At 50.2% G+C, this 230,686-nt stretch carries 198 protein-coding genes, 10 tRNA genes, 6 rRNA genes and 1 pseudogene (2 of these 215 running past the window's edge); 155 read left to right on the top strand and 60 right to left on the bottom strand.

Translation table 11 applies throughout. From position 1 onward, the window contains the following. Positions 1-141: the 5' end (the start) of an aminotransferase class V-fold PLP-dependent enzyme gene (locus P6M73_RS12965; RefSeq protein ID WP_277853455.1), read on the bottom strand. 1,026 nt of this gene lie to the left of the window's left edge; the window shows 141 of its 1,167 coding nt (coding positions 1-141); the start codon lies at positions 139-141; its stop codon lies beyond the left edge, outside the window. A gap of 349 nt (positions 142-490) precedes the next feature. Beyond that, positions 491-2,089: an IS1634 family transposase gene (locus P6M73_RS12960; RefSeq protein ID WP_277853454.1), complete on the bottom strand. Its 1,599-nt coding sequence runs from the start codon at positions 2,087-2,089 to the stop codon at positions 491-493. A 333-nt stretch (positions 2,090-2,422) separates the two neighbouring features. Between P6M73_RS12960 and P6M73_RS12955 the strand changes: the two genes are divergently transcribed. The 9 genes from P6M73_RS12955 (at position 2,423) to P6M73_RS12915 (ending at position 11,604) form a co-directional block, all read left to right on the top strand. Then, the gene (locus P6M73_RS12955) at positions 2,423-2,812 is read left to right on the top strand and encodes a hypothetical protein (protein ID WP_277853453.1); all 390 of its coding nucleotides are present in this window, start codon (positions 2,423-2,425) and stop codon (positions 2,810-2,812) included. Continuing rightward, positions 2,799-3,467: an ATP-binding cassette domain-containing protein gene (locus P6M73_RS12950; RefSeq protein ID WP_277853452.1), complete on the top strand. Its 669-nt coding sequence runs from the start codon at positions 2,799-2,801 to the stop codon at positions 3,465-3,467. The genes P6M73_RS12955 and P6M73_RS12950 overlap by 14 nt, the downstream gene beginning before the upstream one ends. Before the next feature lie 542 nt (positions 3,468-4,009). After that, positions 4,010-5,383, top strand: coding sequence for a GNAT family N-acetyltransferase (locus P6M73_RS12945; protein ID WP_277853451.1), 1,374 nt, complete (start codon positions 4,010-4,012; stop codon positions 5,381-5,383). Next, positions 5,380-6,384: a glycosyltransferase family 4 protein gene (locus P6M73_RS12940; protein ID WP_277853450.1), complete on the top strand. Its 1,005-nt coding sequence runs from the start codon at positions 5,380-5,382 to the stop codon at positions 6,382-6,384. Before P6M73_RS12945 ends, P6M73_RS12940 begins: the two co-directional genes overlap by 4 nt. A 234-nt stretch (positions 6,385-6,618) precedes the next feature. After that, positions 6,619-8,223, top strand: a complete 1,605-nt coding sequence (locus P6M73_RS12935; protein ID WP_277853449.1) for a gamma-glutamyltransferase family protein — start codon at positions 6,619-6,621, stop codon at positions 8,221-8,223. An 8-nt stretch (positions 8,224-8,231) separates the two neighbouring features. Beyond that, positions 8,232-8,795 carry a chromate transporter gene (locus tag P6M73_RS12930; RefSeq protein ID WP_277853448.1) on the top strand — a complete coding sequence of 188 codons (564 nt, stop codon included), beginning with the start codon at positions 8,232-8,234 and terminating at the stop codon, positions 8,793-8,795. Beyond that, entirely contained in the window at positions 8,796-9,365 is a 570-nt protein-coding gene (locus P6M73_RS12925; RefSeq protein WP_277853447.1) for a chromate transporter, read from the top strand. Between the two features lie 5 nt (positions 9,366-9,370). Further along, positions 9,371-10,300 (top strand): metallophosphoesterase, encoded by a 930-nt coding sequence (locus P6M73_RS12920; RefSeq protein ID WP_277853446.1) that lies wholly within the window; start codon positions 9,371-9,373, stop codon positions 10,298-10,300. An 89-nt stretch (positions 10,301-10,389) separates the two neighbouring features. Next, the gene (locus tag P6M73_RS12915) at positions 10,390-11,604 is read left to right on the top strand and encodes a MalY/PatB family protein (RefSeq protein ID WP_277853445.1); all 1,215 of its coding nucleotides are present in this window, start codon (positions 10,390-10,392) and stop codon (positions 11,602-11,604) included. A gap of 345 nt (positions 11,605-11,949) precedes the next feature. Here P6M73_RS12915 and P6M73_RS12910 read toward each other — a convergent pair whose 3' ends face one another. Continuing rightward, the gene (locus P6M73_RS12910; RefSeq protein ID WP_277853444.1) at positions 11,950-12,918 is read right to left on the bottom strand and encodes a linear amide C-N hydrolase; all 969 of its coding nucleotides are present in this window, start codon (positions 12,916-12,918) and stop codon (positions 11,950-11,952) included. 209 nt (positions 12,919-13,127) lie between these two features. On the opposite strand from P6M73_RS12910, the gene P6M73_RS12905 reads away from it, so the two are divergent. Further along, a complete protein-coding gene (locus P6M73_RS12905) occupies positions 13,128-13,508 on the top strand; it encodes an iron chaperone (protein WP_277853443.1) in 381 nt (126 codons plus the stop codon). Positions 13,509-13,694: 186 nt separating this feature from the next. Then, a pseudogene (locus P6M73_RS12900) lies at positions 13,695-15,617 on the top strand (ABC transporter ATP-binding protein). A gap of 176 nt (positions 15,618-15,793) precedes the next feature. Here P6M73_RS12900 and P6M73_RS12895 read toward each other — a convergent pair. Next, positions 15,794-16,315: an ECF transporter S component gene (locus P6M73_RS12895; protein ID WP_277853442.1), complete on the bottom strand. Its 522-nt coding sequence runs from the start codon at positions 16,313-16,315 to the stop codon at positions 15,794-15,796. A 340-nt stretch (positions 16,316-16,655) separates the two neighbouring features. Between P6M73_RS12895 and P6M73_RS12890 the strand changes: the two genes are divergently transcribed. The 15 genes from P6M73_RS12890 (at position 16,656) to grdA (ending at position 32,958) form a co-directional block, all read left to right on the top strand. Continuing rightward, on the top strand, positions 16,656-17,453 hold the full coding sequence (locus P6M73_RS12890; protein ID WP_277853441.1) for a hypothetical protein: 798 nt from the start codon (positions 16,656-16,658) through the stop codon (positions 17,451-17,453). Positions 17,454-17,782: 329 nt separating this feature from the next. Then, complete coding sequence (locus P6M73_RS12885) at positions 17,783-18,322, top strand: helix-turn-helix domain-containing protein (protein ID WP_277853440.1); 540 nt, start codon at positions 17,783-17,785, stop codon at positions 18,320-18,322. A gap of 21 nt (positions 18,323-18,343) precedes the next feature. Continuing rightward, a complete protein-coding gene (locus P6M73_RS12880; RefSeq protein WP_277853439.1) occupies positions 18,344-19,402 on the top strand; it encodes an ABC transporter ATP-binding protein in 1,059 nt (352 codons plus the stop codon). Further along, a complete protein-coding gene (locus P6M73_RS12875) occupies positions 19,389-20,252 on the top strand; it encodes an ABC transporter permease (protein WP_277853438.1) in 864 nt (287 codons plus the stop codon). The genes P6M73_RS12880 and P6M73_RS12875 overlap by 14 nt, the downstream gene beginning before the upstream one ends. Continuing rightward, entirely contained in the window at positions 20,245-21,018 is a 774-nt protein-coding gene (locus P6M73_RS12870; RefSeq protein ID WP_277853437.1) for an ABC transporter permease, read from the top strand. The genes P6M73_RS12875 and P6M73_RS12870 overlap by 8 nt, the downstream gene beginning before the upstream one ends. Positions 21,019-21,026: 8 nt before the next feature. Beyond that, positions 21,027-22,076, top strand: coding sequence for an ABC transporter substrate-binding protein (locus P6M73_RS12865; RefSeq protein WP_489666506.1), 1,050 nt, complete (start codon positions 21,027-21,029; stop codon positions 22,074-22,076). Positions 22,077-22,448: 372 nt separating this feature from the next. After that, positions 22,449-25,070, top strand: coding sequence for a translation factor GTPase family protein (locus P6M73_RS12860; protein WP_277853435.1), 2,622 nt, complete (start codon positions 22,449-22,451; stop codon positions 25,068-25,070). Positions 25,071-25,170: 100 nt separating this feature from the next. Further along, positions 25,171-25,803: a GntR family transcriptional regulator gene (locus P6M73_RS12855; protein WP_277853434.1), complete on the top strand. Its 633-nt coding sequence runs from the start codon at positions 25,171-25,173 to the stop codon at positions 25,801-25,803. 195 nt (positions 25,804-25,998) lie between these two features. Beyond that, positions 25,999-26,409 (top strand): GrdX family protein, encoded by a 411-nt coding sequence (locus tag P6M73_RS12850; protein ID WP_277853433.1) that lies wholly within the window; start codon positions 25,999-26,001, stop codon positions 26,407-26,409. Then, positions 26,384-27,670: a glycine/sarcosine/betaine reductase component B subunit gene (locus tag P6M73_RS12845; protein ID WP_277853432.1), complete on the top strand. Its 1,287-nt coding sequence runs from the start codon at positions 26,384-26,386 to the stop codon at positions 27,668-27,670. Before P6M73_RS12850 ends, P6M73_RS12845 begins: the two co-directional genes overlap by 26 nt. A gap of 13 nt (positions 27,671-27,683) precedes the next feature. Next, positions 27,684-28,979, top strand: coding sequence for a glycine/betaine/sarcosine/D-proline family reductase selenoprotein B (locus P6M73_RS12840; protein WP_277853431.1), 1,296 nt, complete (start codon positions 27,684-27,686; stop codon positions 28,977-28,979). A 259-nt stretch (positions 28,980-29,238) separates the two neighbouring features. Then, on the top strand, positions 29,239-30,333 hold the full coding sequence (locus P6M73_RS12835) for a YkvI family membrane protein (protein WP_277853430.1): 1,095 nt from the start codon (positions 29,239-29,241) through the stop codon (positions 30,331-30,333). Between the two features lie 472 nt (positions 30,334-30,805). Beyond that, the gene (locus tag P6M73_RS12830; protein WP_277853429.1) at positions 30,806-30,946 is read left to right on the top strand and encodes a hypothetical protein; all 141 of its coding nucleotides are present in this window, start codon (positions 30,806-30,808) and stop codon (positions 30,944-30,946) included. Positions 30,947-31,034: 88 nt separating this feature from the next. After that, positions 31,035-32,180, top strand: coding sequence for a YkvI family membrane protein (locus P6M73_RS12825; RefSeq protein WP_277853428.1), 1,146 nt, complete (start codon positions 31,035-31,037; stop codon positions 32,178-32,180). 301 nt (positions 32,181-32,481) lie between these two features. Beyond that, positions 32,482-32,958 (top strand): glycine/sarcosine/betaine reductase complex selenoprotein A, encoded by a 477-nt coding sequence (gene grdA / locus P6M73_RS12820; RefSeq protein WP_277855776.1) that lies wholly within the window; start codon positions 32,482-32,484, stop codon positions 32,956-32,958. A 163-nt stretch (positions 32,959-33,121) separates the two neighbouring features. Here the strand turns inward: grdA and P6M73_RS12815 are convergent, their stop codons facing one another. The 4 genes from P6M73_RS12815 to P6M73_RS12800 all read right to left on the bottom strand — a co-directional run bounded on the left by P6M73_RS12815 (position 33,122) and on the right by P6M73_RS12800 (position 36,557). After that, entirely contained in the window at positions 33,122-33,457 is a 336-nt protein-coding gene (locus tag P6M73_RS12815) for a hypothetical protein (RefSeq protein ID WP_277853427.1), read from the bottom strand. Next, complete coding sequence (locus P6M73_RS12810; protein ID WP_277853426.1) at positions 33,454-34,788, bottom strand: DUF1576 domain-containing protein; 1,335 nt, start codon at positions 34,786-34,788, stop codon at positions 33,454-33,456. Before P6M73_RS12810 ends, P6M73_RS12815 begins: the two co-directional genes overlap by 4 nt. 128 nt (positions 34,789-34,916) lie before the next feature. After that, positions 34,917-35,648 carry a ferredoxin--NADP reductase gene (locus tag P6M73_RS12805; RefSeq protein ID WP_277853425.1) on the bottom strand — a complete coding sequence of 244 codons (732 nt, stop codon included), beginning with the start codon at positions 35,646-35,648 and terminating at the stop codon, positions 34,917-34,919. A gap of 480 nt (positions 35,649-36,128) precedes the next feature. Beyond that, entirely contained in the window at positions 36,129-36,557 is a 429-nt protein-coding gene (locus P6M73_RS12800) for a flavodoxin family protein (RefSeq protein WP_277853424.1), read from the bottom strand. A gap of 284 nt (positions 36,558-36,841) precedes the next feature. Here P6M73_RS12800 and P6M73_RS12795 point away from each other — a divergent pair, with 284 nt between their 5' ends. Together P6M73_RS12795 and P6M73_RS12790 are read left to right on the top strand one after the other, a co-directional pair. Continuing rightward, a complete protein-coding gene (locus tag P6M73_RS12795; protein WP_277853423.1) occupies positions 36,842-37,879 on the top strand; it encodes a PTS sugar transporter subunit IIC in 1,038 nt (345 codons plus the stop codon). Positions 37,880-37,881: 2 nt separating this feature from the next. Continuing rightward, complete coding sequence (locus P6M73_RS12790; protein ID WP_277853422.1) at positions 37,882-38,208, top strand: TfoX/Sxy family protein; 327 nt, start codon at positions 37,882-37,884, stop codon at positions 38,206-38,208. Between the two features lie 259 nt (positions 38,209-38,467). Here the strand turns inward: P6M73_RS12790 and P6M73_RS12785 are convergent, their stop codons facing one another. Next, entirely contained in the window at positions 38,468-39,712 is a 1,245-nt protein-coding gene (locus P6M73_RS12785; RefSeq protein WP_277853421.1) for a glutamate-5-semialdehyde dehydrogenase, read from the bottom strand. Further along, positions 39,709-40,821: a glutamate 5-kinase gene (gene proB, locus P6M73_RS12780; protein ID WP_277853420.1), complete on the bottom strand. Its 1,113-nt coding sequence runs from the start codon at positions 40,819-40,821 to the stop codon at positions 39,709-39,711. The genes P6M73_RS12785 and proB overlap by 4 nt, the downstream gene beginning before the upstream one ends. A gap of 352 nt (positions 40,822-41,173) precedes the next feature. Here proB and P6M73_RS12775 point away from each other — a divergent pair, with 352 nt between their 5' ends. Both P6M73_RS12775 and P6M73_RS12770 read left to right on the top strand, forming a co-directional pair. Then, positions 41,174-42,034, top strand: coding sequence for a tyrosine-type recombinase/integrase (locus P6M73_RS12775; RefSeq protein ID WP_277853419.1), 861 nt, complete (start codon positions 41,174-41,176; stop codon positions 42,032-42,034). Then, on the top strand, positions 42,034-43,182 hold the full coding sequence (locus P6M73_RS12770) for an IS91 family transposase (RefSeq protein WP_277853418.1): 1,149 nt from the start codon (positions 42,034-42,036) through the stop codon (positions 43,180-43,182). The genes P6M73_RS12775 and P6M73_RS12770 overlap by 1 nt, the downstream gene beginning before the upstream one ends. A 351-nt stretch (positions 43,183-43,533) precedes the next feature. Here P6M73_RS12770 and P6M73_RS12765 read toward each other — a convergent pair whose 3' ends face one another. Further along, positions 43,534-43,950, bottom strand: a complete 417-nt coding sequence (locus tag P6M73_RS12765) for a Fur family transcriptional regulator (RefSeq protein ID WP_277853417.1) — start codon at positions 43,948-43,950, stop codon at positions 43,534-43,536. A 324-nt stretch (positions 43,951-44,274) separates the two neighbouring features. Between P6M73_RS12765 and P6M73_RS12760 the strand changes: the two genes are divergently transcribed. The 3 genes from P6M73_RS12760 (at position 44,275) to P6M73_RS12750 (ending at position 47,494) form a co-directional block, all read left to right on the top strand. Next, positions 44,275-45,495 (top strand): hypothetical protein, encoded by a 1,221-nt coding sequence (locus P6M73_RS12760; protein ID WP_277853416.1) that lies wholly within the window; start codon positions 44,275-44,277, stop codon positions 45,493-45,495. A gap of 176 nt (positions 45,496-45,671) precedes the next feature. Beyond that, positions 45,672-46,157 (top strand): prolyl-tRNA synthetase associated domain-containing protein, encoded by a 486-nt coding sequence (locus tag P6M73_RS12755; RefSeq protein ID WP_277853415.1) that lies wholly within the window; start codon positions 45,672-45,674, stop codon positions 46,155-46,157. 968 nt (positions 46,158-47,125) lie between these two features. Beyond that, the gene (locus P6M73_RS12750; RefSeq protein WP_277853414.1) at positions 47,126-47,494 is read left to right on the top strand and encodes a hypothetical protein; all 369 of its coding nucleotides are present in this window, start codon (positions 47,126-47,128) and stop codon (positions 47,492-47,494) included. A 158-nt stretch (positions 47,495-47,652) separates the two neighbouring features. Here P6M73_RS12750 and P6M73_RS12745 read toward each other — a convergent pair whose 3' ends face one another. From P6M73_RS12745 to P6M73_RS12720, 6 genes are all read right to left on the bottom strand, one after another. Next, complete coding sequence (locus P6M73_RS12745; RefSeq protein ID WP_277853413.1) at positions 47,653-47,787, bottom strand: hypothetical protein; 135 nt, start codon at positions 47,785-47,787, stop codon at positions 47,653-47,655. Between the two features lie 110 nt (positions 47,788-47,897). Then, positions 47,898-49,262, bottom strand: a complete 1,365-nt coding sequence (rpoN, locus tag P6M73_RS12740; protein ID WP_277853412.1) for an RNA polymerase factor sigma-54 — start codon at positions 49,260-49,262, stop codon at positions 47,898-47,900. A 135-nt stretch (positions 49,263-49,397) separates the two neighbouring features. Beyond that, positions 49,398-49,940: a citrate lyase holo-[acyl-carrier protein] synthase gene (gene citX / locus P6M73_RS12735; protein WP_277853411.1), complete on the bottom strand. Its 543-nt coding sequence runs from the start codon at positions 49,938-49,940 to the stop codon at positions 49,398-49,400. A gap of 406 nt (positions 49,941-50,346) precedes the next feature. Next, positions 50,347-51,831 carry a carbon starvation CstA family protein gene (locus tag P6M73_RS12730; protein ID WP_277853410.1) on the bottom strand — a complete coding sequence of 495 codons (1,485 nt, stop codon included), beginning with the start codon at positions 51,829-51,831 and terminating at the stop codon, positions 50,347-50,349. 36 nt (positions 51,832-51,867) lie between these two features. Beyond that, the gene (locus tag P6M73_RS12725; protein WP_277853409.1) at positions 51,868-52,356 is read right to left on the bottom strand and encodes a ferritin family protein; all 489 of its coding nucleotides are present in this window, start codon (positions 52,354-52,356) and stop codon (positions 51,868-51,870) included. Between the two features lie 338 nt (positions 52,357-52,694). Then, positions 52,695-53,066, bottom strand: a complete 372-nt coding sequence (locus tag P6M73_RS12720; protein WP_277853408.1) for an arsenate reductase family protein — start codon at positions 53,064-53,066, stop codon at positions 52,695-52,697. 148 nt (positions 53,067-53,214) lie between these two features. Here P6M73_RS12720 and glpK point away from each other — a divergent pair, with 148 nt between their 5' ends. From glpK to P6M73_RS12700, 4 genes are read left to right on the top strand one after another with little or no spacing between them, the layout of a single operon-like run. Continuing rightward, positions 53,215-54,732, top strand: a complete 1,518-nt coding sequence (gene glpK, locus P6M73_RS12715; RefSeq protein ID WP_277853407.1) for a glycerol kinase GlpK — start codon at positions 53,215-53,217, stop codon at positions 54,730-54,732. Next, positions 54,722-56,170: an NAD(P)/FAD-dependent oxidoreductase gene (locus P6M73_RS12710; RefSeq protein ID WP_277853406.1), complete on the top strand. Its 1,449-nt coding sequence runs from the start codon at positions 54,722-54,724 to the stop codon at positions 56,168-56,170. The genes glpK and P6M73_RS12710 overlap by 11 nt, the downstream gene beginning before the upstream one ends. After that, positions 56,167-57,441, top strand: coding sequence for an NAD(P)/FAD-dependent oxidoreductase (locus P6M73_RS12705; RefSeq protein ID WP_277853405.1), 1,275 nt, complete (start codon positions 56,167-56,169; stop codon positions 57,439-57,441). The genes P6M73_RS12710 and P6M73_RS12705 overlap by 4 nt, the downstream gene beginning before the upstream one ends. Beyond that, entirely contained in the window at positions 57,434-57,877 is a 444-nt protein-coding gene (locus P6M73_RS12700) for a DUF1667 domain-containing protein (protein ID WP_277853404.1), read from the top strand. The genes P6M73_RS12705 and P6M73_RS12700 overlap by 8 nt, the downstream gene beginning before the upstream one ends. A gap of 233 nt (positions 57,878-58,110) precedes the next feature. On the opposite strand, the gene P6M73_RS12695 is transcribed toward P6M73_RS12700, so the two are convergent. The 7 genes from P6M73_RS12695 to P6M73_RS12665 form a co-directional block, all read right to left on the bottom strand. After that, positions 58,111-58,932 (bottom strand): RnfABCDGE type electron transport complex subunit B, encoded by an 822-nt coding sequence (locus P6M73_RS12695; RefSeq protein WP_277853403.1) that lies wholly within the window; start codon positions 58,930-58,932, stop codon positions 58,111-58,113. Positions 58,933-58,941: 9 nt separating this feature from the next. Further along, the gene (locus P6M73_RS12690) at positions 58,942-59,532 is read right to left on the bottom strand and encodes an electron transport complex protein RnfA (RefSeq protein ID WP_277853402.1); all 591 of its coding nucleotides are present in this window, start codon (positions 59,530-59,532) and stop codon (positions 58,942-58,944) included. Next, positions 59,532-60,350 carry an electron transport complex subunit RsxE gene (gene rsxE, locus P6M73_RS12685; RefSeq protein WP_277853401.1) on the bottom strand — a complete coding sequence of 273 codons (819 nt, stop codon included), beginning with the start codon at positions 60,348-60,350 and terminating at the stop codon, positions 59,532-59,534. The genes P6M73_RS12690 and rsxE overlap by 1 nt, the downstream gene beginning before the upstream one ends. A 10-nt stretch (positions 60,351-60,360) precedes the next feature. Further along, on the bottom strand, positions 60,361-60,921 hold the full coding sequence (locus tag P6M73_RS12680; protein ID WP_277853400.1) for an RnfABCDGE type electron transport complex subunit G: 561 nt from the start codon (positions 60,919-60,921) through the stop codon (positions 60,361-60,363). Then, positions 60,914-61,861: an RnfABCDGE type electron transport complex subunit D gene (locus P6M73_RS12675; RefSeq protein ID WP_277853399.1), complete on the bottom strand. Its 948-nt coding sequence runs from the start codon at positions 61,859-61,861 to the stop codon at positions 60,914-60,916. The genes P6M73_RS12680 and P6M73_RS12675 overlap by 8 nt, the downstream gene beginning before the upstream one ends. Continuing rightward, positions 61,861-63,204 (bottom strand): electron transport complex subunit RsxC, encoded by a 1,344-nt coding sequence (gene rsxC, locus P6M73_RS12670; RefSeq protein WP_277853398.1) that lies wholly within the window; start codon positions 63,202-63,204, stop codon positions 61,861-61,863. The genes P6M73_RS12675 and rsxC overlap by 1 nt, the downstream gene beginning before the upstream one ends. 787 nt (positions 63,205-63,991) lie before the next feature. Beyond that, positions 63,992-64,930 (bottom strand): TDT family transporter, encoded by a 939-nt coding sequence (locus P6M73_RS12665; RefSeq protein ID WP_277853397.1) that lies wholly within the window; start codon positions 64,928-64,930, stop codon positions 63,992-63,994. A gap of 174 nt (positions 64,931-65,104) precedes the next feature. Here P6M73_RS12665 and P6M73_RS12660 point away from each other — a divergent pair, with 174 nt between their 5' ends. The 8 genes from P6M73_RS12660 (at position 65,105) to pcrA (ending at position 75,575) form a co-directional block, all read left to right on the top strand. Beyond that, a complete protein-coding gene (locus P6M73_RS12660; RefSeq protein ID WP_277853396.1) occupies positions 65,105-65,647 on the top strand; it encodes a C-GCAxxG-C-C family protein in 543 nt (180 codons plus the stop codon). A 307-nt stretch (positions 65,648-65,954) separates the two neighbouring features. Beyond that, positions 65,955-66,467: a SprT-like domain-containing protein gene (locus P6M73_RS12655; protein ID WP_277853395.1), complete on the top strand. Its 513-nt coding sequence runs from the start codon at positions 65,955-65,957 to the stop codon at positions 66,465-66,467. Between the two features lie 296 nt (positions 66,468-66,763). After that, a complete protein-coding gene (locus tag P6M73_RS12650; RefSeq protein ID WP_277853394.1) occupies positions 66,764-68,107 on the top strand; it encodes a glucose-6-phosphate isomerase in 1,344 nt (447 codons plus the stop codon). Position 68,108: 1 nt separating this feature from the next. Continuing rightward, positions 68,109-68,918, top strand: a complete 810-nt coding sequence (locus tag P6M73_RS12645; protein ID WP_277853393.1) for a pseudouridine synthase — start codon at positions 68,109-68,111, stop codon at positions 68,916-68,918. A gap of 230 nt (positions 68,919-69,148) precedes the next feature. Next, a complete protein-coding gene (locus P6M73_RS12640) occupies positions 69,149-70,642 on the top strand; it encodes a S1C family serine protease (protein ID WP_277853392.1) in 1,494 nt (497 codons plus the stop codon). Between the two features lie 444 nt (positions 70,643-71,086). Continuing rightward, on the top strand, positions 71,087-71,770 hold the full coding sequence (locus tag P6M73_RS12635; protein WP_277853391.1) for a response regulator transcription factor: 684 nt from the start codon (positions 71,087-71,089) through the stop codon (positions 71,768-71,770). Then, positions 71,763-72,992 (top strand): sensor histidine kinase, encoded by a 1,230-nt coding sequence (locus P6M73_RS12630; RefSeq protein WP_277853390.1) that lies wholly within the window; start codon positions 71,763-71,765, stop codon positions 72,990-72,992. The genes P6M73_RS12635 and P6M73_RS12630 overlap by 8 nt, the downstream gene beginning before the upstream one ends. A gap of 363 nt (positions 72,993-73,355) precedes the next feature. Continuing rightward, positions 73,356-75,575: a DNA helicase PcrA gene (pcrA, locus tag P6M73_RS12625; protein WP_277855775.1), complete on the top strand. Its 2,220-nt coding sequence runs from the start codon at positions 73,356-73,358 to the stop codon at positions 75,573-75,575. A gap of 43 nt (positions 75,576-75,618) precedes the next feature. Here the strand turns inward: pcrA and P6M73_RS12620 are convergent, their stop codons facing one another. From P6M73_RS12620 to P6M73_RS12610, 3 genes are all read right to left on the bottom strand, one after another. After that, positions 75,619-77,223: an IS1634 family transposase gene (locus P6M73_RS12620; RefSeq protein WP_277853389.1), complete on the bottom strand. Its 1,605-nt coding sequence runs from the start codon at positions 77,221-77,223 to the stop codon at positions 75,619-75,621. Positions 77,224-77,670: 447 nt separating this feature from the next. Continuing rightward, the gene (locus P6M73_RS12615) at positions 77,671-78,234 is read right to left on the bottom strand and encodes a DUF2087 domain-containing protein (RefSeq protein WP_277853388.1); all 564 of its coding nucleotides are present in this window, start codon (positions 78,232-78,234) and stop codon (positions 77,671-77,673) included. Next, positions 78,231-78,602, bottom strand: coding sequence for a hypothetical protein (locus P6M73_RS12610; RefSeq protein WP_277853387.1), 372 nt, complete (start codon positions 78,600-78,602; stop codon positions 78,231-78,233). Before P6M73_RS12610 ends, P6M73_RS12615 begins: the two co-directional genes overlap by 4 nt. Positions 78,603-78,972: 370 nt before the next feature. On the opposite strand from P6M73_RS12610, the gene ligA reads away from it, so the two are divergent. From ligA to P6M73_RS12560, 10 genes are all read left to right on the top strand, one after another. Further along, complete coding sequence (gene ligA, locus P6M73_RS12605; RefSeq protein ID WP_277855774.1) at positions 78,973-81,000, top strand: NAD-dependent DNA ligase LigA; 2,028 nt, start codon at positions 78,973-78,975, stop codon at positions 80,998-81,000. Further along, a complete protein-coding gene (locus P6M73_RS12600; RefSeq protein WP_277853386.1) occupies positions 80,997-81,305 on the top strand; it encodes a hypothetical protein in 309 nt (102 codons plus the stop codon). The genes ligA and P6M73_RS12600 overlap by 4 nt, the downstream gene beginning before the upstream one ends. Positions 81,306-81,566: 261 nt before the next feature. Then, on the top strand, positions 81,567-82,058 hold the full coding sequence (locus P6M73_RS12595) for a YajQ family cyclic di-GMP-binding protein (protein ID WP_277853385.1): 492 nt from the start codon (positions 81,567-81,569) through the stop codon (positions 82,056-82,058). 22 nt (positions 82,059-82,080) lie between these two features. After that, on the top strand, positions 82,081-82,386 hold the full coding sequence (gene gatC / locus P6M73_RS12590; RefSeq protein WP_277853384.1) for an Asp-tRNA(Asn)/Glu-tRNA(Gln) amidotransferase subunit GatC: 306 nt from the start codon (positions 82,081-82,083) through the stop codon (positions 82,384-82,386). After that, positions 82,373-83,836 (top strand): Asp-tRNA(Asn)/Glu-tRNA(Gln) amidotransferase subunit GatA, encoded by a 1,464-nt coding sequence (gene gatA / locus P6M73_RS12585; RefSeq protein ID WP_277853383.1) that lies wholly within the window; start codon positions 82,373-82,375, stop codon positions 83,834-83,836. Before gatC ends, gatA begins: the two co-directional genes overlap by 14 nt. Beyond that, positions 83,833-85,272: an Asp-tRNA(Asn)/Glu-tRNA(Gln) amidotransferase subunit GatB gene (gatB, locus tag P6M73_RS12580; RefSeq protein WP_277853382.1), complete on the top strand. Its 1,440-nt coding sequence runs from the start codon at positions 83,833-83,835 to the stop codon at positions 85,270-85,272. Before gatA ends, gatB begins: the two co-directional genes overlap by 4 nt. A 324-nt stretch (positions 85,273-85,596) precedes the next feature. After that, positions 85,597-86,583, top strand: coding sequence for an AIR synthase family protein (locus P6M73_RS12575; RefSeq protein ID WP_277853381.1), 987 nt, complete (start codon positions 85,597-85,599; stop codon positions 86,581-86,583). 2 nt (positions 86,584-86,585) lie between these two features. Next, on the top strand, positions 86,586-87,293 hold the full coding sequence (gene rph / locus P6M73_RS12570; protein ID WP_277853380.1) for a ribonuclease PH: 708 nt from the start codon (positions 86,586-86,588) through the stop codon (positions 87,291-87,293). Between the two features lie 3 nt (positions 87,294-87,296). Continuing rightward, positions 87,297-87,932, top strand: a complete 636-nt coding sequence (gene rdgB / locus P6M73_RS12565) for an RdgB/HAM1 family non-canonical purine NTP pyrophosphatase (protein WP_277853379.1) — start codon at positions 87,297-87,299, stop codon at positions 87,930-87,932. After that, positions 87,932-88,435, top strand: a complete 504-nt coding sequence (locus P6M73_RS12560) for a metallophosphoesterase family protein (RefSeq protein ID WP_277855773.1) — start codon at positions 87,932-87,934, stop codon at positions 88,433-88,435. Before rdgB ends, P6M73_RS12560 begins: the two co-directional genes overlap by 1 nt. Before the next feature lie 266 nt (positions 88,436-88,701). Here the strand turns inward: P6M73_RS12560 and P6M73_RS12555 are convergent, their stop codons facing one another. Further along, positions 88,702-89,919 carry an NAD(P)/FAD-dependent oxidoreductase gene (locus P6M73_RS12555; protein WP_277853378.1) on the bottom strand — a complete coding sequence of 406 codons (1,218 nt, stop codon included), beginning with the start codon at positions 89,917-89,919 and terminating at the stop codon, positions 88,702-88,704. A 531-nt stretch (positions 89,920-90,450) separates the two neighbouring features. Here P6M73_RS12555 and P6M73_RS12550 point away from each other — a divergent pair. The 15 genes from P6M73_RS12550 to P6M73_RS12480 all read left to right on the top strand — a co-directional run bounded on the left by P6M73_RS12550 (position 90,451) and on the right by P6M73_RS12480 (position 95,487). Then, a tRNA-Gln gene (locus P6M73_RS12550) sits at positions 90,451-90,526 on the top strand. 56 nt (positions 90,527-90,582) lie between these two features. Beyond that, positions 90,583-90,667 (top strand) — tRNA-Leu (locus tag P6M73_RS12545). 29 nt (positions 90,668-90,696) lie between these two features. Beyond that, positions 90,697-90,768, top strand: a tRNA-Gly gene (locus P6M73_RS12540). Positions 90,769-90,770: 2 nt separating this feature from the next. Then, a tRNA-Gly gene (locus P6M73_RS12535) sits at positions 90,771-90,844 on the top strand. Positions 90,845-90,854: 10 nt separating this feature from the next. After that, a tRNA-Arg gene (locus tag P6M73_RS12530) sits at positions 90,855-90,931 on the top strand. 5 nt (positions 90,932-90,936) lie between these two features. Next, positions 90,937-91,012 (top strand) — tRNA-His (locus P6M73_RS12525). Positions 91,013-91,128: 116 nt separating this feature from the next. Then, positions 91,129-91,203: transfer RNA gene (locus tag P6M73_RS12520), tRNA-Gln, on the top strand. 4 nt (positions 91,204-91,207) lie between these two features. Continuing rightward, positions 91,208-91,283 (top strand) — tRNA-Lys (locus tag P6M73_RS12515). Between the two features lie 29 nt (positions 91,284-91,312). After that, a tRNA-Pro gene (locus P6M73_RS12510) sits at positions 91,313-91,388 on the top strand. 83 nt (positions 91,389-91,471) lie between these two features. Next, positions 91,472-91,546 (top strand) — tRNA-Arg (locus P6M73_RS12505). 95 nt (positions 91,547-91,641) lie between these two features. After that, positions 91,642-92,469, top strand: a complete 828-nt coding sequence (locus P6M73_RS12500; protein WP_277853377.1) for a nitrilase-related carbon-nitrogen hydrolase — start codon at positions 91,642-91,644, stop codon at positions 92,467-92,469. A gap of 72 nt (positions 92,470-92,541) precedes the next feature. Next, a complete protein-coding gene (locus P6M73_RS12495) occupies positions 92,542-93,270 on the top strand; it encodes an N-acetylmuramoyl-L-alanine amidase (RefSeq protein ID WP_277853376.1) in 729 nt (242 codons plus the stop codon). Between the two features lie 239 nt (positions 93,271-93,509). After that, positions 93,510-94,301 (top strand): thymidylate synthase, encoded by a 792-nt coding sequence (locus tag P6M73_RS12490; protein WP_277853375.1) that lies wholly within the window; start codon positions 93,510-93,512, stop codon positions 94,299-94,301. Beyond that, positions 94,301-94,840 (top strand): dihydrofolate reductase, encoded by a 540-nt coding sequence (locus P6M73_RS12485; protein ID WP_277853374.1) that lies wholly within the window; start codon positions 94,301-94,303, stop codon positions 94,838-94,840. The genes P6M73_RS12490 and P6M73_RS12485 overlap by 1 nt, the downstream gene beginning before the upstream one ends. After that, positions 94,807-95,487 carry an HAD family hydrolase gene (locus tag P6M73_RS12480; RefSeq protein WP_277853373.1) on the top strand — a complete coding sequence of 227 codons (681 nt, stop codon included), beginning with the start codon at positions 94,807-94,809 and terminating at the stop codon, positions 95,485-95,487. The genes P6M73_RS12485 and P6M73_RS12480 overlap by 34 nt, the downstream gene beginning before the upstream one ends. A gap of 88 nt (positions 95,488-95,575) precedes the next feature. Here the strand turns inward: P6M73_RS12480 and ndk are convergent, their stop codons facing one another. Together ndk and P6M73_RS12470 are read right to left on the bottom strand one after the other, a co-directional pair. Next, positions 95,576-95,974 carry a nucleoside-diphosphate kinase gene (ndk, locus tag P6M73_RS12475; RefSeq protein ID WP_277853372.1) on the bottom strand — a complete coding sequence of 133 codons (399 nt, stop codon included), beginning with the start codon at positions 95,972-95,974 and terminating at the stop codon, positions 95,576-95,578. After that, on the bottom strand, positions 95,949-96,695 hold the full coding sequence (locus P6M73_RS12470; protein WP_277853371.1) for a glycerophosphodiester phosphodiesterase: 747 nt from the start codon (positions 96,693-96,695) through the stop codon (positions 95,949-95,951). Before P6M73_RS12470 ends, ndk begins: the two co-directional genes overlap by 26 nt. A gap of 284 nt (positions 96,696-96,979) precedes the next feature. Here P6M73_RS12470 and P6M73_RS12465 point away from each other — a divergent pair, with 284 nt between their 5' ends. Continuing rightward, positions 96,980-98,692, top strand: coding sequence for an ABC transporter ATP-binding protein (locus P6M73_RS12465; RefSeq protein WP_277853370.1), 1,713 nt, complete (start codon positions 96,980-96,982; stop codon positions 98,690-98,692). Between the two features lie 195 nt (positions 98,693-98,887). On the opposite strand, the gene P6M73_RS12460 is transcribed toward P6M73_RS12465, so the two are convergent. Beyond that, positions 98,888-99,271: a phosphatase PAP2 family protein gene (locus P6M73_RS12460; RefSeq protein WP_277855772.1), complete on the bottom strand. Its 384-nt coding sequence runs from the start codon at positions 99,269-99,271 to the stop codon at positions 98,888-98,890. A gap of 155 nt (positions 99,272-99,426) precedes the next feature. Here P6M73_RS12460 and P6M73_RS17040 point away from each other — a divergent pair, with 155 nt between their 5' ends. After that, positions 99,427-100,104 carry a DUF6431 domain-containing protein gene (locus tag P6M73_RS17040; RefSeq protein WP_489666505.1) on the top strand — a complete coding sequence of 226 codons (678 nt, stop codon included), beginning with the start codon at positions 99,427-99,429 and terminating at the stop codon, positions 100,102-100,104. A gap of 447 nt (positions 100,105-100,551) precedes the next feature. Here P6M73_RS17040 and P6M73_RS12455 read toward each other — a convergent pair whose 3' ends face one another. Next, the gene (locus tag P6M73_RS12455; protein WP_277853369.1) at positions 100,552-101,013 is read right to left on the bottom strand and encodes a helix-turn-helix domain-containing protein; all 462 of its coding nucleotides are present in this window, start codon (positions 101,011-101,013) and stop codon (positions 100,552-100,554) included. Positions 101,014-101,511: 498 nt separating this feature from the next. Between P6M73_RS12455 and P6M73_RS12450 the strand changes: the two genes are divergently transcribed. The 4 genes from P6M73_RS12450 (at position 101,512) to P6M73_RS12435 (ending at position 105,236) form a co-directional block, all read left to right on the top strand. Beyond that, positions 101,512-102,627: an amidase domain-containing protein gene (locus P6M73_RS12450; RefSeq protein WP_277853368.1), complete on the top strand. Its 1,116-nt coding sequence runs from the start codon at positions 101,512-101,514 to the stop codon at positions 102,625-102,627. Positions 102,628-102,630: 3 nt separating this feature from the next. Continuing rightward, entirely contained in the window at positions 102,631-103,122 is a 492-nt protein-coding gene (locus tag P6M73_RS12445) for a hypothetical protein (RefSeq protein WP_277853367.1), read from the top strand. A 753-nt stretch (positions 103,123-103,875) separates the two neighbouring features. Next, a complete protein-coding gene (locus P6M73_RS12440) occupies positions 103,876-104,154 on the top strand; it encodes a hypothetical protein (protein WP_277853366.1) in 279 nt (92 codons plus the stop codon). Beyond that, the gene (locus P6M73_RS12435) at positions 104,151-105,236 is read left to right on the top strand and encodes an IS3 family transposase (protein WP_277853365.1); all 1,086 of its coding nucleotides are present in this window, start codon (positions 104,151-104,153) and stop codon (positions 105,234-105,236) included. Before P6M73_RS12440 ends, P6M73_RS12435 begins: the two co-directional genes overlap by 4 nt. 403 nt (positions 105,237-105,639) lie before the next feature. On the opposite strand, the gene P6M73_RS12430 is transcribed toward P6M73_RS12435, so the two are convergent. Next, positions 105,640-106,266: a phosphatase PAP2 family protein gene (locus P6M73_RS12430; protein WP_277853364.1), complete on the bottom strand. Its 627-nt coding sequence runs from the start codon at positions 106,264-106,266 to the stop codon at positions 105,640-105,642. A gap of 434 nt (positions 106,267-106,700) precedes the next feature. Here P6M73_RS12430 and P6M73_RS12425 point away from each other — a divergent pair. The 14 genes from P6M73_RS12425 to P6M73_RS17030 all read left to right on the top strand — a co-directional run bounded on the left by P6M73_RS12425 (position 106,701) and on the right by P6M73_RS17030 (position 121,912). Further along, positions 106,701-108,204 (top strand): 16S ribosomal RNA (locus P6M73_RS12425). A 341-nt stretch (positions 108,205-108,545) separates the two neighbouring features. Then, positions 108,546-111,428: ribosomal RNA gene (locus tag P6M73_RS12420) — 23S ribosomal RNA — on the top strand. Positions 111,429-111,502: 74 nt separating this feature from the next. Beyond that, positions 111,503-111,620 (top strand): 5S ribosomal RNA (gene rrf / locus P6M73_RS12415). Together the 16S, 23S and 5S rRNA genes form the textbook arrangement of a ribosomal RNA operon. 357 nt (positions 111,621-111,977) lie before the next feature. Further along, entirely contained in the window at positions 111,978-112,766 is a 789-nt protein-coding gene (locus tag P6M73_RS12410; protein ID WP_277853363.1) for a DDE-type integrase/transposase/recombinase, read from the top strand. A 121-nt stretch (positions 112,767-112,887) separates the two neighbouring features. Next, positions 112,888-114,474, top strand: a complete 1,587-nt coding sequence (locus tag P6M73_RS12405; RefSeq protein ID WP_277853362.1) for a tyrosine-type recombinase/integrase — start codon at positions 112,888-112,890, stop codon at positions 114,472-114,474. Continuing rightward, complete coding sequence (locus P6M73_RS12400) at positions 114,467-114,949, top strand: hypothetical protein (protein WP_277853361.1); 483 nt, start codon at positions 114,467-114,469, stop codon at positions 114,947-114,949. The genes P6M73_RS12405 and P6M73_RS12400 overlap by 8 nt, the downstream gene beginning before the upstream one ends. 218 nt (positions 114,950-115,167) lie before the next feature. Then, positions 115,168-115,695, top strand: coding sequence for a DUF6431 domain-containing protein (locus P6M73_RS12395; RefSeq protein ID WP_277853360.1), 528 nt, complete (start codon positions 115,168-115,170; stop codon positions 115,693-115,695). An 82-nt stretch (positions 115,696-115,777) separates the two neighbouring features. After that, the gene (locus tag P6M73_RS12390) at positions 115,778-117,025 is read left to right on the top strand and encodes a DDE-type integrase/transposase/recombinase (RefSeq protein WP_277853359.1); all 1,248 of its coding nucleotides are present in this window, start codon (positions 115,778-115,780) and stop codon (positions 117,023-117,025) included. Then, on the top strand, positions 117,022-117,828 hold the full coding sequence (locus tag P6M73_RS12385; RefSeq protein ID WP_277853358.1) for an ExeA family protein: 807 nt from the start codon (positions 117,022-117,024) through the stop codon (positions 117,826-117,828). The genes P6M73_RS12390 and P6M73_RS12385 overlap by 4 nt, the downstream gene beginning before the upstream one ends. Before the next feature lie 312 nt (positions 117,829-118,140). Then, positions 118,141-118,632 carry a site-specific integrase gene (locus P6M73_RS17035; RefSeq protein ID WP_489666504.1) on the top strand — a complete coding sequence of 164 codons (492 nt, stop codon included), beginning with the start codon at positions 118,141-118,143 and terminating at the stop codon, positions 118,630-118,632. Further along, positions 118,622-119,686, top strand: a complete 1,065-nt coding sequence (locus P6M73_RS12375; protein WP_277853356.1) for a tyrosine-type recombinase/integrase — start codon at positions 118,622-118,624, stop codon at positions 119,684-119,686. The genes P6M73_RS17035 and P6M73_RS12375 overlap by 11 nt, the downstream gene beginning before the upstream one ends. A gap of 155 nt (positions 119,687-119,841) precedes the next feature. Continuing rightward, on the top strand, positions 119,842-120,606 hold the full coding sequence (locus tag P6M73_RS12370) for a Mu transposase domain-containing protein (RefSeq protein WP_277853355.1): 765 nt from the start codon (positions 119,842-119,844) through the stop codon (positions 120,604-120,606). Further along, positions 120,606-121,391: an IS21-like element helper ATPase IstB gene (gene istB / locus P6M73_RS12365; protein WP_277853354.1), complete on the top strand. Its 786-nt coding sequence runs from the start codon at positions 120,606-120,608 to the stop codon at positions 121,389-121,391. The genes P6M73_RS12370 and istB overlap by 1 nt, the downstream gene beginning before the upstream one ends. A gap of 161 nt (positions 121,392-121,552) precedes the next feature. Continuing rightward, positions 121,553-121,912, top strand: coding sequence for a transposase (locus P6M73_RS17030; RefSeq protein ID WP_489666451.1), 360 nt, complete (start codon positions 121,553-121,555; stop codon positions 121,910-121,912). A 1,130-nt stretch (positions 121,913-123,042) separates the two neighbouring features. Here P6M73_RS17030 and P6M73_RS12355 read toward each other — a convergent pair. Continuing rightward, positions 123,043-123,432, bottom strand: coding sequence for a hypothetical protein (locus P6M73_RS12355; RefSeq protein ID WP_277853353.1), 390 nt, complete (start codon positions 123,430-123,432; stop codon positions 123,043-123,045). A gap of 1,061 nt (positions 123,433-124,493) precedes the next feature. On the opposite strand from P6M73_RS12355, the gene P6M73_RS12350 reads away from it, so the two are divergent. The 5 genes from P6M73_RS12350 to P6M73_RS12330 all read left to right on the top strand — a co-directional run bounded on the left by P6M73_RS12350 (position 124,494) and on the right by P6M73_RS12330 (position 133,057). Further along, positions 124,494-125,996, top strand: a 16S ribosomal RNA gene (locus tag P6M73_RS12350). Positions 125,997-126,339: 343 nt separating this feature from the next. Next, a 23S ribosomal RNA gene (locus tag P6M73_RS12345) occupies positions 126,340-129,222 on the top strand. Between the two features lie 76 nt (positions 129,223-129,298). After that, positions 129,299-129,416, top strand: a 5S ribosomal RNA gene (gene rrf, locus P6M73_RS12340). A 453-nt stretch (positions 129,417-129,869) separates the two neighbouring features. Continuing rightward, the gene (locus tag P6M73_RS12335; protein WP_277853352.1) at positions 129,870-132,245 is read left to right on the top strand and encodes a DEAD/DEAH box helicase; all 2,376 of its coding nucleotides are present in this window, start codon (positions 129,870-129,872) and stop codon (positions 132,243-132,245) included. Continuing rightward, entirely contained in the window at positions 132,242-133,057 is an 816-nt protein-coding gene (locus P6M73_RS12330) for an SWIM zinc finger family protein (protein ID WP_277853351.1), read from the top strand. The genes P6M73_RS12335 and P6M73_RS12330 overlap by 4 nt, the downstream gene beginning before the upstream one ends. Before the next feature lie 165 nt (positions 133,058-133,222). Here the strand turns inward: P6M73_RS12330 and P6M73_RS12325 are convergent, their stop codons facing one another. Beyond that, the gene (locus P6M73_RS12325; RefSeq protein ID WP_277853350.1) at positions 133,223-134,383 is read right to left on the bottom strand and encodes an alpha/beta fold hydrolase; all 1,161 of its coding nucleotides are present in this window, start codon (positions 134,381-134,383) and stop codon (positions 133,223-133,225) included. Between the two features lie 236 nt (positions 134,384-134,619). On the opposite strand from P6M73_RS12325, the gene pulA reads away from it, so the two are divergent. The 3 genes from pulA to P6M73_RS12310 all read left to right on the top strand — a co-directional run bounded on the left by pulA (position 134,620) and on the right by P6M73_RS12310 (position 138,315). Further along, on the top strand, positions 134,620-136,680 hold the full coding sequence (gene pulA / locus P6M73_RS12320; protein WP_277853349.1) for a type I pullulanase: 2,061 nt from the start codon (positions 134,620-134,622) through the stop codon (positions 136,678-136,680). A 294-nt stretch (positions 136,681-136,974) separates the two neighbouring features. After that, the gene (gene trhA, locus P6M73_RS12315; protein ID WP_277853348.1) at positions 136,975-137,625 is read left to right on the top strand and encodes a PAQR family membrane homeostasis protein TrhA; all 651 of its coding nucleotides are present in this window, start codon (positions 136,975-136,977) and stop codon (positions 137,623-137,625) included. A gap of 108 nt (positions 137,626-137,733) precedes the next feature. Next, positions 137,734-138,315, top strand: coding sequence for an ECF transporter S component (locus tag P6M73_RS12310; RefSeq protein ID WP_277853347.1), 582 nt, complete (start codon positions 137,734-137,736; stop codon positions 138,313-138,315). Between the two features lie 325 nt (positions 138,316-138,640). Here the strand turns inward: P6M73_RS12310 and P6M73_RS12305 are convergent, their stop codons facing one another. After that, complete coding sequence (locus tag P6M73_RS12305) at positions 138,641-139,114, bottom strand: PTS sugar transporter subunit IIA (protein ID WP_277853346.1); 474 nt, start codon at positions 139,112-139,114, stop codon at positions 138,641-138,643. A 325-nt stretch (positions 139,115-139,439) separates the two neighbouring features. Here P6M73_RS12305 and P6M73_RS12300 point away from each other — a divergent pair, with 325 nt between their 5' ends. From P6M73_RS12300 to P6M73_RS12265, 8 genes are all read left to right on the top strand, one after another. Further along, positions 139,440-140,129 carry a response regulator transcription factor gene (locus P6M73_RS12300; protein WP_277853345.1) on the top strand — a complete coding sequence of 230 codons (690 nt, stop codon included), beginning with the start codon at positions 139,440-139,442 and terminating at the stop codon, positions 140,127-140,129. Beyond that, positions 140,114-141,538, top strand: coding sequence for a sensor histidine kinase (locus P6M73_RS12295; RefSeq protein ID WP_277853344.1), 1,425 nt, complete (start codon positions 140,114-140,116; stop codon positions 141,536-141,538). Before P6M73_RS12300 ends, P6M73_RS12295 begins: the two co-directional genes overlap by 16 nt. Continuing rightward, the gene (locus P6M73_RS12290) at positions 141,519-142,994 is read left to right on the top strand and encodes a hypothetical protein (protein ID WP_277853343.1); all 1,476 of its coding nucleotides are present in this window, start codon (positions 141,519-141,521) and stop codon (positions 142,992-142,994) included. The genes P6M73_RS12295 and P6M73_RS12290 overlap by 20 nt, the downstream gene beginning before the upstream one ends. Before the next feature lie 38 nt (positions 142,995-143,032). After that, positions 143,033-143,971, top strand: coding sequence for a diacylglycerol/lipid kinase family protein (locus tag P6M73_RS12285; protein ID WP_277853342.1), 939 nt, complete (start codon positions 143,033-143,035; stop codon positions 143,969-143,971). A 136-nt stretch (positions 143,972-144,107) separates the two neighbouring features. Further along, positions 144,108-144,815: a hypothetical protein gene (locus tag P6M73_RS12280; RefSeq protein WP_277853341.1), complete on the top strand. Its 708-nt coding sequence runs from the start codon at positions 144,108-144,110 to the stop codon at positions 144,813-144,815. Positions 144,816-145,247: 432 nt separating this feature from the next. After that, positions 145,248-146,144: a glutamate formimidoyltransferase gene (gene ftcD / locus P6M73_RS12275; protein ID WP_277853340.1), complete on the top strand. Its 897-nt coding sequence runs from the start codon at positions 145,248-145,250 to the stop codon at positions 146,142-146,144. A gap of 2 nt (positions 146,145-146,146) precedes the next feature. Continuing rightward, complete coding sequence (hutI, locus tag P6M73_RS12270) at positions 146,147-147,406, top strand: imidazolonepropionase (RefSeq protein WP_277853339.1); 1,260 nt, start codon at positions 146,147-146,149, stop codon at positions 147,404-147,406. Between the two features lie 21 nt (positions 147,407-147,427). Beyond that, a complete protein-coding gene (locus P6M73_RS12265) occupies positions 147,428-148,366 on the top strand; it encodes an NAD(P)/FAD-dependent oxidoreductase (RefSeq protein ID WP_277853338.1) in 939 nt (312 codons plus the stop codon). Positions 148,367-148,457: 91 nt separating this feature from the next. Here the strand turns inward: P6M73_RS12265 and P6M73_RS12260 are convergent, their stop codons facing one another. After that, positions 148,458-149,015 (bottom strand): GNAT family N-acetyltransferase, encoded by a 558-nt coding sequence (locus tag P6M73_RS12260; protein WP_277853337.1) that lies wholly within the window; start codon positions 149,013-149,015, stop codon positions 148,458-148,460. Positions 149,016-149,026: 11 nt separating this feature from the next. Then, positions 149,027-149,740, bottom strand: coding sequence for a RusA family crossover junction endodeoxyribonuclease (locus P6M73_RS12255; protein ID WP_277853336.1), 714 nt, complete (start codon positions 149,738-149,740; stop codon positions 149,027-149,029). A gap of 147 nt (positions 149,741-149,887) precedes the next feature. On the opposite strand from P6M73_RS12255, the gene tsaD reads away from it, so the two are divergent. From tsaD to pdo, 3 genes are all read left to right on the top strand, one after another. Next, positions 149,888-150,904: a tRNA (adenosine(37)-N6)-threonylcarbamoyltransferase complex transferase subunit TsaD gene (tsaD, locus tag P6M73_RS12250; RefSeq protein WP_277853335.1), complete on the top strand. Its 1,017-nt coding sequence runs from the start codon at positions 149,888-149,890 to the stop codon at positions 150,902-150,904. Between the two features lie 99 nt (positions 150,905-151,003). Then, entirely contained in the window at positions 151,004-152,233 is a 1,230-nt protein-coding gene (locus tag P6M73_RS12245) for a S1C family serine protease (RefSeq protein ID WP_277853334.1), read from the top strand. 414 nt (positions 152,234-152,647) lie between these two features. Continuing rightward, positions 152,648-153,295, top strand: a complete 648-nt coding sequence (pdo, locus tag P6M73_RS12240) for a protein disulfide oxidoreductase (protein WP_277853333.1) — start codon at positions 152,648-152,650, stop codon at positions 153,293-153,295. A 151-nt stretch (positions 153,296-153,446) separates the two neighbouring features. Here pdo and P6M73_RS12235 read toward each other — a convergent pair whose 3' ends face one another. Continuing rightward, positions 153,447-155,366, bottom strand: coding sequence for an ABC-F family ATP-binding cassette domain-containing protein (locus P6M73_RS12235; protein ID WP_277853332.1), 1,920 nt, complete (start codon positions 155,364-155,366; stop codon positions 153,447-153,449). A gap of 435 nt (positions 155,367-155,801) precedes the next feature. Next, the gene (locus tag P6M73_RS12230; protein WP_277853331.1) at positions 155,802-156,989 is read right to left on the bottom strand and encodes an IS110 family RNA-guided transposase; all 1,188 of its coding nucleotides are present in this window, start codon (positions 156,987-156,989) and stop codon (positions 155,802-155,804) included. Between the two features lie 384 nt (positions 156,990-157,373). On the opposite strand from P6M73_RS12230, the gene P6M73_RS12225 reads away from it, so the two are divergent. Both P6M73_RS12225 and P6M73_RS12220 read left to right on the top strand, forming a co-directional pair. Then, positions 157,374-157,919, top strand: coding sequence for a manganese efflux pump MntP (locus P6M73_RS12225; protein ID WP_277853330.1), 546 nt, complete (start codon positions 157,374-157,376; stop codon positions 157,917-157,919). 384 nt (positions 157,920-158,303) lie between these two features. Then, positions 158,304-158,774, top strand: coding sequence for a Fur family transcriptional regulator (locus P6M73_RS12220; protein WP_277853329.1), 471 nt, complete (start codon positions 158,304-158,306; stop codon positions 158,772-158,774). Between the two features lie 132 nt (positions 158,775-158,906). On the opposite strand, the gene P6M73_RS12215 is transcribed toward P6M73_RS12220, so the two are convergent. Beyond that, the gene (locus P6M73_RS12215; RefSeq protein WP_277853328.1) at positions 158,907-159,695 is read right to left on the bottom strand and encodes a metal ABC transporter permease; all 789 of its coding nucleotides are present in this window, start codon (positions 159,693-159,695) and stop codon (positions 158,907-158,909) included. Beyond that, positions 159,682-160,371: a metal ABC transporter ATP-binding protein gene (locus P6M73_RS12210; protein ID WP_277853327.1), complete on the bottom strand. Its 690-nt coding sequence runs from the start codon at positions 160,369-160,371 to the stop codon at positions 159,682-159,684. Before P6M73_RS12210 ends, P6M73_RS12215 begins: the two co-directional genes overlap by 14 nt. A 449-nt stretch (positions 160,372-160,820) precedes the next feature. Here P6M73_RS12210 and P6M73_RS12205 point away from each other — a divergent pair, with 449 nt between their 5' ends. From P6M73_RS12205 to P6M73_RS12155, 11 genes are all read left to right on the top strand, one after another. Next, the gene (locus P6M73_RS12205; RefSeq protein ID WP_277853326.1) at positions 160,821-161,411 is read left to right on the top strand and encodes a rhomboid family intramembrane serine protease; all 591 of its coding nucleotides are present in this window, start codon (positions 160,821-160,823) and stop codon (positions 161,409-161,411) included. An 8-nt stretch (positions 161,412-161,419) separates the two neighbouring features. Continuing rightward, a complete protein-coding gene (locus P6M73_RS12200) occupies positions 161,420-162,505 on the top strand; it encodes a YkvA family protein (RefSeq protein WP_277853325.1) in 1,086 nt (361 codons plus the stop codon). 91 nt (positions 162,506-162,596) lie between these two features. Next, complete coding sequence (locus tag P6M73_RS12195; protein WP_277853324.1) at positions 162,597-163,400, top strand: ribonuclease H family protein; 804 nt, start codon at positions 162,597-162,599, stop codon at positions 163,398-163,400. 194 nt (positions 163,401-163,594) lie between these two features. Further along, complete coding sequence (locus tag P6M73_RS12190) at positions 163,595-164,752, top strand: alanyl-tRNA editing protein (protein WP_277853323.1); 1,158 nt, start codon at positions 163,595-163,597, stop codon at positions 164,750-164,752. Next, complete coding sequence (locus P6M73_RS12185; protein ID WP_277853322.1) at positions 164,749-165,885, top strand: cysteine desulfurase family protein; 1,137 nt, start codon at positions 164,749-164,751, stop codon at positions 165,883-165,885. Before P6M73_RS12190 ends, P6M73_RS12185 begins: the two co-directional genes overlap by 4 nt. Further along, entirely contained in the window at positions 165,882-167,030 is a 1,149-nt protein-coding gene (gene thiI / locus P6M73_RS12180) for a tRNA uracil 4-sulfurtransferase ThiI (RefSeq protein WP_277853321.1), read from the top strand. Before P6M73_RS12185 ends, thiI begins: the two co-directional genes overlap by 4 nt. A 139-nt stretch (positions 167,031-167,169) precedes the next feature. After that, positions 167,170-167,955 carry a hypothetical protein gene (locus P6M73_RS12175; protein WP_277853320.1) on the top strand — a complete coding sequence of 262 codons (786 nt, stop codon included), beginning with the start codon at positions 167,170-167,172 and terminating at the stop codon, positions 167,953-167,955. Continuing rightward, positions 167,955-168,755 (top strand): sugar phosphate isomerase/epimerase family protein, encoded by an 801-nt coding sequence (locus tag P6M73_RS12170; protein WP_277853319.1) that lies wholly within the window; start codon positions 167,955-167,957, stop codon positions 168,753-168,755. Before P6M73_RS12175 ends, P6M73_RS12170 begins: the two co-directional genes overlap by 1 nt. Further along, the gene (locus P6M73_RS12165; RefSeq protein WP_277853318.1) at positions 168,743-169,573 is read left to right on the top strand and encodes a GNAT family N-acetyltransferase; all 831 of its coding nucleotides are present in this window, start codon (positions 168,743-168,745) and stop codon (positions 169,571-169,573) included. Before P6M73_RS12170 ends, P6M73_RS12165 begins: the two co-directional genes overlap by 13 nt. A 22-nt stretch (positions 169,574-169,595) precedes the next feature. Further along, positions 169,596-170,105, top strand: a complete 510-nt coding sequence (locus tag P6M73_RS12160; protein ID WP_277853317.1) for a hypothetical protein — start codon at positions 169,596-169,598, stop codon at positions 170,103-170,105. A 242-nt stretch (positions 170,106-170,347) separates the two neighbouring features. Continuing rightward, positions 170,348-171,619 carry an ISL3 family transposase gene (locus tag P6M73_RS12155; RefSeq protein WP_277853316.1) on the top strand — a complete coding sequence of 424 codons (1,272 nt, stop codon included), beginning with the start codon at positions 170,348-170,350 and terminating at the stop codon, positions 171,617-171,619. 196 nt (positions 171,620-171,815) lie between these two features. Here P6M73_RS12155 and P6M73_RS12150 read toward each other — a convergent pair whose 3' ends face one another. Beyond that, positions 171,816-173,345, bottom strand: coding sequence for an IS1182 family transposase (locus P6M73_RS12150; protein ID WP_277853062.1), 1,530 nt, complete (start codon positions 173,343-173,345; stop codon positions 171,816-171,818). Between the two features lie 305 nt (positions 173,346-173,650). Next, positions 173,651-174,298, bottom strand: a complete 648-nt coding sequence (locus tag P6M73_RS12145; protein ID WP_277853315.1) for a hypothetical protein — start codon at positions 174,296-174,298, stop codon at positions 173,651-173,653. 469 nt (positions 174,299-174,767) lie between these two features. Between P6M73_RS12145 and tig the strand changes: the two genes are divergently transcribed. The 7 genes from tig to P6M73_RS12110 all read left to right on the top strand — a co-directional run bounded on the left by tig (position 174,768) and on the right by P6M73_RS12110 (position 183,184). Continuing rightward, positions 174,768-176,081: a trigger factor gene (gene tig, locus P6M73_RS12140; RefSeq protein WP_277853314.1), complete on the top strand. Its 1,314-nt coding sequence runs from the start codon at positions 174,768-174,770 to the stop codon at positions 176,079-176,081. 541 nt (positions 176,082-176,622) lie between these two features. Beyond that, entirely contained in the window at positions 176,623-177,240 is a 618-nt protein-coding gene (clpP, locus tag P6M73_RS12135) for an ATP-dependent Clp endopeptidase proteolytic subunit ClpP (RefSeq protein ID WP_277853313.1), read from the top strand. Positions 177,241-177,283: 43 nt separating this feature from the next. Continuing rightward, positions 177,284-178,543 (top strand): ATP-dependent Clp protease ATP-binding subunit ClpX, encoded by a 1,260-nt coding sequence (gene clpX / locus P6M73_RS12130; RefSeq protein ID WP_277853312.1) that lies wholly within the window; start codon positions 177,284-177,286, stop codon positions 178,541-178,543. A gap of 163 nt (positions 178,544-178,706) precedes the next feature. Further along, on the top strand, positions 178,707-181,025 hold the full coding sequence (gene lon / locus P6M73_RS12125; RefSeq protein WP_277853311.1) for an endopeptidase La: 2,319 nt from the start codon (positions 178,707-178,709) through the stop codon (positions 181,023-181,025). Then, positions 181,025-181,627 (top strand): ribosome biogenesis GTP-binding protein YihA/YsxC, encoded by a 603-nt coding sequence (gene yihA / locus P6M73_RS12120; protein ID WP_277853310.1) that lies wholly within the window; start codon positions 181,025-181,027, stop codon positions 181,625-181,627. The genes lon and yihA overlap by 1 nt, the downstream gene beginning before the upstream one ends. 90 nt (positions 181,628-181,717) lie before the next feature. Further along, on the top strand, positions 181,718-182,227 hold the full coding sequence (gene lepB / locus P6M73_RS12115; RefSeq protein ID WP_277853309.1) for a signal peptidase I: 510 nt from the start codon (positions 181,718-181,720) through the stop codon (positions 182,225-182,227). Between the two features lie 213 nt (positions 182,228-182,440). After that, on the top strand, positions 182,441-183,184 hold the full coding sequence (locus P6M73_RS12110) for a poly-gamma-glutamate hydrolase family protein (RefSeq protein ID WP_277853308.1): 744 nt from the start codon (positions 182,441-182,443) through the stop codon (positions 183,182-183,184). Between the two features lie 121 nt (positions 183,185-183,305). Here the strand turns inward: P6M73_RS12110 and P6M73_RS12105 are convergent, their stop codons facing one another. Then, the gene (locus P6M73_RS12105) at positions 183,306-184,583 is read right to left on the bottom strand and encodes an MFS transporter (RefSeq protein WP_277853307.1); all 1,278 of its coding nucleotides are present in this window, start codon (positions 184,581-184,583) and stop codon (positions 183,306-183,308) included. A gap of 246 nt (positions 184,584-184,829) precedes the next feature. On the opposite strand from P6M73_RS12105, the gene P6M73_RS12100 reads away from it, so the two are divergent. Beyond that, positions 184,830-185,825 carry a helix-turn-helix domain-containing protein gene (locus P6M73_RS12100; RefSeq protein WP_277853306.1) on the top strand — a complete coding sequence of 332 codons (996 nt, stop codon included), beginning with the start codon at positions 184,830-184,832 and terminating at the stop codon, positions 185,823-185,825. A gap of 35 nt (positions 185,826-185,860) precedes the next feature. Here the strand turns inward: P6M73_RS12100 and P6M73_RS12095 are convergent, their stop codons facing one another. Genes P6M73_RS12095 through P6M73_RS12085 form a run of 3 tightly spaced genes read right to left on the bottom strand, consistent with a single transcriptional unit; the run spans position 185,861 to position 189,040 of the window. Next, positions 185,861-186,886: a tyrosine-type recombinase/integrase gene (locus P6M73_RS12095; RefSeq protein WP_277853305.1), complete on the bottom strand. Its 1,026-nt coding sequence runs from the start codon at positions 186,884-186,886 to the stop codon at positions 185,861-185,863. Continuing rightward, positions 186,876-187,844 carry a tyrosine-type recombinase/integrase gene (locus tag P6M73_RS12090; protein ID WP_277853304.1) on the bottom strand — a complete coding sequence of 323 codons (969 nt, stop codon included), beginning with the start codon at positions 187,842-187,844 and terminating at the stop codon, positions 186,876-186,878. The genes P6M73_RS12095 and P6M73_RS12090 overlap by 11 nt, the downstream gene beginning before the upstream one ends. Then, positions 187,841-189,040 (bottom strand): site-specific integrase, encoded by a 1,200-nt coding sequence (locus P6M73_RS12085; protein WP_277853303.1) that lies wholly within the window; start codon positions 189,038-189,040, stop codon positions 187,841-187,843. The genes P6M73_RS12090 and P6M73_RS12085 overlap by 4 nt, the downstream gene beginning before the upstream one ends. Before the next feature lie 318 nt (positions 189,041-189,358). On the opposite strand from P6M73_RS12085, the gene P6M73_RS12080 reads away from it, so the two are divergent. Then, positions 189,359-189,553 carry a hypothetical protein gene (locus P6M73_RS12080; protein ID WP_277853302.1) on the top strand — a complete coding sequence of 65 codons (195 nt, stop codon included), beginning with the start codon at positions 189,359-189,361 and terminating at the stop codon, positions 189,551-189,553. A 601-nt stretch (positions 189,554-190,154) separates the two neighbouring features. Here P6M73_RS12080 and P6M73_RS12075 read toward each other — a convergent pair. Further along, on the bottom strand, positions 190,155-191,645 hold the full coding sequence (locus tag P6M73_RS12075; protein ID WP_277853301.1) for a nicotinate phosphoribosyltransferase: 1,491 nt from the start codon (positions 191,643-191,645) through the stop codon (positions 190,155-190,157). A 148-nt stretch (positions 191,646-191,793) separates the two neighbouring features. On the opposite strand from P6M73_RS12075, the gene P6M73_RS12070 reads away from it, so the two are divergent. The 14 genes from P6M73_RS12070 to P6M73_RS12005 all read left to right on the top strand — a co-directional run bounded on the left by P6M73_RS12070 (position 191,794) and on the right by P6M73_RS12005 (position 208,476). Then, positions 191,794-193,644 carry an ATP-dependent helicase gene (locus P6M73_RS12070; protein WP_277853300.1) on the top strand — a complete coding sequence of 617 codons (1,851 nt, stop codon included), beginning with the start codon at positions 191,794-191,796 and terminating at the stop codon, positions 193,642-193,644. 376 nt (positions 193,645-194,020) lie between these two features. Further along, positions 194,021-194,983, top strand: coding sequence for an RluA family pseudouridine synthase (locus P6M73_RS12065; protein WP_277853299.1), 963 nt, complete (start codon positions 194,021-194,023; stop codon positions 194,981-194,983). 9 nt (positions 194,984-194,992) lie between these two features. Next, positions 194,993-196,591, top strand: a complete 1,599-nt coding sequence (locus P6M73_RS12060) for a putative polysaccharide biosynthesis protein (protein WP_277853298.1) — start codon at positions 194,993-194,995, stop codon at positions 196,589-196,591. A gap of 154 nt (positions 196,592-196,745) precedes the next feature. Further along, a complete protein-coding gene (locus tag P6M73_RS12055) occupies positions 196,746-197,564 on the top strand; it encodes a zinc dependent phospholipase C family protein (protein ID WP_277853297.1) in 819 nt (272 codons plus the stop codon). A gap of 477 nt (positions 197,565-198,041) precedes the next feature. Then, positions 198,042-199,781, top strand: a complete 1,740-nt coding sequence (locus P6M73_RS12050; RefSeq protein ID WP_277853296.1) for a B12-binding domain-containing radical SAM protein — start codon at positions 198,042-198,044, stop codon at positions 199,779-199,781. A 95-nt stretch (positions 199,782-199,876) separates the two neighbouring features. After that, entirely contained in the window at positions 199,877-200,203 is a 327-nt protein-coding gene (locus P6M73_RS12045) for a hypothetical protein (protein WP_277853295.1), read from the top strand. Then, complete coding sequence (locus tag P6M73_RS12040) at positions 200,190-202,160, top strand: V-type ATP synthase subunit I (RefSeq protein WP_277853294.1); 1,971 nt, start codon at positions 200,190-200,192, stop codon at positions 202,158-202,160. The genes P6M73_RS12045 and P6M73_RS12040 overlap by 14 nt, the downstream gene beginning before the upstream one ends. Positions 202,161-202,296: 136 nt before the next feature. After that, positions 202,297-202,770: a V-type ATP synthase subunit K gene (locus P6M73_RS12035; protein ID WP_277853293.1), complete on the top strand. Its 474-nt coding sequence runs from the start codon at positions 202,297-202,299 to the stop codon at positions 202,768-202,770. A gap of 12 nt (positions 202,771-202,782) precedes the next feature. Further along, a complete protein-coding gene (locus P6M73_RS12030; RefSeq protein WP_277853292.1) occupies positions 202,783-203,337 on the top strand; it encodes a V-type ATP synthase subunit E in 555 nt (184 codons plus the stop codon). A gap of 21 nt (positions 203,338-203,358) precedes the next feature. After that, on the top strand, positions 203,359-204,354 hold the full coding sequence (locus P6M73_RS12025) for a V-type ATP synthase subunit C (protein WP_277855771.1): 996 nt from the start codon (positions 203,359-203,361) through the stop codon (positions 204,352-204,354). Continuing rightward, positions 204,347-204,655 carry a V-type ATP synthase subunit F gene (locus P6M73_RS12020; RefSeq protein ID WP_277853291.1) on the top strand — a complete coding sequence of 103 codons (309 nt, stop codon included), beginning with the start codon at positions 204,347-204,349 and terminating at the stop codon, positions 204,653-204,655. Before P6M73_RS12025 ends, P6M73_RS12020 begins: the two co-directional genes overlap by 8 nt. Before the next feature lie 14 nt (positions 204,656-204,669). After that, on the top strand, positions 204,670-206,442 hold the full coding sequence (locus tag P6M73_RS12015; protein ID WP_277853290.1) for a V-type ATP synthase subunit A: 1,773 nt from the start codon (positions 204,670-204,672) through the stop codon (positions 206,440-206,442). After that, the gene (locus P6M73_RS12010) at positions 206,435-207,826 is read left to right on the top strand and encodes a V-type ATP synthase subunit B (RefSeq protein WP_277853289.1); all 1,392 of its coding nucleotides are present in this window, start codon (positions 206,435-206,437) and stop codon (positions 207,824-207,826) included. The genes P6M73_RS12015 and P6M73_RS12010 overlap by 8 nt, the downstream gene beginning before the upstream one ends. A gap of 2 nt (positions 207,827-207,828) precedes the next feature. Further along, a complete protein-coding gene (locus tag P6M73_RS12005) occupies positions 207,829-208,476 on the top strand; it encodes a V-type ATP synthase subunit D (protein ID WP_277853288.1) in 648 nt (215 codons plus the stop codon). A 78-nt stretch (positions 208,477-208,554) separates the two neighbouring features. Here P6M73_RS12005 and P6M73_RS12000 read toward each other — a convergent pair whose 3' ends face one another. Next, positions 208,555-209,745 (bottom strand): SH3 domain-containing protein, encoded by a 1,191-nt coding sequence (locus P6M73_RS12000; RefSeq protein ID WP_277853287.1) that lies wholly within the window; start codon positions 209,743-209,745, stop codon positions 208,555-208,557. 676 nt (positions 209,746-210,421) lie between these two features. Between P6M73_RS12000 and P6M73_RS11995 the strand changes: the two genes are divergently transcribed. Then, positions 210,422-211,336, top strand: coding sequence for a DMT family transporter (locus P6M73_RS11995; protein ID WP_277853286.1), 915 nt, complete (start codon positions 210,422-210,424; stop codon positions 211,334-211,336). A 124-nt stretch (positions 211,337-211,460) separates the two neighbouring features. Continuing rightward, positions 211,461-212,729, top strand: coding sequence for a hypothetical protein (locus P6M73_RS11990; protein WP_277853285.1), 1,269 nt, complete (start codon positions 211,461-211,463; stop codon positions 212,727-212,729). A 189-nt stretch (positions 212,730-212,918) separates the two neighbouring features. Here P6M73_RS11990 and P6M73_RS11985 read toward each other — a convergent pair whose 3' ends face one another. From P6M73_RS11985 to P6M73_RS11955, 8 genes are all read right to left on the bottom strand, one after another. Next, a complete protein-coding gene (locus tag P6M73_RS11985) occupies positions 212,919-214,616 on the bottom strand; it encodes a M3 family oligoendopeptidase (protein ID WP_277853284.1) in 1,698 nt (565 codons plus the stop codon). A gap of 57 nt (positions 214,617-214,673) precedes the next feature. Beyond that, entirely contained in the window at positions 214,674-216,047 is a 1,374-nt protein-coding gene (locus P6M73_RS11980; RefSeq protein ID WP_277853283.1) for a UDPGP type 1 family protein, read from the bottom strand. A gap of 421 nt (positions 216,048-216,468) precedes the next feature. Continuing rightward, a complete protein-coding gene (locus P6M73_RS11975; protein ID WP_277853282.1) occupies positions 216,469-217,248 on the bottom strand; it encodes an ABC transporter permease subunit in 780 nt (259 codons plus the stop codon). 1 nt (position 217,249) lies between these two features. Then, complete coding sequence (locus P6M73_RS11970; RefSeq protein WP_277853281.1) at positions 217,250-218,041, bottom strand: ABC transporter permease subunit; 792 nt, start codon at positions 218,039-218,041, stop codon at positions 217,250-217,252. Positions 218,042-218,053: 12 nt separating this feature from the next. Next, entirely contained in the window at positions 218,054-218,929 is an 876-nt protein-coding gene (locus P6M73_RS11965; protein ID WP_277853280.1) for an ABC transporter ATP-binding protein, read from the bottom strand. A gap of 261 nt (positions 218,930-219,190) precedes the next feature. Continuing rightward, a complete protein-coding gene (locus tag P6M73_RS11960) occupies positions 219,191-220,555 on the bottom strand; it encodes a catalase (protein WP_489666450.1) in 1,365 nt (454 codons plus the stop codon). Further along, positions 220,509-220,913, bottom strand: coding sequence for a catalase (locus P6M73_RS17025; protein ID WP_489666449.1), 405 nt, complete (start codon positions 220,911-220,913; stop codon positions 220,509-220,511). Before P6M73_RS17025 ends, P6M73_RS11960 begins: the two co-directional genes overlap by 47 nt. Before the next feature lie 153 nt (positions 220,914-221,066). Beyond that, positions 221,067-221,852: a GNAT family N-acetyltransferase gene (locus P6M73_RS11955; protein WP_277853279.1), complete on the bottom strand. Its 786-nt coding sequence runs from the start codon at positions 221,850-221,852 to the stop codon at positions 221,067-221,069. Positions 221,853-222,112: 260 nt separating this feature from the next. On the opposite strand from P6M73_RS11955, the gene P6M73_RS11950 reads away from it, so the two are divergent. From P6M73_RS11950 to P6M73_RS11915, 8 genes are all read left to right on the top strand, one after another. Beyond that, the gene (locus tag P6M73_RS11950) at positions 222,113-222,883 is read left to right on the top strand and encodes an NADPH-dependent oxidoreductase (protein WP_277853278.1); all 771 of its coding nucleotides are present in this window, start codon (positions 222,113-222,115) and stop codon (positions 222,881-222,883) included. Between the two features lie 233 nt (positions 222,884-223,116). After that, entirely contained in the window at positions 223,117-225,354 is a 2,238-nt protein-coding gene (locus P6M73_RS11945) for a HelD family protein (protein ID WP_277853277.1), read from the top strand. Between the two features lie 345 nt (positions 225,355-225,699). Continuing rightward, complete coding sequence (locus P6M73_RS11940; protein WP_277853276.1) at positions 225,700-226,059, top strand: CsbD family protein; 360 nt, start codon at positions 225,700-225,702, stop codon at positions 226,057-226,059. 417 nt (positions 226,060-226,476) lie between these two features. After that, the gene (locus tag P6M73_RS11935; protein WP_277853275.1) at positions 226,477-226,746 is read left to right on the top strand and encodes a DUF1292 domain-containing protein; all 270 of its coding nucleotides are present in this window, start codon (positions 226,477-226,479) and stop codon (positions 226,744-226,746) included. Beyond that, positions 226,739-227,293, top strand: coding sequence for a hypothetical protein (locus tag P6M73_RS11930; protein WP_277853274.1), 555 nt, complete (start codon positions 226,739-226,741; stop codon positions 227,291-227,293). The genes P6M73_RS11935 and P6M73_RS11930 overlap by 8 nt, the downstream gene beginning before the upstream one ends. A 411-nt stretch (positions 227,294-227,704) precedes the next feature. Then, positions 227,705-227,935 (top strand): DUF896 domain-containing protein, encoded by a 231-nt coding sequence (locus P6M73_RS11925; RefSeq protein WP_277853273.1) that lies wholly within the window; start codon positions 227,705-227,707, stop codon positions 227,933-227,935. Continuing rightward, positions 227,919-228,839: an HPr(Ser) kinase/phosphatase gene (gene hprK, locus P6M73_RS11920; RefSeq protein WP_277853272.1), complete on the top strand. Its 921-nt coding sequence runs from the start codon at positions 227,919-227,921 to the stop codon at positions 228,837-228,839. Before P6M73_RS11925 ends, hprK begins: the two co-directional genes overlap by 17 nt. Before the next feature lie 13 nt (positions 228,840-228,852). Continuing rightward, on the top strand, positions 228,853-229,281 hold the full coding sequence (locus P6M73_RS11915) for a Fur family transcriptional regulator (protein ID WP_277853271.1): 429 nt from the start codon (positions 228,853-228,855) through the stop codon (positions 229,279-229,281). 278 nt (positions 229,282-229,559) lie between these two features. On the opposite strand, the gene P6M73_RS11910 is transcribed toward P6M73_RS11915, so the two are convergent. Together P6M73_RS11910 and P6M73_RS11905 are read right to left on the bottom strand one after the other, a co-directional pair. Continuing rightward, a complete protein-coding gene (locus tag P6M73_RS11910; protein ID WP_277853270.1) occupies positions 229,560-230,276 on the bottom strand; it encodes a DUF1129 domain-containing protein in 717 nt (238 codons plus the stop codon). A 234-nt stretch (positions 230,277-230,510) separates the two neighbouring features. Further along, positions 230,511-230,686 carry the end of a PHP domain-containing protein gene (locus tag P6M73_RS11905; RefSeq protein ID WP_277853269.1) on the bottom strand. 652 nt of this gene lie beyond the right edge of the window, so only the last 176 of its 828 coding nucleotides appear in the window; its start codon lies beyond the right edge, outside the window; its stop codon occupies positions 230,511-230,513.

Genomic DNA, 230,686 nt, shown 5'->3' with positions numbered 1-230,686 from the left:
ATAAATCACTCGATCGGCCGACAGTGAGTCTTCATGCTGACCACGTCCGGCATTGCCCATGGCACATAATGCCTGGCAGACAGCATCAACAACCGCCTGCGGCTTAACCCGGGTGGTAGCGGCATTATCCAAGTAGATCATAGACATACTCCTCATGCATCAGTTGATCAATTGTCTGATAAATCAAACTACAAATAGTATAGTCATATTTTATTAACAAAACAACATAATTAACAAAAAAAGATAAAATGGCGATTTGGAAATATGATATGAAAAAAATAGCGATATTATTTGAAGGAAATTATATGTTTGAAAAACCAAGTAAGATTTAAATGATTGATAACTGATAGAATGAGGGAATCTTACACTATAAATGAAGAATGGACTTGATAAACAGGAATTGTAAAGGCGATAAAATATATCTTGCACTCCGAAATCCTTTCTTTATCAATTGATGATACCTGAAATCCCGCCCGAATTTATAACAACATCACTCCCCCAAGGAAATGTCGAATGCCTCAAAGATCATTCGCTGCTCTTTTGTTAGCGGTGCAATGATGATGTGTTCATGGATCTCTTGGATTCGGAGTTTGGCCAGGATCCGCTGAAGCTCTTTCATGGTGTATTTACGGTATAGATCCTTGTCACTCATCACCTGATTAATCCCAGACATGATAACAGAGGCAATAAAGCCGACGAATAGTTTCCCTTGAGCGGCGTTGTCGCTGTGGACACGTAGTCTCCCTAAGTCAATACTGTTTTTGAGACGAAGGAAGCCTTTTTCTACAACGTCCTTGTCTCGATAGATGCTCATGGCTCTTTTGGCATCACTGATGTCATTGCTGATCAGGACCACCCAACCTGCCGTTTCCAGACTTTTTTCAACGACATCATTTCGAATGCTGACGGTGTATCCGCTGGCTTGTTTATCGGATTTTCGAATCACCAGGTATTTTCTACATTCCTCGTCATTAATCCATTTTTCTGGGTTTTCAGTGGCCTTTTCACGCAATAGAGCAATGGATGCATACAGGTCCTCACGAATTCCCATTGCCTTCACGGCACTGTAGTAAACATGCGTGTATATTTTGTTCTGCGGATCCCAGGACCGCTCTTTGGTGACGGCTCTCATCGAGTTGTCATTGATGACAATTGTGTTTTCCACACGATCGATGTCTTTTCGCTCGCTCTCCACTTGCTGCTTGGAAAAAGCGGCGGTAAATGGTACAGCGATTAAAAACTTCACTGTTCCATTGCCGGTGTCATTGAGCAGAAAATCGATATTCCGCTTGCTGTAGAACCCTTTGTCCATCACTACTGTGATTGCCCGATTCTCTGTGATCGCCTCAAACTGACTCAAGGTGGTCGTCAGCGTACGGACATCCTTTTGACTTTCACTGAATAGGGATTGATAGATCGGCAGCCGTCTGGTTTCCCCCATCAGCATACAAAGATTGATCTGGGGGAGATGATCGTGGTCGCGATTGTATCCCCATTCCACATCATCAATCAGTTCCGAATAGGATGATGCAGAGGTGATGTCCAAAGCCAAATAGTCATCCGCTGGATTGGCCTCACACCAGTTCTTATAAAAATCATTCCGTTGCTGATCCGTAATAGAAATCAAAAGTTCACTGATTCGCTGAGAGGTCATCGAGCCCACCGGATACGACTCTGTGCCTGAGATCCAGTCAGAGCAATAAAGAAGTGGATCACTGGTAGAAATCATATAGCAGGCCAACATGAACAGTTCCTGCCAGTAATCAGGGATCGCTTGCCGTAAGGCATCGATCAAACCAAGTCGTTCAGATAGGGAACGATACAGCCAGAACAGCCCATAGGAGCGAACGGATGATTTGCGGACATCTTCGATGGAAAACATGGTTTGTGTGGAAGGGATCTGAATGGGATTACCAGAGATCCGTAGCTCCTCAAGATATTCGGCTTTGTACACTTTATGTCCTGTTTCAGGATCGATCTTGCCGATCGGTCGCCGTTTTTGCCGCGATTGGCCATCTTTATTGCGAAACCCTTCGGCTAAATAAATATATTGATACCGGCCCACCTTTTGGATTACCTCAAAACTCATAACACCCACCTCACTTGTTGTTATAAACATTATAACAACAAGCAGATGAGTATTCAATAATTATAGGGAAGTACTTATAAGCTAAGTGGCTCTAGGTCGGACTTCTGCAAAGGGATAGAATGTATCCAAAGTGTTGTTATAAAAATATAGCGGGAATTTAGGATGATATTGTCGCATAAATTACATATTTTTTTGGCTCAATCACTTTTTATGTGGGATTATGATTTTCCCTGTTTACACGGAGAGGTCGACGTGGTAGCCTGACTGGCCGACTAGCCCAGCATTTATGCAGCATAGCGGCAAGGCTGGCGGAACCACGCCGACAGAGGCTCCATGTCAACTTGGGAAAATCCCACAGTTTTTGTGATTGACCATCAGGAATTCAGCAGTTTTATGGAGTGGAACGTTCAAATGATTGATTTCGTGATTTTCAGTCTTCTGTTTGCTGTGCATGCTCTGTTTGCGGCGGTACTGTTCCGGGCGTTGTCCCTCCGATTGAACGCTGTGATTTCATTCATTGCCTTGATCGTGATGGATTATATCTTATCCTTTCCACTTGCCCGGTATTCATTTTCATTAACGATTGGATTTATGCAATATGGAAATCAAACGAGATTCCTGTCAAAGGAATCCATTGCTCTCTTAATGATGATGGCGGTGTTTATTGGCGGCTATCTAATGATCGAAACAAAACCATGGAGGAAACGGAATGAGTCATATTGAACTTAAAAATGTAAGCAAACGGTTTAAAAATAAATTGATCTATTCAGATCTCAATTTTTCGGTAGAGGAAGGCGAATGCGTTGGAATTGTTGGATCAAATGGTTCCGGCAAAAGCATTTTATTTAAACTGATTTCCGGTTTGGAAGATGCTGACCAGGGAACGGTGATCGTTTCCGGGAAAGAAGTGGGACACGATCATGATTTTCCGAAGAATATCGGCTTGTTTGTGAATGAACCAGCCTATATCGAATACTATGACGGCTTCACCAACTTGAAAATGCTGGCTCAGATCCAGAACAAAATATCAGATGTGCAGATCCGAGAAGCAATGCAGGCGATCGGGCTCGATCCGGATGATAAAACCATGGTCAAGAACTATTCTTCCGGAATGAAGCAAAAACTTGGGATCGTCCAGGCAGTGATGGAGAACCAGCAGATAATCCTCCTGGATGAACCCTTCAACGCCCTCGATTATGAAACGAATCTTGTTGTAGCGAAGCTGATTCGATCAGAAAAGGATAAGAAGCGAACGATCATTCTTACTTCTCATCAACACCAGTATTTACAGCAGTTTTGTGACCGCATCCTGATGATCCAGAATAACAGTCTGGTGCCATTCGATGAGGAACGGCAGGAAGCCTATTTTAAGATATAATGTCCGCTAAGATCCTGAACATACGATCCCTGAAGGAGTTATCGCCTGGTCGGCATATCTCCTTCAGTTTTTTTGTCCCAGATCATATTTTCTGCAAAGGTATCTCATTGTCCTGAATCACCTCTGGGGGTTTGGTTCTGGTATCAGAATGTGAATCAACTAATGAGGAAGATATAAATCCAACGTGGGGAGTCAGGCAATCCAGCCAACTCCGAAGACTGAGGATAGGATGGAATTTCTTGATGTCGGTTCGTGTCCAGCTGAAATTTAGATGTGGGACAATTTTTCATAAAACTACCGCAGGTTGCTTAAACTGATGTTTAAGCGGCAGTTCATGTTGACATTCCGGCTCAAGCCCGCAGGTCCTTTTATGATATTTGGTCAGTGCCAGCGAGGCTGAGGAGGTGACTGAACAGTAAAAATGACCTGGGATCACTCTAATCCCATTTATTTTATGATTTCTTAATGATTGGTAGGGTAAAATAGTGATGAGTGCAAGACAGGCTGAGACATGCGGCATCAGCCTGCGAGAGGAGAAGAACATGGCAAAGTGGCCTGGCAATATCCAAGATCTCAAGGAGACGGGGGATCTGAAAGAACAGATATCCGGAATCTATGACCTGTTTCATGAAGAGGAGCGATTTCGGTCCAAGGCAGGACAGGTCGAGTTTCTGACCACGGTCGGAGCAGTTGAGTCAGTGCTGAAGCCAGGAATGGCGCTGCTGGACATCGGAGCGGGAACCGGTGCCTATTCCCGGAAGTTTGCCCGACAGGGCATCCGAGTCACCGCGGTTGAACTTGCCCGGCGCAATATCCAACAGTTCCGTGAACTGACCGATCCGAATCTGGCGATTCATCTGATGGAGGGCAATGCGCTGGATCTGTCGTGCCTTCCGGCTGAAAGCTTTGACGTAGTTCTTCTGCTGGGTCCGCTGTACCATCTGTCTGACCACCGGGATCGGCTGCGCGCCGTGATGGAAGCCCGACGGGTGCTTAAGCCGGACGGAACGATCTTCTGCGCCTTCATCAACCATGACATGGTGCCCATGACAGAAACAATGCATAATCCACAATGGTTTGCTCAATCCACCTATGATCCCGCCCGGCAGCGAGTGGCGGATTTTCCCTTTGTCTTTCATACCCTGGAAGAAGGGAAGGATCTGATCGAAAGCTGTGATCTGTCCATCCGCCGAATCCTTGCCAGTGACGGATTTTCCGAGCTGCTGGCCCCTTCGGTCAATGCCATGGGGACAGAAGCCTATGAGAATTACCTGCAGTGGCACCTGACGCATTGCGAGTCCTCGTCCCTGGTTTCAGCCACGAATCATTTCCTGTTTCAGGCCACTCAGGATCGATCCATTGACATCAAGTACCCGGAGGAGCCAGAAGTGGCGGCTGATCTGGCGGAATTCTGCGCCAAATCCGTCCGGTTCGATGATTTTATTCGGATGGAGCTGAAATCCGGCATGCTTTCCCTGCGCCTGACACGGGTCAGTCCGGCGATGCCGGATAAGGGCTGGGTTCCAGCTTATTATTTTGATATTTGTCTGGGCGATGAAGTCATCGGCAGCATGGATCTGCGGATTGGGTACCACGAGAACCTGTTTTATGGCGGCAACATCGGTTATTCCATTCTTCCCGCGTACCGCGGACATGGCTACGCGGCTGAGGCCTGCCGCCTTCTGATTCCGTTGGCCAAAGCTCATGACATGGAGTCCCTGGCGATCTCCAATGAACTGCGCAATCATGCCTCAATGCGGGTCTGTCAGAAGCTAGGCGCACAGTACCTCCGAACCGTCGCGCTGCCGGAATCGTTCCGCATCAGCAGCGAGATGCCCCAATACTATGAAAATCAGTACCGCTGGCAGCTGACAGAAGCAACAGCCCCGCTGGATGCTGAAAAGGAGAAAGAATGAAATTACTGATGTATGACCAGAATCTTCAGGTCATGAAGAAATCGGGCATATACCGTGCCTTCCAGAATCAGACCGCGGTGCTGGAACAGCTGGGAATCCCCTATACAACGAATCCGGCGGAGGACTGGGATATTGTTCAGCTCAACACCTTTCTGCCAAATTTTTACTTTATGGCCAAACGCGCCCGTCGGATGGGAAAAAAAGTGGTCTATTATGCCCATTCCACCCGGGAGGACTTTGAGAATTCCTTTGTGGGTTCGAATCTTCTGGCACCGGTGTTTCAATGGTGGATTACACAGTGCTACAGCACCGGCGATGTTGTGATCACCCCCACAGATTATTCCGCGGACCTGCTGTCGGTTTACGGCATTAAGGCGCCCATCGTACCGATCTCCAACGGAATCGACCTGGCTCAGTATCATAGGGATCCCGCGGCAGCGGCTAAATTCAGGGAACGCTTCGGCTACGGGCCGCAGGACAAAGTGATCCTGGGCATTGGCCATTACATCGAACGCAAAGGCATCCAGGATTTCATCGAGCTGGCCCGGCTGCGTCCTGACTTTCAGTTCATCTGGCTGGGACATACCGATCCCTCCCTGCTGACGCCGGCCATGCGCTCACTACTGAAAAAAATCCCTTCGAATATGAAACTTCCGGGTTACATCGATCACGAGGACCTGAAAGGAGCATATCTGGGCAGTGATGTGTTTTTCATGCCTACCTACGAAGAAACGGAGGGCCTGACACTGTTGGAAGCCCTGGCGCTGAATGTGCCGGTGCTGGTGCGCGACATCCCCATTTACTCGAAATGGCTCAGGGAGAATGTCGATGTCTACAAGGGCAGGACCAATGCCGAATTTCTGAAGACTCTGGACCGCATGCTGCACCAGACCCTGCCGGATCTGACGGACAGCGGTTATGAGAAGGTGCGCGAGCGCAGCCTGGACCGTACAGCTCAAAAACTCAAGGATGTGTATGAATCCCTCATGAGAAAAGACTGATCCCTGGAGCGTTCAAGCGGACTCACAACCTGGTTGGGTGCAAAATCCTTGATGCGGCAATGCGTTCCGGGTAAAAATGCTATAATGAAGGAGTGCCTTCCGGTGGGAACGGCACTCCTTGTGTTTGCTGGGACTGCCGCCGGATGAACGGTGGTCTGTTATCGGCAAACTGCACTTTTTTGATCACATGAGCGATCAGACCGAGATCCGGTCTGGTTCTGTTTGGAGGAACCTATGTTTTTTGATCCCAATCATCAGCCATTTCCCTCAGAGCGCCTGACAATCGGCGCAGCCAACGGGGTAGTAGCCACTGGCAACGCTCTGGCGTCCCAGGCCGGTCTGGATACCCTGAAACGGGGCGGTAATGCCGTGGACGCAGCCATAGCAACCGCAGCCTGTCTGACGGTCGTCGAACCAACCGCCAACGGCATCGGCGGCGACAATTTTGCCCTGGTCTGGATGAAGGGCGAGCTCTATGGAATGAATTCCAACGGACCTTCTCCGCAGGCCATTTCATTGGATGAAGTTCGGAAACATCACAGTGCCATGCCCTCTCAGGGCTGGATTCCGGTGAATGTTCCGGGCGCGCCTCAGGGCTGGGTCAGCCTGTCCCGGCGTTTTGGCAGGCTGTCTCTGGCCGAATGCCTGCAGCCGGCCATTGAGTATGCCCGCAACGGGTTCCCCGTGGCCGCTCTCACCAGCAAGCTCTGGTCCAGGGCAGTGGATAAATACAGCGAAACCTGGCAAGGCAAGCCGGAGTTTGAGGAATGGTTTGCCACCTTTACGATCAATGGCCGGGCACCGCAACCGTTTGAAATCATGCGCCTGCCGCATCACGCCAGAACCCTGGAACTGATCGGAAACACCATGGGGGAGGCGTTCTATCAGGGCGAACTGGCTGACCGCATCGAACAGGATGCCATTGCCCATGGCGGATATCTGAGAAAAAGCGATCTGGCGGCCTTCCAAAGCCAGTGGGTAACCCCATTGAAGACCAGCTACCGCGGCCTGGAAGTGGTCGAGCTGCCGCCCAGCGGCCAGGGCATCGTGGCCCTGATGGCGCTGAATATCTTTAAACATCGGGAAGTGACTGAGCGAAGCGCCGATTATTACCACACCATGTTTGAAGCCATGAAGATGGCTTTTGCGGACGGCATGCACCATGTCACCGATCCCGCCCACATGGCCGTTGATCCGGCGGCGCTGCTGGCCGAGTCTTACGGCCGGAAGCGATTTGATCAGATCTCGGGTCAGGCCGAACTTCACAGCCCGGACGATCCGTTTGCCGGTGGAACCGTCTATCTGGCCTGCGCCGACAAGGACGGGAACATGGTATCGATGATTCAGTCCAACTACATGGGCTTTGGCAGCGGCATTGTGGTCAAGGATACCGGAATCGCGCTTCATAACCGCGGCGCGGACTTTAAACTGGATGAGACACATATCAACTGCCTGGCTCCCGGCAAAAAGACCTATCACACCATCATTCCGGGCATGCTGCTCCGGGACGGCGCCTGCTGCGGAGTGTTTGGCGTGATGGGTGCCTATATGCAGCCGCAGGGTCACTTCCAGGTGGTATCCAATCTGGCCGATTTCCACCTCAATCCTCAGATGGCGCTGGACGCGCCCCGTTGGCAGTGGATTCGGGAAAAAACCTTCCTGGTGGAAGAAGGCTTTGATCCCAAGATTATCCGGGAACTGGAAGCCCGGGGCCACGAGATCAAAATTGAACCGGACCGGACCCATTTCGGACGAGGCCAGGTGATTCTGAAGCTGGACAACGGCGTTTACGCAGCCGGAACCGAATCCAGAACCGACAGCAACCTGGCTGTCTATTAGGGGGCATGATGAAACAAAGTATATCCTTGCACGAAATATTTCTGACCTTCTTTAAGATCAACGCAGTGACCTTTGGCGGCGGCTATACCATCGTTCCCGTGATTCGCGATGAATTCGTCAAGAAGAAAGGCCTCATCGACGAGGAAGAGATGCTCAGTCTGGTCGCTCTGGCTCAATCCGGACCCGGCGCCATGGCCATCAGCACTTCTCTTCTGACCGGCTACCGGCTCCGGGGCTGGAAGGGAGCGGTCACGGCGTTGCTTGCCTCGGTGCTGCCCTGCCTGATCCTGATCACCATCATCTTTTATTTTTACGAAGCCTTCTCGAAAAATTTCTGGGTAAAGTCGGCTCTGCTGGGGATGGGCGGCGTCATCAGCGCCGTGCTGGTTCTCACGGTCTATGACATGGGCAAGGCGGCGATGCGAAAGCACCGGCTGTTTGCCTTGATTCTCATGGTATCGGCTTTCCTGGCCAGCTTTGCATTCCACATTCATACTGTTCTGATCATTCTGGCCCTGGCCCTGATCGGACTGGCAACCTTCAGCATTCTGGACGAAGGGAAGGTGAGATAAATGCTGCTGCTTGAATTATTTCTGGTGTTTGTCCAGATCGGTGCCTTTGCCTTTGGCGGCGGCTATGCTGTTCTGCCCCTGATTCAGCGATTTGTGGTGGAGGAGAGAGGCTGGCTCTCGATGAAAGAGATGACGGACCTGGTTTCCATCTCTCAGATGACGCCCGGCCCCATCGCCATCAATTCGGCCACCTTCGTCGGAACCAAAGTTGCCGGTATCCCCGGTGCCATCGTGGCTACTCTGGGAAATGTCCTGCCGCAGTTTACTCTGATGATGATTCTGGCCTACTTCATCTTCCGTGACCGGAAGATTGCTTTCCTGGACCGGATGCTCAAGGGGCTCAAACCGGGCATCGTCGGACTGATCGCCATCGCGGCCCTCAGCATGTTTCGCAACTCGCTTTTCCAAAATGGCGTGGTCCAATGGTCAGCCCTGCATCCGGTGGCGGCCGCGGCCTTCGTCATTGGCTTCGGTCTGCGTCTGACCAAGCGATTCGATATGATTCAGCTGATTATTGTCGGTGCCCTGCTGGGCATCGCGGGAAATGTGCTGTACGCCGGATTGCCCTGATGAGGGTGGAAACCGGAACGCATCAGTCCGGAACGCATCAGTCCGGAACGCATCAGTCCGGACTTCATGGACAAGCTGCTGACAACACCAGCCCCAGGGGTCGGCGAAAGATTGGGGTGATCGTTCTGGTGCTTGTGCTTGGCTGGCTGTGGTGGGACAACAGCCGAATCACCGTCCGGGCCGTCGATGTGAGCAGCAGCCGATTGCCACAGACTTTCCAGGGGTTTCGGCTGGCCCAGGTGTCCGACCTGCACAGCCGGGACTGGAAGGGGAGGCTGATTGAACGGTTGACGCGGGAACAGCCCAACCTGATTCTGATCACCGGAGATCTGATTGATTCAAAGCACCCGAATCTGCCACTTGTCCTGGAGTTTGTCCGGCAGGCGCAGACCATCGCCCCGGTCTATTTTGTCAGCGGCAATCATGAAGTCTGGAGCGGGCAGTACGAGGAACTGAAACGGGAGCTTCAAGCGCTGGGGGTCGGGATCCTGGATAATGAATCAAACCGAATAACTCGTTCCGACAGTTCATTGACTCTGCTGGGACTTCCGGATCCGGAGCTGACCCAGGGACGGGACTTTACTGATGAGGCGTCTGATCCGATCGATCGTCAGCTTCAGGCGCTGGTCCATCCGGAGGACTTTCAGATTCTGCTGGCTCACCGTCCGGAATTCGCAGAGTATTATGCCGCCGCCGGCATCGACCTGGTGCTGTCGGGACACGCCCATGGCGGTCAGTTCCGGCTGCCCCTCCTGGGCGGACTCTATGCCCCGGGGCAGGGCTATTTTCCCAAATATACCGCCGGGCTGCACCGCCTCGGCCATACTTCACTCGTCATCAGCCGGGGGCTTGGCAACAGTGTCATTCCGGTTCGGCTGTTCAATCCACCGGAGCTTGTCATGATCCGTCTGCTGCGCACATCAGGATCAGACTAAGCTCTTTGCCGTCACTTGTTCAGCTTGGTCAGCGGTTGACTGAACTGGATGAACTGCTGTTTGTTCGGGAATATCCAACAGGAGGTACGATGAATCAGGTTAACTTTGACGAAATCATTCCAAGAGAAGGGACCAACTCCATCAATTATGAAGGGTATGAGGGCTGGCTGATTCCGGCGGGCGAAACACTGCCCTATGAACCGGATGAGATCATCCGGATGTGGGTAGCGGATATGGACTTCGCTGTCCCTCAGGCGGTCATCGATGCATTGCATGCCCGGATTGACCAAAGGATTTTTGGCTATACCGGATTGTTTGACCCGGGCTATCTGGATGCATTCCTGAACTGGTGCCAGGAGAAGTATCACTGGACCGTGCCCAGAGAACAGATCGTGACCTCGCCGGGCATTGTGCCGGCGTTATTTGACCTGGTGGATCTCATGACCCTCCCGGGGGAGAAGGTTTTGATTCTGACCCCATCCTATGCTCCCTTCCAGAAGGCATCCCAGCATCACAACCGGGAGGTCATCTGTTCGCCGCTCCAAAATGTGGAGGGAGAGTTTTTCATGGACTGGGAGGATCTGAGAGCCAAAGCCAGGGATCCCAGGACTAGCCTGTGCATCTTCTGCAACCCGCATAATCCCACGGGACGGGTCTGGCAGGAGGAGGAGCTGAAGGAGTTTGCCCGGCTGATGCGAGAAGAAAACATGTGGGTCATTTCAGATGAGATCCACTGTGACCTGCTGCGCACCGGACTGCGTCACATTCCTCTGGCCAACGTGATGGGCGAGTATACTCGCCTGGTCACTTGCATGGCTCCGTCAAAAACCTTCAATCTGGCAGGCTTTATGATCTCCAATCTGGTTATTCCGGATCCACAATTGAGAGAGGCCTGGCAGAAACGAAGCATTCTGGGAGAAAACCCCCTCAGTCTGACGGCGGCACAGTCAGCCTGGCAGCATGGGCAGGAATGGCTGGAACAGCTGAAAGCATACCTGGATGACAATTTTGAATTTCTGAAGGGTTTTCTGGATCGGCACCTGCCGGAGACCCGGTATCGGATCCCACAGGCTACGTACCTGGCCTGGGTGGACTTTTCAGCCTATCTGTCACCTGATATTGAATCGCCTCAGCTCTTCTTTGCCAAAGAGGCCGGAGTCATCCTGGAAGACGGCAGCATGTTCGTAGGCAACGGTGAAGGTCATGTCCGCCTGAATCTGGCCTGTCCCCGGTCTGTCCTGGCCGAGGGACTTGAACGAATCCGGCAGGCTCTATTGCCAGTTGCAGTTCCGATGAAGGATTGATCCGAAGACACCGAGTATACGTTCTCGTGAGATCGGCCAAACGCCTAAGCGCGAGACGGTTCGAAACCGTATAATAAAAAAATACTGATGGAACAGCTCAAAAGACACCAGTTCGGGGCAGAACATCCTGCCGGAACTGGTGTCTTTTGATTCAGGTGAAACAGCGAGTGAAAGTTCGGATATGAATCAAGACTGATCCTTGGGAACTGATCAGGGATCATTATAACCAGATCCGTTTCCTCATCCGGCGTCTCTGCTGTCTGGCATGCATCGGTGACCAGAGACAGGGCATTCGTATTGCTTGATGGGAGGAATGGAGGAAATGGCTTAGAGAGAGAAGCCTGGTTATTGCGATGTCAGGTCGGAGGGTGTGACAGAGTCTTGGGGGAACAGGCAGTCCAGCGTCAGCTGACGGGGGACGGGAATGAAAGTCCTGTCCTTGAGGTGAGCCAGGTCATCCAGGCGCAGGGCGTAGACCCGGGGATTCATGTGACTGCGCACGGTCAGCAGCCGGCTGGTCGCGTCATAGGCACTGATGTAGCGGGTAAAGGTATAGTCGTAGCGGGTTTTGGTAAATGCTTCCGGAATCTTGAGGGCTTCCAGGATGGAGTAAGCATTTTCCAAAGCCTGCGTGCAGGTTTTGGCATCGGCGATGTGCTGATTGAGGTAATAGGCTTTGATGAACCGGGATACGGGATCATAACCGCCCGGCAGATCCTTGGCCGGGTGGAACTCCCGCCCGTTTTTCTGAAAGGTTTTTTCCAGGGCTCGGGCATGGTGATCCAGTGAGGGGGAATTGGTCATAACCCGATAGGGATTGGGCAGGGCTTTCAGTTCCTGGTTCTGCGGTTCAATTAAAAGGGTGTCTCCGCTGGCGTCCGAAAAGTAATAATGAAAATCAGGTGAAATGACCTTATTGCCCTGATGATCCCGTTTGGAAATGTGGAGGTTCGGGAGGTCCGCAGCCAGTTCCCGGCATGTCCGGTAATTGGCCAGGGCATAGTTGAAAAAGTCCAGGGCGGACAGATTGATTTTTCCCGGACTGACCTTGGCGCTGTAGAGGTTCATCTGAAGAAACATGTTGGTGCAGCCCATCAGGCCGTGTTCGTTGACGCCGTCTTTGAGCGGGTTCATTTTTCGAAAGCACATGCCCAGCATGCGGTATCTGCTCTTCAGAGGATTCCCGTAGAGATCACGGCCATATTCATAGTCGGCCGGCAGATAGAGAATATGATAGTCAACTTCCATGTCCCAGTCCATGTTCCGACCAAGAACTGTTCCGCCTTCATAATCGATCTGGATGGTGGTACACATATCTTAATCCTTTCTTGTGGAATTCGTATTATGAAATGTCTTTTCCAGTTCATTATATCAAAAGAAGCAAGGCAGGATTTTCTCTGACTGCGCAGCGTGACGGCCGGAGCTGGTCTGACACGGGGTCTCTTTTAACATTTTGTATCAGGACCCCCTGAACTGTCCCGGTATGGTAGAATACGACAAACAGCATCAAGGGGTGAGGATGAATGGAACGTCTGGAAGACTTTCTGGATACCATAGAGAACGAGGAACACAAGAAAAGAACAGCCGAAATGATTGATTGGATCCGCCGGACCTTTCCGGAGCTGGGCGAGCGAATTGCCTGGAGCAATCCGGCCTTCACGCATCACGGCACCTTTATTCTGTCCCTGAGTCTGTTCAAGTCGCATATGAGCATCAGCCCCGAACAGGCGGGGATTGAACGCTTCGCCCGACAGCTGGAGGCGGCTGGTTATGAGTATGGCAAAATGACATTCCGCCTGCCTTGGAATCTGCCGGTGAACTATGATCTGCTCCGGGAAATCATCGCATTCAATCTCGAAGATAAGAAAGATATTAAGACTTACTGGCGTAAGCCGGAAGATTAGTCGGACATTGACCCCATCAACCAGGCTCCCGCCGCAGTGGCAGGAGTCTTTTCTGATTGACGGATTTCTTGCGGGAACACAGGCATCTCAGGTGCTTCAGGTGCTTCAGGTGCTTCGGGTACTTCGGGAACTTCGGGTGCTTCGGGAACTTCGGGATCTTCGGGCAATCCAGCCAAAAGTAAGGTTATGTCGAAAAGGCGGTTCCTGAGTGGTGTTTGTGTTTTGACGATGAGAAGTGACAGTTTCGAATCGTGTATCTGTTTTCGGAAAGTCCGGGGGAATATAATGGTTATGGAAAAGTTTACTATTACGGAGGGGATCCGATTGCAGATCGATTCATCAGAATCCCATGTTTCCTTTGCCCGGGAGCTGAAAGCTCAGTTCTACCGGGGCAATCGAGCCGCATTTTTCATGTCTCTTGCCACGACGGTCATCCTATCGCTGGTCAATCTTTTTGTATCCTATCTCATGCAGGTCATTATTGACATTGTTTCAGGAACCGAGACCCGATGGAATCTGATGCAGGTAACCGTTATGGTTGCGATCACGCTGGGGGTGCTCGTTGCTTCCTTATTGATCGAGCGGCAGGTCTTTCCCAAATTCCTCAAGCAGGCGATGCAGCAGTACAAGGATCACGCCTTCACGGAAATAACCAAAAAGAATCTGCATTCCTTTCAATCGGAAAACAGTTCGACTTATCTGTCAGCATTTTCCAATGACATTGCATCCATCGAAACCAACTATCTGGGCAAGATTTTCAGCCTGGTTATGCAGATCATCATGTTTATTGGTGCGTTTGCGATGATGATCCTGTATCATCCGCTGCTGACATTGATCGCGTTTCTGCTCGCCGTTTTTCCGGTCCTGGCCTCCCTTGCCACAGGCAATCGGATGGCTCAGGCTGAACTGGCCGTATCAGAGCGCAACGCCAGTTTTGTCGGGTTGGTGAAGGATATCCTGGGCGGATTTTCCGTGATTAAGAGTTTTCGCGTCGAGAAGGAAATTCAAAGCAACTTTGCTGCCATCAATGAGAAAGTGGAGGAGGCCAAACGAACCCGCAAACAGGTGGAGATCCTGATTCAGCTGATTGGCTCGGTAGCAGGGATTGTGGCTCAGATCGGCGTCTTTCTGGCAGGAGCTTATCTGGCACTGACCGGACGCGGAGTAACTGCCGGCGTGGTCATTGTTTTCGTCCAGCTGATGAATTTCGTCATAACCCCCATCGCCCAGGTTCCTCAGATTCTGGCAAATCGAAAGGCCGCCAATGCGCTGATTGACAAGCTGGCCCGGGCAATTTCCACCAATTTCCGCGATGGCGGCGACCCCGTGGCACCCCGGCTGGATCGGGCCATTGAGCTGGATCGGATCAGTTTTGGCTATGAGGCGGATCATCGCATTTTGCACGACATCTCCTGCCAGTTTGAATCCGGGAAAAGCTATGCCATTGTCGGGGCCTCCGGCAGCGGCAAGTCCACTCTGCTGAATCTCCTGATGGGATCCAGCGGCACCTATGAGGGTGAGATCCGGTTTGATCAAAAGGAACTGCGGAGCATCGAGACGGAATCACTTTACGGGATTGTTTCGATTATTCAGCAGAATGTCTTTATCTTTAATGACTCGATTCGGAACAATATTACGATGTATCACGAGTTTCTGGAAGAAAAGATCAATGTGGCGGTCAGAATGTCCGGTCTGGCCGACCTGATTCAGGAAAAAACCTGAGAATACCCCTGCGGGGAAAACGGCAGCGGCTTATCCGGCGGAGAACGCCAGCGTGTGTCCATTGCCCGCTGTCTGCTGCGGGAAACACCGGTTCTCCTGGTCGATGAGGCAACCGCTGCGCTGGATCCGGTGACATCCTTCGGGATCAGCAATTCCATCCTGGATCTCCAGGATCTCACTCGCATCGTTGTGACTCACGAGCTAGATGAACAGCTGCTCAGCCGGTATGATTCCATTCTTGTGCTGCGGCAGGGCCGCCTCGAGGAGGTCGGATCCTTTGCCGATCTCATGGCCAGCCGGCAGTACTTCTATTCGCTGTTCAACGTGGCACAAAATGCAGCGGATGAACCCCTGAAGAAGGACGAAATGCCAGTCCCTCACTCCTGAACAGGCCAAACGGCAGAATCCCGGGGTGTTTCCCGGGATTCTGCCGTTTTCAAATTCTGTCAGGAACCGATTCGCAGCGATGATGCTGCCTGACTGTCCAAAGTATGGAGAGTCAGAAATTGGATGGAGAGTCAGAAATTGCACTGAGAGTAAGAAAATCCACTGAGAGTCGCCAATCAGCTGGTTTGAAGCTCCCAGCGAAGGGCCCGCCGGATCAGGCGAATCAGAACCGGTACGAACACCAGCTGGAGGGCAATGCCCGGAAGACCATTCAAGAGGGCTGCGGTCAGGTAGGCCTGGGGCGACAGCTTGAGACCCATGAGCGGCTGCAACAGGTATACCGTAACAGCCAGAACGATTCTGCCCAGAATCATGGCGCCTGCCAAAGAGGGGAATATACGCCATTTTTTGGCTCGGAAGAAATATCCGGCAAACAAGCCATATGCTCCAAGCTCGACCATCATGAAATACAGAATCGGTGGCTGCGGCATGGCGGTGAGCAACGAACTTAGAACGGGCGTGATCAGACCGATCAGAGTGGAATAGGGCCAGCCCAGAAGAAATCCGGAGATCAGAACCGGAAGGTGCATGGGCAGAAATACCGGGCCGGTTCCGCCCAGGAGATGAAAAATCTGGGGCAGAAGAATGCCGAAGGCCAGAAAAAGACCGGCAAATGTCAGTTTTTTTGTTGGAATCATAGAAATCTCCTTTTCGATTGAATACCACTTCTGATTGTAACGGCCAGGCTGATTTTTGACAATTCCATGTGAAAATCTGACTTTTGGGGATGCTGACAACAGCGTTTAAGCGTACAGATATTCCAAAGGCGACGAATAAAAATTCAATCGAGAACTGGCTCATTCGCAGGGGGAAACCTGCGGGGAGTGAAATTTACCGTTTTTACGGGAAATGTGATGAATATTCTTTGATTTTCCAATGGTTTTATTGGATAATTAACCTTGGGCCAGTAACTGTCCTGTCATTTATCCCGAGTTGACTTATGACATAATAGCCTTATCACGAGAGGAGTCATTCAACATGAAAAAATATACAGCTATCATATTGTCCTGCCTGTTGACCTTATCAGTGACAAGCTGTGACGGGGCGCTCCGTCCTATTTTAAAATCAGGGAATCCCCCGGTCTCCACCGCCCAGACGGTTGCTGAAGAAGGACCGGACGCCAGGGAAGGAACAACCGCTCCTCTGGATATGCATCAGAAAACCGTTCCTGTTACAAACGCGATTGATCTGCCGGCCACTGCCGTTCAGACTACTACCGTTCTGACATCAGCGATCACCACCACGGCTGATCCGCTTACCTCGCCTCAGTCGCTGGTATCCCAGCCGACTCCTTCCGAAACCTCACCAGTCGAAACCAAGCCAGCTGAGACAACCCCGGATCCTTTGACCGGTGAAGTCAAAAGCAATCTTCCACTGGAACTGCAGGCGGAATTAAACAAGTCAAATAATGGGATGATCATCATCTACCATCCGGAGCAGTTTCCGGAAATCAAGGCCATTACCAAGTGGAACATCGTTGAGTACAACACCAATACCCAAATATTTCTGGTTCTGAAAAGCACCGGCAGCCGGGTTGAGATCTCCAAATCTCAGATGGTGGAAGATGAACGGGTTGTCATTCCCGGAGACGTGATCCGTGACTGGGAGACCACCTCGGACTTTGAGGTGATTCGGATCCTTTATACAGATCCCGAAACCATCCCCTTTAATTTCATTCGCGTGAAGGATGCCTCCGGCCGGGTTACGACTACGCCGCTCCACACCAGCATGCGGGATAACCCGGACTGGGAAGTGTTCCAGTACGACGAACCGTAATCCAGACTCCTGCCTTCCGTGTCCGGTGCCGCTTAAGGTGCAGTGACCTGGCCGGCTCAGACAACTTCACGGACAACATAATAGATACCAAACAGGTGCTGTTCCCACCAGGGCAGCATCTTTTTTATTGCGCCAACCGTTCGGTCCTGCCCTTTCACCAGATAAAAGAAGGTGGGAATGCGGGGAATCAGATCCTGGAAGGATCCGGCGGATTCCTTTTGGCAATCCAGGTGCAAAGATGAATTTTTTGTGGAAGTCATTGAAACAGGCGACGGTTTTCGATAAGATTAGTTTGTTTAAAATATTAAACTTTTTGTATAGGAGAACCTATGGATATTGGTGAAAAGATTCGAAATATCCGTCGAAAGATGGGCTTGACCCAGGAAGAGCTGGCGGAGCGGTCGGACCTGACCAAGGGATTCATCTCTCAGCTGGAGCGCGACAATACCAGCCCGTCGGTGGACACCTTGGAACTGATTGTCCGGGCCCTGGGGACCAACCTGGCTGAATTCTTCAGTGAGGCAGATTCGGAACCGGTGGTTTACCACCTGGCAGATGCCATTGCGATGCATGAAGATGACCTGGGTCATACGATGCATTTTCTGGTGCCAAACGCTCAAAAGCTGGATATGGAACCCATTCTGCTTGAGTTGGCGCCGCAGGGACGGTCCAAGATCTATCCGCCCTTCGAGGGACAGGCCTTCGGCTTTCTTCTGAACGGGGAAGTCACGCTGCACTTGTCCGATGCCACGTTTGATCTGACGGAACGTGACAGTTTCTACTTTGAGGCGGATCGCGCGTTTTTTGTTGAAAATACGGGGAAAGAAGGTGCCCAGCTGATCTGGGTTCTGTCTCCGCCAAACTTTTAATATGAGGGTATGAGGTGACAAATGGCAGTTCAAATTGAATTGAAAGACATTCGCAAAACCTATGGGGACCAGACGGTTCTTGAACATCTGAATCTTGAGATCCAGGAAGGGGAATTCATCACCCTGCTGGGTCCGTCCGGCTGCGGCAAAACCACAACCCTGCGCATCATCGGCGGGTTTGAAACCCCTGATCGCGGACAGGTTCTGTTCAACGGACAGGATATAACGCTTCTGCCGCCTCATTTGCGGCCGGTCAATACGCTATTCCAGCAGTACTCCCTGTTTCCTCATCTGAATGTCTATGAAAATGTGGCCTTTGGTCTGCGCATTCGCGGGACGAGAGAAGAGGACGTACGCCGTCAGGTGCAGGACATGCTGAAGCTGGTCGACCTGGGCGGGTATGAAAAACGCAAGGTGGACTCTCTATCCGGCGGCCAGAAGCAGCGCGTGGCCATGGCTCGGGCGCTGATTCTGAAGCCGGCGGTGTTCCTGCTGGATGAACCACTGGGCGCTCTGGATCTGAAGCTGCGCAAGGAAATGCAGATCGAGCTGAAGCGCATCCAGAAAGAAGTCGGCATTACGTTTATTTTCGTAACCCACGACCAGGAGGAAGCTCTGACCTTGTCCGACCGCATCGTGGTCATGAATGAAGGGATCATTCAGCAGGTCGGAACCCCCATTGACATCTATAATGAGCCGATCAACGCCTATGTGGCAGACTTCATCGGGGAATCCAATATCCTGGAAGGCATCATGCACGCTGATTGTGACGTGACGTTTTCCGGCCATCGGTTCCGCTGCGTCGACGAGGGCTTTGACAAGAATGAACCGGTAGATGTCGTCATTCGGCCGGAGGATGTGGAGCTGGTGGATCCAGCCGAAGGCATGCTGCGCGGCACCGTTCTCTCCAGTCTGTTCATGGGGGTCCATAACGAGATGCGGATCCAGACCAATCGGGAGATCTATCTGGCCCATTCCACCCTGCACCGGAACGTCGGAGAAGAAGTCGGCATCCGGATTATTCCCTTCAATATCCACATCATGCGCAAAGGGGAGGTCGAAGGAGATGAAAGCCTATAAGAAAACAGCGGCGCCGTATCTGGTCTGGGCTGGAGTCTTTGTGGTCATCTCGCTGTTCATGGTCTTTTATTTCGCGCTGACCACTGAGACCGGATCGTTCACGCTGTCCAACTTCAGCCGGATCTGGTCGGGCCGGACCGTTGGAACCATTTTCCGGTCACTGCGGATTGCGGCCTTGACAACGATCCTGTCTCTGATCATCGGGTATCCGTTTGCCTATATCGTGTCCTCCCTGAGAACCCGATTTCAGACGACAGCCATCATGCTCATCATGATCCCCATGTGGATGAACTTCCTGCTTCGAACCTATGCCTGGGTAACGATTCTTTCGAAAAACGGCATTCTCAACAGTCTGCTGGGCCGGCTTGGCATGGGACCGGCGGATCTGCTCTATACCGAAGGAGCGGTTATCCTGGGCATGGTTTATAACTTCCTGCCTTTTATGATTCTGCCAATTTACACCGCCCTGGAAAAAATGGATCAGGGTCTGATCGAGGCAGCTCAGGACCTGGGAAGCAATCGACTGCAGACATTCACCCGGGTCATCTTCCCGCTGTCGCTGCCAGGTGTTCTGTCCGGGGTTTCCATGGTCTTTATTCCCGCCATCTCAACCTTTGAGATTACCGCTCTGCTGGGCGGCAATAAAACCAACCTGATCGGCAACGTCATCGAGCAGCAGTTCACGGTCACCGGCGACTGGAACTATGGTTCGGCATTGTCGGTGATTCTTATGGTGTTCCTGGTGATTTCCCTGATTTTTACCAGAGAGGAAGATGTGCAGGATTCGGCGTCGCTCAAGCCGCTGACTGACCGGAGCCGCCTTGTCGGCGAGGAGGTGTCCCATGGCTAAATTCTGGCAGCGATGCTACCTGTTTGCGGTATTTGCCTTCCTGTACGCTCCCATCGTTGTTCTCATTGTCTTTTCCTTTAATGAAGGAAAGACCAGGGGAAGCTGGGACGGTTTCTCCCTGGTCTGGTATGAGGCTCTGTTTCAGGATGAGGAGGTTCTGTCCGCCGTGCGCAACACCTTTACGGTGGCCATTGTGACTACGGCAGTCTCCACCACCGTCGGAACCCTGGGTGCCATTGGATTGTCACAATATCTGTTTAAGACCCGGCGACGGATTCTGGCGCTTAACCAGGTGCCGATCATCAACCCGGATATTGTCATGGCTGTGGGACTTATGGTGCTCTACCGGAGCCTGAACCTGGACTTTGGCCTTTTGACCCTGACCCTGGCCCACATTGCCTTTACCGTGCCCTATGTGGTTTTATCGGTGCTGCCCAAGCTCAAGCAGATGCCGGCAGCTCTGCCGGAAGCGGCCATGGATCTGGGGGCGACTCCCTGGCAGACCCTGTGGCGGGTTGTGATACCTCAGATTCGCCCGGGGATCATTACCGGCGCGCTCATCGCGTTTACCCTGTCAATTGACGATTTCGTCATTTCTTTCTTTACCACCGGCAATGGGGTGGAAACCGTCTCAACGATGGTCTTCTCCATGGCCCGGCGAGGCATCAACCCGGTCATCAACGCGCTGTCAACTTTAATGTTCGTCATGATGCTGGGGCTTTTGGTAATTACTTATCTCAAGACGGATCGGGAGGATACGCCATGAAGCCAAAAATGAAATGGACCCAGCTGGTCGCCCTGCTGCTTCTGGCGTTTCTGCTCTTGCCGCTTCTGCTGGGCTGCACCCCGGATGAAACGGACGGAGCGACCCTCAATGTCTACAACTGGGGTGAATACATCGATAAGGACCTTTTGGCCAAGTTCGAGGAGGAAACCGGCATTCACGTCGTGTATTCCACGTTCAATACCAACGAGGATCTGTATGTCAAACTGAAGAACGGCGTATCCAATTATGATGTGGTGATGCCTTCTGACTATATGATCGAAAAGATGATGAAGGAGGGCATGCTGCGCCCCATTGACTGGGATCATGTGCCCAACATGAAGTATGTGGACCCTGAATTTTTAAATCATTCCTATGATCCGGATCAGAAGTATTCCGCGCCCTATTTCTGGGGAACGCTGGGCATTGTCTATAACACGGAGCTGGTTGATGAAGAAGTCACCTCCTGGGATATCCTGTGGGATGAAAAATACGCCAGGGAAATCATCATGCTCGATTCCAGCCGGGATTCGTTGGGCATTGCCCTGAAGCGCCTGGGTTATTCCATGAATTCCACCGATGAGGCTCAGCTGGCCCAGGCGGAGGAACTGCTGATCGAACAGTATCCGCTGGTATATGCCTATCTGGTCGACCAGACCAAGGACATCATGAAGAATGGCGAAGCCGCCCTGGCCGTCATGTATTCCGGGGATGCCGTTGATGCTCTTTCGGAGAACGAAAACCTGGCCTATGCAGTCCCGGAAGAAGGGTCCAACCTGTGGTTTGACTCCATGGTCATTCCCAAATCCTCCAGAAACCCGGAACAGGCCGAAGCGTTCATCAATTTCATGCTGGAACCGGAGAATGCGGCCCAGAATGCGGAATACGTATGGTATTCCCTGCCCAGCTCCGCGGCCATTGAACTGCTGTCGGAAGACCTGAAGGACAGTGAAGTCGCCTACCCGGACAAGTCCATTCTCGACAACCTGGAAGTGTTCCGGGATCCGGGTGCCTTTGTCAAAAAATACGATGACATCTGGCAGAACGTCAAGAATCATTGATGCGAAGAATTGCTTTCCTCAGTGAAGTGAATTGATGTGAACTGAACTGAACTGAATTCAGGGCAGAGGTCCTGCTTAAGAGAGATGGCTGGTCTGCATCGAGGGCTGTTCTGCTTCGGAGTGATCGAGAATCCCATCAGACAGACTGAGTTGAAACCGGCCGGAAGGCCGGTTTTTTTCCGAAATGCCTGTTTTAGGGGCTTCCCCTTTTTCGGCGGAGTGTAATTCACCGGACTTTGATTCGACTGGACAGGATGAAGCGGAGGGACCGATACTGCATCGAAGCCTCGTATGTGGGGTTTGATGGTGTAAAGAGTGATATACTGTAACTATTGGCTGCAATGAAGCAGAAACGAAAGGGGGAGGGCGCGGATGGCGATCCGATCAAATCATCGAATCATTGGAATTCTGGCACCGGTGGATTCGGGGAAAACAACTCTGGCGGAAGCGCTGCTCTTCGAGGGGGGCGCACTACGGCAGAAAGGGCGGGGGGATCACAGGGACTCCTTTTTGGACACGGGCAACATGGAGCGTCGGCGGGGGATCACGATTTTTTCCAAAATCGCCCGGCTGGCGGGGCATGACACCTCCCTGATCCTGCTCGATACACCCGGGCATCAGGATTTTGGTCCGGAGACGGAGCGTGTCCTGGCGGTCCTGGATTACTGCATTCTGGTGGTGAATGGCGCGGACGGAGTAACTGCTCAGACCCGGCGGCTGTGGGGATTGCTGGAAGCCTACCGGGTACCGGTATTTCTTTTTATCAACAAAACCGATCAGGCCGGCGTGGATCCCGACAGGATCCTGAATCAGCTAAGGACTCAGCTGTCGGATCATATCCAGGAGTTTTCCGGAAATGTGACTCGGTCAGAAGAAGTTTCGCTGGCCTGGGAGCCATTGCTGGAGGAATATCTGAAAGCCGGGCAGCTGGAGCCGGATACCATTCAGGAAGCCATTGTCAGGCGGACCCTCTTTCCTTGCTACGCCGGGTCGGCGCTGAAGGGAGCCGGGGTAACCCAGTTCCTGGAGGGGCTGTTTGACTGGACCCGGTCCCGGGATTATCCGGACACCTTCTCGGCCCGGGTGTATAAAATCAGTCGGGATGAAACCGGTCAGCGCCTGACTCATGTCAAGGTGACGGGCGGACGGCTGCGCAACAAGAGCCTGATCGGCGAGGACAAGATCAATGAACTGAGACGCTATACCGGAACCGGATACGAGAGCGTCCAGACAGCCGTCGCGGGAGATATTGTCGCGCTTGCCGGCCTACGTTCTACGCGGGCGGGACAGGTCTTGGGCGAAGGGGAGGAAGAGATCGAACCGACCGTGTTCCCGGTGCTGAGTTATCGGCTTCGCCCGGTGAACGAGGCGGATCGGGCGCGCTTGACCGCCCTGGTGAAGGAACTGGGGGAGGAACTGCCGGACCTGGATGTCCTGGTGGATTCTGAGGGTTATCCCCTGGTTCACATCATGGGTGAAATACTGCTGGAAGTTCTGCTGGAGCTGATCCGGGAGCGGGGGGATCTGGAGGTTTCGGTGGACGAAGGTTCCATCATCTACCGGGAAACCATCACACAGCCCGTTGTTGGAATCGGGCATTTTGAGCCCCTGCGCCACTACGCGGAAGTTCATCTTTTGCTGGAGCCCTCCGCCGCGCCGGGGATCCGGGTGCAATCCAGGCTGGATGTCTCACGCCTGGCGGTGAACCGCCAGCAGCAGGTGCTTTATTGGCTGAGAAGCCGGGAACATCCCGGTGTCCTGACCGGAGCCTCACTGTCTCATTTGAGTATCACTCTGGTAGCCGGACGCGATCATGACAAGCATACTCAAGGCGGGGACTTTCGGGAAGCGACCGGTCGAGCGCTCCGCCAGGGACTGCTTCAGGCAAGAGCCCTGGGCGCCTGCCGCCTGCTGGAACCCTTTTATCGCTTCCGAATTCTGACGGCGCAGTCCTTTGTCGGGCGGATTCTGACGGATTTGGATCGCCTGGGCGCAAAAGATCTTCTGACGCAGCCGGCAGAGGAAGGAATGGAGCTGTCCGGCATGGGACCGGTGGCAACCCTTCGGAGCTATTTCCGGGAACTGTCGGCCCTGACGCGGGGAGAAGCCCGGCTGTCCTATGACATTCACGGGTATGAGCCCTGTCATGACGAAGCCAGTGTGGTGGCGGCCGCAGCCTATGATCCGGAACAGGATGCGCTGGCACCGGGCGGAAGCGTGTTCTGCACAGGCGGTGCCGGGGTTCTGGTGCCCTGGGATCAGGTGGCAGCCATGGCTCACCTGGAACCGATGATTCTGGAGCCGGCAAAGGACTCGCCGGTGGCGACCGTGCGCCAATCGGATTCAGGTCCCATCGGCAGTGAGGAGATCGATCAGATCCTCAGTCGGACCTTTTATGCGAACGCCAACGAGAAAAAACAGTGGAAAAAGGCCAGGAAGGCTGACAGAGTAGAGACGGTGCGGCTCCCCCGGCAGGAAGCCCGAACCGGTCCGGACTATCTGCTCATCGATGGCTACAATGTGATACATGCCTGGCCCGAGCTGGCGGAACTGGCGAACGTGAATTTTGACGCTGCCCGGGAGAAGCTTATTGAAATACTGAAGGACCATGGGGGTTTTACGGCGGAACGGATCGAAGTGGTGTTTGACGCCTGGAAGGTCACCGGCGGCAGCGGCAGCCAGATCGATGACGAGGGAGTCACCGTGGTCTTTACCCGGGAGAATGAAACCGCCGATCGCTGGATCGAGCGGCGGTCCGGAGAACTGGCTCGCCGCCATCCGGTCCGGGTGGTCACTTCGGATCAGGCGGAGCAAATGATGGCTGCCGGTAGCGGCGCGCTGGTTTTTTCCGCCCGCCGCTTCCGCCAGATCGTCACGGAAGTCCGGGATGCCGCAATGGCAGAACACCAGCGCCGCAGTGGTCCGCAGATCCCCTACCGCCCGCTGCAGAATGTTCTGTCAGAGGAGAATTCTTTGAAAAGAGAAGACAAATAAATGTTTAGATTTGATTTCAGCTTAAAAAACAAGTTATACTGGTAGAGAAATTAAGTCCAGCTTAAAGAGATAACCGGCTGGCAATGAGAGGGAACAATCGATGGATCACGAAAAATCAAAAATTTATAATGAACTGAAACGCAGAATCATTGAATTTACCTATAAGCCCGGCAGCATTCTCAATGAGGTGGATCTGGCAGAGGAATTCGGAGTCAGCCGGTCGCCCATCCGGACAGCCTTGCAGGAACTGGAGCGTGATTCCCTGATCCAGATTGTACCGCGATACGGCGCTCAGGTGGCAGCCATTGATTTTCGAAATGTCAAGGGCTTGTTTGAGGTGACAAAACAGCTGGACCCTTACGCAACCCGTCTGGCCGTGAAGAAAATCACCCCGGAGCAGCTGGCTGAATTGAAGGAACTGATCCGCAGACTGGAAACCTTCTCCACTACGGACCGCTACCAGGATGCCATCAATACGGATGAATGCTTCCATGAGATCATCTTTGAGGCCTGCGACAACAAATGGCTCACCGAAACCTTGGAACGACTGCATATCCATACCGAACGGCTCTGGCATTACTGCAACGATTATTTCGATGAGATGTCGATTTTCACACGTACCTTCAAACTGATTGTGGAGGCGATTGAGGCTCAGGATGAAGATGCCGCCGAACAGGCAGCCAAGGAACATATTGATGATTTCCTGGCCCGGATCAAGGAAGCCATCTTTTAAGTAAATCTTTCGCAAACTTTGAGAGTTTAATAAAAAATAATGGAAAATTTTCCTTCGAACCCCTGTAACTGTCTCTGGGTGAGGCATTGCAGGGGTTCGACTTTTTGTGTTCGCTGTGAAAACACCTGAATTTATGTAAATGGTTACTGTTGACATACCATTGAAATGCAGTTAGTATATTAGTGAGGTGTTGTTATGATTTTAACGAATAATATTTTGTTACGTGAACAGAATACCGTACTTTGGGTTGAAGGTGACCAGGTGGATGTGCTGAAAAAAGCCAGAGACCTGATCCATCGGGGGCATCGGCTCCTGACATCGCCGCTGGCTGCCAGCGGGAGAATGCATTTTTCCCCGGTTCGCTCCATTTTGCTGACAGACGAAGCGGAACAGCCGGAAGAAGATTCGATCCTGGCCATCGAAAACAGTCTGCAGCTTTTGGAAACATCCCTGGCAGTTCATCGAGTGGACTACAAGAACAAGGACGACTATGGATTCATCGATAATGAGCTTCTAACCCAAGCTCTTAACGAGATAAATGAGCTGGACGCTCGCTACCAACAAATAGGAGGGAATCAATTTGAAACTGGAAAGACGCAAGGTTAAAATCAGTGATGTTGTGTTTGGCGATCAAAACGCGGTCGCAGGGGAACAACTGGTTTTGAACCGTGATGAATTGGTCAGCTTTATCAAGGGACTGGATAATATCGTTGATGTTGCCGTTGATATCGCAAAGCCAGGTGAAAAGACCCGGATCATCCCCGTCAAGGACGTCATTGAGCCAAGAGTCAAGGTAGAAGGTGTTCCAGGCTTTGCCGGAGTGACATCTTTGACCGGTCAGCTGGGCCATGGGGCTTACAACGTTCTGGAAGGAGTTGCCATTGTTACCATCGGTGACATTGTCGGATTCCAGGAAGGCGTTATTGACATGTGGGGCGAAGGAGCCAAGTGGACTCCCTTCTCCAAAACCTTCAACCTGGTGGTTGATCTGACCGTTGATCCGGCACTGAAGCCGCACGAGCATGAGAAAACCGTCCGTATGGCGGGTCTTCTGACCTCCGAATATGTCGGAAAGATTGCCAAGGACGCTCCGGTTTATGAAACGGATACATTCGAAGTCGGTTCGATTGATGAAGAGACTGCAAAATATCCCAACCTGCCCAAGGTTGTTTATGCCGAAATGCTCATTACCCAGGGACTTCTCCATGATTCCTACATCTATGGCGTGGATGCCAAGCAGATCATCCCGACCGTTCTCCATCCGCTGGAAGAAATCGACGGAGCCGTTGTATCCGGAAACTGCGTGGCAGCCTGTGACAAGATCACAACCTACCAGCATCAGAACAACTCCGTGATCCTTGAACTCCTCAAGAAGCACGGCAAGGAAATCAATTTCGTGGGAGCTGTCATGGTTCCTGAACTGACGACGCTGGAAGGCAAGTACCGGTCCTGCGACTTCACCGCCAAGCTGTGCAAGCAGCTGGGAGCAGACGGAGTCATCGTTTCCGAAGAAGGCTACGGCAACCCGGATTCCGATCTGGTCATGATTGCCCAGCGTCTGGAAAAGCAGGGAATCAAAGCAGTTCTGATCACCGATGAATGCTCCGGCTGGGATGGCGCGAGCCAGCCTTTGGCGGATACCAAGCCTGAGGCCAAAGCCGTTGTCTCAACAGGCAACGTCTCTCATGTAGTGACTCTGCCCAAGGCTGACCGGATCATGGGAAATCCAGAATCCATCGCCAACCTGGCAGGCGGCTGGGCCGGCGCTTACGATGCCGAAACCGGAGTGATGAAATGCGAGCTCAATGCTGTCATCGGAGCGACTTCCGAAATCGGCTATCATAACCTGAAAGTCGTCGAGTACTAGGAGGAGGAGAATAATGGAAAAGAAAATCTTATACTATGTTAACCAGTTCTTTGGCCAGGTCGGCGGCGAAGATCAGGCGGACTTTGCTCCGGTACTGAAAGACGGCGCGGTCGGACCAGCCATGGGCTTTGAGAAGGAACTTGGCGGTGCGGGAAAAGTCGTTGCCACCTTCATCTGCGGAGACAACTATATCAATGAGCACACCGAGCCAGCCCTGGCTGAGTTCAAGAAAGCCATGGATCAGGTGAAACCGGACCTCGTGGTGGTCGGACCATCCTTCAATGCCGGACGTTACGGCATGGCATCGGCCACCGTGGCTGAATATGTGGTAGATCACTATGATCTGCCCGTGGTATCCGGTATGTTTGAAGAAAATCCGGGTCTCACCGTCACAAAACTGAAAGCCTACACCGTCCCGACCGGAAACAGCGCGGCGGATATGAGAAAGGCTCTGCCAGGCATGGCAGCAGTAGCCAAAAAGCTTCTGGCCGGTGAAAAACTGGATCCGAAGGTGGACGGATACTTCAAGCAGGGCAAGCGCATTACGGAAGTTTCCGATCAGATCGGAGCCGCCCGCGCAGTTGACATGCTGATGAAACGGCTCAATGATCAGCCTTATGAGACGGAACTGCCCATGCCCACCTTTGATACTGTGGAACCGGCAACCCCGATTCAGGATCTGTCCAAGGCCACCATCGCACTGGTTACCTCCGGCGGAATCGTTCCGGTTGGAAATCCGGACCGGATTCAGTCAGCTTCCGCTCAGAAGTGGGGCAAGTACAACGTGGACGGGCTCGATGATCTGTCTGTCAAGTTCTGCACCATTCATGGCGGATATGATCCTGTATACGCCAATGAATCCCCGGACCGGGTTCTGCCCCTGGACGCGCTGCGCAAAATGGAAAAAGAAGGCAAGATCGGCAAGGTCTTCGAATACATGTATACAACCACCGGAACCGGAACGGCTGTAGGCAACTCCATTCGCTTTGGCAAGGAAATCGGAAAAGAACTTAAGGAAGCCGGAGTGGACGGCGTCATCCTGACCAGTACGTGAGGCACCTGTACTCGTTGCGGTGCAACGATGGTCAAAGAAATCGAACGGTACGGCATTCCGATCGTTCATATGGCAACCATTATTACAATATCCCAGTCAGTAGGAGCGAACCGGATCGTGCCCACCGTGGCAATCCCGCATCCCACCGGCAATCCGTCACTGGAAGCGCCGGATGAAAGCAAGCTTCGAATGGGCCTGGTAGAGCGCGCAGTCCATGCACTGTCTCAGCCGGTGACGGAACCGACCCTATTCTAAAACAGGCACAGTACCCTCTGTGAGTAAGAGCAGTCCCAACATTTCGTCATACGATCTGTATATGGACTGCTCTTTATTCAAAAGCAGAGGTCAAGTTTGAATGGCATCATTCTGAATTATAGTCAACTTTCTGACAGCGCATCGACTGGAGGTTCCGTGAATCGAAGGGGATGAACCGCGCAGGAGCATTACGAATGATTAATTTGCTGAACGCAAAGAACGGAATGTATGATACAAAGAGATTAAAGGGGATCAACCAATGGAAAAATCTAAAATGAATATTGGAGCTGTCATCGCGCTTTGCGGTGCCTGCATCGCGTTCTATATCGGAGCCGGATTTGCCACCATGCAGGAAGTTATGCAGTATGAAGCTTCTTATGGCTCGCAATTCTGGGTCGTCATTTTCGTCGCTGCCGCCATCTATGTTTACACCAACATTTCTTTTGCTACCAATGGTAATCGCCTGAAACTCGAACGAGGCGGCGATATTTATCAGCATTACAGCGGAAAGATCATCGGGACATTCTTTGACTACTTTTCCGCATTCTTCTGCTATATGTGCTTTATCGTCATGTGCGGCGGAGCCAACTCCACAGCTACCCAGCAATGGGGGCTTCCCAACGGAGTGGGAGCCATTATTCTGACCATTGCGGTGGTCTCGACGGCATTCTTCGGTCTCGACGGCATTCTGAACGCATTGGGCAAATTAGGTCCGGTAATCATCATCCTGATTCTGATCGTTTCGACGATCACCGCCATCAGCGGAGCACCGAACTTCGGGGCGAATGTAGCGGCTGTTGATCAGGGCGTCTACCCCATTAAACAGGTAGGCGGAGGAAACCCGATTGTTTCAGGACTTTCCTACGGAGGGTTTGTCATCCTTTGGTTCGCCGCCTTCTTATCAGAAATCGGCGCAAAGAATAAGCTGAAAGAGGTCAACACGGGAATGATTCTTTCCACCTTGTTCATTTTCGGAGCTGCCGCCGTATGCTGCTTTGCGTTGATCGGTCACATTTCAGAAACGGCAACTGCCGATATTCCGGCGCTGATCCTGGCAAACAAGATCCATCCAGTCTTTGCGCAGGCATTTGCAGTGATCATTTTTGCCGGGATTTACACCACGGCGGTTCCCCTGCTATGGACAGGAGTCGGCAGAATTGCCAAGGAAGGCACCTCCCGGTACAAACTGCTGACGGTTGTAGGCGGTGTGATCGGCCTGATCGCAGCCTGGTTCCTGCCTTATAAGGATCTGGTCAATGTTCTTTATGGACTGAACGGATACCTTGGCTTTATCCTGGTCGGATTCATGATCGTGTATGATGTTCGCACCAGAATGGGTTCCAAAGCCCTATAACAGATCCTTGGCTGAAAGCCTGGTATTCTGCCATATGATCGCTGGTTCCTTCATCCGGTGACAGGAAATCGTCCCATTTGGAAATAAACCATCCCGGCAGAACCTGCGAAAGAGCCAACAGTGAAAGCCAATGAGAAGACGGATTGCATGGTCAAGAGCTGACCGCGGTCGGTCTTCTTTTTTTAGAATGACATATTTGTTAATTATTATTCAAAATGAATACAAGGAAAGCAAATATAGAATACAGAAGAGTGAAAATGTATGAGAAGAAAATACAAAAATAACAATCAAACCACCTCAAACAGCTGACAGAGGGGATTGACGATTCTTGATTGAATGTATAATCTTTAACGTGTTGCATACAACACATCAATCTTTCTACTGCATAACCAGGTCACCATTCAAACTCATCAGTCGACTGCAGCAGCCGGATCAGACAAACATTGGATTCCCAGGCTGTTATTGGCAAGTTATGCTGTCATGGCTTATAACATGCGAAGGACAGGACGAAGAACAGGGCGAAGGACAGGATGAAGAACAGGGCGAAGGACAGGATGAAGAACAGGGCGAATGGCAGAGCGTGTGTCAGGTCAATGAGATATTTATCACCTGATTTACGATATGGGTTATGTTGCAGCACAAAAGATGACCGGGAGATTCCTAACCTTAGTAAAAATAGAAGATGATCAGGAGGATGGATCGTGACGGAACGTACAGTCAAAATGTCTGGCGCTGCAGCTGGTTTGGATGAAAAGGACAGTCTGGGACGCAGCTTTATCATGGGAGGAGCTCTGATTGGGCTGTTAATTGGATCCGGATTTGCAACCGGCCAGGAAATCATGCAATATTTTGTTTCTTATGGGTACTGGGGCATTGTGGGAGCTGCCGTGGTGCTGATTCTGCTGTCGTTTGTCGGAGTTGGCTTTATTTCCGTGGGCAATGTTCTGAAATTTGAACGGGGTACCAAAGTGTATGATTATTTTTGCGGCGAGAGGCTGGGTCGATTCTATGACTTCTTTTCCAATGCCTTTATCTTCATGACCTATATCATCATGATCGCGGGCGCTGCTTCCACCGGAGCGCAGCAGTTCGGACTGCCGCTTTGGGCTGGTGCGGTGGGGATGACTCTTCTGGTCATCGGATCGGTACTGCTGGGGCTTAACAATTTTGTGAATATCATTGGCACCATCATGCCAATCGTTATCATTGCCTGTTTCTATCTGGCTTTCCATACCTTATTTACCTCGGCTGCGCTGATTCCACAGAATACCCTAGTGATCAATGAACTTGTCGGCAAGGGGGCTCTCATGCAGGCCTCCGGCAACTGGTTCACTGCCGCTTTGTCATATGTCGGTTTTTCGATTCTGCTGATGGCTGTCTTCATGGCTGAGACGGGTAAAAGCGCGGGGAGTCTCAGGGAAGCCAGACGGGGAGCGCTGATTGGTGCTGTCGCACTGTGCCTGGCGATACTGATCCTGACCGCAGCCTTGATGAGCAAGGCCCATCTCATTGGCGAAAGTGCGATTCCTTCCCTGGTCATCGCCAATCAGATCAACCCACTGTTTGGGAACTTCTACAGCCTGATGATGTTTGTCGGGATTTATTCCACGGCTGTGCCGCTCCTGTGGAACCCTTGCGCCCGGTTTGCCAAAGAGGGCACCGTCAGGTTCAAGAGTCTGGTCATTGCCCTGGGGCTGTCTGGCGGAGTGATTGCGTTATTTGTAGAATTCCCCAAACTGATTAATGTGATCTACGTACTGAACGGATATGTGGGGGTTCTGCTGCTGGGGATTATGGTCGTCCATTTCCTACGCTACAAGGGGTTTATCAAGACGGAACACAAATAGGAGAACTTGCCGGTGACTGCGGTTTCCCAGATTACAGGGAACTGAGGTCAGGCCGATGAAGGAAGACCATCCGGGTCAAATGAAAAATGGAAGGTGAGAGCTGAGTCCGTAGCCGATGGATTTTGCTCTTATTTTTTCTCAATAGGAGCTTTGATTTTCAGACCTCCTGGTTTCAGTTGGCAGGGGTTCGGGATCATTTTCTTAATGAACAGCTGATAAACATCTAAAATCCATTGAGAGATTCTTGATTTCAGGCTACAATAGAGTTGTACAAAATTTAAAAACAAAGGAGAAATGTGTAATGTCAAGATATGATGACAAAAAAGTGATCATTATCGGCGACAGAGACGGCATTCCGGCTCCTGCAATTGCAGAGTGCCTGAAAGACAGCAGTGCAGAAATCGTATTTGCTTCCACCGAATGCTTCGTCTGAACTGCCGCTGGCGCGATGGACCTGGAAAACCAGAAAAGAGTTGTTGAGGCTACCGAGAAATACGGTGCTGAGAACGTTGTGGTTTTAATTGGTGCATCTGAAGCCGAGTCTGCCGGTCTGGCAGCTGAAACAGTTACAGCAGGAGATCCTACCTTTGCCGGTCCTCTGGCCGGAGTTGCGCTTGGACTGAGAGTTTACCACGCTGTGGAACCTGAATTCAAAGAAGAAGTCAACGCTGATGTCTATGAGGAACAGATTGGTATGATGGAAATGGTTCTTGAAGTGGATGATATCATTGCTGAAATGAAATCCATCCGGGAACAGCATTCCAAATTCCAGGACTAATTCTGGAGCAAGCAATCAAAAAATAAATCAGATGCCGCAAAACTAGTATGGTTTTGCGGCATCTTTTTTCTTTGGATCGGGACCGACCATTGCACTCACAAGGAAACAGGGGCTGTTTGACGAAGCCCGGGAAAAGTCGCAATTCGTCATGATAGTGTCTGCCTCATTCGTGACGTGTGATTGTCACCTTCAGGACTCCATCGCCAAAGGCGACCGTGCCGTCATCCACCAGAGCGCCCAGGAGGGACAGCTCGTTGCGGGTGGAGGAGGAACCCAGCAGCCCCCAGTAGTATTCCTCAAATTCCGGGCGGCGTCCGGCTTTCAGCAGCTCTTCCAGCTGAGCCATGTCATTGGGCGGATCATCGGTGGCACCGGAAATGCTGATGTTCAATGATTCCTTGGAACTGTCAAAGTGTATCATCAGGTCATTCACCTGATGGAACGTAAAATATCGGATCAGTTCTTCCAGAATTTTGATGGATTTTGCCTGGTTTTTCATTGGTCGGATTCCTCCCTGGGAAATTTCTTGATGGAAATGATGAAGTCAAGGACAGGGACCAGCATGGCAGCGACAAAACCCCCGGAAAATCCATTGTTGTAGAGATTAATGCCGCCATGGAGATAGCCCACATTCATGACCAGCGCCATGTGAAGAAAGCCTGCCAGGATCCCGGGGATCACTCCATAGGCTCCGGCAATGGGCGCCAGTGTCGTGGCGAACAGTGCGGCCAGAACGGATCCGACGGAGGAGGCTTCCCAGACAAAGACCTGATTGGCCAGATAGACACCCAGCATGATGGGAATAGTATTGCGCAGGTGCTTGCCAAAAGCGGCAAATCCAACTACGGTAAAAATCCCGCCCATCACCGGTCCGCTGAAGGAAGAGCCGGCAAGGAACACATAGCCGATGCTGACAAAGCCAAGCAGAGCCATATTGATCAGAACCAGACCAAAGCCGTCCGTCGCGATAAAGTCAGAGACCAGCTGTCCAGGCATTTGCCACAGATACCGGTAATTTCGCCAGGAGGTCCGGGCAAATGAAAAACCAATGCCCAACATCGAGAGAAACAGCACGCCAAGATAAATCAGCAAGCCGGCGGTATGCCCTTCCAGCACCAGTGCTGTAGGGGTATTCTGAAGGTTGAAAGCCCGGAACAGGGACATGAACATCATGCCGACGATGCCGGCGGTGAATCCGATGTTGTACAGATTGTATCCCTGATGGAACCGGATAAAGTGATTGGCTAACGGGGGCAGGATCAATCCGGCCAGGAGTCCGGACAGAACTCCCAGAGACAGGCCCAGCGGCAAAGGCAAGTGAAAACCGAAGGTGATCTGACTCACCAGGGGGCCTAAGGCTGTGCCGAAATAGGCAAGCAGAATGACATTTTTAAAAGATTCCCGGCGCAGTCTGGCATAAAGGAACACTCCGCCCATGATGGGCCAGACATTGTAGAGATTCTTTCCGAAAAAAGCAAACCCCCCCACCGTGAAAATAGCGGCAATCAGAGGACCGCTCAGGGTTGTCTCGTGATATCTGGCTATCAGGATCGCGCAAAGCATCAGCAGGGCGCTGTTGAAGAAAGCGGACCCGATAGTTCCAATCACCAGGTAATCAGAGAGGAGAATGGAAGGATTGGTGAGAATCCGACCCAGACCCTGAATGATTTCACCGGGCGAATTAAAGAAAAAAGCCGCCCCCAGTGTGAGGAGGGCAAAATAGAGCATGACACCGTATTTTTGTCCTTCCGTGGCCGCATGAAAACCGGTTCGCGGCTTGGGCAGCAATTCAGGAGAGGGACTGCGAAAGAGGAGCGAAAGTATGTCCATCCGATTTCTCCTTGAAAAAAGTTTTTTTCAGTATATCAGAAGTCAGAGGGGGATTTTTCGCTCCTCATAAAAATTTAACCATTATTATTTCGGGAGAAGGGGAACCGGAATGGATCCAGGCGGAGTTGCTAGCTGAGGATCAGGGGCCTTTCCGAGATCAGCTCCATTGTCTGCAAAAACATGGCACGAACTTCAGGCTTCTTGTCAATAATGATGTCTTCATCCGGTATTCCCAGTAATCGGAGATGACGGATTATGTCACGGAGGAACAGCTCGCTGCCGACAATGTAGAAAATGGATCCGGCTGCCTGCTGACTGAGTGCTTTGATCAAATCCCCTCTGTGATGGAAATAGATCTGGCGAAGCCGCTCTGACCCGAGAGAATCCAGTTCCTGATGAAACAGTTCTTCTCCCGGCCGGACCGCGGTCAGGCTGGTCAGGGCAGGGATGCCGTCTGACTGACGGGCACAGGCCAGCAGCAGAGGGCGGAATGCTGCCAGTCCCACGCCCATGCTGATCAGTTTCAGGGGACGGTTGTCCCGACGAAGGCTCAGCCTCGAGCTGATTTTGTAGAGGATCATAGAGTCCCCCCTGGACAGCTGCGCCAATCGTAGTTTAAAGGGAGATGAACCGTTCAGGCGCGTGGTAATGGCGATCCTGTTTTCATCAGGCAGGCTGGACAGGGACATGTGACGTACTTTTTCCGGATCCTTACGCCCGGATTCCATGAAGTCCGGAAAGGCCAGGTGCAGATGTGCCCCTTCTTCCCAAGTCAGGCCTTCGGGAATGTCAAAGCAGAATGTGTGAATACCGGGGGCCTCTTCCTTGATATCTATCATGCGAACGGGAAATAATTCCATAGGGTCTCCTTATAACTGAGAGTAATTATCAATGAAAGCATTATACTATAATTTTGCTTCGACTCCAAATCACCAGGCAGGTAACGTGGATTCTTTGTCTGAGAGCTCTGTGTGACCAGAGTGACCAGCTTGACCTGGCTGATCTGAGTCGAAGACTGATCCGAGGGGAGTCCCATCCGAGAGGGGTTTGTGTACAGTCTGGTCTGAGAGCAGTCTGGTCTGAGAGCAGTTTGGTGAGAGAGCGAATGAGGTGGCTTTGTCTATGCAAAGGCCCATTTCCGGGACGATTGATTTCCGGTGCGGTTCGTGTTAAGGACAAGATTGAGTCGACGGATCAGGGATTCACCGGACAAGACAACAGGCAGAGACCAAAGTCTCTGCCTGATAGCCGGAGGGGATTTGACTGCTGCAGCCAATTGGATGTTGGGATTAAGTTTCGAGATTGCTGGTGGTATCGGTGGTGAGGATTTTGCGAGTGACTTATCTGGCTGCTTCTGCTGATTTTGCCGCGCGGAGGGAAAATTCAACCGCTTCCTGAACTTCATCCGTACTGGGATGGCCCAGGCTGAAGAACAGAAAAGATCCTTTGCAGCGATATTCTTCCGGATAGATGGGGATTCCCTGTGCGGTTAGGGCTTCTTTGATCTCTGTCTGGGTCCCCTTTGACATGCTGGAGGTGACCAGTGCGACTTGTCCGATGCTTTCCGGAGTCAAGGACTGAATCAGCGTCAACACGGCGGGATCACATTTTCCGCCGTAAATGCCGGTAACCAGGAACAGCAGGTCTGCCTTCACCGGACCGGTCAGTTTGCTCATGTTTTCAGCCGGAACGGAGAGGGCTTTGCTGATGCCTTCCGCTATTTTTTTGGAGTGACCTGTCTTCGAACAGTAAACGATACGAATGTTCATGCTAAAACCCTCTTTCGTCAGAAATATATACATATTCATCATAACTGAATTTCTCAAAAAAGATTGTCTTTGACAATGGAATATCAAAAGGATCGGATCGAGAAAGGGCTTATCCAGGAATTATTCTGATGTTTCTTAGAATATTCAGCAGATGGACGATTTTGCCGCCAGACTGACGAGTGAAATTTCTGTTCGGTACCGGTATGGCAAACTATCGGAGACATGGTTCCGGAGCGGCTTGATTTGCTATAATAATGGAAAACTGAAGTTCTGGGAGATATATTATGGATGGAAAGAATAAACATCTGATACGCGATTATTTCATCAATGTACTGAACGGAATGGCCTGGGGGTTGTTTTCATCACTTCTGATCGGCTTGATTATCAAGCAGATCGGCATGCTGACCGGAATCAGTCAGCTGGTGGCGTTTGGCAATGTCGCCCAGCGCATGATGGGACCGGCCATCGGTGTCGGTGTCGCATATGCCTTGAAAGCACCGGCACTGGTCATTATGAGCTGCGTGGCGGTGGGCGCCATTGGAGCCGGTTCCATTTCATTCAACGGAACAACTGCCGTCATCGGCGTCGGTGAACCCGTGGGTGCCTTTGCGGCAGCCCTGATCGCGGCAGAGGTCGGCAAGCGCATGGCAGGCAAGACCAAAGTGGATATTGTGCTGGTTCCGCTGGAAACCATTCTGATGGGAGGGATCGCAGCAATTGTTGTCAGCCCGATTATGACCAGAATCATGACCGCGCTGGGCTCCTTCATCAATACCGCGACGGAACTCCAGCCCATTCCGATGGGCATTATCGTCAGCGTAGTCATGGGCATTGTGCTGACCCTGCCCATCTCATCGGCTGCCCTGGCCATTTCCCTCGGACTTTCCGGACTCGCTGCCGGAGCGGCGACAGCCGGCTGTGCCGCGAATATGATTGGTTTTGCCATCGCTTCCTATCAGGACAACGGCGTTGGCGGAACCATTGCCCAGGGACTAGGCACCTCCATGCTGCAAATCCCCAATATCATCCGGAAACCCATCATCTGGCTTCCCGCCATCGTCGCCTCCGCCATTCTGGGGCCAATCTCCACGTATGTCCTGAAGATGACATCTATACCAAGCGGAGCAGGGATGGGGACCTCCGGACTGGTTGGCCAGTTCGCCATGACGGAAGTCATGGGCACATCTCCCCAGGTTCTGCTTCAGATTGCCCTGATGCATTTTATTCTTCCGGGTGTCATCGCCTGGGCGGTAGCCGCCCTGATGCGGCGCCGGGGATTGATTCAGCCCGGTGACATGAAACTGGCTTCGATAAAACACTGATTATGGCATCAAGCATTGAATTGGTCGAATGGATCGCAGATCAGCTCCGAGAGGCGGGACAGGTCCGGTATCGCAAAATGTTCGGAGAATATGGCTTCTACCTGGATGACAAGTACTTCGGCGGTGTCATGGACAATCGTTTTCTGATCAAAATGACAAAGGCGGGGGAGAAACTGATGCCCCAGGGTCCTACCGCTCTGCCCTACGAAGGGGGCAAGCCGATGTTACTGATTGAGAACCTGGAAGACAGGGAGTTTATTCGGCGGATCGTCAGAGCCACAGTGGAAGAACTCCCTGAACCAGTGGGAAAGCCAAGAAAAGCGAAATAACAGCTGGAAAGCCGGACAAAGAGGAATAATCGCACGGCGGAACGAACTGGCCCGTCTGTGCACTGACTTCCGGCTGCTGGCTTCAGTTGAAAAGATTCAAACAGCCTGCTGCACTCCGTGGGTCTCACTCCGTTGACTTCACTCCGTTTGTTTCACATCGTTTGCTTCTTCCCGCTCTCTTCACCCGAACAGACAATCCAATCAGGCACGGTCTTGGGAGTGATCCCAGGACCGTGCCTGATTGGTGGAAATGGACCGGTTATTCGCGCACCTGGCCCTCTCCGGTGATCAGATATTTGGTGGTGGTCAGTTCATTCAGGCCGAAGGGCCCCCGGGCATGCATTTTCTGGGTACTGATTCCGATTTCTGCGCCATAGCCGAATTCAGCCCCGTCGCTGAAGCGGGTCGAGGCGTTGACATAGACGCAGGCTGAGTCGACGTCTTCGAGGAAACGGCGGGCTTCGCGGTAGTCTTCCGTCAGAATGACATCGCTGTGGTGGGTGCCGTGCTCATTGATGAAGGCGATGGCTTCCTCGGTGGAACTGACGGTTTTGGCGCTCAGGATGTAATCCAGATACTCGGTATCATAGTCCTCCGGGACAGCGCCGGGGCAGCCGGTCAGCCGGATCATCCGCTCATCGCCGCGCAGTTCAGTGTGCCGGCTGGCCAGTTCCTCCGCCAGTCGGGGAATGAACCGGTCAACTACCGCCTCGTGGACCAGCAGGTTTTCAAGGGCATTGCAGACCGACGGACGCTGGGTTTTTCCATTGATCACGATGGCGAGAGCCTGTTCCAGATTGGCCGATTCTGCCACATAAGCCGTGCAGATGCCCGCTCCGGTTTCAATAACCGGCACTCTGGCATCCGCCACTACTTTATTGATCAGGCGGCTGGAACCTCGTGGGATGACAAGATCCACCAGGCCTCTGGCCGTAAGCAGTTCATCAACCAGTGCATGGTCTGGATTTTCAATCAGGATTACGCTGTCCTGGGGCAGATGCGGCGCGATGGCGTCGCGGATCAGGTTCGTCAGGATTCGGTTGGTGTGAAGGGCTTCTTTTCCGCCGCGCAGAATGCAGCTGTTGGCGCTTTTCAGCGCCAGGGCTGCGGCATCTGCCGTGACATTGGGTCTGGCTTCATAAATCATGGCAATGACGCCAAGCGGCTCGGTGACCTGCTCGACGATCATGCCATTTTTCAGGCGGTTTCCCCGCAGAATGCGTCCGATGGGATCGGGCAGTTCCCGGATGTCCAGAATGCCCTGAGCCATCCCCTGAATCCGAGCCGGAGTCAGGGTAAGCCGGTCGAGCAGAGAGGAACTGATTCCTGCGGCTGCTGCCAGGGTTACGTCTTTCTTATTTTCTTCGAGGATCCGTTCACTGGCTTTCAGCAGTCCGTCGGCCATGGCTGTCAGCGCCCGGTTGCGCAGGGCAGTGTTGGTTTTGCGCAGGATCTTTGAGCTGACGCGGGATCGCGTCAGGAGATGTTCCAGATCTGAATTCATGGCTTGGTTTCCTCCAGAATGATCATATTGTTGGCGTGGACCACGCTTGAGTGGACTTCCTGCTGCAGGATGTTCCGGTGCTGGGCATTCTGCTTTCCCTTGATCAGATTGATCTGACTGGACGGTAAGTTGGACAGGCCCTTGGCGATGAGTCGACCTTCCTGCGTGCGGATTTCCACGGTATCCCCCGGCTTGAACAGTCCGCTGACTTCAACGATGCCGACCGCCAGCAGCGACTTATGCCCCTGCAGAGCTTTGACGGCTCCGTCGTCGATGACCAGGGTGCCGGTGGGGCTGGACTGGAATCCAATCCAGTGACGATGGCGTGAGATGTTTTTTCTCGCCTTGAAGCGGGTCCCCATGCCGGCCTGGTCCTCCAGGCGCTGTGCCAGGTGCTGCAGGGAATGGCTTACGATGTACATGGTGATGCCGGCTCGGGTGACGATTTCGGCAGAGGACAGCTTGGTGATCATGCCGCCGGTTCCGACGGCGGAGCCTGATCCCCCGGCCATCTGCCGGATTTCATCGGTAATGGAATCGACTTCCGGAATAATCCGGCCATCGGAATACCGGGAGGGATCCTTATCATACAGACCTTCGATATCTGACATGATCACATAATGGGTGGCACCGGCCGCAACGGCTACCAGGGCGCCCAGCGTATCATTGTCTCCGACCCGGATCTCATCACTGGAGAGGGCGTCATTTTCATTGATGATGGGAATACTCCCCATACTGAGCAGTTCCGTCAGGACGTTGCGGAAGTTCAGCATTCGCTTTCTGGATTTAAAGTCATCCCGGGTCAGCAGAATCTGACTGGTCAGGATTCCGAAGGCGTCAAAGGCATTCTGCCAGAGGTTCACGATGTAGCGCTGGCCGATGGCTGAGAGTGCCTGTTTCTGGCTCAGGCTTTTGCGGGTTGGTTTATTATACAGGATTCGGCCCATGGCGATCGCTCCGGAAGAGACGATAATGACGTCCCAGCCGGATTGTCGGAGCGCGTGCAATTCCTGGCTGATGCGCCGGATGAAATTCTCCTGAACCTCTCCTTCCGGGCTGACCAGAGATGAAGAGCCCACTTTCAGGACCAGGCAATGGTGTTGTTTCACAGTGGCAGTACCTTCTTTCGTCATTCGTTATTGGGGTGACCGATGATTGATTACTAATTGAACAAAATCGCTACGCGATAGTTCTTTGTTAAAATTTTATACTTATGCCTCTTGGTTTGACAGAGGTTTGTTCGTGCAAAAAAAACAAATAGTAGCTACACCTCCATTTATGGTTTATTGTGGATTCACTACAAACAACAAATAACCAAAGGAGAGCAACTACTATTTGCACGCCTATGTTACCATATTTTAGCCACCACAACAACACAACTTTTTTAATCTGCCCATCCAGGTCTCCACCCAAGGCGCTGATGCCCAATGCATTACTGCGCTTTTTAAAAGGAGTACTTCGATGGATCAATTTATTTTAGAATCCTATTTCTCTCAGATGGAATATTATCTCGAACTCAGGGACCTCTCACCAAATACCAAAAAGAGTTATCAATCCTTCCTCAAATCCTATCTCGAGTGGCTTGATTCAATGGGCATCCAGCCCAAGGACGCATCCTACGAGAATATCAGAACCTATATCCTCTACTTGAAGAAGACAAAGAAGCTTTCCAACCACAGCATCAATGCCCATACCTCTCAAATACGATTTTTCAGGCTCTATCTCCTGAAGCAACCGTGGGACCGGTACGAAGTTCCCGCCATGACGATCAAGTCTTACCTTCCAGAGGTTCTTTCGGTGGATGAGACCATGGCGTTTATCAACTCCATAAACGATTTGCGACTGAAAGCCTGCGTTGCATTACTGTATTCCTCTGGACTCCGGTTGTCTGAGCTTTGTCATTTGCGCTTTGAAGATATCCATTACCAGGATGGCCGAATCTTTATACGGGCGTCGAAAAACCGGTCCGAGCGGTATGCCACGCTCTCTAAAAAAGCGGTACTCATCCTAACAAAATATTATTATCAATATGGGCGACCCAGGGGATGGCTTTTCCCCAACAAAAAAGGGGATGGACCAGTGAAGAGCGCTTTTTTCGGACGTCTCATTTCTCTCCATCTGAAAAGCCTTAACTGGAGCAAGCATGTGACCGCTCACTCATTTCGCCACGCATTTGCCACTCATCTCTATGAGAGTGGGACAGATCTTCTTACCATCCAGAAACTGCTGGGACACAAATCCATAAACAGCACCACCATATACATCCATCTGGCAAGAACCGGGCCTGTCAACTTCACAAATCCCTTTGATGGTGGTTTGTAATGCACAAAATCCAGCAGGTCTTTGATCAGGGTTACCTTGGTTATCTGGAACAATACGGTATGAACTATGAGTCGAACAAAGTGGCAGAGGCGATCATGAGCTGCAAGACACCGGCTATGGGCGGTAACCAGACCATTTGCCAGGACTGCGGCAAAACCCATTTCCACTACAATTCCTGCAGAAATCGCCATTGCCCCTGCTGCCAATCCCTGAAAAAGGAAAAATGGATCGATGCCCAAAAGGCAGATGTCATTGATGCTCCTTATTTCCACGCGGTCTTCACCGTGCCCGAAGAGTTGAACCCACTGATCTATGCCAACAAACGGGCACTCTACAACCTCCTGTACAGCGCCAGCTCGGAAACTCTGATGGATCTGGCCCGCGACAAAAAGTTTTTAGGTGCGGACATCGGCTTCATCAGTGTCCTTCATACCTGGGGCAGCAACCTGTCGTTTCATCCGCATATTCACGCGATCGTTCTGGGCGGTGGTCTCACCGATGCCGGTCGATTCGTGACTTCAGGCAAGAAATTTCTCTTTCCCATTAAGGTTGTTTCAAAGCTCTTTCGAGGCAAATTCCTGGACGGTCTTAAAAAACTCTCACTCAAAAAGACTCTGGCTTTCCCTGGTGAACTGAGCCTGCTCCAATTTCCTCGCGAATTCAACCAATTCCTGACGAAGCTTTATGCCAAAGAATGGATTCCCTACCTCAAAGAACCGTTCAAATCCGCGGACCAGGTGATTGAGTATTTGGGCCGATATACGCATCGTATCGCCATCAGCAACTCCAGGATCCTTGAGGTCGGCGACAAATCGGTTACTTTTCGGGTGAAGGACTACAAAACCGGTACGAAAAAAATGCTCACTCTTGGCCATGAGGAATTTATCCGAAGATTTCTCATGCATGTTCTTCCAAAGGGATTCGTCAAAATCCGGCATTACGGATTGCTCAGCAACCGAACGAAAGGCAAAAAACTTAAGCTGATCCGGATCCTGATCAAAGGGAAAATCGTCAAACCGGTCTTAAAGGATCTGACGGGAGTTGAAATTCTCAACCGCATATACGGGATCGACGTCAATTGTTGCAGACATTGTGGAAGTTCAAACATCCGGCGACAAAGTCTCGCCAGTGTCAAAAAGATCGAATGACCATGGGCCCCGATACAAAAAAAGCTCCACCCAGGTGGGGCTGCGAAGCATCCCCTTTTTTTCCAACGATGTTCCAATTCCAAAGTTTTAGAGAGTGGAGACAGCTCTTTTGCCTGATCCACGAGGCGGTGGGTTTGATTGAATCCCCATAGTCAGATCCAGTTCACGCGATTGTGTCCAATAGGAAAAATTGCTTCGGGTCATCAATGCTTTACTGCATTTGATGGCTTTTTGTTTTCCCCGAATCAATTCTTTCCTAACTAATTATATTAATTCAAAAAATGACATAATGATACAATTTTTCGGGGGAATGCAAAAAAACCGGTGAAACCGGTTTATAATTGCGAAACTCTATTTCTTTTCTTTCTTCAGGCAGGCGGGACACACGCCGCGCAAGGTCACATGGTGCTCTTCAATCCGGTAGCCGGGCAGCTCATGCTTCAGCAGATCCTCGCTGATTTCAAAGTTGAACAGCTTTTGACAGACTTTGCACCGAAAGTGGCCATGATCATGCAGGCTGGCGTCATAGCGGGTTTCACTGTCGCGCAGGTCCAGCGCGTGAATGACGCCCGTTTCGACGAATGTATTCAACGTGTTGTACACGGTGGCCCGGGACAGCACGGGATTGTCCTGATTCAGTTTGCGGAAGATTTCATCAGCGGTGGGATGGCTTTCGGTATGTACCAGAAAATCCAGAATCTGGAGTCGTTGTCTGGATACCTTGAGACCGTGGTCCGCCAGATTTTTCTTTAACGCTTCACGATCCATAATCATCACTTCTCTTATCATTTAAGTATTAAGTCCATCATATCAAAAAAACAGGAAAAACCTGTGAAATTAATATGAACGCGACACCTGCTCGGAGCGGAAGTTTCCGGCGAAGCACACAAGTTGGGCGATCTGTCAGTTGAATCAGTCCATCGCGACGCGAATCGAGGGCCTGCATTCCAGGAAAATACAGAGCAGGCACTGGGTCATGGGCAGAAATCATCCCGATCAGATCCTGTGGCCATATTTTGCGGCAGAGCATGTCAGAGGCGTCCCGGATAGTGTACAATGACTGATAGGATATTCAGGAGAGGGGGGAACACCATGAAAATACAATACAGAAACCGCATCCGATGGATGTCCTGTCTGCTCCTGAGCGGCAGTCTGCTGAGCGCCTGTGTACCGTTTGAACATACGGTCTGGAGCCAATCCGACGGTAAACCCCTCATTCTTCATCGGACTGAAGTCTCTATGCCATGGATTGAGTCCTTTCCGGCGGATGCTACGCAAGCTCAGCTGGCCTTATCACTCGAAGGTGCTGTCCTGCGTCTGCCTGTGACGGCTTCCCGGCTGGAACAGCAGGGCTGGCGGATGGATCCAGCCTTCTTCTATGAAACGATTCGTCCCGGTCAGTATGTGAGCGGCATCCGCTGGTGGAAAGAAGGCCGGGTCCTCCTGGTTATGATGGGAAATCCGTTGTCTGATCGCTCCATCCGACCGGGGGATGGGGTTGTGGTCGGCATTGAGCTTCGATCGGATCTGCCGGGTCAGGCAGCGGCAGTTCTGGAATCGACGGTTTCCCTGGGAATGGACCGGGATGAAGTGAACCATCTGCTGGGCGAGCCGGATGCTCCTCGGACAGACTCATCGGAGGAATCCGAACTGTTCAGTCCATCGGTATACCGGAAGCAGGGAATCATCTGGCGAATCTGCTACAACGCACAGGATCAGGCTGCGCGGATTCAGGCGATGGTGAGCCAGCCGATCAGGAGGGCCATGGCTGCAATCACGGTGCTGGAATCCCCCGTTTGGGGGGAGGATCCGACGACGGGACGAATTCTCGTCGAAGGAGACTTCTACCGGCTTCCCGGGAAATTGCAGGATTTCACCAAGACCGGCTGGCAAGTCAGCCGCGGGCTGGAAATGTTAATGCCGAACAGCCAGACCCTGCTGAGTCTTTCGCGCAGTGGACGCCGCATGACGTTGGGCGTACGCAATGACTCGGCGGAGTTTTTGCCGGTGAATGAGTGCCGGGTCATTTCATTGGCCCCATCAATGGGCGACAACGGTCCGGCCGTCCAGCTGACCCCAACCCTGAAGACGGGCGCGCCTCACAGCGCGGCGAAAGGGCTGCTGGATTATTACAAGCCCAGGTCCAAAAATCAGGATGCTCTGATCTGGTATGAAGTGATCCGGAAGGATTTTGAAATTCGGGTTGCCGTGGACACCAGCCAAGATCGCGTCGTGAGCATTGAAATCAAGCATTTCCGCTATCCCTGGGAAATGGATCCGGCGCTGACCAGACCTCAGGAGTCCACACCATAAGACTGCTCGCAGGGCTTATCCATTTAACCACGGACGTTTTTGCCAGGGCGTGCCTCATCGACGGTTTCAGGATATAATCAGAGTAGGCTGTACGCGCTCCCGGGAGACTGATTCTTCCGGATGAAGCGAAGGGCAATTTCAAAGGCACTGCCGCCTTCAAAGGGAGGATTCAACCAATGACAAAAGAAGAAGTATACGCGGTTCTGACGGACAAGGGCTATGAATTTGAATCGGTCGACCATGTTCCGGTATTTACCATGGAAGAAATGGAACGGGAGATTCGCAGAGACCTGAGTGATGTGGCCAAGAATGTGTTTTTACGGGATGAAAAGAAAAAACACTGGTACCTTGTTGTTGTCCAAAAGGACAAGAACCTGGATATGGCCAAGCTCAAGGATAAGATTGGCTCAACCCGGCTGAGCTTTGCCCGGGAAGATTATCTGATGGAGCGCCTGGGGGTTGAAAGAGGTGCCGTCACGCCGTTGGCAATACTGAATGACCCAGATCATGTGGTTGAGGTAATCCTGGACGAGGATATGGCCAGACGGGAGAGAATCGCAATCCATCCCTGCGACAACACAGCGACCGTCTGGATGAAAGTCCGGGATCTGGAAACGCTGATCCGGGAGAATGGCAACTCTCTGAAGAAAATCTCGATATAACGAATAATCTGCCCCATCATCATATCGATCATATCTACAGTCAGTCTACCGCATATAAATCCGGAATTCGCAGCTCAGGCGATCCGGATTTTTTTTGCTGTCCGAACAAGTTTCTCTTTGAAGGGGTCATTCCATGGCACGGGAAGAAAATCTTTGAAAGTCATACGGAAGGAAAAATGAAATGGGTATAAGCTGAAACTCAAAAATTCCTTCAGGATATTCAAGGCTTCATTTCGTTGAAGCTGGGGGAAGATGCGTGGCCAGCGATCATACAGGGAACCCATTTGCCCTAATATGCGATGATTGGAACCCTAAATCCATTACAGGAGTCGACCGTCATTAAGATCCATTAATTAATCAATTTCACAATTTTTATGAGTTGAAACGATTGAATTTTTCACGATCAAATAGTACATGAATAAAAGACAATATACACTATTTTATGTTAATATAGTGTGAACATTAAGAGATATAGATATAGATATAGATATGGATATGGAGTGTATACTAAGGTCAAGTGGGATCCAAGTATATCGGCATCTCGTCTGGTTCAAGTGCTGTTGCATAGAAGGATGTGGTATATTCTTTTATTTGTATGAGGGTTAATTTTTAAGACTTACCAAATAATTGGTTAATATGAGGGGGTCGAGTGATTCAACAAGAGGTTGGAAATTCAGGACCGGAAGAGTTCATTTATTATTATCAAGGGGGAATTATTCATGAAAATAGTGCCTGCTTTCTTATCGATATTATTATTAGTATCATGTGCCCAGCAGATTTCTGAGAATCCTTCAAATACAGTCATTCAGACAAATGCTAACAATCAGACGACAATCAGTTCTGCATCTGCAACAGCTACGGATTCAGTTGAGCGGATCAAGTCAGTCCGGATTGGGGATGTAACAATTGATTCCATCACAGAGATGAGGGTTTGTGAAACGATATCCTATAATGACAAAACGAATGAAATGGTTAAACTGACTGTATCTCAGGCTAATCGGGTGGTGGATGCGATCAATCAGTTGAAATTTTCCGATAAACTGGAGCGGCTGCAGTCCGCAAGTATGACGCAGGAGCCGAAAGCCTGGGCCATCCTGTACTCAGCAGTCGGGTCTTTGCGCTTGGTGGAAGTGAAGACAAAGGATGGAATTCAGGTGATCAACCTGTTTGGACAGAGCGATACCTCGAAGGAAGGGTGGCTGACACTGGTTAAGTCGGTTCCGTTCAGTAATGACTCTCAGACCGAACTGGACCGGAATAATCTGGACATGTACGTGATTGACTATCCCGGTTCGGTTCAGGTGAATCAGCTGGTTCAGCAATTGGCTGGGAAATAACGCAGTACTTCTGACGTACATTTCAGAGAAAAAAGATTGAATATCACTGGTGCCTCTGGCTTTGAGGCACTTTTTCAATTTCGGATGATCAAATTTGATCCCCGGGAGTTCGGCAAATTTTTCGGCTCTTCGCTGTGTTCGGAGATGACTTCAGGGTCCTATGTGCCAAAACTCGATGGTTTCTTGGCGGACCGAAGGAATTCCTTGGATGTTGCAGGCAAAGGGGCATTTTTGTTCTTTCCCTCGGCATCACCGGCCAGGAGCGGCTTGAAGCGCTGCTTCATCTTCCTCATCAGATCGTCTCCGGAAGATCCGATCAAAGGGAAGTTCATCTGCTGGCTGACCATGAACAAAGAAGTTGCAGCACAACCAGGATCCTGGGTGTGCTGCAACTCCACTTTTATTATTTAGGGTTACCAGATTGAACATTCCTGCTCTGGCCTGAAGATCCTTGATTCTGCCGCCGGCTGCTCCGACCCGGGATGTTCATTTCGAGACGGTACTTGGCAACGGTTCGACGGCTGATCGCTATTCCGGCCTGGCGGAGGTGATCAACGATCTGTTCATCGGACAGCGGTTTTTGGGGGTTCTCCTTTCGGATCAATTCTTTCAGCCGAATCTCAATAGCATGGCGCGACTGAGGCGAAGCACCCTTCGAGGCGGCCTGGGTGAAGTAAAAGGCCAGGGGATAGAGCTTCTGCCCCGTCAGGACATACTTGTCTTTCACGGCGCGGGATATCGTCGAGACATGGAGTTCCAGTTCAGAAGCCAGCTGGGTCATGGTGAGAGGCGAAAGGCCAGGTTCTTTTCCGGTGAGGAAGTGCTGCTGGTGTGCTGCAATGCCCTGTCCGACCCGGAGCAAGGTGGAATTTCGCTTTTCCAGAGCTTCGATGATTCCGGTCAGTCGCTTCAGGTACTGTTCATAGATGGGCTTTTCTTCGGCGGCGACCTTGTTGCCGAGTTCCAGGTAGGCCGTGCTGATGGTAATCTGAGGGGTCAGCCGGCGGTTCAGTTCCACATCGATCTGATCGTCCTGGATTGAAAAGGTCAGGTCCGGTGTCACATAGACCGTGCGATTCGATGTTCCCAGCGATTGGGCAGGTCTTGGATCCAGGCTTCGGATCAGGGTGAGCGCTGCTTCCGGATCCGGGAGTCGGTAACGTTCTTTCAGCAGATCGAATTCTCTGGCCGCTAACAGCGGCAAGTCCTGTGTCAGAACTTCTTCCAGCACCGGATCATGGATCCCTCGCCGGCGCAGCTGGAGGATCAGGCATTCAGGCAATGAGGTTGCGCCAATACCGGCCGGTTCCATTGCCTGGATCAGGGCGAGCGCTTCCTGGAAGACCGGCATGCCCAGGAGGGAAGAGGTTTCCTTGAAATAACCCGAATCGTCCAGAGTGTCGATAATCCAGTGGGCCGCCCTGGATACGGCATCCGGCAGTCGAAGAAGACCGATTTCCTGGTGGAGCTGGTCCCGAAACGTCGATCCTTCCTGGAGGGTCTGCAGAAGATCTCCGGATCCCTCCGAACCCATGGAATAGGATTCAGACGGTCGATCCAGATAGGGCGCCAGACGATCCGCTGCCAGAGCACGGTCCGACTGCTGCAGCTGTTCCTGAAAGGCATCGCTGTCCACCGCCGGATTGGTCTGAGCTTCTGTCCGAAGGAAATCATACAGGTCCTGACCGGACAGGGCGAGCATTTTCAGGGAAAGCCTCATATCCTGGGTCAGAACCAGATGCTGGGTAAGTTTCAGTTGCTGATTCATCTCCAAGGTGCTCACATCCCTTCACCGGTCATTTGATGTCTTATTTCCTTCGATGACCAGACAGTTGGTCTTAACAAATCCTGAGTCTGCGAGCACTGTCAGGTGCCATCATGATTCACCGAGCAATCGGGGAACTCAGTCCGCAGGCAGCTGTTGTTGAATCGACGGGTCCTGCAGCATCAGCGTCTCGATGGCTTCCAGCAGAGCCGTCAGCGGGTGGGCGGCGGATCGGGAACACGCCCGGGCGGGCTTGTCGCAAAGAAAGCAGCGACGTGGATTCAAGCCCATTGCTTCTCGCGAGAGGGCACTTCCTTCTGTCAGGACATCAATGTCCAGCAGTCGTCCCAAAGGCAATGATTCTTCCAGCTCGATCATCAGAAGCTTGATTTCATGGGCGGGACGCGAGGTTTTTATAATCACCTCGGGCCCAGTAGCGGCTTGAGTCTGATCCATCACAACACTGTCCTTTATCCGAAGCAGAATCTCGTTCAGGCTCAGGCGAAAGGCCAGACGGATCAGTTCATTGTCTTTGATGGGACCCGGAATATTCATTTTCATGCTGAGCAGGGTATGGTTCGGGAAATCTCGCTGGAGTTCTTCCAGGGTATTCGCTCTTGTCTCCCGCCGGTCAAGCAGTTCAGCGGGGGAGACCGGAATCCCCTGATCAAGATATTTCATAGCAGGTGTTCTCCTGTGGCGGTTGTCGGAAGCGGCTGGATCAGAACCGCAAGCGACCGCCTCACTGCAGTTTGGTCGGGCAGATCATTGGAGCGGATCGGATCGATGAGATCCTCGAACGGATCGGGCTGATTCATGGGATTCTGTGGATTAAATCAAACAGGGGATGGCTTGAGAATAGCTGCCATCGATCACATGGGCTGTTCCGGTCTTTTGGTTTTCAGTCATCCTCATTGTAAAGGAAGACGGACAGGACATTCAAGTAATCCAGCGGATTTTAGTATGCCGCCGGCAAGGATTAGATCCTGCCGGCTGAAATGAGAAGGGACTGCAGCAGGAATCCTGTGGATTCTGTGCAGTCCCTTGGCTGAACCTGCTTCATGCAGATTGGGTGCGTATTTGTTCCTTAGAGCTTGCGATCCTCGATGGACATGCCGTGCTTCTTGGCATAATTGGTGGTATACCAGGCGTAAAGCAGGGTCAGGGCACCGGCAATCAGATAGGAATAGGTATAGCTGGTCTTCTCAAATGCTGCCATGTTAAAGCCGATGGGGGCATGGATGATGAAGCTCAGAACCACAAAGGCATAGAACATGCCGGGGATCAGAGCGATCCAGCCATTCTGCTTCCGGATGAACAGGTAGACCGCAATCATCGACATGGCGAAGATGGCGATAAACTGGTTGGTGAAAGCAAAGTACCGCCACAGCATGTTGAAGCCTGCCGGGTTGGTTTTGGCAAAGTACAGGATCAAGCCGCAGGGAATGAAGATGGAGATGGTAACCATGGCTCTCTTTGACTTGGAAATCTGATCGATGTTGAACCGTTCAGCAATGATAAGGCGCAGGGATCTGAGGGCGGTGTCACCGGAGGTGATGGGCAGAACGATAACGCCGATGATGGCGAAGACTGCACCAAAGTTGCCCAGGAAGTAGCGGGAGATGACACCGATCATGGCGGTTGCTCCGGTGTTGGCCGGGGTGATGCCGTTGTCGGTATTGTACATAACCATGGCAGCTGCTGCCCAGGTCATGGCGATGAAGCCTTCAATGATCATCATGTCATAGAAGGTCGTCCGGCCTTCTTTTTCGCTGGTGACGGAGCGGGAGATCAGAGTCGCCTGAGTGGCGTGGAATCCGGAGAGGATGCCGCACGCTACGGTAATGAAGAAGATAGGAATCCAGGGGGCTCCGTCCTTGGTGACGTTCTGAAGGCTCAGGTTTGCAAAATCAACATTGCGCAGCTGGGCCGGGTGGAAAATAACGCCGGCAAAGATAGCAATGGCTGAAATAACGAGCAGGCCGCCGAAAATCGGATAAACCCGGCCGATGATCTGGTCAATGGGGAAGAAGGTGGCGATCAGATAATACAGGAAAATCAGACCGTATACGATCCAGGTCGTGGGATTGGCAGCGGTGGTGGGCTGTTTGAGAACATCACCGACGATAAGGTCGCCAGGGGTGTAGATAAAGACAGCGCCGACCAGCAGCATCAGGATCATAATGACGATGTTGTAGAATGAGCGGACATTTTTGCCCAGGTATTTCTGAATCATCTTGGGCATCTGCGCGCCGTTGTTGCGCATGGAGATCATTCCGGAGAAGTAGTCATGCATGGCACCGGCCAGCACGCAGCCGAGGGGGATGGTCAGGAAGGCCAGGGGTCCGAAAAGAATGCCCTGGATGGGTCCGAGGATCGGGCCGGTTCCGGCAATATTCAGGAGCTCGATGAGGGAGTTTTTCCATTTTTTCATGCCGACGAAGTCGACGCCGTCATAAGAAGCCACAGCCGGAGTTTCCCGGTCGTCCGGCTGGAAGATGCGTTCTACAAATCCGCCGTAGAGAAATCCACCGCCGATAAGAATAACAAGTCCAATAACAAATGTGATCATAATTACGATTTCCTCCTACACGATTAGTACAAGGGTTTACATTCCGATACCGAACAAAGCGCGATCTGCTTTTTTCTCGAGAATCAGCTGCAGGTGTTTCTTTTCCTCCCCGAGGATCACCTTCATCTGATCATTGGCTACTTCAGGATACAGATCCATGAATTCACGAACATACAGAACCGAGTCACGTTCGATGCGTTCACACAGATCAAAGATCTGACTCTTGAACTGGGTTCTGCGGGCAGTTTCCAGCAGCGTGTCCATGTCTGCCAGGAGATCGTTTTCCATCAGGAGTTCGACATACTCAGCCTTCGCTGCGTCAGTTTCAAGGTGCAGTTCCCGGTTGAACTGTTCGATGATGCCGCGATAGATGATTTCATGCTTGTCCTCATCTTTTGCCATCTTTTCGAAGAATTCCTTGCCGATACCTGACTCCTCACCGATCATACGGTAGAGCTGGGCAACCTTCTTTTCGTTCCCCGCGATGAGGTCCAGGAATTTGGTGCCGTCCAAAGTAATTGACATAATTTTCCTCCTTTGCGTGTTTTTAGTTCGGTAATAAACAAATCGCTTTGTTATCTTTATAATAGTACTAAATAACTAATTTTACAAAATCTGTTTTAGTTTCTTTGTCTGGTTAATTTCTCGACAATTAATGAAAATGATGTTATAAAGTGATTTCAGGATAATAGTTACAGTTTGTTAGCGTATTATTAATAAACAGGCAAAAAACTGTAAAAACCGTCACAACAAAATTTTGTATTATCTTTTTTTGCAAATAAAAAGATACGGGATGCTTCTCGTATCTTTTGTGGAGTAATTGCATAATTTTGGTATAAAACCAAGGGTTGGCTGTACTAAAATTATAGTACACCGAGCGCCTGAGCCCATTCTTCTTCCTTGAAGCCGGCCAGGACAAAATGTCCGTCCGTCAGGATGGGGCGCTTCACCAGCTTGCCGTGGGAAGCGAGCATGGCGATGATTTCATCCTCCGTCATGGTCTTGACCCGCTCTTTCATGTTGAGCTCGCGGTATTTGTCTCCGGTGCTGTTGATGAACTTCTTCAGCGGCAGTCCCTGCTCGAATACCCATTCGTAAAAGAGCTGGGAAGTCGGCGGGAAGTTGATGATATCCTTCTCCTGGAATTCAATCTGATTGCTGTTCAGCCATGCCATGGCTTTCCGGCAGGTGCTGCATTTGCTGTAGCAGTATAAGCTTAATTTCGTTCGATCCATTGCTTGCTCCATTCTAATTCTTATATTTCGGTTGGTCGATTGCCTTTATCATTATATCAAGAAGTTTGGCGGGTGTGTGATAAAATGAAGGGAATGAGAACGCAATACCCCTGATCGGGCAGATCCGGTTCGGGGTTCAGGAGGGCTTATGGAGAAAAAGTATGTGATGGCGCTGGATCAGGGAACCACCAGTTCGCGGGTGATCCTGTTTGACCGGGATCAGGCCATTTGCGGGATGGCACAGAAGGAAGTAACACAGATTTATCCACAGCCGGGCTGGGTGGAGCAGGATGCCATGGAAATATGGGCGACTCAGATGGGGGTTTGCCGGGAAGTCCTGGAGAGAACGGGAACCAGTCCGTATGAAATTGCGGCCATGGGCATTACCAACCAGCGGGAGACGACGGTCGTGTGGGAAAAAGCCACGGGAAGGCCGATCCATCACGCCATCGTCTGGCAGTGTCGCCGGACTGCGACTCTGTGCGAGGAGCTCAAGGCCAGAGGACTGGAGGACTGGTTCCGCCAAAAGACTGGGCTGGTGCTGGATGCCTATTTTTCGGCCACCAAGCTGCAATGGATCCTGGATCATGTGCCGGGAGCCCGGGAGCGGGCCCGGGCGGGGGAACTGCTCTTCGGAACCGTGGATACCTGGCTGATCTACAATCTCACCAGGGGCCAGGTTCACGCAACCGATTATTCCAACGCGTCCCGAACCATGCTGTTTAACATCCATGACCTGACCTGGGATGAAGAGATCCTGGAACTGTTGGATATCCCCCGGCAGATGCTGCCGATTGTCCGGCCCTCGAGCGATCTTTATGGGGTCACCGACCCGGGAACTTTCGGCGGGGCGCAAATCCCCATTGCCGGAGCCGCGGGAGACCAGCAGGCGGCACTGTTCGGCCAGTGCTGCTTTGAGGTGGGCATGGCAAAGAATACTTATGGCACCGGCTGCTTTCTGCTCATGAACACAGGAGCGGAAGCGGTCCGATCCGAGCATGGCCTTCTGACCACCATTGCCTGGGGGCTGAATGGCCAGATCACCTATGCGCTGGAGGGTTCCGTGTTCATGGGCGGTGCCTCGGTGCAGTGGCTGCGCGATGAACTTCGGATCATCGACTCGGCCCAGGAATCGGAAGCCCTGGCTGCCTCCGTTCCCAATACGAATGGGGTTTATGTAGTTCCGGCATTCACCGGTCTGGGGGCTCCTTACTGGGACATGTACGCCCGCGGACTCATCATTGGACTGACCCGTGGGGTGCGCAAGGAACACCTCATCCGGGCGACACTGGAATCCATCGCCTATCAGTCCCGGGATGTTCTGGTGGCCATGGAACAGGATGCCGGGATCGATGTCCAGGTCCTGAAGGTGGACGGCGGGGCTTCCCGCAATCAGTTCCTGATGCAGTTCCAGGCGGATATCATGGATGTCGCTGTGGTGCGGCCGCAGGTCACCGAATCCACAGCGCTGGGCGCGGCCTTTTTGGCCGGACTTGCCACGGGCTTCTATGAGTCAGTGGAGGAGCTGCAGGCAAAGCTCAAGGCGGACCGAACGTTCCAGCCGACCTGGACCGGGGAACGCATAGAACGAAAATACAAGCGCTGGCAGGAAGCGGTCAAACGCTCCATGAACTGGGCGAGAGAAGAGGATGAAGATGATGTATGATGTGATCATCATCGGGGCCGGAGTCATCGGCAGCGCCATCGCCCGCGAATGTTCGCGCTATCAGTGGAATACTCTGGTGCTGGAGAAAAACCTGGAGGTGGGAGAAGGAACGACCAAAGCCAACAGTGCTATCGTCCATGGCGGCTATGACGCCCTGCCGGGGACACTGAAAGCCAGGCTGAATGTCGAAGGAGCCCGGATGATCCGAGAGCTCGCTCCGCTGCTGGATTTTCCCTATGAGCAAATCGGCTCAATGGTACTGGCCTTTGATGAGAAAGATGAGGCGATCCTCCGGCAACTCCTGGACCGGGGCCGGCAGAATGGAGTGGAAGGTCTGTCCATCATTTCCCGGGAAGAGATTCTGGCGCTGGAGCCCAACGTGTCGGGCGAGGTTCGTTCCGCCCTGCGATGCACGGTGGCCGGAATTGTCTGTCCGTTCAATCTGACCTACGCCCTGATCGAAAATGCCCTGGCCAATGGGGTGGAACTCCGGACGGATGAACCGGTGACCGGGCTGAACCCGGAGGGGGAGCTCTTTCAGATCACAACAGAGAAAAACCATTATCATGCCAAGGTTGTGATCAATGCCGCCGGGATTCATGCGGCGGATGTGGCAGCTCTGCTCGGCGAAACAGATTACCGGATCCGGCCCCGTCGGGGAGAGTACCGCCTGCTGGATCGGTCGGAGGGGAAAATGGTCGGCCACATCATCTTTCAGACCCCGACGGAGCTTGGCAAGGGGGTTCTGGTGACCCCGACGGTTCATGGCAATCTGATGATCGGACCGGATTCGGTTGAAGTGGAGGATCCCGGTCAGAGGCCGGCTACCACCGGCGAGGGCTTGGGCCGGGTCGATGCGCTGGCACGTAAATCGGTGCCGAAGCTTCGGCTGGATCGCACGATCCGCGTATTTTCCGGTTTGCGGGCCACGCCTGACACCGGGGATTTCATGATTTATGAAAGCAAGCACAATCCCGGATTCCTGCATGCCGGAGGTATTGAATCACCGGGGTTGGCGGCTTCCCCAGCCATCGGCCAGATGGTGTGCGAACTGGCCGCTGCCACCGGACGGCTCCCCCAGGTGAAGCGGGACCAGATTATAGAACGTCGCTCCGGCATCAAGGCCTTTCGGCAGATGACCCCAAAGCAGCGGGAAGCGGCCATCGCGGCCGATCCGAATTATGGCAGCATCATCTGCCGTTGTGAAACGGTCTCGGAGGCTGAGATCCTTCAGGCCATTCATCGACCGGCCGGAGCCGTGACCATGGATGGGGTCAAACGCCGGGTGCGGCCGGGCATGGGTCGCTGCCAGGGAACCTTTTGCGGCCCGAAGGTCATTGCCATACTGGCCCGTGAACTGGGAATAAGTGAAGAAGAAGTGCTCAAGGACTCCAGGGGATCCCGGGTGATCCTGGGGCATACGAAGGGGAAGGAATGAGCGGATATATAACCATTGACCAAGTCCGGCCCAGTTATGATGTGATCGTCATCGGCGGCGGCCCGGCCGGACTGGCGGCAGCTCTGGCCGCTCAGGGGCAGGGGGCGTCCGTTCTGATCCTGGAGCGGGCACAGGAACTGGGAGGGATTCTGAATCAATGCATCCATACCGGGTTTGGACTGCATGAATTCAAGGAAGAGCTGACCGGGCCGGAGTACGCTCTGCGCTTTGTTCAGCGAGTGGAACAATCCGGAGTGGATCTGCTGGTAAAGGCTATGGTGATTGAGCTGACCCCGGACCGGGCCATAACAGCGGCAACTGCCGGCGGCATGGTGTATACCAGGGGCCGGTCGGTTGTCCTGGCCATGGGCTGTCGGGAACGAACGGCCGGAGCCATCGCCATCCCGGGGGAACGTCCCAGTGGAATCTATACCGCCGGAATGGCTCAGAAGCTGGCCAATGAAGAAAGTTATCTGGTGGGGAAGGAAATCCTGATTTACGGATCTGGCGATATCGGACTGATCATGGCCCGGCGCCTGACGCTGGAAGGGGCGAAGGTGAAAGCGGTCGTGGAAATCATGCCGATCTCCTCGGGGCTGCCCCGAAATATTGCTCAGTGCCTGGATGACTTCGGGATACCTCTGAGACTGTCCACGGCCATCCGGCTCATTCACGGCGAAGACCGGGTCACCGGCGTGACCCTGATCCGGGTTGATGACAGCCGCCAACCCATTGCCGGCACTGACAGCTTCATCCCATGTGATACCATATTGCTGTCAGTGGGCTTGATCCCGGAAAATGAACTGAGCATCGCAGCGCGAATCCCACTGGATCCGATCACCGGAGGTCCCATCGTCGACTCTGCCCTGATGACCAGGATCCCAGGGGTTTTTGCCGCCGGCAACGTCCTGCAGGTTCATGACCTGGTAGACTATGTCAGTCAGGAAGCGAGCCGGGCCGGCCTTGAAGCAGCCCGCTACGCTTTGACGGGAAGGGGGGAATCCCAGCTGATTCCGGTTGTTGCCGGAACGGGTATTCACACGGTCGTTCCGCAAGCGATTGTCAAAGGCGGGGAGTCGGCGATTCTCTCCCTGAGATCCAAGACTGTCTTCGCCAATGCCAGAATTATCATACGACAGGGCGATGATATATTGCTGAGGCGTCAGTTCCCGATTCTGAATCCGGCGCAGATGGTGCGACTTGTAATTCCAGCAAATAATCTGAATAACATCGAACCGGTCCGGATCGAAGTGGAGGAAGCCAATGGATAACAGCGACTTGATAATTCATGAACTCATCTGTATTTCCTGTCCCATGGGATGCCATCTGAAGATCCGGCAAAGAGAGCGGAGCTGGCTGGTTTCCGGCAACCGCTGTCCCCGGGGCGAGACCTACGGCATTCAGGAAATGACGGACCCCCGCCGCATAATTACCACAACGGTTCGGGTTAGAGGGGGCGTTCGTCCGGTGGTATCCGTCAAAACCAGTCAACCGGTGCCCAAAGCAAAGGTCTTCGAGGTGATTCGTGAACTGGCCCAGCTCGAGTTCAATGCTCCGATCCAGGCCGGGGAGGTGCTGTTCTCCAATCTGCTGGGACTTGGCGCAGATATCCTGGCTACCCGGTCGGTGGAAGCCCAAGGAAAGAATCAAACTGAATCAAGGGCAAAAACTAACGCAGCATTCCCCGTTACAAACGGCATTGCGTGACATCAGGCAGCATCCGACAACATAAACAGTGACATACGCCGCGAAGTGACAAAATGCCGCATGAACTGACCAACCAATTCAATGAGTCGGTGGAACAAATTCAATGAGTCGGTGGATCAAATTCGAAGGGGCAAAGAACCCCCGCTATCAGGCTGTGCCTGATAGCGGGGGTTCTTTGCCCGGTTAATAGTGGGATCTGCCCGGGCGGGGGTGTTCCTTCTAGTTATTGTCTGCTACATGACCAGGCCCATGGTGATGGACTTGGAGGGGCAGACTTTGATGCATTCGCCGCACTGGACGCATTTATCCTGATCGATGATGGCCAGGGAGTCTTTCATCTTGATGGCATCATACTTGCAGGCCCGGACACATAAGGTACAGCCGATGCAGCCGATGCCGCAAGTCTTTTTGACGATGGGTCCGAGCAGGGGGTTGGAGCAGCGGTTGATGTAGGCATTCTCGACTTTGGGTACGAGATGAATGATGTTCTTGGGACATTCCAGAACGCATTTTCCGCAGGCTACGCAGTTTTCGGGGATGATGCGGGCGACCCCGTCGATGACTTCTATGGCATCATACTCACAGACGGTTTTGCAATCGCCAAAGCCGATGCATCCGTAAACGCAGCTGCCGGGTCCGTTCTGAACCAGATTGGCGGCCTTGCAGGTCTTGGTTCCGTTGTATTCGTAACGCGGCTTGGTGTGCTGGCTGGTTCCCTGGCAGTAAACCTGGGCTACGGTCGGTACAAAGTTTCCACCAGATTTTCCGAGGTATTCGGATAGGGATTCAGCCGTATCCGGTCCGCCCGGAATGCATTTGGTCGTAACGCCGTCGGAGCCCGAAGCCAGTGCTTCAGCATAGCCGGAGCATCCGGAGTAGCCGCAGCCGCCGCAGTTTGCTCCCGGCAGGATCAGGAGAATGTCTTCCACTCGGGTGTCAACCGGTACCGCAAACTTCTTGCTGACAACGGTGATCAGCACACCTAAGATCAGGGCGGTCAGACCCATGACCAGGATCGGCAGCCCGATGCTGTTGAAATTAATACTTGCTATCATGAGTTCCTCCTATTTGAACAGGTTCTCAGCGATGCCCTTGAATCCGAAGAAGGAAACAGACACGATGGAAGCAGCAATCAGTGTGATGGGGAGACCGGCCAGTGATTTTGGAATCTCGGCATCTTCCAGCCGGGTCCGGATGCTGGAGAAGATGAACATGGCAAGCAGGTAGCCTAATCCGGTTCCCAGCGCGTTGGTCAGTGAAAGGGTGTAATTATAGGATGACTCGACATTCTGGAGGGTTACACCCAGGATGGCGCAGTTTGTGGTGATCAGGGGTAGATAAATTCCCAGGGCGTTGTAGAGCGGAGGAAGGGATTTCTTCATAATGGTTTCGACGATCTGAACCAGAGCGGCGATTACCAGAATAAAGACCAGCGTCTGGAGGTAAGTCATTTCAAACTGTTCCAGAATGAAGTGATTGATCGGCCAGGTGATGGCTGTGGCGCCCAACAGGACCAGGATAACTGCCAAAGACATCGACATGGCGGTTTTGACGTTCTTGGATACTCCGAGGAACGAACAAATGGCCAGGAACTGAGCCAGAACGACGTTGTTGACAAAGATCGTATTAAAAAGCAGCTGCATAAATTCAGTCATTACTGTTGGCCCCCTTTGCTTTGCTTGATCATGTCAGGCACGATCATCTTGTTTGGTTTCATCTGAGCTCTGAACTCGGACATGCCGCAGGCTGCTTTTGCTCCGCAGGAACCGCAGCCGCCGTCCGGACAGTCTGTTTCATCAAACTGAGCAGCTTCGGCCTGGATCGGACCATGGGAGGAGAGCTTGCGGGCTTTGTTCTTGGCAGTATTTTCCATGTAGCGGATGATTCCAAGGGTGCCTGCAATCATCAGGCCATAGACAAAGAATCCACCCGGAGGCATTTTGATGATGCCGAAGGGATTCTCGTTCAGAATCGGAATCGGTTTGTCAAACCAGGTCCCGTTTCCGAAGATTTCGCGGATGGACGCCATGATGGTCAGTGCCAGTGTAAAGCCAAGGCCCATGCCAAGACCGTCGATGGCAGAGTACAGTGGATTATTCTTGTTGGCAAAGGCTTCGGCCCGGCCAAGAATAATGCAGTTGACGGTGATCAGCGGGATAAAGATTCCCAGGGACTTGTCGAGTTCGGGCAGGTAAGCCGCGATCAAGAGCTGAATAACCGTAACCATTCCGGCGATAATGGTAATATAGACCGGAATTCGAACTTTGTCGGAAACCAGGTTGCGGATCAGAGAGATGATGAAGTTGGTCATGATCAGAACCACGGTAGCTGCGATACCCATGCCGATTCCGTTCATCGCGGTGGTAGATACTGCCAGGATGGGACAGGTACCTAACAGGAGCATGAGAACCGGATTTTCTTTTAAGAGTCCACGGCTGAATACTTCGCCGAGGCTTTTTTGTTGTTTCGCCATAGTGTCCTCCTTAATAGCCGAGGGCCTGAACGGCCTTCAGTGCATTGTTCATAGCCATTTTTATAGCGATACTGGTAACGGTGGCGCCGGAGACCTGATCGAAATTGGTCTTGTCGGCTTCACCGGAGAAGGTGAATTCCTTGTCAGCGGCCAGTCCTTTGAACTGATCCTGGAAGGCGGGCTCTTCCGCGTTTTTTCCGAAACCGGGTGTCTCACCGTTGCTCTTTGAAACGCTCATGCCGGCCAGGGTCTTGTCGCTCTTGAAGGCGACAATAATTGGCACGGGGCCGCCGTATCCGCTGGATTCGGACATGACGATGTATCCGAGGGATTCAGATCCCTTCAAGGCTTCGTAAACGCCGGTAACTCCATCGATGCCGGGATCCTCAGCTTTCTTAAACGAATCAGCGTCAGGCATCAGTTCCTTCATCACAATCTCGGCATCTCCCAACTGGTTTGCCGCAATTTTATCCTTAGTGGCGCTGTATGCCAGGGAGAGCATCAATGCGGTGACGATGCAGATGACGGTCAGGACCAGCGCGGGCCACATTCCTTCTTTTTCTTTAAGCATGTTTCACACCTCCCACTGGTTTGGTCATTGTGTAGCGGTCAATGGTCGGGGTCAGCAGATTCATGACGAGAATCGCATAGGATACCCCCTCAGGAATCGAACCGAAGAATCGGATCAGGCCGGTGATCAGGCCGCAGCCGACGCCGAAGATGATCTTGCCCTTGGTCGTATAAGGAGTCGTGACATAATCCGTCGCCATGAAGATGGCGCCGAGGAGCAATCCGCCGGTTAGGACATTGAAGAGCGGATCATTGCCGGTCAGCAGTGCCATCAGGGCAACCGTTCCGACATAAGTAACCGGGATCCAGGCAGTGATTACGCCGCGGACCAGCAGATAGACAAAACCAAGAAGCAGGGCGGCGGCGCAGACTTCGCCGATAACTCCGGCATGCTGTCCCAGGAAAAGCCGCAGGGTGCCGGGTACGAACTGGCCGGCATCCTTCAGGCCAAGCGGAGTGGCTGAGGAAGCCAGGTCACCGGCTCCGGTGGAGCCAATGGCCGAGTACTTGATCTTGACGGTGAAGTTGTTCATCTGTTCGGGAAAGGACAGCAATAGAACAATTCGGGCGGCGATGGCAGGGTTTGCGAAGTTGTTGCCAATTCCGCCGAACATCTCCTTAATGACGATGATGGCGACCAGTGCGCCCAGGACCGGAATCCAGAGCGGAATGGAAGAAGGCATGTTGTATGCCAGGAGAACGCCGGTCACAACGGCGGACAGGTTGTTCAGGTGGAGCGGTGTCTGTCTGACCTTTGCAGAAAGGAATTCAAACACCACACAGGCCGATACGGTGACGGCTGTGATGACCAGGGAACGATAACCGAAAATAAAGAATGATGCCACCAGTGCGGGAATCAGTGCAATGAGCACATCCAGCATAATGGACTGGGTCGTTCTCGAGTCTCGGATATGTGGGGAGCTGGAAACTTGTAAGTTCATTAAACGGCCGCCTCCTTAGCTTTCTTGATTTCATCGAGTTGGGCGCGATAGATTTTCTTGCCGGTGCGGATGGACTGAACCAGCTGGATCTTGGCGGGACATACATAAGCACAGGAACCGCACTCGAAACAGTTCATGACTGCGTATTCGTCCAGGCGGTCAAAGTCCTTTTTCTTGGTGGCCTTATTCAGGATGTTCGGCATCAGGCCGGCAGGGCAGGCATCGATGCAGCGGCCGCAGCTGATGCAGGGTGATTCCTCAGGGAGGACAGCGCCCTTGTCCATCAAAATAATGGCATTGTTGTTCTTGACAATGGGGGTGGTATAGTCGGACATGGCCAGACCCATCATGGGACCGCCCATCAGGACTTTCTTCGGGTCGCAGGTCGTGCCGCCGGTTTTTTCCAGCAGATCGGAGATTCTGGTTCCGATGGGCACTTCATAGTTGCCCGGATTGGCCGGACAATCGCCGGTCAGCGTGAGAACACGACGGACCAGGGGCATGCCGGTTTCCAAATATTGGTTAATATAGTTTACGGTGGATACGTTCAGGACCATGACGTTGACGTCGTGGGGCAGGCCCTGAGCCGGAATGATGCGGCCGGTGATGGCCTGAATCATGACTTTTTCTGCTCCCTGCGGGTAACGGACGGGCATCACCCGAACCTCGATCCGATCCTGGGCGCCGCGACGCTCGATTTCAGCCTGAAGGGAAGCAGTTCCCTGGGGCTTGTTTGCCTCAATGCCAACAATGGCTTTGGGGATGTTCATATACTGAAGAACTGTCAGGATTCCGGCAACAACGTGACCCGGCTGTTCAATCAGCTGGCGCTCATCCGAGGTAATGAACGGTTCGCATTCCATGCCGTTGATCAGGAGCAGATCCGGCTTTTTATCCTGGGGCGGACGCATCTTGATATGAGTGGGGAATCCGGCGCCACCCAGACCAACCATTCCGGAAGCCCGGACGGCGGCGACAAAGGTATCATAATCCGTAACCACTGGCTTCCGGACTGATTCATGAACTGTATATTGGAAGTCATTTTCGATATCCACCAGAACCATCATATCTCCGGTTCCCATGTACTCTGTTTTGACTGCCTTGACCTTTCCGGAAACGGAAGCATGAATCGGAACGGAAATTCCCGATGGCTCACCAATAACCTGACCAATGTCTACATGATCCCCGGCCTTGACTGTGGGCTTACACGGAGCACCAACAGACATGTTCATGGGGATTCTTACCAGACCGATGTCTTTTATTTCTGTAATCGGATGATCACTGGTAAGCTTGTTTTCCAGCGGATGGACTCCGCCTTTGAATGCACGTTTCGCAAACAACATTTTTTCCTCCTCTTGGTACTGAACCTCGATAATCATTAACAGATTATCAAAAAAACTACAAAGATTTCTTGGTATAGTCAAAACTATTACTTACCTATAATACCTCAAATCGAATTTTTTGTTAATCAATTTTCTGCTGAATTACAGGCTTTCTGTATTAATTGTTATTTTTATGTGACTTAAATAAAGGAATGCAAGACATGTTATTAAATTGGGTAAAATCTAATTGAAACATAGTAAGATTTTTATAAAATCCTTAGATTCACACCAGGAATACAAGATGAAAACGAACCAAATCTGTCGAAATCATAATTCTGAGTGAAAGAGTCAGAATTAAATCGTGTACTAAAAAATATTTTATCTGTTTTGAGGTAGATTTCCGGGGACAAGGAGGATGCTAAGTGCATTCATCCCAAGAACCTGAAATAATGCTTACTCACAGGTTCTCATTAAGAGGTTTTTAATCCAATGCGAAAAATCGATCGTAGCAATGGAAGAACGAGAACAAACCAAGACCGTGAAATTTCATGACCGTGAAAAAAATAAGTCGGTAGAATAAGCACAAGCAGGAAGGAAGTAAGTAAGTAAGTAAATGAGGAAATGAAGTTCGAGAGAGTCTGAAATTAAAGAACTCTATACAAGAAGGGACCTGGCTTCTCGCTTAAGAGGCCAGGTCCTTGTTGGAGGTTGATGCTTTCAATTGGACATCAGATCACACACCGGATCAGACATCCGCTGAATCTGAGGAGTTGATGGATAGAGTGAGTGTCAGATGGTAAAGAGTCAATTATCGCTTGGAAGGGACGCTTTCGAATGCAGGGGATTCCCAGAGGAACAGAAGATAGCGAATCAGCACATAAGCGCACAGCAGCAGTGCCAGGGTGGGTTGGATTCTGGTCAGGAGTCCCAGCCAGGCATAGGATTGTCCGGCTTTCGTCAGGAATGCATTTGCGCCCTTGGCGGCAATGGCGGAAATGACAAAGGGGAAGGTATAGCTGGAAAAGCTGGGGAAAAACGGAAGGGCGCTGAATTTGACCAGAACGGCCATGCCGACCAGGAAGAAGAGAATGGATAGGGCGAGCAGGAAAAGAACCATCCCCTGAGATTTTACGGCAGCGCTGTTGAGATAGCCAGCCAGGAGGAGCGATGCCGGTGCGGCATAGATGGCGATGGCGGGCAGTGCCGGCTTAGCCAGTGGATCGGCTTTGATCATCCGCCAGGTAACAAGGACAAGCAGGGGAAGATATGTCGCGAATGCAAACCAGAAAGCGATCATGCCCAGAGCAGTCTGACTGTGATACGGAGCCGAGACCGAAGCGGCGGCGATGCCGACATATACAATGAACCACGAGGGGAATACCGTCTGAAGTCGGAAGCCCTTCAAGAGATATCGCCAGGTGAACCATACGATATAACCAGCATGGAACAACAGACCGACTGCCCAGAGAGCCAGGGCCATGGGGCCTTTTGGCAGGTATGTGGAAAGGATCATCAGAGCCATGGGAAATGTCGCGAAGGTGCTGGCAATCAGTGGGTTTGCCGATGCTTCGGTGACGCTCTTTGGAAGCAGAGAGATTTTCGCCAGGATCATTAGGATCAGCACAGCGGCAATCGCCCCGAGAATCGGTTTGAGCCAGGGGGCGTCGGCGGACAGCAGATTTCCCAGTGCAGCCAGTCCAAGTGCAGTTCCCGCGATGGGGTAGGGTAATTTTTTTAATAAGTTCATGATGTTCCTCCCGAACAATTAGTACCAGCCTAATATAACATATATAAAATTCAGAGTAAACAGAATTAACATGATACTGGAAACAATTTGACACTAATTCTAATAGATAGTATTATATGAGTGTTATTATCAAGATTGAATCAAAAATATCGTGCATTTGAAAAGGGGAAAATTATGGAACGTATTAACACCAAAGAATTTACTAAAAACGAACTACTCGATATGATTCAGGCAAAGGCGGAAGAAAAATTCAGGAACGGAACATTCTTTTGTTCGGAATCCGTTGTATCAGTCCTAAATCAGTTCATGGATTACCCATACAGTGAGGAGGTCGTCCGACTGGCTTCTTCTTTCCCCATTGGCATGGGGAAGGCTCAGTGTCTGTGCGGAGCGGTTTCCGGAGGACAGATGGTGCTGGGTATGGCATACGGCCGGCTGGAAGGCGAGGGAATGGATCCGAAAATGTTTCCGGTAGCCAAGGGACTTCACGACTATACAGTGAAAGAATACGGAGCAACCTGCTGCCGGGTGATTACCCGTCAGTGGAACGGGGACAATTTTGCTTCTCCTGAACGCAAGCAGCACTGCATTCATATTACCGGCGATGTAGCTCGCTGGGTGGCTGAGCGTTTGATTGAGGATGGCAAGATCGAGGTGAAGGATGTAGCGGCCAAGCCGGTGGAATCCGAACAGATCCCTCAGTGGATTGTAAGCTAGTATTCATCATGGTTCATGCCGGCAAATTGCAATAGATTCCTGGTACCTGTCATAGCCATGGCGTGACGATCTCCCCAGAACTGATCAGGTCAGCTTCCTACGCAAACCGCGTCAGAAGCTGACCTGGTTTTATTGGCGGGACATGATCAAACTCGGGATACCAATCAAATCATCCGATGCTCGGAATGACTGGATATTTATGAAGCAGGCGCATAACAATCATGCGCAGGCCCTGGAGTATACTATAATAAGAGTAAGGTGACTTTGGATAATGAATCCACCGGTTGAGGAAAGGAACAAATGACTTATGGACAAGCAGATCAGCTGCGACGAAATCCGCAGCATGTTAGACTGGGCAGGACAGAAGATGGGTCTTGGCTGTCAGCACGTGCCGATTGAGATTTCTTCGAGAATGAAACGTACCTATGGTTCCTTTATTTTTCGGCTGGAACAGGGAAAGCTGGTTCCGGTAGCTTTTCGCTTTGCGCTGAAACTGGTAAGCGGGGACTACAGTGAAGAAATTGTCCGTCAGACGATTCTTCATGAATATGCTCATTTTTATGTTAATGTGCTGGATCAGAAAAATCATGGTCATAACGGAGTGTTTCGAAATGCCTGTCAGATCCTCGGGATACCGGATCATACCCATTTCCAGGGGAACCATCAGGAAGAAAAAAAACGCGGTTACCGGATTTTATGTTCCCGGTGCGAGAAGGAAGTGGCACGCCGGCGACGCCGCGATGCCGCCAAAAATCTGATGCGCACCCATCGTTCCGGATGCTGTCAGGCCAAACTGACTGTCCGCATGGATATATTCTAGTGGAAGATCATAATTTCATGACATTTCATCTTCCTGGGGTGCGGAGCAGTTCATGGTCCGATGCAAAGAACTCAGTTTGGAGAGACTTCGGCGAAAGCCGTTGATACAGTGATTGCGAATGAATCAGCGAAAGCTGATGAATCACTCCTGCACTGCTATATAATAAGAACGAAAGAAGGAGCGAGTACAACTAACTACAACCAAAGTACAACCAAAGAATAGCCAAAGAATAGCCAAAGAATAACCAAAGAATAACAGAAAAATAGCCAAAGAATATTAAAAGGATGTGAAGGACATTGCTGAAATTGGATTTATCCCGAACAATCGGTATGGTTAAGGAAGAGGAACTGAAGCTGGCGGGGCCTTTTACGGAACTGGCACTGAAAACCACAGTGGAAAAGTCCGGGGCTGGAGCGGAGTTTTTAGGCTGGGTAGAACTTCCGGCGAACTATGACAAGACGGAGTTCACTCGAATCAGCCAGGCCGCGCAGAAGATCCGGGACGACTCGGATGCCTTGGTCGTGATCGGCATCGGCGGATCCTATCTCGGAGCCAAAGCGGCCATTGAGATGCTGGGTCACACATTCCACAATGAAATGGGCAAAGCCAGAACCGGCGGGGTTCAGATCTATTATCTGGGGCACAACATGTCTGCGGATTACATGAATGAATTCCTTCAGATCATTGAAGGCAAGGAGCTTTCGGTCAACGTCATCAGCAAGTCAGGGACGACGACCGAGCCGGCCATTGCTTTCCGGGTGATGAAAAAGTACATGGAGGACAAGTACGGCAAGACGGAAGCCGCGCGGCGAATCTATGCCACGACAGATGCCCGTAGGGGAGCCCTCAAAGGTCTGGCCGAACAGGAAGAATATGAATCATTTGTTGTTCCCGATGACGTTGGCGGGCGATATTCCGTTCTGACGGCCGTCGGTCTTCTGCCTATTGCGGCAGCGGGCATTGACATTGTTGAGATAATGGCGGGTGCTAAGGATGCCATGGACCATTACCTGACGGCGCCCTATGCTGATAATGACTGCCTGAAGTATGCGGCAGCCCGCAACATCCTGTACCGAAAAGGACGGGAAATTGAAATACTGGTGAACTATGAACCAAAACTGGCCTTTTTCGCCGAATGGTGGAAACAGCTGTACGGTGAATCCGAAGGTAAGGATGGCAAGGGAATTTTCCCGGCATCCGTGAATTTTTCAACAGATCTGCACTCCATGGGTCAGTATATCCAGGATGGCCGCCGGCATTTATTTGAGACCGTCCTGCAGGTGGGTGCTCCTCATCGGGATTTTGAGATCCCGAAGGATGAGGCGGATCTGGATGGCCTGAATTTCCTGGCAGGCAAAACGATGCATGAAGTCAACACCAATGCCTTCCGGGGCACGGTCCTGGCTCACAATGACGGCAATGTCCCCAACCTGGTTTTGGGCATTGATCAGCTGAATGCGCGAACCTTCGGAGAAATGGTCTACTTCTTTGAATTGGGCTGCGCGGTTTCAGGCTACACCCTGGGGGTCAACCCGTTTAACCAGCCAGGAGTGGAGGATTACAAGAAGAATATGTTCGCGCTGTTGGGAAAACCAGGTTATGAAGAACTGGCCAGAGAGCTGAACGACCGGTTGAAATAGCGTGGAACGGTTAGATAAAATACTGGCAAACGCCAAACTCGGCTCACGCAAGGAGGTCCGGCAGCTGATCAAGTCCGGTCGGATTCAAGTGGATGGCGCAGTCATTCAGGATCCCGCGGCATCCTTTGATCCGGAGACCTCCCGGTTCCTGCTGGACCAGGCGGAAGTGGATACGCGAAAGTTCATTTACCTGATGCTGAACAAGCCGGATGGCTACCTCTCCGCCACGGAAGATGCGAGGGATCCCGTGGTACTGGATCTGATTGCCAGTCAGCACCGGGCTTTCGCGCCCTTCCCAGTGGGGCGGCTGGACAAGGACACCACCGGGCTCCTTCTGCTGACCAATGACGGTCCCCTGAACCACCAGCTGATCTCTCCCCGGTGGCACATCGATAAAATCTATGTTGCACGCCTGCGGGATCCGGCCTTGGACAGCTATCACCGGCGATTTGAACAAGGCGTTGTCATTGACGACGGCTACCGCTGTCTCCCGGCTCGTATGGAAGTCCTGGCCGAGGATGCCAGACTGGTTCGGCTGACCATCCAGGAAGGCAAGTTTCACCAGGTGAAGCGGATGTTCGAGGCGCTGGACAACCAGGTACAGGAACTGAAACGGGTTGCCTTTGGTCCCTTGACACTGCCGGAGGATCTCCCGCCGGGACAATACCGGGAACTCACAGCGGAAGAACTGTCTCAGCTGATGGCTGCCACCCGGAAAAAGGGACAGCCAATGAGCTTTGGTGCGACGGAAGCCGGGGATACGGTATATGACGAGGAAAATGAACCCTTTGGCCGATCGATAACTGAATAAGCGAACAGCAGTTGGCTCTCCTCATGCAGGTCACGGAGAGCCAACTGCTTTTTGTTATTGCAGTGGAACCATTCATGGATCTAAGGAAAGTCTCTCCGGATTGATCTTTATCATTGGATTTGTTTTAGTTATTTTTTAGATTCGATGACTATAGTAAAGATGTCAGTAAGAACGATCGATAAGATATCTGAATGAATGATAAATAAAGAATCTGCAAGGAGTGTTCAACGATGGATGAAGAAAGAAAGTACAATGAAATTCACGAATCAATGAGTTCTGACCATAATGAATCAGTACCGGAAAGGAAAGCAGCGGATGATTCATTTCCGATGGAGAAGGAAACCGGAGCTGGACGGACTGACACCGAGGGATTCACTTCCGGCAATCATCCGGATCCCAGGGAAGATCACGAAGGCTATGTGACCTACTCACCGACTCCGGGCTATATGGATGAGGAATCGGGGGAAGGGGATGGGAAGGCAGGTTTTTCCCGGGCTGCTACCTTTGAATATCAGGAAGTTTCGCCATCGCCGGGCAAAGGTCGCGGTCTGATGGGCACATTGGCCATGGTTCTGGTCGGCGCTGTTCTGGGTTCCGGAATTACGATGGCCTCCGGTCGGTATTTATTCGGGTCGGATGATGTGGTACGTCAGCAGTCGACGGTTCCGGTCAATCAAGCGCTGTCCACTTCGACCAGCCCTTCAAAAATCCTGACAGCTCCACCGGCAGAAACCGGTGTTACGGCGGAAAACCAGGTGGCTCAGGCGGTGACGCCTTCTGTGGTCGGCATTACAACCAAAACGAAAGTTTCTCAGCCTTCATTCTTCGGCAGCGGTGGAAGCGGCTATGTCGAAGGCGTAGGATCCGGCGTGATTTTGAGCAGTGACGGCTATATCGTCACCAATTCTCATGTGGTGGACAATGGGGAAGCGGGCAATATCACCGTTGTGTTCAATGATCAGACCACAGCGCCGGCGGAGGTGCTGTGGAGCGATGCCGCGCTGGACGTAGCCATTGTTAAAGTCAGCAAGGCGGGTCTGTCACCTGTGACGATCGGTTCTTCCGAAGCGGTGAAAGTCGGAGACAAGGCCATCGCCATCGGAAATCCTCTGGGGCTGGACCTGCAGTCGACTCTGACTTCAGGCTATATTTCGGGTTTGGATCGCAGTATAACCATTCAGTCCGGCGGAACCATGTCGGGGCTGATCCAGACTGATGCGGCCATTAATGAAGGAAATTCCGGCGGTGCGCTCCTGAATGCAGCCGGTCAGCTGATTGGCATCAATACTGCCAAGGCGGGCGGTGGAACTTCAGGGATCGGCTTCGCAATCCCGGTTGATACCATAAAGCCCATCATTGAAAAAGTCATGGCTGAGGGTTCCTTTAAATCTGTTTACCTGGGAGTCACCGGAATGAATGTAGCCTCCATCAAGGCACAGGATGAAACCATCAACTTTGACGGAGCTGAGGGAGTGTATATTATGGATGTCATGGATGGAACCGCAGCTGCCCAGGCGGGACTGAAGAGCGGCGACATCGTGACGAAGATCGACAGCTACCCGATCCAGGGAATGACTGAACTGAAAAAAGCTTTGTTGAACTATCAGGTGGGCGATGAAGTAACAGTGACCTATTTCAGGGACAACAAAGAAAAAACAACCAGTCTGCGCTTTGCGCAGGACTCCTCCAACATCGAGAATTTCTTTAACCAGCAGGAACCATAGCTCTGACTTCATTCGGTGACACCAGAGGTAAGCGGTCCACTCCCAAATAATGGCCGCTCGGATACCATCAGACTCGGTATAGTGGATCTGAAGTCATAAGGATCATCGGCAAAATCCAGATAAAACCGACAAAGGGCAGTGTGCATGCGCTGCCTTTTCTGAATCAGGGAAGTCGGTGGAACCGGTCCCATTCGAATGAAGAGATATGGGACGGTAAGCGGCACAGCAAAAGGGACAGAACGAGGGACAAAGAGATTGGGTCAGGAGATTGAGCAAGGATCGAGCTTGAAGACAGAGGGTGGATCCCGGACTCTGAAGCCCATGAGAGGACTGAGTCTTGAAGCTCAAGGCAGGAACTTGACTTGATGCCCAGGCAAGAGTGGCGGATGGAAGCGCAGGCTGAATGTTATAATATGAGGAGAAACCGGGCAGGAGGAAACGGATGTGAAAATACTCATTGCAGAAGATGAAACGGATCTGGCAGATGCCCTGGAAGCCATTCTCAGGCATAAAGGCTATACCACCGAAGCGGTCCATGACGGTCAGGATGCCTTGGATTATTTAACGCAGGGAAGCTATGATCTGGCAATTCTTGATATCATGATGCCGCGGATGAGCGGACTCCAGGTTCTGGAACGAATCAGGGCAGCGGCCAACCCGATCCCCGTATTGCTCCTGACCGCCCGAAGTCAGCTGGAGGACAAGGTCGAAGGCTTTCGCAGCGGGGCGGATGACTATCTCACCAAGCCCTTTGCCATGGAGGAACTGCTGGTTCGGATGGAAGCTCTGCTCCGACGGCCGCGCCGGACCTATGCCCAGGATCTGGCCTTTGGGGATCTGACGCTCTCGCGGCAGGATTTTTCCATGCGCTGCGAATCTTCCGGAAATAGGATGTCCCTGAACAACAAGGAATTCCAGCTGATGGAGCTGTTTATGCGCCATCCGGATCAGCTTCTGGCCAAGGAGCAGATCATGGATAACATCTGGGGACTGGATTCTGAAGCTGAAATCAACGTTGTCTGGGTCAACATCTCGGCCTTGCGCCGGAAACTGCGCGACTGCGGCTCGCGAGTACGCATTCAGGCTCACCGTGGAGTAGGCTATCGATTGGAGTCGGAAGATGTATAGACAACTAAAAAAGCGTTTTATTGCTTATGCCATGCTAATTGTCACAATTGTCCTGGTGACCCTCGTGGGTCTGATCAATGCGGCATCTTATCGAGCCATGATCCAGCGGGCGGATGACATCACGCTTTTGATCACGGAGAACCGGGGATCCTTTCCCAAGGATCTGTCTGTTCGGCTCAATACGATGGAGCGGTATGGGCTAACAGCGGAATCGCCCTACTCCACCCGCTATTTCTCAGTATTTTCATCGCCGGTGCGTGATATCCTGACGACCAATCGGGACAACCTGGTTTCCATCAGCGGAGAGGAAATCCAGCAGCTGTTGTTTCATGTGATGCAGGGCGACCGCTCACTGGGTTCCGAGGGGAACTTCCGGTATCGTCGTACCACCTTTCAGGATGGAACGCTGGCTGTTTTTCTGGATATGACGGAACCTCAGAATTTTTTCGCTCAGACCCTGCGCAACTCCCTGACCATGCTGGCAGCGGCACTTCTCCTGGTCTTTGGTCTGATCTGGCTTCTGGCCGGGAAAGTGGTCCGCCCCATTGCCGAAACCATTGAAAAACAGAAAATTTTTGTCAATGACGCGGGCCATGAGCTGAAAACACCGCTCGCTGTGATCGCTTCATCAGCTGACGTGCTGGAACTGACTCATGGAAAAAATCAATGGACAGATTCCATTCGCCGGCAGGTGGAACGAATGAACCATCTGGTGGGGGACATGCTGACGCTTTCCCGCTACGAACAGTCTCCATCGCTGAAGCTGGGACCGGTGGATCTGTCATGTATCCTGGAACAGATCACGGCGGAACTTTCACCTTTGCTGGAGGGAAAGCAGCAGCATCTGACCGTCCGTTTGCCCCGACCGTTTCAGGCCCAGGGGGATGAAGAAAGCCTGAAGATTCTGTTCCGGATTCTGCTGGATAATGCCATTCGCTACACGGAGCCGGGAGAAACCATCGAATTGACAGGAAGTCTGGGACATTCTGAAACTCTGCTGGAGTGGACCAATCCGTTTCCTGATTTTCCCGAGGACCAGCTTGAAGCTATTTTTGAACGGTTTTATCGCTCGGATGCATCCCGTTCCCGAAATACCGGGGGATCAGGGATCGGGCTGGCACTGGCCAGACGTCTGGCTGAAGCCAATGATGGTTCGTTGATAGCCCTCAAGCCGAATGAATCACATCTTCAGTTTCAGCTCAAGCTGAGACTGAAAAAATGACAAATGGAATAAAAACTCCCCATCCCACGGACAGTCTTGCAGATTGTCGGTGGGATGGGGAGTTTAGCGATCTGCCCAAGTTTTCGCTCAGGAGAAAGTTTCCTGGGTTAATATCTGAAATATACCAGGCTTCTTATCTCGTCACCGATGCGAGAAGGACGACCGACGGAATGGATGAAATGCACTTCGGGAAGTGGAACATTTGTTCTAGATGTCCTTGTGTCTGTTTCCCAGTAGTGTATAATTTTTGTAGAGAATAATTTTAAGGAAACCGACAGTCGAATGGAATACCCTATTGGAGTATCTTTTTTTCGTCGGAATACATAGTCGGTTATACCATGCCTGACAGGAGATCATATGAATCTGGATTATCAAAAACTGCTCAATGAGGAGCAATTCGAAGCCTGCACCACGACGGAGGGACCGCTTCTGATCCTGGCCGGAGCGGGATCCGGGAAAACCCGGGCGATTACCCATCGCATTGCCTATATGATCGGCGAGCGGGGCATCGCACCCTGGTCGATCCTGGCAATTACCTTCACCAATAAGGCAGCGCAGGAAATGAAGGAAAGAGTTCGCCAGCTGGTGGGCGATACCGCGGAGACGATGTGGATCTCTACGTTCCACTCTGCCTGTGTCAGGATTTTGCGTCGGCACATTGAAGAACTGGGTTATAAAAAAGACTTCACGGTGTATGATACCTACGACCAGAAAGCCCTGATCCGGCAGTGCATGGCGCAGCTGTCCATCAACACGAAGGAATTCTCGGAGAAGGACTTTCTGTCAGCGATCTCCTCGGCTAAGGACTCCCTGATTGATGAAACACGCTACTTTGAACTGAATCACTCCAATTTCCGCAAGGGAAAGATTGCTCAGGTTTATCAGCTGTACCAGCAGAGCCTGCGCAAAAACATGGCGGTGGATTTTGATGACATCATCATGCTCACGGTTCGGCTGTTCCGGGAACATCCCGATGTGCTGGCTTTTTATCAGAACAAGTTCCGCTACATCATGGTGGATGAGTATCAGGATACCAATAAGGCGCAGTATGAACTGATCTACCTTCTGGCCAGGGAACATCGCAACATCTGCGTGGTGGGGGATGATGACCAGAGTATCTATCAGTTTCGCGGAGCGGACCTGCGCAATATTCTGGAATTCGAATCGGATTATCCCGATGCGACGGTCATTAAGCTGGAAGAGAACTACCGGTCCACCGGAACCATTCTGGATGCGGCCAACGAAGTGATCAAGAATAATTTCTCGCGCAAGGAAAAGACCATGCGAACCCGAAATGAGCGGGGAGAAAAGATCAAGGTATATCGGGCGTTTTCCGATTCCGATGAAGGTGCCTTTATTTCAAAGGAAGTCGAACGGCTGGTGCGGGACGGACGGAATTACCATGAACTCGCGATTCTGTATCGGACCAACGCTCAGTCGCGTATCTTTGAAGAAAGCTTTATGCGCCATTCGATTCCCTATCGGATCATCGGGGGACTGAAGTTCTATGATCGCAAAGAGATCAAGGACATAATGGGCTACCTTCGGCTGATCAACAATCCCTTCGATGAAGTCTCCCTGCGGCGAATTATCAATGTGCCCAAGCGGGCCATCGGAGATACCACACTGCAAAAGCTCATGGACTGCGCCACAGAGCACGGGGAAAATGTCTTCGATGTTCTTATGGATCTGGAAGAGCATGGCATCTTGTCCGGTCGGGCGCTGCAGAGCGTCATCGGCTTCCGGAATCTGATCACCGAGCTGATGGCCATCAGCGTGGATCTGTCGGTTCAGGAGCTCATAGAACTTTTGCTGGAACGGACCGGATATCTGAAGGAATATGAACAGAGCAAGAATCCGGAGGACGCCTCCCGGGTGGAGAACATTGAGGAACTGATCAATGCGGCGGCAGAATACGATTTTCAGCCGGAAGCATCGCTCCCCGGTTTTCTGGAGAGCGTTGCCCTGATCTCGGATATCGATAAATATGATGATTCGGCAGATGCCGTGGTCATGATGACCGTTCATTCCGCCAAGGGACTGGAATTTCCGGTCGTGTTCATGGTGGGGATGGAAAATGGACTGTTCCCGGGACAGGTTTCCTTTGACAATCCTTCTGAAATGGAAGAATCCCGTCGTCTGGCCTATGTAGGGATTACCCGGGCCAAAGAACTGCTCTATATGACCCATGCGGAAATGCGCATGGTGTATGGCCGCTCCATGATGTATCCTCCCTCGGAATTCCTCATGGATATTCCGGAAGAACTGAAGGAACTGCTCAACCCCGAACAGCCCCGCGCCAGTCTGGCTGCCAGGGCACAGCGGAGCATGCCGGCTACGGCACACGGCATCCGAAGCGCGATGCCAGGGCGGGTACGACCGACGAATGACACCATGGAAGACCTGCTGACCGAGGAAACGGCCACGCCGGGAGCAAAGGTCGTCCATCCCAAGTTTGGCAACGGCATGATTGTTGGCATGTCGCGGGAAGCAAATGATATCAAGCTGCAGATCCTGTTCGACACCTACGGCCTGAAATCCTTGCTGCTCTCTCTGGCACCCCTGAAGCTGCGTCAGGAATAAATCCCGACTCTGTCGTGACCCAAATTCCTGGGAATTCTATAGTCTACACTTCAAAGTGGAGAATGGTTTGAAGAAATTCCTCCGGTTCGATGGCGAACGCGCTAAGAATGTCCTTTTGTTTCCTGGTCAGTGGCTGGAGCAAACTGCAGCCTGATCCATAATCGGTCCGCTTGATCGTTCCCATCTGTTTGACCAACCGGTTGATGGATTTCTCCCCGCTGTTTTTCCCATGATTGGTCAAATCCGACCACAGAATAAGACTCAAAAAGGCGACAAAGGCTTTCCCTTCTGTCGTCTTTTCTGTGTGCGTCAGAAAGCGGTCATAGTCGATGCTGTTTTTTAAATTCTGGAAGGCCTTCTCCACCATGTCCCGTCGCCCATAAAGTCGTAGTGCCTCCTCTGCGCTCTTATCCTGGGTATTGCTCAGCAGGCAGAACATGCCGGCCAGCTCAATCATCTCGGTGATCTTCTCGTGATTGCGTTCGTACTCCTCAATCGGTGATGCATTGCGTGTCACATCATAATACTTGTTATACCGAGTAATACTGATGGGCTTCATCTGATTTTGCAGCTCTTCCTCGAGACGATCAACATGCTGGTAGATCCGGGCTTCTTCATCCGCCGCACTGGATGTGTTCAGGTAGATGTGGAGGGTATAGGGCAACTCATTGATCTGGATCACTTTGGACAGTCCATAGCAGCTGGTCTGGGGGATGTGATAACGAGAGTGACGGATCACCGCGGTTGCCTCGATTAATGCCTGACGATAGATTTTCTGGGATTTGGGAGCAGCCATCAGGAAATTGAGTTGGTTCTGGGCCATGAAGCTCAGATTGTCCAGGGTGAGAAAGCCTCGATCCATGATGTAGAACAAATCATTGAGACCGACCAATTCGCCCAATTCCATCATATAGGGGAAAAAGGCCTTGTCCACGATACTTCCGCTGTAGATCTCATAGCAAAGCGGGAGGGCTGTCTTGGTGCCATAGAGCATGCCGATGTTGAGTTGCGGTAGGGTTTCCTGATCCCGATTATAGCCGTACTCTGCCATTTGGATCTCCGCATAGGTCGATATGCTCGTCACATCATAAGCCAGGGTCTGTTCCTCGTCTTTGTGGAGAGCACTCCAGAGCTTAAAAAACCGAAAGCGCTGCTCTTCGCTGATCTGTGCAAACAGTTCGCTGCTGCGCTGGGAATTCAGACTGAGCCTTGTAGAAAGTAGGCTCTCCCGGATGAACAGATCCAGATTCATCATGACATTGCCTTCGCAGACCATATAGATGGCCATCGCCAAAAGCTCTTGTGCCTGCAAGGGAAATACCTGTTGTAAAGCCTTGGTCAATCCAATAGCCTCAGCTCGCTGCCACAACAGAGCGATATGACCAGCCGCCAGAACCTCTTGAGGCGGGGTCAGGGAAATGGCATCGACTGGCAGCGGATAGAACTCAGTGAATCGTTCATTGGGGATCATCCAACCGGGACGAGTAGGATCCTCTTTGCCAATGGCAACTTCCTTGGCTGTAGGGGTACCCAATGCGTTTCTGTAGCGTTTTTCGACATGATAGACGCGTCTGGGCTTATCCGGGCCATCTTTTTTGTAGGTGATGCGCTCCGTGGGAATTGGGATTGAAATATTGAGCATTGCCATAATATCCCTCCTCTGTAGACTACTTATATTGTAGTCTACAGAGGGGTAATAAGCAAGATAAAAATAAATTAAGTCACAGAGTCATCTCGTATGAAATCGGCTCTGTGACTTAATTCGAGGGAAATCCAACATCTATGTCACCCAATTGGGAGATCAAACCGAGGGTGTAGACTATACTATTTCCGGGAATTGGGGTCGTGACTGGAGTGTTCAGTTGTCTGCAGAATCATCCTGGCTAGCCACGGCGAAGCAGAACCCAATAGCGATAAAACAGCCTGGACGTGGTCACTCAAAAGAAGTGACGCCCGTCCAGGCTGATTTGTTTTCGCCGATTCCCGCATTTTTCGCATTTCAGATGATCAGGCTTCTGACTTAAATTCACCCTGCTGAAAAGCTTGAATTTCAGCAGAGATTGCCTCACAGATAAAGCGAAGGGTTCTTGAATGATTACTTCTGCACAGCGGGGATGAGCCAGTAACCGGAAGCATCCCGGGCCATGATCCGCTCACCGATGAGATCCCGGCGCAGGGTACAGAAATCATCATGGAAATCGGCAATGATCAGATTGACTTCCCGTTCGGGGTAAATTCGCCCCATTTCAAAGGCTTTGGCGATCTCCTCCAGGATGATCCGTTCCTTCTTTTTCTGAGTAGGAATGGACTTGAGTCTGCCGTATTCAAAGAATGCATCCAGCACTTTCTGACGGTACTGATTGTCCCGTTTCTTCTGAAGGGCCGACTCATCGGACTCTTCCTGGATGATATCCAGAATTTTTGTGTTGAAGATCTCCGGGTGCAGGGAATACATGGTATAGTACTGAGTTTTTGAAGAAGTGACGGCGCCGACTTCCAACAATTTTTTCAGGTGGAAGGAAATGGTGGGAGCGCTCAGGTTCAGGCGCTCTGCCAGACGTTCCACGTACATGTCCTCAACCACTAAGGACTTCAGAATCTGCAGTCTGGATTTATCCGCCAGGCATTTGAATAGTTTGATGGCTTCTGGTTCTGTCATTTGGATTCCTTCCAATCCCGCTGCCAGACGGCGCGAATTTCACCCAGCTGGCTCAGCTTGATTTGTTCAATGAGGCTCTGCTCGGGATCTCCGTGATCACGCGCCAGGTTCAACGCATTGGTCCAGGTATGCTGGAGCTGGTCGAGCCGCTCCTTCAAAAAGTGTTGATATTGTTCCGGAGTCTGCTCTAATTGACGGCTTCCGGCGGCATCCACTGCCCGCCAGATCTCACAGACATTAATTCGGATTTGCTCAAAATTGCTTTCATCTTTCCGGCCTTCCAGACGGAGCTGTTGTTTTGCCTTCTGACAGGCAGAGATGGTTTCCTGCAGAAAGGAAATCATCTCGGGTGAAGTTGTTTCACTCATGATGCGGAGTCCTCCCATAAATTCGTTCTGATCTGATTATACAACTATGAGAATGAAAATACAATATTGATTAGATATGTATAAAAACAAATACCAGCTAAAAGAAGAAGTCCAGAGGATATCGACAGGACCAGGTCAATGGGATCGATTGATGCTGACCTGTTTCCGCAGAGTGCAGTCGCCTGAGCTTCTTCGAAATGGCTTCGCTTCTCTTGAACTTGAGCTTCTTCGAAATGGTTTCGCTTCTCTTGATCTTGAGCTTCTTCGAAGTAGTTTCTCAGCTTATTCCCTTGAGTTTATTCATCTTATTGGGATTTAAAGCAGGGGCAGAGGGATCATGTTATAATAAAAAGTGAGAATTTATGTCTTGATGAGGATTTTTGCTCATCTGGAGGTTTCAACTGTGGAAGATAAAATTACGAGAATCCGCCAGCTGGCGGAACTGCTCAATCAATATGCCAAAGAATACTATATGCTGGATGCACCGTCGGTTCCTGATCAGGAGTATGACCGGCTTTATGATGAACTGATCGCCCTTGAGGCGGAAACCGGCCATGTGCTTGACTGGTCTCCGACGCAGCGGGTCGGAGATGAGCTGCTGCCTGGGTTTCAGAAATACACCCATCGGGCACCGCTCTGGTCGCTGGAAAAGGCCCAGAATCCGGAAGAACTGACAAGCTGGCTGGAACGTAATCAGCGGTTTGTACAGGAGTATAATGCCGCCCATTCGGATCAGCTGCCTCAGCCGACCTATATTCTGACTCGGAAATTTGATGGGTTATCCGTGAATCTGACCTATGACGGCGAAGGGATTCTCCGGGTAGGAGCTACCCGCGGCAACGGAACAACCGGGGAGGATGTCACACAGCAAATTCGGACGATCCGCTCCATCCCCTGGAAAATTGACAATGACTTTCTGTTTGAAATTCACGGGGAAGCCCTGATGACTAAAAAAGCCTTCGATGCTTACAATGCCAGTGCTGCCGTCAAGCTGAAAAATACCCGAAACGGGGCGGCCGGGGCATTGCGCAATCTCAATCCCGCGGAGACCCGGCGTCGCCACCTGACCGTGTACTTCTACGACATCGGCTACATGGAAGGGGAACCGTTCAAATCCTACCGCGACATGATTGATTTCATGGAGGCCAGAGGCTTTCCGACCGATGGCTACTTCAAATCAGCGTCCACCTGGGAAGAAATTTCGGCCATCATCGAAGAAAACATACAGATCCGGGCTGAACTGGACTTCGACATCGACGGCATCGTCATCGCCCTGGATGATATCGCGACCAGAGAACAGATGGGTTATACGGTGAAATCACCGCGCTGGGCCATCGCCTATAAATTTGAGGCGGAGGAAACCACCACCCGGCTTCTGGAGGTTGAGTGGAATGTCGGCCGTTCGGGCCGCGTAGCGCCGACGGCTATTCTGGAGCCGGTGGAACTGGCGGGTGTTACGGTACGCCGGGCAACGCTCAACAACATGGATGACATCCGGCGCAAGCGCGTCGCCATCGGCGCGGATGTCTACATCCGCCGCAGCAATGACGTCATTCCTGAAATTATGGGCTCTGTAGTCAATGACAATCTCACCACACCGATTGAGGCACCGGAGCGGTGCCCGTCATGCAACACACCACTGACGCTGATCGGAGCACATTATTTCTGTGAGAATACCCTGTCCTGCAAACCGCAGCTGGTAAAAACCATGGTTCATTTCACCTCGCGCGATGCCATGAACATCGAGGGGATCTCGGAAAAAACTGCAGAGCAGTTCTTCGACCAGCTCAATCTCACCAAGGTGTCGGAGTTTTACCGTTTGACCTATGAAGATCTGATCGCTCTGCCCAAGACGAAGGATACCAGAGCGAGGAAGCTGCTGGCAGCCATTGAGGCCAGCAAACAGCCAAAACTCGAGAATTTCCTGTATGCTCTGGGGATACAGAACGTCGGTCTGAAAACGTCGCGGGATCTGGCCAAACAGTTTAAAACCCTGGAGAAAATCCGGCGTTTGACGTACGAGGAGCTGATCACCGTACCGGATGTGGGAGAGATTGTGGCGCACAACCTTCTTGATTTCTTTGCGGCGCCGGAGGTTCAATCGGAGATCGACGCCCTGCTGGCGCTGGGTGTGGCTCCCCGGGAAGTCCGGGAGACCACCGTTCGGGAAAATCCTTTTCAGGGTAAAACCGTTGTGGTGACTGGCACCCTGGAAGGATACAGCCGAAAGGGAATCGAGGAAAAGCTGTTGGAGCTGGGGGCGGTTCCTCAGGGGTCGGTCAGCAAAAAAACAGACTTTGTCCTTTATGGCAAAGAGGCCGGTTCCAAGCTGGATAAGGCCAGAACCCTTGGGGTTGCGGCGATAACTGAAGCTGAATTCGAGGAGATGATTCAATGACCGATCGCAGATTGATTAAGCGGCGGGTTAAGGTGGGCTTTGCTGTTCGCATGATTTCATGGGCAATGGTGCTCATTGCGATCTTCACGGTGATCATGACATTCCTGTCCACGTTCTACATATGGGTTACGGATCTGTTCATGACAGCCAAGACCCTGATCGCGGTGCTGCTGGCTACCTTCAGCATTTGGAGCCTGCGCAATTTCCTGGATGCCAGAGTTTATCCGGTGTACAAGATCCATGGGATCCATTTTCTCATCCTGGCTTTGATTGCGGCTTACCTTTTAACAACGCCGGTGTTCTAGCTTCCCTGGTTCGATCCGGAAATAACCTGGGTCAAAGGCCGGATAGTGTCTGACGGACTGCCTTGCCGCAGGCGGCCCAATGAATATCATTCACGTGCTTCGGGCAAGGCGCAAGGAATATCATGTATCGCACAACAGATCCTGCAATGGGCTGGATTTTTGAAGAATCGTAATGAAATTACTTACGAAGAAATTTTAAATTTAAATCTGAAGAACGGACCGGGCCAGACCCCGACAGTCCGATGGAAAAGGAGTTTCAATATGGCAAAAGAAGCATCATTTGACGTAGTATCACAGGTGGATCTGCAGGAAGTCGACAACGCCCTGAATCAGACAGAACGGGAAATCACAACCCGGTTTGACTTCAAGGGATCCAATACCACCATCGAGCGCAAGGATCAGGTGATCCACATCGATACCACGGATGACATGAAATTGCGCAACGTCATCGATATGTTCGAGGGCAAACTGGTCAAGCGGGGCATCAACATCAAATCCCTGAAATACGGCAAGATCGTTCCTTCCCTGGGCGGTCGGGTCAAACAGGATATTGACCTGCAGATTGGTCTGGACAAGGAACAGACCAAGAAAATTACCAGCACAATCAAGGATCTGAAGCTGAAGGTTCAGGCTACCATCCAGGGCGACAGCGTTCGGGTCACGGGAAAGAACAAGGATGACCTGCAGGCAGCTATCGCGGCCTTGAAAGCACAGGATTTTGACTTCGCCGTCCAGTTCACCAACTACCGTTAATTTTTATAAATAGGAGCATGCAATGTCGGTAACAATCAAAGACGTGGAACATATTGCTGATCTGGCTCGTCTTTCGTTCGGAGAGAATGAAAAGGACGGTCTGATCAAGGATTTGAACAACATACTCAAGTATGTGGAAGAACTGCAGTCCCTGCCGCTGGAAAGCGTCGGGCTGACGCTGAACCCGGTCTATATCGAAAACCGGTTCAGGACAGATGAAGTGACCGGTGAAATCGGCGCGGACAAGGCGTTATTGAACGCGCCGGAACGGGTGGAAGACTATCTTCTGGTCCCGTCGGTCATTGAGGTGGAAGATGGCGAATATTAAACATACCTTGCTGGAGCTGAAGGCAAAGCTTGATGCCGGTGATCTTACATCCGAAGGCCTGGTTCGGGAATACCTCGACCAGATTGACCGTCTGAATCCCACGATCCACGCCTTTCTCTACGTTGCCCGGGAAGAAGCGCTGGCACAGGCCAGAATTCTGGATCAGGAACGGGCGGCGGGAACCCTGCGGGGACCGCTGCACGGACTGCCCATTGCCCTGAAGGACAATATGAGCGTGGAGGGCATGCAGAATACTTGCGCCAGCAAATTCCTGGAGGGTTACGTGGCTCCTTATGATGCCACCATTGTGAAAAAGCTCAAGGAGGCCGGAGCGGTCATTTTGGGCAAATTGAACATGGACGAATTCGCCATGGGATCCTCCACGGAGTATTCAGCATATGGCGATACCAAAAATCCATGGAGCCTGGACCGGATTCCCGGCGGGTCCTCCGGCGGCTCGGCGGCAGCCCTTTCGGCCATGATGGCACCGATAACTCTGGGCACCGATACCGGCGGTTCAGTTCGTCAGCCGGCCGCTTTCAATAACCTGGTCGGACTCAAACCAACCTATGGGCGGATTTCACGTTACGGCATCACGGCGTTCGGCAGCACGCTGGATCAGGTGGGCGTATTCGCCCGTGATGTCAGAGACTGCGCCCTGATGGCGGGCGTTCTGTCCGGCGTGGATCCAATGGATTCCACCACAGCCGATGAGCCCGTACCGGATTACCTGGCGGGGCTGACGGCTGATCTGAGCGGGATCCGCCTGGCGCTGCCCAAGAGCTTTCTGGATGGGCTGAAAGAACCGATGAAGGGTCTTCTGCTGCATACCGTTGAAGAATATCGCGCCCTGGGTGCCACCGTGGATGAAATCGACCTGACCTTTGCCCACAATGCACTGGCAGTCTACTATATCGTGGCATCCGCTGAAGCCTCCAGTAATCTGGCCCGGTTCGACGGGATCCGCTACGGCCGTCGGGCTGAAAATCCCGTCAGTGCCAGGGATCTCTATACCAGATCACGGTCGGAAGGCTTTGGCGAGGAGGTCAAGCGCCGGATCATGCTGGGCACCTATGTGCTGTCCGCAGGGTTCTATGATGCGTACTACAACACCGCACTCAAGGTCAGAACCCTGATCAAGGAAGAACTGCGCCGGGTCTTCACTCAGTATGACGCCATCATCGGCCCCACAACGCCGACGGGGCCCAGACGTCTGGGCGAACGCTCCGACAACATTATTGATGAATACCTCAACGATCTGTACACCGTACCGGCCAACATCGCCGGAGTTCCGGCCATTGCTTTCCCGATGGGATTCGCCGAGGGAATTCCGATGTCGTGTCAGCTGATCGGGGATTATTTCAGCGAGCCCAAATTATTCCAGATCGCATATGCATACGAGAAAGCCCATGATCATATCACCAGATATCCGGAGGTGGCGACATTATGAATTACACAACAGTAATCGGACTGGAATGTCATGTGGAACTCTCCACGAAAACCAAGGCCTACTGCAGTTGTTCCACCCAGTTCGGCGGGAAACCGAATTCCCATGTGTGTCCCGTCTGTCTGGGCCTGCCCGGCGCACTGCCGGTCATTAATCAGGAGGTCGTCAATTCGGCGATCAAAGCCGGCCTGGCAATGAACTGCCAGATTAACCGAGTGCAGCATTATGACCGGAAGAACTATTTCTATCCCGATACGCCGAAAAACTACCAGATTACGCAGCAGGCTACGCCGATCTGTTCCGATGGCTGGATCGAGATCGAACTGGCTTCCGGCGAGAAGAAGAAAATCGGCATCGAGCGGATCCATATGGAAGAAGACGCGGGCAAGCAGCTCCATACCAAGGCAGGAACCCTGGTTGATTTCAACCGCAGCGGCGTCCCGCTGATTGAGATCGTCTCGAAACCGGATCTGCGCTCCAAGGAGGAAGCCACCCTCTATATGACCAAGCTGCGCTCCATCCTGGAGGCGTTGGAAGTGTCCGATGTCCGGATGGAAGAGGGATCTCTGCGCGTTGACCTGAATGTTTCCGTTATGCCGGAGGGGGCAACGGAGTTCGGTGTCCGGGCTGAAATCAAAAACCTGAATTCCTTTAAATCCATGGAAAAAGCGGTGGAGTTTGAAACAGCCCGGCAGATCAGAGCCCTGGAAGAGGGGATTGAACGCTCCGAGGAAACCCGCCGCTGGGATGAGACGAAAAACGAAACCATCCTGATGCGCAGCAAGGAAATGGCCAATGATTACCGCTACTTCCCCGAAGGGGACCTGGTTACGCTGCGAATCACCGATGAGTGGATTGAGGCCGTCCGCCAGACCATCCCGGAACTGCCCCACGAAAAGGCGGAACGGTTCGTTGCTTCCTACGGTGTAACAAAATATGACGCCTCCGTGCTGACCCTGTCCGATGAACTGGCTTGCTTCTTTGATGAAACCGCAGCGATATCGGGTGATGGCAAGGCTGCAGCCAACTGGCTGATGGGGGATATTTCCCGCCTGATGAACGAAGAAGCCATCACGGCCGGCAAACTGAAATTTGCTCCGCAGGATCTGCATGAGCTGACTGTTCTGATCCGGGAAGGCAAGATCTCCAACGCCGCCGGCAAGAAGGTGGTAGAGGAAATGTTCCGGACCGGAGAAAAGCCCGGCGAACTGGTTGAACGACTGGGTCTGGCTCAGGTATCCGATGAAGGGAAAATTCTGGACGTCATCCGCCAGGTGCTGGATGATAACCCGCGAGTGATGGAGGATTACCGGGCTGGCAAGACTAAGATCATTGGATTTGCCGTGGGTCTGGTCATGAAGGCTTCCAAGGGATCCGCCAATCCGAAAGTAGTGAATGAACTCGTGGCGCAGGAAATCAGCCGTCGCGCCGAAGTATAGAAGAATAGATGAACGCCCCTGAGCTGTCGAGTTGATCTCGACGGTTCCAAAAGGGGCGTTCTCCTTTGCGTTGTCCAGTATATGTCTTTAGTGAGCGGTCTTTTGGAAAATATCAGCAGGGATCAACCAATTGGAATTTGACAAGGCAGCGGGCGAGGGACTATTCAAGGAACAATGCAAGGAACTATGCAAGGAGCTATGCAAGGATCAGTATAAGGACCAGTACAAGGATCAGAACAAGGATCAATGACTGGGGTCAAGGGTATTTCACTCGGAAAAAGTGATAGAATAGTACACAGAAAATAAGATAAGGAACTTGTGAATATGGAAACGGGAAAATTAACGGCGGACAATCTGACGAATCTTCTCCAGCGCTACCAGGGGGCAAAGCGGCCAGAGGTCATTCTGGCTGGAAAGCTGGGGGAAGACTGCAGCTACATCGAAATGGGCGACCAGACCCTGGTTTTGTCCACGGACCCGGTGACTGCTGCCAAGTCAGACCTTGGAACCATCGCCTTCAACATCAACATGAATGATATTGCTACTTCCGGCGCGGAGGGGATTGGCCTGCTGGTCACCATTCTGGTTCCCCCGGAAACGGAATACTCAGTGCTGGAAACCATCATGGCCGAACTGGATGAGGCCTGCGTTCATCATCATCTTCAGATTCTGGGCGGACATACGGAAGTGACGGACAGCGTGACTCGACCCATTGTATCAGTGACGGCTGTGGGGCGGGTGCCCAAAGGGGAGGAGATTTACTCTGCGGGACTGCGTCCCGGGGATACTCTGGTAGTTTCAAAATTCCTTGGGATTGAAGGAACATTGATCTTAGCGGACCTGGAAGAAACGCTGGCCGCAGAGGTGCTGACGGAAGATGAACGGAGGGAAGTAGATGCCTTCCGAGGTATGCTGTCGGTCATTCCAGAAGGCCAGGTCGGGAAAGAATTGAGAGTCCACTCCATGCATGATGTCACGGAAGGGGGCATATTGGGTGCGGTCTATGAAGTCGTGACTGCCAGCGGTCGAGGCTGCCTGATCAATCGGGACGATCTGCCGTTTCACCCGGCAACCCTGAAGCTTACCAAAGCTCTTGGATTGGATGAAACCAGGCTGATCAGCTCCGGAGCCATGCTCTTTGGGACGGATGACCCCGAAACTCTGGTGGAAGAACTGGCTTCGCGGGGGATTGATTCGGCGATCATTGGCCATGTTACCCGGGAGCAGGAACTCATACTGCTGGATGAAGATACACTTGAATCCATTGAACCGGTTGCAAAAGATGAAATATATCGAGTGTTTGAGAGGTAGCTATGAGACAGGATCTAAGAGAAAATCAGGAACTTCGGCCGATCACGTTCGAAGATAACTTTATAGAGAATCCGCTGGCTTCGGTGCTGGTCAGCCACGGAAAGACCCGAGTGCTTTGCACCGTTTCCTTTGAGCCCAAAGTCCCTCCCTTTTTATATGGCACCGGCCGAGGCTGGCTGACGGCGGAATACAGCATGCTGCCCGGATCTACTCTGACCCGCAAGCAGCGTGATATCGCCCGGTTGAAGCTGGATGGGCGTTCCAGTGAGATCCAGCGTCTGATTGGCCGTTCCCTGCGTTCGGTGATGGATTTTAGCCGGTTGGGGGAAAATTCCCTGATCATTGACTGTGATGTGATCCAGGCTGACGGCGGCACCCGCTGCGCTGCCATCAACGGCGGTTACCGGGCTCTGAAACAGGCCTGCAACCGTCTGGTGGAGCGCGGGATCCTGGCAGAGAATCCTTTGGCCGGTCAGGTCGGAGCCCTCAGTGTAGGGATGGTGAGCGGCCAGGCAATGGCTGATCTCTGCTATCTGGAAGATTCAAAAGCTGATGTGGATATGAATGTGATCATGAACGGCAACGGGGAATTCATTGAAATTCAGGGCACCGGAGAAGGCAGAGCATTTACCCGGGCGGAAATGGATATAATGCTCGCCCTGGCGGAAAGCGGCATTCGGGAAATCCTGACAAGACAGGAGGCGGAGTAGGCAGTGAAAATTATTGTAGCGTCAAACAATCAGCATAAAATCAAAGAAATCCGGGAGATGATGAATGAGTTCGGCTTTGAAGTTCACTCCCTCAAAGACGAAGGGATCAAGCTGGAACCGGAAGAGACTGGAGCAACCTTTATGGAAAACGCAGCCATCAAAGCCAGGGCTGTTTACGAGTACATTAAAACTGCGGAGAAGAAAGATCCGGCAAAAAAAGATAAGAAAAGCTACCGCGACATCCTGGTGCTGGCAGATGATTCAGGCCTGGCGGTGGATTACCTGGGGGGAGCGCCCGGTGTTTACTCCGCCCGCTATGCCGGCAAGCAGGCGGATGACGCGGCCAATAACGCCAAGCTTCTGGCAGATCTCAAAGGGGTCCCCATGGAAAAGCGGACGGCCCGCTTTGTCTGCGCCATGGTTCTGGTGGGACATAAAAAGGAGATCCGGGTCCAGGGAGAAACCCAAGGCTACGTCATTGAGGAACAGAAAGGTTTCCAGGGGTTTGGGTATGATCCGCTGTTTTTCTCCAGTGATCTGACCAAGACCTTTGCCGAAGCCACCGCCCTGGAAAAGAACAGTGTATCTCACCGCGGCCGAGCTTTGCAGGAACTGAAAAAGGAGCTGAAGAAGCTTTGATGATCGGAGTGCTGTCCGACACCCACCGCAACCGACGGGCTGTGGAGAAGGCATTCCAGCTTTTTCAGCACTTCCAGGTGACTACGGTGTTCTGTCTGGGGGATCTGTGTTCGGATGTCGCTGACTTTGACATTGAGTACGATATGGCGGTATATTGCGTTGCCGGCAATATGGATTATTCCTCACCTTATCCGGCCCAGGCCGTTCACGAGGTGGATGGAATCCGCTTTCTGCTGACGCATGGCCACACGCTGGATGTCCGCTATACTCATCAGAACCTTCTGGAAGAAGCGAAAGCCAGTCAGTGTCAGGCGGCTCTCTATGGCCATACGCATGTCCCGTTTAATTCAATGGAAAATGGCATCCTGGTTCTGAATCCTGGTTCAGCGTCAGAGCCAAGGGGGCACTCCCGCCCAGCAGCGGCCATGATTGAGACTCGACGCGGCGAGCTTACCGCTCAGGTCTACTGGCTCGACGATCCGCTTCCCCCCAATAATGTCTGACCGAGCGGAAGGAATTGGATGACCGATCAAACAGGTAAGAACGGGGATGCGCGCATCCACAGCATCCGGCCGCTGTGTGCAGCCGCTGCGGGAAACCGCCGCGGCTGCCGCTCCTGACAGCTGCTTTTCCCATTAAAAACGGACAGTCTCTCCTGGAGGGGCTGTCCGTTTTTGTGAGAAAAATTAGTGAAAGGGGAGATTGCCGGACCGTGAAGCACAGTATTTATCAGGTATAATGCAGGGGGATCGGTGAATGGGGAAGGGCATCAAGTCAGAGTTCGCGTTTGTCCGGGGAACAGATAACGGAACGCTGGATCCAGGCGCCCCTGCGCAAACTGGAGGGCGAGTTTTGCACCGATGGCTGAATAGACGGTCCCGTTGCCCCCAATCCCGTGCAGCAGAAACACCTCCGGGTGATGAGGGTGCGGTCCCAGGTAGGGTAGACCATCGCCGCTCTCCGAAAAGATGGCTTCGTAGGTGAATTCTGGAATCAGACCAGACGGTTCGATCAACCGCTGCTGGACCTGATGGAGAAGCTCCTGACCGATTCTGGCGGCTTTTCCCGCACTCAGGCGGGTATTCTCCTCGTCGGCGCCCCCGACGATCAGGCGGCCGTCCATGGCGCTTCGGAAGTAAAGATAGGGGCGGGCGGATTCCCAGACCATACAGTCAGAAGGGATGAGCCGGGATTTGGCCAAAGGCTGTGTGATGCAGGCAAAGGTACTGATGAGCTTCATCTGCGGCAGATGGCTCCTGACAAAGGGCAGGGGGGCATAGCCGGTTGCCAGGAGGAGGCGGTCAAACTGGCAGGTGATTTCGCCATGTACCAGGATCTTGCGGTTCAGGTCAATGTCACTTTCTCTGACCTGAATGTCTTCATGGATCACCAGTCCGTAACGCTCCATGGCGGTCTCGGCCATGAAGCGGGTGAACTGATAGGGATTAAGCTCCAGATCCCGCCTTGTCATGAGCGCCCCTGTCGCCCGGAGATGATGCCGGTCTGCCAGTTCACGCTCGTCAATGAGCCGGGTGGGAAGGCCGATGGCCTGATGAGCCAGGGCTTCCTCACCTAATCTGCTGAGTTCTGACGCATCAGCTGCCAGATAAATACTGTTATTACGGCGGAGCTGGGGGTTTTGAGGCAGTTCGACTGCTATTTCTTCCAGCAGATCCAGGGCCTCGAACGAAGCCCAGTAAAAGTGCCGGGCTGTTTTCAGATCGAACCGCTCTGCCAGATCGATCAGCAGATCATCGCTCATGTACTGAATCAGTCCGGTATTCAGAGAGGTCGAACCGTTCCCGATGCGCCCCTGTTCGAACAAGGTCACCTTCAATCCTGACCGGGCCAGGACATAGGCGCTGAGCATGCCGCTGATTCCGCCTCCAATGATTGCGACATCACAGGTCGAATTGGTACGGGACAAGGACATGGAGTTGGTTTGCCATGTGGTCGGCCAGTAACGATTACCTTTGTAAAGTTCCATAATTGCCTCCTTGGTGTGGTTTGTCTGGTCAGACAGGGTGGAGTAGGGCGGCGGCCTGGGACATCCGGATTATCTGCGCCCTCCAGGTGAACCAAAGGTGTTTGTCTTCTGGTCCCGGCTCCGCAGGATTGTGCGGCACCCATTTATTTGAGTGTTACCAATGGATTCTTTGGTTCCGACAGACTGATTTGCCGCAACCGGGTGTTCAAAAGTAGACACCGGCGAACTCATGATTCGGCACGGCTTCTCGCTGGCTGGAAAAAAGTCCTCGCAAATTTTTGAAAACCCCATTGTCAAACCACTCTTCTTCCCTTATACTAACAAAGCAGTCACTTTTTCTCCACTCGAGAATGAGCGCTGGTAAGGATTGATGAAATCATCAAGTAAAAAAAACTTGAAAAAAATCAAAGATTCTTATTGACGGGGACAGGGCAGTGTAGTAGAATATATCTTGTCGTCAAGATACAACCCACAAAAGCGGGGCAGGCGAAAGCTTCTTCGGTAAGACTGGAAGACAGACGAAAGCGATTCTGGGGTATAGCCAAGCGGTAAGGCACCAGACTTTGACTCTGGCATTTCGTTGGTTCGAATCCAGCTATCCCAGCCAAATTTTCCTTTGAAATTACTGGAGTGTGTTGTATAATAGCCTTATCACTGGTTCAGGCAGGTGTGGCGGAATTGGCAGACGCACTAGACTTAGGATCTAGCGCTTGACGGCGTGGGGGTTCGACTCCCTTCACCTGCACCAATGAAAAGAAAAAAATGGAATATGAGTATGCGGGAGTGGCTCAGTGGTAGAGCGTCACCTTGCCAAGGTGAACGTCGCGAGTTCGAATCTCGTCTTCCGCTCCGCGGGTGTAGTTCAATGGTAGAATCCCAGCCTTCCAAGCTGGTCGTGAGGGTTCGATTCCCTTCACCCGCTCCATTTTTTTTTAGCGTCACTAGCTCAGCCGGATAGAGCATCGCCCTTCTAAGGCGAGGGCCAGGAGTTCGAATCTCTTGTGACGCACCATCATGGTGGACGTAGTTCAGTTGGTAGAGCGCCAGATTGTGGTTCTGGTTGTCGTGGGTTCGAGTCCCATCGTCCACCCCATTTAATAATCAGGGAGAATTTCTCCACTTCAAAACAAGTTCCTTGCCGTATCTGACGGAAGACACTGCCATTCAGAAATGGATGGATCGATCCGTACATTTCGGAAGAATACTTATTGGGGTATGGCCAAGCGGTAAGGCTCTAGACTCTGACTCTAGCACTCGTTGGTTCGAATCCAGCTACCCCAGCCAATCTGATCCACTAGCTCAGTCGGTAGAGCACATGACTTTTAATCATGGTGTCCGGGGTTCGATTCCCCGGTGGATCACCATTTTCTTCTGGAAAGTTCGGGATTCGTTGCGGGGTGTAGCGCAGATGGGAGCGCGCGTGCTTTGGGAGCATGAGGTCGCAGGTTCAATCCCTGTCACCCCGACCAAATCACCGGTTCCGAGGTATCGGAGCTTTTTTTTTCAAAAGTCTTCCACCCAATGAAGCTGCGGTAAGTAATTTCACTAACAGGCACCATTAGTCCAGTGGATAGGACAAAGGTCTCCGAAGCCTTAGGCACTGGTTCGACTCCAGTATGGTGCACCAAATAAGCGGATCCCGTTCCGATGGAACGGGATCCTTTCCATTTTTTGACTTGATGATTCAATACGGCGAGTAAAAGCCGATCCGAGGAGGTAACTATGATTCGAGTGGCGCTGGTTCAGATGGATTCCACTGATGATATCGAGCAGAATCTGATGAAAGTAATAAAATATGTGAAACAGGCAGCACAGGGAGGTGCGGCGCTGGTTGCCTTTCCGGAGTTCATGAATTTTCTGCCGTTCCGCCGCGGTCACATCTACTATGAGTCGGAACACGGAAGAACGGAACAGCTGCTGATTCGCCTGGCCAGAGAGTATCACCTTGCGATTCATGCCGGATCTGTGCTCATTGACTCCGGTCTGCCCCGTCCCTATAATCAGGCATTTCTGGTGGATCCGGAGGGCGGGATTTCAGGACGATACTCCAAACTCCATCTGTTTCGGGGGATGTCACCCTCGGGGGAAACCTTTCGGGAAGATGAGCTGTATTCACCGGGAAATGAAATCGTGGTAACCAGCATTCTGGGGATTCCGGCAGGAACGGCAATCTGCTATGATTTTCGCTTTCCTGAATTGTTTCGTCTGATGGCTCGGGCCGGGGCCCAGATCATCTTTGTGCCCGGCAATTTTTCAATGCACACCGGCCGGCATTACCTGGAAGCAGCGCTGAAAACCAGGGCCATGGAAAATGGAGTCTTCATTGTGTCCGCCAATCAGACCGGTGTAAAGAAAAAAGCGGAAAGCTTCGGTCATTCCATGGTCATTGATCCCAGTGGTCAGGTCGTGGCAGTCAAGGAGACCGGTGAAGGAGTCCTGTTTTATGATCTGGATACTCAGGCGGTTCGACGGCAGCAGCACTTGCTGCCGCTGCTGGATACAGCCCGGGATGAAGTCTATGATGGCTTCCGAAGCAGGCTGAAAAAATAGAAAATCAGTATATTTGCCCGAAAGGTTTGCCATTGCGGGCGGGGGCGCCTATTTGTAAACTGAGGTGATGCTATGCAGAAGAAATCATTGCAGTTCAGAGAGCGGCTGATTGTGGCGAATCATGGATTTGGCAACCATCCCGCGGCAATCGTAATTCATGAAACGGACAATCCAGCCCCTTCGGCAGGGGCGCTGAACCACAGCCTGTATTTCGGAACTCCCGGAGTGAAAGTCAGCTGTCATTATATTGTCGATGACGGGGAGATCATTCGGCTGCTGAGTCATGATAAGGCAGCCTGGCACTGTGGCCGTCCTCTTACCGGTTATGGCAACCACAATACAATCGGGATCGAAATATGTGTCAACGGAGGTTATTTCTCCGCCTGGTACCGGACCGCGCTTTTAACGGCCGCGCTGATGGACGAGCTGGGGATCGAGGTGCTGCTTCGTCACCGCGATGTTTCGGGGAAGTACTGTCCCAGACGCATGCTGGACCAGCCGCAACTATGGGAACGGTTCTGCCGGATTGTGGCTGGTCATAGAAAACACTGGGTACTGAAACAAAATGCCAGCTGGCAGAAACCAAAGCCGGCCAAGGACGAGACTGCGATCGGCATTGTCACAGCGGGGATATTGAATGTCCGAAGCGGCCGGGGGATGGAATTCCCGGTAATCGGCACTCTCTCCCGGGGCGAGCCGGTCCGACTTCTGAATCTGCTCAGGGACTGGTGGTCCATTGACTATGGCGTGAATGTCGGTTTCATCAACAAAAAGTATATCGTTCCGATCGGGCAGTTCTAAACTGCCCTTTTTTGTGTCTCTTTCATGAATATCTGTGAAATTCCATTGGATAACATTCCCTCTACTTTCAATCCACGTATAATAAGAAGAAAGGTAAAATGCCTTGAACCATACGACGGCGTCGTATCCTGGATCCTCCGGAAGGAGGAAGCGGCATTGCCGGAGTCCTGACTGGTGATCCGGCTAGTGCGGATCAGTCCGGAATGGCCGGCAAGTACAAAGAAAGGGAAAAAAGAGTCATGTCCAAAGCAGATGAACAGTATCTTGGAATTGTTCAGCAGGTCCTTGAAAAAGGATATTATGATCAGAATCGAACCGGAGTTGCCACATACAAACTGCCTCATCAGATCATGCAGTTTGACCTGGAGGAAGAATTCCCCATTTTGACAACCAAGTTCGTAGCCTTTAAAACAGCTGTGAAGGAGCTGCTGTGGATCTTTAAGGATCAGAGCAACTCCATTGCCCGACTTCATGAGCAAAATGTCCATATCTGGGATGAATGGACTCTTCCGGATCAAACCATAGGGACCTCCTATGGCTGGATTGTGAATAAATTCAAGTTAGTCGACAAGCTCCTGGATTCTCTCCGGAACAATCCCCAGGATCGCCGCATGATCATGAGCCTGTGGCAGAATGAATATCTGGAAGGCGGTGCACTCTATCCCTGTGCTTTCCTGACCATGTGGGACGTAACCGATGGCCGGCTGAATATGATGCTGGTTCAGCGTTCCGCAGACATGCCGCTGGGAGTGCCCTTCAACATGGCACAGTATGCGGTTCTTGCCTGTATGATGGCTCAGGTCTCCGGCCTGCGGCCGGGTCTGTTCACCCACGTCATCAACAATGCTCATGTTTATGAGAATCAGCTGGAAGGCATGCGGGAACAGCTGTCCCGTGCCGCGCACGCAAAAAAAACCCCGAAATTATGGCTGAATCCGGAAATCACGAATTTCTACGATTTCAGCGAAGCGGACATTCGTCTGGAGGGGTATGAACACTTAGGTAAAATTGACATGGAGGTTTCAGTTTAATGTTATCAATTATTGTAGCTATTGCGGAAAACAACGTCATTGGGAAGGATGGCAAGCTGATCTGGCATATCCCCAGAGACTTGAAGCATTTCCGCGAGATCACTGGTGGCTCCACGATCATCATGGGACGAAAAACCTTTGAGTCACTTCCCGGCGTTCTGCCCAACCGCAGACACGTCGTTCTGACCAGAAACAAGGATTTTCGTGTCGATCATCCGGAAGTTCTCGTGATCCACTCCCTGGAGGAAATTCAGCCGTACATTGATTCGGAAGAGGAAGCCTTCATCATCGGCGGCGGAGAGCTGTTCCGCCTGATGCTGCCTCATGCAACAAGACTTTATCTGACCTGGATCGGCAAGTCCTGGGATGGGGATACTTATTTCCCGGAAATTCCTTCGGACGAATTCATGCTGACCGAGGAATGGGAAGCGGTGGATGAGAAAACGGGGATCCAGCTGAATTTTGCCAACTACGACCGTGTGGAGAGTGACCTGGAGGAAAAAGAGTGGGAAGAAGAACTGGAAAACTCCCGAAACTAATAATTTTCGACCTGGATGGAACGCTGCTCGATACAGAGCCCATCTCCATCAAGGCGTGGATACAGGCAGGACAGGAATACGGGGTCAGTCTGAAGGAAGAACAGTTTCATCCCTATATCGGGCGAAACGCTCAATCGATTCAGGACTTGTCCAAGGATCTGTTCGGGCCAGGATTTCCCTTTGAAGAAATCTATCAGCGGAAGAAAGCCATCTGCCAGGAACATTATACCCGGGGTATTCCTATGAAGCCCGGCGTGCAGGAGCTGCTGGGGGCATTGCGGGATCTGGAGATTCGAGCCTGTGTTGCCACCTCCTCCGCCAAAGTGCGCTCGGAGGGATTTCTGGAACGCAATGACCTGCTGAGATATTTTGAGTTTTTGATCTCCGGTGAGGAAGTGGTTCATTCAAAGCCCGATCCGGAAATCTTTAACCGCTGCCTGACCCGAGCCGGGGTCAAAGAGACTGAGGCGATGATTGTCGAAGATTCCAGAAATGGCATCATCGGAGCACGGAGAAGCGGTGCCCAAACGGTCCTGATCCCTGACCTAATCCGTCCGGATGAACAGATGAGGGAGCACGCCGATTTGATGTTTGATTCGTTGTTTGAGTTCAGGGATCATATCCTGACTTTGGCAGCGACAATGTGACATAAATAAAAAAAGAAAAGTTGAAGCCGGCAGGTCGGAAGGGACCGCCGAACGGACATTCCTGTCCTGACTTCAACTTTTCTTTTTTTTATTGAAACCAGATGGCGCTTTCACGTTCGGCGGATTCTACAGAATCCGAGGCGTGAACGGAATTGTTGGGGAGTTCTTCGCCATAGAGTGCGCGAATTGTGCCGGGTTCCGCTTTTCGAGGGTCTGTCGCTCCGTTGATCCGACGGACTGTTTCGATTGCCCTTTCACCCTCAACCACCATGGCAACGATGTCGCCGGACAGGATCGAGTCAATCAGTCCCGGGTAGAAAGGTTTCTCCTCATGTTCGGCATAATGGGCTTTTGCCTGGTCGGGGTGGGGAGTCAGCTTTTCCAGCCGCTGCACCACCAGTCCATGGTTCTCATACATCGCGATGATAGCCCCGATGAGGTTGCGTCGGACCGCATCCGGTTTAATCAATACTAAACTCTTTTCCAAAAGTGAGAGCCTCCTTCATTTCTTTGCAGTAGTCTGTAAATATTCCCGTGACGTGGAGGTCTGACAATCGTTTGGCCAGATCCATGTCATTTATGGTATACACATTAACATAGATATCATTCTCCAGGAGGCTCTGAATGATTTCTTCACTTAATATTAATATGGAAGGGTGGACTCCGCTGGCTCCCAGGCTCTTTACGTAGCGGACCAGGTCGGGTAGGGAGCGATTGACCAGTGGCGCAGCCTTGATATCTTTTTTCAGACGAATCAGCCGACGAATGGAATTGTGATTGAATGTTGAATAAATAATCTCGAAATCATTCTCATATTCCTTTGTTTCAGCCAGGACGATTTCTTCCAGTCCGTTGTATTCTATAATTGAATTCTTCAGTTCGAGGTTCAGGGTTATGTTTCTCCCTGAGAGCCGGATCACTTCAAGAAGTTCCTTCAGAGTGAGGATGCGGCAAGGGCCGTAGGATCCTGGTCTGATCCGGGAAAAATCAAAATTCAGTAGCTCTTTGTAGGTGTAATTTTTAACATAGCCTTTGCCGTCAGAAGTCCGGTCAATCTTCTCATCGTGGATGATGACGGGAACACGATCCCGGGTCAGCTGAACATCACATTCTATTCCATCGCAGCCTGCTTCCAGGGCCTTTTCAAATGCAATCAGGGTATTTTCCGGATAATAGCGGGAGTAACCCCGGTGTGCATAAATTTTCATGGCTTCTCCTTTTATTAGGATTTTATTCATAATAACATATCACCCTACTGAGGCCAATCATTTTCAGGGTGTTGGATCAAATTTTCAATGTCGCCGGATCACTCCGTCTGTTACGGGATACCAGCTCCCTGAAAAGGTCCTAGTCTTCAATCGTGAATGGAATATTCGAGCACATTAAACGAGATGCTGGGGAATCCGGATAATCAAGTCAGATTTTAAGAAATGAAGAACAGACGGGAGTGATTGATCGTATATAATAGATTGGTATGAAATGGAGGAATCTCATGATTAAGGAATTTATACGTTATTATAAACCTCACAAAACATTGTTTTTTATTGATCTGGTCTGTGCTTTCCTGATTTCGGCCAGTGATCTGGTATTTCCCATGGTGACCCGCCGATTCATCAATGAGTTCATTCCGGATCAAAACCTGGCCATGATCGTTCGCTTTGGGGGATTCCTGGCTGTCCTTTATGCGGTTCGCTTTTTACTTGATTACATCGTTGGCTACTGGGGGCATGTCCTGGGTGTTCGGATGGAGTACGACATGCGCAAAGATATGTTCGGTCAGCTGCAGCGAATGTCCTTCTCTTATTATGACGATACCAAGACCGGCCAAATCATGTCCCGGCTGGTCAATGACCTGAACGAAATTTCAGAACTGGCTCATCACGGTCCGGAAGATCTGTTCATTTCGACCATCATGCTTCTGGGATCCTTTATCCTGCTCCTTGGGATCAATGTTCCTCTGACATTGATTGTATTTGCGGTCATTCCTTTTCTGATCTGGTTCACCATGTCATTCAATCGCCGTATGAGGCGCAGTTTCCAGGATTTGAGGGTTTCTCTGGGAGAAATCAACGCCAACCTGGAAGATGCCATCTCAGGGATACGGGTTGTCAAGTCCTTTACCAATGAGGAATTCGAGAAGGAACGGTTTGACCAGGGAAACAACCAGTTTAAAATCCTCCGGGGCAAGAGCGTTCGCTATCTGGGAATCTTTGGCGGCGGAATCAATTTTTTCGCCAATCTTCTGAATCTGATGGCTTTGACATTCGGAGGATATTTTGTTTATCAGGGACAGATTACCATTGCGGATCTGGCTGCCTATATTCTGTTTATGGGATTGATGATCAGTCCCGTTCGTCGCCTGGCTCAATTTGCCGAGCTGTTCCAGCGCGGAATGGCCGGTTTCAAACGGTTCTCTGAAGTGATGGCTTTGGAACCGGAAATCAATGACAAACCGGAGGCTTCTGAACTGACCCAGGTCAGGGGTGATGTGGAATTTAAGAATGTCACCTTTAAATACAAGGATAATCAGGAACAGGTTCTGTCCAACATCAATCTCACCGTGAATGCCGGAGAGACGATCGCGCTGGTTGGCCCTTCGGGTGCCGGAAAAACCACCCTGTGTTCTCTAATTCCACGTTTTTACGAGATCGCTTCCGGAGAGATTCTGGTGGATGGGCAAAATATCCAGGATGTTACGCTTCAGTCCTTGCGCTCCAGCATTGGAATTGTACAGCAGGATGTCTTCCTGTTCTCTGGATCAATCTTTGAGAACATTGCTTACGGGAAATTGGGGGCGTCCCGGGAAGAAGTAATTCAGGCAGCCCGACTGGCGAATGCCCATGACTTTATTATGGAAACCCCCAATGGATACGAGACGAATATCGGCGAGCGCGGAGTCAAACTCTCAGGCGGTCAGAAGCAACGTCTATCCATTGCACGCATGTTCCTGAAAAATCCGGCGATTCTGATTCTGGATGAAGCGACTTCTTCCCTGGATAATCAGTCGGAGAGAATTATCCAGCAGTCCATCGAAGAACTTGCCAAGGGACGGACAACATTCATTATCGCCCATCGACTGGCTACCATCCGAAACGCCAGACGCATTGTGGTTCTTGTGCCCGGCGGCATCGCGGAAGAAGGAACACATCTTGAATTAATCGCTAAAAACGGAGTCTATGCCGATCTTTACCAGACGCAATTTTGATCAAGTGAACCGAATAAGTAAAAGCGCTTTCGGCATCGTAAGCTGCATCAGCACCCGTGGATCGCTTCAGCAAGCAGTCATTTGCAGTTCAATTAGAAGCGGAATCTGGCATTGTTCAAGGCAAAGATCCGATAATCCGCTCGTTCCATGATCATAAAAACGCCTCTTTCCTATCAATAAGGAAAGAGGCGTTTTTTACAGTGCAACATTCAGATTCATAGTAAGACACCAGCCGAGAATAGCCATGAAAGAGCCTCCGGCCAGATCGAGTACCACATGCTGTTTGGTGGTCAGGGTAGCAGCGATGATCATAAGTAGTGATACCCAGATGAACACTTTACAGGCATCGGGCAATGTGGATGATTGAACTGCCAGAATGGTCATGGAGCAGGCGAGGACATGAATGGAGGGGAATCCATTGTAAGGATTATCCATTTTTCGGGTGAACCGTAGCAGGCGTTCGGCCAGGCTGTTGCCGGATACCTGTGTCAGCCGAGGAACCTCGTTCTGGAACAAGATAAAGATCATGAAGCTCGCCAGTGAAGATAAGGTATAGTATAGAACCGCAAGAAATCTGATATTGAAATCAGGGATTATAGTCGGATTAATTAAAGAACAAGCATCAAACCTCTTGACTGAAATCCAGCCAAATTGTTTGATGCTTGTTTTGTATTAATGGTAATATAGTATTTTACTGTAAACGAAAAGGCAGATGAGCCCCTACCACAGTTCGCATCTGCCTTCTACTCCCCCTGATAAGAACTAACTTCTCAGGGTACACCAATTCGGGGTGCGATATCATAATAACTATTTATCTTCCAAAAAGCAACCAATTTCCCCAAGAGGACCACCAAGCGGCCTACAACGAGCTCATCGACCAAATTCCATTCCACCAGCTTCGCTGCACCTGCGGTCGGTGCGGGGATCTGATCCGTCACGGCTCTTACACCCGGAAAATCAAGTTCTCGCTGGGCTATCAGCGCATTAAAATTTACCGGGTCATCTGTAAGTCCTGCGGCAGGACCCACGTTCTGACGCCTGATTGGCTCGTTCCTTATTCCTCGATCCTACTCAAAGACCAGGTCCGAATCCTTCAAGCCCATCTGGCCGGCGAGAGCATGGAGCCCATCATGGCGGAGCAGCCCGTCATTGACGAATCAGCCATTGGTTACATCATTCGCCAGTTTAAGCGGCATTGGCTGCCCCGTCTGACCGCTTTTCAGATCCCACTGGTCAAAATATCGTCCCAGCCTGCTTTCGCGCCTCTAGTCGACAGCTTATGCAGATTAAATGTACGCCCAATCTGCTGTTTTGCTGAACCCACACAACTTGCTTTTACGAGCCGTCTCATCGCCATTACCCTTGCTATGATCAGTAAAATCATCATAGGGAGATACCATAATGAACGATGACAAACGACAAAAAACCGCCTTGTTCCGCTATGGGATCCTGGCTCCGCTCCTGAGCGGGGTCGCCGAGGATGCCCTCAGCAATCAGGCGGTTTTTGAGACGCCGCAAACAAGATCTACACGACCCCCAATGGGGTCGACACCATCATCTCCGCCATCACACTGGAGAGGTGGTACTACAATTATCGCAAACACGGTTTTGATGGTCTGATGCCGAAAAAAGGAACAGGATGCAAGTACCTTTGCGAATATAATCGTTGTCTTGCTTGCACACACATCAAGGAGCTGTCGGAATTGACTTTCTGTGCTCATCCAGCAGCTGGCATGGCTTTTCATCCATGCAGATGACTGGAATGGATGGATTGAAAGGGCGAGTGTATACCGCCAGAACGTCATCCATGCAAGCGACAAACGCTGCACTTTGATATGGCGGAATGCACCAGCAGTTCTTCAGATGAGGTTGAAATTCGTTTTTTTTAAGATCCTACCCACGGACGTATGAGAAATTGTTGGAAAGATCTCTAACTTGACTGCTTCCTCTGCAACCAGACGTAAAGTCCACCGCTCAAACCCTGGAGGTGGATTACTGCAACAGATGGCAATGATTCTGGCTTCGATATCATCTGTAAGTTTTGGATCAATAGGTGGCTTTGTACGTTTCTTTCGATTGAGCGAAGCTTCTAGACCCTTAGTAGCATATGTTTTCCGAACTGTCTGGACGGTTTGCCGATGCACATGAAAGCGCTCTGCAATCACCGGAGAACTGGCTTTGTTTGGATTATTAATGTCTGCAGCCAAGAGGATATTAGCGTGGAGGATCCGTTTCGTGGTTGCCTTTCCTTTATTGACAATGTTTAGGAGTTTCACACGTTCTTTATCACTGAGGTCAACAACATACGATACCTTGGACATATTCTCCCCCCCCCTACATAAAGGATACCAAGATATGAGTTTATAGTATATATTTAAAGGTTACAACGTGCTTAGTCCAACGGATTATCGTGGTTAATAACCACTTCTGAATAACCTTAGAACCGAAGGGAAATTAAAATTCAAACAACTCAAACTTCTTGATTCCGGTAATGGACAAGTTGTTTTATTAATAAGTGAGCAATGTGCTTGGATAGGTTTCATAAAACATGAGTAAGCAGCAAATCTTCTAATGTGTATAAAAAATACATAGTAATTTAATGAATTTTGAATAATTTCACATAAACTGCTATAATCGATTCAAAGGAGGTTGAATTTGCGTCTAGGATTAAGGATATTGCAGTATTGGATGTCAAATATATTAGTGATGATAGACAGTGTTGTACTGGGAACAGTGGTATCTGAAGGAAAAATTCTTCTTGAAGCGATGGATGTTCACAAGGACGTGTGATAGCGCAATGCTCAAGGAGTTGAATTGAGATGAAAAGAATAAGATTTTTAGCATTGGTTATGATTTTGTCAGCTGTTGGTTTCGGTGGCTATACTGCACTTGGTTTGGAAGGTGTTGCGCCGGAAGTTGACTTCAAATCAACAGTTCAGGAATATTTTAATGATGTAGAAAAATTTAAGTATGTTCAAACACCCTTGGAAGAATCAAATCTGTCTACAATATGGGATCGGTCATTGGAGTTAAAACAGTTCTTAAAAGGCAAGATTAAAATAATTCAACAGAGAAGATCTGCATTTAATTTAAATCCTCTACTTTTAGAATCAAAAGTAGAGTTCTATTCCTGTATTATTGATGGGCAAAATGCTGTCATTGATGCAGTCTTGACGGAAATTTATCAATATAGTTCAAGTGATATTGGTTCATCTGAATCAACAAGGTTTAAATTTTATTTGACTAAAGAAGCGTTGATGGTGCAACCTCAAATCAGGGAAATGTATAGTGATGATCCTATTGGGGTTTTTAGAAGAAAAGGTGGAGATGTACAAAAACTTTTTGATGACGAAAAACGAAACATCTTATCTGAGAAGAAATTAGAGGAAGTTTTAGAAGAACCAATTGTTTTTATGCGCCCCTTGTCTGGGTCATTGTTATCGCTAGATCGAAACGAAATGGTTACTTATGCTCATAATAATGCTAACACAAGACCATCTCAGTGGGGTAATTTTGATGATAATGGTGGGGATTGCACTAATTTTGTATCACAGGTGATTTATGCCGGTTCTAATGGGGTGATGGATTCCAGTGGAGATCTTCAATGGTATTATAACAGCTATAACGATAGGGCAGCATCTTGGACAAGTGTTAGTAGTTTATTCAATTACTTAACTAGAAATACAGGGAGAGGACCTCAAGGTGAATTAGCAACTACCTCCATGATTTATTATGGAATGCAAGTGGGTGATATTATTCAAATTGATTTTAATTCAGATGGAACCTTTGCTCACAGCACCACGATCGTTAGATTTCAAGCTGGTTTTCCGACTGGCACATTAGTAGCGGCTCATACTTCAGATGCAGATAATAAATCAATCAATGACTATGTTGGATCAAAAAGATGGATACACCTTACAGGTTATGAGAGGTAAGTAATGAAAAATAAATCTATAGTTTCCTTAATAGGAATGATTATTTTGCTTAGTGTGGGCGTGGGCTGTAATAATAATTCAACTCCTGTCAAAACCCAACCTGTAAAAGAAAGCAGTCAAAGTGTACGTTCTCAACCTTTGGAATATGATAAGGAGAAAGTAGAAAATACGCTTATGGCTTATTTTGATTCATTAAATAAGGACAGATTGGACGAGTATAGGTCTGTTGTAAAAAAATCATATGAAATGCAACAAAAAGATTGGGATGCACTGCAACAATATTTAGTATGCATTAAAGATATAGAAATAAATTTTAATAAGGCAACATATTCAGATGGAACAATCAAGGTCCCTGTAAAGTTTACCCAAATAATGGAGGATAATTACATACCTTCCAATATTAATCCAGGGGAGAATAACGTTACCAGAGATTTTTTCTTGGAAATCGATTCTGAGGGTAATTATTACATTGCGGATTTCAGCTCTGTCTATTAAAGTTCAGCGAAAGCCGGTCAGAAACAGCGAGTCGCCATCGAGCTGTTTCTGGACAGTGAATCATTCAAAACCTGGCGGATGAGCCGACTGGATGCTTGTATCAGGATACTTCACGTCGAAACGAACGTATTGATGTCAATATAAGAACAATTCCTGTTATCTGCATGGATGAAAAGCCATCCCAGCTGCTGGATGAGGTCAGAAAGCCAATTCCAGCAGCACCTGGATTTGTGCGCAATCAAGACAACGAGTAAATTCGCAAGGCATTTGCACCCTGTTCCTCTTCGCAGAACCTGTAGGGGGGCTGACGGAGATGTGATGCATCAGTATGTCAGACCAAACCGATTTGGGCGGAACAGTTGAGATGATGAATCAAGAAGTGAAGTCTTGGACAACAAAGCGGAATCCTAATCAGAAATCAGTGGTCTGGTAACACAACATAACCGATGCGCCTAGCCCTATGTGTCAGAATAGTTGTCAGTAGGAATTCAACATAGTATAGTAAGCATACCTACTGAGAGGATAATAATGGTTTATAGCAAAGAGTTAAAAGATGCAATGGTTGCGAAAATGCTGCCTCCGAATAATCAATCAATCTCCAGGATTTCCAAACAAGAAGGGATCCCGCAAGCGACACTTCGAAAATGAAGAGATGGCGCCAGAGCAAACGGGCAGGCTGCCCCTGCTACTGATGCGCCTTCGGATGATTGGACCACAGAGGACAAGTTTCTGATCGTAGTTGAGACAGCAGGGATGACTGAAACTGATCTGGCGGAGTATTGCCACAAGAAAGGCATTTACGCTGAGCAGATCGAACGGTGGAAAAACGCCTGCATGCAGGCCAATGGCGGGGTGGCGGAAGAAGCCAACCGTCTGAATAAAGCTTTGAGACAAAGGGACAAAGAGTTAAAACTCATGGAGAAAGAGCTTCTGCGCAAGGAAAAAGCCCTGGCAGAAACGGCGGCTCTGCTGATACTTCGAAAAAAAGCGAATGCGATTTGGGGAAACTTGACGGAAAACGAGGACGAATGATTAACGCCTCAGATCGCATCAAAGCCATCCTGTTAATCGATGAACCTGTAACGAATGGAGCCAGAAAGCCAGTTGCCTGTAAGGAGATTGGTCTTACTGAACGCACCTATTATCGCTGGGTCGGCCTCTCCAAGACTACCGGTGACTATATTGACCGAAGACAAACGGCGAAGCGCTCTGAGCCGAGCAACAAGCTGTCAAAGGAAGAACGCACTGAAATCATTAAAGTAGTCAACAGTCCTGAATTCAAAAGCTCTTCGCCATGCGAAATTGTGCCTAATTTGGCGGATCGGGGGATCTATCTGGCATCTGAATCTTCGTTTTATCGAATACTCCGGGAAGAGAATATGCAGAACCATCGAGGCCGAGCCGCCCAAAGCAGCCCTCGCCAACTTTCCACCCACTGTGCAACCGCTCCCAATCAAGTTTGGATGTGGGACATAACTTATTTGAATGGCCCGGTTAAGGGCATGTTTTTCTACCTGTATTTGTTCTCTGATCTTTTCAGCAGAAAAATCGTGGCTTGGGAAGTATGGTCCAGCGAATCAGCAGAGCATGCCAGCCGGCTGGTGAAACGAGGTATAGTTTCGGAGCGGATTGGACTAAACAAAGAACCCCTTGTCCTTCACTCAGACAACGGAAGTCCCATGAAAGGCGCAACCATGCTGGAAACTCTTTATCACTTGGGCATCACACCATCCAACAGCAGGCCACGGGTCAGCAACGATAATGCCTATGCCGAGAGCCTGTTCAAGACATTGAAATACAACTGCAATTACCAGCCGAAAGGCTTTCAAGACCTGGAGGAGGCACGGCAGTGGTGCAAAAAGTTTGTCAACTGGTACAATCACCAGCACCGACACAGTGGTATCAATTTTCTGACCACTAATCAAAGACACAGTGGTATTGGGGCACAGATTCTGGAACAGCGCAGAGTGGTCTATAAGGCGGCCAGAGCCAAGCATCCAGAACGCTGGTCCTCGGCAACAAGGGATTGGACTCTTCCAGATGAGGTCTGGCTGAATCCTGAGAAGTCAGCTTCTGACAAGAAAACCCTTGATGCTGAAATTATAGCTTCCTGATTTGAACAGTAACACCGGCCATCAGCTACGGATATGAAATGTTGGTCCTGCCATGGTGTCAAGGAATGGCCCTCAGAGAGGGCTCTTGACACCATGGCTCGGGATCAATATAAAATAGCCAGCCCGATGACGGTCAACTGTCGATGGCCTTTTCAGGGACGGAAGATTCGCCGATAATATTTCTAAGAATTACTGACAACTACCTTGACAGCCAGCGCTAGTAAGCTGAAGCATTTATACCCGGTTATTATTACAAATTAAGAGGTTACAAGTATTAGAAAGAAAAATATCCAAATCAGTGAGATCGCGGAATATGAATTCTTCAATGCGATGGTCTGACAAATCAGGACGTTCCATGATCAACAAAACGCCGCTTCCCGATCAATCAGGGAAGCGGCGTTTTTTACAGTGCAACATTCAGATTAATAGTGAGACACCAGCCGAGAATTGCCATGAAAGAGCCTCCGGCCAGATCCAGTACCACATGTTGTTTGGTGGTCAGGGTAGCAGCGATGATCATAAGTTGTGATACCCAGATGAACACTTTACAGGCATCGGGCAAGGTGGATGATTGAACTGCCAGAATGGTCATGGTGCAGGCGAGGACATGTATAGAGGGGAATCCATTGTAAGGATTATCCATTTTTCGGGTGAACCGTAGCAGTCGTTCGGCCAGGCTGTTGCCGGATACCTGTGTCAGCCGAGGAACCTCGTTCTGGAAAAAGATGAAGATCATGAAGCTCGCCAGTGTAGATAAGGTATAGGCGGGAATCAGATGTGAAAAAACAGCTTTATCATAGATCGCGAGCAGTGCAAAGGTAAATAGCATGATGGGGTACCATAGATTATAGATATAAATGGTCCACGGGATCAGCGGGATTTTCTGATCAATTGGGAGGGTCAGGTGCAACAGAGGTCGTCCGAACCACTGACGATTGCATAGCGCATACAAAATGGAAAGCAGAATGACAATAGACAGCCAGCGAAGCTGGGGCCAATGTTCGATCATTGTTTGAATGAAGAATTGCATGTATCTTAACCTCCTGAGTCTCTTCTTATTGTACAGCCAAATCTGGGATATGGAGAGGATTTCAGCAAGAAGTCAAATGAACAGATCCGTGTGTGTCATGATATGAATTGATTAGTAATCATTAGATAATAGACGATTTCGGAGTCTGAATGGGGTAAAACGGTATATTGTTACAGGTTCGTCTGAAGCAAAGTGATATAATAAATTTTGCACTCCAAATGAGAGCGAACACAATCGAAAGGTTACTTAAAGATAACTTAAAGAAATGTGTTGACGAATCGAGTTTGAAGTGATAAACTTAAAAAGTTGCGTTAAGCGACTGAAACAAACTGTTCTTTGAAAATTAAACAGAATACAAGGTAAAACAAACCAGCAATTCATTTTGAGTAGTCAGACAAGACTAAAAAATCGACTAAAAGCTAGTTCAAACTTTTTAACATGAGAGTTTGATCCTGGCTCAGGACGAACGCTGGCGGCGTGCCTAACACATGCAAGTCGAGCGAGGTGTATACACCTAGCGGCGGACGGGTGAGTAACACGTGGGTAACCTGCCTCAGAGAGGGGAATAGCCTTCCGAAAGGAAGATTAATACCGCATAATATACGCATTTAGCATTATGAGCGTATCAAAGGAGAAATCCGCTTTGAGATGGGCCCGCGGCGCATTAGCTAGTTGGAGAGGTAACGGCTCACCAAGGCGACGATGCGTAGCCGACCTGAGAGGGTGATCGGCCACATTGGAACTGAGACACGGTCCAGACTCCTACGGGAGGCAGCAGTGGGGAATATTGCACAATGGGGGAAACCCTGATGCAGCAACGCCGCGTGAATGATGAAGGCCTTCGGGTCGTAAAGTTCTTTGATTGGGGACGATAATGACGGTACCCAAAAAACAAGCCACGGCTAACTACGTGCCAGCAGCCGCGGTAATACGTAGGTGGCGAGCGTTGTCCGGATTTACTGGGCGTAAAGGATGCGTAGGTGGAAACTTAAGTGGGATGTGAAATCCCCGGGCTCAACCCGGGAACTGCATTCCAAACTGGGTTACTTGAGTGCAGGAGAGGAAAGCGGAATTCCTAGTGTAGCGGTGAAATGCGTAGATATTAGGAAGAACACCAGTGGCGAAGGCGGCTTTCTGGACTGTAACTGACACTGAGGCATGAAAGCGTGGGGAGCAAACAGGATTAGATACCCTGGTAGTCCACGCCGTAAACGATGGGTACTAGGTGTAGGGGGTATCAACTCCCCCTGTGCCGTCGTAAACACAGTAAGTACCCCGCCTGGGGAGTACGGTCGCAAGATTAAAACTCAAAGGAATTGACGGGGGCCCGCACAAGCAGCGGAGCATGTGGTTTAATTCGAGGCAACGCGAAGAACCTTACCTAGACTTGACATCTCCTGAATTACCCTTAACCGGGGAAGCCCTTCGGGGCAGGAAGACAGGTGGTGCATGGTTGTCGTCAGCTCGTGTCGTGAGATGTTGGGTTAAGTCCCGCAACGAGCGCAACCCCTATTGTCAGTTGCTACCATTCAGTTGAGCACTCTGGCAAGACTGCCCGGGTTAACCGGGAGGAAGGTGGGGATGATGTCAAATCATCATGCCCCTTACGTCTAGGGCTACACACGTGCTACAATGGCAGGTACAAAGAGACGCGATCCCGCGAGGAGGAGCAAATCTCATAAAACCTGCCCCAGTTCAGATTGCAGGCTGCAACTCGCCTGCATGAAGTCGGAGTTGCTAGTAATCGCGAATCAGCATGTCGCGGTGAATACGTTCCCGGGCCTTGTACACACCGCCCGTCACACCATGAGAGTTGGCAATACCCGAAGTCCGTGAGGTAACTATTTATAGAGCCAGCGGCCGAAGGTAGGGTCAGCGATTGGGGTGAAGTCGTAACAAGGTAGCCGTAGGAGAACCTGCGGCTGGATCACCTCCTTTCTAGGGAGTCACAGCCATGGCAACATGGATGAGATAAAAGGATATCCATTCACGGATATCTCCCATAAAAGGATTACTGATTTGTACATCCAAGTATTCTGTTTAATCTTGAGAGAACAGCTGCAACACCAGCTAATGAGAATGACTTCTTGAAGGTGGGGCGTTTTTTTCTTCTCAATTGTTCTTTGAAAACTGCATATATTCTTAAAACGTAAAGCAAAATTGTAGAAAAACAATTTCGTTGAGAAGTTAGTCATTAACTGAAAAGTTATTGACAACAATTCAAAAACGTCAAGGGGAGCGAAAGCTCCAACCTTGAGCCAAAAATTAACTTGAAAAAAGATCAAGCTATAAAGGGCGCATGGTGAATGCCTTGGCATCAGGAGTCGAAGAAGGTCGCGATAAGCTGCGATAAGCTCAGGGTAGGCGCACATAGCCAGTGATCCTGAGATCACCGAATGGGGCAACCCGCCGAAAGGCATCCATAGAGGAATCCATACTCTATAGGAAGACACACCCGGAGAACTGAAACATCTAAGTACCCGGAGGAAGAGAAAGAAACATCGATTTTCTTAGTAGCGGCGAGCGAAAAGGAAAGAGCCCAAACCAGGGAGCTTGCTCTCTGGGGTTGCGGACACTCAAGAAAGGGAAGAGGCCCCTTAGCCGAAGCTGTTGGGAAACAGCGCCATAGAAGGTGACAGACCTGTAGGCGAAAAGGGAAGACGGACCGAGAGTGATCCAGAGTACCACCGGACACGTGAAACCCGGTGGGAAGCAGGGAGGACCACCTCCCAAGGCTAAATACTACCTGATGACCGATAGTGAAGCAGTACCGTGAGGGAAAGGTGAAAAGAACCCCGGAAGGGGAGTGAAATAGAATCTGAAACCGTGTGCCTACAACCGGTCAGAGCACCATAAGCGTGTGATGACGTGCTTTTTGTAGAACGAGCCAACGAGTTGTGATATGCAGCAAGGTTAAGCACTTCAGGTGCGCAGCCGAAGGGAAACCGAGTCTTAACACGGCGTCTAGTTGCATGTTGCAGACCCGAAACCGGGTGACCTATCCATGGACAGGTTGAAGCGAGAGTAAAATCTCGTGGAGGACCGAACCACATTGGTGTTGAAAAACCATGGGATGAGCTGTGGATAGCGGAGAAATTCCAATCGAACTCGGAGATAGCTGGTTCTCCTCGAAATAGCTTTAGGGCTAGCGTTGGATGATGAGTCATGGAGGTAGAGCACTGAATGGGCTAGGGGGCATATCGCTTACCGAACCTTATCAAACTCCGAATGCCAAAGACTTTAATCCGGCAGTCAGACAGTGACAGATAAGTGCCATTGTCAAAAGGGAAAAAGCCCAGATCGTCAGCTAAGGTCCCCAAGTATAGGTTAAGTGGAAAAGGATGTGGGATTTCTAAGACAACTAGGATGTTGGCTTAGAAGCAGCCACTCATTAAAAGAGTGCGTAATAGCTCACTAGTCGAGAGATCCTGCGCCGAAGATGTCCGGGGCTAAAACCTATCACCGAAGCTACGGGTGTATATTTTAATATACGCGGTAGAGGAGCGTTCTTAACGGGGCGAAGCAGTACCGAAAGGAGCTGTGGACTGTTAAGAAGTGAGAATGTTGGCATAAGTAGCGAGATGCGGGTGAGAATCCCGCAGGTCGAAAATCTAAGGTTTCCTGAGGAAGGTTCGTCCGCTCAGGGTTAGTCGGGGCCTAAGCCGAGGCTGAGAAGCGTAGGTGATGGACAATCTGTTGATATTCAGATACCGGCATGAAGCGTTAACACGATGGGGTGACGCAGGAGGATAGGGTAACAGGCGGTTGGAAGAGCCTGTCGAAGTATTCGAGGGAGTCAGAGGAGGCAAATCCCTTCTGGCATATTCTGAGATACGAAAATACCCGAGTTCACGCTGCCAAGAAAAGCCTCTAAGGAGCGACATGCTGCCCGTACCGCAAACCGACACAGGTAGATGAGGAGAGAATCCTAAGACCATCGGAAGAATTGTTGTTAAGGAACTCGGCAAATTAACCCCGTAAGTTCGCGAGAAGGGGTGCCATGGCGACATGGCCGCAGTGAAATGGCCCAAGCAACTGTTTAACAAAAACACAGGTCTCTGCAAAAGCGCAAGCTGAAGTATAGGGGCTGACGCCTGCCCGGTGCTGGAAGGTTAAGGGGAATGCTTAGCGCAAGCGAAGGTATGAACTTAAGCCCCAGTAAACGGCGGCCGTAACTATAACGGTCCTAAGGTAGCGAAATTCCTTGTCAGGTAAGTTCTGACCCGCACGAATGGCGTAATGACTTGGGCACTGTCTCAACAACAAATCCGGCGAAATTGTAGTGCCAGTGAAGATGCTGGCTACCCGCGATTGGACGGAAAGACCCCGTAGAGCTTTACTGTAGCTTAGCATTGAGTTTCGATATTTACTGTACAGGATAGGTGGGAGACGAAGAACCATGGTCGTCAGGTCATGGGGAGTCACCGTTGGGATACCACCCTGTAGATATTGGGATTCTAACCGGAGACCAGGAAACGGGTCACGGGACATTGCTAGGTGGGCAGTTTGACTGGGGCGGTCGCCTCCTAAAAAGTAACGGAGGCGCCCAAAGGTTCCCTCAGGACGGTCGGAAATCGTCCATAGAGTGTAAAGGCAGAAGGGAGCCTGACTGCGACACCTACAAGTGGAGCAGGGACGAAAGTCGGGCTTAGTGATCCGGTGGTACCTCGTGGGAGGGCCATCGCTCAACGGATAAAAGCTACCTCGGGGATAACAGGCTGATCTCCCCCAAGAGTTCACATCGACGGGGAGGTTTGGCACCTCGATGTCGGCTCGTCACATCCTGGGGCTGAAGTAGGTCCCAAGGGTTGGGCTGTTCGCCCATTAAAGTGGCACGCGAGCTGGGTTCAGAACGTCGTGAGACAGTTCGGTCCCTATCCGTCGCGGGCGTAGGAAATTTGAAGGGAGCTGACCTTAGTACGAGAGGACCGGGTTGGACCAATCACTGGTGTACCAGTTGTCGCGCCAGCGGCATGGCTGGGTAGCTATATTGGGACGGGATAAACGCTGAAAGCATCTAAGCGTGAAGCCCACCCTGAGACAAGATTTCCCATGGAGTAATCCAGTAAGATCCCTTGAAGAACACAAGGTAGATAGGTGAGGGGTGTAAGTGCAGCAATGCATGCAGCTGACTCATACTAATCGATCGAGGGCTTGATCTTAAAAGAGTTAAAATGATGAATTACGTTTGAAGAACTATATGCAGTCTTGAGGGAACAATAAAACCTCAAACCAATCCGGTGTTTATGACTGTAAGGGCTACACCCGTTCCCATCCCGAACACGATGGTTAAGCCTTACGGTGCTGATGATACTGCACGGGAAGCTGTGTGGAAAAGTAGGTTGACGCCGGTTTTGAAAAAAGCACTCTGAGTTATCAGAGTGCTTTTTTTATGTTGTAGAAAATTATACTTTTGTGGAACAAGCTTAACCCGCTTATTATAATGGTTTTATGAATTACTTAGCAGGTAATTATATGGGTAAGATTAAGCAGATTTTCGAGGAACACTGGGATCAGTTCGTTGCTGAGCACCCCGAAATGATTCGCATATCAGTCCACAAATGAATATTCCAGTGAGAAAGTGCACCCTTTCCGGTAAATCAGAGCATCTCATTCCGGAAAATTGAGCAGGTGTTTCCGGAATCAGTGCAGTTCTCTATAATTGGTAACTAACACCTATGGTGTGAATATCATTATGGAGGACGATAATTATGGTGAATTATCGCGAAATCATTCGACTCAAGACCCTCGACTACAGCAATGCAAGGGTCGCCAGCAGTTGCGGCAGTTCCAGAAACACAGTTGCTGAAGTATGGAACCTGGCTAAGGAGAAGAATCTGATCTGGCCATTGGACGAAACGATGACCAACCTGGACCTGCATAAGGTCTTTTACCCTTACCAAGGGGGTGAAAAAGGAAAGAAACTGCCAGACTTTGAGTACATCCACAAGGAACTGGCCCGCCCTGGCGTTACTCTTTCATTGCTTTGGGCGGAGTATTGCGCTCAGTGTGCCGAAGAACATGCCATACCCTACCAGCACTCTCAGTTTAACGAACATTATCACTCTTATGCCGCTACGAAAAAGGCAACCTTGAGAATCCACCGTAAACCAGGCGAACTCATGGAAGTCGACTGGGCTGGAGATACGCTTACGGTATACGATTCTCAGACGGGAGAACCGATGAAAGCCTATGTGTTCGTAGCCTGCCTTCCATGTAGCCTGTACAGCTACACGGAAGCTTTCCCTGACATGAAGTCTTATCATTGGATCCAGGCTCATATTCATGCTTATAACTTTTTTGGTGGATCAACCCGGATCCTTGTACCGGACAACTTAAAGACTGGGGTTATTAAGAATACTCGGACTGAGCTCGTGCTCAACCGAGCTTACCATGAGATGGCTGAGTATTATGGCAGTGCTGTCATCCCAGCACGCCCGGTCTCACCCAAAGATTATCGGCGAAAAAATGTTATCGGCAATTCTGCGAAATATCTTTAGAAAACCTCACCAGTTGGCCATCCCTAGGAGCATTATTGCTGATAACGTTTTTCTTGATTCTCTCAATTGATATCCTTAATCTAACCACGAAAATATTTCCGTGGCGAAAGGAGCATCTGAGATGAATAAATTAAAAGAAGTGGTTAACGTTGTCCTTGAACAGCAAAAGTTGAAGCTTGCCCCCTCGACATATGATGTTCGGAAAAATTACTTGAAGGATCTTGTTGACCATGGTGATAGGCTAGGTTTTTCAGAGCCTTGTCAGGAACTTTACGATTCTTTCATTTCAAGGGCAAACACACCTGATCTTCGATTTCAGCTTTTCCATGCTGTAAGGCTGGTAGATCAAGAGGCGAAAACTAAAGCGTTGACCCCTGAAGGGAAACTTTATAATGAGCCTGAAATTACTTCTCCAGATGAATCAGCAGCTGTCTTTGAGAAAATCTCATTTCCGGTTGCGGATGGACAGATAGACGCGGGACTCCTTATTCGCAGGGCTGAAAACGAGATGAGTTATCTTCAGCTTTCTTCCTCAACGAGATGGCAGTACATGCAGGCTTGGAAAGAACTATATTCATTTCTGTATTTACGCGGAAATACTACATTCACCAGAGAAGCTTGCAGCGCCTTTGTCGATGATTCAAATCTGAAGAAGAAAGAAGGTCTGCTTCATGAATGGAAACGAAAGATTCGCCACCGTTCAGTCTGTGTATTGTTAGAGGTAGCAGATACTGGCTGCTTTGAGTGGAAACTGTTTCCGGTGCGAAAGGTATGCTGTTTTGAAGATTCATTGGAAGAACTTCGTCAGCAGTACAATTCCTTTCTTCGTACTCAGAACATTGAAAACAATACGATTGCTCTTTACGATTATTCTTTCCGATGCCTGATAGAAGGGGTCATCGTTAATAATGCGAATGAACTTTCAAAACTGAAGCCTTCGCAGATTCAATCCATGCTGGTCTTCATTTCGAAGAAACTCAGCGTAAACAGCCGTGGTACGGTTTTTCCAATCATCCGACAAATTTTGACGTATTTGTATGTTGCCGGGTTTGTCCCGAGGGATTATTCAGGAATGGTCCTGACGCCTGCTTATCAAAGCATTCATTTAAGGCCATATATCACCGCATCTGACGAAAAAAAACTTTTTAATGCAATGGAGGAAGCACCTCTGCGCACTAAGGCTATGATGCGTCTGGCAATTCGTCTCGGTTTACGAGATATCGATATCTGTAACCTTCGCTTTCAACAGATTGACTGGATAAACGATCAGATCATAGTTGAGCAGGAGAAAACCGGTGTGACATTGTTTCTCCCATTGCTTGAGGATGTTGGCAACGCAATCATGGATTATATCATGAACGAGCGGCCAGTTACTGCAGCTAAATATCCTTATGTCTTCGTACGGAAGCAGGCTCCTTATAAAAAGCTTGCGTCAATGTACAGGGTTTGTTCCGGATTGTTTGCAAAAGCCGATATCCATACAGTTAATCGCGATAGTAGAGGCGTACATGTATGCAGGTACACGTTAACACATAAGCTCCTTCAAAAAAAGGTTCCCCATCATGTGATAACAGATACACTTGGCCATGTTTCCAAAGAATCAGACAAGCCGTATTTTTCAATGGATGAACAGATGCTACGGGAATGCCCGCTTGATTTTTCGCTGGTTGGGCAGAAATACTGGGAAGAAGGTGAAAACCGTGGCTGATCCAGTTTTTTGCAGCAAACTCAGTACTGACTTTGAATCTTTTATTACCCAGAAACGAGCTGCAGGGTATCCATACATTACATCAGCTAAAGTATTAGGTTATCTTGATGTTATGATTGCCGAAAAATTTCCTAACAGTGAAGCCTTGTCAAAGGAAATTTGTGATGCATGGATTGAAGCATGTTCGAGGCTACATCAGAATACATTATTAAGAAGAGTAACCCCGGTACGCCAGTTTGCCAAGTATCTTGTGGGAACTGGAAAGGGTGCATATATCATTCCCTGTGGGATTCCACACAAGCAGATACGGTATGATGCCCATATTTTCACGAAGGCAGAAATAAAAGCGTTCTTTGGGTCGATTGATCAGTGTAAAAAATCTCCGTTCTCACAATGGCGCTGCTATGTGATTCCAGTTATTTTTCGACTGCTATATACTTGTGGGCTCAGATCTATAGAACCGCAAGAAATCTGATGTTGAAATCAGTGATTATAGTCGGATTAATTAAAGAACAAGCATCACACCGCTTGACTGAAATCCAGTCAAATAGTTTGATGCTTGTTTTATATTAATGGTAATATAGTATTTTACTGTAAACGAAAAGGCAGACGATCCTTGGAAAGCTCGCATCTGCCTTTTACCCCCTGAAAAGAATTAACTTCTCAGAGTACACCAATTCGGGGTGCGATATCATGATAACTATTTACCTTCCAAAAAGCAACCAGTTTCAACAAGAACCACAAGAAGACTACCAATCAGCTTACGACGAGCTCATCGACCAGATTCCTTTCCACCAGCTTCGCTGCACCTGCGGTCGATGCGGAGATCTGATCCGCCACGGCTATTACACTCGGAAAATAAAGGTTCAGTTTGCCTCTGAGCGCCTGAGAATCAACCGGGTCATCTGTAAATCCTGTGGCAGGACCCACGCTCTGACTCCTGATTGGCTGGTTCCCTATTCCTCGATCCTGCTCAAAGACCAGATCCAGATCCTTCTATCCCATCTGGCAGGCGAGAGCATGGAGCCCATCATGGCGGAGCAGCCCGCCATTGACGAATCAGCCATTGGCCACATCATCCGCCAGTTTAAGCGGCATTGGCTGCCCCGATTGACTGCTTTTAAGATTCCCCTGGATAAAAATATCGTCCCAGCCTGCTTTCGCGCCTTCGGCCGACAGCTTATGCAGATTAAATGCACGCCCAATCTGCTGTTTTCTTAAACCCACACAACTTGCTTTTACGAGTCCTCTCATCGCCATTACACTTGCTATGATCAACAAATTATCATAGGGAGATACCATAATGAACGATGACAAACGACAGAAAACCGCCCTGTTCCGCTACGGGATCCTGGCTCCGCTCCTAAGTGGGGTCACCGAGGATGCCCTCAGCAATCAGGCGTTTTTTCGAGACGCCGCAAATAAGATCTACACTACCCCCAGAGGGGCCGACACCACCATCTCTGCCGTCACGCTTGAGAGATGGTACTACAGTTATCGCAAACATGGCTTTGACGGTCTGATGCCCAAAAAGCGCAACGATAACGGCACCTCCAGAAAGCTTGATGCCGACATGGCCGAGCAGATCAAGTATCTCAAAGGGGAGTATCCCCGACTGCCGGCGACCATCATCCACCAGAAGCTGCTGGAGAATGGGACCGCCAAACGGGGTGAGGTATCCCTCTCCACTGTTACAAGGTACATCAATCAACTTAAGCTCGAGACAGATCGCATAGCGCATTCTGAAATGAGACGCTATGAACGATCCCACGCCAATGAAGTGTGGTATGGCGACAGCAGCACCGGAGTGCATCTGAATGTGGATGGCAAGAAGCACAGGGTCTGGATCATCGCCCTGATCGATGATGCATCCAGGATGATCACCGGCATCGATGTCTTCTTCAACGATAACTACATTAACGTCATGTCGGTTCTCAAGTCAGCCATCAGCCGATACGGCAAACCAAAGATCCTGACGCTGGATAATGGCAGCCCCTACCGAAATCATCAGATGAACCTTTTGGCAGGCCGGGTCGGCTTTGTACTCAACTATAACCCTCCCTACACGCCCGTAGGCAAGGCCAAAGTAGAACGCTGGTTCAAGACCATGAAACAGCAATGGATGTCAGGGCTGAACATGAGCGACTACGCCTCTTTGGACGAGCTGCGCCAGTCCCTGCTGGAGTATGTCAAACGCTACAATCAGTCTTTGCACTCGTCCCTGGACAATCGCTGCCCCATGGATCGCTTCTTTGAGGATGGTCCACTCATCAAGCGCCTGTCCGAAGAGCAGTTGGAACAGAGCTTCCTGCTCCAGATCGAGCGCCGCGTATCGGCGGACAATGTGATCACCATTGACAATAAAGAGTACGAGGTGGACTACCGTTATTCCAAACAGCGGATCGTGCTGCGTTATTCTCCGGACATGAGAGAGGTTTTTCTGGTCAACCGGCACACCGGCGAACTCGAACCGATCCGGCTCTTGAATAAACAGGATAACGCTCATATTAAACGGCACAAGGTCAGTCTGACCGGAGGTACCCACGCATGAATTATATTGGCCGCTTTGGACTTGAATTCAATCCGTTTCTCAAGAATGCCCGGCATGAGACGGTGATCGAGACAAACGAATACAAGGAAGTCAACTACCGCCTTGATCTGCTGCTCACGACGCGAGGGTTTGGCCTGATCACGGGAACCGCCGGCAAGGGCAAGACAACGATCGTCAGAAGTTGGGCTAACGCATTAAACCCATCCCTGTATAAGGTAGTCTACATCACCTTATCCACCGTCACGACCAACGACTTCTACCGACATCTTGCCGAGCAGTTAGGCTTAACGCCGCGATATCGCAAGGCTGATAATTTCCGGATCATCCAGGAGGAGATCACCCGATATGCTGTGGAAAAACGCATCGTTCCGGTCATTGTCCTGGATGAGGCCAACTACATCAAAACAGAAATCTTGAACGATCTGAAGATGATCTTCAACTTTGAAATGGACTCAAAAGATCGGGCCGTTGTCCTCCTTTGCGGACTGCCCGCCCTGAATAACACCCTGCGACTGGTCGCCCACGAGCCGCTTCGCCAGCGGATCACCATGAACTACCACATGGAAGGGATGAGCAAAGAAGAATCCAATATCTATATCAAGGAGAAGCTCAGCAAATGCAAAGCCAATCTGGGAATCTTTGCCGACACCGCTCTGGAGGCCATCGTGAACACCGCAGGTGGGGTGCCCCGGCTCATCAACAAGCTGTGTGATGCCTGTCTGATCATCGGTGATAGCCAGGGTGTTGACGAGATCAACAGCGACATCGTCATGCTGGCGATCAGTGAAACCGAACTGGGATAAACAGATCAGAATACAAAGCCTGGGCGCATTCGGGCTAATGACATCGTACACCGGCCCCGGGAGCCGTCAAGGCTGCAACGCATAGCGGTGCCTTGAGGACTCCCGACAGGGCCGGTGTATTGTCCATGGCCCTGAATGCGCCCTGATGGAATCAGCCAATAAAAAAAGTCCATCAAATATCTGGACGATTCGGCATCAACTAATTTGACGACTACCCTGAAGGATAAGATATTCAGCATCAATTAAATTGAAGAATGAACCATCAAATAATTTGGCGAACAACACAGATCTTCTGAAGCCAGGCTCCTTCGCATAGATGACATAGACCTTCCTTCAGGGGAAATCTACATCCGGAAATCCAAAGGCTGGGAAGCCCGAGTCATCTATGTCAGCGAGGACATGTTGGATCTCCTGTGCCGATATGAACGTATTATCAGTATTGCATTTCCAGGCAGGGAAGCCTTTTTCCCGAACCAGGCAGGTAGTTTTTATAATAAATCCATACTGGATATTTGGTTCCATGAGTTCTGGGATCCTCTTCCAGAAGCAACCGTTACCAAAGGCAATAAACCCAGGGTGCATGACTTCCGGCACACTTATTGTGTCTACCGTCTGAACGAATGGGTGGAAAATAATGAACCCATAAATTCCCTGTACCCGTACCTGAGTGAATATATTGGCCATTCACACTTTGCTGACACGGATTATTATCTCACGTTGTCGGAACAGTTCTATCCTGAACTCGAATCACGCATGCGCCCTATAAACACTGCTATACTACCGGAGGTGCCGCATGAGGATTAATAAATCAGAGCTCTACTTTTATGAACTTCTCAGGGACTTTCTATACAAATACCTTGTCAACCAGCGTAAATTTTCAGGCGCCACAGTAAAAAACTATACAGATTCGATGAACCAGTACCGTAAATATCTTCGCGAGCAGAAAGGAATACCCTTTGACAAAGTCGGATTCCATTGTTTCACAAAGGATATGGTCTATGATTTTTCCGTATGGCTGAGGGAAGACCAATCAAAAGCCATTAATACCATTAATCTTAGGCTTTCAGCAATCAAGGCGTTTCTGCGTTATTGTAGCGAAGAGGATGTTTCTTTATCGGAGCTCTACCTAAAGGTTAATTCTATACATCGCTTTAAGGGCAAGGCCGACCCAAAACTTGAATACTTAAAGCCGGAACAGTTGGAAACCATTTTCGCCTGCCCTGATACTTCGACCAGGAACGGGAGGCGCAACCAATATTTTATGATCCATGCCTACGAAACCGGAGGCAGGATTGAGGAACTGGTTGAAATGAAACTAAGTGATATCATCCGAAATGGCTCAAATGTACAGATCCGGCTCCATGGAAAGGGAAACAAAACCCGGTATAATCCTCTTCCGGGAGAAGTCATCCCCCATTTGGAGGCTTACTTGGCTGAGTTCCATCCAGAAGGGAAAAATCAGGACTATCTTTTTTTTACGATCCACAATGGTCAGCATACCCAGATGGCACCGAGAACGGTAAATTCATTCCTTTCAACCTATGCGAAGGCATTACATAAAACTGATCCATCTTTCCCGGAAGGCCTTCACTGCCATGTTTTCCGACACAGTATTGGAATGGCAATGAATAAAGCGGGCATACCGATTTCATATATTAAAGACTTCCTCGGACATTCGTCGATTGATTCCACGGCTATCTATGCCCATGCTGATAACGATGCAATGGCTGCAGCCCTCAGATCTGTTGATCAGGAAGTATTGCCTGACAAAGATAGCGAAGGTAAAATAGTTGCCTGTCCAGATAAAAAGTGGAAAGGCAAGGAAGACTACCTGCTGAGTTTCTGCGGACTTGCCTAAATAATTATCGGAAATTTCTAATGGCAACTCAACCTGAAACCTTTATAGCTCAAGGTTTCAGGTTGAGATTGCCGATAACATTTTTTTGCTGATAATCACGATTATCGGTAATTTCCGATAACAAAGATAAGCCGAATGCAGAAGGCGCAGTTCATGTGATTGGCACATGGATTATGGCAGCCCTGCGAAACCGCAGGTTCTTCTCCTTCGAGGAACTCAACGCGGCCATACAGGAAAAGCTCACGGAGTTCAACGCAAAGCCCTTCCAGAAAAAGAAAGGAAGCAGGCTGAGCGCTTTTCTGGAGGAAGAAAAAGACTTCCTGATGCCACTGCCTGCTTCGATGTATGAAACGGCAATTTGGTCAAAAGCCACCATACAACCCGATTATCTCATAACAGTGGGTGGATGCAAATATTCCGTTCCTTACGAATACATCGGCAAAGAGGTCGAAATTCGTAGTACTGAAAAGAGCGTCGAGGTATTCTACCAAAGCTTGCGTATAGCATCTCATCCTCGCCGGCAATACTCGCAAGAGCCATTCTATGTACCGGAGCACATGCCGGAAAAACATCGCAGATATCTGGAATACAATGCTGAAAGTTTCTTGGAATGGGCAATGGGCGTGGGTCCGTCGACGTTGGGGGTGGTCAAGCGCTTTCTCACACTGCACAAGGTAGAACAACAGGGATATAAGCCCTGCACCTCCCTGATGCGCCTTGCAGACCGGTACTCGATGGAACGCTTGGAGAAAGCCTGCGAACGGGCACTCGGCTATACCCCTGAACCAAGTCTGAAGAACATCACGGCGATTCTGAAGAACGGTCAGGACAAGGTACGGATACCGGTGGACAGCCAAAGGCAAAGCAGCGCCCAAGGGATTACCCGCGGCGCCTCCTATTTTCGGGGAGGTGATCTATAATGCTGCGACAGACTACCATAGATAAACTCCACGAGATGCGCCTCTCGGTCATGGCGGACGCATTTGAGGCACAGAGTCAGGATCCGACCTTCACCGCACTGTCCTTTGAGGATCGCTTGGGTATGCTGGTCGACAAGGAGTGGAGCCAACGCAAGAGCAATAAACTGCAAAAGCTCGTCCGTACGGCAAACTTCCGATATCCTAACGCCTGCATGGAGGATATACAGTACCATACAGACCGGAAACTCGACAAAGCACAGTTACTGGAGTTCTCCACCTGTCGCTATATCACGCAGAGCCACCATATTATACTCAAAGGGGCAGCTGGCAACGGGAAAACCTACATCGCCTGTGCGCTTGGTATCGCGGCTTGTCGCAACTTCATCCATGTGCGTTACGTGCGATTACCGGATCTGCTCAACGAACTGGCCTTGGCCCGTGGAGAGGGCAGCTTTGAGAAGGTCATTCGTTCATACCAAAAGATCGACCTCCTGATTCTGGATGAATTTCTCTTAACACCCCTGGAAAGTGGACAAGCAAGGGAACTGCTCGAAATCATCGAGGCAAGGTCTGTTCGAGGATCGGTCATCTTCTGCACTCAGTTCGAGCCTGGTGACTGGTATTGTCGCATTGGCACAGAGCAGGATGCTACAGTATCCGAGGCAATCATCGACCGTATCGTCCATAATTCCTACGAAGTATTGATCGAAGGCAAAATCTCGATGAGAGAACGGAATGGGCTAAAAGCATCTGCTCGAACCAAAAATACAAAACTGACCGAATAAACCGAAAGTATGATTTGACTTTAACTTTATAGCTGTGCACTCGGTTCCGGAAACACCTGCTCTAATTTCCGGAACTGGGTGCTCTAAAATACCGGAAAGAGTGCACTGATGGACTGGAATATTCAACAAAGAAGTGGAACGGATGTTGAATTGCGGCAATTTTGAAAACGGATGGACTGTATACACTTGTCCACAATGTTCAGGAATCCATTAGTGCCATGGAGTTCATCCAACGGTTAATCATTCATATTCCGGATACTCACTTTAAGATGATTCGAAACTATGGAATCTACTCGAGAAACAACTTGAGAGCCAGACGAATCGAACGCAGACTGATATCCAAAGAAAAATACGCAAGATTAAAGAAAATGAAAACATGGCAGTTTCGTATGATGCTCGAATATGATAAAAATCCATTGAAATGCGAATGTGGTGCACTCATGAAAAAGAGTGATATAGTGGTACCTGAGAAAAGAAGAAATCAGGAAAGGTACAGGTGGGAAGGACGAAATGCCGGTTAGCAAGAAACGAAAGAAGAAAACACAAGGTGCGAATCACAGAAAGCAGGCGAGCAATCAACCGATCGTCCGGTATATATGCACTAGTTGTGGGGCAGTGGAAGAAATTCCATTAAGTGTTGTTAAAACATTTGACGAAATGGACCAAAGCAATATTAACGAACCCCCGCAATTTGACTGCGAGTCCTGTGGCGGGCTGATGCGCCCCGAGAAATATACAAGCAAATTCGGGAAAGTATTTCAATATAAGAGGGGCTCTGATTAACACCAGAGCCTGAATAAACACTCGAGGTACGACAGGCGGCGTTAGCCGCTTTGTTCGTTTAAACTTTTTCATCTACTTTTGCTTTTCTTTCAGAATATAATGGGTTATGGAAAACACTGCAGGCATTCTGAAAATCTGAATCTTTCTATTGCTATAGACCAGGATCTCAAAAACCAGGTTTGATCCCCTGGTTGTCGAAACGTGAGACGTTGACTGATTTCAGACGTTGACAGATGATGCTGTTGGCAGCTGATCGCCAGAATCCGGTTCCAGAGGCATTCGAATCACATCGACACGATTTTTATGAGCGTTGAGACATAAAATAGATGTACTGAGTTCGTTTGGAATGAAACCCAGCGACGTTTTCGATGAAAAAACTGACCCTGGCATGTTATCCGTCCGATCACCGGGCAGAACTGGTCAGAATTTATCATTTATTCAACATTGGATTGTCCATCCATTACATCTTGTAATGGCAATATTGCGTCTTTCTCCATGATTATACTAGGAGTGAGTTCCTCACGAAACCTCCAGGGGATGTGACAGAGCTTGTTGATGCAGCCGGAACCACCAAAGCAGGCTGTACCAATGATACTTGGAGAGCTCACCGGTACCACATGTTTGCAGTCGCAACTGTCTTTACGCTGACACAAGCTTGAGCACTCCAACAAACGATATCCGGTGACTGTTCGCATTGGGGCAGAAACAGGACGAGAACGGGAGAGCCGGGATTGTTGACACTATGAGAGAGAACGTATGGTGGAAAGAATCCTGGAATGTAATCTGGAATAGTGAGGCAGTTTGCGGTTGATTCGATTACTGGTCATCTCAGCATACTGCCTTTGTCATATAAGCAATCACAGGTTGGTCAAGGCTTATTGATCAATTTGCCGTCTTTGTCCAAGGCCTCAAGGACCGTTCCGTTGTCCCTGGGATCCTGCCCCTGATAAACGGATGGACTGGGATAACCCAGTTCGAGTCTGATCGTGTTTGGTTTCTCGGCGACGGGTGGGATCTGAATCACTACGCCGCTGAAGGACAGGGATGAGTATGGTGACCACAGTGCACCCCAATAGACGGGTGAAGCATCGACACAGACCAGAAAGGAAGTTCCATTGACGGGATTGACCATTTGATTCACGCGGGAGAATGCGGAAGCGGTCAGTTCAATTGCATGAGTCTGAGCGTCATAGGCGGTGATGTCATTCTGAGATATTAGCGGAGGATCATCCGGCTCGACATAGCTTAAAGCTTCCATCTGATCCGGCGGAATTTTATTTTTTGTCAGGTTGATTGAGAACCCTTGAGGAACTGATGGGGAACAACCGCTCAAACATAGCAAGAAAACAGAACTTAATACAAGCATAGTGCGGCGAATGACGGCAGAGGATCTGATCACAAAGTTCACCTCGCTTTCGGATAGATAATTAATAATTGTCAGGGTTTTGGATCATTGATTGAAGCGTAGAATGATCGAAGTTGCTTACTACTATTCTAACTCTGTGATCCCTGAGCCGGGTAACATAACGATGATATTTCATATTGACTAGCAAAATAATTGTACGCGTCCTTCAGCTGTTATCACGTACAATCAAATGATTAAAGACTTTGCTTGCTCACTGATGAGAGTCTGAGGTCAGTGAAAGTGCAGCTCACTTTTGATTTTTGTGTCTTGGAGAAAATAATTTGCAATCAGGCGAATGTATGATCAGGACCAGCAAGGTGGGATGAGCGGTTTTTTATCTGATTTTTCGATTTCCTGACGCTCCATCCTGACTGGTGAGACGAAATGAGGCTATTGAACTTATGCATTGTGACTAAGTCTTATTGGGGATCAATGTAATAATTAATCTTGAATCGAGATAATACTGGATTCAGAGCGAGTACGTGCAGAGTAACCTGGATATTGACAGATGATGCTGTCCTGAGAGATTGCTAGGAGATTTCGGATAAGTATAGGAAAAATGGAGTATTTGCATTAGAATTAAATGAGTTCCTGAAAGCGGATCGTTATTTTAAAATAGCAGTTGCCTTTCCGCAACCCAGCTGATATAGTTGACTTCGGTCCTGTTCTTGAGAAAGAAACGGGGAGTGGCAAGGCAGGGAAGAAAATAAGATCCTGAAAAAAACTTTGAAAAAGGTGTTGACACTCAACGGTGGGCTTGGTAATATATAGAAGTTGCCTAAAGCGGCAACGAAACGAAACAAAACAAACTGTTCTTTGAAAATTAAACAGAATACAAGGTAAAACAAACCAGCAATTCATTTTGAGTAGTCAGACAAGACTAAAAAATCGACTAAAAGCTAGTTCAAACTTTTTAACATGAGAGTTTGATCCTGGCTCAGGACGAACGCTGGCGGCGTGCCTAACACATGCAAGTCGAGCGAGGTGTATACACCTAGCGGCGGACGGGTGAGTAACACGTGGGTAACCTGCCTCAGAGAGGGGAATAGCCTTCCGAAAGGAAGATTAATACCGCATAACATACGCATTTAGCATTATGAGCGTATCAAAGGAGAAATCCGCTTTGAGATGGGCCCGCGGCGCATTAGCTAGTTGGAGAGGTAACGGCTCACCAAGGCGACGATGCGTAGCCGACCTGAGAGGGTGATCGGCCACATTGGAACTGAGACACGGTCCAGACTCCTACGGGAGGCAGCAGTGGGGAATATTGCACAATGGGGGAAACCCTGATGCAGCAACGCCGCGTGAATGATGAAGGCCTTCGGGTCGTAAAGTTCTTTGATTGGGGACGATAATGACGGTACCCAAAAAACAAGCCACGGCTAACTACGTGCCAGCAGCCGCGGTAATACGTAGGTGGCGAGCGTTGTCCGGATTTACTGGGCGTAAAGGATGCGTAGGTGGAAACTTAAGTGGGATGTGAAATCCCCGGGCTCAACCCGGGAACTGCATTCCAAACTGGGTTACTTGAGTGCAGGAGAGGAAAGCGGAATTCCTAGTGTAGCGGTGAAATGCGTAGATATTAGGAAGAACACCAGTGGCGAAGGCGGCTTTCTGGACTGTAACTGACACTGAGGCATGAAAGCGTGGGGAGCAAACAGGATTAGATACCCTGGTAGTCCACGCCGTAAACGATGGGTACTAGGTGTAGGGGTATCAACTCCCCCTGTGCCGTCGTAAACACAGTAAGTACCCCGCCTGGGGAGTACGGTCGCAAGATTAAAACTCAAAGGAATTGACGGGGGCCCGCACAAGCAGCGGAGCATGTGGTTTAATTCGAGGCAACGCGAAGAACCTTACCTAGACTTGACATCTCCTGAATTACCCTTAACCGGGGAAGCCCTTCGGGGCAGGAAGACAGGTGGTGCATGGTTGTCGTCAGCTCGTGTCGTGAGATGTTGGGTTAAGTCCCGCAACGAGCGCAACCCCTATTGTCAGTTGCTACCATTCAGTTGAGCACTCTGGCAAGACTGCCCGGGTTAACCGGGAGGAAGGTGGGGATGATGTCAAATCATCATGCCCCTTACGTCTAGGGCTACACACGTGCTACAATGGCAGGTACAAAGAGACGCGATCCCGCGAGGAGGAGCAAATCTCATAAAACCTGCCCCAGTTCAGATTGCAGGCTGCAACTCGCCTGCATGAAGTCGGAGTTGCTAGTAATCGCGAATCAGCATGTCGCGGTGAATACGTTCCCGGGCCTTGTACACACCGCCCGTCACACCATGAGAGTTGGCAATACCCGAAGTCCGTGAGGTAACTATTTATAGAGCCAGCGGCCGAAGGTAGGGTCAGCGATTGGGGTGAAGTCGTAACAAGGTAGCCGTAGGAGAACCTGCGGCTGGATCACCTCCTTTCTAGGGAGTCACAGCCATGGCAACATGGATGAGATAAAAGGATATCCATTTCACGGATATCTCCCATAAAAGGATTACTGATTTGTACATCCAAGTATTCTGTTTAATCTTGAGAGAACAGCTGCAACACCAGCTAATGAGAATGACTTCTTGAAGGTGGGGCATTTTTTTCTTCTCAATTGTTCTTTGAAAACTGCATATATTCTTAAAACGTAAAGCAAAATTGTAGAAAAAACAATTTCGTTGAGAAGTTAGTCATTAACTGAAAAGTTATTGACAACAATTCAAAAACGTCAAGGGGAGCGAAAGCTCCAACCTTGAGCCAAAAATTAACTTGAAAAAAGATCAAGCTATAAAGGGCGCATGGTGAATGCCTTGGCATCAGGAGTCGAAGAAGGTCGCGATAAGCTGCGATAAGCTCAGGGTAGGCGCACATAGCCAGTGATCCTGAGATCACCGAATGGGGCAACCCGCCGAAAGGCATCCATAGAGGAATCCATACTCTATAGGAAGACACACCCGGAGAACTGAAACATCTAAGTACCCGGAGGAAGAGAAAGAAACATCGATTTTCTTAGTAGCGGCGAGCGAAAAGGAAAGAGCCCAAACCAGGGAGCTTGCTCTCTGGGGTTGCGGACACTCAAGAAAGGGAAGAGGCCCCTTAGCCGAAGCTGTTGGGAAACAGCGCCATAGAAGGTGACAGACCTGTAGGCGAAAAGGGAAGACGGACCGAGAGTGATCCAGAGTACCACCGGACACGTGAAACCCGGTGGGAAGCAGGGAGGACCACCTCCCAAGGCTAAATACTACCTGATGACCGATAGTGAAGCAGTACCGTGAGGGAAAGGTGAAAAGAACCCCGGAAGGGGAGTGAAATAGAATCTGAAACCGTGTGCCTACAACCGGTCAGAGCACCATAAGCGTGTGATGACGTGCTTTTTGTAGAACGAGCCAACGAGTTGTGATATGCAGCAAGGTTAAGCACTTCAGGTGCGCAGCCGAAGGGAAACCGAGTCTTAACAGGGCGTCTAGTTGCATGTTGCAGACCCGAAACCGGGTGACCTATCCATGGACAGGTTGAAGCGAGAGTAAAATCTCGTGGAGGACCGAACCACATTGGTGTTGAAAAACCATGGGATGAGCTGTGGATAGCGGAGAAATTCCAATCGAACTCGGAGATAGCTGGTTCTCCTCGAAATAGCTTTAGGGCTAGCGTTGGATGATGAGTCATGGAGGTAGAGCACTGAATGGGCTAGGGGGCATATCGCTTACCGAACCTTATCAAACTCCGAATGCCAAAGACTTTAATCCGGCAGTCAGACAGTGACAGATAAGTGCCATTGTCAAAAGGGAAAAAGCCCAGATCGTCAGCTAAGGTCCCCAAGTATAGGTTAAGTGGAAAAGGATGTGGGATTTCTAAGACAACTAGGATGTTGGCTTAGAAGCAGCCACTCATTAAAAGAGTGCGTAATAGCTCACTAGTCGAGAGATCCTGCGCCGAAGATGTCCGGGGCTAAAACCTATCACCGAAGCTACGGGTGTATATTTTAATATACGCGGTAGAGGAGCGTTCTTAACGGGGCGAAGCAGTACCGAAAGGAGCTGTGGACTGTTAAGAAGTGAGAATGTTGGCATAAGTAGCGAGATGCGGGTGAGAATCCCGCAGGTCGAAAATCTAAGGTTTCCTGAGGAAGGTTCGTCCGCTCAGGGTTAGTCGGGGCCTAAGCCGAGGCTGAGAAGCGTAGGTGATGGACAATCTGTTGATATTCAGATACCGGCATGAAGCGTTAACACGATGGGGTGACGCAGGAGGATAGGGTAACAGGCGGTTGGAAGAGCCTGTCGAAGTATTCGAGGGAGTCAGAGGAGGCAAATCCCTTCTGGCATATTCTGAGATACGAAAATACCCGAGTTCACGCTGCCAAGAAAAGCCTCTAAGGAGCGACATGCTGCCCGTACCGCAAACCGACACAGGTAGATGAGGAGAGAATCCTAAGACCATCGGAAGAATTGTTGTTAAGGAACTCGGCAAATTAACCCCGTAAGTTCGCGAGAAGGGGTGCCATGGCGACATGGCCGCAGTGAAATGGCCCAAGCAACTGTTTAACAAAAACACAGGTCTCTGCAAAAGCGCAAGCTGAAGTATAGGGGCTGACGCCTGCCCGGTGCTGGAAGGTTAAGGGGAATGCTTAGCGCAAGCGAAGGTATGAACTTAAGCCCCAGTAAACGGCGGCCGTAACTATAACGGTCCTAAGGTAGCGAAATTCCTTGTCAGGTAAGTTCTGACCCGCACGAATGGCGTAATGACTTGGGCACTGTCTCAACAACAAATCCGGCGAAATTGTAGTGCCAGTGAAGATGCTGGCTACCCGCGATTGGACGGAAAGACCCCGTAGAGCTTTACTGTAGCTTAGCATTGAGTTTCGATATTTACTGTACAGGATAGGTGGGAGACGAAGAACCATGATCGTCAGGTCATGGGGAGTCACCGTTGGGATACCACCCTGTAGATATTGGGATTCTAACCGGAGACCAGGAAACGGGTCACGGGACATTGCTAGGTGGGCAGTTTGACTGGGGCGGTCGCCTCCTAAAAAGTAACGGAGGCGCCCAAAGGTTCCCTCAGGACGGTCGGAAATCGTCCATAGAGTGTAAAGGCAGAAGGGAGCCTGACTGCGACACCTACAAGTGGAGCAGGGACGAAAGTCGGGCTTAGTGATCCGGTGGTACCTCGTGGGAGGGCCATCGCTCAACGGATAAAAGCTACCTCGGGGATAACAGGCTGATCTCCCCCAAGAGTTCACATCGACGGGGAGGTTTGGCACCTCGATGTCGGCTCGTCACATCCTGGGGCTGAAGTAGGTCCCAAGGGTTGGGCTGTTCGCCCATTAAAGTGGCACGCGAGCTGGGTTCAGAACGTCGTGAGACAGTTCGGTCCCTATCCGTCGCGGGCGTAGGAAATTTGAAGGGAGCTGACCTTAGTACGAGAGGACCGGGTTGGACCAATCACTGGTGTACCAGTTGTCGCGCCAGCGGCATGGCTGGGTAGCTATATTGGGACGGGATAAACGCTGAAAGCATCTAAGCGTGAAGCCCACCCTGAGACAAGATTTCCCATGGAGTAATCCAGTAAGATCCCTTGAAGAACACAAGGTAGATAGGTGAGGGGTGTAAGTGCAGCAATGCATGCAGCTGACTCATACTAATCGATCGAGGGCTTGATCTTAAACAAGTTAAAAATGATGAATTACGTTTGAAGAACTATATGCAGTCTTGAGGGAACAATAAAAACCTCAAACTAATCCGGTGTTTATGACTGTAAGGGCTACACCCGTTCCCATCCCGAACACGATGGTTAAGCCTTACGGTGCTGATGATACTGCACGGGAAGCTGTGTGGAAAAGTAGGTTGACGCCGGTTTTGAAAAAAGCACTCTGAATAATCAGAGTGCTTTTTTTCGAGCATACAATTCTGTTTTATGGTGGTTCCAGGGACCCGATGCCTGGATGAACCCTAGTGTTCAGGATTCGATGAAAAAGGTAAAATGATGAAAGAGGTAAAATAAGGAAGACAAACAGATATTACATAAAAAGGAGCGGAAACAAGCCAATGGCCAAGGCAAAGACAGAAACGCTGAACATATATTTTACACCGCACTCCTTTCAGGCAGATGAGCCTGCAAGTGATTCAAACGAAGTTATTCTACAATGGGCAGCAAGATTGAAGGAAAATAGAATAAACACCTTATATGACTTAGCTTTTCAGGGCGAGGCAGACTGGCATTCGTCCGCACTTTCCTACCTGATCCGCTTTGCTGCTGATTTTTTGAATACGGTCAGTCAATATCCTGGAATAGAACTGGATCGAGATCAAATGGTAGTTGAACTGACAACCGAAAAAATAGAATTAGCCGCCAGGGAAATTCCATTTGCGGTAGGCATGGAGTATATTGATGAGACCTGGCTGAAAAATTTGTGGGAAAATCTGTCAGAAATCTTCAGAAGTCAAATTCGACTATATGAGGGTTCAGTAACCCAGTATTTTACCGATCGACAGGCTCATTTCCAAGTTGTGGGCCGAGTGTTTTTCCATCTCGTCGAACAGACTGATCCGGAGTATCCCTTTGCATTCTTAGCAACCTACTCCACTAAGCCTGAGCGCAGCAAGCGAGCGGTCCATACTCCCTTAAAAAATGCTCTGGGCGAATTTGAGGGCGATGATCAGAAACTGTTGGCCCTGATTCGCTCTGTTATTCAGGCTGCGGAGAAAAGCAGTCTGATCTCATCGCTGATGGATTCCGGAGAACTTTTCCGGCCCTTGAAATTCAGTACTGAAGAAGCTTACCAGTTTTTGAAGGAACTTCCGCTCTATGAAGAAGCGGGCATTATGTGTCGTATTCCTGACTGGTGGCGACGCAAGCGAAATAAATTCCAAGTTCAAATAAAACTAGGGAAGGATGCCCCATCAAAGGTAGGCATGGATGCAATCCTGGATTTTACTCCTGAATTGTGTTTGGGCGATGACTCAGTTTCAGCCGATGAGCTCCGTCAGTTTCTATCAATGGCGCAAGGACTTGTGCAGTATAAAGGCAAATGGATTGAGGTGGATCGTTCGAAAATTGAAGCGATCCTCCAGTATATGGGTCAGATGGAGCAAAAAAAAGGCGAACAGCTGACTTTTGCGGAAGCAATCCAATTAGAGCTTGACCTAAGGAGAATCCTGCCTGATCAGAATGATGATGTTACAGTCTCAATTTCTCATGGGGACTGGATGAAGGAACTGATAACACAGCTGACACATCCGGGGATGTTAGCACCGGAGGGAATTCCTGACACAGTTCATGCTCAACTGCGCCCGTATCAGGAAATAGGCTTTCGCTGGCTGCATCAGCTTCACAAACTCAAACTTGGCGCTTGTCTGGCAGACGATATGGGTCTTGGAAAAACAATTCAGATTATTGCGTTCCTCGAAGAAATCAGACAGTCGAGCATGGGACCGGTTCTTTTAATTTTGCCTGCGTCACTGATTGGTAACTGGCAAAAGGAACTGGAACGATTTGCTCCTGAGCTGCCATACAAGATCCTCCACCGCAGCGAATCGAAAGAGACTGAAATTAAGCTTGAGGCCGGGCATTTTCTTTACATTACTACATATCAGATGGCGGTCAGACTGACTGAGCTGCACGAGGAAACGTGGGAGTGCTTAATCCTGGATGAGGCACAGGCCATAAAGAATCCAGGGACAAAGCAGACCAAGGCAATCAAGGCAATCCCGGCGCGGCATCGACTGGCTTTAACCGGAACTCCGATTGAGAACCGGCTCAGTGATCTATGGTCATTGTTTGATTTCCTCAACCCGGGAATGCTTGGCAGCATGAAAGAGTTTACTGCCTTTAGCAAAAAACTTGCGACAGATATGGATGGGTACGGACGATTGAGACAGATCATTCAGCCATTCCTGCTCCGCCGGCTTAAGACTGATCGAACGATTATTTCCGACCTTCCGGATAAGATCGAAATCAGAGACTATACGACGCTATCGAAACGACAAATTGGGTTATATCAGCAGCTGTTGAAGGAGTTGGAACAAGGACTCAGTCAGGCGGAAGGGATCCAGCGGAAAGGGATCGTGCTATCCAGTCTTGTCAAGTTCAAGCAGATATGCAATCATCCGGATCATTATTTAGGGAAGGACGATTACAAGCCGGATTACAGTGGGAAATTTGAGTCACTGCGGGAAATCTGCGAAACAATCTATGAAAAAAGAGAACGTGTCCTGGTATTTACCCAGTTTCAAGAGATGACAGCACCGTTATCCGAATTTCTAGCGGAAATCTTCGGGGGACAGGGTCTGATCCTGCATGGGGGAACGCCGGTTCAACAGCGTAAAAAACTGGTGGATCAGTTCAATGGTGAACAATATGTTCCCTACATGGTACTTTCGTTAAAGGCTGGCGGAGTCGGACTGAATCTGACTGCAGCCAACCATGTGGTTCACTTTGACCGCTGGTGGAATCCAGCAGTAGAAAATCAGGCAACGGATCGAGCGTATCGGATCGGACAGGAAAAGAATGTGATGGTTCATAAGTTTATAACCAGAGGAACTATTGAAGAAAAAATTGATGAGCTGATCCAGAGCAAAATCAAACTGTCAGGAGACATTCTGTCCGACGTAGGAGAACAGTGGATTACTGAATATTCCAATAAAGAACTGCTCCATTTATTTGCGCTGGGAGGTGAGCAGGCATGAGTTATGGAAAACGTTATGTCAGCGCTGATGAAAAAAGAATTAAGGCAGCAAAGTCGCTGGCCAAGCTCGAAAAAAAACGGTCGGATCTGGAACCTGTTGTCATCTCCGGAACTGCGATTGCAAAAACCTGGTGGGGGAAGTCCTGGATGAAAAATCTGGAACGGTATGCGGATTACAGCAATCGAATTGGGCGAGGAAAATCCTATGTTCGGAGTAATGCAGTACTTGATTTGAAGATCCGGCCAATGGAAGCAACAGCGCTGGTTCAGGGCTCGAGAGCCAAACCATATCAGGTGGAGATTCGAATTGATGGAATTACCGATGCGCAGTGGCAGGCAATTACCAAATTCACTCAGAATAAAATCACTTCGCTGGACGAATTGCTGAAAGGAAAATTTCCATTGGAACTGGAAAACCTTTTATTTGATCCTCGCATCGGACTTTTTCCGGCACCTTCTCAGATTCACTTTTCCTGCAGCTGCCCTGACTGGGCCAGTATGTGCAAGCATGTGGCGGCAGTTCTGTACGGGATTGCCAACCGATTAGATCAGGATCCCATCCTGCTCTTCCAGCTTCGCGGGCGCGATGGAAATGAGCTGATTCGGAACAGTATGGATCTGACAATCCAGCATATGCTGGAACATGCCGGCTCTACCAGTAATCGCGAAATATCGGAAGAAGATATTGATAAAATCTTTGGTCTGGGATCAATCATCAATCTTAGGGATGAATCTGACTTAAATAAAAGCAGATCGAAAGAGCAGAGAGAAAAAGCAAGTCGAAAAGCAGTCCGGAAAGTGAAAACCAAATAGTTAGACAAAGCATCAGAGATTCAGCTGGATGAGCTGAATCTCTGATGTTTCGTCTTCTTGTGTTAACCTGAACGGTTTCTTATTACAGCGTAATTCAGGATCTCGATTATCGCCAGCCCATCGAAAAGCAAATGAGATGTCAGGCAGACGGAAAGAATTTTTTGCTTAATATCCGGACGGGATCGAAACGCTTTGATGTTCAGTAAGCTGTCGGGCTACCGTTTCTTCAATAAAATGATGAATTCTATTGAAATAGGGAATGATGACTTCATTGGACTCGGAGTAGATTTCATGGAGCGTATTTGGTACTTGGTAGAAATCAAGGTTTTTGGCATGTTCGGCAAATTCATACATCCCCCTGGCATCAACATACCAGTCGGTTTCGGACTGGAACATCAGCATTGGGACATTGATCTTTCTTACATTTTCTGGTTTAACGATCTCATGCCCGGCTTTCAGTGATTCGCTGAGCCAGCCCCAGGAAACCGCATACCTGGGCTGTTTCGCCTCATCCCATCGAAGTCTGTGCACATACTCCCCCCGAACCTGACAGCGCATGGCGGCTCGTTCCGGATTGAACTCGTCCGGCAGCTGCTTCGTGAAGCGGGTTTCTCCGGGGATCAGGGCTTTTGCCCAGGGTGTTTTGGATACTGCCTGGGTTATGGGGAATATCAGACTTTCTGCCTGGAATAAATGGACCTGCAGCATGGGAGAGCTCAGGATGGCAGCGCTGCAGCAATCATTGTACAGCTGCAGTGTTCTGGCCAGCACCGCCCCGCCCATGGAATGACCGAAGCAGACGACGGGACGATCCGGATCTTCCGGCCGGACCACATCTTGAATAAAGCGATAAAAGTCAAATGAATAGGTATCAAAATCATCCACCCAAATAAGCGTGGGGTCAGACACGCCAGCTTCTGATTTTCCATGGCCGAAGTGTTCAGGGATAAAAACATTGTAGCCCATTTTGAGAAAGTAATAGATTGGTTCAGCATAGCGATCAATCTCTTCGGCATAGCCATGAGATATGACCACGCTGGCGGTGGGGGTATCAGCCTGATATCGGGCATAATGAATCTGATGGGTGGTCTGATAGTAAGCGCGGGTCTCCCGCTGGGCCAGGTAGGGAAGAACGATATCGTTCATGGACTGGGCATACCCCGATTCTTCCAGAAAGAAATCATTCTCCGGGTGCTCGATGTTGGGAAGAACTTTCATTTGCTGGGATTCGCTGCGATTGCCGAAGGTTTTTTTATAGAGGCGGTGGTAGGCCAGCGGGATTGCTGCCATCATTGCCACCGACATTGTTTTGCGCCAAGGTTTCATGTACATACCTCCAGTGTAAAGTTTCGTTCCAGTTTCATTATAGCAAACATATGCGGTGTAAAAATACACCGTTTATGATAATTTTTGAGATTGAGCGAAAGTGCAGGCCATAATAAAAATGACAAAAGAAAAAACGGAATGGAATGAATCCAGGATCCTTGCTATAATTTGAGGGAATTTAATTTAGAATCGTTCGTCTTCCAAGGTGAAATCTGAACAAGGGATGGGTAATAATTTTGAATGATCGAGATGAAATAGTACAAACAGAATTATCACAACAAGTTTTAAAGGATGAGATCCGGGAAGAGCCGTATCACGTCCGCCGTAAGGACCTGGTTGAGACGACTGACGATATGCCCATGCCCGAACCGGTACTGGTTAAAACCCGGTTTGGGAAGTTTGCGACAATCAGCGGCAGTCTGGTACGGACAAAGGAATTTGATGAACGGTTTTATTATCAAGGACGCCTGGGAGCTTTTTATGGAAAAGATCGGACCATCCTGCGTTTGTGGGCTCCGACTGCCCAGGAAGTTACAGTAGAGGTCTGGGAGTCGCTTGAGCCATTGGCTCAAATAGCTTCCCGCATCGAGATGTATCAGACCGATGCAGGTGTCTGGGAGGCGGAACTGACAAACGATCAGCATGAAACTTCCTATACCTATCATCTGACCTTTTCCGACGGAACAGGTCATTCAACAGCAGACCCATATGCCAAAGCGGTGACAGTTGGCGGAGATCGTTCGGTCATATTGGATCCTGACACCGTTTATCTGGAAGGATTTTATCGAATGCCGCCATTCAGTTATCCGACAGATGCTGTTATTTATGAGATGCACATTCGGGATTTCTCCATGGATCCGCATTCTGGAATCGTCCGGCGCGGAAAATTTCTCGGAGTTGTGGAGACCGGCACTAAAAATCCCAATGGTTCAGCAACGGGTCTGGATTATCTGACAAGCCTGGGAATCACCCATGTTCAGATTTTGCCAATGTATGACTTTGCGACGGTGGATGAAATCAACCCGCAGACTGGTTATAACTGGGGCTATGATCCCAAAAACTTTAACGCACCGGAAGGTTCCTACGCTACGAATCCGATGGATCCGGCCTGTCGAATCCTCGAACTGAAGCAGATGATCAAGGGGCTGCATGATGCAGGACTACGCGTCATTATGGATGTCGTCTATAACCATGTTTATGAAGTATCAGATCATCCGCTGCATAAAACTGCTCCGGGTTACTTTTTCCGTTATGATCAAACCGGAAAACTGGCAAATGGAACTGGAGTTGGCAATGACACGGCTTCTGAGCGCCGCATGATGAGAAAATACATCCTGGATTCGCTGCGCTATTGGGCAGAAGAATTTCATTTGGATGGGTTCCGCTTCGACCTCATGGGCATTCACGATGTGGAAACCATGAATGAAGCACGTCATATGCTCGATCAGATTGACCCCTCGATCATTCTGTTAGGGGAGGGCTGGAATCTTGGCACTGAGCTGCCGGATGCTGACAAAGCCTGGCAGGGAAATGCTCAGAAGATGCCGCGGATCGCCCATTTCAACGATTCAATGAGAGACTCAGTCAAAGGTTCTACGTTTGACTTCGCGCAGCGGGGTTTTATTTCCGGAGAGCATCGGGATCAGAAAGAAGTTGCTCACAACCTGCTGGGACGGTCGGATGGCCATCCTGGCCCTTCCTATCTGGGGCCGGACCAGCTGATTCAGTACGTGGAAGCTCATGATAATCTCACATTGTATGACAAACTGCTGCTCACCAATCCCAGGGACTCCGAGGAGGTGAGAGTCCGACGGCATACGCTGGCAACCTCGCTTGTACTGCTGGCTCAAGGCATACCCTTCATCCATGGCGGACAGGAATTCCTCCGGACCAAGTCGGGCGTCGAAAACAGTTATCGCTCCACCGACGCGGTGAATCAGTTTGACTGGCTGCGCCAGGACAAGTATCGGTCGACCGTTGAATACGTTCAGGGTCTTATTCACCTGAGACGGGAGAACAGCCTCCTGCGCCTTAGGGATTATCAGGCAATCAAAGCATCATCCGACCTTATGCATAACCGGGGAGGTATGATTTGCCTACGCCTTCGCAATCGCACCGCTGAACTGCTGATCCTGATCAACAGCCATGAAAAAGCACAGTCGGCAGATGTTCCAAAGGGAAACTGGAAGATCCTGGTTCATGATCTGAGCGTTCCAAAGCTGCCGTCCACTTTGAATTGTAACAACGGCAAAATACAAGTAGGCCCTTTGTCGGTGACAGTGATGAGCCGTGATTAGTTCGGTGAAGGCACTTCATTTACAGTAGTAGCTGCAGCCGTAACTGAAGCTCTAAAAGGAACTGCAAGTGAAACTGTAACTGGAACTGTTGGCTTATTTACCGCTGTATATGCTGGGACCAGTGATTTCAATGAAACAGACTGCATAAAAAAAGGAATTCCCGGAAACCGGGAGTTCTTTTTTTTGTGATATGAGTTATCCGTACAATGTATTAGCAGTATTGCTAACAAGGCGTGGAAGTGGTAATATTTTAAGCAGGTAAAAGTGATAGACACAGTAGAATAAGGAGATTGTATGTTGAACAAATATATTCGAGAACCGGTAAATTCACTGACTCATCTAGGTGGGGCTGCCCTGGCAGTCATTGGCCTGATCTTATTGATCCGGAAGGGAATCACTGCTGGCATCAGTACCGGTCAGATGGTTTCCCTTGTGGCGTTTGGAGTCAGTATGATTGCATTGTATGCCACAAGCGGGATATATCACCTGATCCAAATGGGAAAGAAAGCGATTCTATTCATGAAGAAACTGGACCATTCCATGATTTTTGTGTTGATTGCGGGGACCTATACACCGATCATTGCTTTCATCCTTGACGGAACGTTTCGATGGGCCATGCTCGTCCTGATTTGGGGTATTGCAGTGCTGGGCGTCTTTTTCAAAGTATTCTGGATTGAGGCTCCGCGCTGGCTTTATACCGGAATTTATCTTGGTATGGGCTGGCTTTCCGTCATTTTACTGCGCACGATTCTGATTGGTGCCGGATTGCCTGGACTTCTTCTGCTGTTGGGCGGAGGACTCAGCTATACCGCCGGGGCAGTAATCTATGGGCTGAAAAAGCCGAATATATCAAAAATGTTCGGCTTCCATGAGCTGTTTCACTGCTTTGTGCTGCTGGGAACCTTCCTTCATTACCTCATGATATATACCCGGCTGATCGGCTAATCTCATGAAATCTGTCGATATCCAGGATTCAAAGGGAATGATATAATAATTACAGCAATAACTTTTCGATTTCCCTTCGATGCAAGTCATCGGAAAGAGAGGTGCTGTATGAATACCAGCAAAAAGACCCGTAATTTGGTCTACTACGCCATGATCATGGCAATCATCGTGATGATGGCCGCTGTGCCTTTTCTGGGATATGTCCAGATTTTTCCCATTGCGATCACTCTGGTTCATATTCCAGTGATTATCGGCACGATTCTGTTTGGCTGGAAAGCCGGATTCCTGTTCGGGCTAACCTTCGGAGTCAGTTCCATGATTGTCGCCATTACACGTGGTGCAGCGACGGATCTTCTTTTCATCAACCCGCTGATTTCGGTTGTGCCACGAATTATGTTTGGTCTGATCATATATCCGATCTACCGCCTGTTTGAGCGAATTCAGTCCTCCGAGGCACTGTCCATCGGCTTGACCGCCTTTGTTTCCAGTTTCGTGCATTCAGTTCTTGTTCTGGCCGCCATTTTCCTCCTGCTGACCTACGAAGGAAAGATGGTGGGCAGTACTATTTTCCAGCAGCTGCTTGCAACAGTTCTGACTGTAAATGTCTCATTGGAAGCGGTGGCTTCTACCATCGTTGCGATTCCTTTAGTGAAAGCGGTGCGTGCCAGCCTGCGGAAATATTCCGCATAAACGTTCTTTTCTGTGACGATCGGCTACCAGCAAGAGGCGTTCCCGTTGTGAAATGATAGGATGAATCATCAAACACACCTTTAAAGCCAGACATTGGCCGAAAGAGCCCTTCAAGGGTCTGCCGGCCAATGTCTGGCTTTATTGTAGCGATCTTCATTGGGTCGCTGAGTTTATCATGACAGGAGACTGGGTGGTGAGCACAGGAAATACTCTGATTCCTCGAATCGTTTGAAAATTGAAATGCAATAAAGACTTACAGCATGATACGAAGTGAGACTGCCAGGGAATCCAATCCCAGCAAATCACAGCTTTTCTGGCCGCCGGATCAGGGGGTGATGGAAAAGATGACATCGCGCGCAGCGACAGCGTTTCGACCGGTCAGCGGCTTGATAACTGCTTCGGCCGGTGACGTCAGGATGACCGGAGTAATTAGATCGTAGCCTCTTTGTCGGATTTTTTCCAAGTCTACCCGAACAATCGGTGTTCCGGTCTTTACAAACTGGCCCTGCTCAGCTAAGATCTCAAAACCTTCGCCATTGAGCTCCACGGTATCAATGCCGATGTGAATCAGGATTTCAATGGTTTTATCGATTCGCATGCCAAAAGCATGACCCGTTGGGAAAAGCATCGTCAGTTCACCGTCTGCAGGAGCGACAAATAAATTCTCGGTGGGGCGCAGGGCAACGCCATCCCCGATCATTTTCTCTGAGAAGACCTCATCCGGAACCTCGGACAGATCCACACAGGAACCGGTGACCGGCGCATATATTTTAATGTCTTTCTTAAACATGCCAAACATAAAATTCTACTCCTCCCATGTACTATACCAGTTCATTATACAGGAGAAACCACCAAATGAGATGAGAAAAAAAGCGAGCGTTTTCGGCTATAAAATACTTTATCGGGTTTGACGAGAAAAATCAGTCTGAAGTTAGCCTGGATTGACTGCACAGAGTCATTTGATCGGAAGGGACGAACGGCGCCGAAAATAGAGGTTCATCCGCTGGGAGAACCGGGAAAACCCATGGGGAGTAGTGTATAATAAAAGTACTTGTTACAGTGCTGTAACCCATTGGTTTCCATTGTATCCTTTAATTAGATTGTGAAAATAAAGGAGGCAGGATATGTATCGAATATTGATTTGTGAAGATGAGACCAGCATCCGAACTTTTTTAAAGATTAATTTTGAGCGGAGCGGCTTTGCGGTTTACGAGACGGATACCGGAGAAGAAGCGGTGCGGATCGCGGGGCTGGAAAAGCCTGATGTGGCCATATTGGACGTCATGCTTCCGGGGATTGACGGTTTTGAGGTTCTCCGGAGAATTCGCGAAGAAAATACGAAAATCGGTGTGATCATGCTGACCGCCCGAGGACAGGACACCGACCGCATCACCGGACTGAAAGGTGGTGCCGATGACTACATCATCAAGCCGTTCAATCCGACCGAGCTGATTCTGCGCACGCAGGCATTGCTTCGCCGCATTAATGAAAAAACTGAGCGTGAAGAGGAAAAAGTCATTCGCACGTTCTGCTTTGAACTGGATAATTATTCTCAGACAATTTCAAAGGATTCAAAGGAGATCGTTTTGACTCCCAAGGAATTTTTACTGATGAAAATCTTCATGGAAAATCCGGGAAAAGCATTTACCCGCGATGATCTGCTGAATCTTGTATGGGGCTACGATTTTACTGGCGACCCCAAAATCGTCGATGTGAACGTTCGTCGGCTTCGCTCCAAGATTGAGGATGACCCGTCAGAACCCAAATACATTGAAACGATCTGGGGAACGGGATATCGATGGAAAAAAGAGTAAGACAAGGAAGTATTCGGGCCAGTTTTATCAAGAGTATCCTGCTGATCCTTGGCATGACCTATATATTAACCCTGGCAGTGCTCCTCAGCTTTGTCAGGGCCTATTTTTATACGAACTTTTATAATACGGTCAAAGGACAGGTTCAGTATTCAGCTGATTATTATGAGGATAATATTTCCACAACCGGGACATTGATCGAGAATCTTTATGCGGACCAGGATAGCTGGTGGCACAGCGATGGCGCACGGGTTCAGATCTACGACACTTCTGCCCAGCTGCTGTTGGACTCTCAGGCTCACCTGGAGTCGGAATCTGAGCTTCTGGATGTCCGAGCTGCTTTGAATGGCCAGACCGAGTACCATATTTTCAAAATAGGACAGACCAACGAGCATGTCATGAGTATTTCGACCCCTTTGATCTCTACCGGAAAAGTCATCGGCGTGATTCGTCATATCGCCTCACTGGAGCAGGTGGATCAGAATCTGCTTAACATTACCATTCTCTTTTTCCAGATTGGCGGAGCAATTACAGCAGCAGCGGCCATGATCGGAATTTTCATGAGCAAGAAGATGATTGACCCGATTACAGAACTGACCGAAACGGCCCGTCAGATGGCCAAAGGCGTCTATAACGTGAAAAGTCCGGTGATGAGCAATGACGAGATTGGCACGCTGTCTCAGACATTTAACTACATGGCCTCGGAAATTGCTAAAAAAGAGGAATTGAAGAATGAATTCATCTCTTCGGTGTCTCATGAACTGCGTACACCGCTCACTGCTATCAAGGGATGGGCCGTGACTCTCAATGATCCGGCAACGGACCCGGAGCTGCTGGCGATGGGGCTCGATATCATCGAAAAGGAGTCGGATCGGCTCAAGGCGATGGTCAATGAACTGCTGGACTTTTCACGCTTCGCTTCAGGGAAAATTGATTTGAAACTGGATCAAGTAGAGCCTGAGCAACTGAAAAAATTCATCCTTTCATTTGTTGAAGGCAGAAAGGAACGGGAACCACGATCGTTCCAGCTTGTCATGGAAGAAAGCGTTGCGCCCTTTACGGCTGATATCAACCGGATCAAGCAAGTTCTGGTGAATCTCATCGACAATGCATTCAAGTTTACTGAACCGGGGGACTCCATCCAGGTAGAGGTTGCCCAGGATCTGACCAGCACCTGGCTAACCGTCAAAGATACGGGCATTGGAATTGCGCCGGATGAGATACCGAAAGTCCGGGAGAAATTCTATAAGGGCAAACACTCGAAATCTTCCAGCGGCATTGGCTTGTCCATTGTTAATGAGATCGCGCTGCTCCATGGCGGGTCATTGGAAATTGACTCGGAACTTAATCAGGGAACCAGGATGCGGGTTCGGATCCCAAGGGAGGTCAGCAATGTCAAAAAAAATCACTAGTTTCTTTCGGATTTTACTTGTCCTTGCAGTCAGCCTCAATCTAACCGGCTGCTTTGCGATGGAGAGCATACTGGCCATCGATAAGACCCTGCCGCGGACCCCGGTGCTTGATCTGGCGCCGTACTGGGTGTTTGATACGGCGTACTCTCTGAATCCGGACAACCAGGAAATTGATAAGGATTATTTCAAAGGTCTGGGTGCCTATTTATCCAAAGACCGGATTATCATCGGTACGGACTCAGTGGATCATCCCACCATGAAAGTAATGCAGGTCTCAACCTACGAGTATTTCCTGACCCGCTACAAAATCGCACCGGCGGATGTCGGCCTTACCGAAGCCTCGATGAAGGTTTACACGGTTACTGATGCGAAAGGATTTTCGGTCCGGATCTATGAGCTGAAGCCGGAACGGATCGCGATTGAACGGAATAACATCCTGCTCTATTTTGACCGGACAGATCACCTGGAGAAAACCAATATAAAAGTTTCCACCGATTCCATGGGGAATCCGACAAAATCTCCGCCCAGCACTGCCAATGGCGTGCTGCTCGGTTTGAGAAGCGCCCGTACGGATCAGAATGGAAAACCTGGGGCGGCGACTTATCGAACCTTATGGATTTCCTATCAGAATGGGCAGCCCTTGACCATTTATGAAGTTGAAAATATACTCTTCCCCCGCAACGTATTCTATCAGCTTTCCGTCGACCGGCAGGAAAATGCGGATGTGGTCAGGGAAACGATCGTGATTAAAAATCTGGCGGACCAGACCATCGTCCAGGAGAGCGCTCCGGCTGACGGGTTGTCCCGGCGAAGTGACATTACTTTCATCTCCAATGATTATTTCAGTACAGTCTCCGGCGTTGCCAAATACAAGGACTTTAAAGATCTGACGGAATACTCGACTCGCAATGTTGGTAAGCCGGATTATGATAATCGGATCGGCATTACCGACCTGTTCGGACCGGAGGGCATCAATGTGATGGAGTCGGCTGCGAAAATTGCCCTGGCCAACCAGGAAGCGGGAGAAACAGCCGGCTTGGGAGAACTCAGGGAAAACTCCTTCATTTTGAAGCGATACAATGGCCGCTGGATCTATGAGGGGAGAATCAATGCCCAAAATGCAAACTCACAAAAGAATCTGACCTATCCCATGAATTTCCGGGACAATTATCGGGTCTATCGCTATGATGACCTGGAGCCTCGCTGGAGTGAGATCAGATCATTAGTTCCCGATGCCTTGGACGCAGTCAGTTCACCGGATCGATTCTTCACGCTGATTCGCACCAAATCTCGCCTGCTGGTGTATTCCCGGCTTAAGGACGGGAGGCTGGCAGCGGAGCCGATGGCGCGAATCGAGCTTTCGAACGAGGAGATTATTATGCATGAATGGGCCCTGGGGAATTATGTGACGGAATGGACAAAAGTTGTCAAGCCATTGGGGAAAAAACTGCAATAAACGATTAGAAAAAATAAAAATGACAGGAATTGAAATTAATGCAAGTGAACCATCTGTTTATCGTCAATCCCAGAGCCGGAAAAGGTGTGGCTGCCAATCTGGCGGAACGAATCAAAGATCTGTTTGCCCATCTGACCAATAAGTATCCCCAGACCCATTATGAAGTTGTACAGACGCAATACCGGGGCCATGCAACAGAAATTGCCCGGGATTATTCCGCCCGTGGAACCTGGCGAATTTATGCAGTAGGCGGAGACGGCACACTCAATGAAGTACTCAACGGAATGGCGGATTCGGATTCCAGTCTGGCCTGCATTCCCGGCGGCACAGGCAATGACTTCATCCAGTCACTGGCTGGGGACTTCAAGCGAATGGATATCCTGAAGGATACAATCCTGGGCGATGAAGTGCTCATTGATGTCGGAATGGCCAACGAAAAGTACTTTTTAAATGTTGCCAGCGTTGGGTTTGATGCCAAAGTTAATTACAGGGCGGAGCTATATAAAGGGAAGCCGCTTATTACGCCCCTGATGGCCTATTTTGGCGGAATCCTCAGCAGCCTGCATGACATGCGTCCGACTCGAGTCACTCTGCACCAGGGGGGTGAGCGTCGTGAAAAGGAGCTGTTCCTGATGGCGGTCTGCAATGGCCGAACTTATGGCGGCGGATATCAGATTGCGCCGGAGGCACTCATCAATGACGGCTTGTTTGATGTGGTGGAAGTTGCTCCGATCAGCCTGAAACAGATCCCTTTTTACTTGCCCCGACTGCGTCAGGGGACCCACATTGGACTACCGGAAATCAATTTTTTCCGGACAGATCGCATTCAGCTAAGTTCGGATGAGGAATTCCTCGTCAATCTGGATGGGGAGACAACGTTTGCCAATGATGTGGATTTCAGACTTCGGGCGAAGAAAATCCGAATGGTCCTCCCGCGTGGAGTCAGCCAGACAATGTTTGCCCTGGAGTCGAAGTAGTCAGCCTCATTTCGATCAGGGTTGTTCAATCAAGACGTGAAATCCAAATGGGAAATTCATAGGTTGCACAAAGAAATTTAATATCTTTATACTATGATGAATAGTAGATACTTGAATAAAATGGGAGGTCGTAACAATGGATGAGAAAGGAAAATTTGACGAATTCGGCAATAAAGTAGAATATACCTCGGCCAACGCATATGAAGAATTTGAATCTGACCACACCCAACCCGGAGAGGGCTTCAATGAGTTCCAGGAAGAAGCAAGACGCAAATTCAACCGGATCCAGTTTGAGGGGAAAGCGGCCAGAGGCGGAGAAAAGGTCGGAAAGAGCGCACGCAGCCTGTTTGAATTTGCCGGCGACTCCATCGGCCTCCTGATTTTGAAGAACCAGGGCAAAAAAGACCTGGCATATCAGATTATTAAAGGCGGACGTGACCTTGGGAAAACTGCCGAAGACCTTTTGGGAAAAGTATTTCGCGAGGGTGGGAAAGTGGTTGGTGAAACAGCGGAGAAAGTGGATGTAGATTCCTTGCGCCAGAAAGCCGAAGAGGTGAAAGTAAGCCTGACCCAAAAGCTGGAAGAGACAGAACTGCTGGAGAAGGTCAAGCCCGATGAAATCAAGTCAAAGCTGGAGGGCGCATTCCACAAGGTCACAGAAAAGGTCCAGGATCTGAAGAGTGATCTGACCGAGGATCCCGTGTCTGCCGAGCAGAAGAAAGCGGATCTGGAAGCTAAAATCGAAGCCTTTGAAAAGCTGTACGAGGATGAATCCATCGAACGGGAACTTCATTCAACAGAAGGATATAAGCCGGAGGAATCCAAGTCCAGAGAAAAATACTAAAAACAACTGACCTGATGCATCCAACCGAAACAGATGCCAGGTCAGTATTCCCATCTGGCTAAGTCCTACAGGATCAGGATCAGTGTAAGGAACGATACCAGTAATTCATACCATTAGTATCAGCATCAGGATTTAATCAAATGTCAAATGTCAAATGTCCAGTGTCCAATGTCTGAGAAACGGTGCAAATAATCCAGGCAATTCCCTTGCCGAGCAGAATACCGACAAGACCCCTGCCGAGCAGATCCTTTCTCATGAGAACCGAAATTAAATTCTTGAGTTGATGAGGCAGTTTTTTTGACAACTTCATCAAATGAAAAACAAGCGTCTGTTTTCCGGTAGCAATCCATGGGGTTCTGTTTTACAATGGAATTGTTACCAAATAAGCAAAGGCTGGATCCTGAGGTCCGGCTGAAAAAGGAGTCGTTGCATATGAACCGTATCATGGAAGTTGTACCGAATTATTCCGAGGGAAGAAACCCTGAAGTTGTTGAGAAGATCGTCAATTGTTTCCGTAATCGCGAAAATGTAAAGCTTTTGGACTATTCTTCCGACAAGGATCACAACCGGACCGTTGTCACAGTGGTAGGAGAACCTGAAGCGCTGAAAGCTCCCTTGCTGGAATCCGTCAAGGTGGCAATGGAACACATCGATCTGACCAAGCATACCGGCGAGCACCCGAGAATGGGCGCTATGGATGTTTGCCCCTTTATCCCGATCAAGGGCTGCACCATGGACGATGCGGTAGCGCTGGCTAAGGAAGTGGGCGAAATGATTGGAGCACTGGAGATCCCGGTATTCCTGTATGAAAAAGCCGCCTCTGCACCTGCCCGGGAAAATCTGGCCCAGGTTCGCAAGGGACAGTTTGAGGGGATGGCTGAAAAGATGAAGGATGCCGCATGGCATGCAGATTTCGGCCCGAAGGATGCACCACACCCGACGTTCGGTTGTGTTGCCGTAGGTGCCAGAATGCCCTTGGTTGCCTTTAACGTCAACCTGAACACCAATGATATGGCAACGGCTGATTTCATTGCCAAGCGTGTTCGTCACATCGGCGGCGGACTTCGTTTTGCCAAAGCAATGGGCGTAGAGCTCAAAGAACGCGGAATTGTCCAGATTTCAATGAACCTGACCGATTACACCAAAACATCCCTGTATCAGGCATTGGAAATGGTCCGCTCAGAAGCCAAACGGTTCGGCGTCAGTGTCGTTGGAACGGAAGTAATCGGATTACTGCCTATGGCAGCTCTGATCCAGTCCGTTGAATACTATATGGGCATCGAGAACTTCTCCATGGACCAGGTTCTTGAGACCCGGATCATGGAATAGTCATGAAAAGCTATCTGTTTAAGAACGCCTCAGAGCTGGTGACCCCAAAGGGCACCGCTCTGAAAAAAGGCGAAGAGATGAGGGAACTGACGGTCATTCCGAATGGCTGCGTCATTACCGAAGGGAATCGAATCAAGGCCGTCGGCGGTCCTGAAATCCTTCAGGGGCTCGATGAAGCGGAGTATATCGTCATTGACTGTACCGGGAAAACCATCATGCCCGGTCTGGTGGATTCCCATACCCATTTCATCTTCGGAGGTTATCGGGCCGAAGAGTTCAACTGGCGGCTGAACGGAGAATCCTATATTTCCATCATGGAACGGGGCGGCGGAATCGTGGCAAGCACGAAGGCAACCCGCGCCACATCCCTGGATGAATTCCTCGAAGTGGGGCGTAAACGCCTGCGGTCCTTCGCCAACTTCGGAGTAACAACAGTAGAAGGCAAGTCCGGCTACGGGCTGGACAAAGAAACAGAACTCCGTCAGCTGGAAGCAATGGCCCGCCTTAATCAGGAGGACTGGATCCGAATTGTTCCTACCTATATGGGACCTCACGAAATCCCAGCGGAATTCAAGGGCAGGCCGGACGATTACATTGATTTCTGCCTGAATGAGGTTCTTCCTGAGGTTAAGGAAAGAGGACTTGCGACGTTCTGTGACATATTTACGGAAAAAGGCGTGTTTAACATCGAGCAGTCCAGAAAATTCCTCACAGCAGCCCGTGAAGCCGGATTCGGCATTCGCATGCATGCGGATGAACTGTTCGCGGGATTTGGCGGAGCGGAACTGGCCGGAGAGTTGAAAGTGACCTCAGCCGACCACCTCCTGAAGATTTCGGAAGAAGGTATCAAAGCAATGCGGGACAATAATGTTTGCGGCACCTTGCTGCCACTGACCGCCTTCTCGATCAAAGCTGATTACGCGCCGGCCCGTAAAATGGTCGACATGGGAATGGGCGTAGCTCTGGCAACTGACCTGAATCCGGGCTCCTGCTACTCTGAGTCCATCCCGCTGCTCATCGCTTTATCCACGATCTATATGGGACTGCGCATGGAGGAAGTTGTAACAGCACTGACTCTGAACGGCGCGGCTGCCCTGGGACTGGCCGAAGAGAAGGGAAGTTTGGAAGCTGGCAAACTGGCGGATATCGCGGTGTTTGACGTGCCCAATCATCAGTTCCTGACCTACCATTTTGGGGTCAACGAGTGTGTTTACACTATGTCCGAGGGACGCGAAGTCTATCGGAAACAGGATATTTTCTAAAAGTACAACGAGGTGCAGAACATGGGTTATGATGTCATCATTGTGGGTGGCGGCCCCGCCGGCATGTATACCGCCCTGACCCTGAGCGAACAGGGCCTGAAAAACATTTTGGTCCTTGACCTGAATGAAGATCTGGGCGGGACTCTGAATGAGATTATCGAAGTCGATGAATCTTATGAATTGGAAGGCTACACCGGGGTGGAGATGGCAGATGATCTAAAGAAGAAACTGATCCTGCACGGTGTGGACTATGAACCAATGACACATGTTCTGTCCGTTGACAAAGATAAGACGGTCAAAGCTCTTAGTCCGGAAAAAGGGCTGCGCTATCTGAGAACCAGAGCGCTGGTGATTGCCACCGGAGCCAGGGAACGGCCACGCGGTATCTTGAACTTTACCTCAAAGCGAACATCCGGCATTTTCAGTATTGGCAGTGCCAGAAAGTTTATTGTGGAGCAGGGCTACCTTCCGGGCAACCGCATTGTGATTTTCGGATCTGACTGGACTGGTCTTTATCTGGCCAAGCTGCTAAAGACGGAAGGAGCCGACGAGGTAACCATCGTCGATCAGGTTCGCGAACTGAATTTCCCGGATGAAAAGCTTGCCCGTTTCCATGAATTGTTTCAGATCAAGGCGGAACTCGGGTACACAATAAAAGAAATTACTGGCACGAACCGGATCACCGGCGTGACCATTGAACGGAACAGCAGCCGGGATGACGTTCAGAAAACCAAGGAGCTGTCCTGCGACACCATCCTGCTGTCTGTGGGCATGTCACCGCAGCGGGAACTGTACAAGCGCTTCCGCCGCGATCCGGAAAACCAGGGAGTATTCATCACCGGCAATGCCGAACGAATCTCCTTTGATTTGCATGACATCCACAAGCGAGCCGTTGAAACGGCACAGAAAGTCATTGATTTCCTGGCTGAGCCTGAACCACCGGAGTCCCCTGAATCCTAGGGATCCGGGAGAATAAATAAAACGAGCGAGATCAATATCTGGCTCGTTTTTTTCGCCGGTTGATGCTGAAAAATACAAACGGGGTATGATCTTATTTTTCCCGCGGAAAGTGGTACAACCGATCAAAATCGGATCGCTGCATCTGGTAATGCAGCCGATCGATGAAATCTTTGTCCAAGGGAAACACTCTTTGTTCCGTTCCGGTCTGAATGAAGCCAACTTTATTCAAACAGCGGCGAGCGGCCTGATTAGTACTCAGGGTATCGGTGGTTACCTTCTGCAGGCCAAGCGAATAAAACGCATAACGCAGTCCCATGATTAAAGCGCAGGTTCCGATGCCCCGATGGCGATTCGCTTTGGCTGCAATCCCCATCGTCACGGTGCAGTGTCCTTTTAAGAAATCGATGCCCCACAAGGTGAGCTGACCGACCAGATGGTCATGCTTCATAATGGCGAAGCTGAGCAATGTTTCGTCCGATTGGACGGAAGCTGATTGATCAGGACCAGAAAATCCGCTGAGTGGTTCACTGATTTTGGACAGAGGAACGGCGCGAAAAGGAAAAGTCGTTTCCTCACTGAGTTGTTCAAGCTGCTCCAGGTCACTGGGTTTCAATGCCCGGAGATAGATGGAGTCACAATTGGTTGTCATAGTGAACCTGCCTAATATAATTTTTTAAAACAGCGCTTGCAGATGATGGTCTTACCGCCATCGGCCTTCATGTAATTACCTTCCGCTACGGGCTTCCTGCACAGGCTGCAAAGCAGCGCTTCGTGAGTCGGAACCACTTTTGGCGACGGGATCGGTTTCGCTTGTGCCGGATTCTGGCGCTGCTTCTGTTCCAAAAGTGCCTGAATATTGGCCAGGTCCCGCTCAGTGTATCCGCGGGCCGGAAGGAGTCCGTTCAGCTTTTTGTTGCTGGCCGGCTGATACAGGATTGGTTCTTCGGACTGGTCATGGCGGCGGATTTCGTAAGACATCCGAAAGACCGATTCTGCAAAAAGCTCCAGTTCAAAGCGCGGTTCCACCTTGTCGTAGTATTCCTCTATGATGAGGCGCCGAACCTGAGCATCATTGACAATCAGACCGGATTTTTCAACTCCGTCGAAAATGCTCTTGGTAATGTTGTTCGTATCAGGGTGCCGCTTCTCGCTTTTATAATAAACCCTCAGAACAGCTATGAGGCTCTCCTCAAAAGTCACTCCGGGATTCTGAGCCCGGGCACAGGCGGCAATATTTTCCTCATACAGGGCATAGCGGTCGTGATAGGTGCCGGAGTTGTCCGGAAGGATCGCACGGCCATTCTTATTGTGCATCTTAAAATTCGATTTGGTGATGGGGGAGCCCATCACTACTACTTTGGCATATTCAGACATGACGTCACCTTTTCATTTACTTGGAATCAGAGTATAATTATCATCTTATAGATGATTCAAGTGATTTGATTTGATTATAGCATAACAGGCTCAGTCAGCTGACTTTTCCGATTTGACTGAGATTTAGAACAGGAGTGATTATACAAAATGGAAGACCAACTGATCCTGGGCATAGAGACAAGCTGTGATGAAACGGCTGCGAGTGTCGTGCGCAACGGACGCCAGGTCCTGTCCAATATCATCTCTTCCCAGATCCCGCTGCATCGCAAGTTTGGGGGAGTGGTTCCGGAAATGGCTTCCAGGAAACATACAGAGAATATTACCGGTGTTGTGGACCTTGCGCTGAAAGAAGCCGGAGTGACACTGGAAGACCTTGATGCCATCGCGGTGACTCGGGGGCCTGGGCTGGTCGGAGCTCTGCTGGTCGGGCTGCAATATGCCAAGGGACTGGCGTTTGCTCTGGGTAAACCTCTGATCGGTGTAAATCATATTGAAGGGCATATCAGTGCCAACTACATTCAATATCCGGAGCTGGAACCACCGTTTGTCAGCCTGGTTGTTTCCGGGGGACACACGTTCATCGTGGAGGTCAGGAACTACCGGGATTATGTCGTAGTAGCCAAAACCCGGGATGACGCGGTGGGCGAAGCCTTTGACAAAGTCGCGCGGGCACTGTCACTGCCCTATCCCGGCGGACCGCAGATTGATCAGCTGGCCAGAAAGGGAAACGAGGACGCAATTGCCTTCTCACGTCCTAAATTCCATGAAGAAACGCTGGATTTCTCATTTTCCGGCATCAAGTCGGCGGTTCTGAATTATCTCAACAGCGCGGCTCAGCGGGGAGAGACCATCGTCCCAGCTGACGTGGCGGCTTCGTTTCAGAAAGCCGTGGTCTTCAATCTCATTGATCACGCCATGCAGGTAGCGGTGAATCGCGGCTACCATAGAATCGCAGTAGCCGGAGGAGTTGCCTCAAACAGTTATCTGAGGCACAACCTGGTGGAAGAAGGGAAGAAGCAGGGGATCGAGATCCTGTTTCCCGCCGCCGTACTGTGCACTGATAATGCGGCGATGATTGCCAGCGCCGGGTATTATCAGCTCCAGGCGGGAGATATATCTCCCTTATCCATCAATGCGGAGCCAAACCTGGGACTTCGGCTGTAATTGCAGGACCAAACCGGACTTAACCAAAATGACACCAGTAACCGCATCGAATGAGTTAAAATGTGAAGTGAGAGAATAATAGGATCGGAGGGGTTGACCATGGGTGATCCAGATCACATTAATAACAACATGACCGGACCGGATCCTCAACCGACTGAAAGGATCCGAGTCCCCCGAAAAATGGGCTATCACCTCATTACGACTTTGACGACAGGTCTGGTCGGCCTGCTGATGGGACTTTGGCTGGCGATTTTTTTATTGCCGAATACCGCTTTGTTCCATGACTCCGCGCTGGGAAAGTACATTGAGGAACATGCCCAGTTGGCGGCCAGGGAGGCTTCAGAAGGCATTATGAGCGATGTCTCCAAGCAGCTGAAGGCCATTGAAGCGCAAAAAGCGATTATTGAGGAGACCAGCGATGATCCCGATATGACGGTATCCGAAATTGTAGCCCAGTACAAAAGTTCAGTGGTAACCATTGTGACCAAAATCAGAGACACAGAATCTGAAAACGAGATGCGCAATTTTATCGGCAGTGGATTTATTTTGAACCGCGATGGAATGATCGCCACCAATCAGCATGTGATTGGCGGAGCGGACACCATCACCGTGATTCTGGCTGACGGCCGTGAGGTATCTGCCAAGGAGATCAATTCAGATCGGGACACTGATCTTGCAATCATTAAAATTGATAATCGGATTTCGCTTCCTGGAATTGTGACAGTAGGAAATTCAGATACCATTACGGTCGGAGAACAGGTGGTTGCCATTGGCAGTCCGGTCTCGAGAAATTTTGCCGGAACTGTGACCAGTGGAATCATTTCCGGAAAAGACCGCAATGTCTATATTGGCGATTCTGTCATCAGTTATCTTCAGACCGATGCCGCCATCAATGAGGGGAATTCGGGCGGACCCTTATTCAATGCCAGGGGGGAAGTCATTGGAATCAATACGGCAAAAATGTCCGATGATGTACAGGGAATCGGATTCGCTATTCCCATCAATATCCTGAAGGAAAAGCTGACCTACTTATCCAGAGTACCACTGTACACCGGGTTTACTGCCAAAGATCTCAATCCGGAAGCGCTGGAAGCCCTCAACATCAGCAATGGCGTCGTTGTGATCGCGGTGGATAAATTATCTCCGGCGGAGAAAGCCGGTCTTCAGGAAAAAGATATCATTCTGACCTTTGATGGCAGGGAAATCCTGAAGACCAGCCAGATGAACGATATCCGGGAGCGTCACGATCCCGGCGAAAAGATCAGGATGGAGATTAAGCGAGGCAACGACCTGCTGACACTTGAACTGGAACTGACGGCCCGACCCTGATTCGCTCGAAGCCAGGGTGACGCAATCGACCACGGAGTAATGGACCGCGGGGCAGTGAACAAGAATATACCTTAGTTAGATAGCAAAAGCTGCCGGATCCGGCAGCTTTTTGCATTATATGAGCTGCAGGTATCATTTCGGTCTTGCCTGATCATGAGATGCAGCGGTGGCAGGAATTAACCGACCGGATCGATTTGGAGTCAGGAAAATTATGATCGGGTTCCTGCCGAATGACTCGGATCGCCGGGGACTCCTTCTGAGATGAATCTGGATCAAGACACCTAAAAAAGATTGCATAAAATATAGGGACGGTACTTGAATTAGATAAAATGGGATGTTATACTATGCTCATAGCTTGAACGGGACATAATTCAAGTAGGGTCCCCGAAATGATTCAAATGCAAGGAGAAAAAAATGAGCAATATGTTTAATGACGAAATCAGAGGACAGTTAAAAGAAATATTCAGTGGAATGGTCCAACCCGTGACCATCGAATTCTTTACCGCCAAGGATGAACCCGCGGTTCAGGAAGTGGAGGACTTTTTGAGTGAGATTGCCGAACTCAGCGATCAGATTCAATTGACAGTCAACCGGCTGCCGGAGGATCAGGCAAAAGCGGATCAGCTGGGAATCGTTCGGGCTCCCGGATTCACCGTTATGGGAGAAGGCGGAGTGGACCACGGGATTCAGTTTTATGGATTGCCGGCTGGTCATGAGATTAATTCCTTTATCTACGCCCTGATGGCCGTATCCGGCGGAAAGGAAGAATTGCCGGAAGAACTGGTTCGGGAACTTCAGGGGATGGAGAAGGACATTAACATCAAGGTGTTTGTCACCTTATCCTGCCCGCACTGTCCGGGAGCCGTTTCCAAAGCCCATCGCCTGGCCATGGAAAATAGCCGGATCAAGGCAGAAATGATAGATGCCAACCTGTTCCCGGAACTGTCCCAGCAGCATAATGTTTCTTCCGTTCCCAAGATCGTGTTCAATGATGGTCGGGATCTGGTCGGCAATCAGCCGATTGAATCTTTTATGGCTCATATCAGGGAACTCCAGCGGTAAGCGAAGTTTGGCGCAGGTCGGGATCACCCAAAATCAATTGGTATGATCGGTAAAATCATAAACTAATAACGCAACAGCCAAAATCCTGCCGATCTTCGGCAGGATTTTGGCTGTTGATTTGATTTTTGATATATAAACCGGCTTTGGCCCGTTACTCTTCTTCGGTGACAGCCAGCAGTTCTTCCCATTCGGTCATCAGCTGAGTCAGCTGCGTGTGGGTTCGATCGATCGATGTTTGGACTTCTCTCATGCGCTTCGGATCCATGAAGACATCACTTTCTGCCAGGCTGGCGGTGAGTTCATCCAGGGTTACTTCGCTGCTTTCGATGGCTTCTTCCACTTCGCGCAGACGAACCCGGGCTTTGCGTTCTTCCCGCTGATTGACTTTTCGTCTCGTTCGATCCTGATTGGACTGGCTTTCTTCAGCTTTTACCGCCGTCGAAGCAGCTTCCGGTTCCCGTTTTTCCGCATAGTAGCTGTAGTTGCCCAGATATTCCTTGATCCCTTCTGAACGGAGCTCGTAAATCCGGTGAATGACCTTGTTGAGGAAATAACGGTCATGGGATATGACAAAAAGCGTTCCGTCATAGTCCATCAGGGATTCCTCCAGGGCTTCGCGCGAGGGGATATCCAAATGATTGGTGGGTTCATCGAGCAGAAGAAAATTATCTTCCCTCAGCATTAGTTTCAGAAGATTGATACGGCACTTTTCTCCTCCTGAAAGAAGTTTGATCGGTTTAAAGACATCATCGCCGCGGAAGAGGTAGGTGCCCAGGGCGGTTCGAAGTTCGGTAGTTGTCAGTTCTGGAAATTCATCCCAGACCTCGTCCATTACCGTTTTTTCGGGATCCAGGTCGGCCTGTTCCTGGTCGTAGTATCCCAGGGATACATTGCGCCCCAGGACCGTATAACCATGATCAGGTGTGATCAGGCCTCGGATCATTTGAAACAGTGTAGTCTTGCCGCGCCCGTTTTCACCGATCAGTGCGATCTTGTCACCCTTTCGAATCAGGAAACTGACATGACGAAACAGGGACTTGGTATCAAAGGATTTGGCCAGGTCGACAACATTCAGTACATCGTTTCCCGATTCATAGCCTGCCTTGAAGTGGATTCCGGCAGCACGACCTTCCTTTTTGGGAGCTTCGATCCGTTGAATCTTATCGAGCCGCTTTTGACGGGATTCGGCCGCCCGAATCGACTTTTCCCGGTTAAACTGGCGGTATTTCTCAATAATGGCTTCCTGCCGCCTGATCTCATCCTGCTGGGCCTCATAGGCCTTAAGCCGGACTTCGTAGGCTTTCTTGTGAAGCTCAAGATAGCCGGTATAGGAGGCGTTATAGGACAGCACTTCACCTTCCAGCATGAGATAGGTGTGATCTGTCACAGCATCGAGAAAATAACGGTCATGAGAAATGACCAGAAGCGTACCTTTGTAACTCTTGAGAAATTCTTCCAGCCATTCGGTGGCTGCCAGATCCAGATGATTGGTTGGCTCATCCATCAGAATGATGGAAGGTTCACTTAAGAGGAGCTTGGCCAGGGCAACCCGTGTTTTCTCACCGCCGGAGAGTACCGAAATTGATTTGCTCCAGTCCGTCTGAGGGATACCCAACCCTGTCAGCACCCGATGAAGCTGGGCGCGATAGGTTTGCCCGCCTTTGATCAGGTAAAGGTCCTGGAGGCTCGCATACTGATTCTGAATCTCTTCATGCCAGCTGCGATTGTCATCGGTCCACTCCGTTTTCATGTCATTTTCCAGGCGGATCAGTGTCTGTTCCATTTCAAGGAGATTCTGAAAGACTTTCAGGGTTTCATCATAGATGGTCCGGTCGGAATCAAGGTCCAGATTCTGCGCCAGATAACCCAGTGTGGCATTGCGGTCAACATAGTATTCCCCTTCATCAGGCTGGATCTGGCGCGTGAGGATTTTGAACAGAGTCGACTTTCCGACGCCATTGGCTCCGATGAGCGCTACTTTGTCTCCTTCATTGATCGTAAAGGAAATGTTTCTCAGGATGACATCCGTTCCATATTCTTTTTTAATATCTTTGCAGGATAATGCGATCATGATTTCTGCCTCCTGTTTTCAACCTTATTATTATAACAGAAGGCGGAGAGCAATGCACAAAATCACGGATCCGTTCTAGGATCTCCATTCAGGGTGAATAAGGAAATGCAGTATCCACGCATAGCCGGGAAAGGATAACTTCTGCCAGAGTGTGTCAGAAGGATAATAAGTTTTCATTTTGGGAATTCATACTGAGTTTTCATTTTGGGAATTCATACTGAGTCTTCATCTTGGGATTTCATTCTGAGTATCGATTCTGGGTATTCATTATGAGTATTATGAGACCAGCTATTTAATGTCAATAGGGATCGTCAAGAAAATTGAATGAGGTAGTGATTTTGAAAAGAAATTCCCCAAAAAGATTTATCTGGAAAATAAGTGCACGCCAACAAGACCCACAGGGATGTGGGCTATCGGAGAGTTATGATGGCTAGCTTATGAGATGGTATCCAGATGAACCTCATACGGCTTATTAGCCTTCAGTACAGCGTGGATGGTGTACAGTAGTTTCCGTGATACAGCACCGATGGCAGTCCCATGGGACTTCCCTTCGGATCGTTTCTTCTCATAGAAGGCCTTGAAGACCGGATCATGCCTGGAAGCGGATACAGCAGCCATCCACACTGCCCGCCGAAGATAGGGTGAGCCCTTCTTCGAGAGTCGGTTGTGCAGTCCGGTGAAGTTGCCGGACTGCATCATGGTGGGATCCATTCCTGCAAATGCGACAAGCTTCTTTGGGGTAGAGAAGCGATTGATGTCTCCAATTTCCGCCAGGATCATAGCCCCAGTAGCAGCCCCGACACCAGGGATCGTCTGAATGACGGAGTTGATTTTCTTTAACTGCGTGTCAATCTTATTTTCGATTTCATGAAGCTGGCCTTCTGTGAACTCAATCTGCTCAATCAGGATCTTCAGCTGAAAGGCAAAGGCATCCGAGCAGATGGTAACGCCAACTGACCGGGATGCAGCCTCTTTGAGCTGCTGCGCTCTATCGGCGCTGTGACGACCTCTGCTGGCCTTATTAAGCAAATCAGCCAAAGAATCGGTGTCAACCTCCATCGCCTGTTCAGGAGTTCCATAAGTCTTTAGAAAGGCCTTGGAGCTTTGGCCAAACAGATTCGAGAAGAGCTTGTCATATTCCGGGAATACCTGATCCAGGACTGTGATAACTTGTCGTTTATAGTTTGCGCAGGAGTCTTTCAGAGATTCACGAAAACGAGCGAAATTGCGAAGGATCAGGATATCCTCATCCGCAAGGTGAGTTTCAGTGAACTTGCCAAAGCGGATGACTTCGGCCACCAAGAAGCAGTCCACCGCGTCAGTCTTCTGTTGACGGATGTGGAAGTTTCGAAGACTGTCGGATTGGATCGGATTGATCACGTGCAGAATATAGCCTTGTTCATGCAGAAATGAGTAAAGCGCCAGCCAGTAATGGCCGGTGGCTTCCATCCCGATGCAGAAGGTTTCATCCTGTGGGAGGCGATCCTGAATTAACTGGGTGAGCTTCTCGAAGCCCTCCTGGGTGTTTGTGAAGCGCAGAGACTTGCCCACATGGCTGCCATCCTCCCTGATGAAACCTGCTTCATGGTTGTTCTTGCCGATGTCAATGCCCAGATAGTACATAGATCACCTCTAAGATCAAGATTTACAGGGTGAACCCTCACGCTCCGGCGGCTCACAACCTCCTTGGACAGACGGAGAAGACCCAAAAGTCTCAACATCCAGCTCATTCGTGAACTGCCGCAAGAGGTGAGGCGCCACTCTCATAAACGAGGAAGAACCTCAAGGTGGGAGCCGGCGACACTCACTCTGCATGCTTATATTATGGCAGTTAATTACAGTTACGAAAAACCTATTAACTACTACAACATTATTCTAGGAGGGGGAGTGCTATGTCCGGAGTCTTGGCGAAGCCCTTTTTTCTTTCGGCAGATCTTGTTATAATTGATAGCTGGATAGAAAAACAGGCTGGCTGCAGCTTCTTCTTGATCGATTGGGGGAAATCAAATGAATAGTTGGAATGTGCTGCTGATCGGGGTAGCCCTGGCGATGGATGCTTGTGGGGTCGCGCTGTCCATTGGTATCAATTGTCAGGTGGATCGACTGAAGAAAGTGCGGTTTGCGTTGTCCTTTGCGTTCTTCCAGTTTGCCTTTGCCTTTATAGGCGCTGCTTTGGGACGGCTCATCAATCAGGAGATTGCCGCTGTGCCGACATTGATCGGAGGATTGGCAATACTGGGTGTCGGCATTATGATGATCCGGGAGGGTGCACAGCAGAAAGAGGAATGCATTCTGATCAAGCCGGGCATGGAGATTGTCCTCGGGGTATCGGTATCGATTGACGCCATGATTGTCGGCATTACGGCGTTGTACTCCAGAGGAGAGTACATTTTGCAGGATGGACTCCTGATCGGAGTTGTCACCCTGATTCTGGTCAGCCTGGCATTCGTGCTGAGCAAGCGTCTTCAGTCTGCCCCTCTCGTAACAAAATACGCCGATTTCATTGGAGGAGCCATTCTGCTGGTGTTCGGTTTGAGAATGGCTTTTCTCTAAGACGGGAACCATTGGAAAATCTGCTATAATTACAAATAGAAGTCAAGAGGGACATGGTTGTTTCCGTCTGGGAACCGGTCCCATGTACCTTAGTACTGCTTTCTTCGACTACCGGCGGCGTCCCTGATGTTTCGGATGGGACAGCCGATGATATTAAAGTCACTGCATTGCTGCATTCGGAATCATTTAATGTATTCCGATCTCCCCATGCTTTGTTTGTCACTCACTCTGCCATGCATTTTTTATGTTTTCTATGAGTTGATTATTTGCACTGACCGGTATAATGATAGAAAGGAGAACGGCAAGGGGACCGATTCATTCGTAACCAATGAGAGACCATTCTTCCCCCAGTAATCGGAAGAGAGGAACCTTGCCTAAAGATCGATGAACGTTCAGGAATTGCTCAAAAAACACGGTCTGAAAATCACAAAGCCCAGAGAAGCCATTCTGGAAATCCTTGCTCAGTCCTATCATGGACTGGATGCCGAGTCCATCCGGGATGAAGCCGAAAATCGTGAGCTGTACATCAACCTCTCGACCGTCTATCGGACGCTGGAGCTTCTGGAGAGTATCAGTGTCCTTGATAAATTTGACCTGGGAGAAAAGAAGTATAACTATGTGCTGAAGCGGGATCACCATATGCACAGCCTGACCTGTGAAATCTGTCATAAGACGGTGGATCTGGACTGTCCAATGGTGAAGATCGAGGAGCTGATTAACCGGGAAACCGGATTCTCGATTATGGAACACCGGCTGGAACTGAAGGGAATCTGTGCAGAATGCTCCCAGCGGCTGGAGAAAACAGCTTCTGAGGGGGACAAGGAAGGTTCAGCCTCCGGCAGAAAACAAAAGTAACAGGACTCCCCATGCGAAGGCCGGGATCCTTAAATGAAGAACCGCGTCGGATCACTGTTGTGGATCCGACGCGGTTCTTCATTGGTTTTACAGAGGATCAACGCATTGCCCTAGGCTCGGTGAAGAGCAATGTTATGCGGTTTTTCGGCGAAGGAAGAACGAACATAACAGGACGGCGACACTCATGATGGCGATGGTTCCCCCCGGGGCTGAATCCAGATAATAGGAGAGGACCAGGCCGGACAGGACGGCGATCAGACCAAAGCCAACAGCCCAAAGCAGAGTCTTGCGGAAGCCCGCTCTCAGATTCAAGGCTGCCGCCACCGGCAGAACCAGAATGGATGAAATCACCAGGAGACCGGTAATCCGGATGGAGACTCCGACAGTAGCTCCGGTCAGTGCCATGAACAGGTAATTCAGGGACACAACCGGGATTTTCGAGATCTCCGCGCCTTCTTCATCAAAGGTGATATAGAGCAGCTGCGAATAGAAGATTCGGATAAAGATCAGGCTGATCAGCGTGACTGCTGCGATCAGGAAAAGATCAGAGGGTTCTACTGTGAGGATTGAACCAAAAAGGAACGATTCAATATTGGCGCTGCTCCCGCGTGAAGCCAGGATAATGGCCAGGCCGACATTGAACGTCATGACAATGGACATCACGACCTCTTCGTAACTTTTAAACCGGTTGCGCAGGTACTCAATCAATAGCGCTGCCAGCAGCGTGTAGATCAAAGAGGCGACGGAGGGATTCAACCCGAAGAACGCACCCAGTGCGACGCCGGCGAAAGCGGAATGGGACAAGGTGTCGCCCATCATGGAAAACCGTTTGAGTACGAGGAAGGAACCGATCACCGGACAGAGCAGGGCGATCAGGAATCCGGCCGCCAGGGCGTTTCTCATGAAATCATATTGCAGCATGGGAATGTTCCTCCAGGTGATGTAAAAAATTGTCCCGGTCATCGTGGCCGATTTGGTTTTTATACTCCTCAACGGTAAACCATCGGACCTGGTTTTCCTTCATGGTCAGAATATGAGTCGAGTGATGCAGGGCAAATGCTACATCATGTTCAATGGAGACAATCGTCAGGCCTTCCTGATTCAGTTTCAGGAGCAAATGGCGGATGACTTCGCGGGAGTGACTGTCAATACCGGTCAGCGGCTCATCCAGAATCAAAAGATCCGGACAGGCAGAAATTGCCCGGGCGATCAGAACCCGCTGCTGCTGACCCCCGGAGAGCTCTCCGAACAGTGCTTCCGCCTGATCCTCCATTTCTACCATGGCCAGATACGTTTCCGGGGAACCCTGGCAACCCCTGGCCATGTGGATCGCGAGCATTTCGCGCACAGTAATGGGAAAGCGCATATTAAACTTGTCTTTCTTTTGCGGCACGTAACCAATTTTGGATAAGGTCCGGCGGATCTCTCCCTTGACGGGTTTGAGCAGACCCAGCATCAGCTTGATCAGGGTTGACTTGGCAGACCCGTTTTCGCCCAGGACAGTCAGGAATACTCCGGGTGCAATGGTCAGGTTCAGATCATGGATCAGAACCGGTGATCCCGGTTCATAGTTGAATTCAAGATTTCGGATTTCCATGGATTTCCCTTCAAGGCGGAATGACTGCAGTCAACCGCTTTTTTCAAAGTTTGTTCAGGTATAAAGCACGGTGGCAGGATCAGGCTCATTTCCGGCAGGAATCCGCAGTCCGGGTGTTCTGAGCTTATGAATGATCTGTTCGCTTCCAAGGACTCTATTCAAAAAAATTATAGGACATACAGCCTTTAAAATGCAAATGATTTGCATCATCTCGACTCGAAAATGAGGGAACAGGTGGGACCGAGCACGTTCAAGGACTTTCCTTGGGTGAAGCACTTTCAGGGAGAAACAGGACCAAAGAGGCAGCAGGTAGTTCGGAGATATTGAATTTTATGTAACGAATATCCGAAATATCAGGCCTTTCCCTGTATTTACCCGACGGATTCCTTTAATATAGTAGGTAAAGGGAGACGTCTTAGGATCCCGATCGAGGAGATAAGCAAAACGGAATGAATCAATGGAAGAACAGATCCCGGGGGATCGGAATCACCGTGGGTCTGATTATCATCAATCTGGCGGCATTCCTCTATTCAGCCTGGTTGTCGGAGTCAACGAACATCCATCCGCTGGTTCTGGTATACCTCGGGGGCAATTATAAGCCGCTGGTGGAAGCAGGAGAGTATTATCGCCTGGTAACGGCCATGTTTCTGCATGGCGATATTCAGCATTTGGCGTTCAACATGTATTCGCTGTGGGCATTGGGGTCCAATCTCGAACGGATGCTGCCAAAGTGGAAGTATTTTATTTTGTATATGGTATCAGGGCTGGGCGGTTCACTGCTCTCCCATCTGATGCATGAAGACACCGTCAGCATCGGCGCTTCCGGGGCCATCTTCGGCCTGCTGGGCGCACTGATCGGCTATGTTTGGAAAAATCGGGAAATGTTCCGCAGTGGTGCCCTGCTGAACTTGCTGGTGATTGCCGGCATCAACCTGGCCTGGGGTTTCCAGCCGGGTTCGGGGATCGACAACTATGGTCACCTGGGTGGCCTGGCCGCCGGCTTCCTCTTATCACTATTCATTAAACCGGGCAGGAGGTAAATCGTAACATGAGCGCAAAAGTAACATCAGTCACAACTACGATGTCAGAGACCGATCTGATGGAGAATATCCGGGAGTTTGTCCAGGTCGAAGGGCTGACAGTCAACAACGTGGAGTTTAAAAACAACTCCATCGAAGTAACGGCCAATTACCATAAAATTATCGACATCCCATTCTTTGCCAGTGTGCATGTGGCATCAGTTGCCAATAATGTAATCCGGATCCGGATTGAGAAGATCAAGGTTCTCAGGCTGGGCATTCCGAATGCAGTGCTCTCAGCGGCTCTGGCCTTTGCCATGAAGAAGGCCAAGGATCTTGGCATCACCTATCAGGACGGTCACATTCAGGTGGATGTGGATGACGCACTTCAGAAAGTGCCCCACGTTCATGTCATGATTGACAACATCATCATGGAGAATGGACTGCTGGCGGTTAAGGTGTCCGGCATCCAGGCCGATGTCAAGGCCATGCAGGCAGACAAAGCCGCCCAGGAAGCGGCTGCGGCAGCTGCCGAAGTGGAAGCGGTTAATCAGGCTGTCGTTGAAGCCAGACAAATGGAGAATTTCAACATTAATCTGGCCAGCATCGAACCGGCTGAGGATGAGTATTCAAGGCTTCGCCGTGATCTTTACAAACGGGTGCCGCTGGATTATAAGAAACACTACGAATATATTGCCGCCCTGCCGGACCTTCTGGTTCTGGGCTACCGGGTCATGAGAGACCGGCGCGTTCTGGCTAAGGATAAATGGATCATCGGTCTGAGTCTGGGCTACTTCCTGTCTCCCATTGACATCATACCGGACAAGTTCCCGGTTTTAGGAGCCATTGATGATCTGGCGCTGTTCGTATTCGGCGTGAATCATCTGACGAATCGAATTCCGCTGCCCATTGTCGTGGAGCATTGGTCCGGAGATCTGAAAACATTGAAGTTTGTGAAGGACAACATCGGAAAAATCATGGGCATGACCGGATCATCCAACATTGAGCGGGTCTATGATCTGGTGGACGAAAAACTGGATGAAAAGTTCGGCGCATACCAGGATGATGATTTTTACTTCAAGAATCCGGTGGTTCCCACTTCTGTGGAGATCTGAATCAAACCGGAAAAAATTCATGTATAATAGAATGTAAAGTGAACCGAAAAGGCATCCGCTGACAGGGTGCCTTTTCCATGGAAGAGGTTATATGGCGAAAAAATACTATGCAGTGGCCAAGGGCCGGGAGGGATCCGGCATTTATACCGACTGGGGTCAGACGGAGCAGAATGTCCGGGGAATTTCCGGCGTGAAATTTAAATCATTCCCGAGCCGGGACCTGGCAGCACACTTTCTGAAGGAATTGGGTATTCCCGCCGATCAGATCCAGGTGTTCCCCGAGCATGCGTCAGTCCGGGCCGAGTCGGAACAGACCCGATCCAGCCAGGCCGGTGCCCGGGAGAAAGAAGGCTCACCGGAAGGCCTGACCGGAGCTGACAGCCTCTCCGGACAGGCGGAGCCATTCCCTGGAGAACCAGAAATAACCGCTTCAGAGTCCGGGGCAGCTCTCCAGGCGGATCATCTGGTCGCTTATGTGGATGGTTCCTTCCGGCAGGGACACAGCGTCTATGGCTATGGCGTGGTCATCCTTGCCGGAGACCGGGTCATTAAAACCCTTTCAGGGACCGGCTCCCGGCCTGAATATGTTGCTATGCGCAATGTGGCCGGAGAGGTGCTGGGAGCGGTCAAGGCAATGCAGTATGCCATGGCCGCAGGTGCCCGCTCACTGGTCCTGCATTTTGACTATCAGGGCATCGAAAGCTGGGCCATCGGAACCTGGAAACGGAACAATGATCTGACCCGGGGCTATCATGAATTTGTTCGATCGGTTCGTCCCCGGCTGAGTCTGACGTTTCGAAAGGTGAAGGGCCATTCCGGAGACGCCATGAATGATCTGGCGGATGAACTGGCCAAACAGGCGGTTCTGAATGAATCTGCCAGAAATAAGGACTGAGCTAGGAAATCTGTCCCCATCCAGGAAACAAACGAAGCGTGAACCAAAGGCTGAAGAACCTCCGGCAGCAGGACATCTGCCACTGGAAAATGTCAGTGCCGGATGGTTTTGATATACTATTGTCAGGCAGGATGTCCTCTTCCGGTTTCAGGCGGCAGAGGGGCAAGTCCGATAATCCAGCACAGGAGGCGGCCATGAGTTTTAAGAACAACCATGCAGAAATGGAATACTATACACTGATCACGCAGATCCATCAGGAAGCGGGGCGGCATTACCTCGTACTGGATCGGACGGAGTTTTTTGTGGAAGGGGGCGGTCAGCCCTCCGATCAGGGAACGATTCAAGGGCATAAGGTGCTGTCGCTGCATGAGATTGACGGACGGATCTGGCATGAAGTCACGGATCCTTCCGAATTGTTTGTGGGCATGCGAGTCAAAGTCGAGATTGATGGAGAACATCGTCTGGAAATGTCACGTCAGCATACCGGCCAGCATCTTCTGTCAGCGATTCTGCTGCGCGATCATCAGCTGCAGACTGTAGGGTTCCACATTGGCCAGGAGACGGCTACCATTGACACCGACTGTCCCGTCGTGGAAGATATTCTGGAAGATGTGGCGCATCAGGTCAACTCAGCCATTCTGGAAGGGATTCCGGTGACCTTCTTCATTGAATCAGCGGATCAGCTTGATCGGCTCGGTTTGCGCAAAGTAGTGGATCTTCAGGAAGATGTCCAGGTGATCCGAATCGGAGATCTGGATGTCAGTGCCTGCTGCGGAACTCATGTCGACTCCACGTCGGATCTGCTTTTCTTTTTTATCCGGAAAGTGGAGAAGCACAAGTCCGGGTCGCGCGTTTACTTCCAGTTTGGGAAGCGGGCATTGGATTTTGCCCTGGAAGCTGTCCGCATCGTTCAGGACGCGAAGGAGCAGCTGGAAATTCACGAATCGGAAATCCCGTTCCGCGTGCGTCTGCTCCTGGAGCAGACCCAGGAAGACGCCAGAACCATCACGGAACTGAGGACCAAGCTGGCCCGGCAAATGCTGCAGCTGAACGAATACAATGAAGCTCTGGTATACCAGGAGCTGGATGAGGAAGAAGAACTGATCCGAATTCTGGCTTCCGAACTGGGCCGCCAGGAAAAGGACGCGATACTGCTGGATATGCGGCAGCTGAGGATTTATGGCAGCCTGTACCGCGACGGTCTGGCCGCCGGAGCACTGTTCCGGTCTCATAAGATTCCCGGAGTCAGAGGGGGCGGCGGACCGCATTCCTTTCAGGGAATTGCCGATACAAAGGAAGAATTACTGACCTTTGGCCGAAAGCTGAAGGCGCTGTTGGAGGAATCAGTATGATATATCTTGATAACTGCGCGACAACCCCGGTTTTTCCGGAAGTGGCCGCTGAAATTAAACGGGTGCTGGATGAAGAATTCGGAAATCCGTCGTCTCTTCATGCCCTGGGCCGACAGGCCCAGGACATCATGACCTCGGCCCGCGCTTCCGTAGCCCGGGTCATCGGTGCTCAGCCCGGTGAGATTCTGTTCACCTCCTGCGCCTCAGAAGGAAACAATCAGGTTCTGAAGCACTTTGCAGGCGGCCATATCATTACCACGGAGATCGAGCATCCCAGCGTGCGCAATACACTGCGGGCCATGGCTGAATCCGGAACCAGGGTGACCTGGCTGCCCGTGGACGGTCAGGGCCGGATTGATCTGGAGGATCTGCGCCGAAATCTGACCCGTGACACCTCGCTGGTCAGCATCATGCACGTCAACAATGAGATCGGAGCAGTCAATGATCTGGCCCGGATCGGCCAGATCATCCAAGAGTCAGGCAGCCGGGCGCGATTCCACGCGGACCTGGTGCAAAGCTTTCTGAAATTTCCGCTGGACGTGCGCGCAATGAATCTGGACTACGCCACGGCTTCGGCCCATAAGGCCCATGGTCCCAAGGGGATCGGCATGCTTTATGTGCGCAAGGGACTTCGCCTGACCAGTCTTATTCATGGCGGCGGTCAGGAGGATGGCCAGCGGGCCGGAACTCATAATGTTCCCTACATTGCGGGTTTTGGCAAGGCCTGCGACCTGATTCTGCCTCACCTGGAGGAAAACCGCCGGCAGGTGGAAGCGCTGAAGACCTCTTTACTCGGATTCTTCCGGGAAGAAGATCCCGCCGACCGGTTCCAGCTCAACGGCGATGAGGAGGGATTCTCGCCCTACATCCTCAATGTCTCATTCCGGGGCATCCGCGCTGAAATCCTGCTGCGCCTGCTGGAGGAGAAGGGGATCTGCGTATCGACCGGCTCGGCCTGCTCATCCAAAAATTTAAAGGATTCCCATGTCCTGACAGCTCTGAAGCTGGACAAGGAAGCAATTAAGGGATCCATCCGGATCTGTTTTTCCGATACCAATACCATGGCTGAAATTGAAGAGGCCAAGGCAGGGTTTCAATATGCCCTGGCCTTCGCCGGAAGGATAAAAAGTTGAGTGAACGAATTTTAATCAAATACGCACCCGAGATTTTTCTCAAGGGGCTGAACCGGAAAATTTTTGAAGACCGCCTGATGGCCAATATTCGCGGGGTCCTCGACGGCGAGGACTATAAACTGATACGGGACCAGCTGCGCTGGTTCATCGAAACTGAAGCCGGCGAACGGGTCGCGCAAAAGGTCGCGAAAGTATTTGGCGTCATGGAGGTTGATCTGGTCGAGGAAACCGATGCGAATCTGGATCGGATCGGGGACCACCTGATCCAGATCCTGACGAGCTATCCCAAGGGAACCACCTTCAAGGTGGTCACCAACCGGGCCAATAAGAAATTTCCATTGAATTCCATGGAAATCTCCCGGGAACTGGGAGGGATCCTGCTGAATAGCACGGAAGGCTATTCCGTGGATGTCCGGGATCCCCAGGTTACCCTGAAAGTGGAAATCCGCAGCAAGGCCTATATCTATAAAAAGAAACTGGAAGGAGCCAAGGGCATGCCCTATGGATCCAACGGATCCACCATGCTGATGCTCTCCGGCGGCATCGATTCGCCTGTCGCGGGTTATCTCATGGCTCGACGCGGCGTTCAGGTGACAGGCATCTACTATCACAGCCATCCCTACACCTCAGAGCGGGCCAAGGACAAAGTCAAGGAACTGGCCTCCATTCTCAAAGCGTCCACCGGGAAGTTCCGTCTTATTATTCCATCGTTCACCCAGATTCAGATGGAAATCATTGAAAAGTGCCCCGAGGACGAACTGACGATCATTATGCGGCGGTTCATGATGCGTCTGGCCTGTGCCGCAGCCGCCAAGTATAAGATCCACTCCGTTACCACCGGGGAATCGGTGGGACAGGTGGCCAGTCAGACCATGGAATCCCTGGTGGTTTCGGATGCTGTTGCGGATCGCCCGGTATTCCGTCCCCTGGTAGCAATGGATAAGACTGACATCATGGATATAGCGCACTCCATCGGCACTTATGAAACCTCCATTTTGCCCTATGAAGACTGCTGCACGATCTTTGTTCCCAAGCATCCGAAAACCAAGCCCAGACTGGCTGAAATTGAGGCTCACGAGGCTGTTCTGGATATCGAAGCACTGGTCCGGACCTCTCTGGATCAGGCGGAGGTGATCGACCTGTGATGACTTGCAAGGAGAGGCTGCGCATCCGGCTCGAAGTCAGGTCTGTGGCATCAGGAACAAAGCTGTATCAGAACGACAGCACCGGTCCGGCGATTCCTTCAGAGTCGCGGCTTCTGATGCGGGAAAGCGGTGAGTCAGCTTGAAAAAGCCAAGCATCTATTCCGATCGGTACAACAAAGCGAAGAAAAAGCACCGACTGCGGCGAAATCTTTGGCTGTTTCTAGCCTCACTGGCTTTATTCCTGTTGTTCTTCCTGCCCTATCTGGACGGGAAGGTCAAAGAGTTTCAGGAAGCCGGCGGCAAGTTTCCCCAGACGGTGCAGACAACCATCCCGACGGGGACCAAACCGGCGACGACGCCTGCTCAAACGGCACCGCCGCTCACGAGTGTGCAAACAAAACCACAGCCGCTGACCGCGGATCATCCGCTGTCGGATGGGTCCGTTATTGCGATTCGTTATGAAAAGACGGAACAGGGGATCCGCTATCTCGGGGCGGCCGGGCCGGCCGGAAGCTTCTCCTTTGATCTGTCCCCTGATCAGAGCAGGCTCCTGATCAATGAAACCTCAACTCAGACCCTGACCCTCTATGGTCAGGACCTGACGGGGGAGGATCACTCGTTCAATACCTACCGCCACTCCCAAAAGGGGCAGCTGAAGCGAACGGATTACATCGAAAAAGACGGCTTTATCTGGATGCGCAATGCCAGATTTCTGACAAAGGACCTCATTCTGTTTGAATCTCAGGTCGCTCTGGCGCTGAAGCCTTTTTATGTCTGGTCTTACGATTTGAAGGATAAGAAGTTTCAGCTTGTCAGCGGAACCCGGGCGGAGGATTTGGAATTGATGGAACGGACAAAGGACGGTTACCGGGTTCGACTGGATGCCGTAACGAAGCTGGTGACGCCGGAACTGAAGGTAGAATAATGAAAATAGGGCTTTCAACGGCAAATTATTTTCCGGAGATGAATACGGAGGACATGATTGACCATTACGGCGCCCTTGGCATCGACTCGGTGGAAATCTTTCTGAATACCTACTCCGAAATGGAGGAAGGATTCATCGCCATGCTCAGAGATCGTTGTGACCGCTATGGCATAACCGTAAATTCAGTTCATGTCATGAGCATGATCATGGAGCCTTGTCTGTTCGATCTGCTGCCGCGCCGGCGCCAGGATTTTTTGAAGCTGTTCCGGAATACCCTCCGGTGTGTCCGCGGGCTGGGGAGCGACATCTATACCTTTCACGGAGTTCCGCGCAATATGGCGGATCCCCGATATTACGATCATCTGGCCGGCTGCTATGATGAGCTTTATGAACTGTCCGGAGAAGCGGGAGTTCGCCTGGCTCAGGAGAATGTCGCATATCTGGCCTCAGGGGATCCGGCTTTCCTGCGGGAAATGAAATCCCGGATGAAGCAGCGGATGCTGCATACCTTTGACATCAAGCAGGCAATTCGTGCCAGGGTAAATCCCTACGACTTTCTTGAGGTTCTCGGTGAGGACCTGATCAACGTTCATCTCAATGACCATAATGCGACCGACAATTGTCTTTTGCCTGGCCGGGGGACGTTTGACTTTTCTGCTTTTTTTCGCCATCTTCAGGCGATGGGCTATGCGGGCAACGGCATTCTTGAGCTGTACCGCCAAAATTTTAAGGATGAGGCCGATTTGATGGCAGGCAGCAGAATCCTGACTGACGCGGCGGAGGCAATATGGAAAAAATGACAGAGAGACATGCAGGCAGCGCTGGCGCAACGCCAGCGCTGGAAGAGGACCGGGTCCATCCTGATCTGATGGACCGGATCCTCCGGACAGAAATGGATTATCCCAAATATATTTCAAACTTTGAAGAAAAGCCTTTCGGCCTCATTTACCACGACCAGTCGGATCCGGATAACCCGTATCTGAACCATGCTATTATTTTTCCTGATCAGGTCGAGGATTTGCCCGGGGCTCTGGATGCGATCACCCAGTTTTATCTCGAACGGGGCATTCAACCCAGAGTCAGGCAGCCTTTTACAAAAGGCTACTTCATGGATCATGCCACGGAGTTTCGCATCAAAGGCTATGATATTCAGCTTTTTGCGCCGACCCGATTCATGCTCCTGGAAAACCCCAATCGAATTCAGCCCACCGGCAAGTTGGAAATTCGGGAGCTGACCGAATGGGATCCGCGCGTTGCCGAAGACATTCTTATTCCCGACGGGAACGGCCAGGCCGTGGAAGAAATCAAACGAAACATCATGGGCCGGCGCTATCGGGTTCTGGTCGGGTATCTTCAGGGGAAGGCAGTCTCCATGGTTACGATTTATTACGGAGATCACGGCGTAGCCAGGCTGGCATCAGCGGAAACCGCAGCAGAGCTGCGCGGTCAGGGCTATGCCCGTGAACTGATCAGCACCATCGTTGACATGCATCGGCGGGAATCCAGCTTGCCGCTGTACCTGTGGCCGCAGAACATCACTGCGGAGAAGATATTCCGGGAAGCCGGCTTTACAGACTTTTTCCAGGAGGAACTGGCGATCGCCACGTACCATTCCTGATCAAATTTAGTTGAGGTGAAACATGGATAAATTCAATATTGGAATTGCCATCGCCATTGGGCTGATGATTGCGCTCCAAATATATCGCCGGATGAATCTGACGGTAAAAGCTAAAAATACAGTGGTCGAAAAAACTTCCCTGATCATCAGTCTTGTAATGGTGGCGGCGGTCACGCTGTTTGGTTCCTCCGAACCCATTCATTATGTGATCGGAGCCCTCCTTGCGGGCTTAATGTACGCGACCTTCGCGAAAACCGGAATCTCGCGGGATGGACTGACTTCGATGAACCGGATTTTTCTGGCATCGCCCTGGCGGGCTCTGCGCTTTGCAAAAATCGTGAAGCGGAAGAATGGCCAGGAATTTGAACTTCACAGCGTTGGGAAATTTTGGACCAATGTCATGACTTTTGATATGAAGGATTACGAGAAAACTATGGAGCTGATTCGAAAAAACCTGAAGCAGGATCAGTTTGAGATTGCCGATGAGAAGCTGGTCGAAGGCCTGCGCGAAAAAACCAGGCAGAAAAAATAAGTCAATGATTTCATTGTTTGAATGCTTCAGAGAATCTCTGGAAAGACAGAAAAGAAGGAGCTGTTGCAAAACTAGGTAACTAGATGAGCAACAACTCCTTTTTCGTTATTCAGAACTAACGGCTCTACAATTTTTGGTGTTGGTGAGTAATCACTGGCACCTTTTTTGTACATAAAATAAAATGAGACATGAGACTCACTGTACAATAAAGCTACCACACCACATTGCAAAGGAGTTTTTCCATGTCTCAGTTAGATATTATCTTAAAAGAGCTTGAAATTAAAGGGGTTATTTCGGATCCAGCCTTCCCAGAACCGTTCATGAACGAGGTTAAAGGCGAACGCTGCATGGTCTTCCAAGCTTTGCAACAAATGCCTTCCTGTCCCTGCCCTCACTGTCAGCAGCCAGGAATCGGCTATGGCTGGAGAATTAGCTATGTGCGTATGCTGCCGGCTTTCGGGTATTCCTGCTACATCCGCCTGAAAAAACAACGCTATCGGTGTTCTTCCTGTAGCAGAACCTATTTCTCGGCTTCCAACCTTACTGACAAAGGCTGTTATCTTTCCAATGTCTTAAAACTGGAACTGGTGAAGGATTCGCTGACTAAAATATCCGTGAAGGACATTGCTGTCCGCCACCACGTGTCCTGGCCCACTGTGCAGCGACAGATTAGCAACTGGGCCCAGCTGGTGCCTCATGATTTTTCCAGCCTACCCAGAGTGATGTCTCTGGATGAATTCAGAGCAGTATCCACACTCAAGAACGCCCCGCTGGCCCTCTCCATCGTGGATGGCCACAACCATCAGATTATCGACATCTGTCCGGATCGCAAAAAAGACTTCTTAAAGAAGCATTTTGGTCAATACAGTGAAGCAGTTCGAGGACAGGTGGAATATATCACGACAGACATGTATGAGCCTTACATGGGCCTGGCGAGAGATCTGTTTCCTGAAGCGATGATTTGTGTGGACAAGTTCCACGTCGTGCAAGCACTCAACCGAGCTCTTAACAGTTGCCGCGTAGAGGTCATGAAGAGCCTGACCGATCCGATAATCTATAAGACTTTCAAGAAGTTCTGGCGAATCCCGATGATTTCAAGCCAACGCCTTGATCCGTGGAAAACCCTTTGGGTAAGTCATTTCAGGACATGGAAAACAAAGGGGTATCTACTGGATGTGATTCTCTCGCAAAACGAAGGGCTGTCAAACACTTGGGAATTCTATCAAAGACTGGTGAGCATCTTTGAACGGAATGATGCGGAAGCATTCCGGGCGTTTATCGGAGTAAAACCTCAGGGAATCCATCCCTTGATGAAAAAATGTTACAGGACAATGAGAAAGTACACTGAATATATCGTGAACGCGTTGGAGTCAGGCTACAGCAACGGTGCGATGGAGGCGAACAATAACAATATCAAGGTCTTAAAGCGAATCGCCTATGGTTACCGCAATTATGATAATTTCCGCGCCAGAATTCTTTTGGTGTATGGTGGAAAGATCAAATTTGCTGCTTAAAAGCAATCAGCCGCAACCATTCCTGATTACGACTGAATATCGCTTAATTATTCTGTTTTACCCTTACCAACACTATTTGTTGAAGAGCCGAACTAACAATCGTATGAACTTTTTGCTTAATTCTAAGAAAGCTTGTTAAGTGTGCTATTTTTATGCGCACTTAACAAGCCTTCGAGAAAATTAGGTCTCGCCTGACTTATGCTGTCTTTTTATAAAGGATTACACCCTTTTGCTGCTTTAAAATTTTGCTGTGGAGCTTGTTAAGGTTAATCCCCATAGCCATCAGGGTGATGTCCGAAACTATTTTTTTCAGGCCACAGTGTCGGAACCGTTCATAGCGAAGTCCATCTTTTAGCTTAGAGAACTGTCCTTCTGCTTGAATCGATCGGTTCATCCTCTGAATGACGCCATCTTCACTCGTGATATTTTCATGCGACTGCCGTCGGAACGCCTCAAAGGCTGGGGAGAATTTGATGGATTTACTGGTCGGTTCAGTCTCTTTTCGGCTCTTGATGCATTGCTTACTCAACGGACAACCACTGCATTCAGAACAACGGTAATTTCGGATGGTGTCTTCATAACCGGAATCATACCTTCGCACGGAGTCTTTCATTCGAATCAACTTCTTGCCATTTTTGCACAGATAAGCGTCTTCGCCCTCCAGATATTCCATGTTTTCTTTGCGACCGATATCTTCACGAACCTTTTTGGTTTTTGATTTTTCATAATTTGCTGGCTTGATGTAGGCTCTCAATCCATGCTCATCGATGTAGGCATAGTTTTCGACACTCTCATAACCGGCATCCAGGACGGCCTTATCCAGATAAGCTCCTAGCCGTGGCATCATCTGATTGAAGAAGGGGATCATGGTATGGAGGTCATTGCTTTTTTGACTGCCCATCACGCCGATGACGAATGCTCCGCTAGAGGCGAACTGGATGTTATAGGCAGGCTTGAGTTGGCCGTTCAGCATGTGGTCTTCTTTCATCCGCATGAAGGTGGCATCATGATCTGTTTTGGAATAGCTGTTTCGAACGCCCAGGATGCGCAGATGCTCACAATAGGCATGAAACCTTTCCAATACTTCTTTGTAGTGTTCGTAATCGCGCTGAAGCTGCGTTTTTCGTTTGCCGATGCCATAAACAAAGACAATATGCTCTTTTTTGCAGGTGTTTCGGATGTGGTCGAATTCCCTCTGCACCGTCTGTATGATCTCTTGGAGATTGCTTTTTTCGGGTAAACTAAGTTCCTTGATCATTCGCTCCGCCAGCTTTTGTTGATTCTTTTCGATACTTTTACGCCAGACAAACGTGTACCGGCCTGCCATCGACTCAATTTTTGTGCCATCGATAAAGATGCTTTCAAGGTCGATGTGGCCTTCTTCGATTAGCATCTCAACGAACTGGGTAAGAAGCTCTGTGGTGTGATCTTCCAACGAATTGCGGAATCGATTGATAGTGGAATGATCCGGTGCCTTATGACCTTCGAGAAGATAATGCGCTCGAACGTCATAAATACAAAAGTCTTCAATGCTGCGGGCGGTGAAAATTCCTTCGCTGTAGCAAAACAACAGGATCTTTAACATGGTCACAGGGTCAACAACCGGCTTTCTGCCACGACGGGAGCAGGTGCTTAAGATGGGTTCCAGATTCATCTTTTCAACAACATTGCACACCAGGCGGACCTTGTTATCTTCAGGAATGTAGGTCTCCACGTTAAAGTTCATTCTCAGTTGAAATGCAGGGACTTTTTGATTAAAATTAAAGTGAGTTAGATTTTGCATTGTAACTTAATTATAACTCACTTGAACTGGCTCTACGAGCCAGTTCAAAGCTTTTTCACAAACGAAAAAGGTCTATCGAAAATCCACTTGGGATCTCCGATAGATCTTTTTTATTGGGTGCAATTTTGCAACAGCACCTTCTTGCATGTCCCTTGAATGACCCTGCTCAGACTGCCATGGATCGAACTTCATGGAACCGATCACTGTTCCGGTGAAATCGGAACGGGAAGACTGCACTGCCAGGGGAATTATTTTCCTCTGCCTTTGCCCTTGGAACCGCCGGGGTTGCCGGATCCGTCCATTTTCCGGTCAGGAGTTCCGTCCCCGAGATTGTCACAGACGCCGTCTTTGTCGGCATCCTCAAAGTTGGTGCCGCTGCCGGACTGGCTGCCGGATCCGTCTCTTTTGCGGTCAGGGGTTCCGTCCCCGAGATTGTCACAGACGCCGTCTTTGTCGGCATCCTCAAAGTTGGTGCCGCTGCCGGACTGGCTGCCGGATCCGTCTCTTTTGCGGTCAGGGGTTCCGTCGCCGAGATTGTCACAGACGCCGTCTTTGTCGGCATCCTCAAAGTTGGTGCCGCTGCCGGACTGGCTGCCGCTGCCATCGCGTTTGCGGATGGGGGTACCTTCGCCCAGATTGTCGCAGACACCGTCCTGGCCCTTATCTTCAAAGTTGGATCCGCCGGCTTCAGCGCCGTAGCGATTTTGAACCTGTGCTGACTCACGGGCCAGGACGGGCGTTTCGGTTGTTTCTGCCGGAGACTGAATCTGGCTTTGGACCTGTGTCTGGTCCTGTGACTGATTCTGAACAGGGCTGGAGGCCAGTACTGTGGGAGCAAAGTATAGTGATCCGGTAACAGCCACTGCGGTGAGTAATGTAATTAGATTTTTCTTCATTTGATTTTTCCCCTTTCATTCGTTCGGTTGGAGTTCCTTGGTTCATCTTTAATTTACTACTCTCACTCGGAAAAGTATCAGGAAAGTTAAAGCGAAAATGAGGGAAAAATGTGGCATTCAGAATACCGGTCAGGGGATTTCAAAAATCGCAGCAGGGAGTCCCTGACGACTGATCGCGGATTGGTGGAATCAGGCAGTGGGAGGATCGTATGGTCCAATGGCTGTAAGCCCGATTTGGAGGACTGGACTCTGCCCAGGGATATTCCTTAGGGAATCCCAATGGATGAGGAAGTGCTGCCGTCAGAGAAGCTTCATTGAATGCTTAACTTGAAAATCTCATAATTCCCAGTTTCATGATTTTTCCAGTTGATTTTTCGTGTTCAGTAAAATCATATTTATGGTATAATTGTTAGGCATGATTTAGCATGAGTAACACACGTCCTTTCAGAAGGACTGTGAGGAGGAAAAAATGGATTATAAAATTGAAAAAGTATCCAGCAACAAGCTGAAATTTGATGTGACCGTATCAAAGGAAGAATATCAGGCTCACTTAAAGCAGTCCTTTGAGAAGAATCGGGAATATTTCCAGATTCAGGGATTCCGCAAGGGCAAGGCACCTTACGAAATGGTAAAGAGAAAGTTCGGTGTTGAGGCTCTTTATGAGGATGCCGATAACTTTGCGCTGAATGAGTCCTATTTCAAAATCATTCAGGAAAGCAAGCTCGATCCGGTGGATTATCCGCAGATCGACATTACCGACCGCAGTGAAGAAGAGGGAATGAAGTATACCGCTGTGGTAGAAATTGTTCCTGAATTCGCCCTGCCGGAAGTAGACGGACTGGAAGTGGTACAGCATAACCACCCCTTCTCTGAGGCGGATGTAGATGCTGAACTGGAAAGAATGCGCGGGGAAGGTTCCCGTCTTGTTTCCCGGGAAGAGGGACAGGCAGCTGAAAAGGGCGATTTCGTAAATCTCGATTTCGACGGATCCATTGACGGAGTAGCTTTTGACGGAGGAAAATCCGAAGGCTATGAGCTTGAACTGGGATCAGGCAGCTTCATCGGCAACTTCGAAGAGCAGCTCGAAGGACTGAAAGTCGGCGATGAGAAGGATGTAGTAGTCACCTTCCCGGAACAATATGGTGTAGACCATCTCAATGGCAAGGAAGCCACCTTCAAGGTGAAGATCAACGATGTCAAGTACAAGGAACTGCCGGAGCTGAATGATGAATTTGCTTCTGAAGTATCCGAGTTCGAAACCGTTGAGGAACTCAGAGGCGACATCCATCGCCGCATGAAGGAAGACCACACCAGACACATGGAAGAAGCTGCCCGTGAGGGAGCTCTGAACAGCCTGGTTGAAAAGACAGAACTGGAAGTTCCCAAAGCGCTGGTTGAACGTCAATTGGATCTGATGCTGAAGGACCTGGAACAGAGACTGTCCTACCAGGGAATGAAACTGGAGACTTATTTTGAACTCACCGGTTCAACTGAAGCCGCTACTCGCGACCAGATGAGAGACAATGCCGTCAGACGGGCAAAATCTGAACTTGTCATTGAAAAAATGCTGGATCAGTCCGCTCTTGAAGTTACCGAGGAAGAGATTCTGGAGTTAGCCAAGGAATATGCCAAAGCCTACAACCAGGATGAAAAATTCGCGGAAACGCTGGTTCAGTCCAATAAGGAAGGCGTACAGCGCGATGTCAAGCTCAAGAAAGTACTTGATGAGCTGGTAAGCAAAGTCAAATTCGTCGAAGGCCAGGACCCGATGGCCCATAACTAACCATTCATAGGAATCAGCTGCTGTGATCTGGAGAATCCCGATTGCAGCAGTTTTTTTGCCGCATCCTCCGGGCCATCGTGAGGAATTACCAGGCCGGTTCATGCGCTCATCGGGAAAATCAGAATCAGCAGAGGGCCGTGTCTGAAATAAAATTGATGAACAGGGCAAGAAATAGCTTACGGGATTTCGTGTGGAATCATGGACGGACCGGGAGCAGATGATTATTTTTTTGAGGAAGGGTTGCCCGGGTTGAAGATAAAGCCGGCGAGTTGAAGAGAAAGCCGAGGGATTTGCTGGGAAAACACTCCATTTTGTGGTAAAATACTATAATGTGCAGGCTTCTGTTTCGGATGCTTGCTCAGAAAAACCTTAATTGTATTTTAATATCATGAAGGAATAATAAGATCATAGGCATCCTGTGGACAGCTCCTGCATGCGATCTGATGCATACTCCGAGCGGAAGGATGTAACCAGCGTTTTCTTATCAGCGGATCCTTGAGATCCAAATCTATAAATACCAATGGAACAGGAGGTAAATCCTATGAGTTTAGTACCAATGGTCGTAGAACAGACCGCCAGAGGCGAGCGATCCTACGATATTTTTTCCAGACTGTTAAAGGACCGAATCATCATGCTTTCAGGTGAAGTCAACGATACCATGGCCTCGCTGGTGGTGGCGCAGCTTCTTTTCCTGCAGAGTGAAGATCCCGACAAGGACATATTCCTCTACATTAACAGCCCGGGTGGATCCATAACATCAGGCATGGCTATTTTCGATACCATGAAATACATTAAGCCGGATGTTGTAACCATCTGTGTCGGCATGGCCGCCTCCATGGGACAGTTCCTGCTCACGGCCGGAACAAAAGGCAAGCGGTTTGCCCTGCCCAATTCAGAAATCATGATGCACCAGCCGCTGGGCGGTTATCAGGGTCAGGCGACGGACATTGAAATTCACGCCAAGCGCATACTGAACATCAAGAATAAGATGATTCATATCATCTCGGAAAATTCCGGTCAGCCGGTAGAAAAGATCCGCCAGGACATTGAGCGGGATTTCTTCTTCAGCGCTGACGAGGCAAAAGAATATGGCCTGATTGACAGGGTCATCGAGAATTACGCTCAGGACGTCAAGACCGGAGCGGAATCAAGGGAATAATACCAATGCGCGGACCTGCACAGGTCCCAACGGAGGCAACGATATGGCAAAAAAAGAAGATAACAGCAATTTTCGCTGTTCCTTTTGCGGAAAACCGCAAAATCAGGTAAAGCGTCTGGTCGCGGGACCAGGTGTCTATATCTGCAATGAGTGCATCGATCTGTGCTCTGAAATCATTGATGAGGAGCTGGGAAGCGAGGATGAGTTTGTCCTCACGGATCTGCCCAAACCCATCGACATCAAGCGTCACCTGGATGAATATGTCATCGGCCAGGAAGATGCGAAAAAAACTCTGTCCGTTGCAGTGTATAACCACTACAAGCGGATCAACGCAAAGGATTCCGGAAAAAACAGTGACGTGGAACTGCAAAAATCCAATGTTATCCTGCTGGGACCGACCGGTTCCGGAAAAACCTATCTGGCCCAGACTTTGGCGAAACTATTAAAAGTACCCTTTGCCATTGCCGACGCCACAACCCTGACCGAAGCCGGCTATGTCGGAGAAGATGTGGAAAACATTCTCCTCAAGCTGATCCAGGATGCTGACTTTGATATCGAAAAGGCTCAAAAGGGCATTGTCTATATTGACGAAATTGACAAGATTTCGCGCAAATCGGAAAATGTGTCAATCACCCGGGATGTATCAGGGGAAGGCGTACAGCAGGCACTGCTGAAAATTCTCGAAGGAACCGTGGCCAATGTTCCGCCCACCGGTGGCAGAAAACACCCGCATCAGGAATTTCTGCAGATCGATACGACGAACATCCTCTTTATTGTCGGGGGAGCGTTCGACGGCATCGAAAAAATCATTAATCGGCGCACAACGTCTTCCGCCATGGGATTCGGCCAGGAAGTCAAATCCAAGCAGGGTGAGGACATCGGACGCATGCTCCGAAAAGTACTGCCGCAGGATCTGACGAAGTACGGTCTGATTCCCGAGCTGGTGGGTCGTCTGCCCATTGTGGTGGCGTTGGATTCTCTGGATCGGGATGCCCTGGTACGGATCCTGAGAGAACCCAAGAACAGCCTGGTTCGGCAGTACACCAAGCTCTTTGCGCTGGATGATGTGGAGCTGGAATTCAAGGATGACTCGCTGGAGGCCATTGCAGACATAGCGATTGGCCGGGACACCGGTGCCCGCGGACTTCGCTCCATCCTGGAGGATGTCCTGCGCGAAATTATGTTTGAGACACCCTCGGACCCGGGAATTCGCAAGGTCATCATCAGTCGCGAGACCATCGACAGCAAGATGCCGGAGATCATTCGCACACTGGATGCCAAGGACGCGGAAGAATCAGCTTAATCAAATGACGTGATTGAGGGCACACCTTGGGTGTGCCCTTACCGCTCAAATTTTGAACGAACGTTCCGATAAATATGAAAGCTGTGTAAAGCCTTTGAAAGAAAATCACAATCCGGTCTTGCTCTGATATAATCATTATTAGCAAAGCCAAAGGAGAAAAAATATGAACAAACGAAAGGAACTACCCCTCATCCCTTTGAGAGGGCTGACCCTTTTCCCATACATGGTGCTTCACTTCGACGTTGGTCGGGATAAATCCATTCAGGCCCTGGATGCGGCAATGATGGAAAATCAGGAGATTCTCCTGGTGACCCAGAAGGATCCCCGGCTGGAAGATCCTACGGAGAAGGACATCTATGAGATGGGGACGGTCTGTACCATCCGCCAGCTGCTGAAATTGCCTGGCAATACCGTCCGGGTCCTGGTGGAAGGCACCGTACGCGGAAAGATTCTGTCCATGGAGCAGTCTGATCCATACTTCCGAGCTAAGCTGGAAGAAGTCAAAACGGTGTCAGACGTCAGCGAAACGGAAGAAGAGGCTCTGGTGCGGAGCGTGAAGGACGCCTTCGATGATTTTATCAAAATGAGCGGAAACATGCCGCCGGAAGCACTGATCACCATGGAAGACATGGATGATTCCGACCGCTTCTCGGACATGGTCTGTTCTTACATGAATCTGAAAATCGATGAAAAACAGGAACTGCTTGAAGCGGTGACCATTAAGAAGCGTCTGGAACGACTTCTGGTTCTGATTAAGAACGAGCTGGAAATTTTAAAAATTGAGCGCAAGATCGGATCCAAAGTAAAATCAAACATCGATAAGTCCCAGCGGGATTATTACCTTCGGGAACAAATCCGGGCCATCCAGGAAGAACTGGGGGAAGAAGATGAAACCCAGAAGGAAATCACCCGCTATAAAAGCCGGATCACCAAGGCCAAGCTTCCCAAAGAGGCGAAGGAACGGGCACTCTATGAGCTGGACCGGCTGAAGAATTCAGGACCGTACTCCTCAGAGGGCGGTATCATCCGGACTTATATCGACTGGATCCTGGATTTGCCGTGGAATCAGTTTACAAAGGACAGCAAAGACATTACCCGGGCCAGAGAGATCCTGGATGCCGAACATTACGGATTAAAGGATGTCAAGGACCGCATTATTGAATATCTGGCGGTCAAGGCAACAAAGGATTCCATCAAGGGTCCCATTCTCTGTCTGGTCGGCCCTCCCGGTGTCGGAAAGACCTCCATCGCCAAATCCGTGGCTCACGCTCTGGATCGGAACTTTGTCCGGATGTCCTTGGGCGGTGTACGCGATGAAGCCGAGATTCGCGGTCATCGCCGGACCTACCTGGGAGCGATTCCGGGACGGATTATCTACGGAATGCGTCAGGCCAAGTCCAACAATCCGCTCTTCCTTCTGGACGAAGTGGATAAAATGGCCCAGGATTTCCGGGGAGATCCAGCAGATGCACTGCTGGAAGTTCTGGATGCGGAACAGAATTCAACCTTCCGCGATCACTATCTGGAGCTGGAATATGACCTCTCCAAGGTGATCTTCATCACAACGGCCAATAATATGGATACCATTCCCCGGCCCTTGCTGGACCGGATGGAAGTCATTGAGGTTTCGGGCTATACCTACGAGGAAAAACTCAACATTGCCAAACGTCATCTCATTCCCAAGGAACTCAAGGAACACGGACTGGAAAAGAATGAGATCAAGTTCAGCGATGAAGCCATCAAGACAATCATTGACGGCTACACGCTGGAATCCGGGGTGCGTAACCTGGAGCGCAATCTAGCTTCCGTGATCCGAAAGGGCATTGCCAAGCTGCTGGAAACCAAGCGCAAGACGATGACCATCAGTCCGAAAGTCGTCGAGGAATTCCTTGGTCATCCCAGGTTTACCTATGACAAAGCAGATCTGGAGGACAAGGTGGGTGTCGTCACCGGACTTGCCTGGACCCCTTACGGCGGAGATATTCTTCCCATCGAGGTTCAGGTCATGGAAGGCACTGGCAGACTGGAACTGACCGGTTCTCTGGGAGAAGTCATGAAGGAATCGGCCAAAGCCGCATACTCCTATATCAGGAGCCAGGCCAAGGCTTTCAAGGTACCGGAAGACTTCTATAAGACCAAGGACATCCATATCCACGTGCCGGAAGGCGCAACCCCCAAGGATGGCCCGTCAGCCGGCATTACCATGGCTACAGCGATGGTGTCGGCTCTGGCCAATAAAAAAGTCAGTCACGAAATTGCCATGACCGGTGAGATTACCTTGACCGGCCGGGTACTTCCCATCGGCGGCCTCAGAGAAAAATCCCTGGCAGCTTATCGGGCCGGCATCCGCAAGATCATCATTCCAAAGAAAAACGAAGTGGATCTTGAGAAGCTCCCGGAGAGCATCCGCAAGGACATGACATTCCTTCCCGTGACTCAAATTTCTGAAGTCATTCAGGAAGCAGTCCTGGGGGAAAAATAATGGAGATTATCAAATCAGAGTTTCTGACCTCAGCTGTTAAAAGGGATCAGTATCCGGAAGCGGATCGTCCCGAAGTGGCCTTCATCGGCCGATCCAACGTGGGAAAATCCTCTATCATCAACTCCTTGACGAACCGAAAGGGACTGGCCCGGGTCTCCAACACTCCTGGCCGGACCAGGCTGGTCAACTTTTTCTTAATCAATGAATCGATCTACCTGGTGGATCTTCCGGGATACGGCTATGCCAAAGTATCCAAGTCGGAAAAAGAAAATCTCGGGAAGATTACGGATGAGTATTTCACCAGCCGAACCAATCTCAACAAGGTAGTACTTCTTCTGGATTCGCGCCACAAGCCAACCCAGGATGATATCCTGATGTATCGCTATATCCGCCACTACGATATTCCGTGCCTGATTGTGGGAACCAAGCTCGACAAGCTGAAACGAAATGAAATTCGAAAAAACGAGAAGTTCATCCGGGAAACGCTCGGCATGACGCCCGAAGAACGCATTCTGATGTATTCCTCCCTGACCAAGGAAAATCGGGAAGCGGTCCTGGACGCTGTGTTTGAGGGTCTGATCCCAGAGCCTGACACCGTCTGATCCAATACCCGGACTCCCGGCTGCACCCCCTGTGCAGTCAGGGCCGGGTGCGGAAGGCAGCGGTGAAATCAACACACGAGGGAAGAAATTATGAAGAATTTTATCAAAGAATGGGTAATCCCACTGGTAGGCGTTTTTATTCTGGCCCTGCTTATCCAGCGGTTTGTCTTTTTCCATGTCATGGTCCCGACGGGGTCCATGATCCCGACGATCAACGAAGGAGACCGGTTTCTGGTATTAAGGGAATACTGGCCGGAAAAGCTTGAAACGGGGGACATCGTCGTATTCAAAGTTCGTCCGAACGGAGTGGAGACACTTTATGTCAAGCGTCTGATCGGAACTCCGGGTGATACGGTATCAATCAAAGACGGAAAAGTTTCTGTCAACGGAATCGAGCTGGTCGAAGACTATGTCAAACGACCGGATCGGTTTACCGGAGAGTATAAGGTTCCGGAAGGGAAGTATTTCTTCATGGGCGACAATCGAGCGGATTCGAAAGATTCCCGGTATGCGGAAGTAGGTTTCATTGATGAGGCAGACATTCTGGCACGGGCCGGACTTCGTTTCTGGCCGCTGAACAATATGGGCTTAGTCCGATAAGGCAGCTCCGCTGTTTAGATTTTTGGCATTGATCCATAATCTGGGTATCCCCAGTATCTGATTGCCGCCTGAGCGCGGCTTTTTTTCTTTCAAAGGTCCAAGTCGATATTCGTTAAATCCGGAGAACGAATCAACGCCTGCCGGACAATCTGATGTTTCATGATTTCTCGGTTGTGAGAATTCAATCCATATTCGCCTGAGGGAGGGAAGCACATGGCCAGTCGATCTAAATTACTGACCGAAAAGCAAAAACAAACAAGGAGTCTACTGATAGGACTGGTTTTTCTGCTGCTCTTCGGAGCGGTATTTGCAGTGGCCTATCAGTTTCGCGAACCGACCGGCAATGATACCTACCGGGACATGGCAGAGCTCTTGAAAAAGGAACCGACTGCTTCCTACGAACTGACTGTTCAGGACAGGAAGAGTCCCGTACTCATCATTACACCGCATGGCGGGCGGATCGAGCCTTTTACCTCAGCCATTGGCAGCGGCATTGCGGGCGATACCTTCAGTTACTTTGAATTCAAAGGACTTCTGGATCTGGGGGCATACCGTCAGCTCCATGTTTCTTCCGTCAACTATAATCCGCCGGACCTGATCCCTCTCAACCGGGCAGCTGAACTCTCGCTGTCCATTCATGGGATCAGTGGAAATGAGAAAGTAACTTATATCGGAGGACGTGACGAAGCGGGGATACAGGTTGTTCGGGCCGCTCTGGAAAAAGCCGGCTTCCTGGTTGATACCGCACCATTGAACTATACAGGAACAGATCCTAAAAATTTTGTGAACCGCAACAGCAATGGCATGGGAATTCAGCTGGAACTAACGCTGGCGCAGCGTCGGGCACTCTTCACCAAGCGGGATGAGAGCCGGCCCAATAAGCTATACGAAGCTTATGTTGGCGCAATCCGCTCTGCGTTGACGGAGCTGGAACTGAAAACTAAATCAAGTCAATAAAAAACAACCGTGATGACCAGACCGTATTTTCTGGGGATCACGGTTGTTTCTTTGGTTTGCGGCATGGTCGATACGGTCCGACGTCCTGGGGATTAAGAGCAAGATCTCAGGGGTTTGAGGGTCAGCGGTCTGCGGCAATCCGCTGCTTTGGGGACCGTTCCCGGGTAAGATACCAGCGCAAAAAGAAGGCGACAGCGCTGAGCAGACGGGCAGCGGAAGTGACGTAGAGTGCGGTATAAATGCCATGGGAGCGCAAGATCAATTCGCTGACAAAGGGTGACACAAACAGAGTAATATTGATCAGGGTCTGATGGACCGCAGTACAGAGCATGACTTCATCAGCCGGCGCGGATTCCAGCAGGGAACCCAGGATTACCACCGTAATCCCGGCAACAAAGATGCCGATCAGGATGTTCATTACGGTGAGCAGGGCAAGAGTGTGAGTCAGAGCGTACGCTGCCGGACTCAGTGCCATTCCGAGGACCGCGATGGCCGTGGTCAGCTTATAACCTTTGATGCGGATCAGCCATGACCACAGATTATAGGCCAGCACCATGGCCAGGGCATTTGATACATTGATCAGTGCCAGCCATTTTTCGTCGGCTTTCAGATATTCGATCTGATACAGATTAAACAGCGGCCAGCCCATTTGCCAGCTGAAGTGAAACAGCAGTGAGCAAATGAGGAACAGGACGAATTCCCGGTGGTGGAATATCGATGTGATTGATTTGCCCAGCTTCAGGGTTTTGGGAGCTGCCGGTCGAGAGACCTCCTTGATTTTACGGAGGGTCTTGATTTCATATATTCCGAATATAACGGAAGCTAAAAAGAGAACCTGGTAGAGTCGAATCACGCCATCATTGTCTCCGGAAGGCGGGAGGGACAAGATAATACCGACCAGGGCTGACAGAACAATGGTTGTAACCTGTGACAGCTTATTGCGCTGACTCAGGGCATTGGCGATGTCCTGCGGATGGAAAATGCTGCCAGTCCAGCTTTGTAGTGCCGTCTGTCCAATGCTTTCCGGCAGATTCATCAGACTGAAAAGCACCACAAACGCGTAACCCCGGATCGAGACCGGCAGAAACGGCGTAGCCATCAGCAGGATCGGAAAGAACCGGGATAAATAGAAAAACCGCCGCATCAGCAGTCCTTTGTCGGAAGCGTTCTGAATGTACAGAATTCCCGGAATGGTGGTCAGAACGGCGACCAGGCCCGGTAATGAATTGAACAGTGAATAATGCAGGGAGCCAGCCCCCAGGCGGTCCATGAATTTAGGCGCATAGGTCCGGGAAAAAATGGTGACGATGGTGAACAATATTCCATTCATGGTATAAGCTCTCATGTTGGCATTGCTGCCAAGGAAGCTTTTTATTTTTCGGCTGACATTATCTTTCATCGTTCATTCCCCACGCTTCATCATATTTTATGCGACCTAATCCCCATTATAACTGTTTCTCCGTTCTTTTAAAGGGGCTGGGACGGAAAGGCAGGCGACAAAGTTCTTTCCCTTAATTGAAAAAGTAAATTCCATGGCTCACTGTCCGTTGTATAGAAGTTACTTGTGCAAAAGTCGAGATGGAACTTACTTATTCAAAGATTTAGGATGAAGTTGATGGTGCCTCCTCTTTTGGAGGTAAGAAAAATGGCTAAGTACACTCATCTGATTTTTGATGAACGGTTGAAGATCCAAGCCCTATTGTTAGAATCGATATCCTTCCGTCAGATTGCTCGCGAACTTCACAAGGATCCTTCCACAATCTCCAAGGAGATCAGGAATCACCTGCGCTTTGTCAAGATTGGTAGCCACGGCAAAGTGTTCAACGACTGCCTCTACGCCAAAGAATGCGCTGCTCAGCATCTATGTCAGGATAAAAAATGTCGAGCGTACTGCAAATACTGCAATGTCCACAAATGTCGGATTAAATGCCCTGACTACAAGGGATACATTTGCGCCAAACTGTCAAACCCGCCTTATGTCTGCAACGGGTGTAAAACAAAGACCAAATGCACATTGGAAAAGCGCCTCTACGATGCCAAATCAGCCCAGGCCGAATACGAAACTGTCCTCTCTCAATCGCGTAAGGGTATCCAACTGACTGAACAAGAAGCACTTCGGCTGGATGCCATTATCAGTCCCCTTCTGCGAAAAGGTCAATCGTTACACCATATCTGTATCCATAACCGGGACACGATTATGCAGAATGAGCGAACCCTCTACACCTGGATGGATTTAGGCATCTTCAGCGCACGTAATATTGATATGCCACGAAAAGTTCGAATGGGGTTTCGCAAACCCTTGAAACAGGGATACCTGGTCGACCTCAAATGTCGGGAAGCTCGTACCTATGACGATTATCTGGTCTTCCTTGCGGAAAATCCGGACATCCTCATCAGTGAAATGGACTCGGTGGAAGGCACCAAAGGGGGCAAAGTATTACTGACGATCCACTTTGAAACACCCAAGTTAATGCTGGCATTTATTCGTGATGCCAATACCTCCCAGTCCGTGATCGATATCTTCGATTACTTGGAGAAAATCTGGGGCCTGGAGGCGTTTCAGCGAATGTTCCCCGTGCTGCTCTCTGATTATGCCGAAGAAAAAACTATGCCGAAGAATTGCTGTAACTACGCAACCTGAAGAACTTATTACAGTTTCTTCGGCATAGTTTTTTGCTATTCCAACGAGTACAAAATCTTTCTTACAGATTCCTTTTTCCATATCTTTTCTTCACTCACGATGCCGTCTGTGGATTTATTCATAGCCTCGCTCATCATCTCAAGCGTCGCGAATGCATAGAACCCTGAAGTTGTAGACATGCTTTCATGACCCAACAGCTGCATTATGAATGGCAGAGGAACTCCGCTTTTGTACAAATCCATTGCCTTTGTTTTTCTCAACATGTGGCAATGGACACGATCAGGGACTTCACTGCAATTCTCTCTTGCAATATCTGAAGCTGTCTTCAGGATAAGGCTGATGCTGTCTGCAGAGAGTCTGCTCTTCTTGCCGTTAAGCATACTGTAGAACAGTGGCACTTCATCATTTTCGGGATGGAATTCCCTAATATATCCTTTCAAGTGTTTTACTGTCTTTTCAAGCAATGGAACATTCCTTCCTTTCCTGCCTTTTCCGATAAGAGTGACGAACGGGTTCTTCATTTCTAAGTGCAACGAAGAAATGTTAAGATCTGCCAGTTCCTGGACTCTCGCACCTGTGTCATACATAAGTATTAACAGCATCCGATTGCGTCGATGTTTGGCTGTCTTGTTGTCGAATGCCGCCAGTATAGCAGCAGTTGCATTTGGCTGCAGATATACAATCGGAGCCTTTTCTTCCTTGAGCTTTCTTACTGTACATACATCGCTATATATGCCGCGCAGCTCAAAATCTTCTTCGCTGCAGTATTTCAGAAATGACCGTACAGCCGTCAGTTTCAGATTGATCGATTTTACTGAATAATCCTTGCTCTTGAGCCATACAATGAACTCCTGAATGTTCTTTCTGTTAAAGGAATCCATTGTTACGCTACCATCGGATATTGACTTAACTTTCTCCAAAAAAGCAAGATATGACTTCAGCGACTGCTTGTATGCATCTACGGAGTTATCTGAAAGATTTCTGGTTACCGGCATGTATGAGTGGAGATAGTTTCGCGCCAATATCCAGAAATTCCTATCCTTCTTTCGGTCATACTTCATACGCATCGACCTCCGGAATAACATCTGCAGACGACGCGGTCAGCGTCCTGTACTGCGAGAAATAATCTGGGATCAGATGTATGTAGTAATATGTGCTTTCAAGTGATGAATGCCCCATATATCTCATCAGGTATGGAAGCATCGCGTGAATATCTTTACCTTCTTCAGACCAACGCATTATGTTTGCACAGGCGAAATGATGTCTGAAGTCATATGCTCTCGGCTTGACTTTGCCATCACGTTTCAGTCCGGCGGACAACCAGATATTCCTGAAATTGGATGAAATGGCCGATGATGAATACATGCCACCATATCCGCCAGGGAAAAAGTGCTCGCGATCAGGAAACACCTTGTTGATCTTAGCATCATATTCCTTAAGATATTTGATCAGTTCATCGCTCAAGTACAATCTGCGGTCGCGAAGAGCTTTTCCACCAAGGATATCTATATATCCCTGATCCAAATGCACTTGCGTACACTTCAGGCCTCTCGCCTCTATGCAGCGCGCACCACAGCAATACAGAAACCTGTATAGTGCTGGAAGCACATAGCGATGACTCGGCCAACCGTTGCATCTTAGGACAAAACAGTCACATTCTTTGAAAAACAGCTGTATTTCTTCTTCCGTGAGCAGATACACTTCTGCCCGGTACCACTGAGTCCTGAATCTTTCATCAAGGATATATGCTTCGTGGTCACCAATGATATTAAGATAACGCCCGAATTCTCTAATTGGTGATGCCCAACTGCGATCTCGAGTGACACTTCTCCCTGCGTAGTATTCTGCCCAGCCTTCAACCAAAGATTTGGTAAGGGTTGTTTCATTATCATGACTAAGGTTGTAGCGATCAAGGCTTTTTAAATGAGATCTTGGAGCGGAATACTTTATCCCAAGGGAATTCTTTAAATTGAGGAAATCATTTATCTTACGTGACAGATTGCTTATGTACGTGATCATGGCAACACCTCCGTGGAGATGTTAACCATTGGAAGCACACATTCTCTGAGGCGCTCCGCATCAGTAGTTATATATATGTCTGTCGTATCCGGGCTGGAATGTCCCAGTATGGCAGCAATCGTTTCTATTGGCACATAATTCTTCACCATTGTAGATGCGGCATTATGGCGAAGCATGTGCATTCCGAAGATGCGACTATCATTGGAGATGCTCGCTTTGCGAAACACTCTTGTAACAATCGCGTGACAGCTGGCATGATCTGCAAACGGATTAAATGGTGCCAGCTGTCTGACAAAGAGATAATCATTATCTGCAGCCGGCCTTCCCTCATAAAGATATCTGGCGATAGCGTTTCCTACTGCTGTTGTCAGCGGTAGACGAACCATGTTTCCGGTCTTGCTTTGCCTGAATGAAATCATTTCGTTAATCCAGTCAATATCTGAAAGTTTCAGGTTGATCAGATCACAAGCTCGTATACCGCAGGACAAGCCGGTTATAACGATCGCAGCATCTCTTAATGAGACTTCTTTCTGATCGATGACATTTTTGATGCGATCAATTTCCTCGTCAGTTAGCGTTGGTATTATGCGTTTGAATCTGGGACCATGGATACCGGCAATGGAAATGACCAAATCTGCTCTGCCAAGATATCTGAATATTGATCTCAGTTCACACAGTATTTCACGAAGCCTCTCTGGCTTGGATTCTGCAAGATAGCCATAAATATCTTCGGCAATGAGAGCCTCAGTATCTGTGATGCTGTTTTGATGCATATACTGAAGCATGCGATACATGCCATACTCATAGAAATGCCTTGTGTTTACATTGTCGTAGGTCTCAGATAAGAACGACAGGTAGTCATTGTATATCTGAAGATGTACCGGATCTTCAGGCTGGATCTTGCCCCGCTTCACCATCTCAAAGCTGAATTCACCTCTGTAATAGAAAGAATTCAGTAATCTGATGAAACGACCTTGTGTATAGTATCTGTTGTTGCTGAATTTTCCGGTCTTTGCGCTGGTGACATCATTAGCATACGGTTGGCCATTATCCGGACTGTATTCTGTAATGCAATTTTCTCTGCAGTAAGCTTTGAAACGTCTGATCACACCACGATAATTGAAGATGGTGCTCTCGTTGTATCCGGCGTTGGCCAGTGCCTCCAATAACAGTTCGCAAATCTCATCAATTGACATCTTAAGGTACCTCCTTGTCTCTAAAGTACCTTAAGTATATAAAAAACTATGTCGAAGAAACCGTAATAGGTTCTTCAGGTTGCATAGTTACAGCAATTCTTCGGCATAGTTTTTTCTTCGGCATAATCACTATTATCCCGAATTCGGGATAATAGTGACAACGGCAGTGAGTTCAGTAATCCTTACCGCATCGAAACAAATGCGCAAGGGTTGTCTCGAACCCGAGTGTTTTACTGCAAACCAAGAGCTCCTTACCAAAGGGGACCTGGAGAGAATAACCATGCGTTCTTGCGGCGAATCATCCCCAAAGGAACGTCTATGGATGGTCTGACTCAGGCTGATATTGACTTGATGATGAGTCATATCAATTCCTATAGCCGCAAGGATCTGGGGAACAAGTCGCCTTATGAAGTCTTTGCAGCACTGTATGGGGAGGAACTCCTAACAGCGTTGGGTGCAAAGAAGATACCACCAGCTGATATCACGTTGCGCCCAACACTGCTTAAGAAATAGTCTGACCGGAGGCACCATCGCTTCGGGAAATATCGACGGCGCGAGGGGTCGAATTTACTCCTGCAAAAAATCGGACAAATTTGACCCTCGGATTGCCATTGCCAAAAATGAAACGAAATGGGTACCGATCACCATAATTGTACAGCTTTGGTGAACAAAGTTCATTCTGAACTTCATTTTTAAAAGACAAGACCAGGAGAGAATCAGTTTGATTCTGAAAATCTGGAAATAACTTCTGCAAACTGGAAGTTAGTTTTTCAACTGGCCACAAAGTTCTTTCGCATGACTTAAAATAATTATCTCAACCACTACCCGTTCAAGCACATCACCAGGATCATCTTGTCAGAGCCCAGAGCTCAGAGCTCAGAGCCCAGAGCCCAGAGCCCAGAGCCCAGAGCCCAGCGAGAGAGAGCTTCAGAGAGCCAGAGGGATGGAGAGCCAGATAGCCTGAGAGCTGGAGATTCGTAGAGTCCAAGAGAAAACTGACTGCAGGAGGAAGGAAAGCGAGGCTCCATCCATTGACGGAGCCTCGCTGGCAGTGTTTCGGGTAAGAGATTGTCGGCAGGAGATAGACTGGCTAATCGGCTCATCTGGCTGTTGTTTAATCTTCTATTTCGGCAAACTGATCAGTCAGGGAGTTGAGCAGATCCTGTTTGGTCTGCCAGAGTCTTTGTGACAGGTCAACATAATATCCATGTGGATTTTCGAAGCGCTTGATTTCATCCCAGAATTTATCAAGTTCCTGTTTGGAATAGGCGGCGATTTCCTGAACTGTCGGACTTTGGTAGACCTGTTTTCCGTTCAGAAAGATGGGCACCTGCAATTCTTTGGCATAAAAATTGCGCAGGGTTTTCTTTTTCCAGGTGAAAATTGGATCAAAAATGGTATAGGGCTGGGATTCATCGATGATCTCATCGCTGTGGCAGATGACATCGGCGATGGCCCGATCGTCCTTGCGGGCAAAGAGGCGGTAAATTTTCTTGAAGCCGGGAGTGGTAATCTTTTCCTCATTTTCAGACAGCTTGATTTTTGGAATCGGATGGCCTGCTTTATCATCAACTGCCACCAGTTTGTACACTCCGCCGAATACAGGCTCCGACCGTGCGGTAATGAGACGTTCACCGACACCGAAGGAGTCAATTTTCGCCCCTTGAGAGAGGACGTCCCGAATAATGAATTCATCCAGAGAGTTGGACACGAGGATTTTGCAGTCTTCATATCCCGCTTCATCCAGCATCCGCCGGGCTTCATTGGATAGGTAGGTGATATCTCCGGAATCGATCCGGATTCCTTTGGGACGGAAGCCCTGGGGCACTATGATTTCATTGAAAACACGAATCGCGTTGGGAATTCCGGACTTCAAGGTATTGTATGTATCCACCAGCAACGTGCAGGAATCGGGATAGGTTTTGGCGTAGGCCGCGAAGGCATCATATTCCGTGTCATACATCTGAACCCAGGAATGAGCCATTGTGCCAAGGACCGGAACGTCAAACATCATACCTGCCATGGTGTTGGAGGTTCCGACACATCCTGCGATGACGGCTGCCCGGGCACCGTAAGTGGCTCCATCATAGCCCTGCGCCCGGCGGGATCCGAATTCCAGAATTGCCCGGCCATCAGCAGCGCGAACGATTCGGCTTGATTTGGTGGCGATCAGTGTCTGATGGTTGATGGTCAAGAGGATCATGGTTTCCAGCAGCTGTGCTTCCAGGATCGGTCCCCGGACGGTGATAAGCGGTTCATTGGGAAATACAGGGGTGCCTTCCGGGATTGCGTAGATGTCACAGGTGAATTTGAAGTTTCTCAAGAAGTCGATAAATTCGGGCTTAAAGTGGTTTAAGCTCTCCAGGTATTCAATATCGTGGGTGGAGAAGCCTAGTTCGGAAATATACTCCAGCAGCTGATGCACTCCAGCCATGATGACATAGCCGCCCTCATCCGGAATGCGTCGGAAATACATATCAAAATATGCAACCTTATCTTCCATTCCATTGTCCAGATAGCCGTTTCCCATGGTCAGTTCATAAAAGTCTGTCAGCATGGTCAGATTTCTCGGATCACGCACATTAAAGGCAGGTTTCTTTCTCATAGTGTCCCTTCCAGTTATTGAATGAATTTTTACTGATTAAGAATAATATAGCTCAATTAAGGCATCAAGGCAAAGCGACATGGTTTTATCCTCGTTGAGCCAGGAAAAGCGGTGACCTTGCTGTCCAATCGGGAGGGGAGAAGAAACAATGCAGCTGGATCAATTTCAGGAACAGGCGAGGCTCGATCGGGGAGATAAAGTGCTGCTGGTGGCACCTCCCGGTTCGGGCAAGACAACGGTTTTATTGGCGAAAATTGAATATCTGGTGGAGGAGTGTCAGGTCGAGCCAGACAGGATTCTTGTGCTCACGTTCTCCCGCTCGGCGAGTGAAAATATGAAAGATCGGTACCATCGGCAGCGCAAGGCTGGGGGACCTGCCTTCGGGACGATCCATGCTCTGGCCTATCGCGAGATTCGAAGTCGAAAAGGGGGGATCGAGCTGATCAGTCCGGCTCAGGCGATCTTTTCACTCCATCAGGTTCGAAGGCAGTATTTTCTGTCGCTCCAGGAAAGCACCGACTGCCTGTCTGACATTTCACGGGAGCGGGCCACGGGGCACTTTGATCCGTCGATTCCGGAACGATTCCGACAGCAGGTGCGGGAGGCTTACGGCAATTATAAGGCAGAACGGAAATTACGTGACTTTGATGACCTGGAAGAGGAATTTTTAGAAATGCTCGAAGATGAAATGTATCGCATTACAATGCAGCACCGCTACGACTGGATCATGGTGGATGAGTTTCAGGATCTGAACCGGGTGCAGCTGAGGATTTTGAAAATCCTGTCAAAGGACTGTCATCTGTTTTGTGTAGGGGACGAGGATCAATGCATTTACGCCTTCCGGGGATCGGATACCGCTGCTATGGTGAATTTCGCCCGGGAGTTCGATGGCGGGCAAATTCTATACCTGCAGTACAATTACCGATCCAGCGCGACGATTGTGCGCCATGCCAATCAGGTGATCGCCTGCAATCAAGCACGTTATCCCAAGGTCATCGATAATTTTCGACAGGATGAATCAAGCATCCGAATCCGATCCTTTTCCAGCGACAGCGCATCCACCCGGTTTTTAATTTCGCATTTATACAAGCTCGGGTCCAGACGAACGGCGGCTCTGATCTTTCGGACAAACTCGGAGCTGGAGGAGACAGCCCATCAGCTGCTCCGCGAGAAGCTTCGGTTCAGCTGTCAGGATCATCCGCCCAATCGCTATGATCGGCGGCTCCTGCGGAATCTGATTGATTTCCTGACCTATTCACAAAATGCGATATCCTGTAAGGTTATGTTTTTCCGACTTCTGGCAACCCTGCCCCTGCACCTGTCTCCTGAAGTGATTACGCGCTGCGTCAACAGTGAGCGATGGTCCGAACAAGATTTGCTCAATGATCAGATCTTTGACCTCACACCTGACCAGCGGCAGGGACTGGATCGCCTGTTCAAGGGATTTCGAAAACTTCGAACCATGGAGCCTGGGACGGCTATTCGCTATATTCTGTATGTCATGGGTTACAGCCAATGGATCCGGCGTATGGCTCAGGGGACCGGTGCCATCCTGCAGGATCTGATTCGCGAAGCGGAGGACTTCGCCGCGGAAGCAGCATGCTTTGGTTCGGTGCCGGATTTTCTCGAATTTATCCGGACGTGGGATGGAATCATGAGTGAAAAGGGAGCCGGTGAACGGATTCTGCTTTCCACCATGCATGGGGTGAAGGGGATGGAATTTGATGAGGTACTGCTGGTGAACGCAGTGGAAGGCAGCATCCCCCATGAAAAATCAATGGATGATCTCGAAGCGGAACGACGGCTGTTTTATGTCGCCATCACCCGGGCCATGCATGATCTGACAATTCTGGTACCGGCCTCCCGTCAGGGCCGGGCTGTCGAGCCATCACGTTTTCTGAAGGAACTGGGTCTGCCAATTGAGGATGAGAGCCCCGTCACTGCAAAGAATCAGGTCGGGGGAATCATTCGTATGATCAAGCAGAAAATCCGGTTGTGAAGATTTCAAGATGAATAGTCTCAGCATAGGGCCTGAATCATAAGATTAACTGGATCAGGGAAGATTAACCGCCTGATGCGCAACTGAGGAATAGACCAGGCCGTTCAAAGGGCGTGTTTCAGCCGGAAGGATTCAGGTTCGTGAACGGAGTCTGATGAAAGATCCCGGCTCTGAAAGGCGAGATCGATCCAGGGCTGATGTGTTTCACCAAGAGTGAGTAAGGATGGAAGCGGATGCGACGCTGGTACTCAATTGTTACGCCTTCCCTGAGGATTTCTGTTATAATCAAGTGATGCGGAATCAATTGAAACAATAATAAAAGTCATGGATCCCGGCAACTCAGCTGAGTCCCCGGAATCCCATAAAGGAAAGCAATATGATCATTAAAATTGGGCCGAATGAGGCCGGACAGAGTGTTGAAAAATACGTTAAGAAACTGATGCGGGATGTTCCGCTTTCGGCGATCCACAAAGCCCTGCGCAAGGGCGATGTGAGGCTGAACGGGGCAAAGGCCAAAGACAAGGATCGGCTCTCGGAGGGCGATGAACTCGAGATTCGCTACCTGGAATCCCGTAAGGCGGTGGAAAAGAAGACGTTCATGGATGCCAATGTAGATTTCAAGGTGGTTTTTGAAGACCAGAACATCCTGATGGTCGAAAAATGGCCGGGCGTGGTGGTTCATCCGGATGGGTCAGAACAACCCAGTCTGACGGATCATGTCCTGAGCTATCTGGCAGAAAAGGGAGCCTGGGATCCGGCTGTGGAAACAACGTATTCCCCCTCTCCGGTCAACCGGCTGGATCGGAATACATCAGGCATTGTGATTTTCGGGAAAAATGCTCAGGCGACGCGGAGCCTGGCGGCCATTCTGAAAGACGGCGGACTGCGCAAGGACTATGTGGCCATCGTCAAAGGACGGATTCCGGACGGCCGTAAGGAGGCTTTCATCTCCAAGGACGCTGACCGCAATGTCTCCAGAATCTATGAGGAAGCGGGAACAGACCGTCTGCCCATCGTCATGGAAACCAGGACAATGGAGTCCAACGGCCTGTATTCGTTTGTCGAACTGAACCTGATTACCGGACGCTCCCATCAGCTGAGGGCTCATCTGTCACACATGGGAAATCCCATTGTCGGTGACCGCAAATATGGCTCAAAAGAAATCAACGCCTATTTTGACAACAAGTACGCCCTGAAATTTCAGTATCTTTATGCCTATAAAGTGACCTTCCTGCAGACCGACGATTTTCTGTCCTACCTTCAGGGCAAAGTCATTACCGTCAAGCTGCCGCCCTTATTCCGCCACATCAAGAGCGACGTGTTCCGCGTGGAAATTTAGTTAGTTAATATGAGAATCAAAGAGGAATCGACGTCAAAAAGTTTTATGATCCTGACGGTGGCCACCTTTCTGACGAAAATCATGTCATTGATTTACGTCCCGCTGCTGCTGAACATTATTCAGGCAGAAGCCCATGGGGTCTATACCACCGCCTATGAATTCTTTGCTTTCGCCTATGTCATTACCAATGAAGGCATCACCAAGGGCATTGCCAAGATGGTGAGTGACCGCATGGCTCGCCAGGATGTGGCAGCTGCCCATAAAGTATTTCGGATCTCCCGGACCATCCTGCTGGCTCTGGGAGTGGTGGTGTCCGTGATCTTCTTTCTGGCGGCCGGCAGCCTGGCTCAAATCTCAGGTGCCCCCACCAGTGTCAATTCGCTCCGCATCCTGGCGCCGGCAATCGCCGTGACCTCAGCCACCAGTGCATATCGGGGCTATTTCCAGGGACGGAGACTGCTTTCCATGAAGGCCGTCAGCCAGATCTGGGAACAGGCCGTCAATGTGGTGGTCTCTCTGGTTCTGGCTCTTGTTCTGATTCGCTTTGGAATTCAGTACGGTGTAGCCGGCGCGGCTTCCGGAACGCTGTTCGGGGCTCTGGTGGCGGCAGCCTATCTTGCCTGGCAGTATCGCCGTACCTCTGCGGAAGAACCCGGAGGCAGAAGCAAGGACGGAACTGAACGCAGAATTCTGCGGGAACTGATGGCTTATACCATCCCTTTGGCCATCGGTACGGCGGCCACCCAGTTTGGGCATATCATTGACCTGGTCAATGTCAAGACCCGACTGCTGGTGTCGGGCCTGGATGTGGCCGGAGCCAATGTAACCTATTCGTTTCTCTCCAGCTATAAGACCATCATTGCGGTCCCGCTGACCATCCTGGTCGCATTGACCACTTCTTTGTTTCCGTCCCTTGCCAGAGCCTCAAGCCTCGGGGACTATGAGGAAGTCCGGCGCAAATACCGGATGGCCCTGAAGATAAATTATCTCCTGGCCTTTCCGTCTGCGATCGGGCTGTACGCAGTCTCGGGGCCGGCCAACATTGCGATGTTTGACGGGGAACCGGTCCGTGGACTACTGATCGCCATGGGATCTTTTGTCGTCATTCTGCAGGGGATTACCCTGATGCAGACGGTGCTGCTTCAGGCCTTGGGACTCCATCGCAAGTCCCTGGTGCCCCTGCTCATCGGCATTGCGGTCAAAATTATCGCCAACTACTTCCTGGTGGCCCTGCCGGAGCTGCGTGGCCAGGGAGCCATCATTTCCAGTTATCTGCAGGGGATTGTAACCCTGGGTCTGAATGAATATCTGATTCATCAGAACCTCAAACTGTCCATTAATCAGGTGCAGATTGCCCGTCGACCGCTGCTGGCCTCCCTCATTATGGGAGGAGCACTGATCCTGCTCCAGCAGGTTCTCCCGGATGTCGCCGGTCGAAGTGCCAATGGCATTCAGCTGATTCTTCTGATGGGCGTTGGCATCGCAGCCTACTCGGTGGCTCTGCTGCTTCTTGGCGGCATCACCAGAGCTGATCTCAATGCCATCCGTCCCGGGCTGGCCAACAAAGTTCCCAGCTCGATTCAGCGCTTCCTTCGGGTACAGGAGTAACCGAATCGCTCCAGGATCCGCTCCCCGTATGAAGATAGCGTAACAAAAGTGTGATATTTTCGCCTAAGTGATAATTATTCTTAATGAAAAGGTATAATTAACTCAAGGTTCATCCAATGGCCTGTTAACCAAAGCTAAAATGGAAGTGAAAACCATGGAAAATATCGTCAGCAAGATTGATTCGTCCTACCGCCATCGAGCGGGTAAACTGGAAAAATCATTTGGCCGGGTTGCCACTCTGGTGATGAAGGGGGCCAATCCCTTCAAAAAATTTGCCTTTAAAACTTCCTGTCTGATGCATCGCTATATCAACATCAAATCGGTCCATATCCTGGAAAATGAAGGGTACTATGAGGCAGCCGATTTTTACCGTGATCACATACGATTCCTGAATGAAGGCGCGACCTGGATCGACCAGGATTTCAAGAGCATCAATCATTTTTATCACCATGAAATGAAAAAGGGTCTGTATGGATTTTCAGATGCGTTGACAGAAGCTACCAAATACCGGGACAAAATGATGTATTATGCCAGACGGGCTAATCTGACCCGGGCGCTGTTCTATACCGGAGTGATCTGCCACTTGAGTCAGGATATGACGGTTCCGCAGCACATCAACAATAAGCTGCTGGAATCGCATCATGACTATGAAGTCTGGATCCTGGCACATTCCTGGGATACCATCGATTTTACGGTCCGGCATGGCATTGTTCGGTATCCCCGTTTTGAAATGTACATCTCCGAAAACGCGAAACAGGCCAATGCCATCTATGAAGAAGCGAAAAATATTGCGAACCAGGAAGAAGCTTTCCGTTTCATGGCGGAACGCCTGATCGCCCTGGCTCAGCGAACCACCGCGGGATTGCTGCTGGATTTCTATGAAGCCTGGTTTTCCACTTTGAAAGAAGCGGAACACGACAAGCGGATAGAAGTTCGCAACCTGAAAAAAGAATACTCGATTGAGCCGGATTAGTCGGAAGATTACTCCTGGCACTGCCAGTAGTTTGCGTAAGCCGACTGCCAGTCACAAAGCTCCCTGCTTCCCGATCAGGCAAAATCCTGAACGGCAGCAGGGAGCTTTGTGTCAGTCTGAGTAAAAGTGCTCAACCGCGGGACGATCCGGTTCGCTTACAGCTCCAGCTTAAATAATCATTGGCTTTTCAAAAAAGTGTTGGTAAAAAAAGAGTTACCAGGTGAGAATCGGTCGTAATCAGGATGATTGGTGTTGTTTTGGAGCTGATTGCAGCTGATTGCAGCTGATTGCAGCTGATTGCTTTTGAACATACGAGAAAAAATAGCGTAAATCAGCAATCATCGGAATGCTATCCAAAGGCGTTATGAATTGCTCAATGAATGAGAAGATCAGCCCTGAAACATAGAGGGGAATACCGTTTACGATATAAGGAAATATCAAAATGTGTTATGATGGTAGTATTGAAGGTGACAAAAAATGCGTGTTTTACTGACTGCCCTGGATTCAAAGTTTATTCATTCGAACCTGGCATTGCGCTATCTCAATAAAATAGCAGAACAATCATCCTGGGATGTAGTTTTCCATGAAAGGACCATTAATGACGATGTGGATCTGATTCTGAACGAATTGATTCAATTTCATCCGGATTTACTGGTTTTTTCCTGTTATATCTGGAATATCGAATACGTCCGACAGCTGAGCGAGGCAGTTCGAATGGTGCTTCCCCAAACCATGATTCTATGCGGAGGCCCTGAGGTAGCATATGACGCCGAAAACTTCCTGCAGGAAGTTCCGGCTGACGGAGTGATGGTCGGCGAAGGGGAAGTGATCTTCCCGGAGGTTCTGAATGCTTTGGAAGCCTCGCACCATCAGAATTCAGATCATTTCCTGACAGAGTTGCTGCGGGAGATTCCGGGACTGATGCTTCGCTTGGACGATGGATCGATCCGTCTCACGGCGCCGGCCAGACTGGCCGACATGAGTGAGGTGCCCTTCCCCTATGATAAGGAGGATCTGGGACGCCTGGAACACCGCATTGTGTACTATGAGGGTCAGCGGGGCTGTCCGTACGGCTGTACCTACTGCCTTTCATCCATCGACCGTACTCTGAGGCATAAGCCCGTGGAGATGGTCAAGAGGGAACTGGGCGTTCTGATGGATGCAAAGGTCCCGCTGGTCAAGCTGGTGGATCGTACCTTCAATATCAAAGAAGACTGGGCCTTCGACATTTTATCCTTTTTGCTGAGTGAATCCATCCAGCGGGGAGGACATACGTCCTTCCACTTTGAAGTAGGAGCGGCCACCTTATCCGATCGTTTGATTCAAACGCTGAATCAGGCACCGCCTGGTTTGTTTCAGATTGAGGCGGGCATTCAGACCACCGATCCCTGGGTTCTTCGGCTGATCAATCGGCGGGATGACCCGGTTCAGCTCAGAGATGCACTGAACAGGATCATTGAGGCAGGTAATGTCCACGTACATACCGATCTCATCGCCGGTCTGCCGGGAGATACACTGGAGACGTTCCGGAACAGTTTCAATGACTGCATCAAGATGCGGCCCCAGATGCTTCAGGTGGGATTTTTAAAGGTACTGAAGGGAACTCCGCTCTGGCACAGCGCATCCCAGTATGACATTCGATTTCGCCCCTGGCCGCCCTACGAGGTACTGGGAACAGACCGGATGAGCTATGAGGATCTTCGAATTATCAAACTGATTGAACAGGTCACGGATAAATATTACAATTCGGGAAAATTTGCCTGTTGTATGAAATATTTGTTAAGTATTTTCGATGAACCGTGGGAATTGTTCATAATTATAGCTGAATTATTATTGAAATACCAAAAGCGCATCAGCGCTGTTTCATTTGAAGATTACTACAGAGCTTTGAATGATTTAAGGGAGACTTTAACCCCCGAGCAATCGGCTGTATTAGCGGATCTCCTGCGATTTGACTACATTCTGGGCAACCGAAAAGGCAATTTCCCTGAATGGCTGAAAAGTCAAAAATATAACAGTTCTCGCGGACGCATATTATTCAGTGATAGAGACAACTTCCAGTTGAAAGGAAGCGTCGAGGGGTTTAGAATCAAAGTGTTACGTTTTTGGCAAAGTGGCGAAATCATTGCGGGCGAGTCATTAATCTTTTACTCGCTGGCATATCCTGACCTGATCGAGGTCAGGCATATATCAGGCACTGATTACACTCCTGCATAAAGATGCATTACGATTTTGAGAAAGGAGAGATTCCTTGTTCAAAATAAACAAGTGTTGTGAAACTGTACTATTTTAACGATAAAGGCGGTGAGATATTGGCAAGGGAAGCGATTGAAAAGATCAAGCTGGCAGAAGATGAAGCCAGCCGGCTGGTTTCAGAAGCCCAGATGAAATCCAGGGAGCTTTTGAAAGAAGCAGAAGCCCAGGTGAAGCTCAATGATGCAAACATCATGGAAGAAGCCCGGCGGTTAGCAGAAGAAATCAAGAGCAAAGCAAAACTGGACGCGGAACATTCGGTTCAAAGTGTGTTGGAAGAAGGAAAGGCATCCGTGAACGCCATTCTGAGCATCGAGGATGCTCAGGTGGAAAAAGCAGCATCTGCCATACTGGAGAGGATTGTGAAGTCAAATGGCAATCGTTAACATGACCAAATTCAGCCTCTTCACATTCGACAAGGAGCAGGACGCCCTCCTCAAGGAACTTCAGAAATTCAACTATGTTCATTTTCTGAAACCGGAGGAAGTCGAGACTGACGCGAATGGGGAGCAGGAGGGAGCAAAAACCGGAAAAGTCCCGGAAAAGGTCGTTGCAGTTAACGAGCAGGTAGAAAAGGTCAAATACGCCTTAAAGCTCCTGTTCAATTACGACGAGCGGCCAGGGGGACTCAAAGGGCTCAGGGAGGGAAATCCCACCATTGGGTTCGACCAGTTGGAGTCAACGGTAAAAGCCAGCGGCTGGGAAGCGACCTATGACGCTGTCCGACAAATCTCCGACCGGTTGGATGAATTGAAACTGAAGGAAACCAAGATGAGAAGCGAACTGGAGGAAGTGACCAGCTGGACTCAGCTCGACATTTCACCCAAGCGCATCGAAGCAGTCAGATCAGCCCGGACGCTGCTGGGTGCCATCCCTCGCAAGATGGAAGAAGGCATGCGCCAGGAGCTGAACAAACTAAAGTACACCTATGTTGAAAAAGTCGGCGAATCAAAAGCTGATTTTTACTATCTGATCATCACACACCCTCTGGAAGAGGAAGCGGTGGCGGAGATCCTGCGTCAGGCAGCATTCTCCCAACACAAGCTTGATTACGATGAAGAACCCCTGAAGCGCAAACAGCGCCTCAACAAGGAAATCATCGAACTCAAAGCCAGAGAGCACGAAACCAGGGATGAGCTCCGGGCGTACGGCCAGGATATCCCGAAACTGGAAATGGCCTATGAGTATCTGGAGAACAAGCGCCTGAGGGTCATGGCCAATGAGAATTTCATCAACACCGAAACGATGAATGCCATGGAAGGCTACATCCCGACAGAAAAGGCGAAGGAATTCGAGGAAGCAATCCACCGGGCAGTCAAAGACCGCTATCACCTGAGCGCTGAACCAGCGGACAGGGAGGATGAGACGGTTCCGATCATCCTGAAGAACAACAAGTTTGCGAGTGCTTTCTCCAACATCACCCAGATGTACTCCATGCCGCAGTACAACGAAATTGACCCAACCCCGCTGCTGGCTCCTTTCTACATGTTCTTCTTCGGAATGATGCTGGCAGATGCAGGCTACGGCCTGATTCTGCTGATCGGCAGCAGCCTGGCTTTGAAGTACCTGAACCTGAGCAAGAGCATGCGGAATTTCGTTCAGTTCTTCTTCTACCTGTCCATCCCCACGATCTTCTGGGGTGTGATCTACGGTTCGTACTTCTCGCTGGACATCCCGGTGCCAAAGCTTTTGGATACGAACAAGGACTTCCAGCTGATGCTCATCATCTCGATCATTTTCGGACTGGTCCATCTGTTCTTCGGCCTGGCGATCAAAGCCTACATGCTGCTTCGTGACGGCAAGAAGAAAGATATGGTTTATGATGTAGTGTTCTGGTATATGGCCTTAACCGGAATGATTCTTCTGCTCCTGGCAGGTCCGGCCAAATTGCCATCCATCGTCGGAACGGTTGCCCTATGGGTGATGGTAATCGGCATGGCAGGCATTGTCCTGTTTGCGGCGCGTGATGCAGCCGGATGGGGTGGACGAATTGCCGGCGGACTGTATTCGCTGTATGGAATCTCTTCCTGGGTCGGTGACTTCGTGTCCTACTCCCGTCTGATGGCCCTTGGCCTCTCCGGCGCCTTCATTGGCATGGCGTTTAATATGATCGCCGGAATGATAGGCAGTGCCTGGTATTTATTGCCGTTTGCGGCTCTCATATTCCTGGTTGGGCACGGCTTTAACCTCTTCCTGTCGGCATTGGGCGCTTATGTTCATTCCCTGCGTCTGATCTACGTTGAATTCTTCGGAAAGTTCTATTCCGGAGGAGGTAAGGCATTTAAGAAACTGAAACGGGATCCCAAGTACATTAATTATTCTGACGTGGAAAGCTACGACTAACGGTTCGTTTGGAAACCCGGCAACGGTGTGCCTTAGGACCGGATCCCGAATCCCTGAACGGCAGGGATTTCGACGGATGATCAACTCAAGCAAAAAAATATTTCATAAATCATTCAAACTTGGAGGTTTGTAAACAATGAAATTCTTTGACTTTTTAAACGCTAACGGGGGAATGTTGTTCGCTGCGCTGGGAGCTGCTTTTGCAGTTATTTTCTCAGGCTATGGCTCTGCCAAAGGTGTTGGTCTGGTTGGACAGGCTGCGGCCGGTGTCATCGCTGAGGAACCTGAAAAATTCGGTAAAGCCCTGATCCTTCAGCTGCTGCCCGGTACCCAGGGACTGTATGGCTTCGTTATCGGACTGTTCATTCTTCTGCGGATCCCGGAAGTCACCAATCTGCAGATGGGTATGTACCTGTTTGTAGCCGCACTTCCGATTGCCTTTGTTGGATGGCTGTCTGCCATTGAGCAGGGAAAAACATCTGCCGCCGGTATCGGAATCCTCGCCAAAAACGGAGAACAATCAACCAAGGGTGTTATCTTCGCGGTTATGGTCGAAACCTACGCGTTGTTATCCTTCATTACCTCCATCATGTTATTGTTCGCCGCTTAACAGGGGGCATACATGGCAAACTTAGAGCAATTGACAGAGCAGATTCTGCAGGATGCCAGAGGCAAAGCGGAGGGAATCCTCCAGGAAGCCAAAGTGCAGGCCGAAACCAGGATCAACCAGGCTCTGAAAGAATCACAGGCCAGAAAGGAACACTTCCTGGTCCGGGCAAAGAACGAAGCTGACCTGATGGCGGAACGGATTATCTCCGGTACCAACCTTCGCATCCGGGATGAAAAGCTGGGGGCGAAAGGTCAGGTCATCGACAAGGTCATGGCCAGTGTAAAGGAACGGTTAAAAACCCTGTCTGCTGATGAAGTCAGCGGATTCATCAAGAACAGCCTGACCGGCCGCACGTTTGCGCCACAGGAAAGGCTGCTGGTGCCTGAGGGACTTCAGGATGCAGTGAAAGCTGCCCTGGGCAATGTCCGGGTTGAAGGCATGAAGGACCTGTCTGGCTACATCATCGATCGAAACGGCGTCATGGAGAATCACTCCTTTGAAACGACTCTGGATTACATGAAAGAGGATCTGGAGGCTCAGGCAGCACAAATTCTCTTTGAAGGATAGGGGGTGAGCACCTTGGACAGAATGGAATATACCCAAGCTGTCGCGACCATGCGGGTGTACGAGAAACGCCTTCTGGATTCAGTGAAAATTGAGCGCATGGCAGATGCCGCTTCGGCGGATGAAGTCATGAAGATCCTCCAGGAGACGGAATACAGTCGATCCATGGGCGCCAACAAGCAGCCGGAGGATTTCGAAGCCGTCCTGACCACTGAACTGGAACGGGTGTATCAGGAGATCTACCGAATGGCAAAGGATCAGGAGCTCATTGCGCTGCTGGCACTGAAGTATGATTACCAGAATTTGAAGATGCTGCTCAAGTCCAGCGTGCTGGAAGGGGAAGCAAACCTCCTGCTGCAGGACATGGGAACGATCCCGGCGAACGAGCTGCGGTCCGATGTGGAATCCGAAAATCTGGGCGAATACAGCCCGCATATTCAGGAAGCAGTTCGCCTGGCCATGGAGGATTTCGGCAAGAACCGGGATCCCCAGCGCATCGACATGCTGGTGGACCGGAAATATTTTGAACATTTGAACAGCCTGGTATCCGGCAAGAGGGATGTCGACCTGATCCGGGATTATGTCTCCTATCAGACGGACATGTACAATCTGCTGGCGCTGATGCGGGCAAAGAAACAGGACAAGGAACCTGCGTTCCTGGAAGACCTGTTCGCCCAGGGCGGCGCGATTCCGGTTTCGGATCTGAAAGACAGTTATCTGGAATCGGTTGACAACATCGCCCGGAAGTTCAGAAATTATCCCATCGGACCGGCCTTGAAGAAGGGGCTGGATGCTTACCAGGCCACAGGTCGGCTCGGGGAGATGGAACGACAGATGGAAAACGGAATGATGAGCATCGTCAAGCCGTCCAAACGCGTCATTTTCGGACCGGAACCGCTGTTTGCCTATGTGGTGGCAAAAGAGCGGGAAAACAAGCTTCTGCGGATCATCATGGTTTCCAAGCTCAACAACATTCCCCCGGACAGGATCCGAGAAAGGTTGCGTGATATTTATGTATAAAGTGGCAGTAGTAGGAGATAAGGACTCCATCCTGGCCTTCAAGGCTCTGGGTGTGGACGTATTTCCGGTACTGGAAGCCGAAGAGGCCCGCCGGACCATTGATACCCTGGCCAGGGATAAATATGGCGTCATTTTCATCACGGAACAGGCAGCCGCAAGGATTCCTGATACCATTGACCGGTACAATAAGATCCTGACGCCGGCCGTCATCCTGATTCCATCCAATCAGGGTACGTTAAATATCGGAATACAGCGCATCAGCGACAATGTTGAGAAAGCCGTGGGATCTAATATTCTTTAAAGGAGAGCACAAGATTGAAAGTTGGAAAAATAATCAAAGTATCCGGTCCCCTGGTTGTTGCTGAGGGAATGGATGAGGCCAATGTGTATGACGTCGTGCAGGTTTCTGAACAGAAACTGATCGGCGAAATCATAGAAATGCGTAATGACCGCGCATCGATCCAGGTCTATGAAGAAACCGCCGGCATCGGACCGGGAGAGCCCGTTTATACGACCTCCGAGCCTCTGTCGGTTGAACTCGGACCCGGCCTGATCGAAGCCATGTTTGACGGAATTCAGCGTCCGTTGTCTGAGTTCCGTGAAAAAGCCGGTGACCTTCTGGTCAAAGGCGTGGAACTGCCCCCTCTGAACCGGCACAAGCAGTGGGACTTTGTTCCCGAGAAGCAAGTCGGGGATCAGGTCCTGGGCGGGGATATCCTGGGTTCGGTTCAGGAAACAACCATCGTCTCTCATAAGATTATGGTTCCTCCCCATCTGAACGGCACGATTAAAGCAATTCACGGTGGTCTGCATACGGTGACCGATGTCATCTGCGTGTTGGATACCGAAGACGGCGAAAAAGAAATCATGATGCTGCAGAAATGGCCCGTACGGCGCGGCCGTCCGGTCAAGCAGAAGCTGAATCCGGAAGAACCGCTTCTGACCGGCCAGCGTGTCATCGATACCTTCTTCCCGGTCGCCAAAGGCGGTACCGCCGCTGTTCCCGGACCGTTCGGCTCGGGCAAGACGGTCGTACAGCATCAGCTGGCTAAGTGGGCTGACGCAGAAATCGTTGTTTATGTAGGCTGCGGCGAGCGCGGTAACGAGATGACCGACGTTCTGATGGAATTCCCGGAACTGATTGACCCGAAAACCGGAGAATCCCTGATGAAGCGGACCGTGCTGATCGCCAACACCTCCAACATGCCGGTGGCCGCCCGTGAAGCGTCCATCTATACCGGAATCACCATCGCGGAGTATTTCCGCGACATGGGCTACTCTGTGGCCATCATGGCCGACTCGACATCCCGCTGGGCAGAAGCCCTTCGTGAAATGTCCGGACGGTTGGAAGAAATGCCCGGTGATGAAGGCTATCCCGCCTACCTGGGATCCCGTGCCGCTGAATTCTATGAGCGTTCCGGCAAGGCTGTCCTGCTGGGTACGGAAGATCGGATCGGTACATTGACCGTTATCGGTGCCGTATCGCCTCCCGGCGGAGATATCTCTGAGCCGGTTTCACAGGCAACCCTGCGAATCGTTAAAGTATTCTGGGGCCTGGATGCGAACCTGGCTTACCGGCGTCACTTCCCGGCAATCAACTGGCTGAACTCCTATTCACTCTACCAGAGCAAGGTGGATGGCTGGATGAATGCCAACATTGACCAGGATTTTGCCAAGAATCGTGTCACCGCCATGACCCTTCTTCAGGATGAGAATCAGCTGAATGAAATTGTCCGTCTGGTTGGTAAGGACACTCTGTCCGAAGCCGATCAGCTCAAGCTCGAAGCTGCCAAGTCCATTCGGGAAGACTATCTGCAGCAGAACGCGTTCCATGAAGTGGACACGTACTCCTCCAGAGAAAAGCAGAACAAGATGCTGAAACTGGTTCTGGCCTTCTTCGATGAAGGAAAGCGCGGACTGGCCAACGGCATCTATCTCAAGGAAATTGAGAAAATGCCGATTCGCGACCGGATTTCCCGTGCGAAGTATCTGAAGGAAGAGGAAATTGAAAAAATCGACCTGATCCGTGAAGATTTGGTCAAAGCCATGGATGCCATGATTGAGAAAGGGGGATTAGGCGATGCTTAAAGAATACATGACGGTACGCGAAGTCGTCGGGCCCCTGATGGTGGTCGACGGCGTCGAAGGCGTAAAATACGACGAACTGGTTGAAATTGAGCTGGTTTCAGGTGAAATGAGACGAGGCAAGGTTCTGGAAGTCAATGGCGACAAGGCCATGGTTCAGCTCTTTGAATCCTCCGCCGGTATCAACCTGCCTACCTCCCGGGTTCGTTTCCTCGGCAAGCCGCTGATGCTGGGCGTGTCGGAAGACATGATCGGCCGCGTCTTTGACGGAATGGGAACCCCCAAGGATAAAGGACCCCGCATCATCCCGGAAAAGCGGATGGACATCAATGGTATTCCAATTAACCCGGTGGCCCGGGACTACCCGTCCGAGTTTATTCAGACTGGTATCTCAGCCATTGACGGATTGAATACCCTGGTCCGCGGACAGAAGCTGCCGATCTTCTCCGGTTCCGGTCTGCCCCATGCCGACCTGGCCGCGCAGATTGCCCGGCAGGCCCGCGTGCTGGGCTCCGGTGAGAAGTTCGCCGTTGTCTTTGCCGCCATGGGTATTACCTTTGAAGAGGCACAGTTCTTCATTGATGACTTTACGCGCACCGGATCCATCGACCGGGCCGTCCTGTTCATGAATCTGGCCGATGACCCCGCCATTGAGCGTATTTCCACCCCGCGTATGGCTCTGACCTGCGCTGAGTATCTGGCTTATGAAAAAGACATGCAGGTTCTCGTCATCATGACGGATATGACCAACTACTGTGAGGCTCTGCGTGAAACCTCGGCAGCCCGTAAGGAAGTTCCCGGACGCCGCGGCTACCCCGGATACCTCTATACCGACCTTTCCACAATCTACGAGCGGGCTGGCCGAATCAAGGGACGTAAGGGTTCCATTACCCAGATTCCGATCCTGTCCATGCCGGAAGATGACAAGACCCATCCGATTCCTGACCTGACCGGCTATATCACGGAAGGACAGATCATCCTTTCCCGTGAACTGTACAAAAGAGGCCTGGAACCACCCATCGACGTACTGCCGTCCCTGTCCCGTCTGAAGGACAAGGGAATTGGCCGGGGTAAAACCCGGGAAGATCACGCAGATACGATGAACCAGTTGTTTGCAGCCTATGCCACCGGTAAGGAAGCCAAGGAACTGGCCGTTATTCTGGGTGAATCCGCACTGTCCGATACCGACAAGGCCTTTGCCCGCTTTGCCGAACAGTTCGAAGCCCGCTATGTTTCCCAGGGCTACGAGCGCAACCGGACCATTGAGGAAACCCTCAATCTGGGCTGGGAACTTCTCCGGCTTCTGCCGAAAACTGAACTCAAGCGTATTCGCGATGAGTATCTGGAAAAATATCTCGAGAACGAGGACATCAAAGGAGCTGACTAACCATGGCGAAGCTCAATGTCAATCCGACCAGAATGGAGCTCACCAAGCTCAAGGCCCGGCTCAAGACCGCTGTCCGCGGACATAAGCTACTCAAGGACAAGCAGGATGAGCTGATGCGGAAATTCATTGAAATGGTTCGGAAAAACCAGAAGCTCAGAGTTTCTGTCGAAAAGCAGCTGGAAGCCGGATTCAAGGATTTTCTTCTGGCCCGCGCCATGATGAGTGACCAGACCCTGGAGGAAGCGCTGATGTATCCCACGGAGAAAATTTCTCTGGAGATAACTAAGCGCAACATCATGTCCGTTAATGTACCTGAGATGAAATTCATCCGGGATTCGGAAGGGGGATCCATTCACCCTTACGGATTCAATGACACCTCGGCGGATCTGGATGATGCCATCGAAACGCTTCATGACATCATGCCGCAGCTGCTGAAGCTGGCTGAAGTCGAAAAAGCCTGCATGCTCATGGCGGATGAAATCGAACGAACCCGACGTCGGGTAAACGCCCTGGAATATATGACAATCCCTGATCTTCAGGAAACCATTCGCTTCATTCGGATGAAACTGGATGAAAACGAACGGGCCTCCATTACCCGGCTGATGAAAGTCAAAGCCATGATGGAAGCCAAGGAAGCCGCGGGACAATAAAGGATTCCAAGACAGAAGCAGAGTGACAAAATCACTCTGCTTCTGTTTTTGCTTTTATTGGCCTGTTTTCATGTTTGATTAATTGCCCAGTTCAACGTAGTAGGAATGGATATAAGCCGTTTTGCCATCAAACTCAATTTGGTGCCAGTTCTCATTAAAGTATGCTTTCACGATTGTTACCTGGTCACTCTGGTTGAGCTGACCCAGGACCATGGCACTGATCGAGGGCTCAAACCGTACATTGACTTTGGCAGCATTGATGATCAGGCCCGTATTCTTGGGAGCCGGTTCCGGCCCGGTGGGGGGCTGGGGCGATGAAGGTTCGGGAATGCTGGGCGGAGTGACCGGTTCTTCAATGGTCAGATATTGCGCGTAAACGTAGGCTTCTCCGTCATTAAACTCAACTTTATGCCAGGCGTCATCAATGTTCTGTTCCAGAACCACAAGGCGGTCATTCTTTTTGGCAGAACCGGCAATGGGAGCTGTCAGGGATGGTTCCTGACGGATGTTGATCGAATCACCCGTAACAATACCATAGATTGTCTGATCCACAGGGGGGACAGACGGTTGTTCGGCCGGAACTTCTTTCACTTGCAGGAAGTCGGCGGAAATATAGGCCGGACTCCCATTAAATTCAATCTTGAACCATTTGCCGTCCGGTTCCCGTTCCAGGAGTTTGAATTCCTGATCGGTTTCTGCGGTTCCCGCCAGTTCACCATTGGCGCTGGCCTGTTTCCTGATATTCACCCGCTCTCCGGTGACGATACCGACATAGATCGGCGAAGGCTCCGGTGTGGCCGGGTTCTCAACCGTAACTTTCCGGACGGTCAGAAAATCCTTGTGGATGAAGGCGGATTTACCTTCGTAATCAATCCGGTGCCAGGAGTCATTGTAGAATTCATCCAGGACTGGAACCTCCTGCCCGGCGCTGACTGTACCAACGGTGTCGCTCTGAGTGGTTGCCTGACTGCGTACATTCACCTGATCCCCATTGACTACAATTCCTACCAGGCTGGTGGAAGGAGCGGCCGGTGTTGTTGCCGGAGTGGTCTGGACCGGCTTGGTTACGGGCAGCGCCATTGTTTGTGGAACCGTAAGAGTCTGGGTAATTTTTGGCGAGGACAGCTGCAGACAGCTCGTCAGGACAAGGGGCATGAAAAGAATCAATGCCGAACCCGCCATCATACGCATGAAGTTCCGTCTATTCGCAGGAACGGCCGTTCCATCGAACTGACTCATTGGTTTCTCTGGTCGTATCCTTTGTTTCATGATTGCCTCCGTCGCTGTTTATTCAATTAATTATAACAAAAATTGTTGTACAAACATCACTGTTGAAAAGAATTTATAGTTCAAATAACTTTTCTTGCCGGATAAGAACGGATTTCCAATGAACGAATGAATAAAAACGAATCAAATCAAGGATTTTCCTCACAATGCGCAAAGGAGATAAACGCCAGATCGCATTCTCCAGGTCAACCGTGATCCCTCCATATCCAAAAGATTAGAGACTACGAAAATTGAACCTGTGAGGAAACCAGGATCTCATCATCCGGACAGGATCAGGAAAAGAACAATCCGCTATGGGGAAACTGGGCTGAAACCCGAGATAAAACCATTGCAGGAATGCCACCCGCAGCTTCTTTTATCGCCTGTATAATTTATATTTATCACTATAACTGCTGTATAATCAGAATAGATGAACTTAGATGACCTTAGATGACAAAGTTCATTTTACTCCATTACTCCTTTTGTCTCAGGAGGAACTTGGAAAGAAACTGCTGACTGAAAACTACAATTCAGGTTGCGACGTTATCAAGGCCATCAAAGCCATCAGAGCGATCAGAGCGATCAAGCCATCAACGCGATCAGAGTCCTCAGAACGATCTGAGTTGTCAGACCCATTAGAGCTGTCAGAATGATCAGAGCTGCCGAAAAGGAGATCAACATGAATTCGACAAAGGAACATCCCAGAAGCCAGCTAACCCTGGCAATGATATTATTTGGTACCATTGGACTGTATGTGCGGCAGATCCCGCTCCCATCGAGTCTCATCGCCCTGGTGCGAGGACTGACCGGCTCAGTGTTTTTGCTGATTTTTCTGAAAGTGACCGGGCGAAATGTGTCCTGGAAGCATATCAGGCGAAACCGCTGGATATTACTCCTTTCGGGGGCTGCCATCGGCATCAACTGGATTCTGCTGTTTGAATCATATCGCTATACGACAGTAGCGGCTGCTACGCTCAGTTACTATATGGCTCCGGTGTTTGTGATTCTACTGTCCAGCCTGGTGCTGGGCGAACGACTGACACTGAGCAAACTGATCTGTGTGGGTCTGACTTTGTGCGGAATGATTTTAGTCTCTGGCGTGATGCGGCAAAGAAGCGGAGGGACGGCCGATTTCCAGGGGATTCTACTGGGCCTGGGGGCGGCAGTGTTCTATGCAACCGTGATTCTGCTGAATCAGAAACTGATTGATATATCAGCCTATGACCGGACCCTGGTTCAACTGACCGTGGCAGCTCTGATTTTACTGCCTTATACTTTGGCTGCCGGTCCCATGACCGGTCACCGGCTCACCTTGAGTGAGACTGGATTCCTGTTGACGGTAGGGATCCTTCATACGGGGATTGCTTATGTCCTGTACTTTGGATCCATGAAGTTATTATCGGCACAGACCGTTGCGATCTACAGTTATCTGGACCCGATGGTCGCCATCCTTTTGTCCCGCTTTGTTCTGAACGAACAGCTCACGGAAGAAATGGTTGTCGGTGCAGTACTCATCCTGGGTGCAACCCTGCTGTTTGAGCTTCTCGACCGACGAAAACCAGATCCAGGCAATGCCGCGAGTCAGAATATATAATGTCCTGTGGATTCTTTGAATCAGGAGGAAACCGATATTTTTGTTGAGTTTGAAGAACAGTTCGAAGTGAAAAACAAGAAAGACCAGAACTCTGGTGATAGCGGAAAGTATGGAAGGAATGAAAATGAATCTGAAACCGTCGAATAAAGCCGAGCAGACAGGAAAGGGCTTGAAGGAGCCTGAGAATAAAGCAGACCAGAAGATAAATCCGGGCAAGCGTCCAGCGGAGCCGCAGCGTAGTGCCGGCGCCATCGCTTTCTATCTGGTTCTGGGAGGCTGTCTGGGGCTGCTGGGGGGATGGATTGACTATGAACGGTTGCTGAATCTGCCGCTGCTTCCTGCCTTAGGCGGCTACTTTGTGCTGGTGGCAGCGGTGGTCCTGGCGTATCTGGTACTGATTCTTCTCCATGAGGTCGGACATTGCCTCCTGGGGCTTTTGACAGGCTACCGGCTGGTATCTTTTCGATTTCTCCATCTGACGCTGGCCAGGTACCCCGATGGCTTTCGGCTCAAATACTATTCGATTCCCGGGACAGCCGGCCAGTGTCTGATGGCTCCTCCGCCTTCCCGGGAAAACCGCTTTCCCTACCGGCTGTATCTGGCCGGAGGGGTGTTGATGAATCTGGTTCTGGGAGGAGTTCTGCTTCTTCTGGCTCAGTACGTCGGTTTGGATATTCCGCGGGGACGGTTTTTTCTGGTCACAGGCATTCTGTCGCTGTATATGGCACTGGAAAATGGAATCCCCATGAAACTAAGCGGCATCGGAAATGATGGTCACGATTTGATGCAGGCTGGCATAGGAGAGACTCATCGAAAAGTCATCTGGGATGTACTTAATCTGAATGCACGCCTGCAGCAGGGAACCCGGTTCCAGGATCTCCCCAGCCCCTGGCTGGACTATTCGGAGGCAGAACTTTTGCAAGGCATGGAGGACAAGGGTTTTCTCAGCCTGCTGAACTTCAGGGTGATGGATCGGATCGATCGGGAAGAATATTCGGCCGCGGCTTCCCTGATCGATTCAATCCTGAATCAGGGCGGACTGCTGCTCTACTATCAATATGAAATGCAGTGTGAACGGCTGTTTGTTCAACTGATGCTGGATCCAGTCCCGGAGACGGTGGATCCCTTCTATACCGGAGAGCTCAAAAATTATATCGACAGGACTCAGGGCCAGATGATTGGAAAACGGCGGCTGATGGCAGCCTATCATATGCTCTATACCAAGAATGAGGCGGAAGCGATGCGGCATCGCGCGGCATTTAAAGATCAATGCAAAAGGTATCCGATTCTCGGGGAAATCGAATGGGAGCGGCAGCTCCTGGATCGGATTCGAATCAAGGCGGAAGCAGATCAGGATACTGCTGCCCACCGGCCAATGCCAATCATTGAATGAACAGGTTTTAACAGTTGTTCTGATTGAAAATCAAACATAATATAACAGAAAAAAGGGAAAGCCAGACCAATCGTGAGGATTCGGTCTGGCTTTTCTGTCCATCCACCCTTGCGAGGGATGGCAGGATGAAGCGGATTAAGCTTGAAGGCTGATATAAATCTGCCTCAAGGCATAAACTCTTTCTGGAAATTACTTGATCTTGGAATAGTCCAGGCTGTCGAGGTATTCTTCCAGCATCGGCGTGATGCTGGCAATGGTTCCGGCTACGAAAGGGTTCTTCAAGCCGGCATCGGGTACGAGTTTGGTGAAGGGCTTGCGGCCGGACTGGCTGCACAGCTCCAAGTAGGATTCCCAGGCGGCTTTGGGGTCCTTGCGGCTCCAGTTGAAGAACTGGTGAGCACAGACCTGAGCCAAGGTGTAATCCAGGTAGTAGAAGGGATAGAGGTAGACATGGAGCTGTTTCTGCCAGCGTCCGCCCTGTTCGAGGAACTCATGACCGTCATAGTCCAGGTGGGGGAGGTACTTCTTCTCGATCTCGCGGTATTTGGCCTTGCGCTCCTGGGCAGTGGCATCGGGATTTTCGTAGACCCATTCCTGCAGTTCATCGATGGATGCGCCATAGGGAAGGAATTCGAGGGTATCGGCGACATGAGCGTAGAAGTACTTCTCCGTGTCTTCCCCGAAGAATTTCTCCATCCAGGGATGGGTGAAGAACTCCATGCTCATGGAGTGGATTTCTGCCACTTCGGAGGTGAAATCATTGAGGGCGCGGGGTTTGGAATCCCGGACGAGCCAGCCCTGGAACGCGTGACCGGCTTCGTGGGTCAGGACGTCAACATCCCCGGAGGTGCCGTTGAAGTTGGAGAAAATGAAGGGAACCTTGAATTCCGGGAAGAAGGTCATATAGCCGCCGTTGGCCTTGCCTTTCTTCGTAGTCAGATCCATCAGCTCCCGGGTCCGCATCAGGGTGAAGAACTCATGGGTCTTGGGCGAAAGTTCCTCGTACATTTCGGCAGCTGCCTGGACCATGTATGGTTCATCGCCCTTGGGCGTTGGGTTGCCGGTCAGGAACTTCAAATTGACGTCATAGTTCTTCATCTGATCGATGCCAATGCGCTGGGCCTGCTGGCGGTAAAGCTTCTGGGTCAGGGGCACAACGGATTCAGCGATCTGATCGCGGTAAATCCGGGCATCGGACTGAGTCCAGTCGGTACGTCCCATCCGGGCGTAGGCTACGGGAATGAAGTTGTCATAGCCGAGTTTTTTGCCGATCCGGGTCCGAACCTTTACCAGCGCGTCATAGATCTGGTCGAGTTTTTCCGAATTTTCGGCAAACCAGTTCCAGGAAGCGTCATTGGCCCGTTTTCTCATGCCGCGGTCCATGGACTCCATGAACGGAGCCATTCCGGACAGATTGCGCTCCTCGCCTTCAAATTGAATCTTGGCGGAAGCGGTAAGTTTCTGATATTCAGAGGATAGTTTGTTTTCTTCCACCAGATCGTCGATGATTTCCGGCTTGAAGGTCTTGAGCTGAACTTCGAATTTTTCCAGGAGATGTTTTCCGTATTTTTCTTCAAAAGCCGGCCGGAACTTGGATTCCAGACAGATGCGGGCTCCTTCAGTTCCGATTTCCTGGAAGCGCGGCAGCTGCTCATCCATGGTGTCCTGTTCGGTCTTGTAGAATTCATCCTCGGTGTTGATGGTATGGCGAACATAGCAGAGGGTTGACATGGTTTCGAAGTGGTTGGACAATTCATCCAGATCTTCAAAGGCTTTGAAGAATTCTGCTTCGGTTGCGGCCTGTTCCATTTTAACCAGGTATTCCTTCATATCGGAATAGGTCTGGTCAAAATCAGGACGCTGGTAGTTCATTTCATTGAATGTCATCTGATCTTCCTCCAAGTTTTATATTTTTCTCTATTTCCAAATGTCCCGTTAGGGACATTACGGTGCAAGGTAACCTGATTCGGTGTCCTTCAGTCTGGATTCCACTTCGGTCCGGTCCAGGTCGTGACCGTAAATGGAAAGCAGCGGGGAAATTTCGATGGGCATCGCCGGTTCGAGATCCAGGTTTCGAACCCAGGATGTGCACAGGTTCAGGAACATCTCACGGGCAGTATCTTTGGAATCCACCCCTTCAAAGTTTTTCACGGGTGAAAATTCCTCTTCGCGTGAGACATTGAGGATTGCCATGTCATCCGCATAGCGGAACAGGTCAAAGTAAAGTGCCTCAAATTTGTAGGCATTGGGTTTCAGGGGTTTCACCAGCTGTCCGGCTTCATCCACATATTCCACAGCCTTGTGAGCGACGTGATAGGGGGTTTTCTTATCCAATGCGGAATTGAGGAACGAAGTCCGAAAAACGTGGGTGACGATGTTGGCTGATCCGTAGACCAGGCGGCCCTGCTCGTCCTGAGCCAGCGCCAGGTCTTCCGGCAGTTCAGTATATTCGATGATGGACGGCTTGCCATTGCGGTAGGCGTAAACACCGACTTTTTCGCCGGAATGAACTTTTAGAACAGCTTTTGACGCGATATCTTTGGCCTGATCGATGGCGAATCCAATGAAATAGGGATCACAAACCCGGACCAGCGCATTGTCGACGCCGTAAAAGAATATGTATTCGATGCCTCGCTCCTGGAGATCATCCATCAGACCGGCATCTTTAAACGCCCGGAAGCAGCCTCCCGAACCGTCCGGGTTAGCGGAAATTCGATCCCGCTGAGCCAGCAGAATTTTCCCGTTTTCATCCACCGACGGGAGAGTGCCCTGGGGGAAGAATCGAATGTCTGCCGGATCGAGCCCGAAGAAATCATGCTTTTGAAAAAAACGAACCGTATCCCCGTGATTCAGCGGGCTGGTCATAATGTACCAGGGAATCGAGAACCCGGCATCCAGACCGATTTTTCGGATTCGCTCCGCCTGAAGCTGAAACAGGGATTTATGGCTGGGCAGGCCAATATCATAAGCACCCTTGGGTCCTTCAAAGCCAAGACGCGAACCCTGGCCGCCGGCAACCAGAAAGGCTGCGACTTTACCTTGTCCAATAGCCGCAAGTCCTGATTCCCAGAGGCGCTGGCGCTCCTCCGATGCAACGTCACTCCAGGTGGTAGAGCCCATGGCGCTCAGTTCGTCGTCAATTTCTATATTTCGATGTTCTACCAGATCTTGATAGAGCTGGTGGATGTATTCAACATCAAGGTCAGCAATCTGCTCGAGCAGTGCCTGTTGTTGTTCAGAGTCCAGGTCATCATAAAACCGGAGCAGATGTTCCTGGCCGTAGGCGGTCAGTTTGTCCCATGCCATTTCGCGGGTCATGAAATCCTCCTTCAGGGTGGGAATTTGACGCAGGTGCAGCAATGCAAAATGAGCATCGTTTGCACAGTCATAGGTCTATTATAAGTCAGAACATCGTTACAATCCATGATTCATCCGTATCAAATTGCATATTTGTACTGCATATTCGAATATTCTGTTTGAGCTTGCGATCCCTGGTTCATTGTTGAATTCATGCCTGAAGTTCATATATGACTCTTCGTTGAATTTCAGGCTGAGATTTCAGATCCGATTCCAAATCCAGTGATTGCTGAATTCAACGCAAGGGTGGGCAGATAGAAAGCGCAGTCCCGGCATGAGCCGGGACTGCGCCTAAAGATTGACTGAACGATAGGATGTTATCGTTTTTTTAATTATTGCCTGGTCTTGGTGAATTCATCGTATGGTGTGACTGGACTTATAGCTAATTCGGGATGTCTTTGCGGCGGAACCGAACAATCGCCAGAACCAGGAAACCAAGGCTCAGGGTCAGCAGGATCCCTCCGGCCAGCCACAGTTCACTGGTGCCGGACTGATAGAGCCGGGCGTAATACCAGCCGATGGGAGACAGGTTTCGGATCCAGGGCTGATCATAAAGCTGGGACAGGCTGATGGACAGGTAGCTGACCAGAATGATGACCAGGGCGAGCTGCTGTCCCTGGCGGGACTTTGGCAAAAGAACCGTGAACAGGAAGCCCAATCCGAAAAAGAACACATGAGTCGCAAGGGTTGCAGCCAGCGTTTTGCCGAACAGGGGGAGCTGCCCGGATTCATTGAACACATAGAAACAGCAGGCAGCAATGACCGCCTCCAGAATCAGAATCATCACCAGGCCGGAGCCCAGTTTTCGAAGGAGGATATGATCCCGGCTCATGGGTTTGACGAACAGAAAGTCCGCCGTTCGATCCTTGAATTCCTGATGAATCAGGGAAGCGCCCAGAAACGCGCCGTGGATCGAAGCCATGATCAGCACATAGAGCAGGAGCAGTCCGAAATATCCGGTAAACGTGCTGATGTCAATTCCTTCCATCCCATAGATGATCCGCATGATCCGGGGCATGGACTGAATGAATTGATTCAGGTCCTGGCTGCCTCCGGCGGAAAACGTATCAAATTTGGTCATTCCGCCGATGATCATGAAGGCAAAGCCGATGGCCCAGAACAGGAGACTTTTCCAGCGGATTTTTATTTCTCGCAGTATCATGTTATCCCTCCAGGTCCCGCCGGATCAGCAGGATGGCATTCAGGCAAAGCAATGCGGCGGTCAGGGCGACAAATCCGGCGACGGTTGTTCCCGCGAGGCCTTTGGTTGTGATCTCCAGAGGTTCGACATACCCAAACGGAGTGAGGGCTTTGATTTTATCATCGTCCATCAATCGACCGATCAGAAGAATGAAGAACAGGGTAAAGCTGAGGGCTGTTGCCAGACCGACCGGATTCTTGAACCGGCGCAGCATAAGACCGAGAAGGCTGGCAAGGGAAAATACCAGAAGCTGAAGCAGCAGGCCGCCCAGAATGATCTGATCAATTGTATTTAAATTCGCCTGATCGATTTCCCAGATGGCTGCCATGCCATGAAACATCAGATATAACACCGCGTTCATGAGAAAGAAGCTGACCAGGGCAGCCAGAACCTTTTGAGAAAACACCGACAATCGGCTGACCGGCTTGACGTACAGGAAGTCATTCATGCGGGCGATTTTCTCCCGATTGACGATGTTCAGGCCGTAGAGCGCGCCCATGATGGCCAGGAACAGTTGAATAAATCCATAAATGTAACTGACAAAGCCGCTGGCTTCGAATATTTTTTCGATATCCATCCCGATGGAGTCAAACATCGCCTTCGGGAAAGCGGCCAGTGCGCGTTTCAGTGTGTCAGCCTCCTGGGCGAAACCGGGAAATATCCCCATGAAGAGCAGCAGAACGGCCGCAAAGGTTGTGATCCAGATCAGGAGGGAGCGGCGCTGAAATTTCAGTTCTTGCCAAAAGATGGTCATGCCAAGCCCTCCTTATTCGTAATAGTGCATGAAGATCTCCTCCAGGGAAGGATCCTCAATGGTTAGATTGCTCACCTGGGCCTGATTCAATTCGCGAATCAGGAGAGCCATATCGCCGCGGAACAGGTATTCCCGCTGGCCGGCGTCGGAGTATTTAATTTCAAGACCCGACAGATTGTCCAGTTGTTTCAGCCGTTCCTCCGGGGACGTGACAGTTACGTTTTTATAAGCATTTGTCTCAAGACCCATGACCGTGTTGATGTCTTCGATCAGACCGTTTCGAATGATCGCGATGCGGTCGGACAGTCGCTTGACTTCAGAAAGAATATGGGACGAAAACAGAACGGTTGCCCCCTGACGCCGGCGTTCCTCAATCAGGTTGAAGAATCGCTGCTGCATCAGCGGATCCAGACCGGAGGTTGGTTCATCCAAAACGATCAGGCGGGGGTCATGGAGCAGGCCTTGGACAATCCCCACTTTTTTCTTATTGCCCAGAGACAGATCCTCAATTCGTTTGGTCGGATCCAGTTCCAGCAGTTCGCAAAGTTCCTTCACGGTTTTGGGATCGACCTTTGAATAGAACGACGCGCTGTAGTTTAACAATTCCCGAACGGTCATATTGTCGTAATAGAATACTTCCCCCGGCAGATATCCGACATTCCGGGCGATCTCCACCCGGTCCTTGATGGAATCCTTCCCAAAGATCCGGATTTGCCCGGATGTGGGATAGATCAAAGACAGGGCACAGCGGATCGTGGTTGACTTTCCGGCTCCGTTGGGGCCAATGAAACCAAAGATTTCACCTTCTTTCACCTGAAAGGAGACGTCCTCCACTCCACGGTGCTTACCATAGTATTTTTTCAAGTGGTCGATTTCAATGATGTTCATAATGTATGCCACTCCTCCTTGCCCAATATTGCAGCAGAATTCTATCATGACAGGTTCACTTTCAGACTACTCCCCGCCGCCGCTTCGGTCAACAAAATGTTGACATCCGGCGCCATGTCCTTTCTTTCAGACTTCGTCATGAACTGACAGTCAGGGAATTCGGCGAACTGCCTAAAGGTCAACTTCATATGACAAAGGCGGCCTGTAAGACAGGCCGCCCGGGGATTGTTCTGTGGTTCATCAGGTTATGTTTGGCTTCAACTACAGGAAATAAGGATCCTCCATGGGATCAACGAATTTCATCGGATCGTAATCCGTCTTTAGTTCCTGCCAGTCCTTCAGAGCCATGTTCTCTGAGGGTACATTTAGCTCGGGATGAGCGTTGTTGGCCTTCCAGTTGTTTTCCTTGGAATTGCGCTCCGGCAGGTTCAGATCTACCGACTCAAGATCAATGTTGAGAGCGTTGGCCAGTCGCTGGCCATAATCCGGATCCGCCTTATAGCAGTGGTCGATCCAGCGATGCTTGATTTGCAGCGTTGCATCGCCCATGTTGCGGGCTGTATTTTCACACAGAACCTGCTTCTGGTCCTGGGTCATTGCCCGATAAAGGTCTCCCGGCATCTGATAGTAATTGTGATCATCTTCGCGGAAATCGAAGCGGAATACATCGCCCCCGGCTTCCGGCGGAAGCTCGTGCTCTCTGGATTCCGTCCAGTTGCCATAGCTGTTGGGTTCATAGTGATTTTCAGAGCCCAGGTTACCATCTGCCCGCATGGCCCCATCTCGGGAAAACATGTGCGGGTTTTTCACGCCGCGGGGCTGATTCACTGGGATCTGATGGAAATTGACGCCCAGACGGTAGCGCTGTGCATCCTGATAGGAGAACAGCCGGGCCTGAAGCATCCGATCCGGGGAGAATGACAGTCCGGGTACCACGTTATGGGGGGAGAAGGCGGACTGTTCGACATCCTGGAAGAAGTTCTCCGGATTCCGGTTCAGTTCGAACTCGCCGACCTCGATAACGGGAAAGTCTTTCTTGTACCAGATCTTCGTCAGATCAAAGGGATTGTACGGAATGGCGGTGGCCTGATCCGGGGTCATGACCTGGATATACATTTTCCAGCGGGGATAGTTTTTATTTTCAATGGCATTGTACAGATCCCGCTGATGCGATTCCCGGTCACTGGCAATGACCACGGCGGATTCCTGATCCGTCAGATTCTGGATGCCCTGCTGGCTGCGGAAATGATATTTGACATAGAACCGCTGACCATTCGAATTGATCATGGAGTAGGTATGACTGGAGAAGCCGTGCATGAACCGATAGCTGGAAGGAATGCCGCGATCCGACATGGTGATGGTGACCTGGTGCAAGGCTTCCGGCAACGAGGACCAGAAATCCCAATTGGTGTTGGCGCTTCTTAAATTGGTCCGGGGATCGCGCTTGACGGCGTGGTTGAGATCAATGAACTTTAAGGGGTCACGGAAAAAGAATACCGGGGTATTGTTGCCTACCAGGTCCCAGTTGCCTTCCTCAGTGTAGAATTTCAGGGCGAAGCCGCGAATGTCACGTTCGGCGTCAGCTGCGCCGCGTTCTCCGGCTACCGTGGAGAATCGGGCGAACATCTCGGGTTTTCTTGCCGATTTCCGAGAAAATTTTAGCTTTGGTATACCTGGTAATGTCATGGGTTACGGTAAACGTGCCAAACGCGCCGGATCCTTTGGCATGCATTCTTCGTTCAGGAATGACTTCCCGGTCGAAATGCGCCATTTTTTCCAGGAACCAGACATCCTGCAGCGCCATCGGGCCGCGGGGACCTGCGGTCATGACATCCTGGTTGTTTGAAACGGGAGCGCCCTGAGCAGTGGTGATGTCGGTCCGCTCGCCTTTTCGGTCATTGCGCGAGGGCTGACTGGGGCCGGCCTGGTTTTTATCCATGGGGTAACTCTCAGTTGATTTCTTAGGGTTATTGTCATCCATCATTCATACCTCCCTGTATCATTTGGTTAATAACAGAACAAGCAACCTGTTCGATTATCTTCAATATAACAGAGCGATTCATCAATTATTAATCGGAGGGTAATATGTTACGCTTCCTTCATAAATCGTACTTGAATTTAAATACTTAGACTTAATCTAAGTTGGCGAAGCTTCAGATGAATCCTGACACACCTGAGTCGGATCCTCCGGGGCAGCGGGAAAGAACCAGTAGACCGGGTTCTGGGAGATCAGAATGCCCATCTTCTCATGAACGGTCCGGGAGAGCTGATTGTCGACGGCAATGTTTCCGTGGGCTCGACGCCCCTGCTTCCAGCGGCTGCGAACCATGGCCACTTCCAGTGCCCGGGCGATTCCTTTGCGCCGGAAGGCAGGCAGTACTTCCAGCAGTCCGATGGTGCCTTCATCATGCGTTCCGATGAAGCCGGCCATTTCCTCACCGTACCAGGCACCCAGCATGCCCGCCTCAATCCGCTCCCGGATGTAGTCGTCCTCATCCACGGTCCGGTAGGTCGCGCGCACCAAGGGAAACTCAGCCATGGTCAACGGCCGGATGGTTACATGTTCCGGCAGTTGATCCATCAGTGGAAAGTCCGTGGGATACATGCTGTTCAGATAAGGCTCTGTTTCCTTCAGGCCGGTTTGCTCCATCAGTTCTTCCAGATACCAGTCTTCATGGGCTCTCAGGATAAAAAACCGATCCTTCGGCAGCTCCTGACATACTTTGGGGAGCAGGTCAGTCCATTCCGACTGGTCCTTGCAATGGATCATCATGGCGGTCCCATCGGATAACAGCAAAGACTGAGTTCCTGCATAAAGGATTTCCAGACCACCGTGTTCCAGTCCCTCGATCGACATCAGGTTCATGAGCTCATCCTGATAAAGCCAGTCCAGTGCTTTTTTCTTCGTATCCAACCGTTCCATTGAGATCTCCTTCCTCAGGGAAAATTATTATTGACCTTTTCAGTATAGCCCGATCATTTCGCCGGAGGAAACTTTTTTTTCATGGTCCGGTTTTTTAGTGAGGACTGTTCTCAGTGACTGCATCCAGGTTTTGTTGCCGTGAATCAGTTCAGATCGCAACAAGATTCGACGATACTGATTATTCAATCGGTTCTGCTGTTTTCTGTGAAACAGGTGATATAATCATCTGTAGTTGGATAATTACAAATTAGGAGGAGATAATGATGACAGAATGGAAGAATGCACTGGAAGCTCCGCTGAATCACCGCACGATCCGTGAGTTTAAGACGGATGAAGTGGCGGCAGAAGTTTTTGAGCAGCTCATGGAGGTAGCCCGCCGAACAGCGACGTCGACCGGAATGCAGGCCTGCTCGATCATTCGGGTGAAGGATCCTGAAATCCGTCAGGAACTGGCAAACGTCTGCCGCCAGGAGTACGTGGCCAGGGCACCGGAACTGCTGATCTTTATCGTCGACCAGCACCGCAACAGTGAAATATTAAGAGAGATGGGTGAGAACCCGGCGAAAGCGGGGGATATGGATAAATTCTTCCAGGGCTTTACAGATGCCTGCCTGATGGCTCAGAATGTCAACAATGCCGTTGAAAGCCTGGGTCTGGGCGCCGTATACCTGGGCTCAATCCTGAATCATCCCGCCAAAACCATTGAAGTGCTGGGGCTGCCTAAATACACTTTCCCGGTGGTAGGACTCGGAATTGGATACCCTAACCAGAATCCGCAGCAAAAGCCCAGAATGGGAATGGAACTGAGACTGTTTGAAGACCGGTACCAGTCATTCCCTGGTGAATATCTAAGTCGACTGAATGATTATGATCAGGAAATGACGACGTATTATGACTTTCGTGAAGCCAATCGCCGATCAGATTCCTTTACGCTGCAGGTTGTCCAGAAACTGAGTGGCGGAATCCCGGAGCGGCAGGCGATGATGAATCAGATTGTTGCCCAGGGATTCGACTTGAAATTGAAGCCCTGATCTAAACAGGGAAATGGCACAGACCCGTGCCAGGGAACAGGACCGGTTTACCCCGTCAAAAGGAAACTTTTTGGCGGGGTTTCGCTATGGGGCAGCATGCAAGCGCGACCTCCCAGGAGTGTTTGAATGATATTTTCACAAAAGAACTTGTCAGGGATCTGGAAAAGGGGTAAAATTCTTTTCCTGTATCATGTCATTATCAGGAACTGCAGTTAGCAGAGGGGAGGGGTTTGATGGATCATGAACTGGATTTGGAACAAAAGTATCTGGAACTGGTACGCCAATTTATGGAGGAGTCGGAGCAAATTCGCCTGAAAGAACTTTTCAGCCTGGAACAGCAGGTGGAAACGCTTTATCAGCAAAGCCGCGGGACGTTCTCCCAGGAATATGAACTGACGGTTCAGGCCTTGCAGATTGCCAGATCCCGTCAGCAAAAGGGCGAGGAATCCAGGGATAAGCCGTACTTTGGCCGAATCGACTTCAGACCCCGCCTGGCACTGGCTCCGGAACATCTGTATATTGGAAAGCATGCTGTCCGGGAAACAGATGCCAGTAATGATTACGTCATTGACTGGCGGGCTCCGGTAGCTGAACTCTACTATTCCGGAACGTTAGGAAGAAATGAATTCCTGGCTCCGGGGGGCTTTATGGAAGGGGATCTGACGCTGAAGCGACGGTTTACCTATACCGATGAAGCGGTTCCCAGGATTGACCGGTACTTTGATGAGGGCGATCAGATTCTGATTGCCAGCGAGGGCAGTGAAGGCAAAACGCTGCAGGATGAGTTTCTTCGGATCAATCTGGAAGGCTCTTCGACGAAAAAACTCAAGGAAATCGTCGCAACGATTGCCCGGGAACAAAATGCCATCATCCGGGCGCCAAAGAATATCCCCATCATTGTTCAGGGGGCGGCGGGCGCCGGCAAGACAACGGTGGCGCTGCATCGCCTGGCGTACCTGCTCTATCTTCACCAGGCGACCCTCAAGGGATCGGATGTTTGCATCATCGCGCCCAATCGGCTGTTCCTGGACTACATTTCTGAAGTTCTGCCGGACCTTGGAACCAAGGATGTTGTTCAGACTACGCTGGAAGATATCATCCTGAAGGAGCTGAAGATCAAGAAATTTATCTGGAATAAGGATGAGATTCTGAAGAGCATCCTGGAGGCGGACCCGCAGACCGCCCGCATTCATTCCGAAATTTCCCGGATCAAGGGGACTCCGTCCTTTATGCGGCTGCTGGATGCCATGAAAGATCGGGCAGAGGCGGCCATGGCCCGCCGGGGACCGGTTCTGCTGGCCGGAGAGGTTCTCTACAGCGGGGACGAGATCCGACGACTCCTCCTGGAGGATTTAGTGTATCTGCCGCTGAATGAGCGCCGCGGAGCCATAGAGACCTATCTGAAGCGAAATCTCAAGGATCGGGCGGAAAAGGTCGGAATCCGGATTGATCAGCGCTACCAGGAAAAAGTTCGGACCATCAAGCGACACTTTGCCAAAGATGAGCTGCTGATGCGCCGGCACCTGGTGGAGTGCTACCAGGAACGGGATGAGATTCTGAAGCATCTGACGGCAATGGCGAAGAGTTCGGTGAAAGAGTATTTTCTTGATTTCAAGGAACTTTCGGTGCTGGACCAGTATGAAGAATCGCTGAAGGATCGGGACTTTGTTCGAGACCATCTCCAGCTGGAGGGGGAGCTGCTGGGAGGGGTTTGCCAGTTCGATCGGAATCAGATTCAGGCAGATGATCTGTCGGCTTTGATGTATCTATCCATGCTGCTGAACGGAACCCGTCACAGCTGGTCCCATGTTGTGGTGGATGAAGCTCAGGATTATACCATGCTCCAGCTCGAAGTGATCCGCCGTCTGGCCCGCCAGGATTCCCTGACTCTGGTTGGCGACCTGGCCCAGGGCATCTATTCTTACCGGGCCATCAAAGACTGGCAGGAAGCGAATCAGCTCTTTAAAAGCGGGGCAGCCTACTACGAGCTCAGGAACAGCTACCGTTCAACTGTGGAGATTATCCGGGAAGCCAATCGCACCCTGCACCGGATGCAGCTGCCGCTGAAAGAAGCGATCCCGGTCCTGCGACACGGACGCATCCCGCAGCACAGTACCTGGTCGACCAGTGAAGAGCTGGCAGAACGCCTGAAGGAAGTGGAAGCCATCATGCAGAACGATCAGCGCAATACCCTGGCTTTGGTGACAAAAACCTTCGAAGAGGCAGCCCAGCTTCATCGACTCTTGAAAAAGCAGTTTCCTCAATACGAACTGATTGATGTGACCAAGCGCAAAAGTTCTCTGAGCCGGGTGATCATTCCATCCTATTTGACAAAAGGGCTGGAATTTGACGCGGTCGTCCTCTTGGACGAACCATCCTTCGGAAGTGATCCGTTGGACCTGAGACTGAAGTACGTTGCCCTGACTCGCGCTTTGCACCTCGAATTCTTGTTTGAACGTCTTCCAACCTAAGCGCATTCAAGGATTGACCAATGCTTTAGGAATCAATCTTGAAAAGTTTGGTTCATCCCTTCGACTTTCCTGACCGTTCAACTTTCTCACTGGCAACACCGCTTTCTCAATTCTGCTTGACCATGACCATGGGATCAAGCTCCTCGGCTCAGAAAAATCGGACCAGGCAGATAGGATCAATCCGATCGGACGGTTTACCGGTTCCAGCTTACGGGACCAGCCCTGTTCCGGCTCACCTGAGAGATCTGAGCTAAATATTTACAAACTATTCAAACGGATGCAATGGTTTTCCTGTAATGTAATAGTAATCCACTGGCAAAGACCAGATCTGAAAGGAGAGTTCTCATGGAAGACTTAAAAAACAAAGCGGAAAATCTCAAGGATAAAGTTGAAGGGGAAGTCCAGGAAGCCTATGGCAAAATCACTGACAATAAGACCGATGAAGTAGCCGGAAGTGTAAAGTCCACAGCAGCAGATGTAAAAGACGAAGCAGACAACCTTCTGGACAAAGCAAAGGATCTGTTTGAGGACGTCAAGGAAAGCGTTACATCCGATCGGCCCATCAAAGAGAAATTGGAAGATGTGCTCGAAGATGTCAAGGAAGCCAGCGGGGGTCTGGGAGAAAATCTCAAGGACAAGGCAGAGGACCTCAAGGATTTCGCCGAAGACAAATTAAATGATTTGAAGGATCGGTTCAACAAATAAAACAAATGATATCAGGCTGCCTTCCGGCAGCCTTTCCACGTGAACTCAGTGAGCCTGGCTGATCAATGTTCGTGATCGATTGAATTTTTTCTTGAACCTAGAACTTAGAACCTAGAACTTAGACCTTAGACCCTAGACCCTAGACCTTAGAACCTAGAACCCTGTTCGATGTCCGTTGTTCGCGGCACGCTGTTTGTTGCTCGCGGTTCGTTAAGTGAATGATGTCGCTTGGAAATTCTGACTTTTTTCCGGGATTGAGTGAAAGCAAATCGACCAACACATCGAGACCGCTTTCCTGGTTTATCGGATCTGAGAACTGACGTCAAAATCGAAGGGATGGAGCAGTTTTTCATGGAACCCGGCGACTGGAGCGGGGATTTCATGCTATGATTTAATTGGTCAAGGAGGGATGGTAAATTGGAAGAAAAAAACATTATGAAATTTAAAGATGAAGAGGGCAACCTGATTGAACTGGAAGCGGTCGCTCGGATTTTTCTCGAGGAGCAGGAATACCTGATTCTGGCACCGCTGGGATCCGACGAGGATGAGTTCGTGCTGCGGGTAGACCGGTCAGCAGAAGGCACCGAGGAGTTCAATGCCCTGGATTCAGATGAAGAATTTTTGAAAGTTAAAAAGGAATATTCCCGGTTATTATATGACGAAGGAAAAGGAGGAGCTCATGAGTAAGAAAGAATTAATTGTAAAAGCACTGGAAGCAGCCGAGCTGTCCGATATTGAAATCATTAAGGAAGAAGACGGGCTGACCCTGGTTCGGTTTTACTATGATTTTGATGAGGATGAACTGACCGCAGCTCAGAAATTTGCTGAATCCGAAGAAGAGGAAGAAAGCTTTGATGATGGTCCCGCAGAGGACATGGACGATGAAGCCGAAGAAGAAAGTGATCTGGGAGATGTCCTGGATGAAATTGAGGAAGAAGATCTGGGAGATGTCCTGGATGAAATTGAGGAAGAAGATCTGACAGACGAAGATCTGACTTATGATGAAGAGGATGAATTCCTCGGCGATGCCAGACAGAAATACCTTTCCGAGATTGCCATCGACCACGTTGGCGAGATCCTGGAAGAGATCCAGGACGATCTGGAAATGGAAGTCCAGTACGTCGGATATGACATGGATGACGAGGAGTATGAGTCCTATGAGTTCGTCGCTCTGATCTTCGAAAAAGGCAAGGGGCTCAACATCGAAGACATCCTTGATGAGTTGGATATCTAGAAAAAACATGGTATAATTAACTCAGAAAACATCCTCTTGTGTTCGTATAACTCATCTATATTCAACCTACGTTTCTACTACGGGATTCAACAAATCTGCCTGTCCGGTCAGTATTAGCTCCACTGGAACCTAGAAGACCATGGACGGCGGTGAAGGAAACCCACCTGCTTCGGCGGGTATGAATAAATGAGGGAACGGCACAAGGGAATCCATCATATGCTGCATCGCCTGATTCAGACGGTGCAGCATATTATTTTTGCATAATCATTTCGGATGGAATTTTCACAAACTCAAAAATACAAGGTATACCAATCTAAAATCGCATGTATTTTACAGACTGGTTTGAATATAAATATGTATTTCATCAAATAAGTGTTATACTATAAAAGAAAAATTATGAGGATTAGAATCATGACAGATTTAGAAAATAAACTTCAATCGATGGCTTTGGATGATCTTATCAAAGGCATCAATCAATTTACAGCCAATTCCCGGATCCGGGAACTGACTGAACTGGAAACACAGGAACGCGCGCTTTACCGCAAGGAATACATTCGGCGAATCGGGCGCAACTTGCGCGCTACCCTGGACAACACGGATATAACATATGCGGATGGTGGCGAGGATGGCAGTAACAGTTAAAAAACTCATCGACGATTTCAAGCTGGAAATTCTGGTTCCCGGAACCGTGGATAACCTGATTACCGTTCAGGATGTCAACCGTCCGGGATTGCAGCTGGCCGGCTTTTATAATTATTTTGACAATGATCGCATTCAGGTCATCGGAAACGGCGAATGGAGCTTTTTGGATGAACTGGAGCCAGCTCTGCGTAAAAAAAGACTGCAGCGCTATTTCAAGAATGAGATGCCCTGCATCATCATCACCCGAAAACTGGAAGCCCATTCCGAACTTTTGGAAGCAGCTCAGAAAAATCAGCAATGGGTGCTTCGAACAGACCAGAGCTCATCCAAATTCATTTCGAAACTGACAGTATACCTGGCCAATGAAATGGCACCGGAAGTGCGTCTTCATGGCGGACTGATCGATGTTCACGGCATCGGCTTGCTGATTACCGGTGATTCCGGCGTGGGCAAGTCGGAGGCTACCCTGGAACTGATCCGGCGCGGTCATCGTCTGATTTCCGATGATGCGGTGGATGTTCGTGAAGTAGATGGTGTCCTGACTGGGTACTGCCCCGAAATTACGTTCGGCATGATGGAAGTGCGCGGTATGGGCATCATTGATATAACCCAACTGTATGGACTCTCGTCGACCTCCCAGGCAAAGAACGTGGATCTCATCATTCACCTGCAGCGCTGGGAAGGCGAAGAGGAAGGAACCTATGATCGGCTCGGAATCAACGAATACCAAAACATCCTGGGTGTCGACGTAAAAAAACTGACCATTCCTGTACGCTCCGGACGGAACATTGCCATCATCATTGAAGCTGCGGCGGCCAACTATCGTTACTCCAAAACAGCACGACTGACACCAAGTGAAATTATTGACCAACGCATCACAGAATTAGCGACACGTAACGCATAGGAGGGTTATCAGGTTGAGAAATATTGACATCTTTTTGAGGGAAAAAGGCATTAAGCCGAGCTACCAGCGCAAACGCATTTATGAATTCCTGCATCAGAACCCCATTCATCCCACCGTAAATGACATCTATTGGGCTTTGATTCATGACATTCCCACTTTATCCAAAGCTACGGTGTACAACACCATGAATTTATTCAATGAACACGGACTGATCGATATTATTCCGATTGAAGGCAACGAATCACGCTTTGACCTTCATCCCATCAAGCCTCATGCCCATTTTAAATGCGATGCCTGTCACCAGGTGTTTGACGTGGAAATAGAAATTCCGCCTCATCTGATCTCAAAAGAACTGGCGGGCTGCCAGGTGGAGACCCAGAATATCAATTTTACCGGCGTCTGCTCTGCCTGTATGGAAGCAAAAAACAGTAAAGTCATTTAGTCAGATTCGAATATAGCGAATAAAATGAGTGAAGCCCTGAATTCCCAATAACGGAAATTCAGGGCTTCGTTGCATTGACAGACAGCCAGACAAAGAGGTGACAGACAGCCAGACAAAGAGGTGAAGGTCTGAGGGAATATAAAAGTCAGGTCTCTGCAGGAGATTTCATTCCACCTGGAAATGGGCTGGTTTCCTTTTGGAAAAAGGCATGTCACAATGTTAGGAAGCGGAATAGTCTGTCTGCATGTGGGATGTCACATATCCTGGAATGAAGGACTCTAGTCAGTCCTGGCGGACTGTGCGGCCTGATTTTCAAATAAGCGCAGGATGTAGAAGTAGACTGCAGTCACGAGCAGAACAGCTGCTCCGGCTGAAGTCAGGGGCAAGGTTAGAAGGCGACGATCCTTCAGCAGGAACATCAGTCCGAAGCAGAGCAGCATCCAGAGGAGGCTGGAGCCGTAGCTGCGGATGAAATCGAGCAGACGGTTGCCCTCCTTCTTCGAGAAAAAATCCGGATCGCGTTCCAGCTTGAAACGGCTGAACAGGCTGGTGATGGAAATGGCCAGACCGATGATGAGGAGGCCTAACACGAGCTCATTGGCTGTGACCGACCATGTCCAGGGGCTGTCACTGCTTCCCGTCAATGTCAGGATCAGGTCGCTGCCGACAGAAATTCCGAAAAGAATGGGAACCAACATGCCCCACAACCGGAAGGCTTCGCCCAAGCGCTCGGCTGGCGGGATCGGCGGCAATTGTTGAACCATAGAGTCCACGGCTTTGCGGTAATCATAGCCAAACGCCGAATCGGCCGGCTTTCCCTTTTCTTCGGCCGCCACTGCCTGTTTCAGCAGCTCCAGGCGGAGAGTCTCAAACTGATGGGTGGAAAGGTCCTTATCTTTCAGGTATCGGATGACTTCAGTCATGCGATAGTCATTTTTCTGATTCAATTGCCGGTGCAGATTGTCATTGGCTTTTTTCATTTCCTTGAGGTTCATTTGGTGATCTCCTTGGTTCGTCTCGTATTCAGCTGCCAATTTGTCTTGGCCGGTTCAATCGGACGGGTATCTTTCAATATTGAGTTGGGTGCTACGCTGCAAGCTATCCAAGGGAAGAAGCCCATGAATCGCAAGCTTCCCAGCGCGATGACATTGGACGGATCGTTGGTTATAATGGGACGGCCGGGTGACGGCTACGTCCCGTTGCTTCATTCGGTTCGTCGCTTAAGGATATCATTCTGCCTGGATCATGCGCCTCAGAAAAGGTTCTACTTCTGCCGGATCATAAAGGGTGCTTCCCAGTGTTCCGTGCTTTTTGTCTCCCTGGATGCCATGATCATCAGAGCCGCAGGTGACGAGGCGGTTCTTTCGATGACAGGCCTGGAGGAACTCCCGGGTTTCTCGGGGGC

Source organism: Anaerococcoides asporogena (genome assembly GCF_029590275.1).
Taxonomy (GTDB): domain Bacteria; phylum Bacillota; class Clostridia; order Clostridiales; family Clostridiaceae; genus JG1575.
The sequence above is the reverse complement of the archived record's forward strand: the minus strand, read 5'-3'. Positions and strand labels throughout refer to the sequence as shown.

What these genes read in the sequence shown, in the direction of transcription:
- P6M73_RS12960 (WP_277853454.1), bottom strand. Translation starts at nt 2,089, where the DNA reads ATGAGTTTTGAGGTAATCCAAAAGGTGGGCCGGTATCAATATATTTAT.
- P6M73_RS12955 (WP_277853453.1), top strand. Translation starts at nt 2,423, where the DNA reads ATGTCAACTTGGGAAAATCCCACAGTTTTTGTGATTGACCATCAGGAA.
- P6M73_RS12950 (WP_277853452.1), top strand. Translation starts at nt 2,799, where the DNA reads ATGAGTCATATTGAACTTAAAAATGTAAGCAAACGGTTTAAAAATAAA.
- P6M73_RS12945 (WP_277853451.1), top strand. Translation starts at nt 4,010, where the DNA reads ATGGCAAAGTGGCCTGGCAATATCCAAGATCTCAAGGAGACGGGGGAT.
- P6M73_RS12940 (WP_277853450.1), top strand. Translation starts at nt 5,380, where the DNA reads ATGAAATTACTGATGTATGACCAGAATCTTCAGGTCATGAAGAAATCG.
- P6M73_RS12935 (WP_277853449.1), top strand. Translation starts at nt 6,619, where the DNA reads ATGTTTTTTGATCCCAATCATCAGCCATTTCCCTCAGAGCGCCTGACA.
- P6M73_RS12930 (WP_277853448.1), top strand. Translation starts at nt 8,232, where the DNA reads ATGAAACAAAGTATATCCTTGCACGAAATATTTCTGACCTTCTTTAAG.
- P6M73_RS12925 (WP_277853447.1), top strand. Translation starts at nt 8,796, where the DNA reads ATGCTGCTGCTTGAATTATTTCTGGTGTTTGTCCAGATCGGTGCCTTT.
- P6M73_RS12915 (WP_277853445.1), top strand. Translation starts at nt 10,390, where the DNA reads ATGAATCAGGTTAACTTTGACGAAATCATTCCAAGAGAAGGGACCAAC.
- P6M73_RS12910 (WP_277853444.1), bottom strand. Translation starts at nt 12,918, where the DNA reads ATGTGTACCACCATCCAGATCGATTATGAAGGCGGAACAGTTCTTGGT.
- P6M73_RS12905 (WP_277853443.1), top strand. Translation starts at nt 13,128, where the DNA reads ATGGAACGTCTGGAAGACTTTCTGGATACCATAGAGAACGAGGAACAC.
- P6M73_RS12895 (WP_277853442.1), bottom strand. Translation starts at nt 16,315, where the DNA reads ATGATTCCAACAAAAAAACTGACATTTGCCGGTCTTTTTCTGGCCTTC.
- P6M73_RS12890 (WP_277853441.1), top strand. Translation starts at nt 16,656, where the DNA reads ATGAAAAAATATACAGCTATCATATTGTCCTGCCTGTTGACCTTATCA.
- P6M73_RS12885 (WP_277853440.1), top strand. Translation starts at nt 17,783, where the DNA reads ATGGATATTGGTGAAAAGATTCGAAATATCCGTCGAAAGATGGGCTTG.
- P6M73_RS12880 (WP_277853439.1), top strand. Translation starts at nt 18,344, where the DNA reads ATGGCAGTTCAAATTGAATTGAAAGACATTCGCAAAACCTATGGGGAC.
- P6M73_RS12875 (WP_277853438.1), top strand. Translation starts at nt 19,389, where the DNA reads ATGAAAGCCTATAAGAAAACAGCGGCGCCGTATCTGGTCTGGGCTGGA.
- P6M73_RS12870 (WP_277853437.1), top strand. Translation starts at nt 20,245, where the DNA reads ATGGCTAAATTCTGGCAGCGATGCTACCTGTTTGCGGTATTTGCCTTC.
- P6M73_RS12865 (WP_489666506.1), top strand. Translation starts at nt 21,027, where the DNA reads ATGAAATGGACCCAGCTGGTCGCCCTGCTGCTTCTGGCGTTTCTGCTC.
- P6M73_RS12860 (WP_277853435.1), top strand. Translation starts at nt 22,449, where the DNA reads ATGGCGATCCGATCAAATCATCGAATCATTGGAATTCTGGCACCGGTG.
- P6M73_RS12855 (WP_277853434.1), top strand. Translation starts at nt 25,171, where the DNA reads ATGGATCACGAAAAATCAAAAATTTATAATGAACTGAAACGCAGAATC.
- P6M73_RS12850 (WP_277853433.1), top strand. Translation starts at nt 25,999, where the DNA reads ATGATTTTAACGAATAATATTTTGTTACGTGAACAGAATACCGTACTT.
- P6M73_RS12835 (WP_277853430.1), top strand. Translation starts at nt 29,239, where the DNA reads ATGGAAAAATCTAAAATGAATATTGGAGCTGTCATCGCGCTTTGCGGT.
- P6M73_RS12830 (WP_277853429.1), top strand. Translation starts at nt 30,806, where the DNA reads ATGCTGTCATGGCTTATAACATGCGAAGGACAGGACGAAGAACAGGGC.
- P6M73_RS12815 (WP_277853427.1), bottom strand. Translation starts at nt 33,457, where the DNA reads ATGAAAAACCAGGCAAAATCCATCAAAATTCTGGAAGAACTGATCCGA.
- P6M73_RS12810 (WP_277853426.1), bottom strand. Translation starts at nt 34,788, where the DNA reads ATGGACATACTTTCGCTCCTCTTTCGCAGTCCCTCTCCTGAATTGCTG.
- P6M73_RS12805 (WP_277853425.1), bottom strand. Translation starts at nt 35,648, where the DNA reads ATGGAATTATTTCCCGTTCGCATGATAGATATCAAGGAAGAGGCCCCC.
- P6M73_RS12800 (WP_277853424.1), bottom strand. Translation starts at nt 36,557, where the DNA reads ATGAACATTCGTATCGTTTACTGTTCGAAGACAGGTCACTCCAAAAAA.
- P6M73_RS12795 (WP_277853423.1), top strand. Translation starts at nt 36,842, where the DNA reads ATGGATGGAAAGAATAAACATCTGATACGCGATTATTTCATCAATGTA.
- P6M73_RS12790 (WP_277853422.1), top strand. Translation starts at nt 37,882, where the DNA reads ATGGCATCAAGCATTGAATTGGTCGAATGGATCGCAGATCAGCTCCGA.
- P6M73_RS12785 (WP_277853421.1), bottom strand. Translation starts at nt 39,712, where the DNA reads ATGAATTCAGATCTGGAACATCTCCTGACGCGATCCCGCGTCAGCTCA.
- P6M73_RS12775 (WP_277853419.1), top strand. Translation starts at nt 41,174, where the DNA reads ATGGATCAATTTATTTTAGAATCCTATTTCTCTCAGATGGAATATTAT.
- P6M73_RS12770 (WP_277853418.1), top strand. Translation starts at nt 42,034, where the DNA reads ATGCACAAAATCCAGCAGGTCTTTGATCAGGGTTACCTTGGTTATCTG.
- P6M73_RS12765 (WP_277853417.1), bottom strand. Translation starts at nt 43,950, where the DNA reads ATGGATCGTGAAGCGTTAAAGAAAAATCTGGCGGACCACGGTCTCAAG.
- P6M73_RS12760 (WP_277853416.1), top strand. Translation starts at nt 44,275, where the DNA reads ATGAAAATACAATACAGAAACCGCATCCGATGGATGTCCTGTCTGCTC.
- P6M73_RS12755 (WP_277853415.1), top strand. Translation starts at nt 45,672, where the DNA reads ATGACAAAAGAAGAAGTATACGCGGTTCTGACGGACAAGGGCTATGAA.
- P6M73_RS12750 (WP_277853414.1), top strand. Translation starts at nt 47,126, where the DNA reads ATGGTTAAACTGACTGTATCTCAGGCTAATCGGGTGGTGGATGCGATC.
- P6M73_RS12745 (WP_277853413.1), bottom strand. Translation starts at nt 47,787, where the DNA reads ATGAGGAAGATGAAGCAGCGCTTCAAGCCGCTCCTGGCCGGTGATGCC.
- rpoN (WP_277853412.1), bottom strand. Translation starts at nt 49,262, where the DNA reads ATGAATCAGCAACTGAAACTTACCCAGCATCTGGTTCTGACCCAGGAT.
- citX (WP_277853411.1), bottom strand. Translation starts at nt 49,940, where the DNA reads ATGAAATATCTTGATCAGGGGATTCCGGTCTCCCCCGCTGAACTGCTT.
- P6M73_RS12730 (WP_277853410.1), bottom strand. Translation starts at nt 51,831, where the DNA reads ATGATCACATTTGTTATTGGACTTGTTATTCTTATCGGCGGTGGATTT.
- P6M73_RS12725 (WP_277853409.1), bottom strand. Translation starts at nt 52,356, where the DNA reads ATGTCAATTACTTTGGACGGCACCAAATTCCTGGACCTCATCGCGGGG.
- P6M73_RS12720 (WP_277853408.1), bottom strand. Translation starts at nt 53,066, where the DNA reads ATGGATCGAACGAAATTAAGCTTATACTGCTACAGCAAATGCAGCACC.
- glpK (WP_277853407.1), top strand. Translation starts at nt 53,215, where the DNA reads ATGGAGAAAAAGTATGTGATGGCGCTGGATCAGGGAACCACCAGTTCG.
- P6M73_RS12710 (WP_277853406.1), top strand. Translation starts at nt 54,722, where the DNA reads ATGATGTATGATGTGATCATCATCGGGGCCGGAGTCATCGGCAGCGCC.
- P6M73_RS12705 (WP_277853405.1), top strand. Translation starts at nt 56,167, where the DNA reads ATGAGCGGATATATAACCATTGACCAAGTCCGGCCCAGTTATGATGTG.
- P6M73_RS12700 (WP_277853404.1), top strand. Translation starts at nt 57,434, where the DNA reads ATGGATAACAGCGACTTGATAATTCATGAACTCATCTGTATTTCCTGT.
- P6M73_RS12695 (WP_277853403.1), bottom strand. Translation starts at nt 58,932, where the DNA reads ATGATAGCAAGTATTAATTTCAACAGCATCGGGCTGCCGATCCTGGTC.
- P6M73_RS12690 (WP_277853402.1), bottom strand. Translation starts at nt 59,532, where the DNA reads ATGACTGAATTTATGCAGCTGCTTTTTAATACGATCTTTGTCAACAAC.
- rsxE (WP_277853401.1), bottom strand. Translation starts at nt 60,350, where the DNA reads ATGGCGAAACAACAAAAAAGCCTCGGCGAAGTATTCAGCCGTGGACTC.
- P6M73_RS12680 (WP_277853400.1), bottom strand. Translation starts at nt 60,921, where the DNA reads ATGCTTAAAGAAAAAGAAGGAATGTGGCCCGCGCTGGTCCTGACCGTC.
- P6M73_RS12675 (WP_277853399.1), bottom strand. Translation starts at nt 61,861, where the DNA reads ATGAACTTACAAGTTTCCAGCTCCCCACATATCCGAGACTCGAGAACG.
- rsxC (WP_277853398.1), bottom strand. Translation starts at nt 63,204, where the DNA reads ATGTTGTTTGCGAAACGTGCATTCAAAGGCGGAGTCCATCCGCTGGAA.
- P6M73_RS12665 (WP_277853397.1), bottom strand. Translation starts at nt 64,930, where the DNA reads ATGAACTTATTAAAAAAATTACCCTACCCCATCGCGGGAACTGCACTT.
- P6M73_RS12660 (WP_277853396.1), top strand. Translation starts at nt 65,105, where the DNA reads ATGGAACGTATTAACACCAAAGAATTTACTAAAAACGAACTACTCGAT.
- P6M73_RS12655 (WP_277853395.1), top strand. Translation starts at nt 65,955, where the DNA reads ATGGACAAGCAGATCAGCTGCGACGAAATCCGCAGCATGTTAGACTGG.
- P6M73_RS12640 (WP_277853392.1), top strand. Translation starts at nt 69,149, where the DNA reads ATGGATGAAGAAAGAAAGTACAATGAAATTCACGAATCAATGAGTTCT.
- P6M73_RS12630 (WP_277853390.1), top strand. Translation starts at nt 71,763, where the DNA reads ATGTATAGACAACTAAAAAAGCGTTTTATTGCTTATGCCATGCTAATT.
- P6M73_RS12620 (WP_277853389.1), bottom strand. Translation starts at nt 77,223, where the DNA reads ATGGCAATGCTCAATATTTCAATCCCAATTCCCACGGAGCGCATCACC.
- P6M73_RS12615 (WP_277853388.1), bottom strand. Translation starts at nt 78,234, where the DNA reads ATGACAGAACCAGAAGCCATCAAACTATTCAAATGCCTGGCGGATAAA.
- P6M73_RS12610 (WP_277853387.1), bottom strand. Translation starts at nt 78,602, where the DNA reads ATGAGTGAAACAACTTCACCCGAGATGATTTCCTTTCTGCAGGAAACC.
- ligA (WP_277855774.1), top strand. Translation starts at nt 78,973, where the DNA reads ATGAGGATTTTTGCTCATCTGGAGGTTTCAACTGTGGAAGATAAAATT.
- P6M73_RS12600 (WP_277853386.1), top strand. Translation starts at nt 80,997, where the DNA reads ATGACCGATCGCAGATTGATTAAGCGGCGGGTTAAGGTGGGCTTTGCT.
- P6M73_RS12595 (WP_277853385.1), top strand. Translation starts at nt 81,567, where the DNA reads ATGGCAAAAGAAGCATCATTTGACGTAGTATCACAGGTGGATCTGCAG.
- gatC (WP_277853384.1), top strand. Translation starts at nt 82,081, where the DNA reads ATGTCGGTAACAATCAAAGACGTGGAACATATTGCTGATCTGGCTCGT.
- gatA (WP_277853383.1), top strand. Translation starts at nt 82,373, where the DNA reads ATGGCGAATATTAAACATACCTTGCTGGAGCTGAAGGCAAAGCTTGAT.
- gatB (WP_277853382.1), top strand. Translation starts at nt 83,833, where the DNA reads ATGAATTACACAACAGTAATCGGACTGGAATGTCATGTGGAACTCTCC.
- P6M73_RS12575 (WP_277853381.1), top strand. Translation starts at nt 85,597, where the DNA reads ATGGAAACGGGAAAATTAACGGCGGACAATCTGACGAATCTTCTCCAG.
- rph (WP_277853380.1), top strand. Translation starts at nt 86,586, where the DNA reads ATGAGACAGGATCTAAGAGAAAATCAGGAACTTCGGCCGATCACGTTC.
- P6M73_RS12560 (WP_277855773.1), top strand. Translation starts at nt 87,932, where the DNA reads ATGATCGGAGTGCTGTCCGACACCCACCGCAACCGACGGGCTGTGGAG.
- P6M73_RS12555 (WP_277853378.1), bottom strand. Translation starts at nt 89,919, where the DNA reads ATGGAACTTTACAAAGGTAATCGTTACTGGCCGACCACATGGCAAACC.
- P6M73_RS12500 (WP_277853377.1), top strand. Translation starts at nt 91,642, where the DNA reads ATGATTCGAGTGGCGCTGGTTCAGATGGATTCCACTGATGATATCGAG.
- P6M73_RS12495 (WP_277853376.1), top strand. Translation starts at nt 92,542, where the DNA reads ATGCAGAAGAAATCATTGCAGTTCAGAGAGCGGCTGATTGTGGCGAAT.
- P6M73_RS12490 (WP_277853375.1), top strand. Translation starts at nt 93,510, where the DNA reads ATGTCCAAAGCAGATGAACAGTATCTTGGAATTGTTCAGCAGGTCCTT.
- P6M73_RS12485 (WP_277853374.1), top strand. Translation starts at nt 94,301, where the DNA reads ATGTTATCAATTATTGTAGCTATTGCGGAAAACAACGTCATTGGGAAG.
- P6M73_RS12470 (WP_277853371.1), bottom strand. Translation starts at nt 96,695, where the DNA reads ATGAAAATTTATGCACACCGGGGTTACTCCCGCTATTATCCGGAAAAT.
- P6M73_RS12465 (WP_277853370.1), top strand. Translation starts at nt 96,980, where the DNA reads ATGATTAAGGAATTTATACGTTATTATAAACCTCACAAAACATTGTTT.
- P6M73_RS12455 (WP_277853369.1), bottom strand. Translation starts at nt 101,013, where the DNA reads ATGTCCAAGGTATCGTATGTTGTTGACCTCAGTGATAAAGAACGTGTG.
- P6M73_RS12450 (WP_277853368.1), top strand. Translation starts at nt 101,512, where the DNA reads ATGAAAAGAATAAGATTTTTAGCATTGGTTATGATTTTGTCAGCTGTT.
- P6M73_RS12445 (WP_277853367.1), top strand. Translation starts at nt 102,631, where the DNA reads ATGAAAAATAAATCTATAGTTTCCTTAATAGGAATGATTATTTTGCTT.
- P6M73_RS12440 (WP_277853366.1), top strand. Translation starts at nt 103,876, where the DNA reads ATGACTGAAACTGATCTGGCGGAGTATTGCCACAAGAAAGGCATTTAC.
- P6M73_RS12435 (WP_277853365.1), top strand. Translation starts at nt 104,151, where the DNA reads ATGATTAACGCCTCAGATCGCATCAAAGCCATCCTGTTAATCGATGAA.
- P6M73_RS12430 (WP_277853364.1), bottom strand. Translation starts at nt 106,266, where the DNA reads ATGCAATTCTTCATTCAAACAATGATCGAACATTGGCCCCAGCTTCGC.
- P6M73_RS12410 (WP_277853363.1), top strand. Translation starts at nt 111,978, where the DNA reads ATGGTGAATTATCGCGAAATCATTCGACTCAAGACCCTCGACTACAGC.
- P6M73_RS12405 (WP_277853362.1), top strand. Translation starts at nt 112,888, where the DNA reads ATGAATAAATTAAAAGAAGTGGTTAACGTTGTCCTTGAACAGCAAAAG.
- P6M73_RS12395 (WP_277853360.1), top strand. Translation starts at nt 115,168, where the DNA reads ATGATAACTATTTACCTTCCAAAAAGCAACCAGTTTCAACAAGAACCA.
- P6M73_RS12390 (WP_277853359.1), top strand. Translation starts at nt 115,778, where the DNA reads ATGAACGATGACAAACGACAGAAAACCGCCCTGTTCCGCTACGGGATC.
- P6M73_RS12385 (WP_277853358.1), top strand. Translation starts at nt 117,022, where the DNA reads ATGAATTATATTGGCCGCTTTGGACTTGAATTCAATCCGTTTCTCAAG.
- P6M73_RS12375 (WP_277853356.1), top strand. Translation starts at nt 118,622, where the DNA reads ATGAGGATTAATAAATCAGAGCTCTACTTTTATGAACTTCTCAGGGAC.
- istB (WP_277853354.1), top strand. Translation starts at nt 120,606, where the DNA reads ATGCTGCGACAGACTACCATAGATAAACTCCACGAGATGCGCCTCTCG.
- P6M73_RS12355 (WP_277853353.1), bottom strand. Translation starts at nt 123,432, where the DNA reads ATGGAAGCTTTAAGCTATGTCGAGCCGGATGATCCTCCGCTAATATCT.
- P6M73_RS12335 (WP_277853352.1), top strand. Translation starts at nt 129,870, where the DNA reads ATGGTAGTTGAACTGACAACCGAAAAAATAGAATTAGCCGCCAGGGAA.
- P6M73_RS12330 (WP_277853351.1), top strand. Translation starts at nt 132,242, where the DNA reads ATGAGTTATGGAAAACGTTATGTCAGCGCTGATGAAAAAAGAATTAAG.
- P6M73_RS12325 (WP_277853350.1), bottom strand. Translation starts at nt 134,383, where the DNA reads ATGAAACCTTGGCGCAAAACAATGTCGGTGGCAATGATGGCAGCAATC.
- trhA (WP_277853348.1), top strand. Translation starts at nt 136,975, where the DNA reads ATGTTGAACAAATATATTCGAGAACCGGTAAATTCACTGACTCATCTA.
- P6M73_RS12310 (WP_277853347.1), top strand. Translation starts at nt 137,734, where the DNA reads ATGAATACCAGCAAAAAGACCCGTAATTTGGTCTACTACGCCATGATC.
- P6M73_RS12305 (WP_277853346.1), bottom strand. Translation starts at nt 139,114, where the DNA reads ATGTTTGGCATGTTTAAGAAAGACATTAAAATATATGCGCCGGTCACC.
- P6M73_RS12300 (WP_277853345.1), top strand. Translation starts at nt 139,440, where the DNA reads ATGTATCGAATATTGATTTGTGAAGATGAGACCAGCATCCGAACTTTT.
- P6M73_RS12295 (WP_277853344.1), top strand. Translation starts at nt 140,114, where the DNA reads ATGGAAAAAAGAGTAAGACAAGGAAGTATTCGGGCCAGTTTTATCAAG.
- P6M73_RS12290 (WP_277853343.1), top strand. Translation starts at nt 141,519, where the DNA reads ATGTCAAAAAAAATCACTAGTTTCTTTCGGATTTTACTTGTCCTTGCA.
- P6M73_RS12285 (WP_277853342.1), top strand. Translation starts at nt 143,033, where the DNA reads ATGCAAGTGAACCATCTGTTTATCGTCAATCCCAGAGCCGGAAAAGGT.
- P6M73_RS12280 (WP_277853341.1), top strand. Translation starts at nt 144,108, where the DNA reads ATGGATGAGAAAGGAAAATTTGACGAATTCGGCAATAAAGTAGAATAT.
- ftcD (WP_277853340.1), top strand. Translation starts at nt 145,248, where the DNA reads ATGAACCGTATCATGGAAGTTGTACCGAATTATTCCGAGGGAAGAAAC.
- hutI (WP_277853339.1), top strand. Translation starts at nt 146,147, where the DNA reads ATGAAAAGCTATCTGTTTAAGAACGCCTCAGAGCTGGTGACCCCAAAG.
- P6M73_RS12265 (WP_277853338.1), top strand. Translation starts at nt 147,428, where the DNA reads ATGGGTTATGATGTCATCATTGTGGGTGGCGGCCCCGCCGGCATGTAT.
- P6M73_RS12260 (WP_277853337.1), bottom strand. Translation starts at nt 149,015, where the DNA reads ATGACAACCAATTGTGACTCCATCTATCTCCGGGCATTGAAACCCAGT.
- P6M73_RS12255 (WP_277853336.1), bottom strand. Translation starts at nt 149,740, where the DNA reads ATGTCTGAATATGCCAAAGTAGTAGTGATGGGCTCCCCCATCACCAAA.
- tsaD (WP_277853335.1), top strand. Translation starts at nt 149,888, where the DNA reads ATGGAAGACCAACTGATCCTGGGCATAGAGACAAGCTGTGATGAAACG.
- P6M73_RS12245 (WP_277853334.1), top strand. Translation starts at nt 151,004, where the DNA reads ATGGGTGATCCAGATCACATTAATAACAACATGACCGGACCGGATCCT.
- pdo (WP_277853333.1), top strand. Translation starts at nt 152,648, where the DNA reads ATGAGCAATATGTTTAATGACGAAATCAGAGGACAGTTAAAAGAAATA.
- P6M73_RS12235 (WP_277853332.1), bottom strand. Translation starts at nt 155,366, where the DNA reads ATGATCGCATTATCCTGCAAAGATATTAAAAAAGAATATGGAACGGAT.
- P6M73_RS12230 (WP_277853331.1), bottom strand. Translation starts at nt 156,989, where the DNA reads ATGTACTATCTGGGCATTGACATCGGCAAGAACAACCATGAAGCAGGT.
- P6M73_RS12225 (WP_277853330.1), top strand. Translation starts at nt 157,374, where the DNA reads ATGAATAGTTGGAATGTGCTGCTGATCGGGGTAGCCCTGGCGATGGAT.
- P6M73_RS12220 (WP_277853329.1), top strand. Translation starts at nt 158,304, where the DNA reads ATGAACGTTCAGGAATTGCTCAAAAAACACGGTCTGAAAATCACAAAG.
- P6M73_RS12215 (WP_277853328.1), bottom strand. Translation starts at nt 159,695, where the DNA reads ATGCTGCAATATGATTTCATGAGAAACGCCCTGGCGGCCGGATTCCTG.
- P6M73_RS12210 (WP_277853327.1), bottom strand. Translation starts at nt 160,371, where the DNA reads ATGGAAATCCGAAATCTTGAATTCAACTATGAACCGGGATCACCGGTT.
- P6M73_RS12205 (WP_277853326.1), top strand. Translation starts at nt 160,821, where the DNA reads ATGAATCAATGGAAGAACAGATCCCGGGGGATCGGAATCACCGTGGGT.
- P6M73_RS12200 (WP_277853325.1), top strand. Translation starts at nt 161,420, where the DNA reads ATGAGCGCAAAAGTAACATCAGTCACAACTACGATGTCAGAGACCGAT.
- P6M73_RS12195 (WP_277853324.1), top strand. Translation starts at nt 162,597, where the DNA reads ATGGCGAAAAAATACTATGCAGTGGCCAAGGGCCGGGAGGGATCCGGC.
- P6M73_RS12190 (WP_277853323.1), top strand. Translation starts at nt 163,595, where the DNA reads ATGAGTTTTAAGAACAACCATGCAGAAATGGAATACTATACACTGATC.
- P6M73_RS12185 (WP_277853322.1), top strand. Translation starts at nt 164,749, where the DNA reads ATGATATATCTTGATAACTGCGCGACAACCCCGGTTTTTCCGGAAGTG.
- P6M73_RS12170 (WP_277853319.1), top strand. Translation starts at nt 167,955, where the DNA reads ATGAAAATAGGGCTTTCAACGGCAAATTATTTTCCGGAGATGAATACG.
- P6M73_RS12165 (WP_277853318.1), top strand. Translation starts at nt 168,743, where the DNA reads ATGGAAAAAATGACAGAGAGACATGCAGGCAGCGCTGGCGCAACGCCA.
- P6M73_RS12160 (WP_277853317.1), top strand. Translation starts at nt 169,596, where the DNA reads ATGGATAAATTCAATATTGGAATTGCCATCGCCATTGGGCTGATGATT.
- P6M73_RS12155 (WP_277853316.1), top strand. Translation starts at nt 170,348, where the DNA reads ATGTCTCAGTTAGATATTATCTTAAAAGAGCTTGAAATTAAAGGGGTT.
- P6M73_RS12150 (WP_277853062.1), bottom strand. Translation starts at nt 173,345, where the DNA reads ATGAACTTTAACGTGGAGACCTACATTCCTGAAGATAACAAGGTCCGC.
- P6M73_RS12145 (WP_277853315.1), bottom strand. Translation starts at nt 174,298, where the DNA reads ATGAAGAAAAATCTAATTACATTACTCACCGCAGTGGCTGTTACCGGA.
- tig (WP_277853314.1), top strand. Translation starts at nt 174,768, where the DNA reads ATGGATTATAAAATTGAAAAAGTATCCAGCAACAAGCTGAAATTTGAT.
- clpP (WP_277853313.1), top strand. Translation starts at nt 176,623, where the DNA reads ATGAGTTTAGTACCAATGGTCGTAGAACAGACCGCCAGAGGCGAGCGA.
- clpX (WP_277853312.1), top strand. Translation starts at nt 177,284, where the DNA reads ATGGCAAAAAAAGAAGATAACAGCAATTTTCGCTGTTCCTTTTGCGGA.
- lon (WP_277853311.1), top strand. Translation starts at nt 178,707, where the DNA reads ATGAACAAACGAAAGGAACTACCCCTCATCCCTTTGAGAGGGCTGACC.
- yihA (WP_277853310.1), top strand. Translation starts at nt 181,025, where the DNA reads ATGGAGATTATCAAATCAGAGTTTCTGACCTCAGCTGTTAAAAGGGAT.
- lepB (WP_277853309.1), top strand. Translation starts at nt 181,718, where the DNA reads ATGAAGAATTTTATCAAAGAATGGGTAATCCCACTGGTAGGCGTTTTT.
- P6M73_RS12110 (WP_277853308.1), top strand. Translation starts at nt 182,441, where the DNA reads ATGGCCAGTCGATCTAAATTACTGACCGAAAAGCAAAAACAAACAAGG.
- P6M73_RS12105 (WP_277853307.1), bottom strand. Translation starts at nt 184,583, where the DNA reads ATGAAAGATAATGTCAGCCGAAAAATAAAAAGCTTCCTTGGCAGCAAT.
- P6M73_RS12100 (WP_277853306.1), top strand. Translation starts at nt 184,830, where the DNA reads ATGGCTAAGTACACTCATCTGATTTTTGATGAACGGTTGAAGATCCAA.
- P6M73_RS12095 (WP_277853305.1), bottom strand. Translation starts at nt 186,886, where the DNA reads ATGAAGTATGACCGAAAGAAGGATAGGAATTTCTGGATATTGGCGCGA.
- P6M73_RS12090 (WP_277853304.1), bottom strand. Translation starts at nt 187,844, where the DNA reads ATGATCACGTACATAAGCAATCTGTCACGTAAGATAAATGATTTCCTC.
- P6M73_RS12085 (WP_277853303.1), bottom strand. Translation starts at nt 189,040, where the DNA reads ATGTCAATTGATGAGATTTGCGAACTGTTATTGGAGGCACTGGCCAAC.
- P6M73_RS12080 (WP_277853302.1), top strand. Translation starts at nt 189,359, where the DNA reads ATGGATGGTCTGACTCAGGCTGATATTGACTTGATGATGAGTCATATC.
- P6M73_RS12075 (WP_277853301.1), bottom strand. Translation starts at nt 191,645, where the DNA reads ATGAGAAAGAAACCTGCCTTTAATGTGCGTGATCCGAGAAATCTGACC.
- P6M73_RS12070 (WP_277853300.1), top strand. Translation starts at nt 191,794, where the DNA reads ATGCAGCTGGATCAATTTCAGGAACAGGCGAGGCTCGATCGGGGAGAT.
- P6M73_RS12065 (WP_277853299.1), top strand. Translation starts at nt 194,021, where the DNA reads ATGATCATTAAAATTGGGCCGAATGAGGCCGGACAGAGTGTTGAAAAA.
- P6M73_RS12060 (WP_277853298.1), top strand. Translation starts at nt 194,993, where the DNA reads ATGAGAATCAAAGAGGAATCGACGTCAAAAAGTTTTATGATCCTGACG.
- P6M73_RS12055 (WP_277853297.1), top strand. Translation starts at nt 196,746, where the DNA reads ATGGAAAATATCGTCAGCAAGATTGATTCGTCCTACCGCCATCGAGCG.
- P6M73_RS12050 (WP_277853296.1), top strand. Translation starts at nt 198,042, where the DNA reads ATGCGTGTTTTACTGACTGCCCTGGATTCAAAGTTTATTCATTCGAAC.
- P6M73_RS12040 (WP_277853294.1), top strand. Translation starts at nt 200,190, where the DNA reads ATGGCAATCGTTAACATGACCAAATTCAGCCTCTTCACATTCGACAAG.
- P6M73_RS12035 (WP_277853293.1), top strand. Translation starts at nt 202,297, where the DNA reads ATGAAATTCTTTGACTTTTTAAACGCTAACGGGGGAATGTTGTTCGCT.
- P6M73_RS12030 (WP_277853292.1), top strand. Translation starts at nt 202,783, where the DNA reads ATGGCAAACTTAGAGCAATTGACAGAGCAGATTCTGCAGGATGCCAGA.
- P6M73_RS12025 (WP_277855771.1), top strand. Translation starts at nt 203,359, where the DNA reads ATGGAATATACCCAAGCTGTCGCGACCATGCGGGTGTACGAGAAACGC.
- P6M73_RS12020 (WP_277853291.1), top strand. Translation starts at nt 204,347, where the DNA reads ATGTATAAAGTGGCAGTAGTAGGAGATAAGGACTCCATCCTGGCCTTC.
- P6M73_RS12010 (WP_277853289.1), top strand. Translation starts at nt 206,435, where the DNA reads ATGCTTAAAGAATACATGACGGTACGCGAAGTCGTCGGGCCCCTGATG.
- P6M73_RS12005 (WP_277853288.1), top strand. Translation starts at nt 207,829, where the DNA reads ATGGCGAAGCTCAATGTCAATCCGACCAGAATGGAGCTCACCAAGCTC.
- P6M73_RS12000 (WP_277853287.1), bottom strand. Translation starts at nt 209,745, where the DNA reads ATGAAACAAAGGATACGACCAGAGAAACCAATGAGTCAGTTCGATGGA.
- P6M73_RS11995 (WP_277853286.1), top strand. Translation starts at nt 210,422, where the DNA reads ATGAATTCGACAAAGGAACATCCCAGAAGCCAGCTAACCCTGGCAATG.
- P6M73_RS11990 (WP_277853285.1), top strand. Translation starts at nt 211,461, where the DNA reads ATGAATCTGAAACCGTCGAATAAAGCCGAGCAGACAGGAAAGGGCTTG.
- P6M73_RS11985 (WP_277853284.1), bottom strand. Translation starts at nt 214,616, where the DNA reads ATGACATTCAATGAAATGAACTACCAGCGTCCTGATTTTGACCAGACC.
- P6M73_RS11980 (WP_277853283.1), bottom strand. Translation starts at nt 216,047, where the DNA reads ATGACCCGCGAAATGGCATGGGACAAACTGACCGCCTACGGCCAGGAA.
- P6M73_RS11975 (WP_277853282.1), bottom strand. Translation starts at nt 217,248, where the DNA reads ATGATACTGCGAGAAATAAAAATCCGCTGGAAAAGTCTCCTGTTCTGG.
- P6M73_RS11970 (WP_277853281.1), bottom strand. Translation starts at nt 218,041, where the DNA reads ATGACCATCTTTTGGCAAGAACTGAAATTTCAGCGCCGCTCCCTCCTG.
- P6M73_RS11965 (WP_277853280.1), bottom strand. Translation starts at nt 218,929, where the DNA reads ATGAACATCATTGAAATCGACCACTTGAAAAAATACTATGGTAAGCAC.
- P6M73_RS11960 (WP_489666450.1), bottom strand. Translation starts at nt 220,555, where the DNA reads ATGTTCGCCCGATTCTCCACGGTAGCCGGAGAACGCGGCGCAGCTGAC.
- P6M73_RS17025 (WP_489666449.1), bottom strand. Translation starts at nt 220,913, where the DNA reads ATGATGGATGACAATAACCCTAAGAAATCAACTGAGAGTTACCCCATG.
- P6M73_RS11955 (WP_277853279.1), bottom strand. Translation starts at nt 221,852, where the DNA reads ATGGAACGGTTGGATACGAAGAAAAAAGCACTGGACTGGCTTTATCAG.
- P6M73_RS11950 (WP_277853278.1), top strand. Translation starts at nt 222,113, where the DNA reads ATGATGACAGAATGGAAGAATGCACTGGAAGCTCCGCTGAATCACCGC.
- P6M73_RS11945 (WP_277853277.1), top strand. Translation starts at nt 223,117, where the DNA reads ATGGATCATGAACTGGATTTGGAACAAAAGTATCTGGAACTGGTACGC.
- P6M73_RS11940 (WP_277853276.1), top strand. Translation starts at nt 225,700, where the DNA reads ATGGAAGACTTAAAAAACAAAGCGGAAAATCTCAAGGATAAAGTTGAA.
- P6M73_RS11930 (WP_277853274.1), top strand. Translation starts at nt 226,739, where the DNA reads ATGAGTAAGAAAGAATTAATTGTAAAAGCACTGGAAGCAGCCGAGCTG.
- P6M73_RS11925 (WP_277853273.1), top strand. Translation starts at nt 227,705, where the DNA reads ATGACAGATTTAGAAAATAAACTTCAATCGATGGCTTTGGATGATCTT.
- hprK (WP_277853272.1), top strand. Translation starts at nt 227,919, where the DNA reads ATGGCAGTAACAGTTAAAAAACTCATCGACGATTTCAAGCTGGAAATT.
- P6M73_RS11910 (WP_277853270.1), bottom strand. Translation starts at nt 230,276, where the DNA reads ATGAACCTCAAGGAAATGAAAAAAGCCAATGACAATCTGCACCGGCAA.